Below are 227,270 nucleotides of genomic sequence, written 5' to 3'. Positions count from 1 at the left end.
ACCCCGCACTACCATCACGGCATGCGCATCACCGACGCGGCGACGCTGGAATGTGTGATCGACGCGGTCGGCCAGTTGCGCATCGCCATCGAAGCGCGGCTGTCGATGGACATGGCTTCATCACCGATGCAGGGTTCGCGCTTGCGGGTGGCCAGCGGCAACTTGGTGACCGCGCGGCCGATCGGCGTGCTCGAAGGCGTCGACTATCACCACACCGGCGAAGTGCGCCGGGTGGATCGCAAAGGTATCAACCGTCTGCTGGACGAGCGTTCGATCGTGCTGCTATCGCCGCTGGGTTATTCGCCGACCGGTGAAATTTTCAATCTGGCCTGCGAAGACGTCGCCACCCGTGCCGCCATCGACCTCGGTGCCGACAAGCTGCTGCTGTTCGGCGCCGACCTCGGTCTGATCGACGAGAATGGCAAACTGGTGCGCGAACTGCGTCCGCAGCAGGTGCCGGCGCATTTGCAACGTCTGGGCAATAACTATCAGGCGGAATTGCTGGATGCCGCCGCCGAAGCCTGCCGTGGCGGCGTGGCGCGCAGCCATATCGTCAGTTATGCCGAGGACGGTGCGCTGCTGACCGAACTGTTCACCCGTGACGGCGGCGGTACGCTGGTGGCCCAGGAGCAATTCGAGCTGGTGCGCGAGGCGGCGATTGAAGACGTCGGCGGTCTGCTCGACCTGATCAGTCCGCTGGAAGAGCAGGGGATTCTGGTGCGCCGTTCGCGTGAAGTGCTGGAGCGCGAGATCGAGCAGTTCAGCGTGGTCGAGCGTGAAGGCATGATCATTGCCTGTGCGGCGCTGTATCAGATCGCCGATTCGGATGCCGGTGAGCTGGCGTGCCTGGCGGTGAATCCGGAGTACCGTCACGGTGGTCGCGGCGATGAGCTGCTGGAGCGCATCGAGACCCGGGCCCGGGCGCAGGGCCTGAAAACCCTGTTCGTCCTCACCACTCGCACGGCGCACTGGTTCCGCGAGCGTGGCTTCGAACCCAGCAGCGTCGAGCGCCTGCCGGCGGCGCGGGCGTCGCTGTACAACTATCAGCGCAACTCGAAGATCTTCGAAAAGACCCTCTGAAGATTAGCGAGTGATTCTTGTGGTGAGGGAGCTTGCTCCCGCTGGGCTGCGAAGCGGCCCCAAACCGGTGTTTGCCGGAATTGGGAGTCCTTCGGCCTCCAGCGGGAGCAAGCTCCCTCGCCACATATGTATCTTTATTCAGTTACAAACTTCGCGCTGACATACGGCGAATAGTCCGGCAGCACCGTTTCAACCTTGCCCTGTTCCTTCAAAAACTTCGCGGTCTCACCAATCGCCTTCGCCGTGCCGCCGTCCAGCAACGCAGTGGATTGCTGCGCCTTGGCGTCCGGGAACGCCGAACCGGCGAGCAGTTCCGGCACATCGGCGGCGTTGGCACCGGTCAATTTGGCGATTTTCTGTACCGGCTCGGATTCGGCGGTCCAGCGGTCTTTATGGCTGGCGTAATCGGCAAACGCGTCTAGAGTGACCTTGGCAAATTTGGCCACCACCTCAGGATGCTTCTCGGCGTAGTCCTTGCGTGCGACCCAGACTTCGAACGTCGGCGCGCCCCATTGGCCGACTTGTGCAGCATCGGTCAGGGTCTTGCCGGTCTTGCGGATTTCGCCCAGTGCCGGTGACCAGACAAATGCGCCGTCGATGTCGCCACGCTTCCATGCCGCAGCGATTTCCGCCGGTTGCAGGTTCACCACTTTGACTTTCGAGGTGTCCAGGCCCCAGTGCTTGAGTGCGCCGAGCAGGCTGTAATGGGACGTGGAAACGAAGGGCGTGGCGATGGTCTTGCCGACCAGGTCCTGCGGGGTGGTGATCCCGCTGCCATTGCGCACCACCAAGGCTTCGGCGGCATTAATTTGTGCTGAAACAATGAAGGCGACGATTGGCAGATTGCGTGAGGCGGCCGCTGCCAAAGGGCTGGAGCCGAGATTGCCGATCTGCACATCGCCCGATGCAATGGCTGTCACAACTTCCGGGCCACTATTGAAGCGTCGCCAGTCGATCTTCTGGCCGATGGTGGTTTCGTAAGTACCGTCGGCCTGAGGGACTTTGCTCGGGTCGATACCGGTTTGATAACCCACCGTGAGGTCGGCGGCTTGAGCGGAGAAAGAAATTATCGCTGACACACAAACTGTAACAAATTGACTAGATAGTGCCCGTTTGGCCATGATGGCGTCGCCTTTTGGATAGGGTTTGACGTGATTCGAATACGTCAACGCTAAGCGATCTAAAAAAGGGCGAACAAATACCATTTAGTAATTAGCTTAGTAGCCGATATCCTGTGTTGCGCTGCAGGTGGCCATTACTGGGCCATATAGCTAGATAGTATAAAAAAGAATGAAATAATTCTTTTTGGGGTTATCAGGAAAGTCAGTACTGTGCAGGGACCCAAATACTGCGATTAGACCTTGGTCGTAGACACACAAGGTTACGATTGACTTGTCAGTCACGCTCTGGCGCTAATCGCGAACCTACGGATCCGGGCATTCGACCAGGACCAGGAACACAAGAATTAGAAACGAGAGGAGCTTTACATGAACAAGTCCACCTTGGCCCTGGCTGTGGCCGTAGGGGTTTTGGCGCAGCAGGCAGGCGCCGCCGGTTTCATCGAAGACAGCAAGGCCACTCTGGGCCTGCGCAACTTCTACATCAACACCGATAACCGTGACGGCACTGGCCCGAACAAGAACGAAGAATGGGGTCAAGGCTTCGATCTGCGTTTCATCTCGGGTTACACCCAAGGCACCGTGCAGTTCGGTGTTGACGCGATCGGCCTGTACGGCGTGCGTCTGGATTCCAGCCCGGCCACCAGCGGCAACTCGACCGGTACTGCTTCGGGCGGCACCGTGTTCCCAAGCGATGGCAACCGTGCAGTGCATGACTTCGCGAGCCTGGGTGTGACCGGTAAGGTCAAGATCTCCCAGACCGAGCTGAAGGTCGGTACTCTGCTGCCGAACAACCCGGTCATCAAATACAACGACGGTCGTCTGCTGCCACAAACCTTCCAGGGCGAAGCGATCACCTCGAACGAGATCAAGGACCTGACGCTGACTGCCGGTCAGGTCGAGGCCGTGAAAGGTCGTAACTCCAGCAACAACGAAAACATGTCGATTGCTGGTGCCAACGCCGGTTCGAACTACGACAAAGGCGTGTTCAGCAACAAGTTCTACTACGCTGGTGCTGACTACAAGCTGACCAAAGACCTGACCGCCTCGTACTACTACGGCGAGCTGAAGGACTTCTACTCGCAGAACTTCCTGGGTCTGGTACATAACTGGGCAATCGGCCCGGGCGTACTGAAAAGTGACCTGCGTTACTACCGCAGCCGTGACAACGGTGCCAACGGTGACACTGCCGCTTACTACACCAGCGGTTACTACGGTGGCACTACCACCAAGGGCAAAGTCGACAACAACCTGTACAGCTACCTGGCTTTGTACTCGGTTGAAGGTCACACCTTCGGTGCGGGTTACCAGTACACCAACGGCGACAGCGACTTCCCTTGGCTGAACCAGGGTGACGGCTCGTCCAACAGCACCATCACCGACATGCAGATCCAGAAGTTCGGTCGCGCCGGTGAGCGTACCTGGCAGGCTCGCTACGGCTACGATTTCGCCAAGATCGGCGTTCCTGGCCTGACCGCGAACGTGATCTACCTGCGTGGCGATAACATCGACACCCCGCTGGGCGACAAGATGGAGTGGGAACGCGACCTGACCATCGGTTACGTAATCCCGGAAGGCCCGCTGAAGAACCTCGGCGTAGCCTGGAAAAACGCGATGTGGCGTACCGACCTGGCGAACACTCGTTCCCAGGACGAAAACCGCCTGATCGTCAGCTACTCGATCCCGCTGCTGTAATAGCGCGTTCAAACGGCTGATGTAAAAAAGCCCCGTCCGGCACCGTGCCGGACGGGGCTTTTGCGTTTTCGAGTCAGGCTCACCCCCGTAAGCCTGTCCCGAAATTCCCTCTTTGCAGCAACTCAAGGCCTTCTCGAACCTTGAGAACGATGTTCGTCGCGATGCCGTCGAGCGTCCAGTGAACGATGTTTAATATTCCTTTAGATTCTAGATATCTATTTATTTATTCTTTTTCATGATGTCGAATCCCGAGCTACAGTTGAGTTCTCCAACAACTCATCAGGAGCAGCACCATGAGCCTCAGACTCGGCGACATCGCCCCCGACTTCGAACAGGATTCCAGCGCCGGCAAGATTCGTTTTCACGAGTGGCTGGGCGATAGCTGGGGCGTGCTGTTCTCCCACCCGGCCGACTTCACCCCGGTGTGCACCACCGAGCTGGGCTTCACCGCCAAGCTCAAGGATGAGTTCAGCAAGCGCGGCGTCAAAGCCATCGCCCTGTCGGTTGACCCGGTGGACTCGCACCACAAGTGGATCGAGGACATCAACGAAACCCAGAACACGATCGTCAACTTCCCGATCCTGGCCGACGCCGATCGCAAGGTTTCCGACCTCTACGACCTGATCCATCCGAACGCCAACGACACCCTCACCGTGCGTTCGCTGTTCGTGATCGATCCGAACAAGAAGATTCGCCTGACCATCACCTATCCGGCGAGTACCGGGCGCAACTTCCACGAGATCCTGCGGGTGATCGATTCGCTGCAACTCACCGACAACTACAAAGTGGCAACCCCGGCCAACTGGCAGGACGGTGATGAGGTGGTGATCGTGCCGTCGCTCAAGGATGAGGAAGAGATCAAGCGGCGTTTTCCCAAAGGCTATCGCGCGGTGAAGCCCTACCTGCGTCTGACGCCGCAGCCGAATAAGTGAATCAGTGAGATTTGGGCTGTAGCTACCGCCGCCTTCGCGAGCAAGCCCGCTCCCACAGGGGAACGCATTCCAAAATGTGGGAGCGAGCCTGCTCGCGAAGGCGTTAGTCCAGCCACCACGGAACCACAAAGCAGGGAATTTCAGGCCGTTTTCACGGCCTGTTTTTTTGCCCGGAACAAAGCAAATAACATATCTCTAAAACGCATAACCAAATGAATAAATATGATTTATGGATATATAAATCAGCTGGTAAGGTCACTCCCATCGAAGCGAGATCGCAACCCGCGAATCGCCTGTAACGCGTAAGGAATCGTCTGAATGCTGGTCGTCTCACTCGGTGGCAGTCCCAGCCTGCGCTCCCGTTCCGGGGTGCTGCTGGAACGCTCGCAACACTGGTTGCGGCAGCAAGGGGTCGAAGTGGTGAGTTATCAGGTGCGGGACTTCCCGGCCGAAGATCTGCTCCATGCCCGCTTCGATAGCCCGAAAGTACTCGACCTGCTGGCGCAGATTGAAAACGCCGATGGCCTGCTGATCGCCACGCCGGTGTACAAGGCGTCGTTTTCCGGTGCGCTGAAAACCGTACTGGATCTGCTGCCGGAACGTGCCCTGAACCACAAGATCGTTTTGCCGATGGCCACCGGCGGCAGCATCGCCCACATGCTGGTGGTCGATTACGCGCTCAAACCGGTGCTGTCGGCATTGAAAGCGCAGGAAATGCTGCAAGGAATTTTTGCCGAGGACAGCCAGATCGCTTACGGCGAAGGCAGTGCCGCGGCGCAACTGGCACCCGCGCTGGAGCAGCGTCTGCATGAAGCGCTGGATCAGTTTGTCAGTGCCATGGCCCGCCGGCCGAAACCACTGGAGCCGGGCCTGTTGAATGAACGTTTGTTGAGTGCTCGCTGGAGCATTTAAGCCTCACCGAAATTGAAGTACTGGCCTTACTCGCCCGCCAACGGGCAAGCAGGTGCAGCCACAACCCAACAGCAAAAAGGAGAGCGCTATGCGCACTGTATTTTTGCGTCGTGGTCTGGTCGCTCTGTTTGCTGCGGCTGTCACCTTCGGCGCCATCACTCAAGCTCAGGCCGAGACTCTACGGATCGGTTATCAAAAATACGGCACGCTGGTGCTGCTCAAAGCCAAAGGCACTCTGGAAAAGCGTCTGGCCGCCCAAGGCGTGGACGTGCAATGGACTGAATTCCCCGGCGGCCCGCAGCTGCTGGAAGGCCTGAACGTCGGCTCGATCGACTTCGGCGTGACCGGCGAAACCCCACCGGTATTCGCTCAGGCTGCCGGCGCTGATCTGCTTTACGTCGCCTACGAACCGCCAGCGCCGAACAGCGAAGCGATCCTCGTGCCGAAGGACTCGCCAATCAAATCGGTGGCCGATCTGAAGGGCAAGAAAGTCGCCCTGAACAAAGGCTCCAACGTGCACTACCTGCTGGTGCGCGCGCTGGAAGACGCCGGTCTCAAATACTCCGATATCCAGACCGTATTCCTGCCGCCGGCCGATGCCCGCGCCGCGTTCGAGCGTGGCAGCGTCGATGCCTGGGTGATCTGGGATCCGTACCAGGCCGCTGCCGAAAACCAGTTGCAGGCGCACACCCTGCGTGACGGCAAAGGCATCGTCGACAACCACCAGTTCTATCTCGCGACCAAACCCTACGCGCAGAAAAATCCCGAGGTGATCAAGACCCTCGTCGAAGAAGTGCGCGCGGTGGGCGAGTGGTCCAAGGCCAACCCGCAGGACGTGACCCAACAGGTCGCGCCGCTGCTCGGCCTGTCGCCGGAGATCACCCTGACCTCGGTGAAACGCCAGGGCTACGGTGCGCTGTTCCTGACCCCGGATGTGGTCGCCGCGCAACAAAAAATCGCCGACACCTTCTACCAGCTCAAGCTGATTCCCAAGCCGTTGAGCATCAAGGACGTGATCTGGACACCACCGGCCGCTGTGGCCCAAAGCTCGGTTACCCAAGCCCAGTAAATCGAATCCCCAAGGAGACCACTCCATGAGCCTCAACATCTTCTGGTTCCTGCCTACCCACGGCGACGGCCATTACCTTGGCACCGCCGAAGGCGCACGCGCCGTTGACCACGGTTATCTGCAACAGGTCGCGCAAGCGGCGGATCGTCTGGGCTTTGGCGGCGTGCTGATCCCCACCGGCCGTTCCTGCGAGGACTCGTGGCTGGTGGCCGCGTCGCTGATCCCGGTGACCCAGCGTCTGAAATTCCTTGTCGCCCTGCGCCCCGGAATCATTTCCCCGACGGTCGCGGCGCGACAGGCAGCTACGCTGGATCGTCTGTCCGGCGGTCGTGCGCTGTTCAACCTGGTGACCGGTGGCGACCCGGAAGAGTTGGCCGGTGATGGTCTGTTCCTCAACCACGAAGAGCGCTATCAAGCCTCGGTGGAATTCACCCGCATCTGGCGTCGGGTGCTGGAAGGCGAAACCGTCGATTACGACGGCGAACACATCAGCGTGAAGGGCGCCAAACTGCTCTATCCGCCGATCCAGCAACCGCGTCCGCCGCTTTACTTCGGTGGCTCCTCCGAAGCGGCGCAGGATCTGGCCGCCGAACAGGTCGAGATGGTGCTGACCTGGGGTGAGCCGCCAGCGGCCGTCGCCGAGAAGATCGAGCAGGTGCGCGCCAAAGCCGCCAAGCTCGGGCGTACCGTGCGCTTCGGCATTCGCCTGCATGTGATCGTGCGGGAAACCAACGCCGAAGCCTGGCAAGCGGCAGACCGGCTGATCTCGCATCTGGACGACGACACCATCAAGCGTGCGCAGGCATCGCTGGCGCGCTTCGATTCGGTCGGTCAGCAACGCATGGCCGCGCTGCATGGCGGTAGCCGCGACAACCTCGAAGTCAGCCCGAATCTGTGGGCCGGCGTCGGTCTGGTGCGTGGCGGTGCGGGTACGGCGCTGGTCGGCGATGGCCCGACCGTGGCCGCCCGTGTGAAGGAATACGCGGATCTCGGTATCGATACGTTCATCTTCTCCGGTTATCCACACCTCGAAGAGTCGTATCGCGTCGCTGAACTGCTGTTCCCGCACCTCGACATCGAGCGCCCGGAGCTGCCGAAAAGCGCCGGTTACGTCAGCCCGTTCGGCGAGATGGTGGCCAACGACATTCTTCCCAAAGCCGCGTCGCAGAGCTGAGGCGCGCCATGAAGAAAATTATCCACAGCCTCGCGCCCTGGGCGTTGCCGGTGCTGTTGCTGGCGGTGTGGCAGTTGTCGGTGTCGGCCGGTTGGTTGTCGACGCGGATCCTGCCGGCACCGGTGGCAGTGATCGAGGCCGGTGTCAGCCTGGTGCGCAGCGGCGAGATCTGGACGCATCTGGCAATCAGCGGCTGGCGCGCGGCGCTGGGCTTCACCATCGGTGGCAGCATCGGCCTGGTGCTGGGTTTCATCACCGGCCTGTCGAAGTGGGGCGAACGCCTGCTCGACAGCTCGGTGCAGATGATCCGCAACGTGCCGCATCTGGCGCTGATTCCGCTGGTGATCCTGTGGTTCGGCATCGACGAGTCGGCGAAGATTTTCCTGGTGGCATTGGGCACGTTGTTCCCGATTTACCTCAACACCTATCACGGCATCCGTAACGTCGATCCGGCGCTGGTGGAGATGGCGCGCAGTTATGGCTTGAGCGGTTTCAGCCTGTTCTGGCAGGTGATTCTGCCGGGCGCGCTGCCTTCGATTCTGGTCGGGGTGCGCTTTGCGCTGGGCTTCATGTGGCTGACGCTGATCGTCGCCGAAACCATCTCGGCCAGCTCCGGCATCGGTTATCTGGCGATGAACGCCCGCGAGTTTTTGCAGACCGATGTGGTGGTGCTGGCGATCCTGCTTTACGCGGTACTCGGCAAGCTCGCTGACCTCGCCGCCCGTGGACTTGAGCGTGTGTGGCTGCGCTGGCATCCGGCCTATCAGGTGGCCAAGGGAGGTGCAGCATGACCGCTCAACAACCTCCACGCCTGCTGCGCGGGATCCCACTGGTGGTGCGCAACCTGCAGAAAACCTTCGGTGCGCGGCAGGTGCTGCGCGACATCGACCTGCACATTCCGGCGGGGCAATTCGTTGCCGTGGTCGGGCGCAGCGGGTGCGGCAAGAGCACTTTCCTGCGCTTGCTCGCCGGCCTCGATCAACCGACTGGCGGCGACCTGCTGGCCGGTGCCGCAGCGCTCAGCGAGGCACGGGAAGACACCCGGCTGATGTTCCAGGAAGCACGGCTGCTGCCGTGGAAAAAGATCATCGACAACGTCGGTCTCGGCCTTAAAGGCAACTGGCGCCCGCAAGCACTGGAAGCGCTGGAAGCAGTCGGTCTGGCGGATCGCGCCCATGAGTGGCCGGCAGCCTTGTCCGGTGGGCAGAAGCAGCGCGTGGCGCTGGCCCGGGCGCTGATCCACCAACCGCGCCTGTTGCTGCTCGACGAGCCGCTGGGTGCGCTGGATGCGCTGACCCGGATCGAGATGCAGCAACTGATCGAACGCCTCTGGCAAAAGCATGGGTTCACCGTGCTGCTGGTGACCCACGACGTCAGCGAAGCGGTGGCGATCGCCGACCGGGTGATTCTGATCGAGGACGGTGAAGTCGGCCTCGACCTGCAAGTGGAGTTGCCTCGTCCGCGAGTGCGTGGATCGCATCGACTGGCGGCGCTGGAAACCGAAGTGCTCAACCGTGTTCTGTCCCTGCCCGGCGAGCCGCCGGAGCCGGAACCTGTTTCACCACTGCCTACGCAATTGCGTTGGGCGCAATAACTCAAGTTACAACCAACGACAGGAATCAAAGCCATGACTATCAAAGCCATCAACGTGCGCAACCAGTTCAAAGGCTCGATCAAGGAGATCGTTCTCGGCGACGTGCTGTCGGAAATCGACGTGCAGACCGCTTCCGGCATCGTCACTTCGGTGATCACCACCCGCTCGGTCAAGGAGCTGGAACTGGTGGTGGGCAGTGAGGTGATCGCCTTCGTGAAATCCACCGAGGTGTCGATCGCCAAGTTGTAAGCCTGTGGAAAAAAACAAACCCCGGAGGGCGTGAGCCCTTCGGGGTTTTTCTTTTTGTGCACGGATTTGAATCGGCGGCGCTGCCATCGCGAGCAGGCTCACTCCTACATTTGGAGTGCGTTCCCCTGTGGGAGCGAGCCTGCTCGCGAAGGGGCCGGTGAATGCGCTAGAGAACTCTCTTGGGTAGATACGGCGGCAGATACAGGCCGATATAGGCATCAAACACCCGCATCCCTTCCTCGGCCATGCGCGGGGTGATCTGCCCGTGTTGCTGCACCGAGCGCGCATACACGCGGTCGCCCAGTTCCATCGCCAGGGCAAACACGTCGACATCGCTTGGCAGGCGCGGCAATTCGAAGTGATGGTCGAACAGTTTGTGCATCAGGTCGCCGAGTTCGATGTCGTGCTGGCGGTCGGCCTGGGTCACTTCGGTCAGGCCGTGCTGGGCGAGGATCAACTGGCGAGCGGCGGCGTCTTCGTCGTAGATCTCCAGCATGCGCTGCTCGACCAGCCGCGACAGGTCACGCCAGTCGCGCAGCGCCTCGTGGTCGATCGGCGCTTGCAGGCAGGCGCGGAAGGCTGCGTGCACATCGGCAGTCAAGGCTTCGAGCAGCGCCGGGACGCTGGCGAAGAAGTGATACACGGAGGACGGCGGAATCTGCGCGCGTTCGGCGACGCTGTAGATCGACAGACTGGCCACGCCCTCGGCGGCCAGCAGCGTACGCGCGGCGTCGAGTATCGAGTCGATCCGCGCCTGGCTGCGGGCACGGGGTTTGCGAACGGGGGCGGGACGCGTCATGGAAGTCTCCTGCGGGGCAGCGGGCATTGTACGCGGAGCGCCCATCCCCAGTGCAACACAGTCCTTGTGGCGAGGGAGCTTGCTCCCGCTCGGCTGCGCAGCAGTCGTAAAACCAGACGACCAGTTTTTCCTGACATACGGAGTCGAATGGTCTTGGGGGTTGCTGCGCAACCCGGCGGGAGCAAGCTCCCTCGCCACAGGGGGAATGTATTCGGCCATAAAAAAACGCTGCGGGCTGAAATGGCCGGCAGCGCTTTTTATTCCTGCAATTCGCTTAAACGGTATGCAGATACCAGTTGTACTCAAGGTCGGAGATGGAGTGTTCGAACTCCTCCAGCTCGCTTTCCTTGCAGGCGACGAAGATATCGATGTACTTAGGATCGATGTACTTGGCCATCACCTCGCTGTCGTCCAGCTCGCGCAGGGCATCGCGCAAGTTGTTCGGCAGGCTTTGTTCGTTCTGCTCGTAGCTGTTGCCTTCGACCGGAGCGCCTGGCTCGATCTTGTTCACCAGACCGTGATGCACACCGGCCAGGACCGAAGCCATCAGCAGGTACGGGTTGGCGTCGGCACCCGCCACGCGGTGTTCGATACGCACGGCATCGGCAGAGCCGGTCGGTACGCGGATCGCCACTGTGCGGTTGTCCAGGCCCCAGCACGGCGAGTTCGGCACATAGAACTGCGCGCCGAAGCGACGGTACGAGTTGACGTTCGGGCAGAGAAAAGCCATCTGCGCCGGCAGGGTCTCGAGCACACCGCCGATCGCGTGACGCAGCGCGGCGTTCTGCTCGGGATCCTCGCTTGCAAAGATGTTCTTGCCATCTTTGTCGAGCACCGAGATATGGACGTGCAGACCATTACCCGCCTGGCCCGGATACGGCTTGGCCATGAAGGTGGTGTCCATTTCATGGTCGTAGGCGATGTTCTTGATCAGACGCTTGAGCAGGACCGCGTAGTCGCACGCCTTGATCGGGTCGGCGACGTGGTGCAGGTTCACTTCGAACTGCGCCGGGGCACTTTCCTTGACGATGGCGTCGGCCGGGATGCCTTGCTCTTTGGCACCTTCCAGAATGTCCTGGAGGCAGTCGACGTATTCGTCGAGGTCGTCGATCAGGTAGACCTGAGTCGAGTGCGGGCGTTTGCCGGAGATCGGCGAGCGTGGCGGCTGTGGACGGCCGTTCACGTTTTCCTGGTCGATCAGGTAGAACTCCAGTTCGAACGCGGCGCAGATGGTCAAGCCCAGCTCGTCAAACTTTGCAACAACTTGACGGAGCACTTCGCGCGGATCGGCGAAGAAAGGGTCACCCTCGAGTTCGTGCATGGTCATCAACAGTTGCGCGGTAGGGCGCTTCTGCCATGGCTCGTTGCACAGGGTATCGGGGATTGGATAGCAGATCCGGTCGGCGTCGCCGATGTCCAGACCCAGGCCGGTGCTTTCCACCGTAGAACCATTGATATCCAGAGCAAATAAAGAGGCCGGCAGGTTGATGCCTTTCTCGTAAACCTTGTGGAGGCTGGTGCGTTCGATGCGCTTGCCGCGCACCACACCATTCATATCCGCAATCAGAAGGTCAACGTACAGAACCTCAGGATGTTCCTTAAGGAACGCGTTCGCTTCGTTAAGCTGAACGGCACGCGGGGGTACCGACATGATGCAACACCTTTGTTGTTAAAAATATCAATCATTGATCTTTTCTGGTTTCAGTCAACCCGAACGGCCTGCCGAAGTCAAGCGAGGCCTTTTTTGCCCTAAAAAAGCGCTGCAAGGGCATTTATGGGGCACTTTGGGGCGGTTTTTTGTCCTTGAAACACGTGGCACCCGCAGGCTTGAGCAGGCCGTGTTGTATTTTTTACGGGGGTGTTGTGTAAAAAAATGAACAAGGCTAAGCTCCGACCAAACCCATAACAGCAATAATACCGGGGTGCTTCATGTCTCGCCTGCCGTTAATCGGCATCACCGACTGCTCGCAACAGTCCGGTCTGCATGCTCATCACATCAGTGGCGACAAATCCGTCCGAAATGCAGCCAGCATGGCTCGCGGCGGGTCGACGAGGTTCTCGTGCGCATCAGGCCAAACGGCAACGTCCGATATTCTGGACGCACGCGACAGCATCCTGTTTATGGCGTTTCCTTTCAATATAGATCTCTTTGAGCCCCAAAGCCTGTGCCGCTCCCCGAGCCGTGCTCACGATTCTGCACGCCTTGAATGTGCACAGGAAATGCAACGCCAGCGTAAAGGGCAGGTAAGCTCCTCTTTCATTGTCGATGCGCGGTGCCGGGCGTAAGCCGGTACTGCGCGCAAGCAAGCCCCCTTTAACGCGACGCCACGGCGTCAAACTTTGCCTGACACGATGTCAGGAGACTCAGCCCAGAGGCATTTATGAGTAACAACCTCGACCAGCTCACCGATTGGTTGAAAGACCACAAGATCACAGAAGTCGAATGCATGATCGGCGACTTGACCGGTATCACCCGGGGCAAGATCTCGCCGACCAACAAGTTCATCGCCGAGAAGGGCATGCGCCTGCCAGAAAGCGTTCTGTTGCAGACCGTGACTGGCGACTACGTCGAAGACGACATCTATTACGAACTGCTCGACCCGGCCGACATCGACATGATCTGCCGTCCCGACCAGAACGCCGTGTACCTGGTGCCATGGGCCATCGAGCCAACCGCTCAGGTGATCCACGACACCTACGACAAGCAAGGCAACCCGATCGAGCTGTCGCCGCGCAACGTCCTCAAGAAAGTCCTGAAGCTCTATTCCGACAAGGGCTGGCAGCCGATCGTGGCGCCGGAGATGGAGTTCTACCTGACCAAACGCAGTGACGACCCTGACTATCCGTTGCAGCCGCCGATCGGCCGCTCCGGGCGTCCGGAAATCGGCCGTCAGTCGTTCTCCATCGAAGCGGCGAACGAATTCGATCCGCTGTTCGAAGACGTCTACGACTGGTGCGAACTGCAGGAGCTGGACCTCGATACGCTGATCCACGAAGACGGCACGGCGCAGATGGAAATCAACTTCCGTCACGGCGACGCACTGTCGCTGGCCGACCAGATCCTGGTGTTCAAACGCACCATGCGCGAAGCCGCGCTCAAACACGACGTGGCCGCGACCTTCATGGCCAAGCCGATGACGGGCGAGCCGGGCAGTGCGATGCACTTGCACCAGAGCATCATCGACATCGAGACCGGCAAGAACGTGTTCTCCAATGAAGACGGGACCATGAGCCAGCTGTTCCTGCACCACATCGGTGGCCTGCAGAAACTGATCCCGGAATTGCTGCCGCTGTTCGCACCGAACGTCAACTCGTTCCGCCGCTTCCTGCCGGACACCTCGGCGCCGGTAAACGTGGAGTGGGGCGAAGAGAACCGCACCGTGGGCCTGCGCGTCCCGGATGCCGGCCCACAGAACCGTCGGGTGGAAAACCGCCTGCCGGGCGCCGACGCCAACCCGTACCTGGCGATTGCCGCGAGCCTGCTCTGCGGCTACATCGGCATGGTCGAGGGGCTGAACCCGAGCGCGCCAGTCGTAGGCCGTGGCTATGAACGCCGCAACCTGCGCCTGCCGCTGACCATCGAGGACGCGCTGGAGCGTATGGAAAACAGCGCGACCATCGAGAAATACCTGGGCAAGACCTTCATCACCGGCTACGTCGCGGTCAAGCGGGCCGAGCATGAAAACTTCAAGCGCGTGATCAGTTCCTGGGAGCGTGAGTACCTGCTCTTCGCCGTCTGATACGCCGGGCGCGGTGGCCAGCCGCCGCGCCTTCACCGATAACAAGGAGAATTGGCATGACCAGCAACAACCCGCAAACCCGTGAGTGGCAAGCCCTGAGCAGCGATCACCACCTGGCCCCGTTCAGCGATTTCAAGCAGCTGAAAGAGAAGGGTCCACGGATCATCACCAACGCCAAGGGCGTGTACCTGTGGGACAGCGAGGGCAACAAGATCCTCGATGGCATGGCGGGTCTGTGGTGCGTGGCGATCGGTTATGGCCGCGATGAACTGGCCGACGCGGCCGCTAAACAAATGCGCGAACTGCCTTACTACAACCTGTTCTTCCAGACCGCGCACCCGCCGGCACTGGAACTGGCCAAGGCCATCGCCGACGTGGCGCCGGAAGGCATGAACCACGTGTTCTTCACCGGTTCCGGCTCCGAAGGCAACGACACCATGCTGCGCATGGTTCGCCACTACTGGGCGATCAAGGGCCAGCCGAACAAGAAAGTCATCATCAGCCGCAAGAACGGTTACCACGGTTCAACCGTGGCGGGCGCGAGCCTCGGTGGCATGACGTATATGCACGAGCAGGGCGATTTGCCGATCCCGGGCATCGTCCACATTGCGCAGCCGTACTGGTTCGCCGAGGGCGGCGACATGTCGCCGGAAGAGTTCGGCATCTGGGCGGCCAATCAACTGGAAGAGAAAATTCTCGAAGTCGGCGTGGACAACGTCGGTGCCTTTATTGCCGAGCCGATCCAGGGCGCCGGTGGCGTGATCATTCCGCCAGACACCTACTGGCCGCGCATCAAGGAAATCCTCGCCAAGTACGACATCCTCTTCGTCGCCGACGAAGTGATCTGCGGTTTCGGCCGTACCGGTCAGTGGTTCGGTTCGGATTTCTATGACCTGAAACCCGACATGATGACCATCGCCAAAGGCCTGACGTCCGGCTACATCCCGATGGGTGGCCTGATCGTGCGTGACGAAGTGGTGAAAGTGCTCAACGAAGGCGGCGATTTCAACCACGGCTTCACCTACTCCGGGCACCCGGTGGCGGCGGCGGTGGGGCTGGAAAACATCCGGATTCTGCGCGACGAGAAAATTATCGAGAACGCGCATAACGAAACGGCACCGTATTTGCAGAAACGTCTGCGCGAACTCAACGATCACCCGCTGGTGGGTGAAGTACGCGGGGTGGGGCTGCTGGGGGCGATCGAGCTGGTGCAGGACAAGGCCACTCGCAAACGTTACGAAGGCAAGGGCGTGGGCATGATCTGCCGGCAGTTCTGCTTCGATAACGGCCTGATCATGCGCGCCGTGGGCGACACCATGATCATTGCGCCGCCGCTGGTGATCAGCAAGGCGGAGATCGATGAGCTGGTGACCAAGGCGCGCAAGTGCCTGGACCTGACCCTCAGTGCGTTGCAGGCCTAAGTGCTAGGCTTCGAGCGGGGGAGCTGTGGCGCTCTCGCTCGAAGGTGTCAGAAAGGTTGGCCTTTTCTTGAAAGACCGCCTCCGATCTTGCCAGACTAGCCGCAGTTCCAGTTGTCGGGGTTCGGCCGCTGAACAAAGTGGTTCAAAAAAGAAAAATTTGGAGCATGACGCATGAAGGCATTAGGTAAAAAGCTTGCTGGCAAGACTCTTCTCGCTTTGTCCGTTGCGGGCATGATGGCGGGTGCGGTCCACGCGGACGACAAGGTGTTGCACGTCTACAACTGGTCCGACTACATCGCTCCTGACACCATCGCCAACTTCGAGAAAGAGTCCGGGATCAAGGTCGTCTACGACGTATTCGACAGCAACGAAACCCTGGAAGCCAAATTGCTGGCGGGCAAGTCCGGTTACGACGTGGTTGTGCCGTCGAACAACTTCCTGGCCAAGCAGATCAAGGCCGGCGTCTATCAGGAGCTGGACAAGTCCAAGCTGTCCAACTACGGCAACCTGAACAAGTCGCTGCTCAAGGCCGTTTCGGTCAGCGACCCGGATAACAAGCACGCCTTCCCGTACATGTGGGGCTCGATCGGCATCGGTTACAACCCGGAGAAGGTCAAGGCTGCGCTGGGCGTCGACACCATCGACTCCTGGGACGTGCTGCTCAAGCCAGAGAACATCGCCAAGCTCAAGGGCTGCGGCGTGAGCTTCCTCGATTCGCCGACCGAAATGCTTCCGGTCGCGCTGCACTACCTGGGCCTGCCAACCGACAGCCAGAAGAAAGAGGACATCAAGAAAGCCGAGGACCTGTTCCTCAAGATTCGTCCTTCGATCACCTACTTCCACTCCTCCAAGTACATCTCGGACCTGGCCAACGGCAACATCTGCGTAGCAGTCGGCTACTCGGGTGACGTGCAGCAGGCCAAGTCCCGTGCCGCCGAGGCCGGTGACAAGGTCAAAGTCAGCTACGCCATTCCGAAGGAAGGCGCCGGCAGCTTCTATGACATGGTCGCGATTCCGAAAGATGCGGAAAACATCGACGGCGCCTACAAGTTCATGAACTACCTGCTGCAACCGAAAGTGATGGCCGAGATCACCAACGCTGTGCGCTTCCCTAACGGTAACGCCGAAGCGACTCAGTACGTGAACAAGGACATCACCTCCGATCCAGGCATCTACCCACCAGCCGATGTGCAGGCCAAGCTGTATGCGATCGCCGACTTGCCGGCCGCTACCCAGCGTGAACTGACCCGCAGCTGGACCAAGATCAAATCCGGTAAATAAGCCGGTTTGAGGCAACAACCGCTGGCCGTCGTCGCCGTGACGGCGACCAGCGGATCAATTAAATGACAGAAAGTTTTGCTGGAACGGTTTTTCGAGGGTAAGTTGCGCGCCGGTTTTGTTGCCGGGCAGCCATGGCTGTCATGTAGCGCGGGGCAACTTGGGCCCAACTAATTTAGAGGACCTCCACTTGCCTATTTTTTCTTCTTTGCGCAAAGCCCTGCTGGCCACTGCCGGCCTGACGATCGCAGTCGGAGCCCAGGCCGCCGGTACGGTGCATATTTATAACTGGTCGGATTACATCGGCGAGACCACCCTGGCCGACTTCGAGAAAGCCACCGGGATCAAACCGGTGTACGACGTGTTTGATTCCAACGAAACCCTGGAAGGCAAGCTGCTGGCCGGGCGTACCGGTTACGACGTGGTCGTGCCGTCGAACCACTTCCTCGGCAAGCAGATCAAGGCGGGCGCGTTCCAGAAGCTCGACAAAACACAGCTGCCGAACTACTCGAACCTCGATCCGGTGCTGCTCAAGCGCCTGGAACAGAACGACCCGGGCAACCAGTACGCCGTGCCGTACCTGTGGGGCACCAACGGTATCGGCTACAACGTCGAGAAAGTCAAAGCGGTGCTCGGCATCGACAAGATCGACTCCTGGAGCGTGCTGTTCGAGCCTGAGAACATCAAGAAGCTGCACAGCTGTGGCGTCGCGTTCCTCGACTCGGCCGATGAAATGATGCCGACCGTGCTCAACTACATGGGCCTGAACGCCAACAGCACCAATCCGAAGGACTACGCCAAGGCCACCGACAAACTGCTGGCGGTGCGTCCTTACGTCACCTACTTCCACTCGTCGAAATACATCGGTGATCTGGCCAACGGCGACATCTGTGTGGCCATCGGCTTCTCCGGCGATATCTTCCAGGCCAAACACCGTGCCGAAGAAGCCAAGAAGGGCGTGAACATCGCCTACTCGATCCCGAAAGAAGGCGGCGCGCTGTGGTTCGACATGCTGGCGATTCCGAAGGACTCGTCCAACGTCAAAGAGGCCCACGCCTTCATCAACTATTTGCTGAAACCTGAGGTGATCGCTCAGGTCAGTGATTACGTCGGTTACGCCAACCCCAACCCAGGGTCGGACAAGCTGATGGAACAGTCCATCCGCACCGATGAAGCGGTTTATCCACCGCAAGCAGTCCTCGACAAGACTTACGTGTCGGTCGAGTTGCCACCCAATATTCAGCGTTTGATGACCCGTAGCTGGACCAAGGTCAAGTCGGGCAAGTAAGGCACAAACTATCCTGGGTTCGTCCGCGTTGGGCGAACTGCACTGTTTTTTTCTGGGAGTTTCGTAAATGGCAGTTGCCTCCGGCGCCTATAAGAAAGCCCTCGAGGGCGACCAGACACCTAAGCAGGTGTTGGTCAAAATCGACCGGGTCACGAAGAAGTTCGACGAGACGATTGCCGTGGACGATGTGTCCCTGGAAATCAAGAAGGGCGAGATCTTTGCCCTGCTCGGCGGTTCGGGATCGGGCAAATCCACGCTGCTGCGGATGCTGGCAGGGTTCGAACGGCCCACGGAGGGGCGCATTTTCCTCGACGGCGTCGACATCACCGACATGCCGCCGTACGAGCGACCGATCAACATGATGTTCCAGTCGTACGCCTTGTTCCCGCACATGACCGTGGCGCAGAACATCGCCTTCGGCCTCAAGCAGGACAAGATCCCCAACGCCGAGATCGACGCCCGTGTGGCCGAAATGCTCAAACTGGTGCAGATGAGCCAGTACGCCAAGCGCAAGCCGCATCAACTGTCCGGCGGTCAGCGTCAGCGTGTGGCCCTGGCACGCTCGCTGGCCAAGCGGCCGAAGCTGCTGCTGCTCGACGAGCCGATGGGCGCACTGGACAAGAAACTGCGTTCGCAGATGCAACTGGAGCTGGTGGAGATCATCGAGCGCGTCGGCGTGACCTGCGTGATGGTGACCCACGACCAGGAAGAGGCCATGACCATGGCCGAGCGCATTGCGATCATGCACCTGGGCTGGATCGCCCAGATCGGCAGCCCGATCGACATCTACGAAACCCCGACCAGCCGTCTGGTCTGCGAATTCATCGGCAACGTGAACATCTTCGAAGGCGAAGTGATCGACGACGCCGAAGGCCACGCGACCATCACCTGCAAGGACCTCGACCGGCAGATCTATGTCGGCCACGGCATCAGCACCTCGGTGCAGGACAAGTCCGTGACCTACGCGATTCGTCCGGAGAAGCTGCTGGTCACCGCCGAGATGCCGACCTGCGAATACAACTGGTCGAGCGGCAAGGTGCATGACATCGCCTACCTCGGCGGTCACTCGGTGTTCTACGTCGAATTGCCGAGCGGCAAGCTGGTGCAGTCGTTCGTCGCCAACGCCGAACGTCGCGGTCAGCGTCCGACCTGGGGCGATCAGGTTTACGTGTGGTGGGAAGACGACAGCGGCGTGGTACTTCGCTCATGAACATGCGCAAGTTCAAACGACGGCTCAACCGAATAATTCCCAATGGCCGGCAACTGGTCATCGGGGTTCCGTTCATCTGGCTGTTCCTGTTCTTCATGCTGCCGTTCTTCATCGTCCTGAAGATCAGCTTCGCTGAAGCCGACGTGGCCATCCCGCCGTACACCGAGATCTACACCTTCGCCGAGCAGAAGCTGCAACTGCTGCTGAACCTCGGTAACTACGCGATGCTCGGCGACGACGAGTTGTACATCGCCGCCTACCTCGGCTCGCTGAAGATGGCGTTTTTCAGCACGCTGCTGTGTCTGCTGATCGGCTACCCGATGGCCTACGCCATCGCCAGTGCCCGTAAAGAGCTGCAGACGGTGCTGGTGCTGCTGATCATGATGCCGACCTGGACCGCGATCCTGATCCGCGTCTATGCGTGGATGGGCATCCTCAGCAACAACGGCCTGCTCAACGGTTTCCTGATGAGCATGGGCTGGATCGATGAGCCGCTGCAGATCCTCAACACCAACCTGGCGGTTTACATCGGCGTCGTTTACTCGTACCTGCCGTTCATGATCCTGCCGCTGTACGCCAACCTGGTGAAGCACGATCACAGCCTGCTGGAAGCCGCTTCCGACCTCGGTTCGAGCACCTTCAACAGCTTCTGGAAAATCACCATTCCGCTGTCCAAGAACGGGATCATTGCCGGCTGCATGCTGGTGTTCATCCCGGTGGTCGGTGAGTTCGTGATCCCGGAACTGCTCGGCGGCCCGGAAACCCTGATGATCGGTAAAGTGCTCTGGCAAGAGTTCTTCAACAACCGTGACTGGCCGGTGGCGTCCGCCCTGGCGGTGGTGATGCTGGCGATCCTGATTGTGCCGATCATCCTGTTCAACCGCAGTCAGGCCAAGGAAATGGAGGGCAAAGAATGAAGAACTTCCGTTTCTCCAGCCTGATGCTGGTACTGGGTCTGTTGTTCATCTACGCGCCGATGCTGATCCTGGTGATCTACTCGTTCAACGCCTCGAAACTGGTGACGGTGTGGGGCGGCTGGTCGATCAAATGGTACGTCGGCCTGCTCGACAACACACAACTGATGGGCTCGGTGGTGCGTTCGCTGGAAATCGCCTGCTACACCGCCGTGGCGGCGGTGGCGCTGGGTACGCTGGCAGCCTTCGTGCTGACCCGCATCACCCACTTCAAGGGCCGTACGCTGTTCGGTGGCCTGGTCACCGCGCCGCTGGTGATGCCGGAAGTGATCACCGGTCTGTCGCTGTTGCTGTTGTTCGTGGCGATGGCGCAGATGATCGGCTGGCCGCAGGAACGTGGCATCGTCACCATCTGGATCGCCCACACGACGTTCTGTGCGGCGTACGTGGCGGTGGTGGTGTCGGCGCGTCTGCGTGAGCTGGACCTGTCGATCGAAGAAGCGGCGATGGATCTGGGTGCGCGGCCGTGGAAGGTGTTCTTCCTGATCACCATCCCGATGATCGCGCCATCGCTGGCAGCGGGCGGGATGATGTCGTTCGCCCTGTCGCTGGACGACCTGGTGCTGGCGAGCTTCGTTTCCGGCCCGGGCTCGACCACCCTGCCGATGGAAGTGTTCTCGGCGGTGCGTCTGGGCGTGAAGCCTGAGATCAACGCCGTGGCCAGTCTGATTCTGCTGGCGGTGTCGCTGGTGACGTTCCTGGTGTGGTTCTTCAGCCGCCGTGCCGAAGAAGCGCGCAAGAAAGCCATCCAGCAAGCCATCGAAGAAGGCGCCGCCGATTCGTGGAAGCAACCGGACGTACGCCGCGCGCCTGCGCCGGAAGCGGCTTAAGCCATATCGGGTTGGTCACTTTCTGAGGGCCAACCCAAATCCAAATGTGGGAGCGGGCTTGCTCGCGAAGAGGGCGTGTCAGTCGACAGAAATGTTGTCTGATCCACCGCATTCGCGAGCAAGCCCGCTCCCACATTGGGTATTAGGCAGTCCAGGGAGATTGGCGGATGACTTCAACAAAGTTCATCGGCTTGAACCCTGGCTCCTTATCCTTCAGCACATCGGTCTTCACGTTACCGAATGTAGTCTGCGGACGATGGCGCAAGCCGTCGGCAAACGCGCAGATGATGCACTCCTTGAAACCTTCCCCGCGTGGATGCGCATGCACCACCGCCTCGCGCTGGGTGCTGCTGAACGCCGCGTAATCCATGCCCAGCACATCCATCTCGACACCCGCCGTCACCAGCGCCACGGTCGGTCGCAGATGCTTGGGCACGCCCGGTGTGGTGTGCAGGGCAATCGACAGCCAGACCTGCTCGATGTCGTCATCGCTCAGCCCGTACGGCTTGAGAAATGCCGCGGCCGCGTTGGCGCCATCCACTTCGAAGCGCTCGTCGTCACTGCGATAGCCTTCGACCAGACCGAGGTCGTGGAACATCGCGCCGACGTACAGCAGCTCCGGGTTATAGGCCAATTGCTGGCGCTCCCCGCTCAACGCACCGAACAAAAATACCCGGCGCGAGTGGTGGTAAAGCAGGTCGGATTCAATGTCGCGAATGTACTCGGTGGTGGCCCGGGCGAGGGCGCTGTCGGGGATCTTGATGCCGGCAATGGTCGTGCTCATGAAGGTATCCTCATCGAAAACGCCGTCGTGGCGCTGATGGGCAAAGTCTGTTCCCCGAGGCACTAAACGGACAATCAACGCATGGCTGCGATCCTTGCCAATCGACCTGCAAATCGTGCCAATCTCGCTTGTTGGACGAGGATTGGCTAGGGTTGGCTCAATCAACAAGGCAGGCACGGCCCATGTGGGAGCGGGCTTGCTCGCGAAAGCGGTGTGTCATTCAACAGATAAGTTGAATGTAAGGGCCCTTTCGCGAGCAAGCCCGCTCCCACAGGGATTTGTGTTTGCCAGGGCATTGAGGACATTGGAGGCTTATGAACAAAACCATCGCCATCGTGGTATTCCCCGGCGTGCAGGCGCTGGATGTCAGCGGGCCGATGGATGTGTTCGCCGAGGCCAACCGGTTTCTGCCGCCCGAGGATCACTACCAGTTGGAGGTGATCGGCCTCGAACGTGGGCCGATGGCTTGCTCCAATGGCCTGAACCTCAGCGCTCACCGACACTTCAGTGAAGCGCACGATGCTTATGACCTGCTACTGGTGGCCGGAGGGCCGCAGTTACCCTTCATGGATTTCGGCAAAGGCTTCGACACCTGGCTGCGCGAGGCCTGCGCGCGTGCACGGCGTTTCGGCTCGATCTGCAACGGCGCGTTCATGCTGGCGCGGGCGGGGCTGCTGGAAGGGCGCACGGTCACCACCCACTGGAACGACGCCGAGGCCCTGGCGCAGTTGTGCCCATCAACCCGGGTCGAGGCCGATCGCCTGTACGTCGAGGACGGTGCGCTCTACACCTCGGCCGGGGTCACCGCCGGGATCGATCTGTCGCTGTATCTGCTGGCCCGCGATCACGGCGCCGAGGTGGCGCTGAGCGTGGCCAAGCGGCTGGTGGTGTTCACTCAGCGCTCGGGCGGGCAATCGCAGTTCAGCCCGTTCCTCACACCGCACGCGGAGCCGACGTCAGCGGTAGCGATGGTGCAGTTGTATGTGCTGGCCAACCTCACCGGCGATCTGACGATTGCCGATCTGGCGAACGCGGCGAACATGAGTGCGCGCAACTTCTCCCGGGTGTTCGCCCGTGAGGCTCGGGTCACCCCGGCAGAGTTCGTCGAAAGTGCGCGAGTGGATGCGGCGCGGGTGCTGCTGGAAAGCACCACGGCACCGCTGAAGACCGTGGCCTATCAGTGCGGGTTTCGCGATGCGCAGCACATGCGCAGTGTGTTCAACCGTCGATTGGGCGTGACGCCGCAGCAGTTTCGGCTGAATTTTGCAGTGCTGCTCTGAGTTCCAGTGTTGTTCTTGAGGGCCCCTTCGCGAGCAAGCTCGCTCCCACAGTTGAAATGCACTCCCCTGTGGGAGCGAGCTTGCTCGCGAAGGGTTCAGCGCAGAAAGTACAAAACTATCGCGCAGCCCGCGCCGGCAACAGCTTCAAGGTACTCCGGGTATTGGCCGTCACCTCTTCCTCGCTGAAGTGCGCCTGCACATACATCCCGTCGACATACGCCTCGGCCTGATCGTCATAGTGGCTGTCGAACGGCACGCCGCTCTGGCCGACCGGGTTGATGGTCAGGCTGTGCGCCGGGTCGGCGAAGTCGACCAGCCGCCGCGTCGAAGGCCCGTAGGTCACCGGCCATGGCGCCGGGCCGAGCTTGGCCGAGAGGTTGTTCGGCACTTCGTGGCTACCCGGCGCGGCGAACGGCCCGACGTTGAAAATGTGATCCAGCGGCTTCTGCTGACCCAACGGATGACCGTGGGTCAGGGTGTGCGCCGTGCCCCATTGCCAGTCGGACGGGTTGTCGCCGAGGGTCTGTTTCAGGTGCGCCATGCTCGCCTGCCACGCCGCTTTGACGATGTCGGCACGGGTCTCCTTGTTCGGTGTGTTGCGGTTGTCCCACCACGGCGAGTCCGCATTCGCCGCCAGGCGCGGCAGAGCGGCGTCGATCACCCGGGTCGACAGCAGCGTCTCGAAGAAGTCGTTGCCGAGCTCATCGCGCATCGCCGCATCGGCGAGGTCGTAGAGGAACTGGTTGAACACTGTGGCGCTCACCGAATCCAGTGGATAGTCGCCTTGCCACTGCGCCAGTTGCTCGACCAGTTTCAGCTGTGCCGGATCACTCACCACTTCACGCAGCACCGGCAGCAACGGCGCCAAGGTGCGCGGGCCGTAACCGGTGGTGGTGCCCAGTTGCAGTTTCTGGTTGGCCTCGTTGCTCCACTTCACGCTCTTGTCGCTGAGCTGACGGTTGAGTTGCTGCCCGCGATCGGCGAGGTTGTAGTAACCGGGGATCGCCATGCCGGTGGGCGACAGCGGCTGGAAGTTGGCCGAGACGATGTAGCCGCGTGCCGGGTTTTCTTCCTGCGGGTTGGCGCTGAACGGGTAGTAGCCGTCCTTGTCCGCCTGATTGCCGCTGCCGTCGAGAATGAACTCCGGGCGCACGCCCGCCGGACGTTTGGGCAGCAGCGCCGAAGCCCACCAGGCAATGTCACCCTTGGCGTTGGCGTAGACGATGTTCAGCCCCGGCGCCTGCACCTTGGCCGCCGCCGCACGGGCCTTGGCCAGGGTGTCGGCGCGGTTGAGCTGGTAGAAACCTTCGAGGATCGGGTTCGGCGTTTCGAGGAACGCCCACCACATGGCGATCGGCGTTTTACCGGCGGCAGTGCCGAGGGCGTCGTTGACGATCGGGCCGTGGGGCGACTGGCGCAAGGTCAGCGTCACCGGCGCCTGGCCCTTCACCGCGATCTGCTGCTGAGTGCTGACCAGATCGGTCCACTGGCCGTGGTACCAGACCTGATTCGGGTTGTCCGGGTTGACCTTCTCGGCGATCAGATCCAGATCGTCATTCTGAAACATGGTCAGGCTCCAACCGAAATCCAGGTTGTGCCCCAGGAACGCAAACGGCACCAGCGCCTGATGATGGCCGTACAACTCAAACCCCGGCGCCGACAGTTGCGCCTCGTACCACACCGACGGCACCGAGAAGCGAATATGCGGATCACCGGCCAGCAGCGGTTTGCCGCTCTGACTGCGGCTGCCGGCAATCACCCAGGCGTTGCTGCCTTCGAATTGCGGCAGGCCGTTGTCGATCAGCGCCTGCTCGCTGAGACGGGCAAGGGCATTGAGGTCTTTCCAGTCGCCGGCGGCGAGGGCCGGGGTCTTGTTGGCGTGACCTTTGGCGAGCACGCCTTTGGGCTGCCAGTCGAGGTCGAAGACATTGAGGTAATCAGCGCCGAGTTGATCGCGCACGTAGGTCAGCAATGGCTCGGTGCGAAACGCCGCCGCAAAACTGTAGGCCATGTAACCGGCGACGCTGATGCTGTCTTCGGCGGTGAACGGCCGCTTGGGGATGCCCAGCACGTCGAACTCGACCGGTGCGGCGTGGCTGTCCTGATATTGATTGATGCCGTCCAGATAGGCTTGCAGGGCCTTCCACGCCGGTGACTGCTTATCGAGACTGGCGACATAACTGGCGGCGCGTTCGCGGATGCGCAGGCTGCGGAACAGTTTGTCGGTGTCGAGCAGCTTCGGCCCCAGCACTTCGGCCAGCTCGCCGCGGGCCAGGCGGCGCATGGCTTCCATCTGGAACAGGCGGTCCTGGGCATGCACGTAGCCGAGGGCGCGATACAGATCGGTGTCGTTCTCGGCACGAATGTGCGGCACCCCGCGATCGTCATAGCGCACGGTCACCGAGCCCTGCAGATTGCGCAGCTCCACTTGACCCTGACGCGTCGGTTGCTTGCTGTAGACGTAACCGCCGATGGCGATGAGCAGGATAACGATGAGCAAGGCAAGAACGGTGAAGACGCGTTTCATGGTGACTCCTTGTGCATGCGGGATTGCCGCCCGTCGGGCTGCAAACAATTAGCACAGACCTTCCGTGCCGTGCATCGCTGTCCTTGAAAAGTCCGGAATGCCTTACTGCGCCACTATCGGCCACGGGCAATAACAACCGACCGCCAGGGTGTGCGTGGCGTTGACCGGGCGGTCTTGCGTGAGGGCATTGAGGATCGGTTCGATAAAACTGTTGCTGGAATTGCAGGTCAGCCCTTCGCTGTACGGGCCGAAGTACGCCAGTTTGCCGCTGCGGTCCCAGATCGCCACGGCGGGGCTGGCCGGGATCTGCTCGGAGCCGGGCAGCACGGCGATGGTTTTCAGGTTGCTCAGGGTGGTGGGCAACTGACCGTGGGAGCCAGCGCGTTGCACGGCGAAGAATTCCACACCGCGCGTGCCGTACTGCTCGACCATCTCGGTCAGGTGCTGTTGATTGCCGACGTTGCACGGACAGGCCGGGTCCCAGAAATGCACGAGACGGATTTTGCCGGGGCCGGCCAGTTCATCCGGCAGGCGCAATGGATCACCGGAAAACACCGCGGTGTGCTGACTGAACGCGCGCAGATAACGCCCCTGAAACCAGTCGTACGCCGCCCACAGCACCCCGGCACACACAAGCGCGAGCAGGCTGGCAAACAGTGCGGTGCGGTAGGGCGAGCGCATGGTTTTCGTTCCCGAAGAGGTGGGCTAGCTTGCCATGCTTGCCGCAACAGATGAATATCGCAGGCCGATAAAGTCTGTTTACCGCTCTGGAATACCCGCATGCCTGACACTTTCGATGCCGATCATTTACGCGCCAGCCTCAAGCCTTTGGCCCAGTGGCAGCCGTTGTCGGACGAGGCCAAGGCGTATCAGCAGTTCTATAAAACCGACTTTCCCGAGCGCGATGTCTGGCGCGGCATGGGCCGGTTCGAGGTGGACGGTTATGAGCTGGTCAGCCATTGCTGGTGGCCGGAGAAGGTCAAGGGCACGCTGTTTCTGCTGCACGGTTTTTACGATCACACCGGGCTGTATCGGCATGTGATCGAGTGGGCGCTGGATCAGGATTTTGCCGTCATCGCCTGCGACTTGCCGGGCCATGGTTTGTCGAGTGGGCCGCGGGCGAGCATCCGCGACTTCTCCGAATATCAGGACACGTTGCAGGCGTTGTTCGCCGAAGCCAGTTCGATTGCCCTGCCGCAACCCTGGCACCTGTGCGGACAAAGCACTGGCGGCGCGATCGTCGTCGATCATGTGCTCAACCATGGCGAGAACAGTCCGGCGCAGGGCCAGTTGATTCTGCTGGCGCCGCTGGTGCGTCCGCGCGCCTGGGGCTGGTCGCAGCTCAGTTATTACTTGCTGAGGCCTTTCGTGCGGGGCGTCACCCGGCGCTTCAGCGAGAACTCCAACGACCCGGATTTCCTGCCGTTTCTGCAGACCGATCCGTTGCAGCCCAAACGCTTGCCGACGGCGTGGGTCGGTGCGCTGTCGCGCTGGATCATCCGTGTGGAACACGCGAAAAAAAGTCCGCGACGGCCGCTGATCATTCAGGGGCAGGCGGACATGACCGTGGACTGGCAGCACAACTTGCAGGTGCTGAAGTGGAAGTTCGATCGGCCGCAGATTCTGTTGCTGCCGGAGGCGCGGCATCATCTGGCGAATGAGACGCTGGAAATGCGCGAGGAGTATTTCGAGTTTCTGAACAAGCGGATCAGGGGCAGAAATTTGTAGTGTTTGTAAGGGCCTCTTCGCGAGCAAGCCCGCTCCCACAGGAGACCGCGATCACCTGTGGGAGCGGGCTTGCTCGCGAAGGCGGCCGGTCAGGCGATGAAGATCACTGGCTGAGGTTCGAGGAGCTTTGCCCCACCGCCAACCCCGCCCGAATCGCCGCCAGCGCCGCCTGGTAATACGCCTTGCCCTCGCTGGACTCGGCGAAGGTCGCGAACTGCTCCAGTTCGTCATCCGACAGATCGCGATAAACGTAGAGCAGCGTGTTGTTCAAGTCGGCGCCGATCTGCTCCATCAGGCGCTGGCGCTGACCGTTCAGCATGCCCTGTGCCTGACCGCCGCCAAGCAGGCCGGGAATCATCGAACTCAAACTGTCCGCCGCTACCCCGGCAATCGCCAGGCTGACTTCGGCGCCGGCCTCGCGGGCGGGCAGGGCCTGGGCCAGATGGCCGATGATCAACAGACGGCTGTCACTGGCCTGCATTTTCGGCAAGCCCTTGGCGTTCTTCGCCAGTTGATCGCGACGGGTGGCGAGCAATTCAGCGGCGACGATTTTTTTGCCTAGCGGCGATTGAAAGAACGTCAGCGCCGGTTGTGGATCGGCAAGGTGCTGGCGCAGTTGCGCTTCGGCACGCTGATCCATGGCCTGGGGGGCGAAGCGCTGGTTGCTGTTGTTGACCAGGGCTTGAAACACCGCTGGCGGCAGGTTGTTCTGGTAGCGCTGCTGCGCGGCACTCAGGGCATCATTGAAATGCGCACGTTGATCTGGCCAGCCGGCGATCTTGTACAGCTGATCGTGGCCGTCCGCCCAGGCGGGCAAAACGCAGAACATCAACAGTGAAAAAAGCAAACGGCGCATAGGGACTCCTGTCAGCAGCGGACTATTCTCCGTGCGGTGCCGGGACTTGTCGAGAATTCGTAGCAAGCCGCTGCGTGGCTCTGTCGGATTTCTTGCCGCCGGCATACTATGCGCGCCATGCAAATATCCTCTGAACACCCGCTGCTGTTACGTATCGTCGACGACCTGGCCGAACATGGCTGGTCGCAGCAGAACATTTTCCTGCCCGCGGGTTTGACCCGTGAGCTGGCGGCCGAGTGCCGCAAACGTGAGGCCGAGGGTGAGCTGGCGCCGGCGGGGGTAGGCCGTGGGCCGTTTTCGGAGATTCGCGAGGGCATTCGCGGCGACCACATCCAGTGGATCGACCCGGGCCAGGCCGAGGCCAGCGACCGTTATCTGAGCCTGATGGACAGTCTGCGCGAGGCGCTCAATCGTGGGCTGTTCCTTGGGCTTGAGGATTTCGAATGTCATTTCGCCCTCTATCCGCCGGGCGCGTTTTACCGCAAGCACGTCGACCGTTTTCGCGACGATGACCGGCGCATGGTTTCGGCGGTGGTCTACCTCAATGACGCGTGGTTGCCGGAAGACGGCGGTCAGCTGCGCATGTACCTGGACGATGAGCGCGTCCACGACGTGCAACCCACCGGCGGCTGTCTGGTGGTGTTCCTCTCCAGCGAGGTGCCGCATGAAGTGCTGCCGGCGCACCGCGAACGCCTGTCGCTGACCGGCTGGTTCCGTCGCCGTGGCAACGAGCCGTTCTGACATGCAGAAGATTCTGGTCAGCCGCTGCCTGTTGGGCCACCGCGTGCGTTACGACGGCGGGGCCAGCGGGCCGTTCGATTTGCTCGAACAGTGGATCGCCGAGGGCCGCGTGGTACCGCTGTGTCCGGAAGTAGCTGGCGGTTTGCCAACCCCGCGGGCAGCGGCGGAGATCCCGGGTGGGCAGGGCGCGGAAGTGCTCGATGGCCAGGCGGCGGTGATCACCAGCGAGGGCGAGGACGTCAGCGCGCAGTTTCTCGATGGTGCGCGGCAAGCGCTGGAGCTGGTGCAAAAGCATGACATCCGCATTGCGGTACTCAAGGCCAACAGTCCTTCCTGCGGGAATTTGCTGACCTATGACGGGACGTTCAGTGGGGTGAAGGTCTCGGGAGAAGGCGTTACGGCGGCGCTGCTCAAACGCCACGGGGTTCAGGTGTTCAGTGAGCTCGAACTGCCTGAGGCCGCAATCGCCCTGACCCAACTCGACTGAAAGCCACCCACAAAACCCATGTGGGAGCGGGCTTGCTCGCGAAAGCGGCGGGTCATCCAACCTGTGTATTGCCTGACACGACGCCTTCGGGAGCAAGCCCCCTCCCACAGGGTTTAAGTGTTCATTTGGGCTCGCTGAACCACTTCTCGGACAACGCCGCCAACCGCCCATCCGCCTTGATCCGCTGCAACGCACCCGCAAGGCTCGCCTGAAACGCCGGGTTGCCCTTCTGAAACGGAATCGCCAGCTCCACCGGGGTCGCCTTCGGCTTTTCCTCGGTCAGCGCCTGTACCAGCACCATCGGCCGTGGCTGCTCATCCTTCTTCGCCCATAGCTGCGAGTCGACCTTGCCGTAAGACTCGCTGAAGTCGAAACGATCCTTGAGTTCAGGTGTCAGTGCTATGTGATTGAGCGCAACGTCGTACTTGCCGCTTTCAACGCCCTGAAGCAGGTCGGCATCGTCGGTGACGATGAAGTCGGCGCGTACATCCAGCTCGTTGGCCAGCAGTTGCCCAAGCTCGACCTCGAATCCCTTGAGTGTGTCGCCGTCCTTGAAATTGAAGGGCGGTGTATTAGCCTCAAGGGCTATGCGCAACTCGCCACGGTCGTTGACGTCATCAATCAGTTCGGCGTGAGCCAGCGGGCTCAGAAGGGGTAGCAGGCAGATCAGGCCAGGCAGAAAACGCATGGTCACTCCTTTGAAATCATTATCGCGATGCTCTGAGTCAGGCTCGCTTTGCTATGGTTGTCGAGTGCCTTCGACAACGAATGGTCATGAAGTTGTCATGACCGCGCGGATTTTACGAAAAAACTGGAGAAGAGAATGAATACATTCATGTCACGTGCAGCGCTGGCTGGCCTTCTGTTGGGTGCTTCGATGATGGCCAGCGCCGCCACAGAGGCGCCGGCGGGCGCTTCAGTGAGTATCGTCGAGCCAAGCAGTGGCGCCGTTGTCGACAAGACATTCAAGGTCAAGTTTGAAGTCAAAGGCATCGCACTGGCGCCGGCAGGCGATCCGACCGCGAACACCGGCCACCATCACCTGCTGGTCGATGCCAAGGACATCATCCCGGCGGGCGCGGTGATTCCGGCAGATGCCAACCACATCCACTTCGGCAAGGCGCAGACCGAAACCGAACTGACGCTGACCCCAGGCAAGCACACCTTGCAACTGGAACTGGGCGACAAGGGCCACATGGCCTTCGATCCGCCAATCGTTTCGGAAAAGATCACCGTGACGGTGAAATGACTTTTCCGCAGGCATGAAAAAGGGAGCTCCGAGGAGCTCCCTTTTTTGTGGCTCAGCGCGGAATCAGAACAACACGCGGCTACGGATGGTGCCGTTGACGTGTTGCAGCTTCTCTTGCGCCAGCTCCGAGTACTCGGCGTCGACGTCGATTACCACGTAACCGACTTTCTCGTTGGTCTGCAGGAACTGACCGGAGATGTTGATACCGTTTTCGGCGAAGACCTTGTTGATCTCGCTCATCACACCCGGGATGTTCTCGTGGATGTGCAGCAGACGGTGCTTGCCAGGGTGAGCCGGCAGGGCCACTTCCGGGAAGTTCACCGACGAAACGGACGTACCGTTGTCGCTGTACTTGACCAGTTTTTCCGCCACTTCCAGACCGATGTTGGCCTGCGCTTCGGCAGTCGAGCCACCGATGTGCGGGGTCAGGATCACGTTGTCCAGGCCACGCAGCGGGCTTTCGAACTCTTCGTCGTTGGAGCGAGGCTCCACCGGGAATACGTCGATGGCCGCGCCGATCAGATGCTTGTCCTTGATCGCGTCCGCCAGGGCGTCCAGCTCGACCACGGTGCCGCGCGCGGCGTTGATCAGGATGCCGCCCTTCTTGATGGCGCGGATTTCCTTCTCGCCGATCATCCACTGGGTCGCAGCGGTTTCCGGAACGTGCAGGGTGACGATGTCGGACATGCCCAGCAGTTCGTGCAGGTTGCCGACCTGAGTGGCGTTGCCCAGCGGCAGCTTGGTCACGGTGTCGTAGAAGAACACCTGCATGCCCAGACCTTCAGCCAGAACCGACAGCTGCGTACCGATCGAGCCGTAGCCGACGATGCCGAGTTTCTTGCCACGGATCTCGAAGGAGTTGGCTGCGGATTTGATCCAGCCGCCACGGTGGCATGAAGCGTTTTTCTCCGGGATGCCGCGCAGCAGCAGGATCGCTTCGGCCAGCACCAGTTCCGCGACGGAGCGGGTGTTGGAGTACGGCGCGTTGAACACGGCGATGCCGCGCTCGCGGGCAGCACTCAGGTCAACCTGGTTGGTGCCGATGCAGAAACAGCCGACCGCGACCAGCTTCTTCGCGTGATCGAAGATCTCTTCGGTCAGTTGGGTGCGCGAACGAATGCCGATGAAGTGAGCATCAGCGATCTTTTCCTTGAGCTCGGCTTCCGGCAAGGAGCCTGTCAGGTATTCGATGCTGGTGTAGCCCGCCGCCTTGAGGACGTCGACAGCCGATTGGTGGACGCCTTCGAGAAGAAGGAACTTGATCTTGCTCTTATCGAGAGAAGTCTTGCTCATCTGCGTAAACCTGTATCCCGGAGAAAAATGGCAGGAAATGGTCAACAGACATTGACCTGGACGACAAGAAAGCCGTCACCGCAGAACTGGCCTTGGGCACTGGCCTGCGGGGTCGGTATGCTAGCATAGCCACCCCGCTAAACACTCATTCCTGCGACGTGAAGCGTCTTCAGGATGACCATGAATTGTTCGAGAGTTCTGTCGATGACCAATCCTGCCCTGATTGATGAACTGAAGACCCTGGTCGAGCCTGGCAAGGTCCTGACCGACGCCGACTCCCTGAACGCGTACGGCAAGGATTGGACCAAGCACTTCGCCCCCGCGCCGAGCGCCATCGTGTTCCCCAAGACCATCGAGCAGGTGCAGGCCATCGTCCGCTGGGCCAACACCCATAAAGTGGCGCTGGTGCCGTCGGGCGGGCGCACCGGGCTGTCCGCCGCCGCCGTGGCCGCGAATGGCGAAGTGGTGGTGTCGTTCGACTACATGAACCAGATTCTCGACGTGAACCTCACCGATCGCACCGCCGTGTGTCAGCCGGGCGTGGTCACCGAGCACCTGCAGAACGTCGCCGAAGAAAACGGCCTGTACTACCCGGTGGACTTCGCTTCGGCCGGTTCCAGCCAGATTGGCGGCAATATCGGCACCAATGCCGGCGGGATCAAGGTGATTCGTTACGGCATGACCCGTAACTGGGTCGCCGGCCTGAAAGTGGTCACCGGCAAGGGCGATGTGCTGGAGCTGAACAAGGACCTGATCAAGAACGCTACCGGTTACGACCTGCGCCAGTTGTTCATTGGCGCCGAAGGCACCCTCGGCTTTGTGGTCGAAGCGACCATGCGTCTGGATCGCGCGCCGAAAAACCTGACCGCCATGGTGCTCGGCACCGCCGACTTCGACTCGATCATGCCGGTGCTCCACGCCTTCCAGGGCAAGCTTGATCTGACCGCGTTCGAATTCTTCTCCGACAAGGCATTGGCCAAAGTGCTGGGGCGTGGCGACGTACCGGCGCCGTTCGAAACCGACTGCCCGTTCTACGCGCTGCTGGAATTCGAAGCGACCAGCGAAGCAGTGGCCAACACGGCGCTGGAAACCTTCGAACACTGCGTCGAGCAAGGCTGGGTGCTGGACGGTGTGATGAGCCAGAGCGAAACCCAGCTGCAGAATCTGTGGAAGCTGCGCGAGTACATCTCCGAGACGATCTCGCACTGGACGCCGTACAAGAACGACATCTCGGTCACCGTGTCGAAAGTGCCGGCATTCCTGCAGGAAATCGACGCGATCGTCGGCGAATACTACCCGGATTTCGAAATCGTCTGGTTCGGCCATATCGGCGACGGTAACTTGCACCTGAACATTCTCAAGCCGGATAACCTGAGCAAGGACGAGTTTTTCGCCAAGTGCGCCACCGTCAACAAGTGGGTGTTCGAAACCGTCGAGAAGTACAACGGTTCGATCTCCGCCGAACACGGCGTGGGCATGACCAAGCGCGACTACTTGACGTACAGCCGCTCTCCGGTCGAAATCGAGTACATGAAAGCGGTCAAAGCGGTGTTCGACCCGAACGGCATCATGAACCCGGGCAAGATTTTCGCGGTTTGATTGGCAATCCCCTGAATCAATGAAGGCAGGAGTCGGTAAATGAGCTATCAGCACCAGTATGTCGACGGCACGCGCATTCACTTCCCGATCGGGAAAGTCGTGTGCATTGGCCGTAATTACGCCGAACACGCCAAGGAGCTGGACAACCCGGTGCCTACCGAGCCGCTGCTGTTCATCAAGCCGGGCAGTTGCGTGGTGCCGCTGGAAGGCGGCTTCAGCATTCCGACCGAGCGCGGCTCGGTGCACTACGAAGCGGAAATCGCCGTGTTGATCGGCAAGCCACTGTCGACCAAGCCGAGCCGTGAAGAAGTGCTCGACGCGATCTCCGGGTTCGCCCCGGCGCTGGACCTGACCCTGCGTGACAAGCAGGCCGAGCTCAAGTCCAAGGGCTTGCCATGGGAAATCGCCAAGTCGTTCGACGGCGCGGCGGTGATTGCCCCGTTCGTGGTCGGCAGCACCTTCGCCGACCTGACCGACATCGGCATCCGCCTGACCATCAACGGCGAAGTACGCCAGGACGGCAACAGCAGCGCGATGCTCAACCCGATCGTGCCGATGATCCAGCACATGGCCGGCTGCTTCTCGCTGCAGGCCGGCGACGTAATCCTCACCGGCACGCCAGTGGGCGTCGGCCCGCTGAATGTCGGTGACGACATCGTCCTGGAACTGGTTGGCGCGAGCCGCTTCAGCAGCAGCGTGCGCTGACCGAACGCATTCGATACACAGCAACTGTGGCGAGGGAGCTTGCTCCCGCTGGACTGCGCAGCAGGCCCCTGCTTTTTGAAGTGAAAAGCAGGGTCGCTTCGCGCCCCAGCGGGAGCAAGCTCCCTCGCCACAAGTGCCCGCTCCTGCATTGGCTCTGTGTCGCGGCTCGCAAAGCCGCACGACAATCCCGTCATTTGCCGTTTTTTTCACATCCTGTCCGGATAATTCCTCTCATTCTGGCGTCTGAGCCGGCCTCTTTGTGCTATTACCCATAGCCTGAATTTTCGGAACGCGTCCCTGATGTCAGCTCAAACTCAGCTCAAAACTTCCCGTCGCTCACGTTTTGCCCTGCGCTGGTATGTCTGGCTATTGCTGGTGCTCGCCGCCGTTTATGGCCTGGCGCACATCATGCATTGGGACGACCGTGGCCTGCTGTGGCTGCGCGAACGTTTTGAGAGCCAGGCCGAGCAGAAGGCAAGCATCTGGTTGCCGGATTATCGGGCGGTCATCGACGGCAAGCTGCTGCCGGGCATGGAAAAGGACGAGGCCTCGGACCTGTCCTACAACCCGCAGACCAAAACCCTGTTTTCGGTGATGGGCAAGAACCCGTTCCTGGTCGAACTGAGCTTGCAGGGTGATGTGCTGCGCAAGATGCCACTGGTGGGCTGGATCAATCCGGAAGGCGTGACCGTGATGGAAAATGGCCTGATGGCGATTGTCGACGAGCGCGAGCACCTGCTGACTATCGTCAAGGTCGATGCCAATACCCGCGAGCTGAATATCGCCGACTTCCCGAAATACGATCTCGGTCCGTCGAAAAACCAGAACAAGGCGTTCGAGGCAATCACCTGGGATCCGCGCAACCAGCAGTTGCTGCTGGGCGAAGAACGGCCGCCGGCGCTGTTCACCTGGAAAAGCGACGGCAGCCAGATCCTCAAGGGCGACAAGCAGAAGCTGGCCAATGATGAACTGGATATCCGCAACCTCTCGGCACTGGCCATCGACCCGCGTACCGGCCACACCCTGGTGCTGTCCGCCGATTCGCACCTGTTGCTGGAGCTGGACGAGAAGGGCGAGCAAGTCAGCTTCATGACCCTGCTCGGCGGCTTCAACGGATTGAAGAACACCATTCCCCGTGCCGAAGGCGTGACCATGGACGACGCCGGTACGCTGTACATGGTCAGTGAGCCGAACCTGTTCTATCGCTTTGAAAAGCAGAAGTAGCAGCCTGAACCTCTCCCTGTAGGAGCTGCCGCAGGCTGCGATCTTTTGATTTTGTTTTTCAAGATCAAAAGATCGCAGCCTTCGGCAGCTCCTACACGGTTCTGTTGTGGGCAAGGGCAAGTGGCCATTAAGCTTCAGTTCAGACAGGCGTGATATTTCATCCGCCTGTTTTGATCCCGAGCCTGCCCGAATGCGTCGACTTGCCCGTCCCAAACCCCTGATCGTCATCCTGTCGGTTGTTGCCCTGATCGCGTTGATTGCGATCGGCCAATACCTGCGCCTGTTCGAGCGCGCCTGGTTCAATCTGCATACCTTGTGGCAGCCGTTGAGCAGCGAGGCCATTGGTCTGGGTCAATACCGGGTCGAGGTCGAAGCTCGGGTCATCGAAGGGCTGAACGACGATGTTTCGGCGCTGACCTACGATCCGGTGCGCAAGAGCCTGTTCACCGTGACCAACAAGAATGCCGAACTGGTCGAGTTGTCGCTTGAAGGCAAGATCCTGCGGCGCATCGCGCTGATCGGTTTCGGCGATGCGGAAGCGGTGGAGTTCATCAGCGCCGACACCTATGTGATCACCGACGAGCGTCAGCAACGGCTGATCAAGGTCCATCTGGAGCAGGGCACGACCTTCCTCGATGCGGCGGACGCCGAACAAATGACCCTCGGCGTACACATGAGTGGCAACAAGGGCTTCGAAGGCCTGGCGTATGACTCGGTGGGCAAGCGCCTGTTCGTCGCCAAGGAGCGCGATCCGATGCTGATTTATGAAGTGCACGGATTTCCGCACTTCAATCCGGAAAAGTCCTACGCGGTGCACGTGATCAACAACCCCAAGCGCGATGCCGGGATGTTCGTGCGCGATCTGTCGAGCCTGCAATACGACGAGCGCAGCGGCCATTTGCTGGCGCTGTCCGACGAGTCGGGGCTGATTCTGGAGCTGGATGTGGACGGGCGGCCGTTGAGCACACTGTCACTGAACAAGGGACGGCAGGGTTTACAGAAGAGCGTACCGCAGGCCGAAGGCATTGCGATGGATGACGATGGGACGTTGTATCTGGTGAGTGAACCGAACTTGTTTTACGTCTTCAAGAAACCTGCGCAAAACTGACTGACACCCCAAAAAACCAAATGTGGGAGCGGGCTTGCTCGCGAATGCGGTGTATCAGACAAATTAATGTATCTGACACACCGCATTCGCGAGCAAGCCCGCTCCCACAGGGGGTGATGCAATTACCCTAAGAATGGGGCGGCCGGGCTTACTCAGCCTTCAGCGTCTTCACCCCTTCGCTGGTGCCCAGCAACAGCAGATCCGCCGGCCGCGCCGCGAACAGACCGTTGGTGACCACGCCGACGATCGCGTTGATCTGCGCTTCCAGCTCCACCGGGTTGGTGATCTGCAGGTTGAACACGTCGAGGATGATGTTGCCGTTGTCGGTCAGCACACCTTCGCGGTACACCGGGTCGCCGCCCAGTTTCACCAGTTGACGGGCCACGTGGCTGCGGGCCATCGGGATCACTTCGACCGGCAGCGGGAATTCGCCCAGCACCGGCACCAGTTTGCTGGCGTCGGCGATGCAGATGAAGGTCTTGGCCACGGCCGCGACGATCTTCTCGCGGGTCAGGGCGGCGCCGCCGCCCTTGATCAGGTTCAGGTGCGCGTCGCTCTCATCGGCGCCGTCAACGTAGAACTCCAGGTCGCTCACGGTGTTCAGCTCATACACCGGAATTCCGTGGCCCTTGAGGCGCGCCGCAGTGGCTTCGGAGCTGGCGACCGCGCCATCGAACGCGCCCTTGTGCTGGGCCAGTGCGTCGATGAAGCAGTTGGCGGTGGAGCCGGTGCCGACCCCGACGATGCTCTTGTCGTCGAGTTTCGGAAGGATGAAGTCGACGGCGGCCTGAGCCACTGCCTGTTTGAGTTGATCCTGGGTCATGCGGGCTCCGGAAGCGGGCAAGGTGAGTGCGGAAAGGCCGGCATTATAGGCCTCGCGGTGGTGAAGGGGGAAACACCCCTGTGGCGAGGGAGCTTGCTCCCGCTGGAGCGCGAAGCGGTCCTTTGCATTCTTTCAGACAAATCGAATGTTCTGATTTACGACTGCTGCGCAGCCGAGCGGGAGCAAGCTCCCTCGCCACAATAGTTCTCCACACCCTAAAACCCCCTGTTCAGTGTGGTCGCCCGGGCAAAAGCCGGGTTAGACTCCTTGGCCCTGCCCAACCGCTCAGTGATGCTTTCCGATGCTCGAACAGTACGTCAAAAAGATCCTCACCTCGCGCGTTTATGACGTTGCCGTAGAAACCCCGCTGCAGAACGCTCGCCAGCTCTCCGAGCGGCTGGGCAATGACATCTGGCTCAAGCGCGAAGACTTGCAGCCGGTGTTCTCGTTCAAGATTCGCGGCGCGTACAACAAGTTGACCCAGCTGTCTGACGAAGAGCGCGCCCGTGGCGTGGTCACCGCGTCGGCGGGCAACCATGCGCAGGGTCTGGCGCTGGCGGCGAAAGTGCTGGGCGTGAAAGCGACCATCGTGATGCCCAAGACGACCCCGGAGATCAAGGTCGAAGGCGTGCGTTCGCGCGGCGGCAAAGTGGTGCTGCACGGCGATTCCTTCCCGGAAGCCCTGGCCTACTCGCTGAAACTGGTCGATGAAAAGGGCTACGTTTACATTCACCCGTACGATGATCCGCACACCATTGCCGGGCAGGGCACCGTGGCGATGGAAATTTTGCGCCAGCACCCGCAACCGCTGGACGCGATTTTCGTGCCGGTCGGCGGCGGCGGGCTGATCGCTGGCATCGCGGCGTACGTGAAATACCTGCGTCCGGACATCAAGGTCATCGGCGTCGAGCCGGACGACTCCAACTGCCTGCAAGCGGCCATGGCCGCCGGCGAGCGCGTGGTGCTGCCGACCGTGGGCATCTTCGCCGACGGCGTGGCGGTGGCGCAGATCGGCCAGCACACCTTCGACATCTGCAAGGATTACGTCGACGAAGTGATCACCGTCAGCACCGACGAGATCTGCGCGGCGATCAAGGATATCTACGACGATACCCGCTCGATCACCGAACCTGCCGGCGCCTTGGGTGTGGCCGGGATCAAGAAGTACGTCGAGTTGCGCGGCGTTAGCGGCCAGACCTTAGTCGCCATCGACTCCGGGGCCAACGTCAACTTCGACCGTTTGCGCCATGTTGCCGAACGCGCCGAGCTGGGCGAGGGCCGCGAAGCGATCATCGCCGTGACCATCCCGGAACAGGCCGGCAGCTTCAAGGCCTTCTGCGAAGCCATCGGCAAGCGCCAGATCACCGAATTCAACTACCGCTACAACACCGGCAGCGAAGCGCACATCTTCGTTGGCGTGCAGACTCACCCGGAAAACGACCCGCGCAGTGCACTTCTGGCGAGCCTGACCGGGCAGGGGTTCCCGGTGCTCGATCTGACCGACAATGAGCTGGCCAAGTTGCACATTCGCCACATGGTCGGCGGCCACGCGGCGCACGTCATCGACGAAGTGGTGTTTCGCTTCGAATTCCCGGAGCGCCCTGGCGCGCTGTTCAACTTCCTCAACAAACTCGGCGGGCGCTGGAACATCTCGATGTTCCACTACCGTAACCACGGCGCGGCGGACGGCCGGGTGGTCGCGGGCCTGCAAGTACCGCATGACGAGCGTCATCTGGTGCCGGCGGCGCTTGAGGAAATCGGCTACCCGTATTGGGATGAAAGTGAAAACCCGGCCTATCAGCTGTTTCTTGGCTGAGCGGCTACGCTGATGGGCAGGCCATAAGGAAATCGAACAATGGAAACGTTAACTGCCCTGAAAACCGCGCACATGGTCGCCACCGTGGTGTTGCTGGCCAGTGCGCTGGGTCTGGGAATCTGGGTTTTTCTGGCGCGGCGCAAAGGTGATGCCACGGCGGGCAGCCGCACCTTGCAACGGCCACGGGTGTTCATCTGGTTGTTGATGGGCCTGGCGCTGTTGAGCATGCCGTTCACTGGCTGGGGCATGGTGCATCTGGTCGGCTGGCCGCTGGGACAAACCTGGTTGTTGGCCTCCAGCGTGCTGTACACCGTGGCGGCACTGGCGTGGTTCTGGTTGCTGGTGCGGTTGAATCGGTTGCGCAAGGCACCGGGTGGCGTTGGCAAGTTCACCTTTGCCTTGGCGTTGTTCAGTTTCGTCTGCTTTATCGCCATTGCCGGGTTGATGGGCGCCAAGCCTGTTTAAGGCTTCACACCGCGTTGCCCCATTCGCGAGCAGGCTCGCTCCCACAGGGATTTGTGAACGACACAGATAAAATGTGGGAGTGAGCCTGCTCGCGATAGCGATATCAGTCGCGCAACGAAATCACCGGCCAGCCACGCTTCTCGGCTTCAGCGCGCAGATTCGGATCCGGATCTACAGCAACGGGGTTCGCCACCTGCTCCAGCAGCGGCAAATCATTCATCGAATCGCTATAGAAATAGCTGTCATCCAGCGAATACCCGGTTTCTTCGAGCCATCGATTCAGGCGTGTCACCTTGCCCTCACGGAAGCACGGAATGTCGGTGCTGCGCCCGGTGTAGCGGCCATCGACCATCTCGCACTCGGTGGCAATCAGGGTTTCAACGCCCAGGCGCACGGCAATCGGGGCGGTGACGAAGCGGTTGGTGGCGGTGATGATCACCAGTTTGTCACCGGCGTCGCGGTGCTGTTTCAGCAGTTCCAGCGCCTTGGGCAGCACGATCGGCTCGATGCAGTCGCGCATGTAGTCGTTGTGCCACTGTTCGAGCACGGCCATTTCGGTGCGGCCGAGGATTTCCAGGCAGAAGTTCAGGTACGCGGCGTTATCCAGCTTGCCGGCCAGGTAATCCTGATAGAACTCGTCGTTGCGCGTCTTGTACGCCACCGGGTCGAGGAAGCCGCGTTCGCACAGATAGTCGCCCCAGGCGTGATCGCTGTCGCCGCCCAGAAGGGTGTTGTCCAAATCGAATAGAGCCAGGCGCATTGCAGTTACCCGCTGAAAAGTCAGTAAAAAGGCGACAAGAATACGGTCTTTTCACAAGAGTGCACATAAGGTAGGAACCTTCGTTGCCGCCTTATCAAGCTTTGTGGAACAATGCGGCGACATGCGTTTGCGAGGTTGTTGCCGTGATCGACCCCGATGGTTTCCGCCCCAATGTCGGGATCATTCTGACGAATGACGCCGGCCAGGTGCTATGGGCTCGCCGTATCAATCAAGATGCCTGGCAGTTTCCACAAGGGGGAATCAACCCCGAGGAGACGCCGGAGGACGCCTTGTACCGCGAGCTGAACGAAGAAGTTGGCCTGGAACGTGAAGATGTTGAAATACTGGCCTGTACTCGTGGCTGGTTGCGCTATCGTTTGCCGCAACGTCTGGTGCGTACCCACAGCCAACCGCTGTGCATCGGCCAGAAACAGAAATGGTTTCTCCTGCGCCTGATCTCCAACGAGCAGCGGGTGCGGATGGATTTGACCGGTAAACCGGAGTTCGATGGCTGGCGCTGGGTCAGTTATTGGTATCCGTTGGGCCAGGTGGTGACATTCAAGCGCGAGGTGTATCGACGCGCCCTCAAAGAGCTTGCCCCGCGCCTTTTAGCGCGCGACTGACGACGGAGTTCGACCCCGAGCCATGCTCAATACGCTGCGCAAGATCGTCCAGGAAGTTAACTCCGCCAAGGATCTCAAGGCGGCGTTGGGGATTATTGTGTTGCGCGTCAAAGAGGCCATGGGCAGCCAGGTCTGCTCGGTCTACCTGCTTGATCCCGAGACCAACCGCTTCGTCCTGATGGCCACCGAGGGCTTGAACAAGCGCTCGATCGGCAAAGTCAGCATGGCACCCAACGAAGGTCTGGTGGGTCTGGTCGGCACGCGTGAAGAACCCCTGAACCTCGAAAACGCCGCGGATCACCCGCGCTACCGCTACTTCGCCGAGACCGGCGAGGAGCGCTACGCCTCGTTCCTCGGGGCGCCGATCATTCACCACCGCCGCGTCGTCGGCGTGTTGGTCATCCAGCAGAAAGAACGCCGCCAGTTCGACGAAGGTGAGGAAGCCTTCCTCGTGACCATGAGCGCGCAGCTCGCCGGCGTTATCGCCCACGCCGAGGCCACCGGCTCGATCCGCGGTCTGGGCCGTCAGGGCAAGGGCATTCAGGAAGCCAAGTTCGTCGGCGTACCGGGTTCGCCGGGTGCTGCCGTCGGTACCGCGGTGGTCATGCTGCCGCCGGCGGATCTGGACGTGGTGCCGGACAAGCACATCACCGACATCGACGCTGAGCTGGCGCTGTTCAAGACCGCCATCGAAGGCGTGCGCGCCGACATGCGCGCGTTGTCCGCCAAGCTCGCGACCCAGCTGCGCCCGGAAGAACGCGCGCTGTTCGACGTTTACCTGATGATGCTCGACGATGCCTCGCTGGGCAGCGAAGTCACCACCGTGATCAAGACCGGCCAATGGGCCCAGGGCGCACTGCGTCAGGTGGTCACCGATCACGTCAACCGTTTCGAACTGATGGACGACGCCTACCTGCGCGAGCGCGCGTCGGACGTCAAAGACCTCGGTCGGCGCCTGCTGGCGTATCTGCAGGAAGAGCGTCAGCAGAACCTGGTCTACCCGGAAAAAACCATTCTGGTCAGCGAAGAGCTGACGCCGGCCATGCTCGGCGAGGTGCCGGAAGGCACGCTGGTCGGTCTGGTGTCGGTCCTTGGTTCGGGTAACTCCCACGTCGCGATCCTGGCCCGGGCCATGGGCATTCCGACGGTGATGGGCCTGGTCGACCTGCCGTACGCCAAGGTCGACGGCATCGAGGTGATCGTCGATGGCACCCGCGGCGAGGTCTACACCAACCCCAGCGACGTCCTGCGCAAGCAGTTCGCCGAGGTGGTCGAAGAAGAGAAACAACTGGCGCTGGGCCTCGACACCCTGCGTGATCTGCCGTGCGTGACCCTCGATGGCCACCGCATGCCGCTGTGGGTCAACACTGGCCTGCTGGCCGATGTGGCGCGGGCACAAAAGCGTGGCGCCGAAGGTGTCGGCCTGTACCGCACCGAAGTGCCGTTCATGATCAATCAGCGCTTCCCGAGCGAAAAGGAACAGCTGGCGATCTACCGCGAACAGCTCGCCGCGTTCCACCCGCAACCGGTGACCATGCGCAGCCTGGACATCGGCGGTGACAAGTCGCTGTCGTACTTCCCGATCAAGGAAGACAACCCGTTCCTCGGCTGGCGCGGGATTCGCGTGACCCTCGACCACCCGGAAATCTTCCTGGTGCAGACCCGCGCGATGCTCAAGGCCAGCGAAGGCCTGAACAATCTGCGGATCCTGCTGCCGATGATCTCCGGCACCCACGAACTCGAAGAAGCCCTGCACCTGATCCACCGGGCCTGGGGCGAAGTGCGCGACGAAGGCACCGACGTGCCGATGCCGCCGATCGGGGTGATGATCGAAATTCCGGCCGCGGTGTACCAGACCAAGGAACTGGCGCGGCAGGTGGACTTCCTGTCGGTCGGCTCCAACGACCTGACCCAGTACCTGTTGGCGGTCGACCGCAACAACCCGCGGGTGGCCGATCTCTACGACTACCTGCACCCGGCAGTGCTGCAAGCCCTGCAAACCGTGGTGCGCGACGCGCATGCCGAAGGCAAACCGGTGAGTATCTGCGGCGAAATGGCCGGTGATCCGGCGGCGGCGGTGCTGTTGATGGCGATGGGCTTCGACAGCCTGTCGATGAACGCCACCAACCTGCCGAAAGTGAAGTGGATGCTGCGTCAGATCAACCTGAGCAAGGCCAAGGATCTGCTGGCCGAGCTGATGACCATCGACAACCCGCAAGTGATCCACAGCTCGCTGCAACTGGCGCTGAAGAATCTCGGGTTGTCGAAGATGAATCCGCCGGCGGTCAACAAGGCCCTTTAAAAGGCTAATGGCCCTGTGGCGAGGGAGCTTGCTCCCGCTGGAGTGCGGAGCGCTCCCAATTCGGTCAATGAGATTCTTCTGAGAGATCGCATTTGCTGTGTTGCGGCTGCTTCGCACCCGAGCGGGAGCAAGCTCCCTCGCCACAATGGTTGCACGTTTTCAGGTATTGATTTCAACCTCGCCCAAATGCCCGCCATACGGCCCGAAACTGCGCTCGACCATTCGCCGCGTGCCGTCCGCCTGCACAATCAACGCCGTACTCGCCCGTGTGCCATAACTCTGGCTGGCAATGAACACACTCGACAGCAGCGATTCGGTGGCCAGCCCGACCCCGGTATCCGGCAGTTCGGCAAACGGCGCGGTCTGCGCATCGCCCAGCAGCTCCAGTAACCGCGCAGGCTGTGGATCATCCAGCACCGCACTCAGTGCAGCCTTGGCCTTGAGCAGTTTCGGCCACGGCGTATCCAGCCCGGCATTCGATAGCCCGTAGATCCCCGGCTCGAGCATCACCGGCTCGGACGTCCGCGCATTGAAGTGCCACAGCTCATGGGCATTGCCCAGCAGCAGGTTGAACCCGGCGTATTCCGGCGCGCGAGCGACCACATCGCGCAAATAATCATCAATCGACGCATCGCCCGTGAGAAACCGCGCCACCAGCTCCCCCCGCGACTTGCGCGCCGGTGGCTGGTGCGGATCGCGGATATTGGTCAGCGCGGCAAAGCGCCCATTGGCGCCGATTCCCAGCCAGGTGCCGCCAGCCTCAAGATCGCGCCCCGCGTGCACGTGCGGCGCGTCGGCCCATGGCGCCAGCGGCAGGCTCGGGCGGGCGTAGAACTCGTCACGGTTGGCCGCGACGATCAGCGGCCGGGCATGGCCCGGGCGCCAGGCGAAAACAATCAGGCACATAAGGTGGTCCTTGTGTGTTTTTTGCTCACTCTACGCAGTCAGCGTCCGTGCATCCATCGCCAGTTCCGCCAGAGGGTGTGCATCCGTTACCATGCCGCTCCGGTTTTGGGGATGCGTCTGGGAGACGGCCGTGGAATTTCTGCTCTATCTGGCGCTGGGCGCCTGTGCAGGCGTGCTGGCCGGGCTGTTCGGGGTGGGCGGCGGGATCATTATTGTCCCGGTGCTGGTGTTCAGTTTTACCTTGCAGGGTTTCGATCAGTCGATCCTTACACATCTGGCGGTTGGCACGTCGCTGGCGACGATCATCTTCACCTCGGTCAATGCCGTGCGCGAACACCACCGGCGTGGCGCCGTGCGCTGGCCGATTTTCAAGTGGATGGCGGTTGGCATACTGCTCGGCGCCGGTTTCGGTGCGCTGACGGCCGAGGCGATTTCCGGGCCGAACCTGCAAAAGATCATCGGCGTGTTTGCCTTGGTGATCTCGCTGCAGTTGGCGCTGGACATCAAACCCAAGGCCAGTCGAACCGTCCCCGGCAAACTCGGTCTGACCGTGGCCGGGAGCATAATCGGTTGGGCCTCGGCGATTTTTGGCGTCGGCGGCGGTTCGCTGACCGTGCCGTTTCTGACCTGGCGCAGCGTGCCGATGCAGCAAGCCGTGGCGACCTCGTCAGCCTGTGGCCTGCCGATCGCTCTGGTCAGTGCATTAAGTTTCATGATTCTGGGCTGGCACGATTCGTTGTTGCCGCCGCATAGTCTCGGTTTTGTTTATTTGCCGGCGCTGCTGGGCATTGCCCTGACCAGCATGGTCTTCGCCCGTCTCGGCGCGCGCCTGGCCCACAGATTGTCGCCGCGCTTGCTGAAACGGCTGTTCGCCGCTTTGCTGTTCTGCGTGGGCCTGAATTTCCTGCTCTGACCTGCTGGTTCAGAGCAGGCCGCAATCCTGGCTTAATCCTGAGGTGGCAGCGTCGCCCGGGAATTTTGGTTTCAACTCTAACGAGGAGTCGCAATGCTGCCTTACCCGCAGATCGACCCGGTGGCCCTGGCCATCGGTCCGCTGAAAATCCACTGGTACGGCCTGATGTACCTCGTCGGCATCGGCGGCGCATGGCTGCTGGCGTCGAGCCGGCTCAACCGTTTCGACCCGACCTGGACCAAGGAGAAGCTCTCCGATCTGGTGTTCTGGCTGTCGATGGGGGTGATTGTCGGTGGACGTCTGGGTTACGTGCTGTTCTATGACCTGAGCGCGTACATCGCCAACCCGACGCTGATTTTCGAAGTGTGGAAGGGCGGCATGTCGTTCCACGGCGGATTCATCGGCGTGATGCTCGCCGCGCTGTGGTTCGGCAAGCGTAACGGCAAGACCTTCTTCCAGCTGATGGACTTCGTTGCGCCGATGGTGCCGATCGGTCTGGGCGCCGGGCGCATCGGCAACTTCATCAATGCCGAGCTGTGGGGCAAGCCGACCGACGTGCCGTGGGCGATGATCTTCCCGCCGTTCAGCGATCCGGCGCAGCTGCCGCGTCACCCGTCGCAGCTGTATCAGTTCGCGCTCGAAGGCGTGGCGCTGTTCCTGATCCTGTGGCTGTTCTCGCGTAAACCGCGCCCGACCATGGCGGTATCCGGCATGTTCGCGCTTTTTTACGGCATTTTCCGTTTCATCGTCGAGTTCGTCCGCGTGCCGGACGCGCAACTGGGCTACCTGGCCTGGAACTGGCTGACCATGGGGCAAGTGCTGTGCGTACCGATGATTGTCGCCGGACTGTTCCTGATCTGGCTGGCCTATCGTCGCGCGCCGGCAGCACCGCTCGCGCCGACCGCTTAAACTACGAACCCCGGCGCGCGACGCCGGGGCTCAAAGGACACAGGTAACTCATGAAGCAATATCTCGAACTGGTCTCGCACGTCATTCAGAACGGCACCAAACAGGCCAACCGCACCGGCATCAACACCATCAGCTTCCCGGGTGCGATGCTGCGTTTCGATCTGCAGGAAGGCTTTCCGGCGATCACCACCCGCAAGATGGCCTTCAAATCGGCCATCGGCGAGATGTGCGGTTTTCTGCGTGGCGTGAACAACGCCGCTGAATTCCGTGCGCTGGGCTGCAAGGTCTGGGATCAGAACGCCAACGAAAATGCGCAGTGGCTGGCCAACCCGTTCCGTCAGGGCGAAGACGACCTCGGCGAAATCTACGGCGTGCAATGGCGCAAATGGCCGGCGTACAAGCAGATCCCGCTGAGCAACACCGCCGCCATCGAACAAACCCTGAGCAACGGCTACAAGCAGATCGCCCAGGGCGAAGAAGACGGCCAGGCTTACGTGGTGCTGTACAAAGCCATCGACCAGGTACGCCAGTGCGTCGACACGATCATCAAGGACCCGGGCAGTCGCCGCATCCTGTTCCACGGCTGGAACGTCGCCCAGCTCGATGAGATGGCCCTGCCGCCGTGCCATCTGCTGTACCAGTTCCACCCGAACGTCGAGACCAAGGAAATCTCCCTGACCCTGTACATCCGCTCCAACGACCTGGGTCTGGGCACGCCGTTCAACCTCACCGAAGGCGCTGCGCTGCTGAGCCTGATCGGGCGCCTGACCGGCTACACGCCGCGCTGGTTCACCTATTTCATCGGTGACGCCCACGTCTACGAAAACCACCTGGACATGCTCAACGAACAGCTCAAGCGCGAACCGTTCGCCATGCCGAAACTGAAGATCTCCGACCGCGTGCCGGAGTTCGCCAAGACCGGTGTGTATCAGCCGGAGTGGCTGGAGTTGGTAGAACCGAGCGATTTCTCGCTGGAAGGCTATGAGCACCACGCGCCAATGACCGCGCCGATGGCGGTCTGACAAGCAATACAAAAACCTGTGGGAGCGAGCTTGCTCGCGAAGGCGGAGTGTCAGTTGATAGAAATATTGACTGAACTACCGCTTTCGCGAGCAAGCTCGCTCCCACAGTGTTTTAGGGTGTTCTTAATGGCCGTGGCTACGGCCCACATGGGAGTGTTCGACTTCCGTCGCCACAACCCCGCCACTCACCTCCAGCCGCTGCAAAATCCCGCACTGATCCGCCCCTGGCCCTTCGCCACAGCGTTGGCGCAGGTCGAGCAGTTGTGTCTGCAACGCCAGCAAGCCATCAATTCGCGCCTTTACATGCTGGATATGCTCGTCGATCAGCGCATTGACGTTTTCGCACTGGCCCTGCGGGCTGTCGCGCAAGGTCAGCAGGCTGCGGATCTCTTCGAGGGTCATGTCGAGGGTGCGGCAGTTGCGGATGAAAGTCAGGCGTTCGGCGTGGGCCTGGGTGTAGACGCGGTAGTTACCGTCGCTGCGCGCCGGTTCCGGCAGCAGGTTTTCGCGCTCGTAATAGCGGATGGTTTCCACGGCGCAGTCGGTGAGTTTGGCCAGTTCTCCGATCTTCATGACGGCAATCTCCAAAAGGGTGCTTGACCCTATAGTGGCTACAGGGTCTTTACTTGGCAACAGGCACCTTTATGGACGCGACCAATGAGCGATTCCCAGCACAACCACAAATCCCACGCGGGACACGACCACAGCCACAAATTGCAGCCTGTGCATAAGCATGACCACGGTGGCGATTCCTGCTGCGCGTCGAAAGCCGCCGCGCCTGCGCGGGTGCAACTGAGCGAAAAGACCAGCGCTGACGCCCGACTGAGCAGTTTCCGCATCGAGGCGATGGACTGCCCGACCGAGCAGACGCTGATCCAGAACAAGCTCGGCAAACTGGCCGGTGTGCAGCAGCTGGAATTCAACCTGATCAACCGCGTGCTCGGCGTGACCCACAATCTGCCGGACACCGCGCCGATTACCGAGGCGATTACCTCGCTGGGCATGCACGCCGAACCGCTGGAGGCGGGCGTCGAAGCCCCGGCCCCGGCGCCGGTGAAAAAACACTGGTGGCCCCTGGCGCTGTCCGGCGTTGGTGCGCTGGCGGCTGAAGTGATCCACTTCACCAACGCCGCGCCGACCTGGGTGGTGGCGATCATTGCGCTGATCTCGATCCTCAGCGGCGGCCTGACCACCTATAAAAAGGGCTGGATCGCCCTGAAGAACCACAATCTCAACATCAACGCACTGATGAGCATCGCGGTGACCGGTGCGGTGCTGATCGGGCAGTGGCCGGAAGCGGCGATGGTGATGTTCCTGTTCACCGTGGCCGAGCTGATCGAAGCGCGCTCGCTGGATCGTGCGCGCAACGCCATCAGCGGTCTGATGCAGATGACCCCGGAACAGGCCACGGTGCAGCAAGCCGACGGCAACTGGGTCGAACAAGAGGTTAAAAGCGTCCAAATTGGCGCCCGCGTGCGGGTAAAACCCGGCGAGCGTATCGCGCTGGACGGTGAAGTGGTCAGCGGCAGTTCGACCATCGATCAAGCGCCGATCACCGGCGAAAGCCTGCCGGTGGAGAAAACCATCGGCGACAAAGTCTTCGCCGGCACCATCAACCAGGCCGGCTCGCTGGAGTACACGGTGACTGCGGCGGCGAACAACTCGACCCTGGCGCGGATCATCCACGCCGTTGAGCAGGCTCAAGGCGCACGGGCACCGACTCAGCGCTTTGTCGATCAGTTCTCGAAAATCTACACCCCGGTGGTGTTCGTGCTGGCGCTGGCCGTGGCGATCATTCCGCCGCTGTTCATGGGCGCAGTGTGGTTCGACTGGATCTACCGTGCGCTGGTGCTGCTGGTGGTGGCGTGTCCCTGTGCACTGGTGATTTCCACCCCGGTGACCATCGTCAGCGGCCTCGCGGCAGCGGCGCGCAAAGGCATTCTGGTCAAGGGTGGCGTGTATCTGGAGGGCGGTTTCAAGCTCGATTATCTGGCGCTGGACAAGACCGGCACGATCACCCACGGCAAACCGGTGCAGACCGATTACCTGTCGCTGGACCCGACCGCTGACGCCACAGCCCCGGCGATTGCCGCCGCGCTGGCCGGGCGTTCCGATCACCCGGTGTCGCTGGCCATCGCCAATGCGGCTGTGGATAAAAACCTCGCCGTGCTGACTGTGGATAACTTCGAAGCGCTGGCCGGGCGTGGTGTGAAGGGCCAGGTCAACGGCCAGACCTATCACTTGGGCAACCACCGTCTGGTTGAAGAGCTGGGCCTGTGCTCGCCGCAACTGGAAGAGAAGCTGTTTGCGCTGGAGAAACAGGGCAAGTCCGTGGTGTTGCTGCTCGACAGTTCCGGCCCGCTGGCACTGTTCGCCGTGGCCGACACGGTCAAGGAATCCAGCCGCGAAGCGATCCGCCAGTTGCACGCGCTGGGCGTGAAAACCCTGATGCTCACCGGTGACAACGTGCACACCGCGCAAGCCATTGCGGCGCAGGTCGGCATCGATCAGGCCAAGGGCGACTTGCTGCCGACCGACAAACTGCAAGCTATAGAAGAGCTTTACGGCAAAGGCCATCGGGTCGGCATGGTCGGCGACGGTATCAACGACGCGCCGGCACTGGCGCGGGCCGAAATCGGTTTCGCCATGGCGGCCGCCGGTACCGACACCGCGATTGAAACCGCCGATGTCGCCCTGATGGACGACGATCTGCGCAAGATCCCCGCGTTCATCAGCCTGTCGCGCGACACCGCGAGCATCTTGAAACAGAACATCGCGTTGGCACTGCTGATCAAGGCTATCTTTCTTGGGGTAACCTTCGCCGGACTCGCCACCATGTGGATGGCGGTGTTTGCCGACATGGGCGTGAGCCTGCTGGTGGTGTTCAACGGTTTGCGCCTGCTGCGCAAATAGACGATGAGGGATGGTTGTGCTGAGTGCCGAGCTGAAAGCGTTTTATATGGTCGCCCGCCTGGGCAGCATTACGCTGGCGGCGAAAAAGCTCGGCCTCAGCCAACCCACCGTGACCACGCAGATCCGTAATCTGGAAAGTCAGTACTCGGTGGAGCTGTTCTACCGTGGCGGTCGGCGCCTGAGTGTCAGCGACGAAGGCGCGCGGCTGCTGCCGATGGTCAAGGCGCTGTTGCAGCAGGAGGCCGATATCGAGTTCTTCCTGCGCAACAGCGGTCAGGTGCAGGGCACGCTGCGCATCGCTGCCACCGCGCCGTATTACATCCTCGATCTGGTGAAAACCTTCCGCGAGCGCTTGCCGCAGGTGGAAGTGTCGGTGGAAATCGGCAACTCGCAGCAGGTGCTCGAAGCGCTGGAGGATTACCGGGTGGATGTCGCGGCGTCGTCGCAGTTGCTTGAGGATGCGCGCTTGATTCGCCGGGTATTGGGTAGCGATCCGCTGGTGCTGGCGGTGCATCGCAACCATCCGCTGGCGGCGCAGGAACATGTGGCGTTGAGCGCGCTGGCCGGGCATACCTTGCTGATGCGCGAGTCCGGTTCGACCACCCGCCGCCTGACCGAGGAGTTGCTGGAAAGCGCCGGAGTCAGTTTTGGCCCGCTGCTGGAGATCGGCAGCCGCGAGTCGATCCGCGAGGCGGTGCTGCGCAATATCGGCATCAGCATCATTGCCCGCCAGGAAGTGCCGCATGATCCGCAATTGCGGGTGCTGACCATCGAGAATGCGCCGCAGATTCCCGAGTATCTGTATTGCCTCAAGGAGCGCAAGGGTGCGCGGTTGCCGGCGGCGTTTCTCGGGTTGGCTCAGGAAATGTCTCCGGCCTGATTTCTTCAGTGCCCATGCCGGCCTCTTCGCGAGCAAGCCCGCTCCCACAGGATAGTGTTCACAACACAAATCCAATGTGGGAGCGGGCTTGCTCGCGAAGGCGTCAGGCCAGGCAACACATGACTTGAAACCTGAACCAAAATCCCCGAATACCACTATCAGCCGTTTTTGCCTCACTGCCACATGACGGACGCATTACAACTCTAGGATTGGCCCCATCAGCTTGATGAGGTCTGTCCATGAATCCTGCAATCGCAACTGCCCTGACCAACCCCGGTGCGCCGATGAAAGTGCGCGGCGTGCAGAAGCGCTTCGGCGCGTTCACCGCACTGGATAACGTCTCCCTCGATGTCGCGGCCGGTGAGCTGGTGTGTCTGCTCGGCCCGTCGGGCTGTGGCAAGACCACGCTGCTGCGCTGCATCGCCGGGCTGGAGAAGCAGGACAGCGGCGAGTTGTACCTCGGCGACCGCGATGTTTCGCACCTCGCGCCGCAGGCCCGGGACTACGGCATCCTGTTTCAGTCCTACGCGCTGTTCCCCAATCTGACCGTCGAAGCGAACATTGCCTACGGCCTCGCCGGCAGTGGTCGTGACGAAGTACGTCGTCGCGTCGGTCAGATGCTGGAACTGGTCGGCCTCACCGGCAGTGAAAAAAAGTACCCGGGCCAATTGTCCGGCGGTCAGCAACAGCGGGTCGCACTGGCTCGTGCCCTGGCCCCGGCGCCGTCGCTGCTGTTGCTCGATGAACCGATGTCGGCCCTTGATGCCCGAGTGCGCGAGCATCTGTGCACCGAGCTGCGCCAACTGCAGCGCAACCTCGGCATCACCACCCTGATGGTCACGCACAATCAGGACGAAGCCATGCTGATGGCCGACCGCATCGCCGTGATGAACAACGGCCGGGTCGAGCAGTACGCCACCCCGCAGGAAATCTACAACCGCCCGGCCACGCCGTTCGTGGCCGAGTTCGTCGGGCAGGGCAACTGGTTGCCGTTCCAGCGCAGCAGCGCCAGTCACGCCCGGGTTGGCGGGATGGATGTGCGTCTGGCTGATGGCAGCGTCAGCGGCGCCTCGGGCCGACTGTTCTGCCGTCCGGAAGCAATCAGCGTCAATCCGCTAGTGCACGAAGAAAACCTGTTCCCGGCCAAGGTTCGCGAGATCACCTTTCTCGGCAATCGCTGCCGCATGAGCTTCGAACTCGACCAATTGCCGGGCCACGCGCTGCTCGCTGAACTGGCGCCGGAAGCCATGCCGCGCCTCGGTGCCCAGCAGATCATGGTCGCCTTGCCACCGCGCAGCCTGCAGGTGTTTGCCTGATGAGCGCGAACATCGCACTGCCGCTACCGCACAAGCAGGCGCGGCGAGTGTCCGGGGCCGAGGTCGGTGACCGGATCTTCGTCCTCGGCGGCAAACTCCTGCTGCTGTTGCTGCTCGGTGTCGCCGTGCTGCTGCCATTGCTGGCGATCTTCTGGCGCGGCTTCAGCAGCGAGGCCGGGCAGGGCGGTGGCTGGCTCGCCGCCAAGGAGCTGGTGACCAGCGAGAATTTCCACTGGCTGCTCGGCAACAGCCTGAAAGTTTCGCTCAGCGTTGCGGCCATCGTCGTACCGCTGGCCTACCTGTTTGCCTACGCCCTGCAACGCACACTGATTCCGGCCAAGGGCATCTGGCGCGGGATTTCCCTGCTGCCATTGATGGCGCCGTCGATGCTGCCGGGTATCGCATTGGTCTATCTTTTCGGCAATCAGGGCATGTTGCGCGGGCTGCTCTCGGACAACATCTACGGGTTCTGGGGGATCGTGCTGGGTGAGGTGATCTACACCTTTCCGCATGCGCTGATGATTCTGCTCTCGGCGCTGTCGCTGGCCGATGCGCGGCTGTTCGATGCGGCGTCGAGCATGGGCGCCAGTCCGGCCAAGGCGTTCCGCAGCATCACCTGGCCGGCGACCCGCCAAGCGGTATTCGCTGCGTTCTGTCTGGTGTTCACCCTGACCATCACCGATTTCGGCGTGCCGGTGGTGGTCGGTGGCGACTATCAAGTGCTGGCGCTGGAAGCCTACAAAGCCGTGGTCGGCCAGCAACAATTCGGTCGCGGGGCGCTGATCGGCATGGTGCTGTTGCTGCCGGCGCTGTTCAGCTTCGGCGTCGATGCCTGGCTGCGTCGGCGTCACGGCGATTCCATGAGCGGCCGCGCCCAGGTGTTCAAACCGGCACCGTCGAAATTGCGTGATGGCTGTTATCTGGCAATTGTTTTGTTGATCAGCGCGGCGCTGTTGCTGGTGTTCGGCATGGCGGTGTTTTCCTCGCTGGTGAAGTTCTGGCCGTACAACCTGTCGCTGTCGCTCAATCACTATCAGTTCAACGAGACCGCCGGCGGTGGCTGGCTGGCCTACGGCAACAGCTTGAAGATGGCGCTGGGCACGGCACTGATCGGCAGTGTGCTGATCTTCACTGGCGCTTACCTGATGGAGAAAACCCGCAGCCAACGCGGCCTCAACCTGACCCTGCGCATGCTCAGTTTTGTGCCGATGGCGGTGCCGGGGCTGGTGCTTGGCCTGGGTTACGTCTTCTTCTTCAACCTCAGCGGCAACCCGCTGCATGTGCTGTACGGCACGATGACGCTGCTGATCGTCTGCACCATTGCGCACTATCTGACCACCGCGCAAATGACCGCGACCACCGCGCTGCGCCAGCTCGACGCCGAGTTCGAAGCCGCCGCGCTGTCGCTCAAGGCGCCGCTGTATCGCCATTACCTGCGCGTCACCGTGCCGATCTGCCTGCCGGCGCTGCTGGACATCGTGCGCTACCTGTTTGTCTCGGCGATGACCACGGTGTCGGCGGCGATCTTCCTCTACAGCCCCGACACCATCCTCGCGGCGGTGGCGGTGCTGAACATGGATGACGCCGGCAACGTCGGCGGCGCGGCGGCGATGTCGACCCTGATTCTGTTCACCTCGGCAGGCGTGTCCTTGCTGCTGGCGTGGGCTTCGCGCGGCTTGCTGCGCCGTTCCCAGGCCTGGCGGCAAACCGCGCCCGGTCACTGATTGACGATTTATCCCTACAGCCTCAACTCACCGACAGGAAAACGATCATGTTCAAGCCTATGGCCCTGGCCGCTGCTGTGCTCGCTACTTTCAGCCTGAATGCCTTCGCGGCAAAAACCGAGTTGACGGTGTACACCGCCCTCGAAGCCGAGCAACTGACCGCTTACAAAGCCGCGTTCGAGAAGGCCAACCCGGACGTCGAGATCAAGTGGGTGCGTGATTCCACAGGGATCATCACCGCCAAACTGCTGGCCGAAAAGGCCCGTCCGCAGGCTGACGCGGTGTGGGGGCTGGCCGCTTCGAGCCTGGCGATCCTCGATCAGCAAGGCATGCTGCAAAGCTACGCACCGAAGGATCTGGGCAAGATCGGCGCGAACTACCGCGACGCCGCCAACCCGCCAGCCTGGGTCGGCATGGACGTGTGGGCCGCGACCATTTGCTTCAACACCGTCGAAGCCGAGAAGCAGGGCTTGAGCAAACCGGTGAGCTGGCAGGATCTGACCAAGCCTGAGTACAAGGGCAAGATCGTCATGCCGAACCCGGCGTCCTCCGGCACCGGTTTCCTCGACGTCAGCGCCTGGCTGCAAACCTTCGGTGAGAAACAGGGCTGGGCCTACATGGACGGTCTGCACCAGAACATCGGCCAGTACGTTCACTCCGGTTCCAAGCCTTGCAAACTGGCCGCTGCGGGTGAGTTCCCGATCGGCATTTCCTTTGAGTATCCAGCCGTTCAGCTGAAGCGTCAGGGCGCGCCGCTGGACATCATCCTGCCGAAAGAAGGCCTGGGCTGGGAGATCGAGGCGACTGCCGTGATCAAAGGCACCCCGCATGAAGAAGCGGCGAAAAAACTCGCGGACTTCTCCGCCAGCGCCGAGGCGATGGATCTGTACAAAGAGAACTTCGCCGTCCTCGCTCAGCCGGGCATCGCCAAGCCGCAGACCGAACTGCCGGCCGACTACGAGCAGCGTCTGATCAAGAACGACTTCGCCTGGGCCTCGAAGAACCGCGACGAGATCCTGACCGAATGGCGCAAGCGTTATGACGGCAAGTCCGAGAAAGTCGTTGCCAAGTAAGTTCTTTATCGACTGACAGGGCCTCTTCGCGAGCAAGCCCGCTCCCACATTGGATCTTCAGTGAACACCTATTTTGTGGGCACCAAGAATCCCCTGTGGGAGCGGGCTTGCTCGCGAAGGCGGTCTCCCATTCAGGGAAAATCTCCATGACCCAACACAAAGACCTGCTGATCGTCGGCGCCGGCATCCTCGGCCTGTCCCACGCTTACGCCGCCGCTAAACGCGGCCTCAAGGTCAGCGTTTTCGAGCGCACCGCCACGCCCCTCGGCGCCTCGGTGCGCAACTTCGGTCAGGCGCTGGTCACCGGCCAGCCACCCGGGCCGATGCTCGAACTGGCCAAGGCCAGCCGCGAGATCTGGGGCGACTGGGCGCAACTCGCCGGTCTGCAGATCAAGCGCAACGGCTCGTACCTGTTCGCCCGCAGCGAAGCCGAAGAGCAATTGCTCGAAGCCTTCTGCAACGGCCGCGCCGTGGAACACGGTTACAACGTCGCCTTGCTGCGTGGCGCCGCCTTGCGTGATCTGTACCACGGCCAGTTCAGCCATCATCGCGCTGCGTTACACGGCGTGGACGATCAACAGTTGTACTCGCGGGAAGCGATCCCGGCGCTGATCGATTATCTGCGCCGCGACCTCGGCGTCGAGTTTCACTTCAGCACGCTGGTGCGTGACGTCGAGCCAGGACGTCTGCACAGCACCGCCGGTAGTTTCACGGCGCAGCAAATCATCGTCTGCTCCGGCCACGATTATCAGACCCTGCTGGCCGAGCCGATTGCCACGCTCGACCCGCAGATCTGCTGCCTGCAAATGCTCCGCGCCAAACCGCAGATCGAGCTGAATCTGCAACACGCCTTGCTCACCGGTTTGAGCTGCGTGCACTACGGCGCCTTCGCCGATTTGCCAGAGGCGGCAGCGGTGCAGGCACAGATCCTGCGCGAACAACCGCACCTGCACGACAACGGCATTCACCTGCTGATCAGTCCGACGCCGTATGGCGAGCTGATCATCGGCGACTCGCACCATTACGGCAGCGATCCGTCGCCGTTCAACGCCGAGCAAGTGGACAACTGGATGCTCGAACTGGCCGAGCACACGCTGGGCTGCAAGGTGCAAGTGGTCGAGCGCTGGCAGGGCGTCTACGGTGCCCGTGGGCCGGGGCCGTTCTCATTCCTGCGCCCGGCACCGGGCTTGAGTGTGGCGCTGATGCACACCGGCGTCGGCATGAGCGTCGGTCCGGCACTGGCCGAGCGCAACGTGGCGCAATTGCTGGAGGAAATGTGATGGCGGGGCATGCGCAAGTCGTTGACCGGGTGTTTGCGCTGTATGAACGCTTTGGTGCCAGTGATTACATCGGCGAGCCGGTGTCGCAGATCGAACACATGTCTCAGGCCGCGCAGTTGGCGATGGCTGAAGGCTTTGATGATGAAGTGGTGCTCGCCGCGTTCTTCCACGACATCGGCCATTTGTGTGCCGAAGGTGCCGAGAACATGGGCGGTTATGGCGTGGTCAGCCATGAGCGGCTGGGCGCGGATTATTTGCGTGAGGCGGGATTCAGCGAGCGTATGGCGCGGCTGGTGGAATATCACGTTGAGGCCAAGCGGTATCTGACCTTACGCGAGCCGGGGTATTTCGAGCGGTTAAGTGAGGCCAGTCGCCGGACCCTGGAATATCAGGGCGGGGTGATGAGCGAGGCTGAGGCGGATGCGTTTGAGCGCGATCCGTTGTGTACCGTGAGTTTGCGCATGCGGCAGTGGGATGAGTTGGCCAAGGAGAGGGCGGTGCCGGTGATGGATCTGGGAGTATTGAAGAAGAAGGCGGTGCGCCTGCTGGCGGCGTAATCCGTGTCACCGAGTCGCGCCATTCGCGAGCAAGCCCGCTCCCACATTCGACCGAGTTCCACCATAAGGAATGCGATCAAACTGTGGGAGCGGGCTTGCTCGCGAAGAGGCCAGATCAGGCGCTACAAATCTGCAGCCAAAAGATCAATCTGCTCCTGCCGCTCCGCCTGATTCAACTTCGGATGCGGATTGAGCGAAGACCACTGCGGATGCGCCCGTGCCTTGTGCAACGCTTCAGGCAGCTTGCCCTCGCGCCAGGTCTTGTCCTGCGGGGTGGCGACCTGAACCGCTTCCATCGCCGCATGTCCGCGCTGATCGAGCGCCAGCAACAGTTGGCGCTGACGCAACGCCAACAGCCGCAGCACCCCGTCATCCACGGTCAATTCCCGCTGTCCCTTGATCTTGCCCAGCAAGCGGCTGCCATAACTGCGCGCGGTTTGCAGGGCGCCGCCGGCAATCGCCCCGGCCAATGCCGCCGCACCGAGGGTAATGCCGCCGACCAGCAAATCCACGCCAGCCCCCGCCGCGGCACCGGCCGCAATCCCGCCGCCCACGCGCACGCCGAGTTGCTTCAGGGTTTCCGGGTTGAACAGATCATCGCCCCAACGCCCATCGAGCAACGGCAGATCACTGGCCGCCGCATCCTGCGGGCGAAACGCATAGAGCTTGAGCAACGCTTCGACGCATTTCTGTTCACGCTGGCGCACGGCCTTGCGCAGTTCGCTGATCGCTTGCTGCTCCTGCTCGGCCTCGCTGACCACACTGCGTCGGCAGGCGGCGCAGTCGATCAGCAATTCGGCGATCAAACGCGCCGCACTTTGTTGGCGGGCGAGGCGCTGGGCCTGTTGATCGGCGATCAAGCGCTCCAGTTGCGGACGGGCGTTTTCCAGCAGCAGCGCAAGGCTTTCGTACAGTCGCCGCTCGCCATCTTCCGGCGGCGCCACGCTGTCGAAGCGCACCAGCGCATGCAGGCCAAGCCGCGCCAACGCTTCGCGCCAGTCCGGCTCGCGATGGTTGGCGCTGCTGACGAAATTCAGCACCGGCAGCAGCGGTTTACCGCAACTGGCGAGCACTTCGAGTTCGTCACGATACTTGGCCAGCACCGGTTCGCGGGCGTCGATCACATACAGACCGGCGTCGGAGGCGAGTAGCTGTCGCAGCACTTTCGCCTCCTGTTCGAAACGCTGACGTGCTTCGCTGCCGTCGAGAAACCGCGCCAGTCGCGCCGGGCCGTCGAGGCGTTCGCCGGGGCGTTCCAGACGCTCAAGGAAATCCAGCAGGGCGATGGCGTCTTCCAGCCCCGGGGTGTCGTAGAGATCGAGCAACGGCTCGCCGTCCACCGACAACCGCGCACCCTCGACATGTCGAGTGGTGCTCGGCCGGTGCGAGACTTCGCCGAAGCCGACGTCGCGGGTCAGGGTGCGCAGCAGCGAGGTCTTGCCGACGTTGGTGTGGCCGACCACCGCGAGTTTCAGCGGCGCTTTCCGGGCATCAGTCATGACCGCTCTCCAGCCAGTTCATCGGTGCGCAATCGGCGAACGGCAACTCCAGTTGTTGCAGCGCAACGTGCCAGTCGCCGAGACGGGCACTGTCCAGCGCTTCGCCGGGCGGTGCTTGCAGCAGCCAGACCCGGGTGGCGCTGGCGTTGCGCGCCAGTTCGGCGATCAGCGCGAGGCTGCCGCGATCCGGCGAGCGCCGAGGATCGCAGGCGATCAGCAGGCGCGCCGGAGGGAAACGGCTGAGCTGTTCGAGCAGTTTGTGCCGTGATTCGCGGCTGTCGAGAATCCCGGCGTTGCTCACGGTTTTCGGCAGGGCCGGTGGCCACGGGCGCTGATCGTCGAGTTCGATGGCCACCAGCAAAGCGCCGTCGCTGGCGTGTTCGCTGACGCTGCTTTCAACGCGATGCAACTGCGCAGGCGCCGCGTCGTTGATGCCGAGGCGTTCGCTGGTCGGCATCAGCCGCTCACGCAACTGGGCGTAACCGGGCAAGTTCAGGTCCAGCGTCAGCGCGGCTTTGCCGCGACTCCAGCGCCAGAAACACAACAGCGCCAGCAGCAGGCGCGGCAGCACGCCGTAGACCACCAGTACGCCGACCAGCCAGGTCGCCCAGGCCTGTCGCGCGCTTTCGATATCCAGCGCTGCACCGCCACTGGCGCGGATCATCTCCACGGTTGGTACGTTGAAGCCGAGCAGTGCCGGCAGCGCGCCGAGGGCTTGGGTCAGGTTGATAAAGGTGTCGGCGCCGAGAATGGTGGTTTCCCAGACGAAACCGTAGCGCCGGGTCGCCATCAGTGTCAGCAGCAACAGCAGCGCGCTGAGCATCGCCAGCAACCACAGGCCATTGACCAAAGTGCCGAGCGCCCAGCGATTGAGTTTCCTGCGCTGCAACATCAGCAGCAGGGCCGGCGCGAGTTGCGCGGCTTTGGCATCGCGGGCGAGTTTTTCGCTGAGCCACAGCCACAAGCGCCCAAGGGTGGCGCCGTGTTCACCGGCAAAGATCAGCCCCAGCGCCCAGCTCAGCAGCAGAATCAGGTTCAGTCCGAGCAGACTGCCCAGGGCCCAGAACACATTGACCGGCGTCTGGCTCAGCGCGGCGAAGGCCAGACCGGCGCCGCTCAGCAACGCGAAAATGACCAGCAGCACCAGCGCCAGACGCGCGCCTTGCAGCCAGTGGTGGAGTGCTGCGCTCAGCCCGTCGCGCTCGGCCAGCCACACGGCGCGGCGTTGAATACGGCCCGGCAGATCGCCGCCGGCCGCGCGGGCCAGTCGATTGGCTTCCAGATCCTCCAGGGGACCTGCGTGTTCTTCGTGCAGGCGGATGGTTTCGGTCAGCCAGAGGTTTTGCAGTGGAGTCAGTTCAGTCACGCGCCATTCCGTTGCTCGATTGAGCAGTGAGCATAACCGCTGTGGCGCTTATCGGGTCAAGCGAGGCTCTGGTATCCTCGCCGGCATGACTAAATCACTCCCCCTCAGCCTGATCGCAGCCCTCGGTGAAAACCGCGTGATCGGCGTCGACAACAGCATGCCCTGGCACCTGCCGGGGGACTTCAAATACTTCAAGGCCACGACCCTCGGCAAGCCGATCATCATGGGTCGCAAGACCTGGGATTCCCTCGGCCGTCCGCTGCCGGGGCGCTTGAACATCGTGGTCAGCCGTCAGCCGGATCTGCTGCTGGAAGGGGCGGAGGTGTATCCGTCACTGGAAACCGCGCTGGTTCGCGCCGAGGAGTGGGCGAAAGCGCAGGGTATCGATGAGTTGATGCTGATTGGCGGCGCGCAGTTGTATGCGCAAGGGCTGGCGCAGGCGGATCGTCTGTACCTGACCCGAGTGGCGCTGAGTCCGGAGGGTGATGCGTGGTTTCCGGAGTTCGATCCGAACCAGTGGAGACTGGTGTCGAATGTGCCGAATCCGGCTGAGGGCGACAAGCCCGCGTACAGCTTCGAAGTCTGGGAAAAGGCTTAAGAGCTTCGCGAGCAAGCCCGCTCCCACATTGGATTTGTGTCGATCACAGATCCAATGTGGGAGCGGGCTTGCTCGCGAAGAGGGCAGGTCAGGCAAAGAAGAATTTAAGCCTGCGCCAGCTCCGCATGCTCATCCGCATCCAGCAGTGCTTTATCGGTCTGCTGCATCACTTGGCTGGTAATCGCACCGGCCGTGATCGAACCACTCACGTTCAACGCCGTACGACCCATGTCGATCAGCGGCTCCACCGAAATCAGCAGCGCCACCAGTGACACCGGCAAGCCCATCGCCGGCAGCACGATCAGCGCAGCAAACGTCGCGCCACCGCCAACACCAGCCACACCGGCGGAACTCAGGGTCACAATCGCCACCAGCGTCGCGATCCACAGCGGGTCCAGCGGGTTGATGCCGACGGTTGGCGCAACCATCACCGCCAACATCGCCGGGTACAGACCGGCGCAACCGTTCTGGCCGATGGTCGCACCGAACGAGGCGGCGAAACTGGCGATCGACTGCGGAATGCCCAGGCGACGGGTCTGCGCTTCGATGCTCAGCGGAATGCTCGCCGCGCTGGAACGGCTGGTGAACGCGAACGTCAGCACTGGCCAGATCTTGCGGAAGAACCGCAGCGGGTTGATCCCGGCCGCCGACACCAGCAGGCCATGCACCACGAACATCAGGCCCAGACCGAGGTACGAGACCACCACGAAACTGCCGAGCTTGATGATGTCCTGCAGGTTGGAACCGGCGACCACTTTGGTCATCAGCGCCAGCACGCCGTACGGGGTCAGCTTCATCACCAGACGCACCAGACGCATCACCCAGGCTTGCAGGGTGTCGATGGCGTTGATCACTTTCTGACCTTTCTCGACATCATCCTTGAGCAGTTGCAGCGCCGCGACCCCGAGGAACGCGGCGAAGATCACCACGCTGATGATCGAGGTCGGCTTGGCCCGGGCCAGGTCGGCGAACGGGTTCTGCGGAATGAACGACAGCAGCAGCTGCGGCACATTCAGGTCGGCAACCTTGCCGGCGTAGTCGGTCTGAATGGTTTGCAGACGGGCCATTTCCTGAGTGCCGGCGACCAGACCTTCGGCGGTGAGGCCGAACAGGTTGGTCAGACCGATACCGATCAGCGCCGCAATCGCAGTGGTGAACAGCAGCGTACCGATGGTCAGGAAGCTGATCTTGCCCAGCGACGAGGCGTTGTGCAGCCGTGCCACCGCACTGAGGATCGAGGCGAACACCAGCGGGATCACGATCATTTGCAGCAACTGCACGTAGCCGTTGCCGACCAGATCGAACCAGCCGATCGAGGCTTTCAGCACCGGGTTGCCGGCACCGTAAACGGTGTGCAGGGCAACACCAAATACCACGCCGAGCACCAGCGCGAGCAGGACTTTTTTCGCCAGGCTCCACGTAGTGTGGCGGGTTTGCGCCAGACCGAAGAGCAGGGCGAGGAACACCAGCAGATTGAGGATCAGCGGCAGATTCATGAAGACTCCGATAAGACTTGTGCCAGTCGCCTTCTTGGGCAACTGCGAACCGGCAAGCCTAACAGTTTGATTTCCAATGAATTAATACCGAAATCGCAGGTCGTCCGTCGTTTTTGGAATAAGCGCCTGTCGCTCTCGGCAATGCAGCTGGCGTTGAGGAGACGTAAGCGGTCGCTGACAGACGAGGATTGTCACACTTATTTGTTAGCGTCGATGTCTTTCAGTCAGGGAGAAAACGCCGATGAAGTTCGCACCGAAAATGCTCGCTGTGGTTCTTGGACTGGGCTTGGCCGCTCACGCATTCGCCACCGATCTGAAGCACTGGCCGGCGGATCAGGCCAAGGCACTGGACGCGATGATCGCGGCCAACGCCAACAAGGGTAACTACGCGGTGTTCGACATGGACAACACCAGCTACCGCTATGACCTCGAAGAGTCCTTGTTGCCGTTCATGGAAAACAAGGGGCTGATCACCCGCGAGACGCTTGATCCCTCCCTGAAACTGATGCCGTTCAAGGACACCGCTGACCATAAGGAAAGCCTGTTCAGCTATTACTATCGCCTGTGCGAAGTCGACGACATGGTCTGCTACCCATGGGTGGCGCAGGTGTTCTCCGGCTTCACCCTCAAGGAACTCAAAGGCTACGTCGATGAGCTGATGGCCTCGGGCAAACCGGTGCCGACCACTTATTACGACGGTGACGTGGTCAAGAACCTTGAGGTGCAGCCACCCAAAGTCTTTACCGGTCAGGCCGAGCTGTACAACAAACTGATGGAGAACGGCATTGAGGTCTACGTGATGACCGCCGCCTCCGAAGAGCTGGTGCGCATGGTCGCGGCTGATCCGAAGTACGGCTACAACGTCAAACCGCAGAACGTGATCGGCGTGAGCACATTGCTGAAGAACCGAGAAACTGGCGAGCTGACCACCGCACGCAAACAGATCACCGCCGGCAAATATGACGAGAAAGCCAACCTCGGTCTCGAACTGACCCCGTACCTGTGGACCCCGGCGACCTGGATGGCCGGCAAGCACGCGGCGATCCTGACCTACATCGACGAGTGGAAAAAACCTGTACTGGTGGGCGGCGATACCCCGACCAGCGACGGTTACATGTTGTTCCACAGTGTTGACGTGGCCAAGGGCGGCATCCACTTGTGGGTCAACCGCAAAGACAAATACATGACCCAGCTCAACGGCATGATGACCAAGAACGCGGCAGCGCAGGCCAAGGAAGGGTTGCCGGTGACGGCGGACAAGAACTGGGTGATCGTGAAGCCAGAAGAAATTCAGTAAGACCCAATTCTGTGTTGGAGCGCAGATTCCAGAATCACTGACAGTCCCCTGTGGGAGCGGGCTTGCTCGCGAAGAGGGAGTGTCAGGCGAGAGGTTTTTTGACCGGTAGACCGCTTTCGCGAGCAAGCCCGCTCCCACCGTTTTGATCTTCTGTGTCTGGGATATTTTGGTCGGGCAAAAAAATGCCCCGCATTTGGCGGGGCATTTTTATTCGGCGGCTAAAACTTACAGCCCGTCGAGCATCGCCTTGTTGCGCACCGCACCCTTGTCGGCGCTGGTCGCCAGCAGGGCGTAGGCCTTCAGGGCAGTGGTCACTTTGCGTGGACGCTGCTCGACCGGTTTCCAGCCTTTCTTGTCCTGTTCGACCCGGCGCGCAGCCAGTTCTTCGTCGCTGACCAACAGGTTGATCGAGCGGTTCGGGATGTCGATCAACACTTTGTCGCCGTCCTGCACCAGACCGATCGCGCCACCGGCCGCAGCCTCTGGCGAAGCGTGGCCGATCGACAGGCCGGAAGTACCGCCAGAGAAGCGACCGTCGGTGAGCAGCGCACAGGCTTTGCCCAGACCTTTGGACTTCAGGTACGAGGTCGGGTAGAGCATTTCCTGCATGCCCGGGCCGCCTTTCGGGCCTTCGTAGCGAATGATGACGATGTCGCCTTCCTTCACTTCGTCGGCGAGGATGCCGCGCACGGCGCTGTCCTGGCTTTCGAAGATCTTCGCGTTGCCTTCGAAGACGTGGATCGACTCATCGACGCCGGCGGTTTTCACCACGCAGCCGTCGAGGGCGATGTTGCCGTACAGCACGGCCAGGCCGCCTTCTTTCGAGTAGGCGTGTTCGAAGCTGCGGATGCAGCCGTTTTCACGGTCGTCATCGAGGGTTTCCCAACGAGTCGACTGGCTGAACGCGGTCTGGGTCGGGATGCCTGCCGGGCCGGCCTTGAAGAAGTGGTGCACGGCTTCATCGTCGGTCTGGGTGATGTCCCACTTGGCGATGGCTTCTTCCATGCTGCGGCTGTGCACGGTCGGCAGGTCGGTGTGCAGCAGACCGCCACGGGCCAGCGAACCGAGGATGCTGAAGATGCCGCCAGCGCGGTGCACGTCTTCCATGTGGTACTTCTGGATGTTCGGCGCCACTTTGCACAGTTGCGGCACGCTGCGCGAGAGACGGTCGATGTCGCGCAGGTCGAAATCGATCTCGGCTTCCTGAGCCGCAGCCAGCAAGTGCAGGATGGTGTTGGTCGAACCGCCCATGGCGATGTCGAGCATCATCGCGTTCTCGAACGCCTTGAAGTTGGCGATGTTGCGCGGCAGCACCGACTCGTCGTTCTCGCCGTAGTAACGCTTGCACAGCTCGACGATGGTACGACCAGCCTGCAGGAACAGTTGTTCGCGGTCGCTGTGGGTCGCGAGGGTCGAACCGTTGCCCGGCAATGCGAGACCGAGGGCTTCGGTCAGGCAGTTCATCGAGTTGGCGGTGAACATGCCGGAGCACGAACCGCAGGTCGGGCAGGCGCTGCGCTCGTACTCGGCAACCTTCTCGTCAGAAGCGCTGGAGTCGGCGGCGATCACCATGGCGTCGACGAGGTCGAGACCGTGGGACGCGAGTTTGGTCTTGCCGGCTTCCATCGGGCCGCCGGAAACGAAGATCACCGGAATGTTCAGGCGCAGGGCGGCCATCAGCATGCCCGGGGTGATCTTGTCGCAGTTGGAGATGCAGACGATGGCGTCGGCGCAGTGGGCGTTGACCATGTACTCGACGGAGTCGGCGATGATCTCGCGACTCGGCAGCGAATACAGCATGCCGTCGTGACCCATGGCGATGCCGTCATCCACGGCGATGGTGTTGAATTCTTTCGCGACGCCACCGGCGCGTTCGATTTCCCGGGCAACCAGTTGACCGAGGTCTTTGAGGTGCACGTGGCCCGGCACGAACTGGGTGAAGGAGTTGGCAATGGCGATGATCGGCTTCTTGAAGTCGTCATCTTTCATCCCGGTGGCGCGCCACAGTGCGCGGGCGCCGGCCATGTTGCGGCCGTGGGTGGATGTTTTCGAGCGGTAATCTGGCATGGAGCACTCCGGGCGGCTAATCAGGTATCAAAAGGGAGTGAGCTTCTATTGACGTCTGGAACACTCAGAAATGGCCGTGTGTCCTGGATGTTGCCGATGACTTTGCGGGATCGCCGCTTGCCTCAGCCTGAGCTCATAAACCCGCCGGGGGATGAATGGCGATGAATCAGCCGATTCTACACCGCTGGCGTCTGGAGGGAATGGCGCAAAGCGTTGTTCCAGTGCCGACGGTGCGTGTGGCATGACGACCGGCAGGCTCAATCGCTGCCAGAGGGCGTGATGGCGCTGGTTTCGATGACTCTGGCGCGGTGGCTGATCCGCTTGTTCAACGCCAGTGCGATGCAGCTGAGCAGGATAAAACAGTAGCCGAGGGTGGCTTGCAGGTTGCTTGGGCTCAGGCTGATCAAGGCGCTGATCAAGCCACCACAGATGAAAATGATCGTACTGCCTGCGGAGGCCGAGGTGCCGGCATTTTCCGGGAACAGGCTCATGGCCCGCGAAGTGGCAGCAGGGCGCGCGATGGTCGTACCGGCGGTGCAGATCAGCATCGGGATCAGCACCGTGGCCGCCGAGAGCGCCAGGTGCCTGGCCATGAACAGCATCACCAGCCCCGCCAGCAGGATCAGGCTCAGCCCGACCAGCATTTGCTGCCCGGGCGAAATGCGCCGGCTCAGCAGCGTGGCGACGATGCCGCCAGCGACATAGGCCGCGCCGTAGATCAGCAGGATCAGCGAGAAGTCATAGGCTGACAGCTGCAATTGATCCATGAAAATCAGCGGCGAAATGACAATGAACGAGAAGTGGCAGGCGAATGCGAAAGCCGAGATCAGCCAGTAGCCAACGAAGTCGAAGTCCCCCAGCACCCGTCGGTAAGCCTTGAGAAAATGGATCGGTGTATCTCTGACAGCGGGCCGACTGTTGTCCAGAAACACCCAGGCTTTGAGCAACACCACAGCCGCCAGTGCGATGAACAGCCAGAAGCTGCCGCGCCAGCCCAGGGTCGCCTGCAGAAAGGTCCCGGCCAGCGGCGATACCGAGATGAAGATCCCGGTGGCGGTCACCATCAGGATTCGCAGGCGATCGCGCTGTTCGCCTTCGAACAGGTCCTGCACCAGTGCCTGCGACAGGACGAAACAGCCGCAGCCGATGGCCTGCACGATGCGAAAGGTCATGAACAGTGTGTAGTCACTGGTCATGACGCAGCCGATGGCGCCGAGGATCGAGACAGCCATGCCGGCGAGCAGCAAGCCCTTGCGCCCGATGACGTCGGACAACGGCCCGATCAGCAGTTGGGCAAAGGCGATGCCCACCGCGAACAGGCTGATCGACAGGGCGATGTCGGTCGGGGTGCTGGCGAAGTGTTCGGCCAGCGCCGGGAACGACGGCAGCAGGACGTCCAGCGGAAACACTCCCAGCAGCACCATGGCCAACAGCAGACTGACCGCCCCGCGTCGTTGTCGGGTCGTTACCACCGTTCTTCCTTCAAGCATCGATCAGTCCTGCCTTGGCGAAAAGTTTGCGGTTGTTGGGGTGCGCGAAGAATCCGGCCCTTTCGAGTGCAGCAAGCGTAGCCGTGGCTCCGGATCTGGCACGCTGGCGGCTGGCCTGTTCGTTGGTCAGGTCATCGAGAATCTCCTTGATTGCGCCTTCGCCAATGCCGGCGCGGCGCAGGCTCTGATGTAGCCATTGCTCGTCGACTTCGAAGAAGGTCGCCAAGGTCTCCAGCAAGGTTCTGGCCGCGAAGGCGCGCTGACGGCTGTTCAGGGTCAGCCAGAGGTAGTGAAAGACTTCGGAAAAAAACCGGCTGTGGCGCGCTTCGTCAGCGAGGTGGTCGCGCAACATGTCACTCACGCTGGTGACCAGCGTTTCCCGGCAAACATCCAGCAGCTCCCGGGCAATGATGGTTTCCGAGACGAAACCGAGCAGAAACCATGCCAGCGGGCGTTTGCTCTCCGGCGTTCGAGCGATCTGACCGGTCAGGCGGGTAATGCGCAGGGGCATCTGCGGTCGGCCGGTGAAACCATGCAGTTCGGCGATCTGTTCGGCCAGTCGATGAGAGAACAGCGCGTGATAACCCTCGTCGGTATAGAGCTGCAGCGCGGCGGTTTTCATCCGTGAAGGAATGTAGGCAGGTAACTCGCCGTGGACGATGGTTTCCACGGCGCGGTTGACGATGCGATGTTCAAGCAGCGTGGTGTAGTCGAGGAAGTGCACCAGGTGATTGGCCGCCAGTCGATGCATGACCCTGCTGCCTGCGGCTTCGATGGCCGGGTGGGACAGGTACGGCAGGAAGGCCGGCGGAAACCAGAAGCGGGTCTGCAGTTGTAACTGCAGGTCTGCCGGCAACTGGTAGTCGTGCCGGCTCGTACGCACCGAAGCGCGGTTGTCCCAATCGCCAAGCGTGAAGCGAAGCATCCAGGACTCAGGTGTTTCGGGCTGTTCCGCGGTTGGCACGTTCATGTACGCGTCTCCTGCAACAGGTCACGCATTTCCTGACACATCGCCTGACCGTCACTGGCGCCGCAGCCGACAAAGAACAACGGTTGTTCAGCGCTGCCTTCGAGTTTGAGCAGGGCTTCGACCTGCCGATCGGCAAACGCGCCGGTCAGCCACGTTCCCAGGCCCAGTGCCGTGGCCACCAGTTGAAAGGTCTGCGACAGGTGACCCGCTTCGACGAACGCCATGCGATAGGCGCGCGAGTGTTCATACTTCCACCAGAGCTTGTCGAAGCGGGCGGTGATGAACAGACCCAGCGGCAGGTTATTGATGAAATGCTGGCCCGCCAGCAAATGACCGAGCGCGGGTTCAGGCAAGGGATTGATCCGGCTAAGCGCATGTTCTGCCGGGTGATAGGCATAGATGCCGGGTTCCAGGCCCTCGATATTGCGAGCCAGGAGAAACCCTTCACAGGCGTTCAACCCGCCACCCGAAGGACTGCTGCGACGGGCGCCAAGGCCCTCGGCGATGCTCTCGTCGCGGTCATGGTCGCGGTGGCGAAGAAAACCCAGCGAGAGATACATCAGTGTGCCGACGTCACCGAGGGTGATTGATGCGCCAGTAAAGGAGCGGCAGGTTTTTCTCAGGCGCAGGACATTGCCAAGACTGGCAACGGTCAGGGCGGCGGAGGCTGGGAGGGCGATTCGGGGTTCGTCCTGTTGTATCGGACGATCTTGCGCGGGTGCCGGTGTGGTCAGCACGGCGCTGCAATGGTTCAGGTATTGCCTGGACCACTCATGAATATTCTGGGGTATCTGTTCGCAGGGAATGTTCTGGGTGCCGATATGATAAATCTTCGACAACTCATCCCAGCCCCATGGCGGGCTGTCTATTTTTGCAACGGTTAATATGCCCGCATTCAGAAGTTGTGAGTCTATTATGTTGCGTCTGTCGAATTGCTCCGGATTATTGATAAGTTGTGCAAGTCGACAAGAATAAGTCAGGTCCAGCTCATGCTGAGTATGGTCTTTATAATTCCAGACTATTTGTCCGGGTGTGCGCGGCAATATGAATAAGTAAGGATTGATGTGCATGTTATATAGATCGCTCTGGAAAGGGTCGAAAGAACGCTGGGGTGCCGGCACTCCCCAGCGTTCTGGCTCACTTAGCGGGCTTTAGGCGCAACCAGGAAGGCCAGGTTTGCGATTTTGTTGGTTTCCAGAGTAATTGCTTTCATAAGTATGAACTCCTTGTTCATTGAGAGTGAATGTCACCGTCGTGGTGACAACTTAATAATAGGTTGTAATGAATTATTGGCAAGCGATACTTGGGTAGGAAATTTCTATTAATTTTGTCGGAGCGGGCATGCTGCAGGGGCGGGCTTGTAAGTTTTAATTCTTAAAATTTAATGCGCAGGGAAATGTCCTGCGTACATGTAGGAAGTTGGTTGTAGGAAAAAGCTAAGGAATTCGACGACATTGCATCGCCGTAAGCAAACGGGAAGCCCGCAGGCTCCCCGTTTCATGGCCAATCAGCTGTTCGGCAGCAGACGGCAGGTGATGCTCTTGATGTAGCGGGTCTCGGCGATGGCCGGGTGTACCGGGTGATCCGGGCCTTGACCGCCACGTTCCAGCAACTGGATGTTGCGGTCCAGGTGACGGGCGCTGGTCAGCAGGATGTTCTGCAGATCATCTTCCGGCAGGTGCATGGAGCACGAAGCGCTGACCAGAATGCCGTCCTTGGTGAGCAGGCGCATGGCTTGCTCGTTCAAGCGACGGTAGGCGCCTTCACCGTTCTTCATGTCTTTCTTGCGTTTGATGAACGCCGGCGGGTCGGCAACGATCACGTCGAAACGTTCTTCGCTGGCCTTGAGTTCTTTCAAGGCTTCGAAGACGTCGCCTTCGATGCAGGTCATCTTGTCGGCGAAGCCGTTCAGTGCAGCGTTACGCTCGACACCGTCAAGGGCGAAGCCGGATGCGTCGACGCAAAATACTTCGCTGGCGCCGAATGCCGCAGCCTGCACGCCCCAGCCACCGATGTAGCTATAGAGGTCGAGGACGCGTTTGCCTTTGGCATAGGGGGCCAGGCGGGCGCGGTTCATGCGGTGGTCGTAGAACCAGCCGGTTTTCTGGCCGCCGATCACCGGCGCTTCAAACTTCACGCCGTTCTCTTCCAGCGCGACCCACTCCGGCACCAGACCGAACACGGTTTCGACGTAGCGGTTGAGGCCTTCGGCGTCACGGGCGGCGGAGTCGTTCTTGAACAGGATGCCGCTTGGCTTGAGCACTTGGGTCAGCGCAGCGATCACGTCATCCTTGTGCGCTTCCATGGTTGCCGAGGCAATCTGCACCACAAGGATGTCGCCGAAACGGTCGACCACCAGACCCGGCAGCAGGTCGGAATCGCCGTACACCAGGCGGTAGAACGGCTTGTCGAACAGGCGCTCGCGCAGCGACAGGGCCACGTTCAGACGATGCACCAGCAGCGATTTGTCCAGAGGCAGCTTGATGTCGCGCGACAACAGGCGAGCGCAGATCAGGTTGTTCGGGCTCATCGCGACGATGCCCAGCGGCTTGCCACCGGCGGCTTCGAGAATCGCCTGATCGCCGGCCTTGAAGCCGTGCAGTGGCGTGGCGGCCACATCGATTTCGTTGCTGTAGACCCACAAGTGGCCGTTGCGCAGGCGACGGTCGGCGTTGGCTTTGAGGCGCAGGCTAGGCAGGGACATGACGTCGCTCCGGAAAAAAGAGCGGGAGTATACCGTGTTGATGCGTGTGCAGGTTCAGCGCTGGACATGTGGCGAGGGAGCTTGCTCCCGCCGGGCTGCGAAGCGGCCCCAATTCATGCAACTCGATTCATCAGAAAGAACCGGTTGGCAGGGCTTGCGACTGCTGCGCAGCCGAGCGGGAGCAAGCTCCCTCGCCACAGAGGCGCGTCAGGCAGAGAGCGCGTCGATCAACTCACGGTTGAACGCCGGAATATCGTCCGGCTGACGGCTGCTGATCAGGTGGCCGTCCTTGACCACTTCCTTGTCGACCCAGTTGGCCCCGGCATTCACCAGATCGTCCTTGAGTGTCTTGTAGCTGGTCAGGGTCTTGCCGTTGACCAGCCCGGCGGAAATCAGCAGCCAGCTGCCGTGGCAGATCACCGCGATCGGTTTGCCGGCGGAGGCGCCCGTCTTGACCAGGTGCTGGGCATCCTGGTCGATGCGGATGGTGTCGGAGTTCTGTACGCCGCCCGGCAGGACGATGGCGTCGTACTGCTCGCTGCTGGCGCCTTGAAACGTCTGGTCGACTTTGAAGTCGTCCGCCGGTTTGTCGTGGTTCCAGCCTTTGACCTTGCCGGCCTCGGCCGAAAGGATGTCGACCTGGGCGCCGGCCTGCTCCAGTGCTTGCTTGGGACCGGTCAGTTCGACCTGTTCGAAACCGTCTGTTACCAAAATGGCGACACGCTTGCCGCTGAGGGAATTAGCCATGATTAAGCTCCTGAGTCTGCGGGAAATTGCCGCCGAGCCGGTGCTTGAGTGTCCGGTCGGCATTACAAAGTCCGAAGCCTGAGCGGGAATGAAAGTTCCTGACAAATGCCCACCGGTGTGTCGTCGTGCGGTTTTTAGAGGTTAGAATCGCCGCCTGTCCCAGAGTGTGTACTTATGTCCCAAGAGCTGACCACCGAACAGATTCAACAATCCCTGCAAGGCATCAGTGTGCCGGCGCAGCCGCAGATCATGGTGGATCTGCAAATGGAGCAGTACATGCCCGACCCGGACCTGGAGGTGATCGCCAAGCTGATCTCCCAGGACCCAGGCCTGTCCGGCTCGCTGCTGAAAATCGTCAACTCGCCGTATTACGGCCTGAGCAACAAGATCACCTCGATCCAGCGTGCGGTGAACCTGTTGGGCAGCCGCTCGATCATCAACCTGATCAACGCGCAGTCGATCAAGGGCGAGATGAACGACGACACCATCGTTACCCTCAACCGCTTCTGGGACACCGCTCAGGACGTGGCGATGACCTGCCTGACCCTGGCCAAGCGCATCGGCACCCAGGCCGGTGATGAAGCCTATGCCTTGGGTCTGTTCCATGACTGTGGCGTGCCGTTGATGCTGCAGCGTTTCCCCAATTACATGTCGGTGCTGGAAAAGGCCTATGCCAATGCCAGCGCCGAGTGCCGGGTGGTGGACACCGAAAACAGCGAGTTCAACACCAACCACGCCGTGGTCGGTTACTACACCGCCAAGTCGTGGCGCCTGCCGGAGCACGTCAGCGCGGCGATCGCCAATCACCACAACGCCTTGGCGATCTTCAGCGACGAGTCGTCACGCAACAGCCAACTGAAAAACCTGCTGGCGATCCTGAAGATGGCCGAGCACATCTGCGCGTCCTACCGGGTGCTGGGCAATCAGACCGAAGACTTCGAATGGAACGCTGTCGGTCCACTGGTACTCGACTATGTGGGGCTGTCGGATTACGACTTCGAAACCCTCAAACAAACGATCCGCGACCTCGGCGCGCATTGATTCGAGGACACCATGCCTGAACTGCCGGAAGTCGAAACCACCCGCCGGGGTATTGCCCCGCACCTTGAAGGCCAGCGCGTCAGCCGGGTGATCGTGCGTGACCGCCGGCTGCGCTGGCCGATCCCTGAAGACCTCGATGTGCGCCTGTCCGGGCAGCGCATCGTGCTGGTCGAGCGGCGGGCCAAGTACCTGTTGATCAATGCCGAGGTCGGCACGCTGATCAGTCACCTGGGCATGTCGGGCAACCTGCGGCTGGTGGAAGTCGGCGTGCCGGCGCTCAAGCACGAGCACGTCGATATCGAGCTGGAATCCGGTCTGGCGCTGCGCTACACCGATCCACGCCGTTTCGGCGCGATGCTGTGGAGTACCGACCCGCTCAATCACGAACTGCTGATTCGCCTCGGGCCAGAGCCGTTGACCGATCTGTTCGACGGCGAGCGCCTGTTCCAGTTGTCGCGCGGGCGTTCGATGGCGGTCAAGCCGTTCATCATGGACAACGCGGTGGTGGTGGGCGTCGGCAACATTTACGCGACCGAAGCGCTGTTCGCTGCCGGGATCGATCCGCGCCGCGAAGCCAAAAGCATCTCCCGGGCGCGTTATCTGAAGCTGGCGATCGAGATCAAACGGATTCTCGCTGCAGCCATCGAGCGCGGCGGCACCACGTTGCGGGATTTCATCGGCGGTGACGGGCAGCCCGGCTACTTCCAGCAGGAACTGTTTGTCTATGGTCGCGGCGGTGAGCACTGCAAGGTCTGCGGCACCGGCCTGCGCGAAGTGAAGCTGGGGCAACGGGCCAGTGTGTTCTGTCCGCGCTGCCAGACCTGAGGCAAAAAGCTGAAAAAGTCCTACGGTCTATAGTGAGTTGTCTCACTGTTCAGCCCGAAGGATCGTGCCATGAAGTCCTTGCAAGTCCTGTTTGCAGCACTGCTGCTGTGTTCCAGCCTGGCCGTTCAGGCCACGGAAAACGGCAGCGGTGATCCGCGCTACACCATCCAGAACCCTCCCGCCTACGCCATGATCGGCGATTTGCTGATTGCCCGACCTTTATTGGTGGTGGCAACGGTGCTGGGTGCGGGGGTGTTTGTGGTGTCATTGCCGTTTACCGCGCTGGGTGGCGGGGTAGGTGATGCGGGACAGGCGCTGGTGGTGGATCCGGCGAAAGCGGCGTTTGTGCGCTGTTTGGGGTGTACGGGGGAGGGGTTCGAACAGCGCGAGTGAGCTGATCAGGATGGTGTGGTGTTGCTGATGGCCCTTTCGCGAGCAAGCTCGCTCCCACATTGGAGCGCATTTCAAATGTGGGAGCGAGCTTGCTCGCGAAGAGGCCCGAAAGAGCGCTACAAAATTGCCGGATCAGGCCTTGCCGGTGATCTTGCGGTACTTCTCCATCAACTGTTCTTCAGTCTCCGGATGCGCCTCGTCCAGTGGAATGCAATCCACCGGGCAGACCTGCTGGCACTGCGGTTCGTCGTAGTGACCGACGCACTGGGTGCACAGGTTCGGGTCGATCACATAGATCTCTTCGCCTTGGGAAATGGCGGCGTTCGGGCACTCGGGTTCGCAGACGTCGCAGTTGATGCAATCGTCGGTGATGATCAGGGACATGCTAACTCCAGCCGGGGCGGCAGGCCCGGGCGCTATAAATCAATGCGCGCAATTGTGCCGCATTGGCGAGCGCAGTGCACGCGGCTGCGATCAAGGGCTGAAATCAAAAGCCAGGATCGCAGCCTGCGGCAGCTCCTACTTTTTAAAGCGTAGCGTCAGGGCATCGGCCACGGCCGGGTGCACGAACTTGCTGATATCGCCGCCCAGCGCGGCGATTTCCCGCACCAGCGTCGAGGAAATGAACGAATAACGCTCGGACGGGGTGAGAAACAGGCTCTCGACGTCCGGGGCCAACTGGCGGTTCATGTTGGCCAGCTGGAATTCGTATTCGAAGTCCGACACCGCACGCAGGCCACGCAGGAACACATTGGCGTTCTGCTCCTTGGCGAAATGCGCCAGCAGCGTCGAGAAGCCGACCACTTCGACGTTGGGCAGGTGTTTGGTGACCTCGCGAGCCAGCTCAACCCGTTGTTCCAGCGGGAACAGCGGATTTTTCTTCGGGCTGGCGGCGACCGCAATGATCACGTGATCGAACAGGCGCGAGGCGCGTTCGACCAGATCGCCATGGCCCTTGGTAATAGGGTCGAAGGTACCTGGGTACAACACTCGGTTCATCGCGTCGTCCTGGCGGGAGTCCGTTGGGGAGTCGGATGGTATCGCAGCCGTCCCGGTCGGCCAAGTCGCCTGTTGGGTAAGAAAGCACTATAGACGACGCGATAAACCGGTTTTTTCACGGATTTCTCAGCCGATCAGCGAGGGACGTCGCCAATTGTGCAGTCAGCCCATACACCGACAATTGCGGGTTGGCGCCAATGCTGGTGGGGAACAGCGAGCCGTCGTGAATCGACAGATTGCTCAGTTGATGATGCCGGCCGAGGCTGTCGGTGACCGCGTTTTTCGGCTCTTCGCCCATCGCACAACCGCCCATCACGTGGGCACTGCCCAGGCGCGTGCGGTACAGCTCAAGGCTCAAACTGTCGATCAAAGTGCGGGCTTCGGCCAGGGTTTTCACGTAACGCGCATCGGCGTGCATCGGCATCACGGCTTTGGCGCCGCCGGCAAACTGGATCTCGGCCATGCTGTGAAAGGCGCGGCGCAAGCCTTCCCAGGCGTAAGGCGAGACTTGATAGTCGAGCACTGGCGAACCGTCACCGCGCAATTCGACACTGCCACCGGGGCTGTCCGGGTGGAAACCGTCGCGCAGCAACGCGAGCATCGCGTGGGTGTGCGGCAGGTCGGCCATGTGTTCGGCGTTCTGCTGGCCGAAGCCGCCGAGCAAGGTCGCGGCCAGTGCCGGTTGCAGCGGTGGCACTTCGAGTTTGTAGCCCATCGGCCCGCTGGTGCCGTCCTTCCACTGGAAATGATCCGAGTAGATCGACTGCGGCGCGCCGTAGAACGGGTTGATCACCTCGTCGAAACGCCCGGCGGACATGTTCACCAGATGCAGGAAGGTGCGTTTGCCGAGGCGCTGATGCGGGTCTGGCGCGTCCGAACGCAGCAGCAGGGCCGGGCTGTTGATGCCGCCGCCGGCCAGCACGTAATGCCGGGCCTTGATTGTGATTTTGCGTCCGGTCGGCTCGACGCAGCGCTCGTCCATCGCCACGCATTGCAGGCCGGTGATCTTGTCGCCGCTGATCAACAGCTTTTCCGCACGGGCCAGGTACAGCAACTCGCCACCCTTTTCCAGCGTCGCCGGGATGGTCGTGACCATCATCGACTGCTTGGCGTTGGTCGGGCAGCCCATGCCGCAGTAGCCAAGGTTCCAGCAGCCACGGACGTTGCGCGGGATCACGTGCCAGCGGTAGCCGAGTTGCTCGCAGCCCTTGCGGATCACGTCGTTGTTGGCGTTGGGCGGCACCATCCACGGCGCGACGCCGAGGCGCTGTTCCATTTTTTCGAACCACGGCGCCATCTCGGCCGGACTGTGGCCTTTGACGTTGTGCTCCTTGGCCCAGTGCTCGAGGGTCGGCTCGGGCGTGCGGAAACTCGAGGTCCAGTTGATCAGCGTGGTGCCGCCGACCGCACGGCCCTGGAGGATGGTGATCGCGCCGTCCTTGCTCATGCGGCCGATGCCTTCCTGATAGAGGCTGCTGTAGGCCTGGTCTTCGAGCATCTTGAAGTCGGAACTGGTCTTGAGCGGGCCTTCTTCGATCAGCAGCACTTTGTAACCGGCGGCGCTGAGGATTTCTGCCGTGGTGCCGCCACCGGCACCGCTGCCGATGATGGCCACGTCGGCTTGCAGCGTCAGGTCACCGGTCAGTTGGGCGCCGTTGTAGGTTTTCCAGCCACGGGCGAGGCCTTCGCGGAACGGGTCGGGTACGGGCATGGATCAGGTTCTCTTGTTTTTGTTGTTCTTGCGGGCCTCTTCGCGAGCAAGCCCGCTCCCACATTGAAATGCATTCCCTTGTGGGAGCGAGCTTGCTCGCGAACGGCGCGACTCGATTTCAGACCTTGGGCGGGCCGGGGTAGCCGCAATGGCCCCAGGACTCGGCGCGGGTGTACCAGGCCATCATCACCATCTGCTGCAATGAGCTGTGGCCCATACGCAGCAGGCTCAATGAACTGTTCTGCCAGCGCTCGAGGAAGTGGCGCAACGCCTCGGGGCTGGCGTTTTCCCAACTGCCCCAAATGCCCGTGAGCGGGCCACGGGTGACCGCCATGCCGAGCACATCGAACAGTTGTCGGGTGAGCTTGAGCATTTCCGGCGACAGGTGATCGAGGCTGTAGTCCAGCGACTTCAGGGTGCCATCCACCGCACCGGGCATTTTCTCGGCGGCCACGGCGCCTTCGAGCATCACCGGAATCAGTGCACGCAGAAACAGCAGGTCGCCGTCGCGCAAAGTGACGAAGCCATTGGCCGCGACACTCGATGAACAGCCACTGAGGCTGGCGCCAAGGCCGGCGGTGGCGAGGAACGCTGTGGCGCCGAGGCTGAATTTCAGCAGGCCACGGCGCGACAGGGCAGGAGTTTCGGTCAGGCTTGGGTGCATTGTTGTTATTACCCGGCGGTGACGACGATTAGCGGATGAACAGCTTCTGGATCAGTTTCTGAATCGATTTGCCGTAGGGCGGATAAATCAGCTTCGCTGCATTGAAGCGCTGTTTGATCAGCACGCCCTTGGCCTTGCTGAAGGTCAGGAAGCCTTCATGGCCGTGGTAATGGCCCATGCCCGAAGGGCCGATGCCGCCGAACGGCATGTCGTCCTGCGCCACGTGCAGCAGGGTGTCGTTCAGGCACACGCCGCCGGAGTGGGTTTCGTGCAGCACGCGATCCTGCTCGCGCTTGTCGTAGCCAAAGTAGTAAAGCGCCAGAGGACGCGGGCGCTGATTGATGTAGGCAAACGCCTGATCGAGGTCTTGATACGGCACGATCGGCAGCAGCGGGCCGAAGATTTCGTCCTGCATCACGGTCATCTCATCAGTGACATTGAGCAGCAGGCTGTGCGGCATGCGCCGGCCCTGGCCCTGTTCGAACAGCGGGATCAGCAGCGCGCCCTTGCTCGTGGCGTCGCTGACATAACCGTTGAGCCGAGCCAGTTGGCGCTCGTTGATGATCGCGGTGTAGTCCGGGTTGTCGGCGAGGGTTGGATAGAAATTGTTGACCACCTGACGATAGGCTTCGACGAACGCGCCGACGCGGTCTTGCGGCACCAGCACGTAATCGGGGGCGACGCAGGTCTGCCCGGCATTCAGGGTTTTACCGAAGGCGATGCGTTCGGCGGCGTCCTTGAGCGGCACGTCGCGAGAGACGATGGCCGGGGACTTGCCGCCCAGTTCGAGGGTCACCGGGGTCAGGTTTTCCGCCGCAGCGCGCATCACGTGTTTGCCGATGCTCGTGGCACCGGTGAACAGCAGGTGATCAAAACGCAGGCGGGAGAACGCCACGCCGATGTCGGCCTCGCCGAGCACCACGCAGACCAGATCTTCGGGGAAAATCCGTCCCAGCAGGGTCTTGAGCAACTGGCCGGTGGCCGGGGTCGATTCACTGAGCTTGAGCATCACCCGGTTGCCCGCTGCCAGCGCGCCGACCAGTGGACCGATGGCCAGATACAACGGGTAGTTCCACGGGACGATGATGCCGACCACGCCGAGCGGCTGGTACACGACTTTGGCCGACGCCGGCTGGAAGGCCATGCCGACTTTGCGCCGCGAAGACTTCATCCAGCCTCTGAGGTGGCGGCTGGCGTAATGGATGCCGTGCAGGCTGGGCATCAGTTCGGCGAGCAGGGTTTCATCGGCGCTGCGATGACTGAAATCCGCGCTGATGGCCTCGACCAGCGCCTGCCGCTCGTTGCTGAGCAATTCACGCAACGCCTTGAGCCACTGCTGGCGCTGATCTGCCGGCGGCATCGGGTTGGCGGCATAGGCGGCGCGCTGTGCCGCGAACAGCCGATCCAGCTCTTCCAGGGGCTGTTGCAGCGTTTGCAGATAAGCAATGTCGGCAGTCATCGTCGGCTCCGGATTTATTGTAGTGATGACGTTCTAGAGTATATGCTCTAGAAAGTCAAATGACTTCCCGACACAGCTTTGTTTTATCCCATTCCGGTTAGGTCGTAAGATGCTCCTCACCGCACTCTGAATTAAAGCTCAAGCCATGGCCCCACGAATAAAAACCAGCGAGCGCATCGTGCAGAACAGCCTCGAACTGTTCAATCAGCAGGGCGAGCGCAGCATCAGCACCAATCACATCGCCGCCCACATGGAGATTTCTCCGGGCAATCTGTACTACCACTTCCCGAACAAGCAGGCGATCATCGCCGTGCTGTTCAGTGAGTACGAGACGCTTGTGGACAGCTTTCTGCGCCCGCCGCAGGGGCGTGCCGCCACCGTCGAAGACAAGCGCTATTACCTCAAGGAGCTGCTGTCGGCGATGTGGGGCTACCGCTTTCTGCATCGGGATCTCGAGCACCTGCTCGACAGCGATCCGGACCTGGCCGCGCGCTACCGGCGTTTTTCCCAGCGCTGCGTGATCCAGGGCATGGCGATCTACGAGGGCTTCGTCGCCGCTGGCATCCTCAAGATGGATCGGGTGCAGATCGAATCCCTGACGATCAATGCCTGGATCATCCTCACCTCGTGGGTGCGCTTTCTGTGCACCACCCGGGAAAACTCCAATCACCTCAGCGAACAGGCCATCAAGCGTGGCGTGTATCAGGTGCTGGTGCTGGAAGCCGGATTCGTTACCGATCAGGCGCGCGAAGAGGTGAATGCCTTGTTCGACGAGTTCTACGTGCCGCTGGCCCAGGCCCTCGAGGAAGGGCGGTAAACCATTTCGAAGTCGCTCACAGGAGTCCGTTATGCCGATTGCGCAACTGCTCAGCCCGAATGCACTGGATGTCCGCAAGGAGCAGCCGGAGCTGGTGATTCTCGATTGTCGTTTTGCCCTCGAAGACCCGGACTACGGGCAGCGCAGCTATGCCGAAGGGCACATCGCCGGCGCCCGCTTCGCCGACCTTGAGCGCGACCTCAGCGGCAAGGTGATCAAAGGCGTCACCGGACGTCACCCGCTGCCTGAACCGGCGGCGCTGATCGAGCGTCTGCAGACGTGGGGCATCAATGCCGACAGCGATGTGGTTTTGTACGACGACGGCCCCGGTGCCTATGCGGCTCGGGCCTGGTGGTTGCTGGCGTGGCTGGGAAAGCGCGACGGCGTGTTCATTCTCGACGGCGGGCTCAAGGCCTGGCACGCGGTGGGTTTGCCACTGAGCCTGGATGCGCCATCGGTCACCCGGGGCAACTTCAGCGGGCAGCCGGACATGAAACTGCTGCTGAGTGCCGAGCAATTGCAGCAACGCCTCGGTCAGCCAAGCTTGACCCTGATCGACGCCCGGGCCTTGCCGCGTTTCAAGGGTGAGGTGGAGCCGATTGACCCGATTGCCGGGCACATTCCCGGTGCGCAATGCGCAGCGTTTACCGAAAACCTCGGCAGCGACGGGCGATTCCTGCCGGCGGAGCAGCTCAAGCAGCGCTTTGCCGCGAAACTCGGCGAGCGTTCACCTGCGGAACTGGTCGCCTATTGCGGCTCCGGGGTGACGGCGTGTCACAACCTGTTTGCGTCGTGTCTGGCGGGGTATCCGCTGGGTTCGTTGTATGCCGGGTCGTGGAGTGAGTGGATCAACGAGCCTTCTCGGGGCATCGCCACCGGCGAATAACCACCACAAATCACCCTTGTGGGAGCGGGCTTGCTCGCGAAAGCGGTGTGTCAGTCAACCATGATGTGTGCTGAAACACCGCTTTCGCGAGCAAGCCCGCTCCCACAGGGGTTAATCGTCGCCGATAGATTGTCGGGCACTGCGATACGCCGCCGGCCCCACGCCATACACCTGCTTGAACTGCCGGCTCAGATGACTCTGGTCGGCAAAGCCCAACTGCATGGCGACTTCCACCGGCAGGCAACCGTGCTGCAATAAGCCCCGGGCCGTGGCGATGCGCTGCTGCATCAGCCAGGTGTGCGGTGGCATGCCGGTGGCGCGGCGGAATACCCGGGCGAAGTGGAAGGGCGACAGATTCACCGCAGCCGCCAGTTCTTCCAGCGACGGCGGCGCGGCGAGCTGGGCATGCAGCAACTCCTTGGCCATCATCACCGCGCGGTGTTCCTTGCCCGGTTTGCCGTTGATCTGCACCGCCGCATGCCGTTGCAACAGCAGCATCATCATTTCGCGCCACATCGTCTGCTGTTGCAGCGCGGTGGCCGGGCTTTCCAGCAAGCGATGCAGCTGACAGAAACCGTTGACCAGATCCGGGTCGCGGTACAGCGTCGCGCCAAACGCCGGCATCGGCGCGGTCGGCAGTTCCAGTTCTTCGAGCAGGGAAACGATCTGACCGGTATCGGGATAAAACGCCCGGTACAGCCAGCCGTCCTCGGTGCCCTTGTGCCCGGTGTGCAATTCGTCCGGGTTGATCAGCACCAGCGTGCCGCTGCCAGCCAGGTGTTCGGCGCCGCGATAGCGATAACGCTGGGCGCCGGCCATGATCATGCCGATCACATAGCCGTCGTGGACGTGCGGGGCGAAGCGATGCTCGATGTAGCGCGCCGACAGCAACTCGACCCCGGCCAGTGGCGCGGTCTGCCAGAAACGGATCGACTCGCCCTGGTCGCTCATGACGTCACACGGGCCAACCATTGCGGGATGCGCCGTTCCAGGTAGTAACCGGGCTGGCGCAACGTGCCATCGACAAACCCGACATGCCCACCCTTGGCCTGCAGCTCGAACTGGGTGGTGGCGGACAACTCCTCGGCCGTCGGCAGGCTGTGGGGGAACACGAACGGATCGTCAGCGGCTTGAATGATCAGGGTCGGGGTGCGGATCTCGCCGAGAAAGTAGCGACTAGACGCCCGGCGATAGTAATCCTCGGCATCGGTAAAACCGTGCAGCGGCGCGGTGACCCGGCCGTCGAAGTCCCAGAAAGTCCGCATGTTCTCCAGCGAACCGAGCGCCGCCAGAGCCGCCAGGCCATCCTCGCGCCCGTCGTGCTGGAACTGCCGTTGCTTGTTCTTGATGTAGGCGACCATCTCGCGCATGAAATGCGCCTGATAGACCTTGGAGAAACCCTGACCGATCCGGTCCGCACACTGATCAAGGCGAAACGGCACCGACACCGCCACCGCACCGAGCACGCCGCTGTCGCTGCCGGTCTCGCCGAGATGCTTGAGCAACACATTGCCGCCGAGGGAATAACCGACCGCATACAGCGGCGCCAGCGGGCGTTTGGCGCGCAAGTGTTGGATGGCTTCGGCGAGGTCTTCGCTGGCGCCGGAGTGGTAGCTGCGCGGCAGCAGATTGGGTTCACCGGAGCAGCCGCGCCAGTTCAGCGCGACACTGGCCCAGCCTTGTGCGGCGAGGGCAGCCTGAATTCCGGCGACGTAGGGCGAATTGGAAGAACCGGTCAATCCGTGCAGCACCAGCACTAGCGGCGCGTCGGCGCTGTGCGGACCATGCCAGTCGAGGTCGAGGAAGTCCCCGTCGTCCAGCCACAGGCGTTCACGCTCGCGTTCAAGGTGGACGGTTTTGCGCCACAGCGGCCCCCACAAGGTTTGCAGGTGCGGATTGCCGAGGCCGAAGGCGGGGGTGAAGCGTTCAGTTTCCAGAGTGCACACACCTTTTGTGGCGAGGGAGCTTGCTCCCGCTGGGGCGCGAAGCGGCCCTTTTTTGGGACTGCTGCGCAGTCCAGCGGGAGCAAGCTCCCTCGCCACAGGGTTGTTCAATACGTTCAGTTGACTGCCATACGTTGCCACAACGCGTAGTACACCCGCCCGGATTTCTGCTCGCGGTGCAGGCGCCAGTTGCCCGGCAGGCCCAGCGTCGAAGGCGCGGTCTCGCTTTCAGTGTAGATCCACGAATCCGGCGCCAGCCATTGGCGTTCTTCCAGCAAAGTGCAGACGGCTGGCAACAGGTTCTGGTTGAACGGCGGATCGAGAAATACCAGATCGAACGGCGTGGCGACCTGGGTTTCCAGATAACGCAGCGCGTCGGCGGTCTGCACCTGGCCGTTGGTGCAGCGCAGGGTGCCAAGGTGTTCCTTCAGGCTCGATACCGCAACGTTGCTGGCATCCAGCGCCTGGCCCATGGCCGCGCCGCGGGACAATGCCTCCAGAAACAGCGCGCCGCTGCCGGCGAACGGATCCAGCACCTTGGCCCCGGCCACATATGGCGCGAGCCAGTTGAACAGGGTTTCGCGCACGCGATCCGGCGTCGGGCGCAGGCCGGGGGCATCAGGGAAGCTCAGTTTGCGGCTGCGCCATTCGCCGCCGATGATGCGCAGCTGGTTCACACCGTTGTGGACGTTCTGCGCAGGTTTTTTAGGGCGAGTAGCCATTAATGCTCCGGAACCCCGAGCGGTTGCTCGGCAGGTTTATCAGATGGGGCCGGTAACGGCTTTTGCGGCACGGTCGGGCCAGCGCTGACGATGACCAGTTTGTCCGTGCTCAGGTGTTTGTTCATCGCGTCTTTGACCTGTTCGACGGTCAGGCTCTGGGACTGACGCATGAAGTCATCCAGATAGCTCAGCGGCAGATTATAGAAACCCATGGCGCCCAGCTGGCCGACGATATCGGCGTTGCTCGCGGTGGACAGCGGGAAGCTGCCGGCCAGTTCGCGTTTGGCATCATCGAGTTCTTTCTGGGTCGGGCCAGTCTTCAGGTAATCGGCGAGCACGTCCTGCACCAGTTTCAGGGTGCCTTCGCTCATTTCCGCACGGGTCTGCAGGTTGATCATGAACGGGCCGCGAGCCTGCATCGGGCTGAACCCGGAATACACGCCGTAGGTCAGGCCGCGCTTCTCGCGCACTTCGCTCATCAGACGGGTACCGAAACCGCCGCCACCGAGGATCTGGTTGCCCATCGACAGCGCCGCGTAATCCGGGTCGTCACGGTCGATGCCCAGTTGCGCGAGCAACAGGTTGGTCTGCTTCGACGGAAACTCGATGTGATTGATGCTGGCTTTCGGTTCCTGCGGCTGGGCGATCTTCGCCAGTGCCGGGCCTTTCGGCAGGGCAGAGGAGACCTGATTGGCAATCGCCTCGGCCTCGGCGCGAGACAAGTCACCGACCAGCGCGATCACCACGTTGCCGGCCGCGTAGGCCTTGGCGTGGAACTCACGCAGTTGCGCCAGAGTGATCTTCGGCACGCTCTGCGCATTACCGTCGCTGGAATGCGCATACGGGTGGTCGCCGTACAAACGCTTCATCAGCTCGAGGCTGGCGAGTTTGCCGGGGTTCTGTTTCTGGTATTCGAAACCGGCGAGCATCTGGTTCTTGATGCGCGCGAAGGAATCGGCCGGGAAGGTCGGTTTGCCCACCACCTCGGAGAACAGCTTCAGCGCCGGCTCGCGCTTGTCGGCGGCACTCAGACTGCGCAGCGAAGCCAGCGCCATGTCCTTGTAGGCGCCGTTGCCGAAATCCGCCCCGAGGCTTTCGAAGCCCTGGGCGATGGCGCCAACGTCCTTGCCCGCCACGCCCTCGTTGAGCATGGCGTTGGTCAGGATTGCCAGGCCCGGCGCATTGCCGTCCTGGCTGCTGCCCGCGGCGAAGATCAGGCGCATGTCGAACATCGGCAGCTCATGGGCTTCGACGAACAGCACCTTGGCGCCTTCGGCGGTGTTCCAGCTCTGCACGTCGAGCTTGCGGCTGGCCGGGGCCTTGCCATCGAGTTCGGCCAGCGATTGCAGCTTCTGGCTGGACTTGGCGTTGTCCAGTGCTTCACTGGCGTCGGTTTTAACGCCGGGCATCAGATAGAACGCGGCAGAGCCGATCACAGCGATGGCGATCAGGCCGAGCAACAGGCGCGGGGTTTTACGCTCACTCATGAGTCGTCTCCAGTGGCAGGACATGGGCGACGCTGAGACGTTCGCGGGTGAAATACAGCTTGGCGGCGTTCTGGATGTCTTGCGGGGTCACGCTTTCCAGATCGGCGAGTTCGGTGTCCATCAATTTCCATGACAGACCGACCGTTTCCAGTTGGCCAATGGCGGTGGCCTGGCTGGTGATCGAGTCACGTTCGAACACCAGACCGGCGATCACTTGCGCACGCACGCGCTCCAGTTCTTCGGCGGACGGTGCGGTGGTTTTCAGCTGTTCCAGCAGTTTCCACAGACCGGCTTCAGCTTGCGCCATGGTCTTGTTCTTCTGCGTGTTCGGCGTCGCCGACAGGGTGAACAGGCTGTCGCCACGGGTGTAGGCGTCGTAGCTCGACGAACCGCCGGAGACCAGCTCTTCGCCGCGCTCCAGTTGCGTCGGGATACGCCCGCTGTAGCCGCCGTCGAGCAGCGCCGAGATCAGGCGCAGGGCGTTGACCGAGCGCTTGTCTTCAGCGGTGGCGATGCTGGGCACGTTGAAACCGAGCATCAGGCTGGGCAGTTGAGTCTGCACATGCAGGGTGATCTGGCGCTCACCCGGCTCGGCCAGTTCCAGCGGTTTCTTCGCTGGCGGCACCTCGCGCTTGGCAATCGGCCCGAAATAGCGCTGGGCGAGGGTCTTCACCTCATCAGGGGTGACGTCACCGACCACTACCAGCGTGGCGTTGTTCGGCACATACCAGGACTGATACCAGTGCCGCAGCTCTTCGACTTTCATCCGGTCCAGGTCCGCCATCCAGCCGATGGTCGGCGTGTGGTAGCCGCTGGCCGGGTAAGCCATCGCCTTGTAGCGCTCGTAAGCCTTGGACATCGGCTTATCGTCAGTGCGCAGGCGACGCTCTTCCTTGATGACTTCGATTTCCTTGGCGAACTCGTCGGCCGGCAGGCGCAGATTGGCCATGCGGTCGGCTTCCAGTTCGAAGGCCACGCCCAGACGGTCGCGGGCCAGCACCTGGTAATACGCGGTGAAATCGTCGCTGGTGAAGGCGTTTTCTTCGGCGCCCAGATCGCGCAGGATCAACGAGGCTTCGCCGGGGCCGACTTTCTCGCTGCCCTTGAACATCATGTGCTCAAGCGCGTGGGACAGGCCGGTCTGGCCCGGGGTTTCGTAGCTGGAACCGACCTTGTACCAGACCTGCGACACCACCACCGGCGCGCGATGGTCTTCGCGCACGACGACCTTCAGACCATTGTCGAGGGTGAATTCGTGGGTCGGTTGCGGGTCGGCCGCCAGGGCCGAAAGGGGCAGGCAGACTGTGCTGAACAGCAGGCCTGCAGCGCGGCGGGCTAGAGCATTCATTCGTTTTTTAACCTGTTGGGCTGCCCGCTTGGTCTTAGCGTCGGCGGGCGAGAGGGTGCTAGGATACTGATCCGTTTTACCGGCGACCACGCCTATCAGGTTTTCAGGCCTGAACCGGCTGTATGGGTTTGCGGCAGAAAGCTGCGGTTTATCGACTAGACTTCGCTTTTTCGCCGATTTTGCCGGTTTAGTCCTTCGTTTATACGATTCTTTGAGGTGCCGCTGGCGCCTCGACAAAATGTTGCGCGTGAACAAGCTGGATGAAACACAGTCTGTTCTGCATCGAATATTTATTTGCCGGGGCGCCCTTATGGCGCGTCGCTACCGTGAGATAGCCGTCCTCCATGTTTGGTTCCAACGACGACAAGAAGACCCCAGCTGCGGCTGGCGAGAAGAAAAGCCTGTTCGGATGGCTGCGTAAGAAACCGCAGGAACCCGTCGTCGAACAGCCGCCCGCGATTCCTGAGTCGGCTCCGACGCCAGCGCCTGCTATAGAAGAAGAGCCGGCGCCGATCGTGCTGCCGATTGCCGAGCCGGTGCTGCAACCGGTCGAGCCCGAGCCAGAACCTGAAACCCCGGTGGCGGCCGAGCTGCCACTGACCCCGGCGACCGAGCCGTGGCTGACCTTGCCGGTGGCGGAAGAACCGGTGGCCTTGGTCGAAGAGGCCGCGCCGCATGTGACGCCGCCGATTCCGGCGCCGGCAGCGTTCGTTCCTGAAGTTGCTCCGGCGCCTGTGGTTGAGCCAGTTGTCGAGCCTGCACCGGTTGTTGCCGAGCCGGCGGCCCCGGTGTTCGTTGCCCCTGTTTCGCCGGTCGTTCAGCAACTCGAGCCTGCACCTGCACCTGCACCTGCACCTGCACCTGCACCGGTCGTTGCTGCTCCGGTTGTGCCGGTGGAAGTGGTTGCTGAAACGCCAGTCGAAGCGACGCGCAGCGAAGAAACCAAAGTCGGCTTCTTCGCCCGCCTCAAGCAAGGCTTGTCGAAAACCAGCGCCAGCATCGGCGAGGGCATGGCCAGCCTGTTTCTCGGCCGTAAAACCATCGATGACGACCTGCTCGATGAGCTGGAAACCCGCCTGCTGACCGCCGATGTCGGTGTCGAAGCCACCACCCAGATCATCCAGCGCCTGACCCAGAAGGTCGCCCGCAAAGAGCTGGCCGACGCCGACGCGCTGTACAAGTCTTTGCAGGCCGAGCTGGCGGCGATGCTCAAGCCGGTCGAGCAGCCGCTGAAAATTGCCTCGCAGCACAAGCCGTTCGTGATTCTGGTGGTCGGCGTCAATGGCGCTGGCAAGACCACCACCATCGGCAAACTGGCGAAGAAGCTGCAACTGGAAGGCAAGAAAGTCATGCTCGCTGCCGGTGACACCTTCCGCGCCGCTGCCGTTGAGCAGCTGCAGGTCTGGGGCGAGCGCAACAAGATCCCGGTGATCGCCCAGCACACCGGCGCCGACTCTGCGTCGGTGATCTTCGACGCCGTGCAGGCCGCCAAGGCCCGTGGCATCGACGTGCTGATCGCCGACACCGCCGGTCGTCTGCACACCAAAGACAACCTGATGGAAGAGCTGAAGAAAGTTCGCCGGGTGATCGGCAAGCTCGACGCCGACGCGCCGCACGAAGTGCTGCTGGTGCTCGATGCCGGCACCGGTCAGAACGCGATCAACCAGGCCAAGCAATTCAACCAGACCGTCGAACTGACCGGCCTGGCGCTGACCAAGCTGGACGGTACCGCCAAGGGCGGGGTGATTTTCGCCCTGGCCAAGCAGTTTGGCCTGCCGATCCGCTACATCGGCGTCGGTGAAGGCATCGACGATCTGCGTACCTTTGAAGCCGAACCCTTTGTCCAGGCACTGTTTGCCGAGCGGGAGCGTTCATGATTCGTTTCGAACAGGTCGGTAAACGCTACCCGAACGGTCACGTCGGCTTGCATGAGCTGAGCTTTCGAGTCCGTCGTGGCGAGTTTCTGTTTGTCACCGGTCACTCCGGTGCCGGTAAGTCCACGCTGTTGCGCCTGTTGCTGGCGATGGAGCGTCCGACCAGCGGCAAACTGCTGCTGGCCGGGCAGGATCTGAGCACCATCAGCAACGCGCAGATTCCGTTCCTGCGTCGACAGATCGGCGTGGTGTTCCAGAATCACCAGTTGCTGTTTGATCGCACGGTGTTCAACAACGTCGCGCTGCCGCTGCAGATCCTCGGACTGTCCAAGGCCGAGATCGCCAAGCGCGTCGATTCGGCGCTGGAGCGCGTGGCGTTGTCGGATAAAACCGATCTGTACCCGGGCGACCTGTCCACCGGTCAGCAACAGCGCGTCGGCATCGCCCGCGCCATCGTGCACCGTCCGGCCCTGCTGCTGGCGGACGAACCGACCGGTAACCTCGACCCGCGTCTGGCGGCCGAGATCATGGGCGTGTTCGAAGACATCAACCGGCTGGGCACCAGCGTGCTGATCGCCAGTCACGACCTGGCCCTGATTGCGCGTATGCGCCACCGCATGCTGACCTTGCAGCGCGGCCGATTGATCGGCGACGGGGAGGCCGGCGTATGAGTGCGACACGCAGTCCGAAGGTTTCCGAGCGCGTGGCCCCGAAAGCCGCCGACCCGCAGCCGCCGAAGAAGAAAAAACACGACGATGACGACGGCCCGGACTTTTCCACGCTGTTGCGTTCGTGGATCGAAAGTCACCGCGCCAGCCTGCTCGACAGCCTGCGTCGCCTCGGCAAGCAGCCGATCGGCAGCTTTTTCACCTGCATGGTGATGGCCGTGGCGTTGAGCCTGCCGATGGGCCTGTCGCTGCTGATCAACAACGTCGAGCGTCTCGGCGGTTCGTGGCAGCGTGCGGCGCAGATTTCGCTGTACCTGCAGCTGGATGCCACGCCCGCGCAGGGTGAGGCGTTGCGCGAGCAGATCAAAGGCATGCCCGGCGTTGCTGATGCCGAATATGTCGGCCGTGATCAGGCGCTGGAGGAGTTCCAGCAGCAGTCCGGTCTGGGCGAGGCCCTGCGCGAGCTGCCGGAAAACCCGCTGCCGGGCGTGGTGCTGGTGACCCCGAACGAGGTCGACAAGCCGACTCTGGAAGCATTAAGACAAAAACTTTCCGAGCTGCCGAAGGTACAACAGGCGCAACTTGATCTAGTCTGGGTCGAGCGTCTGGCCGCTATCCTCAAGCTCGGTGACCGTTTTGTCTTCGGTCTGACGGTGCTGCTGGTTTCTGCATTACTTTTGGTGATAGGCAATACCATTCGTCTTCATATTGAAAACCGCCGAACAGAGATAGAAGTGATTAAACTCGTCGGCGGCACTGACAGCTATGTGCGTCGTCCCTTTCTTTATATGGGCGCGTTGTATGGCTTCGGTGCGGGTGTTCTGTCCTGGGGAGTGCTGGCGTTCGGCCTCAACTGGCTGAACGACGCGGTGGTTGGACTGGCCGGTTTGTACGGCAGTGATTTCGCACTGGCCGGAGTGCCAGTTGCCGACGGTCTGTCGCTCTTGCTTGGCGCGGTGCTGTTGGGTTATATCGGTGCATGGATTGCAGTCGCACGTCATCTCAGGGAGCTGGCGCCGAAGTAGAATCTTTTTTGCGCGTGATTGACCTTGCGGTTTTTTTGGGAACTTGTACTTGAATTCCCGGTCAATTTTTCGCAGTGCCGAGAGGCACGAGTATGTAAGTGGGAGGTTTTTTCGCATGACCAATTCTTTGCAACCTGCGTATGCGTTGGTTCCGGGTGCGAACCTGGAAGCCTATGTGCACACCGTCAACAGCATTCCATTGCTGACGCCGGAGCAGGAGCGTGAACTGGCCGAGAGTCTCTACTATGAGCAGGATTTGGGGGCGGCTCGGCAGATGGTGCTCGCCCACCTGCGTTTTGTCGTACACATTGCCCGTAGCTATTCCGGCTACGGTCTGGCTCAGGCTGACCTGATCCAGGAAGGCAACGTCGGCCTGATGAAGGCCGTGAAGCGCTTCAACCCGGAAATGGGTGTGCGTCTGGTGTCGTTCGCCGTGCACTGGATCAAGGCGGAAATTCACGAGTTCATCCTGCGCAACTGGCGCATTGTGAAAGTCGCGACCACCAAGGCCCAGCGCAAGCTGTTCTTCAACCTGCGCAGCCAGAAGAAACGTCTGGCGTGGCTGAACAACGAGGAAGTCCACCGTGTGGCGGAAAGCCTTGGCGTCGAACCACGTGAAGTGCGCGAGATGGAAAGTCGTCTGACCGGTCATGACATGGCCTTCGATCCGGCTGCTGAAGCCGATGACGACAGTGCTTTCCAGTCGCCGGCCAACTACCTGGAAGACCACCGGTACGACCCGGCGCGTCAACTGGAAGATGCCGACTGGAGCGACAACTCCAACCACAACCTGCACGAAGCGCTGGAAGTGCTGGACGAACGTAGCCGCGACATCCTCTACCAGCGCTGGCTGGCAGAAGAAAAAGCCACGCTGCACGACCTGGCGCAGAAGTACAACGTGTCGGCCGAGCGAATCCGTCAGCTCGAGAAGAGCGCGATGAACAAGCTCAAGTTGTCGATCGCCGCATAACCGGCGGTCAGGCAATAAAAAACGCCTCGATCAGTGATGATCGGGGCGTTTTCGTTTCTGGCTCAACACAAACCCCTGTAGGAGCGATCCTGCTCGCGAATGCGGTTTATCAGTGACATCAATGCAAGCTGACACACCGCTTTCGCGAGCAAGCCCGCTCCCACAGTGATTGATGGTGTCTGAATAATTGAATGTGGTTATTCGGCCCAAGGCGCCCGGCGCGAGTCGTTGAGCCCCAGCAGATAACTGGTCCCGCCCAACTGGCTCATCTGCTGCCGAATCCACCCGGCCCGGCGTGACACATAAGCCGTAGGATGGCTGGCGCTCCACACTCGCGGGTTGGGCAGCACCGCCGCCAGATAACTCGCCTGCTGCCGCGATAACGACTTGGCACTCACGCCAAAGTGATGGCGTGCCGCCGCTTCGGCACCAAACACCCCGTCGTCCCACTCGACGCTGTTCAGATAAACCTCAAGAATCCGCTGCTTGGGCCAGAACACCTCGATCAGTGCGGTAAACCACGCCTCCAGGCCTTTGCGCAGGTAACTGCGGCCCGACCACAGAAACAGGTTCTTGGAGACTTGCTGGCTCAAAGTGCTGGCGCCGCGAATCGAACCGCCGAGCTCGTTGTGGGCCAATGCAGCCTGGATCGCGCCGAAGTCAAAACCCCAGTGCTCGGGAAATTTCTGGTCTTCGCCGGCCATGACCGCGACCTTGAGGTCGTCGGAGATCTCGTCCCACGGCTTCCAGGTGCGCTGCAGGTCAATCGGCTCGCCGTCGACCCAGGATTCGATCTTGCGCTCGACCATCAGCGCCGTGCCCGGCGGTGGCACGAAGCGAAACAGCAACACCAGCAATACACTGCCGCCCGCGAACCAGAGCAGGGCCTTCGTGAGACGACGCAAAAGTGAACGCAGCATAGAGATGGCTTGGCCGAACCGATAGAGCGGGCCATTATACAGACCCTGCCGAACGAGTCTGACTGGAGTTCCACATGCTGCGTGGCTTTCTGATGCTGGCCGCTTTCTTTGGTTTTACCGGTGTGGGCCTGGGCGCCTTCGCCGCTCATGGCCTGAAGAGCCGCCTGACCCCCGAGTATCTGGCGATTTTCCACACCGGCGTGACCTATCAACTGGTGCACACCCTGGCGCTGCTCGGCGTTGCGCTGCTCGCCACGCAGATTCAGGGACGTCTGGTGACCTGGGCCGGTATTTCGTTCGCCGTCGGCATCCTGTTGTTCTCGGGCAGTCTGTATGTGCTGACCACCACCGGCATCAGCAAGGTCGGCATCATCACCCCGTTCGGCGGTCTGGCGTTTCTGCTCGGCTGGCTGTGCCTTGGACTGGCCGCCTGGCGCCTGCAGTAACCGCTTGACGCTTGGTGCTGACCTTTAGGTCATGATCGGGCTAGAATGCCACCCCCTAAAAATGATGGCGGCCTGGCGCATGCGCATTCAGTTGAACGGCGAATCCCTTGAACTGCCCGACGGTGAAACCGTTGCGGCCCTGATCACCCGCCTGGAACTGACCGGACGCCGGGTGGCAGTCGAACTCAATCTGGACATCGTTCCACGCAGCCAGCATGCCGAGACCGTTCTCAACGACGGCGACAACGTCGAAGTGGTGCACGCCATCGGTGGCGGCTAGCCGCCGGGTCCGCAAGGGCACAGAATTCTGCAAGACCCTCACCCTTAAAGAGGATTCCCCATGAGCATCGTTCGTAGCGACAAGCCTTTTGTTCTGGCCGGTCGTACTTACCAGTCGCGTTTGCTGGTCGGTACCGGCAAGTACCGTGACATGGAAGAAACCCGTCAGGCCATCGAAGCCTCGGGTGCCGAGATCGTCACCTTCGCCGTGCGCCGTACCAACCTCGGTCAGATCGAAGGCGAGCCGAACCTGCTCGACGTGCTGTCGCCGGATCGCTACACCTTCCTGCCGAACACCGCCGGTTGCTACGACGCTATCGAAGCCGTGCGCACCTGCCGCCTGGCCCGTGAGCTGCTCGATGGTCACAACCTGGTGAAGCTGGAAGTGCTGGCCGACCAGAAAACCCTGTTCCCCAACGTGATCGAAACCCTCAAGGCCGCAGAAACGCTGGTCAAGGAAGGCTTCGACGTGATGGTTTACACCAGTGATGACCCGATCATCGCTCGCCAACTGGCGGAAATCGGCTGCATCGCGGTCATGCCGCTGGCCGGTCTGATCGGTTCCGGTCTGGGGATCTGTAACCCGTACAACCTGCAGATCATCCTCGAAGAAGCGAAAATTCCGGTGCTGGTGGATGCCGGTGTCGGTACCGCTTCCGACGCCACCATCGCCATGGAGCTGGGCTGTGACGCCGTGCTGATGAACTCGGCCATCGCCCACGCCCAGCAACCGGTGATGATGGCCCAAGCCATGCAACACGCGATCGTCGCGGGCCGTCTGGCCTACCTCGCCGGCCGCATGCCGAAAAAACTCTATGCCAGCGCCTCTTCGCCGCTGGATGGTCTGATCAAGTAAGAGCCATTGATGACTGAATCGAACGACACGCCTCTCCAGACGGAAGAGGGCGACGAGCGCCAACACCGCCGCATCAAGAGCTTCGTGATGCGCGCCGGGCGCATGACCGAGGGCCAGCAACGTGGTCTGGATCAGGGCGCGCCGCTGTACGTGCTGCCGCTGGCCGACGCGCCAGTGGATTACGATCAGGTGTTCGGCCGGTCGGCGCCGCGCTCGCTGGAGATCGGTTTCGGCATGGGCCACTCGCTGCTGGAAATGGCCGCGGCGGCGCCGGATCAGGACTTCATCGGTGTGGAAGTGCACCGTCCCGGTGTCGGCGCGCTGCTCAATGGCGTGCTGACTCAGGGCCTGACCAACCTGCGGGTCTACGATTGCGATGCGATCGAAGTGCTCAACCGCTGCATCGCCGACAACAGCCTCGATCGCCTGATGCTGTTCTTCCCGGATCCATGGCACAAGAGCCGTCACCACAAGCGTCGTATCGTTCAGGCGTCCTTCGCCGAACTGGTGCGCAGCAAGCTGAAGGTTGGCGGCATCCTGCACATGGCCACCGACTGGGAGCCGTACGCCGAGTACATGCTGGAAGTGATGAACGTCGCCCCGGGCTACCGCAACCTCGCCGAAGACGGCAAATGCGTACCACGCCCGGCCGAACGGCCGATCACCAAGTTCGAACGCCGCGGCGAACGTCTTGGGCATGGCGTGTGGGATCTGAAGTTCGAGAAAATCTCCTAAGCATCACGCAAAACCCAATGTGGGAGCGGGCTTGCTCGCGAAAGCGGAGAATCATTCAACGTTGATGTTGACTGATCCGACGCCTTCGCGAGCAAGCCCGCTCCCACAGTTGTTTTGTGTGCTCAGAAATTACAGGGTGGAAAGAAATCGAGCCGGCACCTGTTCTGTAAGCCAGACACCGTTTTCGGCCTGATAGAACTTGAAGCCCTGTTCTTCCATTTGTCGTGCGGCGACTTTCAGAATCACCACGGTGCCGTAGCGCTGCCCGACCGCCGTAGCGGTGTCGATGTCTTGGGAAAGGTGCACGTGATGGCGTGATCCCGAGATCAGGCCTTGTTCTTTGATTGACTCAAGAAAGCGCGTCGCCGTGCCGTGATACAGCATTTGCGGGGGCTGTTTCTGCTCGAACTGCAGATCCACGCTTTTCGTTGAATGGCCCTGAACCGCACGAATCAGTTGGCCGTCCTCGGAAATCGAGAAGCGCTTTTTGTCGCTACTTGTAACGACTGCTTCAATCAGTTCGCGATCCAGTTTACGCCCGTCACGCGCAGCGCCGCTGATCAGTGCGTCGATATTCGCCCAGCCTTCAGAATCCAGCGTCAGGCCAACCGCCTGAGGTTCATGGCGCAACACGAAGCTGAGAAATTTGCTTGTCTCGTCCAACAGTTTTTTGCTCATGAACGTCCCTGTCATTGCGATCAACTGTGGGAGCGGGCTTGCTCGCGAAAGCAGTGGATCATTCAACGTTGATGTTGACTGATCCGACGCCTTCGCGAGCAAGCCCGCTCCCACAGTTGTTTTGGGGGGGGTATTGGATTCAGCGGCGGTCGGCGACTACGCCAATAAGGACGAGGACCACCAGCAACACCGGCGCCAGGCTGTAGTTGTTGAACTGGCTCAGGCCCTTGACCACCCACGGTGTGGCGTAGATCAGTGCGGCGCCGCTGCCGATCACGCACAGCAGGGCCATCAGCGGTACGCGCAGGGCGCCGGCGATGCTGCCAAGGCGTTGTTCGACCCAGCCCTTGAAGTCGGCGCCGAACAGCACCAGCAGGCAGCCCACCAGCGCCAGGGCGATTTCCGAGAGGTTGCTGCGGCTCCAGCGGGACACGGTGGCGAGCAGATCGAGTATCAAATCCATGCGGTTTTCCTTGGGGCGGCCGTTAGGGCTCAGCTCAGAAATTTCTGCAGCAAGTCGTTGAGAAACAGTTGTCCGCGCTCGGTGGCCGCCAGACGTGACGGTTCGACCTGCATCAGGCCACTTTGTTCGGCCTCGCGGCGGTGTTCGGCGAGACTTTCCAGTGGCAGGCCGGTGCGCTCGGGATACAGGTGCGATTCCACCCCGGCCGTCAGGCGCAAAGCGTTCATCAGAAACTCGAACGGCATCTCGTCGTTGCTCAGGGCTTTCTCGCCGGCCTGGAAGCTCTTGGCCGGGTTGAGATAGTCCTTCGGCAGGCGTGTCTTCCAGGTGCGGACGATGCGCCCGTCCGGGTGGCTGAGCTTGCCGTGGGCGCCGGCACCGATGCCGATGAAGTCGCCGAAACTCCAGTAATTGAGGTTATGCCGCGCCGGGCGCCCAGGCTGCGCGTAGGCCGAGACTTCGTATTGCACGTAACCGTGCGCGGCCAGCAGCGCTTGCCCGGCTTCCTGAATGTCCCACAGCGTGTCGTCTTCCGGCAGCACCGGCGGCTGGTTCCAGAACACCGTGTTCGGCTCCAGTGTCAGTTGATACCAAGAGATGTGCGTCGGTTTCAGTTCGATGGCCTGGCGCAGGTCGCTCAAGGCATCGTCCAGCGACTGATCGGGCAAGCCGTGCATCAAGTCGAGGTTGAAGTTATCGAACCCGGCCTGGCGCGCCATACCCGCCGCGCGTACCGCTTCGTCACCGTTGTGGATTCGTCCGAGGGCTTCGAGTTTCTGCTGCTGGAAGCTCTGGATGCCGATCGACAGGCGATTGATCCCCAGCTTGCGATACGCAACGAACTTCTCTTGCTCGAAGGTGCCGGGATTGGCTTCCAGGGTGATCTCGATGTCGTGGGCGAACGGGATGCGCTGCTCGACGCCTTTGAGCAAGCGCCCGAGCGCTTCGGCGCTGAACAGACTCGGCGTACCGCCACCGAAGAAGATCGAGCTGATCTGACGGCCGTACACCGCGTGCAGATCCTGATCGAGATCGGCCAGCAACGCGTCGACGTATTCCTGTTCCGGCAGCACTGGGCTGGCGGTGTGCGAGTTGAAATCGCAATACGGACATTTGCGCACACACCACGGGATGTGGATGTACAGCGCCAGGGGCGGCAGCGTTGGCAGCGGCGCCCGCGGCGAAGAGGCGGCGCCGCCGATGATCAGCGACGACGCGGAGGGGGTATCGGTCATTTCAGGCCCAGACGCTGGCGCAGCAGATCCATTGCACGGGCGCGGTGGCTGATCCGGTTCTTGTCGGCCGGGCTCAGCTCGGCGCTGGACAGGTCACGCTCCGGCACCCAGAACAGCGGGTCGTAGCCGAAACCGTGCTCGCCGCTGGCGGCGGTCAGGATGCGTCCGTGCCACAGACCTTCGCAGAGAATCGGCAATGGATCATCGGCGTGACGCACCAGTGCCAGCACGCAGACGAACTGCGCGCCGCGCTCGGCTTCAGGCACATCCTTGAGGGCGTCGAGCAGTTTGGCGTTGTTCGCCGCATCGCCCTTGCCATCGGCGTAGCGTGCCGAATAGATGCCCGGCGCGCCGCCGAGGAAATCCACCGCCAGACCGGAGTCATCGGCCAGCGCCGGCAGACCGGAGATGCGCGCGGCATTGCGCGCCTTGAGGATCGCGTTCTCGACGAACGACAGACCAGTTTCCTCCGGTTCGACCTTGCTCCATTCGCCGATCGAGCGCAGTTGCACCGAGTCGCCGAGCATGGCCTGGAGTTCCTTGAGTTTGCCGGCGTTATGGCTGGCCAGTACGAGCTGCTTGATGTTCATCATTCGCCGGGAAAGAGTTCTTGGTTGAAATTGATGGTGTTGATCTTGTCGCCCGTCTGCACCTTGATTTCAAAGGTGCGGGTTTCCTGTTGTTCCACCGGATACTGGGCGAGGTAGTAGACCGCGCCCTGTTCGCTCACCTGACGGAAATTCAGGGTCACGCTCTGGCTGGTCAGGTCTTTGACCGTGCCGGTGACGCTGGCGACCAGCGGTTTGCCGTCCTTGATCACCGAGACATTGATTACGCCCTGATTGTTGCTGCGGATCAGCTTCGCTGCCTCGGCGATGTCCGGCTGCAGGTAGGTGGAGTTGAAGGTGTTGTAGTGCACCGTCACGTCGCCGAAGGTTTCCTGGCGCTCGCTTTTGATGACGTCCGCCGCCATGGCGCTGGCGCTCAGGCAGGCGGTCAGTAACAACAGGGCTAGACGACCCATGATCGTTCTCCTCGAAATGTCGTGGTTCAGACCGCGACCCGATGATCTGCAAGCACCGGGCTGCTGACGCGGTAGATACCAATCTCACCTAACAGATTAGGCCATAGCTTACTGGCCCACCCGTGACGGTGCTGTTGATCCACGGCAAGCCGATCAATGACCTTCGCATCACGTTCGCGACAAAGTTCTTCAAAATCTTCGAAGGTGCAGAAGTGAATGTTCGGCGTGTTGTACCAGGTGTACGGCAGAAACTCGGAGACCGGCATCCGGCCCTTGCTTGCCAGATACCAGCGGCAGCGCCAGTGACCGAAGTTGGGGAAGGTGATGATGCACTGACGACCGACCCGCAGCATTTCGTCGAGGATCTTGTCCGGGTAATGCACGGCTTGCAGGGCCTGGGTCATGACGACGATGTCGAAACTGTTGCTGGCGAAGTTGCCCAGCCCCTTGTCCAGGTCCTGCTCGATGACGTTGATGCCCTTGGCCACGCACTCGGCGATGTTATCGGCGTCGTTTTCCAGGCCATAACCGGTGACGTTCTTGTTGTCGCGCAGCCAGGTCAGCAGTTCGCCGTCGCCGCAACCGAGGTCGAGCACGCGGCTGCCGGCGGGGATCCATTCCTGGATGATTTCCAGATCAGCTCTCATGGCTTGTTCACACCGTAATTCGGTTCATGTAATTGCCGAACGCCTGCAGATAGCGCGGGATCGGAATCAGGAAGGCGTCGTGGCCCTGTGGCGCGTCGATTTCCAGGTAGCTGACGTCTTTGCGTGCCGCCATCAGCGCGTCCACCAGCTCCCGCGAGCGGGCCGGGGAGAAGCGCCAGTCGGTGGTGAACGACATCACGCAGAACTTGGCGGTGGCGTTTTCGAAAGTTTTCGCCAGGTTATCGTCGAAGTTCGCCGCCGGATCGAAGTAGTCCAGTGCCTTGGTCATCAACAGGTAAGTGTTGGCATCGAAACGCCCGGAGAATTCTTCACCCTGATAGCGCAGGTAGCTTTCGACCTGGAACTCGACGCTGTGGAAGTCGTAGTTGAGCTTTTCGCTCTTCAGGCCGCGGCCGAATTTCTCGCCCATCGAGTCGTCGGACAGGTAGGTGATGTGCCCGACCATCCGCGCCAGCATCAGCCCGCGCTTGGGGATCACGCCCGCTTCCTGGAACGAACCGCCGTGGAACTCCGGGTCGGTAAGGATCGCCTGGCGCGCCACTTCGTTGAAGGCGATGTTCTGCGCCGACAGCTTGGGGGCCGAGGCGATGGCCAGGCAGTGGCGCACGCGATCCGGGTAAGTAATGGTCCATTGCAACGCCTGCATGCCACCCAGGCTACCGCCGATGACGGCGGCGAACTGACGAATGCCGAGCAGGTCAGCCAGACGCGCCTGACTGTGCACCCAGTCTTCCACGGTGAGCACCGGGAAGTCGGCGCCGAACGGCTTGCCGGTCTCCGGGTTGATACTGCTCGGGCCGGTGGAGCCGTTGCAGCCGCCCAGATTGTTCAGGCTGACCACGAAGAACTTATTGGTGTCGATCGGTTTGCCGGGGCCGATGCAGCTGTCCCACCAACCGGGCTTGCGGTCGTCGGGGCTGTGATAGCCGGCAGCGTGATGGTGACCAGACAAGGCGTGGCAGATCAGCACGGCGTTGCTCGCCTGTGCGTTCAGCGTGCCGTAGGTTTCGTAGATCAGGTCGTAGGCAGGCAGCGAACGGCCACAGGCCAGAGCCAGAGGTTCACTGAAGTGCGCCGTTTGCGGCGTCACCAGACCAACAGAATCGGGGGGAAAGGCAGCTGGCATCGACCCTGCTCTCGTTGAAATGAGGCGTAAGTCTAAAGAGCATGGGGGTTAGCGGCAAGCAACGATCGGGCCTGTTTGTTCGCTTTGGACCGAGGCGCGGCCATTCGCGAGCAAGCCCGCTCCCACATTGGATTTGTGTCGATCACAGAACCAGTGTGGGAGCGGGCTTGCTCGCGAATGGGGCGACTCGGTGGATCAGGCTGGACGCACCAGTCCGGGCAACTCCGGCAGCTTCTTCGGCGCACAGATCTTCACCCGTTTCTGCCGGTTCAACTCGCCGCTGAGCAAGCTGACCTGGCTCTTGGACACCCCAAACGCCTTGGCCAGAAAGCCCATCAGATACGCATTGGCCTTGCCCTCGACCGGCGGCGCGGTGAGGCGGATCTTCAGGCGGTCACCGTGCAGCCCGGCGAAATCATCGCTACGGGCTGCCGGTTGCAGGTGACATTCGAGGATCAGGTCGTCGCCGTCCCAGCGAAACCAGCTCACATCAGCAGGCGCAGGATGTCCGGCATCATGGTCATTGCCGCCAGATTGTTGATCACCAGCATGTCGATCAGCTTCAGCGCCAGAAAGGCGAAGATCGGCGACAGGTCGAGACCGCCGAGGTTCGGCAGGATGCGGCGGAATGGTGCCAGCGCCGGCTCGCAGATCTGGTTCACCAGTTCAGCGCCCGGGTTGTGGCTGCCCGGGGCGACCCACGACAGGATCACGCTGATGATCAGGGCGAAGAAGAAAATCTTCAGGAACAGCGCGGTGACGCCGATGATCGACCAGATAAACAGTTGCAGCGGGTTGCCGGTGGTGCCGTAGGTCAGCAGCAGCGTCAGGGCCATCAGCGCCAGTTGCACCAGAATCGCCAGCACCAGCGACGACATGTCGAGGCCGAAGATGCTCGGGATGATCCGGCGCAGTGGCTTGAGCAGTGGCTGGGTAGCCTTGACCACGAACTGGCACAGCGGGTTGTAGAAGTTCGCGCGCACCAGTTGCAGGACGAAGCGCAGCAGCACGATCAGCAGGTACAGACTGCCGAGGGTTTGCAGCACGTAAACCGCTGCAGTGTTCAATCCAATCATGTAAGGCTCCTTATTTGCCCAGTTGTTCGGCCATTTCGGCCGAGCGGTGCGCGGCGGCGCCGAGTGCTTTTTCTACCAGGGCTTCGAAGCCATCAGCCTGGAATGATTTGATCGCGGCCTCTGTGGTGCCATTTGGCGAGGTCACGCGGCGGCGCAGTTCGGCAGCGTCAACATCGCTGGATACCGCCATGTGCGCGGCGCCCAGAGCCGTTTGCAGGGTCAGTTGCTCGGCGATTTCCTTTGGCAGGCCGAGTTTGACGCCAGCGGCGGTCATCGCTTCGATCAGCAGGAAGAAGTACGCCGGGCCGGAACCGGAGACGGCGGTCACCGCATCGAGTTGCTGCTCTTCGTCCAGCCACAGCGCGATACCCACGGCGGACAGCAGCTCTTCGGCCTGCTGACGCTGTTCGGCGGTCACTTCGCTGGTGGCGTACAGGCCGCTGACGCCCTGACGCAGCAGCGCCGGGGTGTTCGGCATGCAGCGCACGATCGGCTGCTCGCCAAGCCACGCAGTCATGCTCGCGCAAGTGATGCCGGCGGCGATCGACACCACCAGTTGCTGCGGTTTCAGGCTTGGGCGGATGGCTTCGCACACGGCTTTCATCGCCTGTGGCTTGACCGCCAGCACGATCACGTCGACGCCATCGATGGCCTGGGCGTTGTCGGCGAAGGTTTCGATGCCGTGTTCGGCGCTGACGCGCTTTCGGGTCTCTTCGCCCGGATCGCTGGCGCGGATGTGGCTGGCTTGCAGACCCTTGGCCCGCAGGCCGCCGATCAGGCTGGCGGCCATGTTGCCGGCACCGATAAAGGCAATGCGTGTGTTGCTCATGTCAGGTCCTTTTTCAGATGGCTGTCGGTCATTGCTGACCGTAATCTCTGGCGCCAAACAGCGCGGTACCGATCCGCACCCACGTGGCGCCTTGGGCGATGGCCGACTCGAGGTCGTGGCTCATGCCCATGGAAAGTGTGTCGAGCGGCAGATTCAGGCTGGCCTGCAAACGTTGCACGGCAGCAAAAGCGGCATCCTGTTCGGCGCGATCTTCGGTCGGCTCGGGAATCGCCATCAGCCCGCGCAGTTTCAGCCGGGGCAGGGCGCTGATGGCCTCGGCCAGCGCCGGCAGGTCGGCCGGGGTGCAGCCGGACTTGCTGGCTTCACCGCTGACGTTGACCTGAATGCAGATGTTCAGCGGCGGCAGCTCGGCCGGGCGCTGTTCGGACAGGCGTTGGGCGATTTTCAGGCGATCCACGGAGTGCACCCAGTCGAAATGCTCGGCGATGGCGCGAGTCTTGTTCGATTGAATGGGGCCGATGAAGTGCCAGATCAAGGGCAGGTCGGCCAGTTCGAGCTGTTTGCCCAGGGCTTCCTGCAGATAGTTCTCGCCAAAGTCACGCAGTCCGGCGGCGTAGGCTTCACGCAGGTCCTGCGCCGGTTTGGTCTTGCTCACGGCCAGCAACTGGATGCTGTGTTCATCGCGGTTTGCAGCTTTGGCCGCTGCCTGGATACGCGAACTAACCTGAAGAATGTTGTCTGCTATCGTGGACATCAAGAGGCGCCGGCGGTCTGAAGGTTCGCGGCATTCTACTGGAATTGAGGGACGCTATGGATATCACTGAACTGCTGGCGTTCAGCGCCAAACAGGGCGCTTCCGACCTGCACCTGTCGGCCGGTCTGCCGCCGATGATCCGCGTCGATGGCGATGTGCGGCGGATCAATCTGCCGGCGCTGGATCACAAGCAAGTGCACGAATTGATCTACGACATCATGAATGACACCCAGCGGGTCGACTTCGAGAAACACCTGGAAACGGATTTCTCGTTCGAAGTCCCCGGCGTCGCGCGCTTTCGGGTCAATGCGTTCAATCAGAACCGTGGCGCTGGCGCGGTGTTTCGCACCATTCCCTCGAAAGTGCTGAGCATGGAAGACCTCGGCATGGGCGACGTCTTTCGCAAGATCACCGATGCGCCGCGCGGGCTGGTGCTGGTGACCGGGCCGACCGGGTCCGGCAAGTCGACCACGCTGGCGGCGATGATCGATTACCTCAACACCCATCGCCATCACCACATTCTCACCATCGAAGACCCGATCGAGTTTGTCCACGAATCGCGTAAATGCCTGATCAATCAGCGCGAAGTCCATCGCGATACCCGCAGCTTCGCCACGGCGTTGCGCTCGGCGCTGCGCGAAGACCCGGATGTGATTCTGGTGGGCGAGATGCGCGACCTGGAAACCATTCGCCTGGCTCTGACCGCTGCCGAGACCGGGCATCTGGTGTTCGGCACGCTGCACACGACGTCAGCCGCCAAGACCATCGACCGTATTGTCGATGTGTTCCCGGGCGACGAGAAGTCCATGGTGCGTTCGATGCTGTCCGAGTCATTGCTGGCGGTGGTGTCGCAGACCCTGATCAAGAAGATCGGCGGCGGACGGGTGGCGGCGCACGAGATCATGCTGGGAACGTCGGCGATCCGGAACCTGATCCGCGAGGACAAGGTGGCGCAGATGTATTCGGCGATTCAGACCGGCGGGTCGTTGGGGATGCAGACACTCGACATGTGCCTGAAGGAGCTGGTGACCAAGGGCCTGATCAGCCGCGAGCATGCGCGGGAGAAGGCGCGTACGCCGGATAATTTCTGAGAGAGGCTTGTGTTGCTTTCACTGGCCTCTTCGCGAGCAAGCCCGCTCCCACATTGGAATGCATTTCCATGTGGGAGCGGGCTTGCTCGCGAAGGGGTCAGTACTGCTTGAACAGATTCTGGATCAGTCAGCTCAGCGCTGAACCACGCGCATCTGCTTGCCGGCCGGTTCTTTCGGCAACACACGCTTGGCAACCACGTAATGCTGTTCCCAGTACGGCTTGTTCAGCGTATCGATGCTCACCGCTTTGCCACGGCGTGGGGCGTGGATGAAGCGGTCGTTGCCCAGGTAGATGGCAACGTGGTTTACCCGACGGCTCTTGATGTTGAAGAAAATCAGGTCGCCCGGTTTCAGATCCTTGCGTTCGACTTTCTCGCCATGACCGCTGGCCATCGCGTTGGACGTACGTGGCAGGTCGAAGGTCGCGTCGTTGAACGCATATTTCACCAGACCACTGCAATCGAACCCTTTACTTGGGCTGCTGCCGCCCCAACGATAAGGAGTACCAAGGACGTTCACCGCACGGCTCAGGACGTTGCTGCTTTCCTTGTTGGCCATCGGTGGCACCAGCTTGCCGTGATGCTTGCTGGCGAGCGTGGTGTGTTTCGTTTGTTTGCTGCTCTTGCTCGAAGGAGCCGAAGCGTGGGATTTAGGGGTGAAACCGTTAACGTTGGGAAGACGTTGCTCACGATTGGTGGCGTGGGCGGCCAGTGGCATTAATAGGCAAATAGTTAGCCATGTCTTGAAAAATGGTCGCATTAGGCGTGGCTCTTATGTGGTAGCGCGCAACTTTATAACAGCTTTTTCGTCCCTTCCGAGGCCGTTGGTCGATTCCATCTGAGGGCAACGGAACCAAACAAGCGGCAAATGGACGCAATTGTCGGACAGAAGTCCGGTGCTATAAGGCTTTGACGGACGACACGGTAACATTTGCCGTACGTCGGCCACATGTAAAAAAGTCACAAAGAATTAAAGAAAATTTATCTATTGGGTGAATCGAGGTCTTCATGAACCGCTATCAGCAGGTTGCTGCACCGCACGATACGCACAGCAAAATCATCGGGTATCTGCTGTGGATTTTTGGTTTCACCGGCGCGCACCGCTTCTATTACGGCAAGCCGGTGACCGGGACGATCTGGTTCTTCACCTTCGGTCTGCTGGGTATTGGCTGGCTGATCGACGTGTTCCTGATCCCGGCGATGGATCGCGAGGCGGATCTGCGTTTCACCGCAGGACCGATCGAATACAACGTGGCGTGGATTCTGCTGACCTTCCTGGGCGTATTCGGCGTGCACCGGATGTACCAGGGCAAGTGGATCAGCGGGTTGCTGTATCTGCTGACCGGCGGGTTGTTCTTTGTCGGCGTGCTGTATGACTTCTGGACACTGAATGATCAGGTGTCGGTGCGTAACGCGCAGAACCGCGGCGCCTTCCAGTAATTGTGGCGAGGGAGCTTGCTCCCGCTGGGCCGCGAAGCGGCCCCTCTCTTGATCCAAAAGAAGGTCTGCTGCGCAGCCCGGCGGGAGCAAGCTCCCTCGCCACAGAGTTACGCCTGGTGGCTGATTCGCCCGTCCACCAGCGTATAGCGCACCACACCCGGCAAACTATGCCCAAGGAACGGGCAGTTCTCGCCCTTCGACAGCCAGCCTTCACCGGCCACGGTGGACGCCTTCGGGTCGAACAGCACGATATCCGCCGCACCGCCCACCGCCAGTTTGCCCGCCGGCAGACGCAGCGCATCCGCAGGCCCGGCACTCAGGCGCGCCAGCAGGGTCGGCAGGTCCAGCAAGCCATCCTCAACCAGCGTCATCGCCAGCGGCAACAGCAATTCAACACTGCTGATGCCCGGCTCGGTCGCGCCGAACGGTGCCAGTTTGGCGTCGCGCTCATGCGGTTGGTGATGGCTGGAAATCGCCGAAATCACCCCGGATTTCACCGCTTCGCGCAGGCCATCGCGGTCGGCGCGGGTGCGCAGCGGCGGTTGCACGTGATACAGGCTGCTGAAGTCGATCAGCGCTTCATCGGTGAGGATCAACTGATACAGAGCGACATCGGCGGTGACCTTCAAGCCACGGGCCTGCGCCTGAGCGATCAGGGCCACGCCGCGCGCGCTGGTCAGTTGGCTGAAGTGCGCGCGCACGCCAGTCTGCTCGACCAGCAGCAGATCGCGAGCGAGGGCCACGGTTTCCGCGGTTTCCGGAATCCCCGGCAGACCGAGGAAACTGGCGACCGGGCCTTCATGGGCCAGACCGCCATCCGCCAGATCGTGATCCTGCGAATTGAAAATCACCGTCAGGTCGAAGGTGGCCGCGTAGTCCAGCGCCCGGCACAGGGTGCGGGTGTTGCGGAAGCTCTCCAGACCGTTGCCGAACGCCACACAACCGGCGTCGCGCAGCGCCACCAGTTCGGCCAGTTGCTCGCCGTCCAGACCTTTGCTTAGTGCGCCAATCGGGAACACCTTGGTGTTGCCGGCCTCGCGGGCGCGGTCGAGGATCAGTTCGGCCACGGCCGAAGTGTCGAGCACCGGTTTGGTCTTCGGCGGGCAGCACAGGCTGGTCACGCCGCCGGCCGCTGCCGCGCGGGTTTCGCTGGCGATGCTGCCTTTGCGGCTGTAACCCGGCTCGCGCAGGGCCACGTTCAGGTCGACCAGGCCCGGGGCTGCAACCAGACCGCTGGCGTCGATGGTTTCTACTGCGGTGAAACCGGCCGGTGCGGCGCCGAGGGCGACGATCTTGCAGGCTTCAACGTGGATGTCGGTGATTTGATCCAGGCCGCTGCTTGGATCGATGACGCGGGCGCCGAGAATGCTGAGCTTCACTGGGCGTTCTCCTGCTCGAATTGACGTTGCGCTGTTTGCCCGCTCATGGCCATCGACAGCACGGCCATGCGGATGGCGATGCCGTAGGTGACTTGATTGAGGATCACCGAGTGCGGGCCGTCGGCCACCGCCGACTCGATCTCTACCCCACGGTTGATCGGCCCCGGGTGCATGACGATGCAATCGGGTTTGGCCCCGGCCAGACGCGCGGTGGTCAGGCCGAACAGGCGGTAGAACTCGCCTTCGCTCGGCAGCAGGCCGCCGGTCATGCGCTCACGCTGCAGGCGCAGCATGATCACCACGTCGACGTCCTTCAGGCCTTCGTTCATGTCGGTGTAGACCTTGACGCCGTACTGCTCGATACCGATCGGCAGCAGAGTCTTCGGCGCGATCACGCGGATGTCCGGGCAGCCGAGGGTCTTCAGGGCGAGCATGTTCGAGCGCGCCACTCGCGAGTGCAGGATGTCGCCGACGATCGCCACCGAGAGGTTTTCGAAACCGCCCTTGTGCCGACGGATGGTGAGCATGTCGAGCATGCCCTGGGTCGGGTGCGCGTGGCGGCCGTCGCCGCCGTTGATGATCGCCACCTGCGGGCAGACGTGCTCGGCGATGAAGTGCGCGGCGCCGGAGTCACCGTGGCGCACGACGAACATGTCGGCAGCCATCGCTTCGAGGTTGCGCAGGGTGTCGAGCAGGGTTTCACCTTTGCTGGCCGAGGAGGTCGACACGTTCAGGGTGATCACGTCCGCCGACAGCCGCTGGGCCGCCAGTTCGAAGGTGGTGCGGGTGCGGGTGGAGTTTTCGAAGAACACGTTGCACACGGTCTTGCCGCGCAGCAACGGGACCTTCTTCACCGCCCGGGCACCGACTTCGAGGAACGAGTCGGCAGTGTCGAGGATTTCCGTCAGCAACTCGCGGCGCAGGCCGTCGAGCGAGAGGAAGTGGCGCAGCTGGCCCTGATCATTGAGCTGCAGCGGGCGCTTGGTATCTAGAGGCGTCATCGCGAGGGGGACTCTCAATAAGGGCGGGTTAAGGATTCAGGTCTTGCAGTTCGAGCGTCAGCGGCTCCGGGCCGGACAGCTTGACGCGCTCGTTGGCGGCCAGCGACAGGGTCGCGCCGACCACGTTCGGGCGGATCGGCAGTTCGCCAGCGTCCAGGTCGAGCAGGCAGACCAGGGTCACGCTGGCCGGGCGGCCGTAGTCGAACAATTCGTTCATGGCGGCGCGGATGGTCCGGCCGCTCATCAGTACGTCATCGATCAGCACCAGATGCTGGCCTTCGATCTCGAAGGGCAGGGCCGACGGGCGCACTTGCGGGTGCAGGCCGTTTTGGCTGAAGTCGTCGCGGTAGAAGGAAACATCCAGCGTGCCCAGCGGCGCGTCGCTGGCCAATTCCTTGAGCAGGGCCTGCGCGACCCAGATGCCACCGGTGCGGATGCCGATGTAACGCGGTTCGCGGATATCACGCTGGGCCAGGTGCGCCTTGAGGCGGGACGCCATCTGGCTGATCAGATCGGCGGGATTGGGCAGGCTCATGGTTGCTCCTTCTTGGGGCCGAGCCGGGTCCTTGGACGCGGCTCGGGTCGTAGCTCAAAAGAAAAGCGCCGAAGCGCTTGTCAGGATTCAAACAATGCAGTGTTTTCGTCGAGCCAGCCTTGCAGCAGCAGGGCGGCGGCGATGGCGTCCACCGGGTTGTCGCGGTAACTGCCTTTCTGCCCGCCACGCACCAGTCGCTCACCCTTGGCTTCAAAGGTGGTCAGGCGTTCGTCGTGGGTATAGAAGGGCACATTGAAGCGGCCATTGAGGCGCCGGGCGAATTTCTCCGCGCGCAGGCACATCTCGCTCGGCGTGCCGTCCATGTTCAGCGGCAGGCCGACCACCACAGCGTCGGGTTTCCATTCCTTGAACAGCGCTTCGACCTGATTCCAGTCGGGCACGCCGTTCTGCGCTTTCAAGGTGCACAGCTCGCGGGCCTGGCCGGTAATCACCTGGCCGACCGCAACGCCGATCTGTTTGGTGCCGTAGTCGAAGCCGAGAATCAGGCGCAGGGCCATCAGGCGTGCCCCGCCTGGCTGGTCAGCAGGCTGAGGTTGATCCCCAGGTGCCGGGCCGCTGCCTCAAGCCGCAGTTCGCTGCTGGTGTTGAACAGGATGTCGGCGTCGTACGGGCAGGTCAGCCAAGCGTTGTCGGCCAGCTCGGCTTCCAGTTGCCCGGCTTCCCAACCGGCATAGCCGAGGGCAATCAGGCTTTTCGCCGGGCCCACACCGTCGGCGATGGCGAACAGCACATCCTGGGACGTGGACAGCGCCAGATCACCGTCCAGCTCGACGGTGGCCTGAAAGGTCTTGCCCGCCGGGTGCAGGACGAAACCGCGATCGGTCTGCACCGGGCCACCAATGAAGATCGGCACATGCTGGCACAGCGCTGGCGGATCGATGTCCGGGCGCAATTGCTCGAGGATGTCAGCCAGATTCAGCTCTTGCGGTCGATTGACCACCAGCCCCATGGCGCCATTAGCCGTGTGCTCGACGATGTAGGTCAAGGTGTGGGCAAAGTTCGGGTCGGCCATGTGTGGCATGGCGATCAGGAAGTGATGCTTGAGGTAGCTGGGGCTGACGTTTTTCATGAGCGATAGTGTGGCGTTCAAGGGGCGAACTGACAAGCTGGGGATGCGTTGCGAATGGTCTTCCCGCCCACTGGTGGCGAGGGAGCTTGCTCCCGCTCGGCTGCGCAGCAGTCGTAAAAACTGATATCTCGGTGTATCTGATAAATGCAGGGGGCCGCTTCGCAGCCCAGCGGGAGCAAGCTCCCTCGCCACAAAAGCCCTTATGCAGGCGGTCAGTTGCTGGAAAGCTTGTCGCCCCGGGCAAATTTCCAGGTGCGGATGATTTCCAGTCGGTCGATATCCGACAGATCGCCGGTAAACGGCGCGAATGGTGCCGCCAGTCGGACGATGCGCTGCGCCGCCTGATCCAGCAGTGGCTGGCCGGAGGATTCCAGCACCAGCACTTCATACAGTGAGCCGTCGCGGTTGATCGAGACCATCAGCCGCAGATTGCCGTAGATCTGTTTGCGCCGCGCTTCTTCCGGGTAATTGAGGTTGCCGATGCGCTCGACCTTCTTGCGCCAGTCGTCCTTGTACCAGGCTCCCTTGTCGCGCATGGTCGAGGCGGCGCTCAAACGGTGAATGCGCGGGCGCTTGGCGTACAGCTGCTGTTCGTTGGCCAGTTCCGCTTCGAGGCTGGCGATGTCGCTGGACAGTTGCGAGCTGTCGAACGTCGGCGCGTTGACCGCAGGTTTGGTCTCGGTCCTGGTTTCTTCTTTCTTGGTCGGCGCCTTTTGCTGTTTCGGCGCCACCGTGGTCACCGCAGCCTTGGGCGCGGCCTCGCGCACTTCAGGCTTGGCGGCTGGTGGCGGGGTGACCTTCTTGACCTGATTGTCCTGGAACGGCGCGACCTCGGTGGTCTTGGGAATCGCCTTCTTGTCCAGGGTGCCGCTGCCTTCCTGGTTTTCCTGAGCGAGGAAATCAGCCTTTTTCGGCTTGGTTTCGCTCTTGAAGGTGGCAAGGGTGATTTCCAGGGTTTTACTGATCTGCTTGGGCTCGACCATGGTAAAGCCGACACCGAGCAGCAGCGCCAAATGAATCAGCGCCGCGAGAAACAGGGTAAATCCGAGGCGATCGGCCGGGCGCACGCCACGATGGGCGAGTTCTGCGGGCAGATCGGACGGGAGGGTCATGACAAGAAAACCAACATCGCGTTTTTCAGAGGCTGCGCATGATAACGCAATGTTGGTTTCACGCCTTGGGCTTCACGCTTCAAGCGACAAGCTGCATGTGACACACGTCAAGCTTGCGGCTTTTTGCCGGCGGCTTGCAGCTTCTTGTCGATCGCGTCCATCAGCAGGCCGCCGATGTCGGTACCGAAAGCGTTGTCGATTTCGCGGATGCAGGTCGGGCTGGTGACGTTGATTTCGGTGAGGTTTTCACCGATCACGTCCAGACCGACGAACAGCAGGCCTTTCTCGCGCAGAGTCGGGCCGACCTGAGCGGCGATCCAGCGATCCTTGTCGGTCAGCGGCCGCGCTTCGCCACGACCACCGGCCGCGAGGTTGCCACGGGTTTCGCCCTGGGCCGGAATCCGCGCCAGGCAGTAATCCACCGGCTCGCCGTCGATCATCAGGATGCGCTTGTCGCCGTCCTTGATCGCCGGCAGGTAGGCCTGGCCCATGATCTGCTGATTGCCGAGGGCGGTCAGGGTTTCGAGGATCACCGACAGGTTCGGATCGCCCGCGCGGTGGCGGAAAATCGAAGTGCCACCCATGCCGTCCAGCGGCTTGAGGATCACGTCACCGTGCTTGGCGGCGAATTCGCGCAGCACATCGGCGCGGCGGCTGACCACGGTTGGCGGGGTGCACTGCGGGAACAGCGTGGCGAACAGTTTTTCGTTGCAGTCGCGCAGGCTCTGCGGCTTGTTGACCACCAGCACGCCGGCGGTTTCCGCCTGTTCCAGCAGGTAGGTGGAGTAGACGAACTCCATGTCGAACGGCGGATCCTTGCGCATCAGGATCACGTCCAGATCACTCAGCAGGTTGTCCTGCTCGGCGTCCAGTTCGAACCATTTTTCCGGGTTGGCGAAGACTTTCAGCGGCTTCATGCGCGCCCGGGCCTGACCTTCGGCCTGATACAGGTCGCGCTGCTCCATGTAGAACAGCTCCCAGCCACGTTTCTGCGCGGCCAGCAGCATGGCCAGCGAGCTATCCTTTTTATAGGAGATGCTGGCGATAGGGTCCATGACAATCCCGACGCGAACGCTCATTGGGTTTTCCTCGAAAATTGGCTACCGGATCGGTATTGAAAAAGTGCCGCCAGAGTGGCGCCGGGCGGGTTTTCGGTCAAGGAAAAACCCGTCGATAGATTGCTTCTGGAGACTGTGCTAAAAAGGCTGGCATATCGTGCTGGCCCTTGAGCATCAAGGGTTTCCAGCCATTACTCATTGCAAAACGGACAATTTGATTCGCAAAGGCGACGGTAGAGCCCCCTTATGGAACAGCAGTCCAGCGCCTTGAAGGTCATGGTGATCGATGACTCGAAAACGATTCGTCGCACCGCCGAAACACTGTTGAAAAATGTGGGCTGCGAAGTCATCACGGCGATTGATGGTTTTGACGCTTTGGCGAAGATCGCCGACCACCACCCCGGGATCATTTTTGTCGACATCATGATGCCGCGTCTGGATGGTTATCAGACCTGCGCTTTAATCAAGAACAACAGTGCGTTCAAGGCCACGCCGGTGATCATGCTGTCGTCGCGTGACGGGCTGTTCGACAAGGCCAAGGGGCGGATTGTCGGCTCTGATCAATTTTTGACCAAGCCTTTCAGCAAGGAAGAGCTGCTTGACGCGATTCAGGCCCACGTTCCGGGCTTTGCCGCCGTTTTGCCGCAGTAAGACACGTACAGTGACGCTCGGCCAGCGGGCCGGATGTCGACAAGAAAAATGGGGAAGACCATGGCACGTATCCTGATCGTCGATGATTCGCCGACTGAAATGTACAAACTCACCGGCATGCTCGAAAAGCACGGCCATGAAGTGCTCAAGGCCGAAAACGGCGCCGACGGCGTGGCCCTGGCCCGTCAGGAAAAGCCCGACGCGGTCTTGATGGACATCGTCATGCCCGGCCTCAATGGCTTCCAGGCCACCCGGCAACTGACCAAGGATGCCGAGACCAGCCATATTCCGGTGATCATCATCACCACCAAGGATCAGGAAACCGACAAGGTCTGGGGTACGCGCCAGGGCGCGAAGGATTACCTGACCAAACCGGTCGAAGAAGACACCCTGATCAAGACCCTGAACAACGTATTGGCCGGTTGATCGCGCCGCCATGAACCAGTCGCTGACCGCGTTCGAGCTGCTGTGGCAGATCGACCAGCGCTGCCGCCTGCTGGCGGCGGACCTGCCGTCGCAAGCCGGCCGTCAGGATCGCTGGAGCGGTATCGGCTTTCGCCTCGGCGAGCACTGGTACGTGACGCCGATGGGCGAAGTCAGCGAAGTGCTGCACGAACCGCGCTGCACTCAGTTGCCCGGGGTCAAGCCGTGGGTCAAAGGGGTGGCTAACCTGCGTGGGCGCTTGCTGCCGATCATGGACCTGTGCGGCTTCTTCGGCCATGAGCTGTCGCCGCTGCGCAAACAGCGGCGGGTATTGGTGGTGGAGCACAACGACGTGTTCGCCGGGTTGCTGGTGGATGAGGTGTTCGGTTTGCAGCACTTCGAGCAGGACAGCTTCGAGCCGATCTCGATCAGCAAACGCCAGGGTTCCAAGGCGGAGTTCGTCAAAGGCTATTTCCGGCGCGAGCAGAACTGGCGGGTGTTCAGCCTGTTTGCACTGGCCAAATCGCCGGTGTTCATGAGCGTCGCGATATAACCGATTCAACACTGTCCCCTGTGGGAGCGAGCCTGCTCGCGAAGAGGGCGTGTCAGGCAAGATGAATATTGGCTGACCCAACGCTTTCGCGAGCAGGCTCGCTCCCACAGGGATTGCAGCAGGCCTCAAAGACGTGGGTTAAGGGCGAGGACCGATGACAAAAGCAAAAACAGGCAAATCGGCGGAAGGGTCGCGCAGTCGTTCGCAGATCATTGTGCTGTTCATCGCACTGATCGTGTTCATCATGCTGCTGTTCGCCAACTTCGCCTACCTCAACACCCAGGCCAACTACGACAAGCAGTACATCGGCCACGCCGGTGAGCTGCGCGTGCTGTCGCAGCGGATTGCCAAGAACGCCACTGAAGCCGCCGCCGGCAAGGCTGCCGCGTTCAAGTTGCTGAGCGATGCGCGCAACGATTTCGCCCAGCGCTGGGGTTACCTGAAGAAGGGCGATCCGGCCACCGGCCTGCCACCCGCGCCGGCCAGCGTGCGCCCGGAAATGCGCGCGGTGCAGTTGGACTGGGAACGCCTGCTGAAAAACACCGACGCGATTCTCTCCAGCGAACAGACCGTGCTCTCGCTGCATCAAGTCGCCGCGACGCTGGCCGAAACCGTGCCGCAGTTGCAGATCGAATACGAAAAAGTCGTCGAGATCCTTCTGCAACGCGGCGCCCCGGCAGCGCAAGTGGCAATGGCCCAGCGCCAGTCGCTGCTCGCTGAACGCATTCTCGGCGCGGTCAACACCGTGCTGGCCGGCGACGAAAACTCGCAGCAGGCTGCCGACGCTTTTGGCCGCGATGCCACCCGTTTCGGCCAAGTCCTCAACGGCATGTTGCAGGGCAACCCGACCCTGAAAATCAGCCAGGTTGAAGACCGTGATGCCCGTGCGCGGCTGAGTGAAATTTCCGAGCTGTTCCAGTTCGTCTCCGGCTCCGTGGATGAAATCCTCGAAACCTCACCGGAGCTGTTCAAGGTCCGGGAGTCGGCGAGCAACATTTTCAGCCTGTCGCAGACCCTGCTCGACGAAGCCTCGCACCTCGCTACCGGTTTCGAAAACCTTGCCGGCGGGCGCAACACCGACACCATCGGCGGCTACGTGCTGGGTTTGCTGGCGCTGGCCTCGATCATCCTGATCGGCATGGTCATGGTCCGTGAAACCAATCGCCAGTTGCGCGAGACCGCCGAGAAAAACGAGCGCAACCAGAACGCGATCATGCGCCTGCTCGACGAGATCGAAGACCTCGCCGACGGCGACCTGACCGTGACCGCCTCGGTGACCGAAGACTTCACCGGGACCATCGCCGATTCGATCAACTACTCGGTCGATCAACTGCGCGATCTGGTCGCGACCATCAACCTCACCGCCGGCCAGGTCGCGGCCGCCGTGCAGGAAACCCAGGCCACCGCCATGCACCTGGCCCAGGCCTCGGAACATCAGGCGCAGCAGATTTCCGAAGCCTCGACCGCGATCAGCGACATGGCCCAGTCCATCGATCAGGTCTCGGCCAACGCCGCTGAATCATCGGCGGTGGCCGAGCGTTCGGTGGAAATCGCCAACAAGGGCAACGAGGTGGTGCACAACACCATCCACGGCATGGACAACATCCGCGAGCAGATTCAGGACACCGCCAAGCGCATCAAGCGCCTGGGCGAGTCGTCGCAGGAAATCGGCGACATCGTCAGCCTGATCGACGACATTGCCGACCAGACCAACATCCTCGCGCTCAACGCGGCGATTCAGGCCTCGATGGCCGGAGATGCCGGACGCGGTTTTGCTGTGGTCGCCGACGAAGTGCAGCGGCTGGCCGAGCGCTCGTCCGCGGCCACCCGGCAGATCGAAACGCTGGTGCGGGCGATTCAGGCTGACACCAACGAAGCGGTGATTTCCATGGAGCAGACCACCACCGAAGTGGTGCGCGGCGCGCGACTGGCGCAGGATGCCGGAGTGGCGCTGGAAGAAATCGAAGGCGTATCGAAGACCCTTGCCGCGCTGATTCAAAGCATCTCCAATGCGGCGCAGCAGCAGACCTCTTCGGCCGGGCAGATTTCCATGACGATGAACGTGATTCAGCAGATCACCACGCAGACGTCATCCGGCTCGACCGCCACCGCCGAGAGCATCGGCAATCTGGCGAAGATGGCCAGTCAGCTGCGTCGTTCGGTATCCGGTTTCACCTTGCCGTCGGCGTCCGCGACGGACAAGGCGTGAGTGGAGTGGTTATGGGTGACCGGCACGACTACGTGGCCCTCGAATGGGTCAAGGGTGAAATTGCCGAAACGCTGAGGCAGGCGCATCAGGCGATTGAAGCCGTGCTCGATGACCCGCAGGCCTCACCGGGGCTGGACGAGTGTCTGACGTATATTCATCAGGTGCACGGCAGCCTGCAGATGGTCGAGTTCTACGGCGCCGCTTTGCTCGCCGAAGAGATGGAACATCTGGTCGAAGCCTTGCAGCAGGAGCGCGTCAGCCATCGTGACGAAGCCCTGCACCTGCTGCTGCAAGCCCTCGGGCAATTGCCGATCTACCTCGATCGCGTGCAGAGCGCCCGCCGCGACCTGCCGCTGGTGGTGCTGCCGCTGATCAACGATCTGCGCAGTGCGCGCGGCGACAGCCTGCTCTCGGAAACCAGCCTGTTCAGCCCGCCCTTGCCGGACTTGCCGCCGTTGAGCGCACAAGCCTTGGCCGCGCTGGAGCCTCCCGACCTGCCCAATGTGCTGCGCAAATTGCGCCAGATGCTGCAAATGGCGCTGGTCGGTTTGCTGCGCGAGCAGGATGACCAGACCCACCTCGAATACCTGGCGAAAGTCTTCCAGCGCCTCGAAGCGCTGAGCTTTGACGCGCCGTTGAGTCCGCTGTGGCAGGTCGCTTCAGCCCTGGTCGAAGGCATGCGCGAAGGCGCCATCGCCAACAGTCCGGCGTTGCGCAGCCTGTTCAAGGACGCCGACAAGGAGCTCAAGCGCCTGCTCGAACAGGGCATGCGCGGCCTCAACCAGCCGCCCCCGCCGGAGCTGCTGAAAAGCCTGCTGTTCTATATTGCCAAAGCCGAACATCCCACCGGGCAGATGCTGACCATGAAAGATCGCTACTCCCTGGACGACGCGTTGCCCGACAGCGCGATGGTCGACGAAGAACGCGCGCGTCTGGCCGGTCCCGACCGCGATGCGATGCGCTCGGTGCTGGCGGCATTGTGCGAAGAACTGGTGCGGGTCAAGGAACGCCTCGACCTGTTCGTGCGCAGCGACCGTCAGCACACCTCCGATCTGGAGAGTCTGCTGGCGCCGCTGCGGCAGATCGCCGACACCCTCGCGGTGCTCGGTTTCGGCCAGCCGCGCAAAGTCATCATCGATCAACTGGCGGTGGTACTCGGCCTCGTTCAGGGCCAGCGCGAACCGAACGACGCGACCCTGATGGACGTGGCCGGCGCGCTGCTCTACGTCGAAGCCAACCTCGCCGGAATGGTCGGCACCGTAGAGCCGGAAAGCCCCGAAGACGCGCGCCTGCCGACCACTGATCTGACGCAGATCCATCAGATCGTGATCAAGGAAGCACGCATCTGCCTGCAACAGGCCAAGGACATGATCGTCGACTACATCGACGCCGACTGGGATCGCCAGCAACTGCAACCGCTGCCGGAACTGCTGACCCAGGTGCGCGGCGCGCTGGCGATGATTCCGCTGAGCCGCGCGGCGAGTCTGGTCGAGGCCTGCAACAGCTTTATTCGCGAACACTTGCTGCTGGATCCGCATGAGCCGGGCTGGCAGCAACTGGATCACCTCGCCGACGTCATCACCAGCCTCGAGTATTACCTCGAACGCCTGAGCGACGACCCGCAAGCGCCGAATGAACAACTGCTGGATGTTGCACAGAAAAGCCTCGCCAGCCTGGGGTTCTTTCCACATGAGCAGCACGTGCCGCTGCTCGACGATGTACTCAGCCCCAGCGAAGCGCTGGTGATGCAGGACCTGCAGGCACTGGATGACCCCGAGACCGTGAAGTCGCTGGCCGAGGTGCTGGCCAGCCCGGTGTCGGCGGTCAACCCGCCGGCCTTGATCACCCCCGGCAACCTGATGCCGCCGCCCGCCGACGAAGAACCGGTGGACGATGAACTGCGCGAAGTGTTCCTCGAAGAGACCGACGAGGTGCTCGAGATTCTGCACGAATACCTGCCGCGCTGGTCGGCCGACACCCATGACCGCGCCGCACTGACTGAATTGCGTCGGGCCTTTCATACATTGAAGGGCAGCGGGCGCATGGTTCGCGCATTGATCCTTGGCGAGCTGGCGTGGGCCGTGGAAAACCTGCTCAACCGCGTGCTGGAGCACAGTGTCGAGCCCGGCGCGCAGGTGCAGCAGTTGCTCACCGACACAGTGTTGCTGCTGCCGGAGCTGATCAGCGAATTCGCCACGCACCGCCAGCGTCAGCGCAGCGATGTCGATCAACTGGCGGTCCGTGCGCATGCGCTGGCCAAAGGTGTCGAGCCGCTGGCAGCCGAAGACGTCGACGACGTGGCGGCCCTCGACCCGCTGTTGCTGGAGATCTTTCGCAACGAAGCCGAGACCCACCTCGCCAGCCTCAACCGCTTCCTCGATCAGGCTGCCGAGCATGTGCCGCTGCCGGCCAGCGACGAATTGCAGCGCGCCTTGCACACGCTCAAGGGCAGTGCGTCGATGGCCGGGGTGTTGCCGATTGCCGAACTGGCGGCGCCGCTGGATAAGCTGGCGCGCGAGTTCAAGGCACATCAGTTGCCGCTGGATCTCGATGAAGTGGAATTGCTCCTCGAAGCCGAAGGCCTGTTCCGCGTCGGTCTGCGCCAGCTCAAGCACGATCCGCTGGCGCCGATTGTCGGCGCACAGTCGCTGATCAAACGCACCGAAGCGCTGCTGGCCGAGCGCCTGGAAGCGATCCTCAACGCGCCGAACACCGGTCTGCGGATCAAGCGCGATGCGCAACTGATCAACAACTTCCTCGCCCAGGGCATGGACATCCTGCTCGACGCCGAAAGCCTGTTGCAACGCTGGCAGCAACACCCCGGCGAACGTCAGGAACTCAGCGCGCTGCTGGACGAACTGACCACCCTTGGCGAAGGCGCGCACCTCGCCGATCTGCTGCCGGTGGACGTGTTGTGCGAAGCCTTGCTCGACCTCTATGGCGCCGTCGAAGAAAGCAGCCTGGCGGTCAGCGACAGGTTTTTCCAGGAGGCGCAGAACGCCCACGAAGCGTTGATCAACATGCTCGACGAACTGGCTGCAGGCCAGGAAATCACCCCACAGCCGCAGCGCGTCCGCGCCTTGCACGAACTGCTCGATGAAAGCCTCGACCCGACGGCGATGGGGCTGATCCGCAGCGACGGCAGCCGTACCTTGAGCATCAGCGAACTGGGCGCCGCGACCGCCGAACTCGCCCACACCCATGCCGAGACCGCACCCGACGACGAGATCGTTGAAATCTTCCTCGAAGAAGCGGTGGATATTCTCGACAGTGCCGGTCAGGCCTTGCAGCGTTGGGTGAGCGACCCGGACAACGCTGCGCCGCTGTCGTCGTTGCAGCGCGATTTGCATACCCTCAAGGGCGGCGCGCGGATGGCCGAAGTCGATGCCATCGGCGATCTGGCCCATGAGCTGGAAAGTCTTTATGAAGGTCTGGTGGATCGTCGCCACAGTTACAGCGAGCTGCTTGGGCGCTTGCTGCACAAAAGTCACGACCGCTTGGCGCAGTTGCTCGAACAGTTGCAGAACCACCAGGCGCTGACCCCGGCGCAAGACCTGATCGAAGCGATCCGCCAGTTCCGCCAGGGCCAGTCCGGCAGTCCCGAAACGGCGCAGCCGACGGCTGAACCCGACAGCGCGGCGCATGACCCGGAGCTGCTGGAAATCTTCCTCGAAGAAGGTTTCGACATCATCGAAAGCTCCGGCGCGGCGCTGCTGCGCTGGCAGGCCGAACCCGGCAATCGCCAGGAAGTGGAAACCCTGCTGCGCGATCTGCACACCCTCAAGGGCGGCGCGCGGATGGTCGAGATCGGCCCGATCGGCGACCTCGCCCATGAGCTCGAATACCTTTACGAAAGCCTCGCCACCGGCGTGCTGCAACCCTCCGCCGAACTGTTCGCGCTGGTGCAGCGCGGGCATGACCGGCTGGCGCAGATGCTCGACGGCGTGCGCGCCGGGCAGCCATGCCCACCGGCGGATCGGCTGATCAATGCGATCCAGAATTTCAGCCACCCGGCGACCCCTGACACGCCGCCGCTGCTGCCGATTCCAACCAAGACCGAGCCTGTGGCACCCGCCGCTGATGCCGGCGCGGACATGGTCAAGGTCTCCGCCGAACTGCTCGATGAGCTGGTCAACCTGGCTGGGGAAACCTCGATTTTCCGTGGGCGTATCGAGCAGCAAGTCAGCGATGCGCAAACCGCGCTGAACGAGATGGAAACCACCATCGAACGCATGCGCGATCAGTTGCGCCGGCTCGACACCGAAACCCAGGGGCGGATTCTCAGCCGTCAGCAAGTCGATGCCGAACGCCTCGGTTACGAAGAATTCGATCCGCTGGAAATGGACCGCCATTCACAGTTGCAGCAACTGTCGCGAGCACTGTTCGAATCCGCTTCCGACTTGCTCGATCTCAAGGAAACCCTCGACCGCCGCAACCACGACGCCGAGAACCTGTTGCAGCAACAGGGGCGGATCAACACCGAGTTGCAGGAAGGCCTGATGCGCACGCGCATGGTGCCGTTCGAACGGATGCTGCCGCGCCTGAAACGCATCGTGCGGCAGGTCGCCGAAGAGCTGAACAAAGACGTCGCGTTCATCATCGGCAACGCCGAAGGCGAGATGGATCGCAACGTGCTGGAGCGCATGGCCGCGCCGCTGGAGCACATGCTGCGCAACGCCGTCGACCATGGTCTGGAGTCAGCCGAAGTGCGGCTGGCGGCGGGCAAACCGGCGCAGGGTACGATCACCCTCGACCTGACCCGCGAGGGTGGCGACATCGTTTTCGATATTCGCGACGATGGCGCCGGGGTGCCGCTGGACGCGGTGCGGCGCAAGGCAATCAAGCGCGGCCTGCTGGCACCGGACGCCGAACTCAGTGACCGCGACGTGCTGCAATTCATCCTGCAGCCGGGCTTCTCCACGGCGGAAAAGATCACCCAGATTTCCGGGCGCGGCGTTGGCATGGACGTGGTTCATGAGGAAGTCCGCCAGCTCGGCGGCACCATGAGCATCGATTCGGTGCCGGGGCAGGGCGTGCACTTCCGCATTCGTCTGCCGTTCACCGTGTCGGTCAACCGCGCGCTGATGGTGCAATGCGGCGAGGATCAATACGCGATTCCGCTGAACACCATCGAAGGCATCGTCCGCGTGTTGCCGAATGATCTGGAAGGGCATTACCGCAACGATCCGCCGAGCTATCACTACGCCGGTCAGCGCTACGAGTTGTGCTATCTGGGCGAGCTGCTGAAAACCGCGCCACGCCCGAAACTGCTCGGCCAGAGCCTGCCGTTGCCGGTGCTGCTGGTGCAGTGCAATGACCGGCACATCGCGGTGCAGGTCGATGCGATGGCTGGCACCCGCGAGATCGTGGTCAAGAGCCTCGGCCCGCAGTTCGCGGCAGTGCAGGGCGTGTCCGGGGCGACGATTCTCGGCGATGGCCGGGTGGTGCTGATTCTTGATTTGCTCGCACCGATCCGCGCGATGCAGGCGCGGGTTGCGCAGCGTCCGGCCCATGCGGAGATCGACAGTGAACCGCAGAAGCCGTTGCTGGTAATGGTGGTCGACGACTCGGTGACCGTGCGCAAGGTCACCAGCCGTTTGCTCGAACGCCACGGCATGAACGTGCTGACCGCCAAGGACGGTGTCGACGCCATGTTGCTGCTCGAAGAACACATGCCCGACCTGATGCTGCTCGACATCGAAATGCCGCGCATGGACGGCTTCGAAGTCGCCACTCAGGTGCGCAACGACGAACGTCTGCAACACCTGCCGATCATCATGATCACCTCGCGCACCGGGCAGAAACACCGCGACCGCGCGATGGCCATCGGCGTCAACGACTACCTCGGCAAGCCGTATCAGGAATCGGTGCTGCTCGAAAGCATTGCCCACTGGAGCAAGAAACATGCATGAGCGCCGCCACAACGCGCGCACCAGCCAACTCACCGGCCTGCTGCTGCCATTGGCCGACCGCAACCTGATCCTGCCCAACGTCGCCGTCGCCGAGCTGATCGACTACCAGGCCAGCGCCTTCGACCTCGACACACCGCCGTGGTACCTGGGGCGGGTGAGCTGGCGCGAACGGCAGATTCCGCTACTGAGTTTCGAGTCAGCCTGCGGGCAGAAAATCGTCATCGGCGAACGCGCGCGGATCGTCATCCTCAATGCCCTTGGTGGGCTGCCGCAGCTGAAATTCATTGCGCTGCTGGTGCAGGGGATCCCGCGTTCGTACAAGCTCGACAGTCAGTTGAGTTATGTCGATGTGCCGTTGTGTGCGCTGGAACAGGCGGCGGTGCAGGTCGGGGAACAGGTGGCGAAGGTGCCGGATTTGTTGGGGTTGGAGCAGTTGTTGGTGGAGGCTGGGCTGGTTCACTGATCCATCCTTTGTGGTGCTCTGACTGGCCTCATCGCGAGCAGGCTCACTCCTACAATTGGAATGCGTTCCCCCTGTAGGAGTGAGCCTGCTCGCGATAGCGCCTGCGGCATCGCCCAAAATCCGACAGACAAATCCCAATCTCTACAGCGCAATAAACACCATTCAGCACAGCTGTTTAAAGACACTCAGTGTTACGCCTAATCCGCCTACAAATCCTTGCGCCACTGCCTACGCATGCACCAGAATCCGCCGGCTTGTGCGCCCTCGGCAGGCTGCGTAACTTGATCCCGTCACTGATTCCCAGTGATCGGGTTTAGCAGCCCGTGGTTAATCTAAGGGTGCACATACATCATCGTCAGGCTCAGTGCCTGCATTCGATGGCGGCTGTGCGCAGGGCGCTTCGGCGCGCCGGCTTCCTTAGGTTCCCCGGTCTGCTAACCTGCGTTCAGCTGCCACCCCTTCTTTTAGCAGAGAAGCGGTTCCAGCTTTATTTCGGAACCTGAAAATGATTAAACCAACACCAAGTCCGCCGCCAACAGATGCGGCATCCCCCTACGAAGCCCCCGAATCAAAGAAATTCCACGAAGCCGCCGAACGCGCCCTCGACCATTACCTCGGCCCGCCAAAACCCGACCTCATGGCCACGCCCTACACCCCCAACACGCTGTACATGGCCAACCCCGACGCCGACAGCGAATCCCTGCTGGCCGACGCCAGCGAATCGCTCGGCTCAGCCACGGTCATGCTCAACAACCATGCGGCGCTGGTGCAAGGCACGCACCGCAAGACGCTGCAGGGCATTGCTCAGGTGGTGATGGTGGCGGAGATGGCGGTCAATCGGGTGTTGGATAAGCTGGTGCCGGCCGGCTGAATAATGCGGCGATTGCACTGGCCTCTTCGCGAGCAGGCTCGCTCCCACATTTGGAATGCGTGCCACTGTAGGAGCTGCGGCACGCTGCGATCCTTTGATCTTGATCCTGAAGATCAAAAGATCGCAGCCTCGTTGCACTCGACAGCTCCTACAGGCTTTTTATTGAAGCAATTTCAGAACATCTACTGGTAATTGTTTGGTTGGCCCTAAGACAGAAGTGGAGGACTGTTGCACGGTTTGTTGCTTGATCAACTTCGTTTCTGGATCGATATCTTCGTCTTGATTCCGACCTGGAGTTACGACAGGGTCTTCGACAATGTTCATCGATATGATCTTGTCGGGATTTCTCACAGGATCGCCACGCTCGAGCCGGTCGATATTCTCCATTCCTTCGATGACCTTTCCCCAAACCGTGTACTGCCCGTCCGAAACAGGAGAGTCCTCAAAACAAATGAAAAATTGACAATCCGCCGAGTCAGGGTCGGATTTCCTAGACATCGAGCAAGTGCCCCGAAGGTGTTTACTTTTCGAAAATTCGGACTTGAGAAAACCGTAGCCGCTCCCGAAGTGTTTGTCGCTACGGTATCCAGTCTGAGCCATGAAACCACCAATGACTCGATGGAAATTGCAACCATCATAATAGTGTTCCTGCGTCAGTGTCTTGATGCGTTCAACATGATTGGGCGCAAGATCGGGGAAAAGCTCAATCCAGACTTTGCCTTGAGTTGTCTCCATGACAATTGTGTTTTTGGGATCCTTGATGTCGGCCATTTCAATCTCCCTTCGTCATTCGAATTTATGACGAGTAACTTTTGGATGAGAACCCAACAGGGGCGTGAGTCCTTTTTAGCAGTAATCGTCTAATGCTGAACCTGTAAGAACTGACAGTTCGTTAATGTGTTTGGCAATTAAAACCGCTGCTTTTAGTCCTGAGGGTTTGCTATCTCGTGCTTGAGCTCCCCCATTGCTCAACCATTACGCTGACCGTAATGATTCACCACCGCGCTTGATTGATGCGCCCCGCTCACACGCCTACCTTGGCTCCACGACAGCGAACCCCGTGGAGTGAGCATGACAACAACAATTTCCCCCGACTCGCGCTGGACGCGGCGGCGTGACGAGAAGCAGCGGCGTCTCGACAAGGTGCGCGGGCTGGCCGACGGTGTGGTGTTGCCCAGTGACAGGATCGTCGCGGCGCTTGAAGCGTTGATCCATCCCGGTGACCGGGTGGTGCTGGAGGGCAACAACCAGAAGCAGGCGGATTTCCTTTCCCGTTCGCTGGCCAAAGCCGATCCGGCCAAGCTGCATGATCTGCACATGATCATGCCCAGCGTCGGTCGCTCCGAGCACCTTGATCTGTTCGAACGCGGCATCGCCCGCAAGCTCGATTTCTCCTTCGCCGGCACCCAAAGCCTGCGCATCAGCCAGTTGCTCGAAGACGGCCTGCTGGAAATCGGCGCGATTCACACCTACATCGAACTCTACGCCCGGCTGGTGGTGGACCTGATCCCCAACGTCGTGCTCTCGGCCGGGTTCATGGCCGACCGCGCCGGCAACATCTACACCGGCCCCAGCACTGAAGACACCCCGGCACTGATCGAACCGGCCGCGTTCAGCGACGGCATCGTCATTGTCCAGGTCAACCAGTTGGTCGATGACGTCAGCAAACTGCCGCGCGTCGACATCCCGGCCTCATGGGTGGATTTCGTGGTGGTGGCCGACAAGCCGTTCTACATCGAACCGCTGTTCACCCGCGACCCACGGCACATCAAACCGGTGCACGTGTTGATGGCGATGATGGCGATTCGCGGGATCTATGAAAAACATAACGTGCAGTCGCTCAACCACGGCATTGGTTTCAACACCGCTGCCATCGAATTGATCCTGCCGACCTACGGCGAATCCCTCGGCCTCAAAGGCAAGATCTGCCGCAACTGGACGCTCAACCCGCACCCGACGTTGATCCCGGCGATCGAAAGCGGCTGGGTCGAAAGCGTGCATTGCTTCGGCACTGAACTGGGCATGGAAAACTACATCGCCGCGCGCCCGGACGTGTTCTTCACCGGGCGCGACGGCTCGCTGCGTTCCAACCGGATGTTCTGCCAACTCGCCGGGCAGTACGCGGTGGATCTGTTTATCGGCGCGACGTTGCAGGTCGATGGCGACGGCCATTCCTCGACCGTGACCCGTGGTCGTCTCGCCGGTTTCGGCGGTGCACCGAACATGGGCCACGACCCGCGCGGTCGGCGTCACGGCACCCCGGCGTGGCTCGACATGCGCCACGACAATTCACAGCAACCGATGCTCGAACGCGGCAAGAAACTCGTGGTGCAAATGGTCGAGACCTTCCAGGAGGGCGGCAAACCGACCTTCGTCGAAACCCTCGATGCGGTGGAAGTGGCGAAGAAAAGCGGCATGCCGCTGGCGCCGATCATGATTTACGGCGACGACGTCACCCACCTGCTCACCGAGGAAGGCATCGCCTACCTGTACAAGGCGCGCTCGCTGGAAGAGCGTCAGGCGATGATCGCCGCGGTGGCCGGCGTCACCGCCATCGGTCTGCGCCACAACCCGAAAGACACCGAACGCATGCGCCGCGAAGGCCTGATTGCCTTGCCCGAAGACCTCGGCATCCGCCGCACCGACGCCACCCGCGAACTGCTGGCGGCGAAAAGTGTGGCCGATCTGGTCGAGTGGTCCGGCGGTTTGTACAACCCGCCCGCCAAATTCAGGAGCTGGTAATGCACGCATTCAACCTGCAAGCGAAACCGCTGTCCCTGGCTGATCGATTGGCCGATCTGGCGGTGGATGCGCTGATCGACGAAGCCGATCTGTCGCCGAAGCCGGCGCTGGTCGACCGTCGCGGCAATGGCGCGCACACCGATCTGCACCTGGGCCTGATGCACGCTTCGGCGTTGTCGTTATGGCCGGCGTTCAAGGAAATGGCTGAAGCGGCGGTAGACATCGGCGAAGTCGATTCAACGTTGCGCGAAGCGATTGGTCGGATCGGCCGTGAAGGCGAGCAAGCCATGCTCACGACCACCAACGGCGTGAACACCCATCGCGGTGCCATTTGGGCGCTGGGATTATTGGTGACGGCTGCTGCACTGGAACCGCAATTCTCCAGCGCCAATGCCGTGACCCTGCGCGCTGCGCGTCTGGCGTTGCTGGATGACCGTCACGCGCCGAAGCCATTGAGCCACGGCGCGCAAGTCGCCCTGCGCTACGGCGCACGCGGTGCCCGCGAAGAAGCGCAACTCGGCTTTCCGTCCGTGCTGCAACGTGGCCTGCCGCAACTCAAGCGCAGCCGCGCCAACGGCCACGGCGAACAGAACGCCCGGCTCGATGCGCTGCTGGCGATCATGACCGATCTGGCCGACACCTGCGTGCTCTACCGCGCCGGTGAACAGGGCCTGCACGCCATGCAGCAAGGTGCGCAAGCGGTGCTCGACGCTGGTGGCAGCGCCAGCCTCACCGGGCGTCGTCGCCTGCACGAACTGGATCAACAACTCATCGCATTGAATGCCTCGCCCGGTGGCGGCGCCGACTTGCTCGCCGCCACGCTGTTGCTCGACCGTATCGAGCGCGATGGCATCCTTCAGGGAGCGTTTTGATGGAAACCTTATCCTTTGAATTCCCCGCCGGGCAGCCGCCGCGCGGGCGCGCGCTGGTCGGTTGTGTCGGCTCGGGCGATCTGGAAGTGCTGATCGAACCGGGGCTGGCCGGCAAACTGACGATCAATGTGCAGACCTCGGTCAACGGTGCGCAGCAGCGCTGGCAGCATCTGTTCGCGCGGATGTTCGACGGCACCACGCCGCCGGCAATGGCCATCGATATCCACGATTTCGGCGCCACGCCGGGTGTGGTGCGTTTGCGACTGGAACAAGGTTTCGAGGAGCTCGGCCATGACTGACAGCGCAGCGTTGCTCAACAAACACAGCTTCGTCGAACTCGGCGCGCGGCAACGGGCGAAAGCCTTGCTCGACGCCGGGACCTTCCGCGAATTGCTCGACCCGTTTCAACGGGTCATGTCGCCATGGCTCGAACGCCAGGGCGTGGTGCCGCAAGCCGATGACGGCGTGGTGATCGCCAAGGGCAGCCTCGACGGTTTGCCGGTGGTTATTGCCGCCATCGAAGGCGCGTTTCAGGGCGGCAGCCTCGGCGAAGTCGGCGGGGCGAAGATTGCTGGCGCGCTGGAGCTGGCCGCCGATGACAACCGCAAAGGCATCCCGACTCGCGCTGTGTTGCTGCTGGAAACCGGTGGCGTGCGTTTGCAGGAAGCCAACCTCGGGCTGGCGGCGATTGCCGATATTCATGCGGCGATTGTCGATTTGCAGCAGTACCAACCGGTGGTCGGCGTGGTCGCGGGCAGTGTTGGTTGCTTCGGCGGCATGTCGATTGCCGCTGCGCTGTGCAGCTATTTGCTGGTGACCCAGGAAGCGCGTCTCGGTTTGAACGGGCCGCAGGTGATCGAGCAGGAAGCCGGGATCGAAGAGTACGACTCCCGCGACCGGCCCTTCATCTGGAGCCTGACCGGTGGCGAGCAGCGTTTCGCCAGTGGTCTGGTGGATCGTTATGTCGCCGATGATGTGGCGCAGATCCGCCAGCAGGTGGGCGAGTTGTTGCAACAAGGCTTGCCAACCCAGCCACGCAGTCAGCGCGCTGATTGGTTCCTGCAACGCCTGAACCGTTTGGACACCGCCAAGCAAATCGAACCGTCGGTGGTTCGCGATCTGTATCAAGGAGAGCGCTCATGAGTGGTTATTCCGTGCGCGGTTTGAACTGGTTCAACGCCCTGAGCGCTGGTGCGAAAGCGGTCGAAGGTTTGCCGCCATCGTTGAAGGTCGCCGACGGCGAACTTGGGCGGTTTATCGCGGTGGTCGCTGACCCGGACAACCGTTTCCCACGGGCTCGCAACGGTGAAGTTGGCTTGCTCGAAGGCTGGGGTCTGGCCAAGGCTGTGGATGACGTGATCACGGCAGATCGCGACGAAGCGCAGAAGCGCCCGATCATCGCCATCGTCGATGTTCCGAGCCAGGCTTACGGTCGGCGCGAAGAAGCCCTCGGTATTCATCAGGCCCTGGCCGGGGCGGCGGACAGTTATGCCCGCGCCCGTTTGGCCGGGCATCCGGTGATTGCGCTGCTGGTGGGCAAGGCCATGTCCGGGGCGTTTCTGGCTCACGGTTATCAGGCCAACCGTATGATTGCCCTGCGCGATCCAGGGGTGATGGTGCATGCGATGGGCAAGGCCTCGGCGGCGCGCGTGACCCTGCGCAGTGTCGAGGAACTGGAAGCACTGGCCGCCAGCGTGCCGCCGATGGCCTATGACATCGACAGCTACGCCAGCCTCGGTTTGCTCTGGGAAACCCTCTTGGTGCAGCAGATCGAGCAGCCGACGGCGGAGGATCTGGCGCGGGTGACCGAGTGCCTGAAACAGGCCATCGGCGATATCGCCAGCACTGACCTGAGCAATCGTCTCGGCGCAAAAAATCGCCAAGCCTCCAGCCGCGTGCGCGAACTGTTGAGGGCGCAGTGGTGAACATGCCACTGGCCCACGACCTGCTGTGGGGCATGACACCAGCGCAGCTACCGGCGGATGCGCCGCAGTGGGCAATCGAGTCGCTGGCTGCCGGGCAACCGGTGGTGGTGCGGCGCGCGGTGGGCGCTGAAGCTTGGGTCGCGGTGGGCATTCGCGGTGTGTTGCGTGAGCAGCGGCTGGCGGCGTTTATGGCGCTCGATTCGATTGCCTGTCGGGTCAGCCCCGAAGCGCTTTGTCATGTCGATTGCGAGCGCGATCTGCCAGTGATGCAGGCCCTCAAACAACTGCGGCCAATGCTCGATGACTGCGGTTGGGTCTGGGGTGTCAGCGGCGGTGTCGGGTTTGAGTTGGCCAGTGGTTTTACCGCGATGCACGCGGCCAGTGACCTCGATCTGATTCTGCGGACACCGCAACTGATCACGCGTAATCAGGCACGCAAACTGGTCGCGGTTTTTGATCAAGCCGTGTGCCGGGTCGACATGCAATTGCAGGCGCCGTTCGGTGCAGTCGCGTTACGCGAATGGGCCAGTGGGTCTGCACGGGTGCTGCTGAAAAACGCCCATCGAGCCTGTCTGGTCGCTGATCCGTGGAACCCGCAGGAGCAGGCAGCGTGAGCAGCCTGTTGGTGTTCCCCGGCCAAGGCGCCCAGCAACCGGGCATGCTCCAGCATTTGTCTCGGGAAACCTTGACCGAGGCCAGCGACGTGCTCGGTGAAGACGTCGCGCTGCTCGATTCTGCCGATGCGTTACGCAGCACCCGGGCGGTTCAGCTGTGCCTGTTGATCGCCGGGGTCGCTGCTTCACGACAATTGCTGCAGGACGGACTCACGGCGGATTACGTCGCCGGCCTGTCCATCGGTGCGTACCCGGCAGCGGTGGTCGCCGGGGCCTTGAGCTTCAGTGACGCGTTGCATCTGGTCAGCCTGCGTGGCGAGTTGATGCAGCAGGCTTATCCACAAGGCTTTGGCATGACCGCAATCATCGGTCTGCAATTAGCCACCGTCGAAACGCTGCTGGCGCAGGTGCACAGTGCGGAGTCGCCGGTGTACCTGGCCAACATCAACGCCGATAACCAGGTGGTGATTGCCGGCAGCGACGCGGCGATGCAAGCGGTGGCCGAACTGGCGCGCAGTCGTGGCGCCGGTCTGGCCAAACGCCTGGCGGTGAGCGTGCCGTCACACTGTCCGTTGCTGGAAGCGCCGGCGCAAACCCTCGCCGAAGCCTTCGCCAACGTTGCACTGAAGACCCCGAAAATCGCTTACCTGAGTGGCAGCCGCGCGCGTCCGCTGATCAAGCCTGATGCCTTGCGCGACGACCTCGCTTTCAACATGTGCCGCGTGGTGGACTGGCGCGGCACCGTGCAAAGCGCTTACGAGCGCGGCGTGCGGCTACAGATCGAACTGTCGCCCGGTGCGGTGCTGACCGGGCTGGCGCGCCGGGTGTTCGAATCGGGCACGGTCACTGCCTTCGACAGTGCGCGTCTGGACACCTTGCAGGCGCTGTTGCGAGAGGAGGGTGGCCGCCGACCATAAACCGCCGCGACTCAGGCTTCGAACAACAAAAACAACATTCGACGATGCACTTTGAGGACTACAACAATGATTATTTACGGTGTGGCGCTGCTGGCGATCTGTACGCTGGCAGGGGTGATCATGGGTGACATGCTCGGCGTGTTGCTGGGCGTCAAATCCAACGTCGGCGGGGTCGGCATCGCCATGATCCTGTTGATCTGCGCGCGGTTGTGGATGCAGAAACGCGGCGGCATGACCAAGGATTGCGAAATGGGCGTCGGCTTCTGGGGCGCGATGTACATTCCGGTGGTGGTGGCGATGGCCGCGCAACAGAACGTCGTCACCGCCCTGCACGGCGGCCCGGTGGCGGTGCTCGCGGCAATCGGTTCGGTAGTGGTCTGTGGTTGCACGATTGCCTTGATCAGCCGCACCCATAAAGGCGAACCGTTGCCCGACGAACCGGTGGAAGTCACTCCGGTCGGCACTCCGGTAGGAGGTCGCTGACATGTGGGCACTCATTGAAAATGGTCTGGAACACAACGGTCTGGTCACTGCCTTCGCCTTCGTCGGCGTGATCATGTGGGTCTCGGTGGTTCTCTCGAAACGCCTGACGTTCGGGCGCATTCACGGCTCGGCGATTGCCATCGTCATCGGTCTGGTGCTGGCCTGGGTCGGCGGCACCCTGACCGGCGGCCAGAAAGGCCTGGCGGATCTGACGCTGTTCTCCGGCATCGGCCTGATGGGCGGGGCGATGCTGCGTGATTTCGCAATTGTCGCCACGGCGTTCGAAGTGCAGGCGACCGAGGCGAAGAAGGCCGGGTTGATCGGCGTGATCGCGCTGCTGCTCGGTACGATCCTGCCGTTCATTGTCGGCGCGTGCATGGCCTGGGCCTTCGGCTATCGCGATGCGGTGAGCATGACCACTATCGGCGCGGGCGCGGTGACCTACATCGTCGGCCCGGTGACCGGCGCGGCGATTGGCGCGACTTCGGATGTGATGGCGCTGTCGATTGCCACCGGATTGATCAAGGCGATTCTGGTGATGGTCGGCACCCCGGTCGCAGCGCGCTGGATGGGCCTGGATAACCCGCGTTCGGCGATGGTGTTCGGTGGTCTGGCCGGGACGGTGAGCGGGGTGACCGCGGGGCTGGCGGCGACGGATCGGCGGTTGGTGCCTTATGGGGCGTTGACCGCTACGTTCCATACTGGGCTTGGCTGTTTGCTCGGGCCTTCGCTGTTGTTCTTCATTGTTCGCGGTATTGTTGGCTAGATCCGGAATTTGAGTTGTCTGGGCTGACGCTTTCGCGAGCAAGCCCGCTCCCACATTTGGAATGCGTTCCCCTGTGGGAGCGGGCTTGCTCGCGAAGGGCGCGACTCGGTCTCAAGTCTGGCGATTGGCATACATCCGACACTCCGCCAGCAACGCCAGCAGATTCGGATCGCGCTCCTTGGCCTTGAGAAACACCACGCCAATGTGCTGCTGCAAGCGGTACTTCTCCTGCAACGGAATCAGCTTCACGCGGTTCTCGTACACCGCTGCAATCCGCCCCGGCAGCAACGCATAACCCACCCCCGAGCTGACCATGCTCAGCAGGGTGAAGATGTCGTTGACCTGCATCGCCACCTTCGGCTCGAACCCCGCCTGCTTGAACACCCGGATGCCGTCCTGATGGGTGGCGAAGCCTTGGGTCAGGGTGATGAAGGTTTCGTCGCGCACTTCCGCGAGATCAACTTCCTGACGCTGGGCGAATCTTGAATCTGCTGGCGTGGCGAGGAAAATGTCGTCGGAGAACAGCGGGATCTGCTCGCAGTCCGGATCGCTGACTGTGTCGTCCAGCGACACCAGAATCGCGTCGACTTCCATGTTCTTCAGCTTGTACAGCAGGTCGATGTTCGAGCCGAGAATCAGGTCGATGTTGAGTTCGCTGCGGCGGATCTTCAGGCCCATGATCAGTTGAGGTACGGTTTTCACCGTCAGCGAATACAGCGAGCCGAGTTTGAAGCGTTCAGCGGAGAATCCGGCAGCCTCGCGGGTCAGGCGTACGCTTTCGACCACGTCCTGGATCAGCTTCTGCGCGCGCTCTTCGAGCACGTAGGCGCTTTCCAGTGGCGTCAGGTTGCGGCCTTCGTGCTTGAACAGCGGGCAGCGCAGGGCGCTTTCCAGCGAATGGATCGCCCGGTGCACGCTGACATTGCTGGTCTGCAGCTCGGCAGCGGCGCGCGCCAGATTGCCGGTGCGCATGAAGGCGAGGAACACCTCGAGTTTTTTCAGGGTCAATTCTTCGTCGATCAGCATGGCGCGGACTCTTTTTTATGTCGGCCGATTGTGCCTTGAAGATCAAAAGATCGCAGCCTTCGGCAGCTCCTACCTTTGGAATGCGATTTTCCTGTAGGAGCTGCCGCAGGCTGCGATCTTTTGATCCTGGCTTTGAATGGAAACATTGCGCTTTTACGCTCAAGGCCCGAGCCTTGCGCGCTGCGGTGACGAATAACGAGGTGAGTGACACATGTATCACGGAGAAAAACTCAACGCCTGGACGCACTTGGTCGGGGCAGTGGCAGCGTTTATCGGCGGCGTGTGGATGCTGGTGATTGCCAGCCTCGACGGCAGTCCGTGGAAAATTGTCAGCGTGGCGATCTACGCCTTCACCTTGCTGGTGCTCTACAGCGCCTCGACCGTGTACCACAGCGTGCGCGGGCGCAAGAAAGCGATCATGCAGAAGGTCGATCACTTTTCGATCTACCTGTTGATCGCCGGCAGTTACACGCCGTTTTGTCTGGTGACCCTGCGCGGGCCGTGGGGCTGGACGCTGTTCGGGATTGTCTGGGGGCTGGCGCTGATCGGCATCTTGCAGGAGATCAAGCCACGCTCCGAGGCGCGGATCCTGTCGATCGTGATCTATGCGGTGATGGGCTGGATCGTGCTGGTGGCGGTAAAGCCGTTGATTGCTGCTTTGGGCACGGCAGGCTTTGCCTGGCTGGCGTCGGGCGGGGTGTTGTACACCGTGGGGATCATCTTTTTTGCCCTCGATCACCGGTTGCGGCATGCGCACGGGATCTGGCATCTGTTTGTGATCGCCGGGAGTCTGCTGCACTTTGTGGCGATTCTGTTTTATGTCCTCTGAACGCCCCGCCATCCCCCTGTAGGAGTGAGCCTGCTCGCGATGGCGTCCTGTCAGTCGACAGCGTTTGTGACTGATAGACCACTATCGCGAGCAGGCTCACTCCTACAGGGGTTACGTATTCTAGAAATCACCCCAAAGCTGCTGAGCCACCGCCAGCGCCACCACCGGCGCGGTCTCGGTACGCAACACGCGCGGCCCAAGGCGTGCCGCGTGAAAACCATTGCCCTTGGCCTGCTCAACCTCGGCATCCGACAAACCACCCTCCGGCCCGATCAGGAACGCCAGTGTCGCCGGTTTGGCATGGCTCACCAGCGGCTCGGCCACCGGGTGCAGCACCAGTTTCAATTCGGCCTGGGTCTGCTTCAGCCAGTCGGCCAGCAGCAGCGGCGGGTGAATCACCGGCACCCGCGAACGACCGCACTGCTCGCAGGCGCTGATCGCCACCTGACGCCAGTGCAGCAGGCGCTTGTCGGCGCGTTCGTCCTTGAGCCGCACTTCGCAGCGGTCGCTGAAGATCGGGGTGATTTCGCTCACGCCCAACTCGGTGGCTTTCTGGATCGCCCAGTCCATGCGCTCGCCCCGGGACAGGCCCTGACCGAGGTGGATCTGCAACGGCGATTCGATCTGGCCGGGCAGTTGCTCGTCGATCTGCACGACGACGCGTTTCTTGCCGACTTCCACCAGCGAGCCGCGAAACTCATGGCCGGAACCGTCGAACAACTGCACCGCATCGCCCTCGGCCATGCGCAGCACGCGGCTGATGTAATGCGCCTGGGCTTCCGGCAGTTCGTGTTCGCCGGTGCTCAGGGGGGCGTCGATAAAGAAGCGGGACAGTCTCATTTCGGGTCTCTGGAAAGATGTGAATCAGTTGGAACGGTGTCGACTTCATTCGCGAGCAAGCCCGCTCCCACAGGGAAATGCATTCCAAATGTGGGAGCGGGCTTGCTCGCGAAAGCGGCAGCCCAGGCACCACAATCTTGAACAATTCAAATCAGCCCGGATCGCGGAACCCCGGGTGGAAATCCTTCGGCACGGCCACGCTGACGCTGTCACGGGTGGCGATGTTGATGCCTTCGCTGGCGACTTCGGCGAGGAAATCGATCTGCTCCGGGGTGATCACGTACGGCGGCAGGAAATACACCACGCTGCCCAGCGGACGCAGCAGCGCGCCGCGCTCCAGCGCATGCTGGAACACCTTCAGGCCGCGTCGCTCCTGCCAAGGGTAGGCCTCTTTCGTGGCTTTATCCTTGACCATCTCGATGGCCAGCACCATGCCGGTCTGGCGCACTTCCGAGACGTTCGGGTGATCGACCAGATGCGCAGTGGCCGAGGCCATGCGCCGGGCCAGGGCCTGGTTGTTCTCGATGACGTTGTCCTGCTCGAAGATGTCCAGCGTCGCCAGCGCCGCCGCACAGGCCAGCGGGTTGCCGGTGTAGCTGTGCGAGTGGAGGAAGGCGCGCAGGGTCGGGTAGTCGTCGTAGAACGCGCTGTAGACCTCGTCGGTGGTCAGGCACGCCGCCAGCGGCAGGTAGCCGCCGGTCAGGGCCTTGGACAGGCAGAGGAAGTCCGGGCGAATGCCGGCCTGTTCACAGGCAAACATGGTGCCGGTGCGGCCGAAGCCGACGGCGATTTCGTCGAGGATCAGGTGCACGCCATAGCGGTCGCAGGCTTCGCGCAGCAGCTTGAGGTACACCGGGTGGTACATGCGCATGCCGCCGGCGCCCTGAATCAACGGCTCGACGATCACGGCCGCGACGCTGTCATGGTTTTCGGCCAGCGTCTGTTCCATCGCCGCAAACATGTTGCGTGAGTGTTCTTCCCAGCTCATGCCCTGCGGGCGCAGGTAGCAATCCGGGCTTGGCACCTTGATGGTGTCCATCAGCAGCGCTTTGTAGGTTTCGGTGAACAGCGGCACGTCGCCGACCGCCATCGCCGCCATGGTTTCACCGTGGTAGCTGTTGGTCAGGGTGACGAAGCGTTTCTTGTTCGGCTGGCCGCGGTTGAGCCAGTAGTGGAAGCTCATTTTCAGCGCGACTTCGATGCAGGACGAACCGTTATCGGCGTAGAACACCCGGTTCAGGCCTTCGGGCGTCATCTTCACCAGACGCTCGGACAGCTCGATCACCGGCTGGTGGCTGAAACCGGCGAGGATCACGTGTTCCAGCTGATCGACCTGATCCTTGATGCGCTGGTTGATCCGCGGATTGGCGTGGCCGAACACGTTGACCCACCAGGAGCTGACGGCATCGAGGTAGCGCTTGCCTTCGAAATCTTCGAGCCAGACGCCTTCACCGCGTTTGATCGGGATCAGCGGCAGCTGTTCGTGGTCTTTCATCTGGGTGCAGGGATGCCACAGCACCGCGAGGTCGCGTTGCATCCACTGGTTATTCAGGCCCATTTACAGTCTCCTCGAGGCGGCTCGCGTCAGGCGCGGGCAAACAATCGCGCAAGCCTATGCAATGCATCGCGCCGGGACAACCCATTGTGTGGATTGAGCTACTTTGTATGGGCTGATAGAGGACGCAGATGGCGTTGTCATGCCTGCCAAAAAACACTCGAGAGCCAGCAACGAATCCCCTTTAATCTTTCCTTAACTCATGTGTTCAAGACTCTTGATCGCATTTCTCGATATTTCAAAGCAAAATTTTCCGCTTTAATTCGATAGATAACTCGCTAGTCTTGGTTCGCAGTTCTCACAGGATTTGGGCAATGCAGCTACGTAACTCTGCTTCTCGCTATGGTTGGGTCAGCATCTTCATGCACTGGGGCGTGGCGCTGGCGGTCTTCGGACTGTTCGCGTTGGGTCTGTGGATGGTGGGGCTGGATTACTACAGCAGCTGGCGCAAAGACGCGCCGGATCTGCACAAGAGCATCGGTCTGGTGTTGCTGGGCGTGATGGTGTTGCGGGTGCTCTGGCGCTTTGTCAGTCCGCCGCCGCCAACGCTGCAGAGCTACAGCCGCATGACCCGCATCGGCGCCAGGTTCGGCCACGGGTTTCTGTACCTCGCGCTGTTCGCCGTGATGATTGCCGGTTACCTGATTTCCACCGCAGACGGTGTCGGGATCCCGGTGTTTGGCCTGTTTGAAGTTCCTGCACTGGTTTCCGGACTACCGGATCAGGCAGATACCGCTGGGGTGATTCATCTCTGGCTGGCGTGGGCGCTGGTAATTTTTTCCGGTCTCCATGCGTTGGCAGCATTGAAGCACCACTTTATCGATCGTGATGCGACCCTGACACGAATGCTCGGTCGCAAAGCCTGAAATTCAACCTCGACTCAAAGGAAAAGAAAGCATGTTGAAAAAGACTCTGGCCGCTCTGGCAATCGGTTCTGCCGTACTGTCCGCGAACGTGATGGCTGCTGATTACACTGTCGACAAGGAAGGCCAGCACGCTTTCGTCGACTTCAAGATCAGCCACCTGGGCTACAGCTACATCACCGGTACCTTCAAGGACATCGACGGCAAGTTCAGCTTTGACGCCGCCAAGCCTGAAGACAGCAAAATCGAATTCAACGTGAAAACCGCCAGCGTGTTCACCAACCACGCCGAGCGCGACAAGCACATCTCCAGCAAAGACTTCCTGGACGTGGGCAAATACGCTGACGCCAAGTTCGTCTCCACCAGCGTCAAATCCACCGGCAAGAACGCCGAGGGCAAAGACACTGCTGACGTGACCGGCGACCTGACCCTGCACGGCGTGACCAAGCCAATCGTGGTCAAGGCTGTGTTCCTGGGCGAAGGCAAGGATCCATGGGGCGGCTACCGTGCCGGCTTTGAAGGCACCACCAGCATCAAGCGCTCTGATTTCGGCAAGATGATGGATCTGGGTCCACAGTCCGACAAGGTCGACCTGTACATCTCGTTCGAAGGTGTGAAAGCGAAATAACTTTCGCCGCCATGCAAAACGCCCCCGGTCGCAAGGCCGGGGGCGTTTTTTATTGCCCGCCAGATGACTTGAGACCACCGCATATCCACTGTGGGAGCGAGCTTGCTCGCGAATGCGGTGTGTCATTCACCAGAGGTCTCGACTGATCCGACGCTTTCGCGAGCAAGCCCGCTCCCACAGGTGATGTGGTGATTCAGGGATATTGGCTTGCTCATGAAAAATGCCCCGGCTCTTGCGAGCCGGGGCATTTTTCATGGCAGCGATAACTCAGCGATTGCGGGTCAGCAGTGCTGGTTTTTCGCCGCGCGGACGGGTCGGCAGTTGATCGAGCTGCTCAGGCGTCGGGAAGCGGTCGGCTTTCGATTCCTTGTGCATGATCTTCGGCCCGTTGCTGCGCGGGTTCTGCACGGCTGGCTCGGTACGTGGCTGATCGTCGCGAGCCGGGCGGCGGTTGCGCGACGAGGACTCGTCACGACGGCCCTGGCCATCACGCGGTGCGCCGTTGCGCGGGCCGTTGCGTTTGGCCGGCGGGGTGCCGGTGCTCGAACCGTTGCTGTTGCGCGGACCGTTCTGGCGACCTTGCGGCTGACCGCCACGAGGGGCGCCAGCGCCTGCACCTTGTGCCGGCGCACCCGGACGACGGCCACGGCCACCGGCAGGGGCGGCTTTCGGCACGTAATCCACGCGGTTACCGAAGTTATCGATATCGTCGTCGAGGAACTCGTCCGGTGCACGATCAGCCGCCGCACGTGGTGGCTGGCTCGGACGCTGTTCGCGGGCCGGGGTGCCTTCACGTGGCTTCTGCTGACGGGCAGGGCGCTCGCCGCGTTCGCCGGCGGGTTTTTCCTTGCCCTTGTCTTTGCCTTTGTCCTTGCGACCGCCGCCACCACCGCCGCCATTCGGACCGTCGCCACGCGGGCCACGGGAATTGCGCGGGTTGCGCATGTCCGGACGCTCGCGCACTTCAGGCTTCTCGGCCTCAATGGTGCTGGCATCGAAGCCCATCAGGTCGCCGTCGGCGATTTTCTGCTTGGTCATGCGTTCGATGCTTTTCAGCAGTTTTTCTTCGTCCGGGGCCACCAGCGAGATCGCCTCGCCCGAACGACCGGCACGGCCAGTACGGCCGATACGGTGCACGTAATCTTCATCGACGTTCGGCAGTTCGAAGTTGACCACGTGTGGCAACTGGTCGATGTCCAGACCGCGCGCGGCGATGTCGGTCGCTACCAGAATGCGCACTTCACCGGCCTTGAAGTCGGCCAGGGCTTTGGTGCGGGCGTTCTGGCTCTTGTTGCCGTGGATCGCCACAGCCGGCAGGCCGTGTTTGTCCAGGTACTCGGCCAGACGGTTGGCGCCGTGTTTGGTGCGGGTGAACACCAGTACCTGTTCCCAGGCGCCGGCGGTGATCAGGTGCGCCAGCAGGGCACGCTTGTGGCTGGCCGGCAGACGGAACACGCGTTGTTCGATGCGCTCGACCGTGGTGTTCGGCGGCGTCACTTCGATGCGTTCCGGGTTGTGCAGCAGCTTGCCGGCAAGATCGGTGATGTCTTTGGAGAACGTCGCCGAGAACAGCAGGTTCTGGCGCTTGGCCGGCAGACGCGCGAGGACTTTCTTCACGTCGTGGACGAAGCCCATGTCGAGCATGCGGTCGGCTTCGTCGAGGACGAGGATTTCGACGTGGGACAGATCGACGCTGCCCTGGCCTGCGAGGTCGAGCAGACGACCCGGGCAGGCGACGAGTACGTCAACGCCACGGGACATGGCCTGGACTTGCGGGTTCATGCCGACGCCGCCGAAGATGCAGGCGCTGACGAATTTCAGGTCACGGGCGTAGATCTTGAAGCTCTCGTGTACCTGGGCCGCGAGTTCGCGGGTCGGGGTCAGGACCAGAACGCGCGGTTGGCGCGGGCCATGACGCTGGGATTTGTCCGGGTGACCGTTGGGGAACAACCGCTCCAGGATCGGAAGGGCGAAACCGCCGGTTTTACCGGTACCTGTCTGTGCCGCAACCATCAGGTCGCGACCTTGCAACACGGCGGGAATGGCCCGCTGTTGCACCGGAGTAGGCTCGGTATAGCCCGCATCTTCGATGGCACGGACTAAAGCCTCGGAGAGACCGAGGGAAGCAAAGGACATGAGTAATCCTGTTTTAGTTAGGGCTTGGCCCAATGGGAGTCTTGCCTGGCGCGAATCACGTTTAAGAGGACGCAATCCCGTCCGGTCCTGCTGCGGTTCCGAAGGCACGTCAGGAGCGCTCGCGCGGGCTGAAAGCTGCGCTGTAGCGGGTCGAGAGGCCTGTTACGGTTCCGGGCGTCCGGGCGTGAGCCTGGCGGGAACGCCGGAGTATAACAGAGCAATCACTGCGCGCTGCTTTCCTGCTGCTCAACGGTTTTATGGCTGGCCGAGGCATTGCCCGGCAGCGCTGTGCCTGTAGGGGCAGCGCCGTAGCGTGCGCTGAGCTCGGCGTAGGCCGGTTCACGCTTGAATCGCTTGAGTTCAGCGCCAAAGCGCTGCACCAGCAGATCCATCCCGGCATTGCGTCGAACCGCCAGATATTGGCTCTGACGGCTGATGATCGTCGGGTTTTCGCTGATCTGATCGCGGATATTCAGCTGATCGAGCAAATGCTGACCGACGCGGCGATCGGTGATCAGCAAGTCGATGCGTCCGCGCAGCAGTTTGCCGAAGTTGGCCTCGTGGGTCGGTGCCGGCTCGCGGGTGAATAATGTCGATTCGCTGAAGTCCGGGCTGTACAGATAGCCCGGCGAAGTGCCGATGGTCAGGCCTTTGAGTTCTTCGAGCTTGCTGAAGGGGTGTGGCCGGTCGTTGGCATAGAACATCACGAACTCGACGTCCGACAACGGTTCACTCGGATAGAGCAGGGTGGCGTCGCGCTCGTCGCTGTGAAAGATATCCAGCGCGCCGTCAGCCTGGCCGGTCTCGAGCATCGACAGGCAGCGTTTCCACGGCAGGAACTGCCATTCGACTTCGATTCCCAAACGCTTGAACACGATGGCGGTGGTTTCGTAGTCCAGCCCGAGGTTCTTGCCGTCCTCCTCATACACGTAAGGGGCCCACGGCTCGGTGACAATACGCAACTTCTCGCCCCGAGCGGCAAAGCTCAGGCAAGCAAAAACCAGTACCGTGAATAGTTGCGCGATCAAAGGCATGACTTGAGATTACGACGAGAAACGCGAAAGAGCCAGAAAGTGCCTGCACAAGCTCTAATTCGGGGATTCAAAAGCAAAAGATCGCAGCAACGACACCCCTGTAGGAGCTGCCGAAGGCTGCGATCTTTTGATCTCTCTTTTAGTGCTTAGCGCGGCAACTTCAAGTTATTCCAGATCGCCAGACTAGGTTCAGCCTGGTTCATGGAATAGAAGTGCAGCCCCGGTGCGCCACCCTGCAGCAGGCGTTCGCACATTTCGCTGACAACTTGCTCGCCGAAGCGCTGAATGCTTTGGCTGTCATCGCCGTAGGCTTCCAGTTGCTTGCGGATCCAGCGCGGGATTTCCGCACCGCAGGCGTCGGAGAAGCGCGCGAGTTTGCTGTAGTTGGTGATCGGCATGATCCCCGGTACCACCGGAATATCCACGCCCAGTGCCTGCAAGCGGTCGACGAAGTAGAAGTAGCTGTCGGCGTTGAAGAAGTACTGGGTGATCGCGCTGTCGGCACCGGCGCGGGCCTTGCGCACGAAGTTGGCGAGATCGTCTTCGTAATTGCGCGCTTGCGGATGCATCTCCGGGTAAGCGGCAACTTCGATGTGGAAATGATCGCCGGTTTCTTCACGAATGAATTCAACTAGTTCATTGGCGTGACGCAGCTCACCGCTGGTCATGCCCATGCCGGACGGCAGGTCGCCGCGCAGGGCAACGATGCGCTTGATACCGGCAGCCTTGTATTCGTTCAACAGGCCGCGCAGGTCGTCCTTGCTGTCGCCGACGCACGACAGGTGCGGTGCGGCCGGTACTTTGACTTCGCTTTCCAGTTGCAGAACGGTGTTGAGGGTGCGATCACGGGTCGAACCACCAGCGCCATAAGTGCAGGAGAAGAAATCGGGATTGTACGTTGCCAACTGACGGGCAACGTTGAGCAGCTTTTCATGCCCAGCATCGGTCTTGGTCGGGAAGAACTCGAAGCTGTAGCGACGGTCTTGGGACATGGGAAATACCCTTGGAAACACGAAGCCTGTGAGGCTTGCACCGCCCATGTGGGAGCGGGCTTGCTCGCGAAAGCGGCGGGTCAGGCAACATCAATGCTGAATGACAGACCGCTTTCGCGAGCAAGCCCGCTCCCACAGGGAGAGCAGGCCGCCGCGTCAATCAGTAGCGGTAAGCGTGCGGCTTGAACGGGCCTTCGACGGTGACGCCGATGTAGTCAGCCTGTTGCTTGGTCAGTTGAGTGACCACGCCGCCGAAGCCGCGAACCATTTCCAGGGCCACTTCTTCGTCGAGTTTCTTCGGCAGTACTTCAACGGTCAGACGCTTGGCTTTCTCGGCTGGCGACAGGTCGGCGTACTTCTGGCCGAACAGGAAGATCTGCGCCAGTACCTGGTTGGCGAACGAACCGTCCATGATGCGGCTCGGGTGACCGGTGGCGTTGCCCAGGTTCACCAGACGGCCTTCGGCCAGCAGGATCAGGTAGTCGTCGTTCTGTGCGTCGAAAGCGCCCGGGCCGGTACGGTGGATCTTGTGTACCTGTGGCTTCACTTCTTCCCATGCCCAGTTCTTGCGCATGAAAGCGGTGTCGATTTCGTTGTCGAAGTGACCGATGTTGCAGACAACAGCGCGCTTCTTCAGGGCTTTGAGCATGTTCGCGTCGCAAACATTGACGTTACCGGTGGTGGTCACGATCAGGTCGATCTTGCCCAGCAGCGCTTTGTCGATGCTTGCTTCGGTGCCGTCGTTGATACCGTCGATGAACGGCGAAACCAGTTCGAAACCGTCCATGCAGGCCTGCATGGCGCAGATTGGGTCAACTTCGGAAACCTTGACGATCATGCCTTCCTGACGCAGCGACTGAGCAGAGCCCTTGCCCACGTCACCGTAACCAATGACCAGCGCTTGCTTGCCGGACAGCAGGTGGTCGGTACCGCGCTTGATCGCATCGTTCAGGCTGTGACGGCAGCCATACTTGTTGTCGTTCTTGGACTTGGTCACCGAGTCGTTGACGTTGATCGCCGGGATCTTCAGCTCGCCCTTGGCCAGCATGTCCAGCAGGCGGTGAACGCCGGTGGTGGTTTCTTCGGTCACGCCGTGAACGCGGTCCAGCACCTGTGGGTACTTGTCGTGCAGCAGCTGAGTCAGGTCGCCGCCGTCGTCGAGGATCATGTTGGCGTCCCATGGCTGGCCATCCTTCAGGATGGTCTGCTCCAGGCACCACTCGTACTCTTCTTCAGTCTCGCCTTTCCAGGCGAAAACCGGGATGCCGGCGGCAGCGATGGACGCAGCGGCCTGATCCTGAGTCGAGAAAATGTTGCAGGACGACCAGCGTACTTCGGCACCCAGGGCAACCAGGGTTTCGATCAGCACGGCAGTCTGAATGGTCATGTGGATGCAGCCGAGGATTTTCGCGCCCTTGAGCGGCTGCTCGGAGGCGTACTTGCGGCGCAGACCCATCAGGGCCGGCATTTCCGATTCGGCGATGATGGTTTCGCGACGGCCCCAGGCGGCCAGGGACATATCGGCAACTTTGTAATCGTTAAAATCTGCAGGCGTGATAACAGCGCTCATGAAGAGCCTCCATTCGTAATGTATGCGAATGGGCGCCGTTGTGCGTTTAGTGTCCGGCCGTGGCCAGTCAACGCCCCATCCGAGCCTGACAGGTTGATCCTGCTGCAGCGCCCCTCGGACAGGTGGCGGGAAAACGGTAGCAGGTGAACGTTACCGTTTTGAAACGGGGGCGATTATAGCCGTCTAGACTGATCTTCCAAAGGGTTTCTGTCGGCCAAATGAAGATCGCTAATAGCGACCATAGTAGAAGGCTCATGGAGCATGACCGTCCGGTCTGCCAAGATGGCGCCATCTTTCGGCAAACGCTCAGGAGTGAACATGAATTTCCACACCCGCAAATGGGTAAAACCCGAAGACCTCAACCCCAATGGCACCCTGTTCGGCGGCAGCCTGCTGCGCTGGATCGACGAAGAGGCGGCGATCTACGCCATCGTCCAGTTGGGCAATCAGCGCGTGGTGACCAAGTACATTTCCGAGATCAACTTCGTCAGCGCCTCGCGCCAGGGCGACATCATCGAGCTGGGCATCACCGCCACCGAGTTCGGTCGCACCTCGATCACCCTGACCTGCGAAGTGCGTAACAAGATCACCCGCAAGAGCATCCTCACGGTCGAGAAGATGGTGTTCGTCAACCTCGGCGAAGATGGTTTGCCAGCCCCGCACGGACGGACCGAGATCAAGTACGTCAAAGACCAGTTCAAGGAAGATGAGCTCGTTACCAAGTGACATTGGCGGTGGCTTCATCGCGAGCAGGCTCGCTCCCACATGGATTGCGTTGTACCTGTGGGAGCGAGCCTGCTCGCGAATGCGGTTGTTCAGTCAGCGAAGAATCATCTGACCACTGAACAGCCATGAACCGTCGGGGTCGTAGCTAAAAGCCCCCCACCCGGTTCCCACGCCATGACCACGCCTACAGACGGCAAGACCCCCAACCTCTCGACCGATGAACAACACGAAGTCGAGAAAAACCAGCCGCCCCGCGCGGCGGTTCTGCATGAAATCATCCGCACTCAAGGCGATCAGGAACTGGAGCGCAGCATTGCCGCGCTGTGGTGGTCGGCGCTCGCCGCCGGGCTGACCATGGGCCTGTCGCTGATGGGCATGGGCCTGCTCAATTCGCGCCTGCCCGAGGGCGAGGAATTCAAGGTGATCGCCAGTTTCGGCTACTGCGCCGGTTTCCTCGCGGTGATCCTCGCCCGCCAGCAACTGTTCACCGAAAACACCCTGACCGCCGTCCTGCCAGTGATGAGCAAACCGACCCTGGCCAATTTCGGCCGGTTGATCCGCCTGTGGGGCGTGGTCCTGTTCGGCAATTTGTGCGGGACGATTCTGGTGGCGTACGTGATGCTCGAGCTGCCGATCTTCGACGCCAAGACCGATCACGCCTTCCTTGAAATCGGCCGCAAGGTCATGGAGAACCACGCCAGTCAGATGTTCGCCAAAGGCATCGTTTCCGGCTGGATGATCGCCACCATGGTCTGGATGATCCCGTCCATGGAGAGCGCGAAGATGTGGATCATCATCCTCATCACCTACCTGATGGCGCTGGGCGATTTCACCCACATCGTGGTCGGTTCGGCGGAAGTGTCGTATCTGGTGTTTGCCGGCGAGCTGCCGTGGAGTGATTTCTGGATGGTGTTTGCCGGGCCGACGCTGGCGGGGAACATCATCGGCGGCAGTTTTATCTTCGCCCTGATCAGCCATGCGCAGATCCGCAGCGAGAGCGGCGCGCCGAAAGAAACAGGCAAAGGGTCTGCGGATCAGGCCGAGAAGCCTGACCCGCAGCAGATCAGAAAATGATCAGTGGTGCGCGGGCTCGGCCGCTGTGGCCGGCTCGTCACGGGTGGCGTGCTTGACCAGTTTGCCGATGGTCAGACCCTGCAACAGGATCGACGACAGCACCACGATGTAGGTGATGCTCAGCAGCAGATCGCGCTCCGGGCCCAGCGGCAGGGCCAGCGCCAGTGCCACCGAGACACCACCGCGCAAACCGCCCCAGGTCAGGATCCGAATGGTGCCGCGCGGCACTGTGCGCCAACGGCGTAGCAGAACGATGGCCGGGGCCACGGTAAGCAGGCGCGACAGCAGAATCGCCAACGCCAGCAGACTGGCCGCCGCCACGTGCGCCCAGTTGAACGGCAGCAGCAACAGCTCCATGCCGATCAGCGCGAACAGCAGGGCGTTGAGCATGTCATCGAGCAGCTCCCAGAAGCCGTCGAGGTACTTGCGGGTCATGTCGTTCATCGCCAGGTTGCGCCCCAGGTTACCGATGATCAGACCGGCGACCACCATCGCAATCGGCGCCGAGACGTGCAGCTCGGTGGCCATCGCCGAACCGCCGATCACCAGCGCGAGGGTCAGCATCACGGTGATCTGATGCTGCTGGACGCTCTTGATCATCCGGTACACCCCATAACCGATCAGCCCGCCGAACAGCACGCCGCCAATGGCTTCGTGCACGAACAGCATTGCCGTGGCGCTGATCGTCGGCGTTTCACCCAATTGGGCGATACCCAGCAGCACGGTGAACACCACCACCGCCGTGCCGTCGTTGAACAGCGACTCGCCGACGATGGTGGTTTTCAGCGGCTTCGAAGCGTTGGCGGTGCGCAGTACGCCGAGCACCGCAATCGGATCGGTCGGCGAAATCAGCGCGCCGAACAACAGGCAGTAGAGGAAGCTCACGTGCCAGCCGAACAGGGCAAAAATGTAATAGGCGAGGCTGCCGATCACCACGGTCGCAATCAGCACGCCGAACGTGGCCAGCAGGCCGATCGGCCAGCGATAGCTGCGCAAGTCGTTCAAGTTGACGTGCAGGGCGCCGGCGAACAGCAGAAACGACAGCATCCAGTTCATCAGCAGATCGCCGAAGTCGATCTGGCCGATCAGTTGCTGCACGCGTTCTTCGAGGCCGGGATAGCCGAGCAGGCTCAGGCCTTGCAGCAACAGGGAGAACATCAGCGCGGTGACCATCACGCCGATGGTCGGCGGCAGGCCGATGAAGCGGTAGTTGACGAAGGTGAGAAGGGTGGTGAGGCAGATGAATGCGGCTACGAGTTCAAGCATCCGGGCTCCTTTGGATGGGGGTGGAAAGACAGCGCCCCGATTCTTCGGCGCAAAGGTTGGATGGGCTGATTCGGGGAGGGGACACAACTGTGTCCCCTCGGTTGGTCGGCCGCGCACATTGGTGTAGGGTCAACAATAAAAATCAAGGAGTGGAACGTGCTGGCGACAGTTCTGGTGTTGATGGCGGCGCTGTTGCATGCGACGTGGAATACCCTGATCAAGTTCAGCGCCGAAAGGCTGCTGGTGGTGGCGTGCATGGACACGGTGGCGCTGCTGTTTGTCGCCCTCGCATTTCCATTCATCAGCCTGCCGCCGGCGGAAATCTGGCCGTGGATTCTGGCTTCGGCGGCGTTCGAGCTGCTGTATCGCTATTTGCTGATTCAAGCCTATCGGGTCGGCGACCTCGGGTTGGTCTATCCGCTGATGCGCGGCTTGTCGCCGCTGGTGGTGCTGGCGTTGACCCTGATCTTCGCCGGCGAAGTGCTTACCGCGCAGCAGATCTTCGGGATCATGCTGATTCCGCTGGGCATGGCCTGCCTGCTCTGGCAGGGCGGTGGCGGAAAGCATCTGCCGTGGTCGATGCTGCCGGTGGTGGCGCTGATCGGGCTGTGCATCGGTTGCTACACCTACATCGATGGCCAGGCTTTGCGGCGCTGGTCGCACCCACTGGATTACCTGGTCTGGGTCACGCTGCTCAGCGCCTGGCCCTTTCCGTTGCTGGCGTGGGTGGCCAAGCGCCCGGCGTTTCTGGTGTTCTGGCGCGAGCAGTGGAAGCTGGGTCTCGCGGTCGGGTTCTGCGTGTTGTTCAGCTACGCTCTGGTGCTGTGGGCGATGCAGTTGGGCTCGATTGCCGAGGCGGCGGCGTTGCGTGAGATCAGCGTGATCCTGGTGGTGCTGTTCGGCATGCGGTACCTGAAAGAACCTTTCGGCAGACCGCGGCTCTTAGCCTGTGGGCTGGTGCTGATCGGCATGCTGGTGATGAAGTTCTGACCGCCCGCAATTCTCTATCACTCGAAGAAGGACGGCTTTATGACGGTGGCTCTGTGGTGCGTATTGATCGCGATTTTCCTGCCGTATGTGTGCACGATCGTGGCCAAGGCCACCGGCGGTTTCAGGCTTCAGGACAACCATGATCCCCGGGACTTTCTCGAAAGCCTGAACGGCGTGGCCCGACGGGCGCATGCGGCGCAGTTGAACAGTTTCGAGGTGATGCCGGCGTTTGCGGCAGCGGTGATCGTTGCGCATCTGGTGGGCACGGCGCAGTTGGTGACGGTGAATGTGCTGGCGGTGATGTTCATCACCAGCCGCCTGCTGTACATCATCTGCTACCTGGCGGACTGGGCGATTCTGCGGTCGCTGGTGTGGTTTGTCGGGATGGGGCTGATTGCTGCGTTCTTCTTTGTGTCTGTCTGAATCTCGGGTGTTGCTGCTGGCCTCTTCGCGAGCAAGCCCGCTCCCACAGGGTTCTTTGGTGTACACAGGATTTGTGCTCGCCATTGATACCTGTGGGAGCGGGCTTGCCCGCGAAGGCGATAGCTCAGGCACCGAAGTGCTTAAGGTTTGTCCTTCACCGTATCGGCGACTTGCGGCACTTGCGGCAACGCCGCACCTTTAGGCCAGAGCATCCAGATCTGCCCCTGCTGCTTCATGTCCCCGGCTAACTGCCCGGCGGCGTCGCCCGTGCCCCAGAACAGGTCCGCGCGCACCTCGCCGGCAATCGCGCCGCCTGTGTCCTGCGCCGCGACCGGGCGAACCAAAGCGGTGCCATCCGGGCGGGTGGTCGACAGCCACAGCAGGCTGCCCAACGGAATCACCTTGCGATCCACCGCTGCGCTGTAGCCGGCGGTCAGCGGCACATTGAGCGAACCGCGCGGACCTTCGTTGCTGTCCGGGTTACGGGTGAAGAACACGTAGCTCGGGTTGCTGCCCAGCAGCTCCGGGATGCGCGACGGGTTGGCTTTGGCCCAGTTGCTGATCGCGCTCATGGTCACGTCTTCTTTCTTCAACTCGCCCTGTTCCACCAGCCAGCGGCCGATCGGTCGGTACGGGTGGCCGTTCTGGTCGGCGTAGGCGATGCGCAGTTGCTTGCCATCCGGTGTCTGAATCCGCCCCGAGCCCTGGATCTGCAAAAACTGCAGGTTCATTGGATCGGTCAGGTACGCCACTACCGGCGCTTTGACGCCTTTGGACTCGATGGTTGCCGCGTCGTCATACGGCTTGAGCACTCGGCCTTCGAGACGGCCACGCAGGCGTTTGCCCTTGAGTTCCGGATAAATGCTGTCCAGCGAGACGATGATCATGTCTTCCGGCACGCCGTACACCGGCACGTTCGCCACCTCGGTGGGGGTCAGGCTGCCGGGGTAGACCGGTTCGTAGTAACCGGTGATCAGACCGTTGGGGTTGTCATGCTCGGCGCGCAGTCCGAACACGTCGAGGTTCTGCTTGAGGAACGCGCGAATCTCGTTGGCGCTTTGCGGCACGTTGGCGGCTGCCGCGCAGGTGCCGCCCCAGACCGGGTCGGCCTTGAGTCGGGTGCAGGCGCTGCGCCACGAGCCGAAACCGGCGATCAGATCGCTGTCGGACACCGCCGGCAGGGCTTCCCAGGTGGTGCTGGAATAAGTGGCCAAGGCGTGGGTTTTCGGTTTGGCATTGTCGCCGCCCGTACAGCCGGCAAGGATTGCCAGCAGCGGCAGGGTTGCGATCAGTGGGTGACGCCAGGCCTTGAAACGGCTGTTCATGGAGTGATTCCTGTGCCGGTTGCCCAAGTGCTCCATGCGCTCGGGCAACCCGTATTTTTAATAGGGCTATTGGTGTTTGTCGGCGACGCGAGGATACTGGCCGCCGAATTCCGTGACTTGAAGCCACCATGACTCTTAAAAGAATTTCTGTTGTATTGCTGGCCTGTCTGACCTTGTCCGCCTGTGGCGGCGTCGATCCGAATTCTCCGCTGGGGCAACGCAAGGCGATCTTCAAGCAGATGCTCAAGACCGGCGAAGACCTGGGCGGCATGTTGCGCGGACGCATTCCGTTCGACGGGCCGAAATTCACCGAGGGTGCAGTGAAACTCGACGCGCTGTCCCATGAGCCGTGGAAGCATTTCCCGCAGGTGCGTGAAGAAGATCACACCAGCGCCAAGGACGATGTCTGGTCGCGTCAGGCACGCTTTCAGGAACTGGCCCGCAACCTTGAGGCCGCCACCGGTGAACTGGTGACCGCCAGCAAGGTTCAGCCGTACAAGGCCAGTAACCTCGGGCCGGCGGTGCAGAAGGTTGAAGATGCCTGCAGCGCTTGCCATAAAGAGTTTCGGGATCATTGAACTGCTGAGCAATTGTGGCGAGGGGATTTATCCCCGATCGGCGGCGAAGCCGTCGTGAACCCATTCAACCGAGTTGAGTCTGGTGCAGCGCGGTTGAATGGAGTTGGGGCCGCTTCGCGGCCCATCGGGGATAAATCCCCTCACCACAAAAAAACCTCACCACACAAATCTCCTGACCCAACCTTCGGTTACTTGTCGATCTGGTCCAGCGCGTCCTGCAGTTCTTTGCGCGACTCGGCGAGCTTGTTCTTGCGCTTGTCGATCTTCTCCGGATCGCCTTTCTTCATGGCCTTGTCGAGATCGGCCTGGCGCTTGCTCACTTCGTGCTTGGCTTCCAGCACCTTGTTCTCGCGTTCTTTCTTCAGGCCGGCATCGGTGCAATTCTTCGTCACTTCATCCAGGGCGGTTTGCAGGCCGGCCTGCTGATCGGTGTTGCCCCGGGACTTGGCCTGTTCGAGCTGATTGATGATGCCCTGCTTCTTGGCGGCGCAACCGGTCAGGCCCGGTGCATCTTCGTCGGCCATCACAGGCGCGGCCAGGACGCCACAGAGAGTCAGCAAGGCGAGCGGTGCAAGAAATTTCATAAAAGCTCCATGTGCAAAGGCAGTCGGGTCGGGGGCACTGCGCTGTTTGAGCGTCTGACGGCCCTTGGGTTCCCGGCTGCCGGGGATTGCGTGATCAGAAACCGTCGATTCCGGCGGCGCGTAATGTGTCACTCAAGGCCAGCACCTGCGGGTCGCGGAAGAATGCGCTCAATTGCGCCGCGCGGCCCGGGCCGATTCCGGCTTGTGCCTGCCATTGTTCGGTGTCGCGTTGCGCCAGCGCCTGCCACGAGTCGGCCAGTCGGGCCTGACCTGTCGGCGGCATGCCCAACGCTTTGAGCCACTGGGCGAACGGCCGTTGCCGGGCGCTGTGAAAGCTGTTGATCAGGCGTGCGCTGCTGCGCTCGCCGAAGCCGGCAATGTTAGCAAGCTCTGGCTCATCAAGGGTCAACCAATCCAGCAGGTTGTTCAGGCGGCCTGTTTCCAGAAGTTTCTCCCAAGTGCCGCGCCCGACATTCTGCAGCGCCAGTCCTTGTTTGCCACTGAGCCAGGTCAGTCGAGCGAGAAACTGGCTTTTGCATTCCGGCGTCGGTTGCCAGCAGCTCAGGGCATGAAAGTCGTGGGCGTCGGGGATCTCCAGATCGACGCGTTCGACACTGCGCAGCACCACACTGTCGAGTCGCGGAATGGTCAGTCCGGCCAGGCTGATGGCAACCTGATCGCCGGGACGAATGTCCAGTTCCTGCCAGCGCTTCAGCGAGCTGACGCTGACACGTTTGATCTGACGGTCATCGAGGGCAACGGGCTTCAGTTCCAGAACGGGGGTGATACGCCCGGTGCGACCGACTTTGAAATTGACTTTGCGCACCTGCGCCAAGGCCTGGGCGAACGGATATTTCCAGGCGATGACCCAATAGGGCGAGCGCGCCTGCCAGCGTTCGGCGGGAGGCCTCTGGCTTTGGCGCAGAACGATCCCGTCCGTGGCGAACGGCAGGGGCGAGCGATACCAGTGTTCGCGCCATGTCTGAGCCTCGGCGAAATGGCTGATCGGCTGGCTGTAAGGTGCGGTCGTGGCGAAGCCCAATGTCGCCAGCATGGAAATTCGATCCGGCAGTTCGATCGGCCCTTGCGGCCAGTCCCAGACGAACAGGCCGACCCCGGCCGCTTGTTCGGCACTCAAGGTTTTGCGCGCCATCAGGCCGGCAACGGTCGCACGGGCGTTGACGCTGCCGGAACTGGCCTGAACATGCTTGTCCAGGCGCCAATAGAGTTCGCCCTGAACCAGCAGATCCACCGGGCGTGTCAAGCGTTGGGGAATGGCGCTGATCTTCTGCGCGGAAGGAGTCCAGTCATGACCGTTGACCCCGTCGCCGCGACTGATCGCCTGCCGCAAGACGCCACCGCTATAGATCAGCGTCACGGCAACGCCATCCACTTTGGGTTGTACCCAGACATCCTTTCGATCCCGCAGCCAGGTTTCAATGGCCGATGCCTCGTGAATCTTGTCCAGGCCAGTGTGGGCGACCGGATGCGCGACGGAGCCTGATGCTGTGCGCAAAGGGGCGGGCGCCGAGTGCCGCGCGAAGCACTGGCGCCATTCGTTGAGTCGCAGGCGCGATTGATCGTAGAGCTCGTCGGCAATCAGCGAGCGGCCTTCGCGGTGGTAGGCGTCGTCCCATTGATCGATCTGCTTTTGCAGGGCCGAGACTTCAATTTGCGCCTTGCTGGCTGACCAGTCCGGGCAGGCTGCGTAAGCGATCAGAGGGGTGAAACTCAGCAGAAGCGTTGAAAACAGGCGCAGCGTGACAAGCATTTTGAGCGTCCTTGCTCAGGGGCAATGCTTGAAGGCTAGGTGAGGATTGCGGGTCGGGTAGCCTGGGTGTTTTGCGGGGTGTTGCGCAGCATTAAAGTCAAAAGATCGCAGCCTTCGGCAGCTCCTACATGGGAATGCATTCTGTAGGAGCTGCCGAAGGCTGCGATCTTTTGATCTTGGCAAGCATGAAAAAGCCCCGCACGGCGCGAACCGTGCGGGGCTTTTTGTGCAGCCGGGGAGGGCTTACAGACCAGCGGCAGAACGCAGAGCGTCGGCGCGGTCGGTTTTTTCCCAGGTGAATGTGGTGAAGGTGTCTTCGCCAACCGTCTTGGTCTGCGGAGCACGGCCGAAGTGGCCGTAGGCTGCAGTTTCCTTGTACATCGGGTGCAGCAGATCGAGCATGGTGGTGATCGCGTATGGACGCAGGTCGAACACTTCACGCACCAGTTTGATGATCTTGTCATCGCTGATCTTGCCGGTACCGAAGGTGTTCAGCGAGATCGAAGTCGGCTGAGCGACACCGATGGCGTAGGACACCTGGATCTCGCAACGCTCGGCCAGGCCGGCAGCGACGATGTTCTTGGCCACGTAACGGCCAGCGTAGGCAGCCGAACGGTCAACCTTCGATGGATCTTTACCGGAGAACGCGCCACCGCCGTGACGGGCCATGCCGCCGTAGCTGTCGACGATGATCTTGCGACCGGTCAGACCGCAGTCACCTACCGGGCCGCCAATGATGAACTGGCCAGTGGGGTTGATGTGGAACTGGGTGTCCTTGCTCAGCAGTTCGGCAGGCAGTACGTGCTTGACGATCAGCTCCATCACGCCTTCGCGCAGGTCTTTGTACGACACTTCAGGGTTGTGCTGGGTCGACAGTACGACGGCGTCGATACCGACAACCTTGCCGCCTTCGTAACGGCAGGTCACTTGCGACTTGGCGTCCGGACGCAGCCACGGCAGCAGACCCGATTTGCGGGCTTCGGCCTGACGCTGCACCAACTGGTGCGAGAAGGTGATCGGAGCCGGCATCAAAACGTCGGTTTCGTTGCTGGCGTAGCCGAACATCAGGCCCTGGTCGCCGGCGCCCTGATCTTCAGGCTTGGCACGGTCAACACCCTGGTTGATGTCTGGGGACTGCTTGCCGATGATGTTCATCACGCCGCAGGTCGCGCCGTCGAAGCCGACTTCGGAGCTGGTGTAGCCGATGTCGCAGATCACGTCACGAACGATCTGCTCCAGGTCGACCCAGGCGCTGGTGGTCACTTCACCGGCCACGATGGCTACGCCGGTCTTGACCAGGGTTTCCACGGCAACGCGTGCGTGTTTGTCCTGGGCGATAATGGCGTCCAGCACCGCATCGGAAATCTGGTCGGCGATTTTGTCCGGATGCCCTTCGGACACGGACTCGGAGGTGAAGAGGGAGTATTCGCTCATCTCGATGTTTTCCTGAATTTACCGATGGTGAGTGTCGCCAGCCGGTCGCTGAAAGTGGCGAACCTGGATCTGGAAACCATTACGTAAGCCTACATAGAGGCTGTCCCCGGGAACGAGTCCCGCAGCGGTGGCCCAACGGGCCAAATCGTCCTGTTCAAACCCCAACCACAGATCACCGCAGGCCTCCCTGGCCCAACTCTGGTTGTGGCTACATAACTCTGTCACGAGCAGGCTACCGCCCGGTTGCAGCAGGCCGGCCATGTGCTTGAGCGCTTCGGCCGGCGCGGCGAAATGGTGCAACACCATGTTCAGTACCACGCAATCGGCCTGAAGGCTGGAGCCATTCAATGCATCGGCCAATTGCAGGCTGACGTTAGCCAGCCGTTCACGTTCACATACCTGACGCGCCAGTTCGAGCATCGCCGGGCTGTTGTCCAGCGCGGTTACGGTGCCGAAGCGACGGGCCAGTTCCGGCAGAAAAGCACCATCGCCGGGGCCGACTTCAATGGCCGTGGCAGCACCATTGAAGTTCAGTTTGTCGAGCAGGGCCAGCACGCTGTCGCGGTACTGCGGCAGGCCTGCGATCAAGTCTTGCTGGGCGCGAAATTTCTCTGCGACCCGAGCGAAAAATTCCTGGCTGGCCGCTTCACGTTGCCCGTGAACCTGGGCGATACGCGCTTGCACGTCCTCTGGCAGCGCCAGGTTGTCGACTTCTTCTAACAATGCTGCGTGCAGTTTACCGCCCAGCAATTCGGTGTGAGGCAGGGCGCGACGATAGAAAATCGCGTTGCCTTCGCGGCGCGTTGCCACCAGATCGGCCTGGGCCAGCACCTTCAGGTGATGGCTCATGCCGGACTGACCAATACCGAAAATCTGCGCCAGCTCCAGTACACCGAACGAATCGTTGGCCAGCGCGCGCAATACATTCAGGCGCAGCGGGTCGCCACCGGCCTTGCACAGGGCCGCCAGCTCGTCGCAGTCGTCATGGCGAATGGAAGGCACGCGTAAGTTCATAGGGCCAGCAGTCTAGTGACGGCGGGAAATCGCCGCAAGGGCAATATCAAAAAGTTTTGATATTGCACGATAGATGGCACTTCTCACTGGCTGGTTAACTCTACAAACGAACAGCGGAAAGGTTTCACCAAGCGAATCCACTGTTAACCATGGGAAAAACGCCTCCGTATGACTATCTGTCATTGCCCCGAGGCGCTCCGGTGAGGGAAAATGCCCTCCTTTTTTCCGTTTCAATTATTCACACCCAGGAGATCAGCGATGCCTAGCCGTCGTGAGCGTGCCAACGCCATTCGTGCCCTCAGCATGGATGCCGTGCAAAAAGCCAACAGCGGCCATCCCGGTGCCCCCATGGGTATGGCAGATATCGCCGAAGTACTTTGGCGCGACTACCTCAAGCACAACCCGAGCAACCCGTCGTTCGCCGACCGTGACCGCTTCGTGCTGTCCAACGGCCACGGCTCGATGTTGATCTACTCGCTGCTGCACCTGACCGGTTACGACCTGTCGATCGACGACCTCAAGCAGTTCCGTCAGCTGCACAGCCGCACCCCGGGTCACCCGGAATTCGGCTACACCCCGGGCGTCGAGACCACCACCGGCCCGCTGGGTCAGGGTCTGGCCAACGCTGTGGGTTTTGCCCTGGCAGAAAAAGTGCTGGCCGCGCAGTTCAACCGTCCTGGCCACGACATCGTGGATCACCACACCTACGTGTTCCTCGGTGATGGCTGCATGATGGAAGGCATTTCCCACGAAGTCGCTTCCCTGGCCGGTACGCTGGGCCTGGGCAAGCTGATCGCCTTCTACGATGACAACGGCATCTCCATCGACGGCGAAGTCGAGGGCTGGTTCACCGACGACACCCCGAAGCGTTTCGAAGCCTACAACTGGCAGGTGATCCGCAACGTCGACGGTCACGATCCGGAAGAGATCAAGACCGCCATCGAAACTGCGCGCAAGAGCCCGCTGCCGACCCTGATCTGCTGCAAGACCACCATCGGTTTCGGTTCGCCGAACAAGCAGGGCAAGGAAGATTGCCACGGCGCGCCACTGGGCGACGCCGAAATCGCCCTGACCCGCAAGGCGCTGAACTGGAACTACGGCCCGTTCGAAATCCCGGCCGACATCTATGCCGAGTGGGATGCCAAGGAAAAAGGTCGCGCTGCCGAAGCCGAGTGGGATCAGCGTTTCGCTGCTTACTCCGCGGCGTTCCCGACCGAAGCCAACGAGCTGATCCGTCGTCTGAGCGGCGAACTGCCGGCTGACTTCGCTGAAAAAGCCTCGGCTTACATCGCTGAAGTGGCTGCCAAGGGCGAAACCATCGCCAGCCGCAAAGCCAGCCAGAACACCCTGAACGCGTTCGGCCCGCTGCTGCCGGAGCTGCTCGGCGGTTCGGCTGACCTGGCCGGTTCCAACCTGACCCTGTGGAAAGGTTGCAAAGGCGTCAGCGCTGAAGATGCCAGCGGCAACTACATGTACTACGGCGTGCGCGAATTCGGCATGACCGCGATCATGAACGGCGTGTCCCTGCACGGCGGCCTGGTGCCTTACGGCGCGACCTTCCTGATGTTCATGGAATACGCGCGCAACGCAGTGCGCATGTCGGCGCTGATGAAGAAGCGTGTGATTCACGTCTACACCCACGACTCCATCGGTCTGGGCGAAGACGGCCCGACGCACCAGCCGATCGAGCAACTGACCAGCCTGCGTACCACACCGAACCTCGACACCTGGCGTCCAGCCGACGCCGTGGAATCGGCGGTGGCCTGGAAAAACGCGCTGGAGCGTAAAGATGGCCCTTCGGCGCTGATCTTCTCGCGTCAGAACCTGCAGCACCAGGAACGCGATGCCGGCCAGATCGCCGACATCAGCCGCGGTGGCTACGTGTTGAAGGACTGCGCAGGCGAGCCTGAGCTGATCCTGATCTCCACCGGTTCGGAAGTCGGTCTGGCCGTTCAGGCCTACGACAAACTGACCGAGCAGGGCCGCAAGGTGCGTGTGGTTTCCATGCCTTGCACCAGCGTGTTCGACGCTCAGGACGCTGGCTACAAGCAATCGGTTCTGCCGCTGCAGGTCAGCGCACGTATTGCGATCGAAGCGGCTCACGCCGACTTCTGGTTCAAGTATGTGGGTCTGGAAGGTCGCGTGATCGGCATGACCACCTACGGCGAATCGGCTCCGGCTTCGGCACTGTTCGAAGAGTTCGGCTTCACCCTGGAAAACATCCTGGGTCAGGCTGAAGAACTGCTGGAAGACTGATCCAGAAGTCGCGTCGTCTGGACTGACGCCTTCGCGAGCAAGCCCGCTCCCACAGGGGGATTTGTTGTGTGACACAAGCAGTGTTCACAACCCTGATCCAGTGTGGGAGCGGGCTTGCTCGCGAAATCGGTGGTTCAGACACCACTGCAATAACCGATTCAAACGGTAATCGAGAACCCCATGCCTCAACCGCGTCCCTACAAAGTTGCACTCAACGGCTACGGCCGGATTGGTCGTTGCGTCTTGCGTGCATTGTTTGAGCGAGGGGCGAAGGCAGGGTTTGAAATTGTCGCGATCAACGATCTGGCGGACATGGCCAGCATCGAATACCTGACACGCTTCGACTCCACCCACGGCCGCTTTCCCGGCGAAGTGCGAGTAGAAGGCGATTGTCTGCATATTAATGGCGACTGCGTGAAGGTCTTGCGCAGTGCCACCCCCGAAGGCATCGATTGGGCCGCTCTTGGCGTCGATCTGGTGCTGGAGTGCTCTGGCGCCTATCACACCCGTGAAGACGGCCAGCGTTTCCTCGACGCCGGCGCGCCACGCGTGCTGTTCTCGCAGCCGATGGCCAGCGAGGCGGATGTCGACGCCACCATCGTCTACGGCGTCAATCAGGATTGCCTGACCGGCGCCGAACTGCTGGTGTCCAACGCCTCCTGCACCACCAACTGCGGCGTGCCGCTGTTGCGTCTGCTGGACAAGGCGATTGGCCTGGATTACGTGTCGATCACCACGATTCACTCGGCAATGAACGATCAGCCGGTGATCGACGCCTATCACCACGAAGACCTGCGCCGCACCCGTTCGGCGTTCCAGTCGGTGATCCCGGTGTCCACTGGTCTGACGCGTGGCATCGAGCGCCTGCTGCCGGAACTTGCCGGGCGAATTCAGGCCAAAGCCGTACGCGTGCCGACGGTCAACGTGTCCTGCCTCGACATCACGATGCAGACCGCCACCGCGACCGACGCGAACGAGGTCAACCGGATCCTGCGCGAGGCCGCCACCAATGGCCCGCTCAAAGGTCTGCTGGCCTACACCGAGTTGCCGCATGCCAGCTGTGATTTCAACCATGACCCACATTCGGCCATCGTCGATGCCAGTCAGACCCGTGTTTCCGGCCCGAAGCTGGTGAACATCCTGGCCTGGTTCGACAACGAATGGGGTTTTGCCAACCGAATGCTGGACGTTGCAGAACACTATCTGCAAACAGCGATTTCAAAAAAACCTGCTCTCTAAGAACAGCTACTCAGGAAGTGCGACCCATGACCGTGTTGAAGATGTCCGACCTCGATCTGCAAGGTAAGCGCGTATTGATCCGCGAAGACCTCAACGTCCCAGTTAAGGACGGTGTTGTCACCAGCGATGCGCGTATCCTGGCTTCGCTGCCGACCATCAAGCTGGCCCTGGAAAAAGGCGCGGCGGTGATGGTGTGTTCGCACCTGGGCCGTCCGACCGAAGGCGAGTTCTCCGCCGAGAACAGCCTCAAGCCAGTCGCCGACTACCTGAGCAAGGCCCTGGGTCGCGAAGTGCCGCTGGTGGCCGATTACCTGGGCGGCGTTGACGTCAAGGCCGGCGACATCGTGCTGTTCGAAAACGTACGCTTCAACAAGGGCGAGAAAAAGAACGCCGACGACCTGGCCCAGCAATACGCCGCCCTGTGCGACGTGTTCGTGATGGACGCCTTCGGTACCGCGCACCGCGCCGAGGGTTCGACCCACGGCGTGGCCAAGTTCGCCAAAGTCGCCGCTGCCGGCCCGCTGCTGGCCGCTGAGCTGGACGCACTGGGCAAGGCGCTGGGCGCACCGGCCAAGCCAATGGCCGCGATCGTTGCCGGCTCCAAGGTGTCGACCAAACTCGACGTACTCAACAGCCTGAGCCAGATCTGCGATCAACTGATCGTCGGTGGCGGCATCGCCAACACCTTCCTCGCTGCCGCCGGTCACCCGGTCGGCAAGTCGCTGTACGAGCCGGACCTGCTGGACACCGCGCGCGCCATCGCCGCCAAGGTCAGCGTGCCGCTGCCGGTGGACGTGGTCGTCGCCAAGGAATTCGCTGAAAGCGCCGAAGCCACCGTCAAGCTGATTGCTGACGTGGCTGCTGACGACATGATTCTGGACATTGGCCCGCAGACCGCCGCCAACTTCGCCGAACTGCTGAAATCGTCGAAAACCATCCTGTGGAACGGCCCGGTCGGCGTGTTCGAATTCGACCAGTTCGGCAACGGCACCAAAGTGCTGGCCCAGGCCATCGCTGACAGCGCGGCGTTCTCCATTGCCGGCGGTGGCGACACCCTGGCAGCCATCGATAAATATGGCGTGGCTGAGCAAATCTCCTACATTTCCACCGGTGGTGGCGCGTTCCTCGAATTCGTCGAAGGCAAGGTGCTGCCGGCCGTTGAAGTTCTGGAAAGCCGGGCCAAGGCCTGAGGCCGCCCGTTTGGCCAGGCAAAGGAGTGGTTACATGGTCAAGTCGTTAGTGCTGTTGTTGCTGACCGGTACATTGGCGGCCTGCGGGAGTAACCCTAAGGCCGAGGCGACACCTGCGCCGGATGCGGTGCAGAAAGGCTGCTACCAGGCCGACTGGCAGGCCGAAACCAACCCGGTGCTGAACAAGCGCTCGGGGCCGGATGGCCTGGACAAGTACGAGACGCAAACCCCGGCCAAGGAACATGGTTGTCCTTGACCGGTCTGGCTCTTTAACTCAGGGCTGGCGGCGTGCGCCGTCAGTCGAGGAACACGGATGAAAGGCTTGATCGCCATTGCGGCGTTGGCATTGTTGGGCGGTTGCGCGCAGATGAATCTGTTTCAGTCGTCCGCCCCTGCTGACAACTGGACGACATGGACCTGCGACAGCCAGGCCAAAGTGCTGTGGCGCTACACCGATGCCAGCCAGAAGGAAGTCGATGTTCGACTGGGCGGCGGCGATCAGGTCTATCGCCTGAAAGAAGAACCGGGCGCCTCGGGCGTGCTGTACAGCGACGGCATGCTGGCGTTTCACGTCAAGGGTGAGGAAGGCCTGGTGTACTGGGTCGCCACCAATGACCTGATCGGCCGCGGCTGCAAGGCGCAGTAATTGACACACCGCAGGCCCATTGTAGGAGTGAGCCTGCTCGCGATAGCGGTATGACAGTCGCTGCAGTACTGGCTGCAGGATTGCTATCGCGAGCAGGCTCACTCCTGCAAGGGCTCTGTGTAGTTCTTGAGAATTTGCTTTATCGAATCACCAGACCGGGCTTCGACCCCCGATCTGCAATCACTTGAATAGCCGCCGCCGCTCCGGCAGGCTGGCACGATTAACGACCCTCAACCGGGAGAGACACACACAATGGCACTTATCAGCATGCGCCAGATGCTGGACCACGCAGCCGAGTTCGGCTACGGCGTTCCAGCCTTCAACGTCAACAACCTTGAGCAGATGCGCGCCATCATGGAAGCCGCTGACAAGACTGACTCCCCGGTGATCGTCCAGGCTTCGGCCGGCGCTCGCAAATACGCCGGCGCGCCATTCCTGCGTCACCTGATCCTGGCCGCGATCGAAGAATTCCCGCACATCCCGGTGTGCATGCACCAGGACCACGGCACCAGCCCTGATGTCTGCCAGCGTTCGATTCAACTGGGCTTCAGCTCGGTGATGATGGACGGCTCCCTCGGCGAAGACGGCAAGACCCCGACCGACTACGAATACAACGTCCGCGTGACCCAGCAGACCGTGGCCATGGCTCACGCCTGCGGCGTTTCGGTTGAAGGCGAGTTGGGCTGCCTGGGTTCGCTGGAAACCGGCATGGCCGGTGAAGAGGACGGCATCGGCGCTGAAGGCGTTCTGGATCACAGCCAGATGCTGACCGACCCGGAAGAAGCCGCTGACTTCGTCAAGAAGACCCAGGTCGATGCCCTGGCCATCGCCATCGGCACCAGCCACGGCGCCTACAAGTTCACCAAGCCACCTACCGGCGACGTGCTGGCGATCGACCGCATCAAGGAAATCCACAAACGCATCCCGAACACCCACCTGGTGATGCACGGTTCCTCTTCGGTTCCGCAAGAGTGGCTGGCGATCATCAACCAGTACGGCGGCGACATCAAAGAAACCTACGGCGTACCGGTTGAAGAAATCGTCGAAGGCATCAAGTACGGCGTGCGCAAGGTCAACATCGACACCGACCTGCGCCTGGCATCCACCGGCGCCATGCGTCGCCTGATGGCCACCAACCCGAGCGAATTCGACCCACGCAAATTCTTCGGTGCGACCGTGACGGCGATGCGTGATGTATGTATCGCTCGCTACGAAGCGTTTGGTACTGCCGGTAATGCTTCGAAGATCAAGCCGATCTCGCTGGAAGCGATGTTCCAGCGTTATCTGAAGGGTGAGTTGAATGCCAAGGTGAACTAAGCCTGAACGTTGAGCTGCGCTGATAAAAAACCCGCCGAGAGGCGGGTTTTTTTATGGGTGGTGATTTCTTCGTGTAGCGACACTGTTCATGAGGAGTGCCTGATAAATTGATCTAACTGAGTTTTGCTTATTTCCAATAGATCTCAATGACTGTCAGATCTGACAGTAGGCAGCCTCAAGCGATACTCACAAGATAAGGTTCCACCTCGTAATGGAGTACACAGCAATGACTATTAAGGACGTTAAACCCAAAGGCCCGGCCCCGGTTACCCTGCCAGTTGAGCCAAAAACGGAAAACCTCAAAAACTCCAAGGGGCCAGCTCCTGTCACACTCCCTAAGCAACCGGAGTAAGCCCTCTGGCTTTAGAATCCACAGACATGTGAATTCTTTTTACTTAGTGAAGTATTGAGGCAATAGCTGTCCATGTGAGAAACCCGCCGAGAGGCGGGTTTTTTATGGGCGTAATTAAACAAATATTTCCGCTAGCGCTTCAAGCGTAAGCATCACTGCCGGAACGACGGAGAGCGGCAATAATACGTGCATAGACGTTCATGCCCACGGAATGGGTGCCTTTCTCTATCGCGAGGTCGGCGAGTTGCGCTTGCGTTAGTCCGCGATTCAGACGCTTTATGCGTAACTGGGCGGCGAGGCGGCTTATTAATAGAGCGTGAACCATGTACTGTCTCTTTAACTTTCAAAGTTAACTGTGGCGTAAACGCTACATTTGACCGTCATGAGTCCGCTCGCACGCGTCCGCGTCTAAACCCGATCAGTGGATATTTTGGGTATTAGAAGTATTGAATATATGCTTTATTAATATAAAAACCTGTCAGATATAACAGGTGTGCCGGGCCAGTTGAAACATTAAGCTTCGAACTCACTTATTTTGTAGGGCGAAGATATGAAAAACGAATTTGAAGCTGGTAAGGGATTTTTGGGTAAACTGAATATCACTTACAAGCATCCAGAGTATGGTTCTCACCCGCTTAATCTTAAGGATGAAGGGTTGTACGCTGACGAAGAGTTTTTTTTTCTTAATCCCCGGTATAGGACTTTTGGGGGGCATGAATATTATATGGCGGTTAGATTTAAAAAAGACCTTGTCGTTGGTAAAGAATACAAACTAGAGGGGAATGATCATGGCCCGATTTGGGCGCAACTAGAATTAGACTCGGAAGCCGGTGATAAACATGCGAGTGGTACCTTTGAATTGACCAGAAGCGGGCACCGGCCCAAAGGAGTCTTTAATCTATTTGAGAAAGGGGTCTTTGAAGTAGAAGGTGATTTTGAGTTCTATGAAAACCGTAGCTGACATTGGTCTGATGCCGTAAGGCAGACTCATAGAGTCTGCCGTTTTTTGGGTTTTGCATCACCTGTGGATGCGCGCCAGTTTTATTTGTCGTGATCAATATCCAGCTTGGTAAATGTCACCTGCCCACCCTCACTGGTGTACCCGGTGTTGTCCTGCACATACACGCCGGCCTTGAAGTACAGCGGCTTATTCCGCCAGGTTGCGCTGATCTGTGAATCCCACTGATAGCCTGCCGCGCTCACGCCGAGCGCACCGCCGGGACTGAGGTGAATGAGGTAGTTGAATTCGTTGTCCAGCTTGATACCGGTCGCCAGGGTGATGACACGGCTTTCGTCATCGTCCGGGTGCATGCGCACTTTGATCACCAGGTTGCCGGTCTGGGTCTTTTCCTTGTACTGGTATTCGAGTTTGACCATCGGCTTCTGGCTTTCATAGGCGTGGATCTGGCCGATGACGATCTTGCCGGAGCTGGGCACCTTGTTCACTGCGAGGGTCGCGCGCAGGGTGTTGTCGGCGTCCGGGTAGTACCAGTTGCGCAGGGTGCCGTTGCTGAAGGTTTCGCGCAGTTCGGTGCGCGGGTAGATGGCGTTTTCGGTTTTTGACCCGGTGACCGGGGACCAGAAAAACAGCGTGCCGGTGTCGGAATGGAAGTACTGATCCTTGAAGCCATTCACCAGTTTGGAGGTTTCGACGGTGTACGGCGGATTGCCGACGGGAACGCTGAGGTTCCAGGTTGCGAGATCGATCATGTCGGTTCTTCCACTCAATTCATCCTGAACGCGAGTGCCAGAAGCTCTAGCCCGCGCCTTTTCGGGCGGCCTTTATAAGCGTAGAGGACTTTTTTGTTAACGCCCGTTTGGCAGATGATTGGCGTCAACATCCTGTCGAAATGCCATCTGTGCCGGTTTCCGCGGGCTGCAGGGGTGACCGTTAGTCGGTAAATCGTCGCTTTGGCTAAATGATGGCGGCGTGACAGCTTCTGCTTTCACAGTTCCGGGACTAGAGTGATGACTCAGTAACTGTACGGTTTTCACAACAAACCGACCGATATCCCGACAAGAGATGTCCCGACAAGAGAAGCAGCATGGAATGCGCGCAACCCCAGCCAGGTGAAGGCAGCTCTGTCCTTTTGATCGTTGATGATTACCCTGAAAACCTGATCAGCATGCGCGCGTTGCTGCAGCGTCAGGATTGGCACGTCATGACCGCCGCCTCCGGCTTCGAGGCACTCAATCTGCTGCTCGAACACGACGTCGACCTGGTGCTGCTGGATGTGCAGATGCCGGGCATGGACGGCTTCGAAGTCGCGCGATTGATGCGCGGCAGTCAGCGCACACGCCTCACGCCGATCATTTTCCTCACCGCCAACGAACAGTCCCAGGACGCTGTGATCAAGGGCTACGCCAGTGGTGCGGTGGATTATCTGTTCAAGCCGTTTGATCCGCAGATCCTCAAACCGAAAGTCCAGGCGTTGCTCGAACACCAGCGCAACCGCCGCGCCTTGCAGCGCCTGAGTCATGATCTGGAGGTCGCGCGGGCCTTCAATGCCTCGGTACTGGATAACGCGGCGGAAGGCATTCTGGTACTCGGCGAGGACGGCTTGATCCGCTTCGCCAACCCGGCGATTTCGCGGCTGCTGAATGCGCCGGTGAAGGAGCTGGCGGGCAAAGAGTTTCTCGATTACCTGCAGAAACCGCACATCCCGCTGTGGGCCGATTCCGAGTTGTTGGCCGGCTATAAACGCGGTGAGACCTTGCGTCTGCACGATGCGTTGTTGCGCACGGCACCGGGGCAACAGGTGCCGGTGGCGTTGTCCTGCGCGCCGTTGCCCGCCGAGCAACACGCGATGGTGGTGACGGTGCTGGACATGTCGGTGGTGCGTCACCTGCATCAGCAGCTGGAATTTCAAGCGGTCACCGATCCGTTGACCGGTCTGCTCAATCGCCGGGGCTTTTATCAGACAGTGGAAAACCTGCTGCTGCGCGGTGAACGCAGCGACAGCAGTTGGGTGCTGCTGTACCTCGACCTCGATGGTTTCAAGCGGGTCAACGATTCCCTCGGCCACGATGCCGGCGACCGGGTGCTGCGCTGGGTCTCCGAGCAGTTGAAGGCCTGTCTGCGACCGTTCGATATTCTCGCGCGCATGGGCGGTGATGAGTTCACTGCGCTGCTCGATCTGGAATTCCCCGAGCAAGCGGCGAAGATCGCCGAGAAACTCATCGAACGGGTGTCGATCTGTCAGCAAATTGAAGGGCTGGACATCGCCCTCGGCGCGAGTATCGGCATTGCCACCTACCCGGACTGCGGTTCTAACCTCGACGGCCTGCTGCGCGCCTCGGACATCGCCATGTATGAGGCGAAGCGCGCCGGGCGTCAGCAATATCGCTTTTATGATCACGAAATGAACGGCCGCGCCCGCTCGCGGCTGATGCTCGAGGAAAGCGTGCGCAACGCCATCGAGAACCGCGATTTCAATCTGGTGTATCAGCCACAGGTCGCGATCGACAGCGGGCAGATCCGCGGTTTCGAGGCGTTGCTGCGCTGGCAGCATCCGAGCGTCGGCGATGTGCCGCCGGGGTTGTTCCTGCCGTTGCTGGAAGAGGCGCGACTGATCAGTCGGCTCGGCAGCTGGATTTATCATCGCGGCGCCGGCCAGCGCAAAGCCTGGGAAACCCTGTTCGCCGAGGATCTGGTGCTTGGCGTGAGTTTGAGCAACACCCAGTTCGGGCTGCCGAACCTGGTCACCGAGTTACGCCAGGTGCTGGAGCGGCACTCGTTGCAGCCGCGGCAACTGGAGGTGGAAATCACCGAAGACGCGCTGATGCACAACCCCGACGAGACCCGCAAACAGCTGCGCCTGCTGCGTAATCTCGGGGTGCGCGTGGCGCTGGATGATTTTGGTTCGGGACCGTGCTCGCTGGCGCATCTGCGTGATCTGGAACTGGACACACTCAAGCTCGATCGACACCTGATTGCGCGGCTGCCGGATTCGACGCGCGACGCGGCGCTGGTCAGCAACGTGATCAATCTGTGCAAGCAGTACGGTTTGCTGGTGATCGCCGAAGGCGTGGAAACCATCGAACAGTACCAATGGCTGCAAGCGCATGGCTGCGAATATGTGCAGGGTTTCCTGGTGGCGCGCCCGCTGACCTCCGAAGACGCCGCCAGCTTCGCCGAGCCCTTCGACTGGGGCGCGCTGCCGGTTTGAATTCGCTACACTGGCGCTCTTTTCGAACCGTGTTGCCGTGTCCATGACTGCGTTGAAATACCTCCAGGCCTATCCCGCGCAATTGCAGGATCAGGTGCGCCAACTGATCGCCGAACAGCGTCTGGGTGACTACCTGAGCCAACGCTATCCGGGGCGTCACGATGTGCAGAGCGACAAGGCGCTGTACAGCTACGCGCTGGACCTGAAGCAGGAATACCTGCGCAACGCGCCGGCCATCGACAAGGTGCTGTTCGACAACCGCCTCGACCTGACGCACCGCGCGCTGGGCCTGCACACCACGGTTTCAAGAGTGCAGGGCGGCAAGCTCAAGGCCAAGAAAGAGATTCGCATCGCCTCGTTGTTCAAGGAGGCAGCGCCCGAGTTCCTGAAGATGATCGTCGTGCATGAACTGGCGCACTTCAAGGAATCGGACCACAACAAGGCCTTCTATAAATTGTGCGAGCACATGCTGCCGGGGTATCACCAGGTCGAGTTCGATCTGCGGGTGTACCTGACGTGGCGGGATCTGCAATAGCTGTTAACAAGGAGCGTGTGGATGGACGTCAGCAAGACCAAAAGCAGTTTTTACCGGCGCCTGTATGTGGCCTACCTGATCGACAGCGGCCTGGCCCCAAGCGTCCCGGCGCTGACCGAAGTGACCGGCATGCCCCGGCGCACGGCGCAGGACACGATCGCCGCGCTGGCGGATCTGGATATCGTCTGTGAATTCGAGCAGGAAGAGGGCGCGCGCAACCATGCCGGGCGCTATCGGATTCGCGAGTGGGGGGCGATTGATCGCGGGTGGATCGAGCGTAATCTGCGGCAGATCAAGGCTGTGCTGGAGTATCCCTGAGTTTCGCAGTGCCTGAGCTGACGCCTTCGCGAGCAAGCCCGCTCCCACAGTAGACCGAGTTCCTTCAGATGGAATGCAGTCAAATGTGGGAGCGGGCTTGCTCGCGAAGGGGCCCTCAAGGACGACGCATGCCTATGTGCGGAATGTCATCCTCCAGGTATTCCTCACCCGCCACGACAAACCCGTACCTGCCGTAATATCCCTGCAAATGCGCCTGCGCCGACAGATAGATCGGCACCTGCGGCCAATGCTTCTCGGCCTGCTTCAGTGCGTGTTCCATCATCACATGCCCCAGCCCTTTGCCACGGCCCTGCGGCGCAATGATCACGCGGCCGATCACCACGTCACCGCCCTGGGACTCTGGATCGAGCAGGCGCAGATAGGCCAACAGTTGATCATCTTCCCAACCCATGAGGTGATGGGTGTCGCCGTCCAGATCCTGACCGTCGAGGTCGGGGTAGGCGCATTTCTGTTCGACCACGAACACCTCCGAGCGCAGCTTCAACAGCGCGTACAACTGCTCTTTGCCCAAATCGCTGTGATGCTTGCAGATCCACTCGATTGTCATCTTCCGACTCCTTGAACTCCGTCGCCCGATACTAAGCGCACAGGCCCTGGATGTCTGTATGGCGGAAGAGTCTGTGACAAAGGTCAAAATGCCATCATTCCTTTCTCGCGGCGGCGGCTGCTTTGTGTAATCTGCTGGAAAGCGCTGTGCACTGGCTTCAATGAGCTAATGTTAGGGCCTGGGTTTCGCCGGTAAGGGGCCTTGGGGTTTTGACTGAAAACACGCCGGGCAACTCGCCCGCTAAGGATTTTCAAGCATGCCGCGACTGCATCGAGCCTTTGCGTTGGTCGGATTGCTCTTGCTGGCCCAAACCGCCGCAGCGGACAAGTTGCGGCTGGTGTTCGATATCTGGCCACCGTTTACCGACGACACGCTGGTCAACGGCGGCCTGGCCACCGACATCGTCAGCACCGCGCTGGCGCGGGCCGGTTATGCCAGCGACTACGAGCAGGTGCCGTGGGCGCGGGCGCTGCTGGGGGTTGGCGAGGGGCGCTACGACGTTCTGGTCAACGCCTGGTACAACGACGAACGCACCAAACTCGGCCAGTTCTCTGGCGAATACCTGCTCAATCGCATCCGCTTTCTCAAGCGCAAAGATACGCCGCTGGACTACAGCAACCTGGAGCAACTGCACACCTATCCGGTGGCGGTGGTGCGCGGCTATGCCTACTCGCAGGCGTTCGATGCGGATACCGCGCTCGAGAAAGTCCCTGTGCATAACTTCGCCATGGCCGTGCGCATGCTCGCGGCGGATCGAGTCAAACTGACCCTGGAAGATGAATACGTCGCGCGTTATTACCTGGCCCGGGAGTCACCCAAAGTGCGCAACGCCGTGGAGTTTTTGCCCAAGCCGTTGAGCGAGAACAGCCTGCACATTCTGGTGAGCCTGAAGAACCCTGAGCATGAACAGATTGTGGCCGGGTTTGATAAGGCGATTGCGGCGATGAAGGCGGATGGGAGTTATGACCGGTTGTTGCGTCAGCATGGGATGTAGGGGCTGATCCGGAAATGGCTGTGTGGCTGATGGCCCTTTCGCGAGCAAGCCCGCTCCCACATTTGGAATGCGTTCTCCTGTGGGAGCGGGCTTGCTCGCGAAGAGGCCCTGACAAACACCGCAAAACTCAGGCTTCGCTGGTGTCCTTGATCAAATGCGCCGCCAACGTCCGCAATGGCCCCAGCTGCCGGCAGATCAACGCCAGTTGGGTCTGCACCAGCCGTTGCCCTTCATCGATCTCGTCCGGCATCTGCTCCAGCTCGTTGGCCAGTGCTTCCTCTTCGTCACTCTGAATCGCCACCGGCTGCTTGTTCGCCAGCCCCTGGGCGATATCGTCGATGCTCGCGGCCAGTTTCACCCCGGCACCGTCGATCAGCTGTTCGCGCACGTCCGCCGGTAGCTGCGTTTCGCGATGCGCGCCCAGTCCGGACAAGTAACTGAGCAGAGTGTGTGACAGCACCAGGAAACGGAAGCCGACATCCGCCTCCTTCCGGAAATGCCCCGGCTCCATCAGCATGTTGGCCAAGGTGGTCGACAACGCCGCATCGGCGTTGTGCGCGTTGCGGCGGGCTAGGCGATAGGCGAGGTCGTCGCTCTTGCCGGCGGCGTATTGCTGCATGATCTGGCGCAGATAGATGCTGTTGCAGGTCAGGGTGTTGGCCAGCACTTTATTCAGGCGTCGACCCTGCCAGTCCGGCAGGAACAGGAACACCGTCAGGCCGGCGATCAGGCTGCCGAGCAGGGTATCGAACAGGCGCGGCAGGAACAGCCCGTAGCCATCGCCGATCTGGTTGAAGCAGAACAGCACCATGATCGTGATTGCGGCGGTCGCCAGGGTGTAGCGCGTGGTGCGGTTGGTGAAGAACACCACCCCGGCGGCGATCGCGAAGCACGACTGCACAAGCGGGCTGGGGAACAGATCGAACAGTGCCCAGGCCACGGTCAGGCCGATGGCGGTGCCGAGAATCCGCTGCCCGAGTTTGCGCCGGGTTGCGCCGTAGTTCGGCTGGCAGACGAACAGGGTGGTGAGGATGATCCAGTAACCCTGCGACGGGTGAATCAGGTGCACCATGCCGTAGCCGATACTCAGCGCCAGCGGCAGGCGCAGGGCATGGCGGAACAGCAGGGAAGTCGGCGTCAGTTGCGTGCGCAGACGAATCCACACGTCCTTGAGGTTGCGCGGCGAGCGGTCGAGCAGGCTGCTGTCGGTGGCGTCCGCCAAGGCATCCGGGTTGCTCGCGTCGCTGAGCAAACGGTCGAGGGTGCCGAGGTTGGCTGCCAGTGCGCGCAGCGAACGCAGGAGGCCGCGCCACGCCGGATTGCTCTGGATGCGCAGGTGTTCAAGGGAGGCATCGAGGTCAGTCAGCGCTTCGGCAAAACTGGCGTCGTAGACGAACGGCTGGCGCATCTGGATCGATTCGGCCAACGCGCGGCAGGCCTTGCCCTGCTGGCGCAACAAACGCTGGCAGCGGAACAGCACGTCGCTGTGGAAGAACGCATCGGCCAGCGCGTTGTACGGATAGTGCGAAGAGCTGGCGCGTTCGTGGATGTCCTGGGCGAGGAAGTACAGCTTCAGATAACGGCTGACTTTCGAGCCCGGACGGCCATTGCCGACCCGGTGCAGGATGATTTCCTTGGCACTGTTCAGCGCTGCCACCACTCGACCGTTCTGCTGCGCCAGTTCCAGCCGCCGCCCCTCGACGTCCAGTTGGCGGATCGGCTCGAACAGCGAGGCTTTCAGCTTCAGGTAGAAACCCAGTTCACGGAACAGCCGCGCCAGACTCTGCTGCACCGGCTGGTTGGAAAACATCGCTTGCCACAGCACCGAGAGCAGGCCGTACCACGCGGCACCGGCCACCAGCAGCATCGGTTCGTGCCAGAAATCGGTGACCGCGCCGCCGCGCTGATCCACGCCGATCATGGTGTAGACCGACAGAATCAACGTCGCCGAGGCGATCGCACCGTAACGCTCGCCGAGCGCGCCGAGCATGGTCAGGCCGAAGCTGGCCAGTGCCAGAGCAATGGCAAATACGATGGGGTAGGGGAAGAGCAGTTCCACCGACAGCGCGGCGATGCTGAAACACACCAGTGTCACTGCCAGTGCGTTTAGACGGCCCTGCCAACTGTCGTCGGTCTCGGCCAGGGCGCTGGCGATAATCCCCAGGAACAACGGGATCAACAGGCCCATTTCATCCTGATACCAACACAGCGCCATGCTGCCGGTCAGGGCGATGAACACCCGCACGCTGTAGCTGAATTTATCCAGCGCCCACAGGCGCCGCAAAGACTGACGAAACGAGGTCGAGGACATGAAGTGCGAAGGCCTTCCGAGGCGATGCCGCTAAATTGAGCCAGTAATGACGCCGACGCAATGGCGCCGATCACATCTGACAGCAAAAAGTGTTCCTTACTGCATCCCACATAACAACTGTGGGAGGGGGCTTGCTCCCGAAAGCGGTGTGTCATTCAACATGTATGTCGACTGATCCAGCGCATTCGCGAGCAAGCCCGCTCCCACAGTTTTTGATTTGTGTTGGATCAGACGTACTGCGCAGCCGCGTAGCCGGAGGCCCAGGCCCACTGGAAGTTGAAACCGCCCAGATGCCCGGTGACGTCGAGCACTTCGCCGACAAAATACAGGCCAGGGCTTTTCAGCGATTCCATGGTCTTGGACGACACTTCGCGGGTGTCGACGCCACCCAGCGTGACCTCGGCGGTGCGGTAGCCTTCGGTGCCGGCCGGGACGACTTTCCAGCTGCCGAGCTTGTCGGCGATCTGCGCCAGTTCGGCATGGGTGTACTGCTTCATCGGTTTGGAAACGAACCAGTTGTCCGCCAGCAGATTGGCCATCTTCTTGGTGAAGATTTCACCAAGCAAAGTTTTCAGCTCGCTGTTCGGGCGCTCGGCGACTTGCTGTTGCAGCCATGCCGCGGTGTCGTGGTCCGGCAGCAGGTTGATCTCCACGGTATCGCCCGGCTCCCAGAACGACGAGATCTGCAGAATCGCCGGGCCGCTGAGGCCACGGTGAGTGAACAGAATGTTCTCGCGAAAGCTCTGCTCGTTGCAGCTGACCAGACAATCCACCGAAGTACCGGACAGCTCGGTGCACAGTTCCTTGAGCTGGTCGGTGATGGTGAACGGCACCAGTCCGGCGCGGGTCGGCAGCAGTTCATGGCCGAACTGTTTGGCCACCTGATAACCGAAGCCTGTAGCGCCCAGCGTCGGGATCGACAGACCGCCGGTGGCAATCACCAGCGACTGGCACTGGAGCTGGCCGAGGGTGGTGTCGAGCAGGTAACCGTTCTCGACTTTCTCGATGGTCTGGATCGAGGTGTCGAGGTGCAGCTCGACGCCGACCTGATCGCACTCGTCGAGCAGCATGCCGAGGATGTCGCTGGATTTGTTATCGCAGAACAGCTGGCCGAGTTTCTTCTCGTGGTACGGCACGCCGTGCTTGGCGACCATGCCGATGAAATCCCACTGGGTGTAGCGCGCCAGTGCCGATTTGCAGAAATGCGGATTGTGCGAGAGGAAATTGCTCGGCTCGGTGTACATGTTGGTGAAATTGCAGCGGCCACCACCGGACATCAGGATTTTCTTGCCGGCCTTGTTCGCGTGGTCGAGCAGCAACACCTGACGCCCACGCCCGGCAGCGGTCAGTGCACACATCAACCCTGCGGCGCCAGCGCCAATGATCACGACTTCGGTAGAGCGCAAAACGGTGTCCTCTTGGTGGGTCGCTACAAAACAAACTGTGGGAGCGGGCTTGCTCGCGAAAGCGGTGTGTCATTCAACATGATGTCGACTGACAGATTGCATTCGCGAGCAAGCCCGCTCCCACAGGAGATCTTCTTTGGGGCGAAGATCGTTTACAAAACCCGCACGCGCAGCGAACGGCCCTTGATCTTGCCGTTGTTCAAGCGCTGCAGCGCCTGCATGACCACGGTGCGTTCAACCGCCACATACGACTGGAAGTCGAAGATCGCGATCTTGCCGACCTGGGCGCCGGGGATGCCGGCGTCGCCAGTCAGTGCGCCGAGGATGTCGCCCGGACGCACTTTGTCTTTACGCCCGCCGGCGATGCACAGGGTGCTCATCGGTGGCTGCAGCGGGGCGCCGCCCTGGGACTTGAGGTTGTCGACCTGATCCCAGTTCAGCGGAGCTTTCTGCAGCTGTTCGATGGCTTGCGCGCGATGCGCTTCGGACGGCGCAACGAGGCTGACCGCAATGCCTTTCTCGCCGGCACGACCGGTACGGCCGACGCGGTGAATGTGGATTTCCGAGTCGCGGGCCAGTTCGACGTTGATCACCATGTCCAGCGCATCGATGTCCAGGCCACGGGCAGCAACGTCGGTGGCAACCAGTACCGAAGTGCTGCGGTTGGCGAACATCGCCAGCACCTGATCGCGGTCACGCTGTTCCAGATCGCCGTGCAGGCCGACGGCGGAAATGCCTTTGGAGGTCAGGTGGTCAACGGTTTCCTGCACTTGCTGCTTGGTGAAGCAGAACGCCACGCAGGAGTCCGGGCGGAAGTGGTGCAGGACTTTGGTCACTGCGCTCATGCGCTCTTCCGGAGAAATTTCGTAGAAGCGCTGTTCGATCTGCGTGTCGTCATGGAACGCTTCGGCTTTCACCGTTTGCGGATCGCGCATGAATTTCGACGCCAGTTGCTTGATGCCCACCGGATACGTGGCGGAGAACAGCAGGGTCTGACGGCGTGCCGGAGTCTTTTCGATGATGTCTTCGATGGCGTCGTAGAAGCCCATGTCGAGCATGCGGTCGGCTTCGTCGAGGATCAGCGTGTTCAGACCGTCGAGCACCAGCGAACCCTTGCGCAGGTGCTGCTGGATACGTCCCGGGGTGCCGACGATGATGTGCGCGCCGTGCTCCAGCGAAGCGATCTGCGGGCCGAACGACACGCCGCCGCACAGGGTCAGGACCTTGATGTTGTCTTCGGCACGGGCCAGACGCCGGACTTCCTTGGCGACCTGGTCGGCCAGCTCACGGGTCGGGCAGATCACCAGCGCCTGGCAACCGAAGTAGCGCGGGTTGATCGGGTTCAGCAGGCCGATGCCGAACGCGGCGGTCTTGCCGCTGCCGGTCTTGGCCTGGGCGATCAGGTCCATCCCCTTGAGGATCACCGGCAAGCTCTGCGCCTGGATCGGCGTCATCTGGGCATAACCGAGGGATTCGAGGTTAGCCAGCATGGCGGCGGACAGCGGCAGAGTATTAAAAGCGGTGGCGATGGTGGTCACGGGACTGGCCTGCAAAACAAAATGTCGCGCAGTGTAGCAGCCCCGTGCCACTTTCCTCGAAAGTTCTGGACGAACAGTGACTAAAAACCGAGGCAAGGTGATTTATCTGTGGCGAGGGAGCTTGCTCCCGCTGGGGCGCGAAGCGGCCCCGCTTTTCAACTCAAAAAGCGGGGGCCTGCTGCGCAGTCCAGCGGGAGCAAGCTCCCTCGCCACAAAAGCATTCACTGTTTTTCAGTGTTCGATGTGCTCATCGGGATGTTCATCCGGGCGTTTGACCCGGCGGCCGTCTTCTTTCGACAGTTGCGAGAAGATCGTCGCCGCCAGCATCGCCATCACTCCGACCGTGACAAACGTCAGCTGGAACGCGCCCAGCACGGTTTCGACGCCATCGTTGCCGATCTCCGCCGTAAACCCGCCAAGCAACGCACCGGCGCAGGCCACGCCCAGACTCAGCGACAATTGCGCCACCACCGACAGCAAGCTGTTGCCGCTGCTGGCGCTGGCGTCGTCGAGGTCGATCAGGGTCACGGTGTTCATCGCGGTGAACTGCAGCGAGTTGATCGCGCCGAGAATCGCCAGCAGGCACAGCAGCAACCAGTACGGCGTCTGCTCACTGACCAGGCCCATGCTCGCCAGCATGATTCCCAGCGCCAGGGTGTTGCCGGTGAGCACGATGCGATAGCCAAGACGTTCGATCAACGGTCGCGCCACCCACTTGGCGATCATTGCCGCCGCCGCCAGTGGCAGCATGCTCATCCCGGCTTGCGCCGGTGAATAACCCAGCGCCACTTGCAGCAGCAACGGCACCAGAAACGGCAGGGCACCGCTGCCCAGACGGGCGAACAGGTTGCCGATGATTCCGACCGCAAAGGTCCGGGTCTTGAACAGTGATGGCGAGAACAGTGGATTTTCGACACGCCCGGCACGCAGCCAGTAAGCCGCCAGACAGGCCAGCCCGCCGAACAGCAGCAACATCACCCGCAGGTGCGGCAAGTGCAGTTCGCCCAGGCCTTCCATGGCGATGGTGATCAGGATCATCGCCGCGCCGAACAGCAGGAAACCGAGGCTATCGAAACGCGTGCGCTCGGTGCCGCGCAGGTCGGGAATGAATTTCCACACCGCGTAGCAACCGATGAGGCCGACCGGCAGGTTGATCAGAAAGATCCAGTGCCACGTCAGGTATTGCACCATCCAGCCGCCCATGGTCGGGCCGATCAGCGGGCCGAGCAGTCCGGGAATAGTGATGAACCCCATGATCCGCACCAGTTCCGAACGCGGGTAGGCGCGCAGCACCACCAGCCGCCCGACGGGCAACATCAGCGCACCACCGAGGCCCTGAATGACCCGCGCGCCGACCAGCATGGTCAGGCTGCTGGATAACGCGCAGAGCAGTGAGCCGAAACTGAACAGCAGGATCGCACCGAAGAAGATTTTCTTGGTGCCGAAGCGGTCGGCGATCCAGCCCGAGGCCGGAATCAGCAAGGCGACGGTGAGCATGTAGGCGATGACTACGCCCTGCATGCGCAACGGGTCTTCGGCCAGATCCTTGGCCATGGCCGGCAGGGCGGTGTTGAGGATGGTCCCGTCGAGGGACTGCATGAAGAACGCAATGGCGACGACCCACGGCAACCAGCGGGCGGTAATGGCGTCGAGAGGCGGGCGTGTGGGCATGGAACCTCTTGTGGGTTATTGATCCGAATGCTTGTCCTGGCTTGAAGCTTTTGTGGCGAGGGAGCTTGCTCCCGCTCGGCTGCGCAGCAGCCGTAAATTCAGCCAACCCGGTATTACAGGAACACCGAGTTGACAGGTTTTGGGGGCGCTTCGCACCCCAGCGGGAGCAAGCTCCCTCGCCACAGTGTTATAGCGTTAGCGTGAGTCGGCTCACCAGCGCCCCCGGCAGCAGTGCCGACGAGGTATTGCGCTGGCTGTACGTGCTCGCCGACAGCAGCAACTCGCGCTCGGCGGTCAACGCTTCCAGCTGCGAACCCAGCAGGTTGTAGGCGCTGTCGTCGAAACGCATGGTGCTGACCGGCGCCTGAATTTCGCCGTTCTCGACCCAGAACGTTGCGAAGCGGGTCATGCCGGTCAGGCGCGCCGCCGGTTGATCCGAGAAGTTCAGGTACCACAGGTTGCTGATGTACAACCCGGTGCCCAACTGCTTGAGAATCTCTGCCTGTGACAGATCACCGGCCGCCATGTTCAGTGCGCTCGGCGATTCGCCGCCGCTGGCACCGTTGGCGGTCAGGCCGTATTCGGCGGCACTGCGTGAACCGACCAATTGATCACCGGCCTTGCCTTCGACGATCAGCCGCAGATCGCTGCGCGGATAACCCTCGGCGGAAAACGCCGGACTCAACGATTCGCTGACTTTCTCATCCAGCGATACCAGTGGACTGAACGTCTGATCGCCGACATACAGCTTCTGCAGCGGGCTGCTCTTGCTGGCAATCGACTGCGCCGAGAAACCGCCCCAACTGAGCATGCCCATGATTTCTTCCAGCGCGGCCGGCGCCAGATAAGCCCGGTATTGCCCCGGTGCCAGAGTACGTAGCGGGCGACCGAGGAACGCCAGTTGCTCGCGGGCCTGCTGGAAGCGTCGGGCGAAGCCTTCGCTGCTCCAGTCGTGCCCGGCGTAGCTGGCCTTTACCGCTTCGCCATTTTCGTGGAACAGGCTGAAGTCGAAGTTGAAGCTGTTGGCCTGATGCCAGCCGAACGCCCCCGAGGAACTGGCGAAACCACGGCTGATCGGGCCGGCAGCATAGAAACCGACCAGATCCAGACCTTCAGCAGCGGTGCAGATTTCCTCGACCACCTGCTCGGTGTCCGGCAACGGGTGTTCCTGCACGTTGTTGCTCTGCCAGCCGTTGTGGTTGAGCAGCAGGTACGGATCCTGCGGCAGCAGCGGCAGGGTTTCGCGCAGTTGCTGCAGGCCTTCGGCGAGGCGTTGCAGATCGGCTTCCTGATCACCTGACAGGGTGATGTGCAGGTCAGCGTGGCGGCCGTCGTTGATCAGTTTCAGCCCGACGTCGGCTTGCTGCACCTGGCCGGCCTGACGCACCTTGGCGTGGTTGAAACGGACGAACGCCGACGATTCGGCGGCATAGCTGAGCGTGAACTGTTCCGGCTCGCGCACACTGTCGCGCAGCCAATTGACGATGACCTTGAAGGCGTCGGACTGACTCTTCGAAATGCTCATCAGGCGTCTCCCCCAAACACATCAACGTTGCTGAATACGCAGGCCGGCGAAGCGTGGCCGACGCGGATCACCTGGTTCGGCTCGCCCTTGCCGCAGTTTGGCGTGCCCAGCACCATCCGGGTGCCGGCATCGCCGACCGCGCGCAGACTCTTCCAGAAGTGCGCGGATATGCCCCGGTAGTTCGGATTTTTCACCACACCTTTAAGTTCACCGTTCTCGATCAACTGACCCCACTCGCAACCGAACTGGAATTTGTTGCGCGCGTCGTCAATCGACCACGAACGGTTGGTGCTCATCAGAATGCCATGCTCGATGCCGCTGATCAGTTGCGTCAGCGACTGATCGCCCGGCTCGATGTTGAGGTTGGCCATGCGGTCGATCGGCGGCCGGTTCCAGCCGCAGGCGCGGCTGTTGGCAACGCCGTCGAGACCGGCGCGGAACTGCGACAGCGCGCCGCCCAGTGGCCGCAGCAGCAAGCCTTCGCGAATCAGGAATTGTTTGCTGGCCCTGGTGCCGTCGTCATCGTGGCCGTAGCTGGCGAGTTCTTCGGGAATGTCTGGATCGAAGGTCACGTTGAGCAGCTTCGAGCCATATTGCAGGCTGCCGAAGTCACTGGTTTTGACGAAGCTGGTGCCGGCGTAGTTGCGCTCGTCACCGAGGATGCGGTCCAGCTCCAGCGGGTGACCGATGGACTCGTGGATCTGCAGCATCATCTGGTCGGGCATCAGCAACAGATCACGCGGGCCTTGCGGGGTGTTCGGCGCGAGCAGCAGTTGCAGGGCCTGATCGGCCACTTTCGGGCCGGCGCCGACCAGGCCGCAACGGCTGATCACGTCCGCGCCGCCCTGCTGGCCGAAGTTCTCGCGGCCGAGGGAGCGGGTCTGGCTGTCGTTGCCGTCGTAGGCGGTGACATCCAGGCTCGGGTAGACGAAGCGCTGGGCCTGGCGCAATTCGGCACCGGCGCTGCTCAGGTAGATCTGTTCGACATGGGTGATGCCGATGCTCGCTTCCCAATTCACCAGGCGCTCATCCTTTGGCACCGAGGCGGATTCCGCGCCGAGCAGCTCGAAGCATTCGCTCAGGGACGGGAAGGGTTGCTCGAGATTGGGCGAAAAGTAATCAGCGCGGTCACTCGACACTGGCTGGTCGCGCAGGTCGAGCAGGGCGTGGGGTTTCAGTCGCCGGGCCTGTTGTTCGGCGCGTTCCAGGGCGGCTTGCAGGCCTTGCTGCGACAGGTCGTTGGTCGCCGCGTAGGCTTCAACGCCGTTGACGCGCACGGTGAGCATCGCCCCTTCGTCGCGGCTCAGGCTTGGTGGCTCGGCGACGTTCTTGCGCACCGACAGGTATTGGCCGGACTCGCGTACATACCGCAGGGAAAAAAACTCGGCGCCCGTGCGCAAGGCAGCGAAGCGCTGCTTGAGCTGGGGGTGGAAATCGAACATTCGGGAACCTCCTTGTTATGGAGTTGCGGGGTGAAGCGATTCGGCGGGGAGGGGTGAAACGGTTGCGCGAGGTCTAGAGTAGGCCTGCGTGGGGGTAGGATCAAGTGAAGAGGGGGTGTAGGAGGATTTACTGTGCAGCAGGGGAATTTGTGCTGAATGTGAGGGCTCCTTCGCGAGCAGGCTCGCTCCCACATTTGAAATGCATTCCAATGTGGGAGCGAGCTTGTCTCCGGGCGGCGTTCCGACGAAGGTAGCGCCTCGGTATTACGTCTTACTGAGCAGCCGGGGTGATATCACGCATCGGCTTGCCTTTCACCGGCGCATTGCCAGCGACGTAGTACGCTGCGGTGCTGCGCGGCAGCGGTTTGCGGCCACGGATCTTGTCGGCGATTTTCTCGGCCATCATGATCGTCGGCGCGTTCAGGTTGCCGGTGGTGATGATCGGCATGATCGAAGCATCGACCACACGCAGGCTCTGCATGCCGTGCACGCGACCTTCGCCATCCACTACGGCCATCTCGTCGGTGCCCATCTTGCACGAGCAGGACGGGTGGAACGCGGTTTCGGCGTGCTCGCGGATGAACTTGTCCAACTGCTCATCGGTTTGCACTTCGATGCCCGGGCTGATTTCGCGGCCACGGAAGGCGTCCAGTGCCGGCTGTTGCATGATTTCGCGGGTCAGGCGGATGCCGTCACGGAATTCCTGCCAGTCCTGCTCGGTGGCCATGTAGTTGAACAGGATGCTCGGGTGCTGGCGCGGATCCTTGGATTTGACCTGGATGCGTCCACGGCTCGGCGAACGCATGGAACCCATGTGCGCCTGGAAACCGTGCTCTTTTACACCGTTGCTGCCGTTGTAGTTAATCGCCACCGGCAGGAAGTGGTACTGGATGTTCGGCCATTCGAACTCTTCGCGAGTCCGGATGAAACCGCCGGCTTCGAACTGGTTGCTGGCGCCGATACCGGTGCCGTTGAACAGCCACTCGGCACCGATGGCCGGCTGGTTGTACCAGAGCAGCGACGGGTACAGCGAGACCGGTTGGGTGCAAGCGTATTGCAGGTACAGCTCAAGATGGTCCTGCAGGTTTTCACCCACGCCCGGCAGGTCGTGGACGACCGGGATGTCGAGGCTTTCCAGCAGTTTTGCCGGGCCGACACCGGAGCGCTGCAGAATCTGTGGCGAAGCGATGGCGCCGGAGCACAGCAGGACTTCTTTGCGCGCTTTGGCTTCAACGCGCTCTTCCGCCGAACCGACCAGGTAACGCACGCCAACCGCACGCTTGCCTTCGAACAGAATCTTGTCGGTCAGGGCGTGGGTGACGATGGTCAGGGTCGAACGCTTTTTGGCGACGTCGAGGTAGCCACGGGCGGTGGAAGCACGACGGCCGTTCGGCGTCACGGTGCGGTCCATCGGGCCGAAGCCTTCCTGCTGGTAGCCGTTCAAATCTTCGGTGCGCGGGTAACCGGCCTGCACGCCAGCTTCAACCATGGCGTGGAACAGCGGGTTGTTGCCCGCCTTCGGCGTGGTCACGCTGACCGGGCCGTCGCCACCGTGGTAGTCGTTCGGGCCGATGTCGCGGGTTTCCGCTTTACGGAAGTACGGCAGGCAGTCGAGGTAGGTCCAGTCTTCCAGACCTGGCAGTTTCGCCCAGTTGTCATAGTCCATCGCGTTGCCACGGATGTAGCACATGCCGTTGATCAGCGAAGAGCCGCCGAGGCCTTTGCCGCGACCGCATTCCATCCGGCGACCGTCCATGTGTGGCTCTGGATCGGTTTCGTACGCCCAGTTGTAGCGACGACCCTGCAGCGGGAATGCCAGCGCGGCCGGCATTTGTGTGCGGAAGTCGAAACGGTAGTCCGGGCCTCCGGCTTCGAGCAGCAGCACGGTGACGCCTTCGTCTTCAGTCAGACGGGTCGCCAGGGTGTTACCGGCCGAGCCGGCACCGATGATGATGTAATCGAATTCTTGGGACATTGAATGCACCCTCTTTAGATGTGGTCAGGTAGGACCTCGGCGAGTGCTGCGCACTCGAATCGCTGGCAAGCCAGCTCCCACAAGGATTGGGAGCTGCCACAGATTTGATGGACGACTCCAGACCTGTGGGAGCGGGCTTGCCCGCGAAGAGGCCCTCGCAGGCAATACAAGACTCGGGGCTTAGAACACCGAAACGTAATCGCCCAGCTCGACCTGTACCGATTTGATGCGTGTGTAGTTGGTCAGCGAGCTGATGCCGTTTTCACGACCCACGCCCGACTGCTTGTAACCGCCCACCGGCATTTTTGCGTCGGACTCGCCCCAGGCGTTGATCCAGCAGATACCGGCTTCCAGTTGATGAATCACGCGGTGTGCGCGGTTCAGGTCTTTGGTGACGATACCGGCGGCCAGGCCGAAGTCGGTGTCGTTGGCGCGGCGGATCACTTCTTCTTCGGTCTCGTAGGAGAGGATCGCCATCACCGGGCCAAAGATTTCTTCACGGACGATGGTCATCTCGTCGGTGCAATCGGTGAACACGGTCGGCGCGACGAAGGCGCCTTTGGCGAATTCGCCGTCGGTCAGACGCTCGCCGCCGCACAGGACGCGGGCACCTTCTTCTTTACCCTTGGCGATGTAACCCAGCACGCTTTCCATGTGGGCGAAGCTGACCAGTGGGCCGAAGTTGGTGTTTTCGTCTTCCGGGTTGCCGATGCGGATGCGCGCTACGCGCTCGACGATCTTGGCTTCGAAAGCGGCTTTCAGGTGGCTCGGTACGAATACGCGAGTACCGTTGGTGCAAACCTGACCGGAGCTGTAGAAGTTGGCCATCATCGCGGTGTCGGCGGCGCGATCGAGGTCGGCGTCGTCGCAGATGATCAGCGGCGACTTGCCGCCCAGTTCCATGGTCACGTCTTTCAGCGACGAAGCCGAAGCGCTGGCCATGACTTTCTTGCCGGTGTCGGTGCCGCCGGTGAAGGAGACTTTTTCGATGCGCGGGTGCTCGGTCAGCCAGGTGCCGACTTCACGGCCGCTGCCGGTCAGTACGTTGAACACGCCGTTTGGCAGGCCGGCTTCGGTGTAGATCTCGGCCAGTTTCAGGGTGGTCAGCGAGGTGACTTCGCTTGGCTTGAAGATCATCGCGTTACCGGCCGCCAGGGCTGGTGCGGATTTCCACAGCGCGATCTGGATCGGGTAGTTCCACGCGCCGATACCGGCAACCACGCCCAGCGGTTCGCGACGGGTGTAGACGAAGGACGTGTCGCGCAGCGGGATCTGCTCGCCTTCGATCGCCGGCACGAGGCCTGCGTAGTATTCCAGCACGTCGGCGCCGGTGACGATGTCGACGTATTTGGTTTCGGAGTAAGCCTTGCCGGTGTCCAGGGTTTCCAGAGCAGCCAGTTCATCGTTGCGCTCGCGCAGGATGTCGACGGCGCGACGCAGGATGCGCGAACGCTCCATGGCGGTCATCGCAGCCCAGATTTTCTGGCCCTTTTCAGCGCTGACCACAGCGCGCTCGACGTCTTCCTTGGTCGCACGTTGCACTTGGGCGAGGACTTCACCGTTCGCCGGGTTGATGGCTTCGAAGGTGGCATCGCTGCCAGCGTCGGAGTACGCGCCATCGATGTAGAGTTTTTGCAGTTCGAAACGGGCCATAGTGTCCTCGCAAGTGCATTAGTGGTTGGCGTCGACCACCGCGCTGAAACTGCGGTGGCGGTTCAGGTGCCGAGCGTTTTCTGTGTGCTCTGGCTCACCTGCTTGGCCAATTGGAAATCCATGTATTCGTAAGCGATCTGTTGCGCCTGCGCCGTGTCGAAAGCGTCTCCCGACAGCGCGCCGCGCAACCACAAGCCGTCGATCAACGCTGCCAGTCCACGCGCTGCGCTGCGCGCCTCTTCGAGCGGCAACACACGGCGGAACTCGCAGCACAGGTTGGAATACAGACGGTGATCGTTGATCCGCTGCAACCTGTGCAAAGACGGCTGGTGCATGCTGGTGGCCCAGAAGGCCAGCCAGGTTTTCATTGCCGGGCCATTGACCTGGCTGGCGTCGAAGTTGCCTTCGATGATCACCTGCAGATGCGCCCGTGGGCTGCTGTCTGCCAGCGCCTGACGGCGCGCGGTGACGTTCTCGCTGAGGACGTTCATCAGATACCGCATCGTGGCGGCGATCAGGCCGTTCTTGTCCTGAAAGTAATGACTGATGATGCCATTCGAGACACCGGCCAAACGGGCGATCAGCGCAATGCTGGCGTCCCCCATTCCGACCTGATCGACCGCTTGCAACGTGGCTTCGATCAGTTGTTGGCGGCGGATGGGTTGCATACCGACCTTGGGCATCTTGCACATCTCCTTAGGCCTTCCGACGGGCGATAAACGCCTATCGGATTGAGGGCCAGTCTATTTTGTTTTGATTGAACGTTCAATCAACAAAGAATAAGATCTGCGACAAATCGTCGCTGCCTACAGATTTTTTCTGCTTGTAAATGGCGATAAAACGACATCCGAAAATGCTTGAAACCTGCGTGGGGCATGGCGCGGTTCGCTATTCGATGGACGTGTTGAAAGGGCAAGACGCTCGGGGCCAGGTTTCGGATGAACGTCCGCACAGCTTTGGCCACGAAAGCGATTCGCAACGCCATTTCGGCAGGTTCGGGCTTTTTTCGGGGTGTCTTTATATCACCCGCCGGTCGGCTGCCAACTAACCGATTGGTCGGGTTCCGTGTTGCCTTGTGTTCTTCTCTCGCACTGCCTGGAGCATTTGTGCCATGAGTTCTGCCTCTCTTATAAAGACCCCGCCCGAGAAGGTGACGGTCAACGGTTGGGTGTTTTACACCTCTACCGCGTTGATTCTGTTGTTGACCGCCATTCTGATCATCGCCCCGCAAGAGGCCGGCAGATTGTTGGGTATCGCTCAGGCCTGGTTGTCGCGCAGCTTCGGCTGGTACTACATGGTGGTGATCGCCGCCTACCTGGTGTTTGTGGTGGGCCTGGCGTTTTCCTCCTACGGCAAACTCAAACTGGGCAGCAAGGACGACACCCCGGATTTCAGTTACGGCGCCTGGGCGGGGATGCTGTTCTCGTCGGGTATCGGTATTTCGCTGCTGTACTTCGGCGCCTCCGAGCCGCTGGATCACTACTTCAATCCGCCGGAAGGCGCAGCGGCCACCAACCTGGCCGCGCGTCAGGCGGTGCAACTGACTTTCCTGCACTGGGGCCTGCACGGCTGGGCGATCTACGCACTGGTCGGTCTGGCCGTGGCGTACTTCGCTTACCGTCATAACCAGCCATTGGCATTGCGCTCGGCGCTGTATCCACTGGTCGGCGAGCGTTGGGTCAAAGGCGCGGCCGGTCACGCAGTGGACGGCTTCGGCATGTTCGTGACCCTGCTGGGTCTGGTGACCAACCTGGGGATCGGTTCGCTGCAAGTGTCCTCCGGCCTGGAAAACCTGTTCGGCATGGAACACAGCAACACCAACCTGCTGATCGTGATCATCGTGATGAGCACCGTGGCGACCATCGCTGCCGTGTCCGGTGTGGAAAACGGCATCCGTCGTCTGTCCAACCTGAACATCGTGCTGTTCAGCGGTCTGCTGATTTTCGTTCTGCTGTTCGGCCCGACCCTGCACCTGCTCAACGGCTTCGTGCAGAACATCGGCGACTACCTCAACGGCGTGGTGCTGAAAACCTTCGACCTGTACGTCTATGAAGGCGACAGCGCCAAGTCCGACCGCTGGCTGGGCCTGTGGACCCTGTTCTACTGGGCCTGGTGGATTTCCTGGGCGCCATTCGTAGGCATGTTCATCGCGCGTATTTCCCGCGGTCGTACCGTGCGTGAACTGGTGGCCGGCGTGCTGCTGATCCCGCTGGGCTTCACCTTGGCCTGGTTGTCGATCTTCGGTAACTCGGCGCTGGATCTGGTGATGAACCAGGGGGCGGTGGAACTCGGCAAGACGGCGCTGGAACAGCCGTCGATGGCGATCTACCAGTTGCTGGAACACTACCCGGCGTCGAAAGTCGTCATCGGTGTGTCGATCTTCGTCGGTTTCGTGCTGTTCCTGACCCCGGCCGACTCCGGCGCGGTGATGATGGCGAATCTGTCCTGCAAGGGCGGCAACGTTGATGAAGATGCGCCGCACTGGCTGCGGATCTTCTGGTCGGTGGTGATCACGCTGGTGACCATCGGTCTGCTGTTCGCCGGTAACTTCGAAGCCATGCAAACCATGGTGGTGCTGGCCGGTCTGCCGTTCTCGGTGGTGCTGGTGTTCTTCATGTTCGGCCTGCACAAGGCGATGCGTCAGGACGTGCAGATCGAACAGGAGCAGGCGCAACTGGCCGAGCGCGGGCGTCGTGGCTTCAGCGAGCGTCTGACGCAGCTGGACCTGCAACCGAGCCAATCGGTGGTGCAGCGTTTCATGGACAAGCAGGTCAGCCCGGCGCTGGAAGACGCTGCCGCACAAATGCGTGCGCAGGGTCTGGAAGTGCAGACGCTGCTGGGCAAATCCAAGCGCTGCATGGGCGTGCGCGTCGAGATGGAAGAGGGCAACCCTTTCGTCTACGAAGTGAGCCTGGACGGTTATCTGGCGACCCCGACCGAATCGGCCCAGTCCGATGAAGCGCGCCAGCGTTACTACCGCGCCGAGGTGTACCTGCACAACGGCAGCCAGGATTACGACCTGATGGGCTTCACGCAGGATCAGATCACACGCGATGTGCTCGATCAGTTTGAAAGCCATCGGCAGCTCCTTGGCCGGGTGTATAGCTAAACCTTGAGTGAATGCGGCAAAGCTGTTGTGGCGAGGGAGCTTGCTCCCGCTGGGTTGCGAAGCGACCCCAAGAATTTGTGAGTGCTGCGCACTCAAGCGGGAGCAAGCTCCCTCGCCACAGTTGTCCGTGTTTCAGGTCAAATTTCTGTACAAACAAAAACGCCGCGATCCTCTCGCGGCGTTTTTGTGTCTGCGGGGTTCTTACCCCAGGTTCTTGCCCAGCAGCGCGTGATACAGCTCGCTGTCGCCAAGAATCCCCACCACATGGTTGTTGTCGTGCAGCACCAGTTTGTTGCCGGTCTGATAACGAATCTGCAACGCATCGCGCATGCCGATATTCGAATCCACCAGTGTCGGCTTGCGCTCCAGCGCTTCCACCGCTTGCCCCGGTGCCCAGTTCTGCAGGTTCAGCACCGAACCGTTCTGCCGCGCGCCTTTGATGGTGTTGCCTTCGGCCAGATCCAGCCACGAATCGCCACCCGGGTCGAGGCACACCGAACCGTTGATGCGTTTGCAGTTGTCCAGCGTGCGCATCAGGCTGCGGCCACACAGGACGTTGAGCGGATTGGTGTGGGCCACGAAGGTGCGTACATAGTCATCCGCCGGATTGAGCACGATCTCTTCCGGCACGCTGTACTGGATGATCCGGCCGTCCTTCATGATCGCGATGCGGCTGCCCAGTTTGAGCGCCTCGTCGAGGTCGTGACTGACAAACACGATGGTCTTGCTCAGCTTGCGTTGCAGCTCCAGCAGTTCGTCCTGCAGGCCCTGACGGATCAGCGGGTCGAGTGCCGAGAACGGTTCGTCCATCAGCAGAATATCGGCGTCCATCGCCAGCGCCCGGGCCAGGCCGACACGCTGCTGCATGCCGCCGGAGAGTTCATCGGGCTTCTTGTTGCGCCATTGGGTCAGGCCGACCAGTTCGAGCTTGTCGTCGACCAGCTTGCGCCGTTCCTTTTCCGGTCGGCCCTGCATTTCCAGACCGAAGCTGATGTTCTCGCGCACGGTCAGCCACGGCATCAGAGCGAACTTCTGGAACACCATGGCGATGCGTTTGGTGCGCATCATCTTCAGTTCGGCCGGGGTGCAGGAGGCGATGTCGATCTGCTTGCCTTCGTGCTCGAGGAACAGCTTGCCGCGACTCACGGTGTTGAGGCCGTTGATGCAGCGCAGCAGGCTCGACTTGCCGGAGCCGGACAGGCCCATCAGCACGCAGATCTCGCCCTTGTTGATATCCAGCGTGGCTTTTTCCACGCCGACGATCTGTCCGGTCTTTTTCAGGATCTCGTTACGCGTCATGCCCTGATCCAGCAGCTTGAGCGCCTCGCGTGGATCCTTGGAGAAGATTACGTCGACGTCTTCGAAGCGAATTATGCTCATGCGTCACCCCCTACTTTGGCGTCGGGTTGTTTGCAGATACGGTCGAGCATGATCGCCAGCAGTACGATCGCCAGGCCTGCTTCGAAGCCCAGGGCGATATCAGCAGTGTTCAGTGCGTTGACCACCGGTTTGCCGAGTCCGTCGGCGCCCACCAGTGCCGCGATCACCACCATCGACAACGACAGCATGATGCACTGGGTGATGCCGGCAGCGATGCTCGGCATGGCGTGAGGCAGTTCTATCCGTGAGAGCAATTGGCGACGCGAGCAGCCGAAGGCCTTGCCGGCGTCCATCAGTTCTTGCGGGACATCGCGGATGCCCAGGTAGGTCAGGCGGATCGGCGCAGCGATGGCGAACACCACCGTGGAGATCAGGCCCGGCACCACACCCAGCCCGAAGAGGGTCAGGGTAGGAATGAGGTAAACGAAGGTCGGTACGGTCTGCATCAGATCGAGTACCGGACGCATTAGTGTGTAGAACATCGGTTTGTGCGCGGCGACGATGCCCAACGGCACGCCGATGACCACGCAGACCAGGGTCGCGAACATGACCTGGGCGAGGGTTTCCATGGTTTCCTGCCAGTACCCCAGGTTGAGGATCAGCAGGAACGAGGCAATCACAAAAACAGTCAGCCCCCATTTGCGCTGGATGAAATGTGCGAGCAGGGCAATGAGGCCGATCAACACAAAAGGATTGAACCAGGTCAGCGCAAACGTCACGCCGTGGATCATCGTTTCCAGTGTCACGGCGATTGCGTCGAAGGTGCTGGCGCCGTGTTGCGTCAACCATTCAACGAAGCCCGCGATGTACTGGCCTAAAGGGATTTTCTGATCAATCAGCATGGTAGTGAACGTCCGCATGCAAGGAATAAACAGCCCGGGCGAGCGAACTCGCCCGGCGTAAGGCAATTACTGTGCGAGCTTGGCTTTCACGGCCTCCAGGCCTGGTTTACCGTCAATGGTGGTCACGCCAGCGAGCCAGGTATCGAGCACCTGTGGATTCTTTTTCAGCCAGGCCTTGGCGGCCGCGTCAGGCTTCATCTTGTCGTCGAGGATGTTGCCCATCAGTTCGCTTTCCATGTCGACGGTGAACTCCAGGTTTTTCAGCAGCTGACCGACGTTGCTGCATTCGGTGCTGTAGCCCTTGCGAGTGTTGGTCGCCACGGTGGCAGCACCGAAATCGGGGCCGAAAAAGTCATCGCCGCCGGTCAGGTATTGAATCTTGAAGCGCTTGTTCATCGGGTGCGGCGCCCAGCCGAGGAAGACCACGGCGGTGTCGCGTTTCTGTGCGCGGTCGACCTGCGAGAGCATGCCCGCTTCGGACGACTCGACGACCTTGAAGCCGGCGGTTTTCAAACCGAAGGCGTCTTTGTCGATCATGCTCTGGATCAGGCGGTTGCCGTCGTTGCCAGGCTCGATGCCGTAGATCTTGCCGTCGAGTTCCTTCTTGAATTTGGCGATGTCGGCGAAGTCATGCAGGCCCTTGTCATACAAGGCTTGCGGTACGGCGAGGGTGTACTTGGCGCCCTTGAGGTTGGTGCGCACGGTTTCCACGGTGCCGGCGTCACGGTAGGCCTTGATGTCGTTTTCCATGGTCGGCATCCAGTTACCGAGGAACACGTCCATGTTCTTGCCGTCGGCCAGCGACTTGTAGGTCACGGGCACGGAAATCATGGTGGTCTTGGTCTTGTAGCCGAGCGCATCGAGCACCACCGAGGTGGTGGCGGTGGTGGCGGTGATGTCGGTCCAGCCGACATCGGAGAAGTTCACGGTACTGCACTGAGCGGGTTCTGCAGCTTGAGCCAGTAACGGCAGACTCAGCATGGCGGCCAACAACAACGACGGGGAACCTTTCATGGATGGACTCCTTGGTGTTTTTTTTGGCAGTGTTCCGACTGGACCACCGCACTTATAGGTTGCGGTTGGATGGCGTTCTGGAGACAGCTCTACCACGGCGCCTTGCAATCGAGTCATAACGATCATGTACCAGTGAAAATCTGACGCCTACAGGGTGGGTCGTATCCAGTACAGGGATGGTCGCATCCAGTGTCAGTGACGTCGTTTACAGCTTTTTTCTGCCCCGTCTGGCCATCTGAACCGCATAAAAACGGCGAAAACACGGGAGAAAACCGGCACGGCGTTGGTGGGCATGAGTGCGTCGGTGTCAGACGCCGAGCGACCCGGCAAAAGCCTGATGATGCGGGCATTCCGGCGGATCGCAGCTTGAGCGTAGCAGCTCCGCCAGCGGGCGCTTAATGCCCGGGAACGGCATCCTCAGGAGCTCTGCAGCAATGGCTATCAGCGTTTTCGACCTGTTCAAGATCGGCATTGGCCCGTCCAGTTCTCACACCGTCGGGCCGATGCGCGCCGCCGCCCTGTTTGTCGAGTCGTTGCGCGACAAATTCCTGCTGGAGCAGGTACGGCGTATAGAGGTGCAACTGTTCGGTTCGCTGTCGGCCACCGGTATCGGGCACGGCAGCGACAACGCAGTGATCATGGGCCTGATGGGCGAGTGGCCGGACGCAATCGACCCCTCGCAGATCGGCCCGCGGATTCAGGCGCTGCGCGAAACCCACACACTTCTGCTGGATGGGCGCTTGTCGGTGCCGTTTGTCTGGGCCCGCGACATGCGTCTGATCGACGAGAACCTGCCGTTCCACCCCAACGCCATGACCCTGATTGCCGAAGGCGATCACGGCGAGATTCATCGTGACACCTACTATTCGGTCGGTGGCGGTTTTGTCGTGGATCAAGCGCAGGCATCCAGCGGCGTGGTCGATCTGGATCGCACCGAATTGCCTTATGACTTTTCCAGCGCGGTGGAGCTGCTGGAGCTGTGCAAGCAGAACAATCTGCGCGTCGCCGAATTGATGATGGCCAACGAAAAGGTCTGGCGCAGCGAAGAGGAAATCCGTGCCGGGCTGATGAAGTTGTGGCGGGCGATGCAGGATTGCGTCGAGCAGGGCCTCAAGCACGAAGGCATTCTTCCTGGCGGTTTGAATGTGCGGCGGCGCGCGGCCAAGCTGCATCGCAGCCTGCAGGAATTGAACAAACCCAACGTGATCGGCTCGACCCTCAGTGCCATGGAGTGGGTCAACCTGTTTGCCCTCGCGGTCAACGAAGAAAACGCGGCGGGTGGGCGCATGGTCACCGCACCGACCAATGGCGCGGCGGGGATTATCCCGGCGGTGTTGCACTACTTCATGAAGTTCAGCGAAGCGGTCACCGACGCCAACGTGGTCGACTACTTTCTGGGGGCGGCGGCGGTGGGCATTCTGTGCAAGAAGAACGCTTCGATCTCCGGTGCCGAAGTCGGCTGCCAGGGCGAGGTCGGTTCGGCCTGCGCGATGGCGGCGGCGGGACTGGCGGAGATTCTCGGCGCGACGCCGGAGCAATTGTGCAACGCGGCGGAAATCGGCCTGGAACATAACCTTGGTCTGACCTGCGATCCGGTCGGCGGCCTGGTGCAGGTGCCGTGCATCGAGCGCAACGCGATTGCCGCGGTGAAGGCGATCAACGCGGCGCAGATGGCCTTGCGTGGCGATGGTCAGCACTTCATTTCGCTGGACCGGGTGATCCGCACCATGCGCGATACCGGCGCGGATATGCATGACAAATATAAAGAGACGTCACGTGGTGGGTTGGCGGTCAGTGCGGTTGAGTGCTGAATCAGCAATACCGAGTGGAATTCTTCGCGAGCAAGCCCGCTCCCACAGTGGATCTACAGTGAACACAGAATTTGTGAACACCCGCTTCCAATGTGGGAGCGGGCTTGCTCGCGAAGGGGCCAGACCAGTCAAAACTGCTCACCAAGTGCACACGCTAATCAAATCGCGCCACCTTTTGGCGCGTCGCAATCAGATAAGAGTGTTTCCCACCCACAGTGCGCCATTCGCACCCCCTACCGTCCGTCACCCGTGCTTGCGGTGACACTCTGAAACAACCACGCGCAAGCCTGTTCCCACAAGTGCTACCGATCTGCTCACAGGCAGCGGGGCAGGGCTTTCACCGCCGCTGATGGCACTTCGAAATACCTTTCGTCGGACGTCTTGAATAGACACGTCGCGACGTCGTTTTCAGGAGTTATTGAACAGCCATTCAATTTTAGGCATGGCAATTGCTCTGTCATAACAAAGCCCGTCTCCCACGCGAGAACGCCGGCAATAACAAGAGCCTCCGCCTGAGGCCATCACCCGCTTTGTGTGAGGAGATACCGCGATGACGTCGTTCAACTCCGGGGCCCAACCCCAGAACCGTGCGCCTCAATCCATCGGCTTTCTGCTGCTGGACAATTTCACGCTGATTTCTCTGGCCTCTGCGGTTGAACCGCTACGCATGGCCAACCAATTGTCCGGTCGTGAGCTGTATCGCTGGAGCACCCTGACGGTCGATGGCGGCCAGGTGTGGGCCAGTGACGGTCTGCAAATCACCCCCGATGCCTCCATGCACAAAGCCCCGCCCCTGGACACCGTGATCGTCTGCGGCGGCATTGGCATTCAACGTACCGTGACCCGTGAACACGTGTCCTGGTTGCAGAGCCAGGCCCGTCAATCGAAACGTCTCGGCGCCGTCTGCACCGGCAGCTGGGCTTTGGCTTGCGCCGGTCTGCTCGACGGTTTCGATTGCAGCGTGCACTGGGAATGTCTGGCGGCGATGCAGGAAGCTTTCCCCCGCGTGGCGATGAGCACTCGTCTGTTCACCCTCGACCGTAACCGTTTCACCAGCTCCGGCGGCACCGCGCCGCTGGACATGATGCTGCACCTGATCAGCCGCGATCATGGTCGCGAACTGTCTGCCGCGATCTCGGAAATGTTCGTCTACGAGCGTATCCGCAACGAGCAGGATCACCAGCGCGTGCCGCTCAAGCACATGCTCGGCACCAACCAGCCGAAGCTGCAGGAAATCGTCGCGCTGATGGAAGCCAACCTGGAAGAGCCGATCGACCTCGACGAACTGGCGGTGTACGTCGCCGTGTCGCGTCGACAGCTGGAGCGCCTGTTCCAGAAATACCTGCACTGCTCGCCGTCGCGCTACTACCTCAAGCTGCGCCTGATTCGTGCGCGGCAGTTGCTGAAGCAGACGCCGATGTCGATCATCGAAGTGGCGTCGGTGTGTGGTTTCGTCTCGACCCCGCACTTCTCCAAGTGCTACCGCGAATACTTCGGCATTCCACCGCGTGACGAACGCGTAGGCTCTAACACCACCCAGCAAGTGGCGATGCTGCCACTGCCGCAGGCAATCGTGATGTCGCCGCTGTCGGGGCCGCTGTCGGCGTTGAGTCAGGCGCGTAATGAGTCGACGTTTGCCAGCGTAAGGTTGTAGACCGGAAAGTTTTTGTGGCGAGGGAGCTTGCTCCCGCTCGAGCGCGAAGCGCTCGTAAAACCTGCGAATGCGATTTATCTGGAACAGTGCATCTGCCGGTTTGGGGCCGCTTCGCGGCCCAGCGGGAGCAAGCTCCCTCGCCACAGTTGTTCGTCAGGCGCTGTGGGTCTGTTGGTATTGCGCCAATGCCGGCAACAACTGCTTGTCGATCGCCTGACGCACCGCTGGCTGGATACTGGCGCCGCTGGTGTACATGTCCTTGACCATCTTGCGCAGTTCAAACGCGCGAACATTATCCAGACCGCGCACCGCGCACTCACAGGCCTGCTCGGCGGTTGAGCCGCTCGGCACCTGAAACCCCAATGCCTTGAGCTGGCCCAACAGGTCTTCCTGATCGATCAAATCGGCGTACATCATGGCGCGCATCCTTCTTCGGTAACGGAGGTCGTGGCTCGATTCTGGTAGGCACGGGAAGTGACGGCAAGGGCGATTTGTCGCAGTGGCTGCGACGGCTATGAACAGGTCGTTTTCGGCTAACTGACCGCCCAGGGGAGTGGGCACACTGGCCTCAGCTCGCTACACGACGGTTTGGTCACCCTCGACTGGCAGCTCCTCAACAGTACTCTCTGCCCCGATCCTGTCACGGCTTGTATCGGGGCTTTTTTTGCGTGCCGCATGCTTACCGTGCCGGTGGCAAAGCGATGATGCGACCGACGTAGGCGGGGGCGGGTAGATCGGACTGCTCGGCGATCATGGCTTGCAGGCGGCTAAGGGTGTCCACAGTGAATGGTGCCGAGCGCGGGCCGGCGAGGTCGACGTGCAGCAGCATCTGCTCGTTGCCGGCCAGTTCCTTGTCGTCGCCGGGAAGGTGCAGGCTGTGATAGAGGTGCAGGCGTTTGCTGTCGTGACCGATGATCTGCGTGCGCACTTCGACCTCGGCGTCGAGCTTCACTTCGTGCAGATAATTGAGGTGCAGTTCGAGGGTGAACAGCGAATGACCGCTGGCTTCGCGGTTGTTGCTGTCCATGCCGAGACGGTCCATCAGGGCATCGGTGGCGTAGCTGAAAATCAGCAGGTAGAAGGCATCGCGCAGGTGGCCGTTGTAGTCGACCCAGTCGGGGATGATGCGGGTTTGGTAGGTGGTGAGGCTGGGCATGGTGTCAGATCCAACATTGATGGTGGCTGGGCTGCCGTCTTCGCGAGCAAGCCCGCTCCCACAGGTGAGCGCATTTCAATGTGGGAGCGGGCTTGCTCGCGAAGGGGCCGGAACTGCTGAGCAAGGATTACTCGCTGAAACTCATTCCATGCTTCTCCTTGGTGGTTTTCACCGCCTCCAGCACCGCCAGCAGGCAATCATCACGATAGCGCTCCAGCGCCGAAATGCTGTGGCGGCCGAGCTGGTCGCTGGTGCCATCGACCACATCGTCAATCAACTTGTCGGTCAGTTCCGGTGCCGGCAGATAGGTCCACGGCAACTGCAACGCCGGGCCGAACTGCGACATGAAGTGACGCATTCCGGCATCGCCACCGGCAAGGGTGTAGGTCAGGAAAGTGCCCATGAATGACCAGCGCAGCCCGGCGCCAAAACGGATCGCGTCGTCGATCTCGCCAGTCGTCGCTACGCCGTCGTTGACCAGGTGCAGCGCCTCACGCCACAGCGCTTCGAGCAGACGGTCAGCGATGAATCCCGGTACTTCCTTGCGCACATGCAGCGGACGCATGCCGAGGGATTCGTAGACTTTCATTGCCGCTTGCACCGCTTCTGGTGCGGTGTGCTTGCCACCGACCACTTCCACCAGCGGCAACAGGTAAACCGGGTTGAACGGATGGCCGACCACGCAGCGTTCCGGGTGGGTCGAGCTCTCGTAGAACTCGCTCGGCAACAGGCCCGAGGTGCTGGAGCCGATCAGCGCATTGGGCTTGGCCGCTGCGCTGATTTTGTTGTGCAGTTGCAGTTTCAGTTCAAGGCGTTCCGGGGCGCTTTCCTGAATGAAATCCGCGTCGCGCACGCACTCCTCGATGGTCGCGACAAAGCGCAAGCGATCCTGCGAGGCGCCGGGCGCCAGACCGTTTTTCTCCAGCGCGCCCCAGGCATTCGCCACACGTTTGCGCAGCGCGGCTTCAGCGCCAGGCGCCGGGTCCCAGGCCACCACGTCGAGGCCATGGGCGAGGGCGCGCGCGACCCAGCCGCTGCCGATGACACCGCTGCCAAGGGCGGCGAAGGTTTTGATGTCGGTGATAAAGCTCATGGTGATTTCCTGAATTTGGCACAAAAAACTGTGGGAGCGGGCTTGCTCGCGAAGAGGCCGGTACATCCGACGCATCTTTATGGGCAGAGCCACCGCCTTCGCGAGCAAGCCCGCTCCCACAGGGGGGAAATGAGTGATGATTTAGCCGCGCTGGGTCAGGCCCATCTTCTTGCGGCCCTCAGCCGGGGTCAGCACGCGGGCGCCGAGGCGGCTGAGGATCTCGCTGGCGCGTTCGACCAGTTGGCCATTGGTTGCCAGCACGCCCTTGTCCAGCCACAGGTTGTCCTCCAGCCCGACCCGCACGTTGCCGCCGAGCAGTACCGCTTGCGCGGCCATCGGCATCTGCATCCGGCCAATGCCGAACCCGGCCCAGACCGCATCGGCCGGCAGGTTGTCGACCATGGCTTTCATGGTGGTGGTGTCAGCCGGCGCGCCCCACGGGATGCCCAGGCACAGTTGGAACAACGGGTTGTCGAGCAAACCTTCCTTGATCAGCTGCTTGGCGAACCACAGGTGACCAGTGTCGAAAATCTCCAGCTCGGCCTTCACCCCCAGCTCGGTAATGCGTCTGGCGCCAGCGCGCAGTTGCGCCGGGGTCGAGACGTAAATGGTGTCGCCGTCGCCGAAGTTCAGCGTGCCGCAATCAAGGGTGCAGATTTCCGGCAGCAGCTCTTCGACGTGGGCCAGGCGGGTCAGCGGGCCGACCAGATCAGTGTTCGGGCCGAACTCCATTGGGTACTCGCCGGCACCGATTTCCAGGTCGCCGCCCATGCCGGCGGTGAGGTTGACGATGATGTCGACGTCAGCCTCACGGATGCGCTCCATCACTTCGCGGTATAGCGCCACGTCGCGGCTGAACTTGCCGGTCTGCGGGTCGCGCACATGGCAGTGCACAACCGTGGCACCGGCCTTGGCGGCTTCCACGGCGGCGGCAGCGATCTGTTTCGGGGTGACCGGCACATGCGGGCTCTTGGCGGTCGTGTCGCCAGCACCGGTGAGTGCGCAGGTGATGATGACGTCGTGGTTCATGGTGCGGTTTCCTTCAGGCGTGATGGGTCTGTTCGCAGCCCTTTTTCAGGCTGCGAAGGGTTGATTCGGGGTGCGTTATTGGCTGGTCAGTTGCAGGTTGTCAGCCGCCGGTTTGCCGTCGAAGGTGGTCACACCGTCGAGCCAGCGCTGCTTGTCTTCGGGGTGGTCCTTGAGCCATTGCCTGGCCGATTCGAAGGCGTCTTTGTGATCGAGCAGCGGCTGCATCATCCGGCTCTCTTCTTCGGCGGTGAACGTCAGGTTGCTCAGCAGACGACCGACGTTCGGGCATTGCTCGGCGTATTTCGGCGCGGTGACGGTCCACACCGTGGCCATGCCTTCGTTCGGGCCGAGGGCGTCGTCGCTGCCGGTGAGGTAAGTCATTTTCACGTTGACGTTCATCGGGTGCGGCGCCCAGCCGAAAAACACCACGGCCTCCTTGCGGCGTACGGCGCGGTCGACGGCGGCGAGCATCCCGGCTTCGCTGGACTCGACCAGCTGGAACTTGCCGAGGCCGAACTGGTTTTTGGCGATCATTGCCTTGATCTGCGTGTTGGCGCCCGAGCCCGGTTCAATGCCGTAGATCTTGCCGCCCAGTTCCTTCTCGAATCTGGCGATGTCGGCGAAGGTTTTCAGGCCCTTGTCGGCCAGATAAGTCGGCACGGCGAGGGTCGCGCGGGCGTCCTTCAGGCTCGGTGCTTCAAGGACTTTGACCTGGTTGGCGTCGACGAACGGGGTGATGGTCTGGGTCATCAGCGGGTTCCAGTAGCCGAGGAACAGGTCCAGACGCTGATCGCGAATCCCGGCGAAGATGATTTGCTGGGAGGCGCTGGTTTGTTTGGTGTTGTAGCCGAGGCCATCGAGCAGCACCTGGGTCATGGCACTGGTGGCGATCACGTCGGTCCAGTTGACCACGCCCATGCGCACGTTCTGGCACGACGCGGGTTCGGCTGCCATGACGCTGGCGCTGAAGAAAGCGGTACCGCTGAGTGCAAGAACGCAGCTGCTGATCAGTCGTTTCATGTCGGGTTCCTCGGCAGGTCGTTATTGTGAGTTCCGGCATCTGCGCGCCGGTGATGCCAAGTTACGCAGCTGGACGCCCTTGAAAGCGCACTGCGGCGACTGGCTGTTGCACTGTAGCGACCTGTGCGCTTGAACGCCGACGCCAAACGGCGTATCAACGAGCCACGCTCCCCCTCCCTCTCGTTACCCGCGAATCGAGTGCGCCCATGTCCCAGGATTTCTATTTCTTGCTGATGCCGGGGTTCTCCGCCATCGGCTTCATCTCTGCGATCGAACCGCTGCGGGTGGCCAACCGCTTTTGCGGCGAGTTGTACCGCTGGCATGTGCTCAGCGCTGACGGCGGGGCGGTGCTGGCGAGCAATGGCATGTCGGTCAATGCCGACGCGGCGCTGGAGCCGCTGAAGAAGGGCGCGACGCTGCTGGTGGTCGCCGGGTTCGAGCCGCTGAAGTTCGCCACGCCAACGCTGGAACACTGGCTGCGCCGGCTGGACAACGAAGGCGTGACCCTCGGCGCCATCGACACCGGCAGTTTCGTCCTCGCCGAAGCCGGCCTGCTCGACGGCCATCGCCTGACCCTGCACTGGGAAGCCATCGATGCGTTCAAGGAATTTTATCCACAGCTCAGCGTGACCCAGGAGCTGTTCGAGATCGATCGGCGGCGTATCACCTCGGCGGGCGGCACCGCCTCCATCGATTTGATGCTCGACCTCATCGCCCAGGCCCATGGCCCGCAATTGGCGATTCAGGTCAGCGAGCAGTTTGTATTGGGGCGGATTCGTCCGCGCAAAGACCACCAGCGCATGGAAGTCGCCACGCGCTACGGCATCAGCAACAAGAAACTGGTGCAAGTGATTGGCGAGATGGAACAGCACAGCGAACCACCGCTGACCACACTGCAACTGGCGGAATCGATCAAGGTGACGCGGCGACAGCTGGAGCGCTTGTTTCGGCTGCACCTGAACGACACGCCGAGCAATTTCTATCTGCGTCTGCGATTGGAAAAGGCCCGGCAGTTATTGCGCCAGACCGACATGAGCGTGCTGGAAGTCAGCATCGCCTGCGGCTTTGAATCACCGTCGTATTTCACCCGCAGCTACCGGGCGAAGTTCGCCCGCTGCCCCCGGGAAGACCGGCGTACCGTACAGGCTTGATGGGCGCACCAAAACCCAATGTGGGAGCGGGCTTGCTCGCGAATGCGGAGTGTCAGTCGAAACATGAGTTGACTGATCCACCGCATTCGCGAGCAAGCCCGCTCCCACATTGGTTTTATGTTGCCAGACAGGACGCTTACTTCTTCACCAACGCCGAACACGCCGCCTTGTAAGCCTCATGCTGATACTTGTTCAGCGTCCCCGGCAGCTCAAAGTTGTGCTTCTTGGCCTGCGCATTGATCGTCTGCGGCGACAACAACGTCACCTCACACCCGTCCAGCAGTTGAAACACACCCTCGATCTTGAACGTGGTCGGCCCACCGGCAAACTCACCCTTCTTGCTGCGCTTCTTGATCGCAATGCGGTCAATCGAATGCTCGCGTACAAACGAAGCAACCTGCGCCGCGAAACGTTTGACGTTGGCCGCCTCGTCATCATCGTCGAGGGCGATTTTCTTGGTGTTCAGTGCAACGTGGCTCAAGGCCGAACCGTCAAGGGAGGCCACAGCGATGATCGCTTCGCTGCCTTTGATTTCGATGCCGCAGATGTTCATGGGAATTCCTTTGAATAAAGAGGGCAGCCTACAACTCAAGCTGATTGGCGGTGATGCCGAATGCTGCGGCAATTTTCTCGCGGGTTGCCTTGCGTGGCTTCGCTACCGTTTCCTGTTGAGCGAACGCCGGCTGGGAAATTCCCAGACGTTTCGCCACTTCTTCCTGAGTCAGCTTCAGGTGTTCGCGCCAGGCACGGATCGGTGTCGCCCCGTCGACCATGCGACTGACCACCTCATGGGGGATCAGATCGGGCTGCATTTTCTGTGCGACGTATTGAGCGTAGGGTATGACTACGAAGGCCGGGTTGCCCTCGGCATCTTTGATGATCTGGATGTCGGCAGGTGGATTCATGGCGTTGGAAATATAAGTCTTTTATAAGATTTTCGAATCTTTACTTATATTTCCCAGTCGGCCAATCAACAACGTTTGTCGGCATGTTGCCGAACTTCCAGGATCACTCCTGCCCAATCGACTCCAGAAACTCCGACCGTTCGTCACTCATCCGTGCCACGCAGTCATTCTGCGCAATCTTGAACGCCTTGCTGCCTTCGGTGGCGGGGAACGCTTCTACTGCGCAATCGGCATCGCGGGTTTTCAGCCATTGTTGCTGGGCGGTTTTGAGTTTGGCGGTGATGTCGGCCAGTTGCGCGGCGTTTTTGCCGTAGGTGGCCTGCATGCGCTCGTTGAGGCTGGCGTAGTTGTCCTTGAGCAGGTCTTCGGCGGTGGTGCGGCTGTAGGTCGAGCATTCCAGGGTCTGGACGTCGTTTTCCACCGCGTCGCACGGGTTGTTGTCGGTGTCTTCGGCGGCGTGTACGCCGGTCGCAATCAGTGCCAAAGCCAGGAAGATCGATTTCATTGATGTCGCCGCTCTAATCCAGTGGTGTATCCAAGATGCGCCAGATTCTGGCTCAAGCTTGCGGGCTTGAACAGGTGGCTGGTCGGGTCGCCTGATGACGCTTTGTCGCGGATTGACGCTTTCGGCAATTCCCCTGTCGTTTTTGCACCCGGTCGCCCCGGCACCGAGGCATATGCTGGCCCCAAAGCGCCGGCAGACGATTCGGCGCATGAATCGCCAATAAGGGGACGCCTGATGAGCCCAGCCGAATTACACGCCGACAGCATCGTTATCGACGGTCTGATCATTGCCAAATGGAACCGCGAGCTGTTCGAAGACATGCGCAAGGGCGGTCTGACGGCGGCCAACTGCACTGTGTCGGTGTGGGAAGGCTTTCAGGCGACCGTGAACAATATTGCCGCCAGCCAGAAGCTGATCCGCGAAAACAGCGACCTGGTGATGCCGGTGCGCACCACCGCCGACATTCGTCGCGCCAAGGAACAGGGCAAGACCGGCATCCTCTTCGGCTTCCAGAATGCCCACGCGTTCGAAGACCAGATCGGCTATGTCGAGGTGTTCAAGCAGCTCGGCGTCGGCATCGTGCAGATGTGCTACAACACCCAGAACCTGGTGGGCACCGGGTGCTACGAGCGTGATGGCGGCCTGTCGGGCTTCGGTCGCGAAATCGTCGCCGAGATGAACCGCGTCGGCGTCATGTGCGACCTGTCCCACGTCGGCTCCAAGACTTCCGAAGAAGTCATCCTCGAATCGAAAAAACCGGTCTGCTATTCCCACTGCCTGCCGTCGGGTCTGAAAGAGCACCCGCGCAACAAGTCCGATGCTGAACTGAAGTTCATCGCTGACCACGGCGGTTTTGTCGGCGTGACCATGTTCGCGCCGTTCCTCGCCAAGGGCATCGATTCGACCATCGACGATTACGCCGAAGCCATCGAATACACCATGAACATTGTCGGCGAAGACGCCATCGGCATCGGCACCGACTTCACCCAGGGTCACGGCCAGGACTTCTTCGAATACCTGACCCACGACAAGGGCTACGCCCGTCGTCTCACCAGCTTCGGCAAGATCATCAACCCGCTGGGCATCCGCACCGTCGGCGAGTTCCCGAACCTGACCGAAACCCTGCTCAAGCGCGGCCACTCCGAGCGCGTGGTGCGCAAGATCATGGGCGAGAACTGGGTGAACGTCCTAAAGGACGTCTGGGGCGAATGAATAACTCTGGAGCCTACTCCGCTCGCCGATAGCTGCGTCAGGTCCTCGCGCCAAACTCGCCGTACGTCCCGTACTGTCTCGCTTGTCGCTCCGGTCCTTCCTTGCTCTCGACGTGCTCGCTACGGCTCCAAAGTCATTCATACGGCTTTTTTATAAGAGCAAAGCAAAAGCTTTGCTCTGCACCGACCACGAATTTTTCTGGAGTTAAGTTTCCATGGCCAAGATCGCCCCGCAATTGCCAATCGAAGTCGACAGCGAGACCGGTGTCTGGACCTCCGACGCCCTGCCGATGCTCTATGTGCCACGGCATTTCTTCGTCAACAACCACATGGGTATCGAGGAAGTGCTGGGCGCCGAAGCCTATGCCGAAATCCTCTACAAGGCTGGCTACAAGTCCGCCTGGCACTGGTGTGAAAAAGAAGCCGAATGCCACGGCCTGGAAGGCGTCGCGGTGTTCGAACACTACATGAAACGCCTGTCGCAACGCGGCTGGGGCCTGTTCAAGATTCAGGACATCGACCTCGACAAAGGCACCGCCAGCGTCAAGCTCGAACACTCGGCATTCGTCTATGTGTACGGCAAGGTCGGGCGCAAGGTCGACTACATGTTCACCGGCTGGTTTGCCGGGGCCATGGATCAGATCCTCGCTGCACGTGGCAGCAAGATTCGTACGGTGGCCGAGCAAGTCTACGGTGGCTCCGAAGAAGGCCACGACGACGGCCTGTTCACCGTCAAGCCGTTGTAAGTCGAGGAACCCGCCATGGCTTTCGAAGCAATGTTCCAGCCGATCCAGATCGGCAAACTGACCATCCGCAACCGCGTGCTCAGCACCGCGCACGCCGAGGTCTACGCGACTGACGGCGGTATGACTACCGACCGTTACGTCAAATACTACGAAGAGAAAGCCAAGGGCGGCATCGGCCTGGCGATCTGTGGCGGTTCTTCCAGTGTGGCCATCGACAGCCCGCAAGGCTGGTGGAAATCGGTGAACCTGGCAGACGACCGGATCATCCCGCACTTCCAGAATCTGGCCGACGCCATGCACAAGCATGGCGCCAAGATCATGATCCAGATTACCCACATGGGCCGTCGCTCGCGCTGGGACGGCGAGCACTGGCCGACCCTGCTGTCGCCGTCGGGCATCCGCGAGCCGGTGCACCGTGCGACCTGCAAGACCATCGAGCCGGAAGAAATCTGGCGGGTGATCGGCAACTACGCCACTGCTGCGGCACGGGCCAAAGCCGGTGGCCTGGACGGCGTCGAATTGTCTGCCGTGCACCAGCACATGATCGACCAGTTCTGGAGCCCGCGCGTCAACAAGCGTACTGACGAGTGGGGCGGCAGCTTCGAGAACCGCATGCGTTTCGGCCTCGAAGTGATCAAGGCTGTGCGCAAGGCAGTCGGCGACGATTTTTGCGTCGGCATCCGTATCTGCGGTGACGAATTCCACCCGGACGGCCTGTCCCACGAGGACATGAAACAGATCGCCAAGTATTACGACGACACCGGCATGATCGATTTTATTGGTGTCGTGGGTTCAGGGTGCGACACCCACAACACCCTGGCCAACGTGATCCCCAACATGAGTTATCCACCGGAGCCGTTCCTGCACCTGGCGGCCGGGATCAAGGAAGTGGTGAAAGCACCGGTGCTGCACGCGCAGAACATCAAGGACCCGAACCAGGCCACGCGCATCCTTGAAGGTGGTTACGTCGACATGGTCGGCATGACCCGCGCGCACATCGCTGATCCGCACCTGATCGCCAAGATCAAGATGGGCCAGGTCGACCAGATCAAACAATGCGTCGGCGCCAACTATTGCATCGACCGTCAGTACCAGGGTCTGGACGTGCTGTGCATCCAGAACGCCGCGACGTCCCGTGAATACATGGGCGTGCCGCACATCATCGAGAAATCCACCGGGCCGAAACGCAAAGTCGTGGTGGTCGGTGCCGGCCCGGCCGGGATGGAAGCCGCGCGCGTGGCGGCCGAACGGGGCCACGACGTGACCCTGTTCGAGAAGAAAGAATTCATCGGTGGGCAGATCACTACCGCGTCGAAAGCGCCGCAGCGTGACCAGATCGCCGGTATCACCCGCTGGTTCCAGCTGGAGCTGGCGCGGCTGAAAGTCGACCTGCGTCTCGGTACAGCGGCCGATGCAGCAACCATCCTCGATCTGCGTCCCGACGTGGTGGTGCTGGCCGTCGGTGGGCATCCGTTCCTCGAGCAGAACGAGCACTGGGGCGCCGCCGAAGGGTTGGTGGTCAGCAGTTGGGACGTGCTCGACGGCAAGGTGGCGCCGGGCAAGAACGTGCTGGTCTACGACACCATTTGCGAGTTCACCGGCATGTCGGTCGCCGACTTCCTCGCCGACAAGGGCAGCCAGGTCGAGATCGTCACCGACGATATCAAGCCGGGTGTGGCCATCGGCGGGACATCGTTCCCGACTTACTACCGCAGCATGTACCCGAAAGAAGTGATCATGACCGGTGACATGATGCTGGAGAAGGTCTACCGCGAAGGCGACAAGCTGGTGGCGGTGCTGGAGAACGAATACACCGGCGCCAAAGAGGAGCGGGTGGTTGATCAGGTGGTGGTGGAAAACGGCGTGCGTCCGGACGAAGAGCTGTATTACGGACTCAAGGACGGCTCGCGCAACAAGGGGCAGATCGACATCGATGCCTTGTTCGCGATCAAGCCGCAGCCATCGCTGAGTACCACCGGCGACGGCTACTTGCTGTTCCGTATCGGCGACTGCGTGGCGCAGCGTAATACCCACGCCGCCATCTACGACGCGCTCAGACTGTGTAAAGACTTCTAAAGGCTTGCACACAACCCTGTGGGAGCGAGCTTGCTCGCGAAAGCGGTGGATCAGTCGACATCGATGTTGAATGTCAGTCCGCCTTCGCGAGCAAGCTCGCTCCCACAGTGACCGAGTAAGGCAACTCGACCTGCAAGACCCGAGGTCTTTGGGAGCTTCACCATGTTGAACACCCTTCTTCCAATCCTGTTGTTCGCCGCCCTGGGCCTTGGTGTCCTCGGCGCGTTGCGGCGGGTGGCCATGTGGCGTCGGGGCCGGGCCTCGAAGGTCGATCTGCTCGGCGGCCTGTTCGCCATGCCCAAGCGCTACATGGTCGACTTGCACCACGTGGTGGCGCGAGACAAATACATCGCCAACACTCACGTCGCCACGGCCGGTGGTGCGGTGGCGTCGATCGTGCTGGCGATTCTGGTGCACGGTTTCGGCCTGCATAACCGTATCCTCGGCTATGCGCTGCTGCTGATGACGGCAGTGATGTTCGTCGGGGCGATCTTCGTCTACCGGCGCCGGCTCAATCCGCCGGCACGCCTGTCGAAAGGCCCGTGGATGCGCCTGCCGAAAAGCCTGCTGGCGTTCTCCGCGTCGTTCTTCCTGGTGACCCTGCCGGTGGCCGGAATCCTCCCGGAGAACTTCGGCGGCTGGTTGCTCGTGGCGATTCTCGGGCTCGGCGTTTTGTGGGGCGTGTCGGAATTGTTCTTCGGCATGACCTGGGGCGGGCCGATGAAGCACGCGTTCGCCGGCGCGCTGCACCTGGCCTGGCACCGCCGCGCCGAACGCTTTGGCGGCGGTCGCTCCACCGGTTTGAAACCGCTGGACCTCAACGATCCATCCGCACCGCTGGGCGTGGAAAAACCCAAGGATTTCACCTGGAACCAGTTGCTCGGTTTTGATGCCTGCGTGCAGTGCGGCAAGTGCGAAGCGGCGTGCCCGGCCTTCGCTGCCGGCCAGCCGCTGAACCCGAAAAAGCTGATTCAGGACATGGTCGTCGGCCTCGCTGGCGGCACCGATGCCAACTTCGCCGGCAGCCCGTATCCGGGCAAGCCAATTGGCGAACACAGCGGCAATCCGCATCAGCCGATCGTCAACGGTCTGGTCGATGCCGAGACCCTGTGGTCGTGCACCACCTGCCGCGCCTGCGTCGAGGAGTGCCCGATGATGATTGAGCACGTCGATGCCATCGTCGACATGCGCCGCCACCTGACGCTGGAAAAAGGCGCGACCCCGAACAAGGGCGCCGAAGTTCTCGAGAACCTGATCGCCACCGACAACCCCGGCGGTTTCGCCCCGGGCGGGCGGATGAACTGGGCGGCGGATCTGAACCTCACTCTGCTTAGCGAAAAGAAATCCACCGACGTGCTGTTCTGGGTCGGCGACGGTGCCTTCGACATGCGTAACCAGCGCACCTTGCGTGCGTTCGTCAAAGTGCTGAAAGCCGCGAAAGTCGACTTCGCCGTACTCGGCCTGGAAGAACGCGACAGCGGCGATGTGGCCCGTCGTCTGGGCGACGAAGCGACCTTTCAGTTGCTCGCCAAACGCAATATCCAGACCCTGGCCAAATACAGCTTCAACCGCATCGTCACCTGCGATCCACACAGCTTCCATGTGCTGAAAAACGAGTACGGCGCGTTCGACGGCAACTACCTGGTGCAGCACCACAGCACCTACATGGCGGAAATCATTCAGGCCGGCGCGCTGAATCTCGGTCAGCACAAAGGCAACAGCGTGACCTATCACGACCCGTGCTACCTCGGCCGTTACAACGGCGAATACGAGGCGCCGCGTGAAGTGCTGCGCGCCCTCGGCATCGAGGTCAAAGAGATGCAACGCTCCGGCTTCCGCTCGCGCTGCTGCGGCGGTGGTGGCGGCGCGCCGATCACTGATATTCCGGGCAAGCAGCGGATTCCCGACATGCGCATGGACGACATCCGCGAGACCGGCGCCGAGCTGGTGGCCGTGGGTTGTCCACAGTGCACGGCGATGCTCGAAGGCGTGGTCGAACCGCGTCCGTTGATCAAGGACATCGCCGAGCTGGTGGCCGACGCGCTGCTCGAAGACGCCGCGCCAGGCAAGCCGACTGCACCGGCCAAACGTGAACCTGCGGAGGCCCACTGATGAGCGACATTATCCGCCGCGACCCACGCGCCGAATGGATTGCGCGTAACCGCCTGCACCCGTTGCACGCGGCGATGCAACCGGCGCAACACAGCTGGATGGGGCCTAACGGCGTCATCCGCAAGAACCTGCACGGCATCGGTTTCATCGGCCCCAACGGCATCAAGCGTATCGACCGCAGCGGCGCGCAACAGGGCGGGGCGGTCAAACGCTCGGCCACGGTTGCAGTGCAATTGCCGCTGCATCAGGTACCGGCCCCGGCGTTCTACATCAGTGTGGTGCCGGACATGGTCGGCGGTCGCTTGAGCAGCCACGACCGCGACTTGCTCGGCCTCGCTCATCAACTGGCCGGCAACGACGGCGCGGTGTTGGCGGTGGTGTTTGGCGAACACAAAGAGAACGCCTTCGCCACGGCCGGCGTCGATCGTTTGCTGGTACTGGAGGGCGACCAATTCAGCGGTTATGCACCGGAGCAACGGGTGCAGGGCCTGCGGGCTGTGGATAACCAGTTCAACCCGCGCCACTGGCTGCTGCCGGACAGCCGCAGCGGTGGCGGTGAACTCGGCCGACGTTTTGCCGCGGCACTGGGCGAACGCCCGGCGACGCGGGTGTGGCAGGTCAAGGATCAGCAATGCATCGGCCGCGCCGGAGCGGGCCTGCAAGATTTGGCGCGGCCGGTCGCACGCTTGATTCTGGCTTCCGCCGAATGCGCAGAACCGGTCAGCGAAACCCGTCACGAAGCCTTGCCAGTGGAGTTATCCACAACGATTGCGCGCAGCCTGTCGCGGATCGAGGATCTTGGCGCGGTGGCGGTGGACCCGGCGGCGATTCCGATGGCCGAGGCCGAATTCATTTTCTCCGGCGGCAACGGGGTCAAGGACTGGGCACTGTTCCACCAGACCGCAGCGGCGCTCGGCGCCACCGAAGGCGCCTCGCGGGTGGCGGTGGACGACGGCTTCATGGCGCGTGATCGGCAGGTCGGTGCGTCCGGTACCTGGGTCACCGCGCGGGTTTACGTGGCTGTGGGTATCTCCGGGGCGATCCAGCACCTGCAGGGCATTGGTGCCTGCGACAAGGTGGTGGCGATCAATCTCGACCCCGGTTGCGACATGATCAAACGCGCCGATCTTTCGGTGATTGGCGAAAGCGCAGAAATTCTTCAGGCGTTGATCGCGGCGGTAGCGGCTTACCGCAACGAAGCCAAGCGCGATGCGGCTTAAGGAACGGGTTATGAGCACAAAGATCATCAGTCTGGTTTCCATCGGTGCGCACCCGACGTCGGGCCGGCCACGCCGCGCCGAACAGGACGCCCGCGCCGTGGAACTGGGCCTGCAACTGGCTGGGGATAACCTGCAAGTGCTGCATGCCGGGGATGTCGCGGAACCGGCGCTGCGCGCCTATCTGGGCATGGGCCTGGAACAGCTGCATGTGCTGGAGCAACCCGCTGGCGCCGACGCCTTGCCGGCGCTGACCGCGTATCTGCGCGAGGCTGGCGCACAGGTGGTGCTGACCGGCACTCAGGCGGAAACAGGTGAGGGCTCGGGCATGTTGCCGTTCCTGCTCGCCGAAGGGCTGGGCTGGCCGTTGGTGGTGGGGCTGGCGCAGGTCGAGTCGATCACCGACGGCTCGGCGCTGGTGCTGCAAGCCTTGCCCCGTGGGCAGCGGCGGCGTTTGAAGGTGCGCTTGCCGTTTCTGGCGACTGTGGATAACGCCGCGCCCAAGCCGCGGCAGAGTGCGTATGGCCCGGCGCAGCGTGGCGTGTTGAACGCCGAAGACGTGGAGGTGCTGGATGATGAATTGCTGGCGGTTGCCACGTTGCAACCGGCCAAGCCAAGGCCGAAACGCCTGAAGGTGATCAAGGCCAAGAGCGGCGCTGACCGGATGAAAGCTGCCACCGCCAAAGCGAGTGGCGGCGGTGGGCAGGTGCTCAAAGGCGTGACCGCGCAGGCCGGGGCGGACGCGATTCTCAAACTCCTGATCGAAGAAGGCGTCGTCCGCTAGCCACAATCCTCCAGACACTGAACACCCCCTGTGGGAGCGGGCTTGCTCGCGAAAGCGTCGTTTCAGCTGCATCAAAGTTGAATGACCCACCGCTTTCGCGAGCAAGCCCGCTCCCACATTGGTTAAGGGGGCAGCAGATCTCAGTGTGTTTACCCACAATCCCTGTTGGCGGATCTGTGGATAACGTGTTCGCCCATCCCCAGACCCCACGCCAATCAAGCCCTGTAGCCGTCCGGTTAAAAAACGACCAACCTAAGTCACGGTTTTTCCGGGCTTTTTCTCCTGAATAACTTTGCAAGTTGCCCCCAATCTCTGTTGGCGCTTCTGTGGACAAGATGTTCGCTGTCCGCTGCAAGCCATATAAAACGTGGTCTGTAGAGATTTGTTCAATAAGTGATCAATTGGGCTTTTCAGGCTGATATTTCCTGCGCAAACCCCGATTTCACACAGCTCCCGCCGCTTTTCCACAGCATCCGCAAAGTTACCCCCGAAGTCTGTTGGCGCTTCTGTGGATAACGTGTTCGCCATCCTCTACAGGTCAAGTGAAACGTGGCTTGCAGGGTGTTGATTAAAAAACAGCCAATCCGGCGCGCAATCCGTCCTTCTGGATAAGTCACGATTTTTCTTCACAAATCAGCCAGTTATTTTTCCACTCATCCACAGTTACCCCCATTTGCTGTGGGTGGCTATGTGGATAACTTGTTCGCCAAACCCTGCAGGCCCCGCCAGGCATAGTCCAAACAGCAATTGATCAGATTTCATACAGTTCTAAGGCGTTGCCTTGACTTGGATGCGGTGCCTGTCTTCACTGGACATTGCACAAGGATCGCTATCACTTATCCACATCTGGTTCTGGGAGAACGCATGATGGATAGCCGGCCACATCGCCCGACCCCCTCGCCACGCAAGCGCACGTTACGTCGTGCGGCCAATCAACACGCTCGCCTGTAGCGTCGATTCCTGTTCATACCGCTGTGCTGTCGCCGGGTTTGCCCCGGAGGCCAGGTGCTCGTTCGCCCATTGATTGCAGGCAACCGCAGAGTTGCCCCATCAGCCTGAGAAAGGATCAGTCTCATGACACGCATCGCAACGCCCATCAGCGAGATCAAGGAACACTACGACGTCATTGTCATCGGCTCCGGTTATGGCGGCGGCATTGCTGCGTCGCGCCTGTCCCGGGCGGGTAAGCAGGTGTGCCTGCTGGAGCGGGGCCGGGAGATCCAGCCCGGCGAATACCCCAACACGATGATTGCCGCGACCGAAGAATTGCAGGTGCACGACCCCGACGGCCATATCGGTTCGCGCACCGGACTGTTCGACCTGCACGTGAATGCGCAGCAGAACGTGGTGGTCGGTTGCGGCCTCGGCGGCACATCGTTGATCAATGCCAACGTCGCGCTTGAACCCGAGCCCGGGGTATTTGATGACCCACGCTGGCCTCAAGCCGTGCGCGAACACCGCGACACCTTGCTCAAGGACGGTTACGCCCGCGCCCGGGAAATGCTCAAGCCCAATCCGTACCCGAACAACGCGCCGAACCTGCCCAAGCTCGACGCCAACAAAAAGTCTGCGGACTACCTCAAGCAGGGCGCGCATTTCTACAAGCCGCCGATCAACGTGACCTTCGACAAACTGCCGAACAACCTCAACCACGTCGGCGTCGAACAGCTGCCGTGCAATCAGTGTGGCGACTGTGTCTCGGGCTGTAACAACAAAGCCAAGAACACCACGCTGATGAACTATCTGCCGGACGCCTGGAACCACGGCGCGGAGATTTTCTGTCAGGCCGAGGTGCGCTATCTGGAACGCGATGGCGATGGCTGGATCGTGCACTTCCAGTATCTCGACAGTGGTCGCGAGAAATTCGACGCGCCAACGTTGTTTGTGAAGGCCGATATCGTCGTGGTCTCCGCCGGCACTCTTGGTTCGACCGAGATTCTTCTGCGCTCGCGGGACAAGGGCCTGGTGATGTCCGGTCAGCTCGGCGAGAACATGAGCGGCAACGGTGACATTCTCGGCTTCGGCCACAACTGCGAGCAGACCATCAACGGCATCGGCTTCGGTGCGCATTCGGCCAAGGAACTGCACCCGGTCGGCCCGTGCATCACCTCGATCATCGACATGCGCACCGAAGGTGACTGGCGCAGCCGCATGGTCATCGAGGAAGGCTCGATCCCTGGCGCCCTCGGCCGGCCGATGGTGCCGGCGATGGCCGGGTTTGCCGAGATGATCGGTGTGGCCACTGACGACAGTTTCAGCGGCAAGCTCGGCTACAAGGAACGCGAAGCCGAAAGCTTCCTGCGTGGCCCGTATTACGGCGCGCTGCACAACATGCAGACCTACCTGATCATGAGCCACGACAGCGGCCAGGGCCGGATGCTTCTCGACAACAAGGACCAGTTGCGTATCGACTGGCCGGGTGTCGGCGAACAGGAAAACTTCAAGCTCGGCAACGAACGTCTGTACCAGAGCACCAAGGCGTTGGGCGGGGTCTGGGTCGAGAATCCGATCTGGACCCAACTGCTCAAGCACAGCATCGTCTCGGTGCATCCGCTGGGCGGTTGCGTGATGGGCGAGGACGCCGCGCAAGGCGTGGTCAATCACAAGGGCCAGGTGTTCAGCGGCGCCAACGGCATTGATGTCTACGCCAGCCTGTACGTGACCGACGGCGCGGTGATCCCGACCTCGCTGGCGGTCAATCCGCTGCTGACCATCTCCGCCGTGAGTGAACGCAACATGGGCCTGCTGGCCGCCGACCGTGGCTGGAAGATCGACTACACGCTGCCGTCGGCACCGCGCAAACAGGTGGCACCACCGACTCTCGGCGTGCAGTTCACCGAGACCATGAAAGGCTATTTCTCCCGGGCCTTCACCGCCGCGCAAAGCACCGATCTGAAAGTCTACGAAGCGGCGGCCAAACGCGGCGAGGCGGACAATTCGCCGATCGACTTCACCCTGACCATCACCGCCAATGACCTGAACCGGATGATCAAGGAACCGGAACACGCCGCGACTATCGTCGGCACCGTGAACGCTCCGGCACTGTCGCCACATCCGCTGACCGCCAGCAATGGCGTGTTCAACCTGTTCGAGCAGTTCGAGCAGCAGGTCGACACACGCCACATGAAATACGACATGAAACTGACCGCCGAGGACGGCAACGACTATTTCTTCAGCGCATTCAAGACTGTGCCGGAAGACAATGGCGTGCTGAATATCTGGCACGACACCAGCACCCTTTACGTGACGCTTTATCGCGGGCCGGACAAGAGCGGCGAGGTGATCGGCTCCGGGGTGATGCACATTCATCCGACCGATTTCGCCAAGCAGATGACCACCATGAAAGTGCTCAACGCGCGCAACGAGCGCGAGCGCATCGAAGGCCTGGCGCGCTTCGGCAAGTTCTTCGCCGGAATCCTCTGGGAGAGTTACGGCGGAGTGTTTGCCGGTGATGTCTACTTCAATCCCGACGCGCCGCCACGGTTGAAACGGCCGCTGGATGCGCCGACCCCGGCGGTGCATTTCTTCCCCACCGAGGACGGCGTCGAACTGCGCCTGACCCGCTATCAGGCCGGCAGCAAAGGCCCGGTGATGCTGGTGCATGGCCTGGGTGTCGGTTCGAATATCTTTTCCACCGACACCATCCAGACCAACCTGCTGGAGTACCTGTGCAAGCACGACTACGACGTGTGGCTACTGGATTTCCGCGTGAGCATTCTGCTGCCGGCGAGCAAGAAAGAATGGAACGGCGACCAGATTGCCCAATACGACTTCAAGGCTGCCATCGCGCAAATTCAGCAGGAGACCCAGGCCAAAGACGTGCAGTGCGTGGTGCATTGCTACGGCGCAACCACGTTCTTCATGTCGTTGCTGGCAGGGCTGCAGGGCGTGCGTTCGGTGGTCTGCTCGCAGATTGCCGCTGACACCGTGGTCGCCACTGCCACGGGACTGAAGGCTGGTCTGCACCTGCCGGGCATGCTCGATGCGATCGGCATCAAATCGATGACGGCTTACGCCGACAGCAAGGAAAACTGGTTCAACCGCCTCTACGACAAAGCCCTCAACGGCTACGCGCGGATCGAGGCGCAGGGCTATTGCACCAATCCTGTGTGCCACCGCATCACCTTCATGTACGCCTCGCTGTATCGCCACGACACCCTCAACGAAACCCTGCACGACAACCTGCACGAACTGTTCGGCGAGTCGAACATCGAGACCTTCGAGCACCTGGCGCTGATCGTGCGCAAAGGGCACCTGGTGGATTTCAAGGGCAACGATGTGTACATGCCGCACTTCGACCGGCTGAGTATGCCGATCTGCTTTATCAGCGGTGCGGAGAACCAGTGTTACCTGCCAGAAAGCACGCTGAAGACTTACCAGCGAGTCTGCGAAGTCCACGGGCCGGAGCGCTACAGCCGGCATGTGGTGCCGGGCTACGGCCACATCGACTGCATGTTCGGCAAGAACGCGGTGGTGGATGTGTATCCGATCATCCTTGAACACCTGGAGAAAACGGCCCTCGGTTGATGAAGTTTTCCTGTGGCGAGGGAGCTTGCTCCCGCTGGGCTGCGAAGCGGCCCCAAAATCTGAGTGTGCGGTTTTCCTGAAACACCGCATCTGCCGGGTTTACGACGGCTTCGCCGCCGAGCGGGAGCAAGCTCCCTCGCCACAAAAGCTCATCACACAGAGGGACTCTCCTAAGGTCTGCACAAGGAAATGGATGACATGGATACCTGTATCCGCTGGTTTCAACGCTTCATCTGGATCGGCATTGCAATGAACATGGTGTTCGCGATCCCGGCGCTGTTTGCGCCGGGGTTGCTGACATCGGTGGTCGGCCTGCCGCCGCAACTCTCCGACCCGTGGCTGGAAAACGCCGGGATGCTGCTGGTGGGCATCAGCGTGTTTTACATGCCGTCGGGCTTCAACGCGCCGCGCTACGTGGTGCATTCCTGGTTGTGCGTACTGACGCGGCTGATCGCCGTGGTGTTCTGGATTTACCTGATCAATACGAGCATTCAGGGTTCGGTGTTCGTGCCGATGCTGATGGGCGATCTGAGCTTCTTTCTGATCCTCGGCATTCTGCTGTACCTGGGCACCACGCCCGAGCACCGACCATGGGCGTTGCTGTGCGATGGCTGGCGCGAGTGGCGCGCGGCCTGGGCGCGGCAATGGCAGAGCCACGCCTTCAAGGTCGGCACCTTGATCGTGGTGGCGCTACTGGGTTTCATCGGTTACGAAACCTGGTACCAGATGCTGCGCGTGGTGCCGGAGCAGGAATACGCCTCCGACGAAGACCACTACAAATACGCCGCCATCGGCTTGGGCATCGAAGCGCGGATCCCGTATTACCTGTTCGCCGTGCTGCCGCAGATGTGCCCGGAAAAAATGCCCAAACCCGGCGGCTGGGAAGTGTTCGGCTTTCTCTATGAGAACGGCAAGGACCTGCCGATCGGCATGGCCAAGCGACAAATCGGTTACCCGACCGTAGAGCCGAACTGCGCGCTGTGCCACACCGGCTCCTACCGGGCCAATGCCAGCGACGTCGCGGTCAATGTGCCGAGCGCGCCGGCCAACACCCTGCAACTGCAAGCCTTCCAGTGGTACGCCTACGATTGCGCCAGCGATCCGAAATTCACCACCGACGCGGTGATGGCGGCGATCAACAGCAAGTTCCAGCTGGGCTTTTTCGAGAAGCTCTACAACCGCTACCTGATCATCCCGATGGCCAAGAGCGCGCTGCTCAAACAGAAACAGGCCTATGCCTGGCAGAAGTTGCGGCCCGCTCAGGGGCCGGGTCGCACCGACACCTTCAACCCGACGAAAATGGTGGTGTTCGGCTTCCCGGATGACTCGACCATCGGCACCGTCGACCTGCCGCAAGTGTGGAACCAGAAACCGCGGGAATCGATGTACCTGCACTGGGACGGCAATAACAACAAGATCCACGAGCGCAACTACGCCGCCGCCATGGCCGTGGGCGCGACCCCGGAATCGGTGCTGCCGCCGAGCTTCAACCGGGTGACCAACTGGCTGCTCGGGCACAAGCCGCCGGCGTGGCCGTGGGCGCTGGATCAAGCGAAAGTCGCGCAGGGCAAACCGATCTGGGAAGCCAATTGCGCCGGTTGCCATGACTTCGGGCGTGCCGACACCGGGCAGGTCACCACCAACATCGATCAGCTCGGCACCGATCCGCATCGGCTGGACTCGTTTACCACCGGTCTGGTGACGGCGTTCCATACCTTCAAGAAACCACCGTTCGACTTCGGTGCCTATCGCAAGACCCAGAGCTACAGCAACACGCCGACCGACGGCATCTGGCTGCGCGCGCCGTATCTGCACAACGGTTCGGTACCGACCCTGTGGGATCTGTTGCAACCGCCGGAAAAACGTCCGGTGGTGTTCATCACCGGGTCCGACGTCTACGACCCGGTCAACGTCGGTTTCGTCACCAGCGGCGCCCAGGCCAAGGCCTCGGCGGACTTCAAATACGACACGCGGCTGGAGGGCAACCACAACACCGGTCACTTGTATGGCACGCAGCTGTCGGATGACGACAAGCGTGCGTTGATCGAATTCATGAAAACCCTGTGAGCCCTTACGGATAGAGGAATACGCCATGTCAGCGGTCGGTCATCTGAAACACGAATACGACAAGGTCAAAGTGCGCATTCACGGCTTGTTCACGCGCATGGAAATGGCCTGGATGAAGCTCATCAGCGAACTTGAACCGAAGGAGTTCGAGGCCATTATCAAGTTGCTACAGCGTGGTCACGATCAGGCGCAGTACGTGCTGAAAAACGGCGAGTTGCCGGGCGACGAACCGGCGGTGCCGTGGGAGTTGTCCCATGGCCTGTCGATCCTGCGCATCGGCAACGCTGCGCCTTTGCCGCAGTCGAGTGATCAGCTGCAAACCCGGGTGCTGAAGGACGGCAGCTTGTTGGGTTGTCGCAAGTGGGAACTGCTCGATCTGCTGTGGAGCGAGGCGCTGCTGAAATGGATCGAAAACCTGCGTCACCACGCGACCTTCGGCACCGATCCGGCGGTGGTGCAGATGGAGCGCGACGTGACCCTGGCGATTGCCGGCGACTGGGGCACCGGCCCCTTTGACAGTCATGCGCCGGCGGTTTCAGTCGCCAACCAGATGCAACTGGCCCAGGCCGATTTCACCATCCATCTGGGCGACGTCTACTACGCCGGCAGCCACTCGCAGGAAGACGTCGACATGGCCGGTTGGCCGATGGGCAGCCACGGCTCGTTCACCCTCAACTCCAACCACGAGATGTACAGCGGCGCCCACGGCTATTTCAAGGAACTGGCCAAGCGCTTTCCGGGGCAGCAGGGCACCAGTTATTTCGCCTTGATCAATGACGATTGGCTGGTGGTCGGCCTCGATTCGGCCTACGCCTCGGATGCGATGAACCTGTACATGGATGGCACCCTGAACGAGCCACAGATCGTCTGGATGAAAGGCCTGCCGAAACGCAAAAAGATCATGGTGCTCAGCCATCATCAGGGTTTCGACATTTCCGGGCATAACAAGACCGCGCTGTATCAACCGGTGTGCGATGCCCTGGGGCGCGAGCCGGATTACTGGTATTGGGGACATCTGCACAACGGCATCGTCTACGCACAACAGGGCGGTTTGCATGCGCGCTGCGCCGGGCACGGGGCGATTCCATACGGCAACGCCAGCGAGCTGGACGGGCATTCTCGGGTGTTGTGGTCGGAGACGCAGGATGCCAACGATCCGGCGTATCCGCTGCGGGTGTTGAATGGCTACGCGAAAATCAGGCTGGTGGGGGAGGATATTTTTGAGGAGTTTATTGGCGAGGATGGCAGTGTGAGGTGGTCATCCAAGTGAGGCGGTGACCGGACCGGCCTCTTCGCGAGCAAGCTCGCTCCCACAGTGGTCGGCGGTGATAACAGAATTTGTGTACACCGCCAGTCCCTGTGGGAGCGAGCTTGCTCGCGAAGCTTTTGCTTTTAGCCTTGGACAGGCACCCCTTTAAGGTACGGCGCCGGCTCGGCCCCAAGGTTGTTGAGCATCCGCTCGCTGTACCAATCCACGAAGTTGACCACGCCAAACTCATAGGTCTTCGAGTACGGCCCAGGCTGATAGGCGGTGGAGTTGATCCCGCGCTGGTTCTCTTCGGCCAGACGCCGGTCCTGATCGTTGGTCGCGTCCCACACCTGGCGCATGCGTTCGACGTCGTAATCCACGCCTTCGACCGCGTCCTTATGCACCAGCCATTTGGTGGTGACCATGGTTTCCTGGGCGCTGATCGGCCACACGGTGAAGACGATGATGTGGTCGCCCATGCAGTGGTTCCACGAGTGCGGCAGGTGCAGGATGCGCATCGAACCGAGGTCGGGGTTCTTGATCCGGCCCATCAGTTTGGCGCAGCCCTGTTTGCCGTCCAGGGTCATCGACACGGTGCCCTTGAGCAGCGGCATGCGCACGATACGGTTGCGCAGGCCGAAACTGGCGTGGGCGTAAGGGATCTTCTCGGCTTCCCACGCCGCGGCGGAGGCGGCGACGTGATCCTTGAACGCCTGATCGGCGCGCGGGTCGGTGACGTCGTCCCACTCCAACAGGGTTTTCAGCAGTTCCGGGTGCGACGCGTTGCAGTGGTAGCACTCGCGGTTGTTTTCCAGCACCAGTTTCCAGTTGGCCTTTTCCATCAAGGTGGTGGTGATCGCCACCTTGGTGTTCTCCATGTCGTACGGTTCCATGTAGTGGTTCAGTGTCGACAGGAAGTCATCAATGGCCGGCGGATTCTCCGCGAGGCTGATGAAGATGTAGCCGCCAGCGGTCTTCACGTTCACCGGTTTGAGGCCGTACTGCTTCATGTCGAAGTCGGCGCCCATCTCGGTGCCGGCGAACAGCAGACGACCGTCCAGCTCATAGGTCCACTGGTGGTAGTGGCAGACCAGTTTGGCGACCTTGCCCTTGTCGCTGGTGCACAGGCGCGAGCCACGGTGGCGGCAGACGTTGTGGAAGGCGTGGACCACGCCGTCGGCGCCACGGATGACGATGATCGGGTTCTTGCCGACCTGCAGGGTCAGGTAGTTGCCCTTGGCCGGGATCTCGCAGGTCATGCCGGCGATCAACCACTCTTTCTGGAAGATCTCCTGCATGTCGATATCGAACAGGCGCTCGTCACTGTAGAACGGCTGCGGCAGGGAAAAGGTGCGCTCGCGCTCCTGCAGCATCTGTGCGGTGGCCTTGCGTGCGGGTTCCAGCGGATCGCCCAGGCTGATTTTTGCGGTGACGTCCATCGATGTATTCCTCAAGGCCATCTGCGTGGCCGCGAAAGTGGCTGATCAGGGTTGCTACGCAAGGTGTAAAGAAACTGTTTGATGTGAGGCGAGTGTGGGGCCGGCGCTGGGCGGAACCTTATCCATGGGCGACATGGTGCAATCTGTTCCCGACGCGCAACCCCCGGTGGTTGGGGGCTGGTCGCGATAAGCATGCCGATGTCGCGGATAGGTAAACGGACGGTTCACGCTATACGCAGAATCGCCACATGAAGGCCGACAGTCGGCCGTGGAGAACAGCATGTCCAACAGCTTCCTGAATCCGGTCACCACCCAGACCTGGGCCAATGGCCGACACATCGTCCGTTGCGTCAAAGTCATCCAGGAAACCTGGGACGTGCGCACCTTCTGTTTCATGGCCGACCAGCCGATCCTGTTCTTCTTCAAGCCCGGGCAGTTCGTGACCCTGGAGCTGGAAATCGACGGCCAGCCGATCATGCGTTCGTACACCATTTCCAGTTCGCCGTCGGTGCCGTACAGCTTCTCGGTGACGATCAAACGGGTGCCGGGCGGCAAGGTCTCCAACTGGCTGCACGACACCTTGCATGAAGGCCAGGAGCTGGCGGTGCACGGGCCGGTCGGGCTGTTCAACGCGATCGACTTCCCGAGTCCGAAAGTGCTGTATCTCAGCGGCGGCGTGGGGATCACTCCGTGCATGTCGATGGCGCGCTGGTTCTACGACACCAACGCCAACGTCGACATGACCTTTATCCACAGCGCGCGCTCGCCGAAAGACATCATTTATCACCGTGAGCTGGAGCACATGGCGTCGCGGATCGATAACTTCAGCCTGCACTTGATCTGCGAGAAACACGGGCTGGGCGAGCCGTGGGCCGGCTATCGCGGCTACCTCAATCACAAGATGCTCGAACTGATGGTGCCGGACTTCCTTGAGCGCGAAGTGTTCTGCTGCGGCCCGACGCCGTACATGACCGCGGTCAAGCGCTTGCTGGAAGCCGCCGGTTACGACATGTCGCGGTATCACGAGGAATCCTTTGGCGCCACACCACCCGAAGCCCGTGCCGACGCGGTGGAACAGGCCGAACAGGCGGCCGAGGCACCGGAAATCGACGCAGCGGATCTGCATCAGGTCGAGTTCACCGCCTCCGGCAAGAGCATTCGCGTGGCCCCGGGCGAAACCGTGCACGCAGCCGCGGCCAAGCTTGGCCTGATGATCCCGAAAGCCTGCGGCATGGGGATCTGCGGCACGTGCAAGGTGCTCAAGCTCGGTGGCGAGGTGGAGATGGAGCACAACGGCGGGATCACCGAGGACGACGAGGCGGAAGGGTTCATCCTGTCGTGCTGCAGCGTGCCGAAGGGCGACGTGCGGATCGAATTCTAAGGGTCGGTGCAAATCCCCTGTGGGAGCGGGCTTGCTCGCGAAAGCGTCGGATCAGTCGGCAAGCGTGTTGAATGACACACCGCTTTCGCGAGCAAGCCCGCTCCCACAGGGGGATGTGTTTTCAGTCGATGAACAGGTCGGGCATCAGGGTTGCGTTGCTGTCCGGCTCGAATCGGTATTGATCGAATTCGGTCACGCCGTTTTCTCGCAAAATCTCCTCATCAATCAACAGCCGACCGCTGATCTGCCGCCCGCTGCTGCTCAGGATCACATGCGCCGCATCCGCCATGATCGCTGGCGTGCGCGCATGCTTGAACGACTCGCGGCTGCCCAGCTGAAACTCGATCGCCGCCGTGGCAATCATGGTCTGCGGCCACAGCGAATTGACGCTGATCCCGTAATTGGCGAATTCCTCGCTCATGCCCACCGTCAGCATGCTCATGCCGTATTTGGTCACGGTGTACGGGCTGTACTGGGCGAACCATTTGCTCGCCAGGTTCAGCGGCGGCGACAGGTTGAGGATGTGTCCGGCGGATTTTTTCAGATAGGGCAGGGCGGCCTGGCTGCACAGCAGCACCGCGCGGGTGTTGATCTGGTGCATCAGGTCGAAGCGTTTGAGTTCGATGTGTTGCACGCCTGTCAACTTGATCGCCCCGGCGTTATTGATCAGCGCATCGATGCCGCCGAAATGCTCGTTGGCCTGGGCCAGCGCACTGCGCACCGCGTCTTCATCACGCACATCGACTTGCAGCGCCAATGCCTTGCCGCCCGCCGCTTCGACCTCTGCGGCGACGCTGTGGATGGTGCCGGGCAGTTTCGGATGAGCTTCGGCGCTCTTGGCCGCAATCACGATATTGGCCCCGTCCTTGGCGGCGCGCAGCGCAATCTCACGCCCGATGCCACGGCTGGCGCCGGTGATGAACAGGGTTTTGCCTTGTAGCGACATGCCGATGCTCCTGCTTGTTGTTATGTGAGCGGGGGGCTCGACAGACAATGTAGACCAAGCAGCTGGCGCGATAGGGGCAGCGAAGATGACTTGTGGTGAGGGAGCTTGCTCCCGCTCGGCTGCGCAGCAGTCGTAAACCCAGGCAATGCGGTGTGTCTGACGAACCGCACACTCAGGTTTTGGGGCTGCTACGCAGCCCAGCGGGAGCAAGCTCCCTCGCCACAGGGGATCAACTCGTTACAGGCGTTCATTTGCCAAGGAATCAGGCCGACATCACTTCGCGGATGTCACGGGCCAGTTCGCGTACGCGTTCTTCTTCGGTGTCCCACGAACACATGAAACGTGCGCCGCCCTTGCCGATGAAGGTGTAGAAGCGCCAGTTTTTCGCGGTCAGCGCGGCGATGGCCGGTTCCGAGAGTTGCAGGAATACGCCGTTGGCCTGCACCGGGAACATCAGTTCCACGCCCGGAATGTCGCTGACCAGTTCGGCCAGCAACTGCGCGCAGTGGTTGGCGTGGCGAGCGTATTTGAGCCAAGCGTCGTTTTCGAGGATGCCGACCCACGGTGCCGAGAGGAAGCGCATTTTCGACGCCAGTTGCCCGGCCTGTTTGCAGCGGTAGTCGAAGTCTTCGGCCAGTTTGTGGTTGAAGAACAGAATCGCTTCACCCACGGCCATGCCGTTTTTCGTACCGCCGAAGCACAGCACGTCGACGCCGGCCTTCCAGGTCAGATCGGCCGGCGAGCAGCCGAGGAAGGCGCAGGCGTTGGAGAAACGCGCGCCGTCCATGTGCAGGTGCAGGCCCAGTTCCTTGCAGGTGGCGCTGATGGCGCGGACTTCTTCCGGGGTGTAGACGCTGCCGACTTCAGTGGCCTGAGTCAGGGTCACGACTCGCGGTTTCGGGTAGTGGATGTCCTGGCGCTTGAGCGCGACTTCGCGGATCGACTGCGGGGTGATCTTGCCGTTTTCGGTGCCAGCGATCAGCAGTTTCGAGCCGTTGGAGAAGAATTCCGGTGCGCCGCATTCGTCGGTTTCGACGTGGGCGGTTTCCGAGCAGATCACGCTGTGGTAACTCTGGCACAGCGACGACAGCGCCAGCGAGTTGGCGGCGGTGCCGTTGAAGGCGAAGAACACTTCGCAGTCGGTTTCGAACAATTTGCGGAAATAGTCCGAAGCGCGTGCGGTCCATTCATCGTCGCCATAAGCGCGCTGGTGGCCGTGATTGGCCTGTTCCATGGCAGCCCAGGCTTCAGGGCAGATACCGGAGTAGTTGTCGCTGGCGAATTGTTGGCTCTTGTCGGTCATGGCCGGCTTCCGTGGTCGAGACTCTTGTGAAGGCTCGTGGTCAATGATGGTGCGCACTTTACCGAAGATCTTCCGGGGAGCACACGGGATGTCGCTGTCAGAAAATTACCAGTTTGTTGCCCGATTATGCACGTGACTAAACGCGACGGCGCGCTGGATTTGCTCAAGTGGCTGGCGCTGCTGAGCATGCTGCTCGATCACCTGCGATATGTCGGAATCAGCGCCGATTGGCTGTATGTTCCGGGGCGTCTGGCGTTCCCGTGGTTCTGTCTGGCGATGGCGGCGAACCTTGCCCGGGCCGGTGCGCAGAAGACCGAGTGGCGCTATCTGGGCTGGTTGTTGCTATTCAGCCTGGTCAGCGAGATTCCCTACCGCTTGTACATTCCTGATCCCGACACCTTGAACGTGATGCCCACGCTGGCGCTCGGTTTGCTGGTGGCGCGAGGGTGGCAGGATCGAACCTTGCTATCGCGCCTGTTGGGCGTCGGTGCCTTGCTGCTGGCGGCGCTGTTTTCGCAGTGGCTGATGTTCGGCGTGTTTGGCGTGTTGCTGCCGCTGGCGCTGCTGTGGTTGATCCGTCGCCCCTGGTACTTCGGCCTGCTGCCGGGGCTGGTGTGTCTGGCGGGGAATCAGTGGCAGGTGCTGTATGAGGCGGCGGAGTTTGGCAACTACGTGGCGATGTTCGGCATCGCGGCATGCCTGATTGCGCCAATGCTCGGGCTGTTCTTGTTGCGACACTTCAGATCTATCCATCCGCTGCCCATGCGCCGTTGGGCGTACGCGCTCTATCCCCTGCATTTCCTCTTGCTGCTCGCCATTCGCGCGGCCTGCACATAACCCCTGTGGGAGCGGGCTTGCTCGCGAAAGCGGTGAATCAGACGGCATAGATGTCGACTGACACACCGCTTTCGCGAGCAAGCCCGCTCCCACAAGGGATCTGCGTGGATTCATTCGGTCATTTCCCGCCATGTCGTAAACGCACCTTTGTGTGGCGTCCGTAGGCATCTGGGCTGTCTGCGCCGGCCATACCATCGCATCAAAGGGCACCGTCGCAAGCCGCGTGCCTGACCAAGACAAAATGGCGCACTGCCGCCGCTGGGAGAGACGCGATGTTCAGCAAGCAAGACCAGATCCAGGGTTATGACGATGCACTGCTGGCGGCGATGAATGCCGAGGAGCAGCGTCAGGAAGATCACATCGAGCTGATCGCGTCGGAAAACTACACCAGCAAACGCGTGATGGAAGCGCAAGGCAGCGGCCTGACCAACAAGTACGCCGAAGGCTATCCGGGCAAGCGCTACTACGGTGGCTGCGAGCATGTGGATAAGGTCGAAGCGCTGGCCATCGAGCGCGCCAAGCAGCTGTTCGGCGCCGATTACGCCAACGTCCAGCCACACTCCGGTTCCTCGGCCAACAGCGCGGTGTACCTGGCGCTGATCCAGCCGGGCGACACCATTCTCGGCATGAGCCTGGCCCACGGCGGTCACCTGACCCACGGCGCGAAAGTGTCGTCCTCGGGCAAGCTGTACAACGCGGTGCAGTACGGGATCAACACCGATACCGGGCTGATCGATTACGACGAAGTCGAGCGTCTGGCCGTCGAGTGCAAGCCGAAAATGATCGTTGCCGGTTTCTCCGCCTACTCCAAGACCCTGGATTTCCCGCGCTTCCGCCAGATCGCCGACAAGGTCGGTGCGCTGCTGTTCGTCGACATGGCCCACGTCGCCGGTCTGGTCGCTGCTGGCCTGTACCCGAACCCGCTACCGTACGCCGACGTGGTCACCACCACCACGCACAAGACCCTGCGCGGTCCGCGTGGCGGGCTGATCCTGGCCAAGTCCAACGAAGAGATCGAGAAGAAGCTCAACGCCGCGGTATTCCCCGGGGCCCAGGGCGGCCCGCTGATGCACGTCATCGCCGGTAAAGCGGTGTGCTTCAAGGAAGCGCTGGAGCCTGGCTTCAAGGCCTATCAGCAGCAAGTGATCGACAACGCCAAGGCCATGGCCAGCGTGTTTATCAAACGTGGCTACGATGTAGTGTCCGGCGGTACCGACAACCACCTGTTCCTGGTCAGCCTGATCCGTCAGGGCCTGACCGGCAAGGATGCTGACGCCGCCCTTGGCCGTGCGCACATCACCGTCAACAAGAACGCCGTGCCGAACGACCCGCAATCGCCGTTCGTGACCTCGGGCCTGCGCATCGGTACCCCGGCCGTCACCACGCGTGGCTTCAAGGTCGCCCAGTGCGAAGTGCTGGCCGGCTGGATCTGCGACATCCTCGACAACCTCGGTGACGCCGACGTTGAAGCGAATGTGGCCAAGAACGTCGCGGCACTGTGCGCCGACTACCCGGTTTATCGCTGAGCGGTTTGGAGTAAATGACTATGCAACGCTATTCGGGCTTCGGCCTCTTCAAACACTCCCTCAGCCACCACGAAAACTGGCAGCGCATGTGGCGCACGCCAACGCCGAAGAAAGTCTACGACGTGGTCATCGTTGGCGGCGGCGGGCACGGTCTGGCGACCGCCTACTATCTGGCCAAAGAGCACGGCATCACCAACGTGGCTGTGGTCGAGAAGGGCTGGCTGGGCGGCGGCAACACTGCGCGCAACACCACCATCGTGCGTTCCAACTACCTGTGGGACGAGTCGGCGCACCTGTACGAACACGCGATGAAACTGTGGGAAGGCCTGTCGCAGGACCTGAACTACAACGTGATGTTCTCCCAGCGCGGCGTCTACAACCTGTGCCACACCCTGCAGGACATCCGTGATTCCGAGCGTCGGGTCAGCGCCAACCGCCTCAACGGCGTTGACGGCGAACTGCTCAATGCCAAGCAAGTGGCCGACGAGATTCCGTACCTCGACTGCTCGAAAAACACTCGCTACCCGGTGATGGGCGCGACCGTTCAGCGTCGTGGTGGTGTTGCTCGTCACGATGCCGTGGCCTGGGGCTTTGCCCGTGCCGCCGACGCCTTGGGCGTGGACTTGATCCAGCAGACCGAAGTGATCGGTTTCCGCAAGGAAAACGGTGTGTGCATCGGCGTTGAAACCAACAAGGGTTTCATCGGTGCCAAGCGCGTCGGCGTGGTCACCGCCGGTAACTCCGGGCACATGGCCAAGCTCGCCGGTTTCCGTCTGCCGATCGAATCCCACCCGCTGCAAGCGCTGGTGTCCGAGCCGATCAAACCGATTATCGACAGCGTGATCATGTCCAACGCCGTGCACGGTTACATCAGCCAGTCGGACAAGGGCGACCTGGTAATCGGCGCCGGTATCGACGGCTACAACGGCTACGGCCAGCGCGGTTCGTACCCGGTGATCGAACACACCATCCAGGCCATCGTCGAGATGTTCCCGGTGCTGTCGCGGGTGCGCATGAACCGCCAGTGGGGCGGCATCGTCGACACCACCCCGGACGCTTGCCCGATCATTTCGAAAACCCCGGTGCCGAACATGTTCTTCAACTGCGGTTGGGGCACCGGTGGCTTCAAGGCGACTCCCGGCTCGGGCAACGTGTTTGCCGCCAGCCTCGCCAAGGGTGAAATGCACCCGTTGGCTGCACCGTTTTCCATCGACCGTTTCCACAACGGCGCACTCATCGACGAACACGGCGCTGCTGCCGTCGCCCACTAACAGGAGAAATCCCCATGTTGCATATCTTCTGTCCTCACTGCGGCGAACTGCGCTCCGAAGAGGAATTCCACGCATCCGGTCAGGCGCACATCCCGCGTCCGCTGGATCCGAACGCCTGCACTGATGAAGAGTGGGGCGACTACATGTTCTTCCGCGACAACCCGCGCGGCCTGCACCACGAGCTGTGGGATCACGTCGCCGGTTGCCGCCAGTACTTCAACGTCACCCGCGACACCGTGACCTACGAGATTCTCGAAACCTACAAGATCGGCACCAAGCCGCAATTCACCGACAAGGCTGATACGGCGAAAACAGCCACGACGGCGCTGGGAGAGAAGGTATGAGCCAGACCAATCGCCTGTCCAACGGTGGACGGATCGACCGCAACAAAGTGCTGAGCTTTACCTTCAACGGTCAGAGCTACAAAGGCTTCGAGGGCGACTCGCTGGCCTCGGCACTGATCGCCAACGGCGTCGACATCATCGGTCGCAGCTTCAAGTATTCGCGTCCTCGCGGGATCTTCGCCGCCGGTGCAGAAGAGCCGAACGCCGTGCTGCAGATCGGTGCCACCGAAGCCACGCAGATTCCCAACGTGCGCGCCACGCAACAGGCGCTGTACCAAGGCCTGATCGCCACCAGCACCAACGGCTGGCCGAGCGTCAACAACGACATGATGGGGATTCTCGGCAAGGTCGGCGGCAAGCTGATGCCGCCGGGTTTCTACTACAAAACCTTCATGTACCCGCAATCGTTCTGGATGACGTACGAGAAGTACATTCGCAAGGCTGCCGGTCTGGGCCGTTCGCCGACCGAAGTCGATCCGGACACCTACGACTACATGAACCAGCACTGCGACGTGCTGATCGTCGGCGCCGGCCCTGCGGGTCTCGCCGCTGCCCTGGCGGCTGCGCGCAGCGGTGCGCGGGTGATCCTCGCTGATGAGCAGGAAGAGTTCGGCGGCAGCCTGCTCGATTCCCGCGAAAGCCTCGACGGCAAACCGGCGATGGAGTGGGTGGCCAGCGTTATCGCTGAACTCAAGGACACCCCGGACGTGCTGCTGTTGCCGCGCGCCACGGTCAACGGTTACCACGACCACAATTTCCTGACCATTCACGAACGCCTCACCGATCACCTCGGTGATCGTGCGCCAATCGGTCAGGTACGTCAGCGCATCCACCGGGTTCGCGCCAAGCGTGTCGTGCTGGCGACCGGTGCTCACGAGCGTCCATTGGTCTACGGCAACAACGACGTGCCGGGCAACATGCTTGCCGGTGCAGTCTCGACTTATGTGCGCCGTTACGGCGTGGCACCGGGCAAGAAGCTGGTGCTGAGCACCAACAACGATCACGCCTACCGCGTGGCGCTGGACTGGCTCGACGCCAGCCTGCAAGTGGTGGCCATCGCCGATGCGCGGAGCAATCCGCGGGGTGCGCTGGTGGAAGAAGCCCGCGCCAAAGGCATTCGTATCCTCACCGGCAGCGCCGTGATCGAGGCCCGTGGCAGCAAGCGCGTGACCGCTGCCCGCGTCGCTGCGATCGACGTCAAGGCGCACAGCGTGACCAGCCCGGGCGAATGGCTCGACTGCGACGTGATCGCCAGTTCCGGCGGTTACAGCCCGGTGGTTCACCTGGCTTCGCACCTCGGTGGCAAGCCGATCTGGCGTGAAGACATCCTCGGTTTCGTATCGGGCGAAGCACCGCAGAAGCGTGTGTGCGTCGGTGGCATCAACGGCGTTTACGGCCTCGGCGATTCGCTGGCCGATGGTTTCGAAGGGGGCGCTCGCGCTGCCAGTGAAGCTGGTTTCGGTGTGGTCGAAGGCACGCTGCCCAAGGCCCTGAGCCGTCTCGAAGAAGCGACTTTGGCGCTGTTCCAGGTGCCGCATGAGAAGGGCACTGCGCGGGCGCCGAAGCAATTCGTCGACCTGCAGAACGACGTCACCGCCGCCGCCATCGAACTGGCGACCCGCGAAGGTTTCGAGTCGGTCGAGCACGTCAAACGCTACACCGCGCTGGGCTTCGGCACCGATCAGGGCAAGCTCGGCAACGTCAACGGGCTGGCGATTGCCGCGCGTTCGCTGAACGTGACCATCCCGCAGATGGGCACCACGATGTTCCGTCCCAACTACACGCCGGTAACGTTCGGCGCCGTGGCCGGTCGTCACTGTGGGCACATCTTCGAACCGGTGCGCTACACCGCGCTGCATGCCTGGCATGTGAAGAACGGCGCCGAGTTTGAAGACGTCGGCCAGTGGAAACGTCCATGGTACTTCCCGAAAAACGGTGAAGACATGCACGCCGCGGTGAAGCGCGAATGCAAAGCCGTGCGCGACAGCGTCGGCCTGCTCGACGCCTCGACCCTCGGCAAGATCGACATTCAAGGCCCGGATGCCCGCGAGTTTCTCAACCGCGTCTACACCAACGCCTGGACCAAGCTCGACGTGGGCAAGGCGCGTTACGGCCTGATGTGCAAAGAAGACGGCATGGTCTTCGACGACGGGGTAACGGCCTGCCTGGCCGACAACCATTTCGTCATGACCACCACTACTGGCGGCGCGGCGCGCGTGCTGCAGTGGCTGGAGCTGTACCACCAGACCGAATGGCCGGAGATGAAGGTGTACTTCACTTCCGTCACCGATCACTGGGCGACCATGACCCTGTCCGGGCCGAACAGCCGCAAGCTGCTCAGCGCCGTGACCGACATCGATCTGAGCAACGAAGCCTTCCCGTTCATGACCTGGAAAGAAGGTCTGGTCGGCGGCGTGCCGGCGCGGGTGTTCCGCATCTCGTTCACCGGTGAGCTGTCGTACGAAGTCAACGTCCAGGCCGACTACGCGATGGGCGTGCTGGAGAAAATCGTCGAGGCCGGCAAGCAGTACAACCTGACGCCGTACGGCACTGAAACCATGCACGTTCTGCGCGCCGAGAAAGGTTTCATCATCGTCGGTCAGGACACTGACGGCTCGATGACCCCTGATGACCTGAACATGGGCTGGTGCGTCGGTCGCACCAAGCCGTTCTCGTGGATCGGCCAGCGCGGCATGAATCGTGAAGACTGCGTGAAGGATCAGCGTAAGCAACTGGTGGGCCTGAAGCCGATCGATCCAAATGTCTGGCTGCCGGAGGGTGCGCAACTGGTGTTCAACACCAAGCAGGCGATCCCGATGACCATGGTCGGCCACGTGACCTCCAGCTACGCGCACAACTCCCTCGGTTATTCGTTTGCCATGGGCGTGGTCAAGGGCGGTCTCAAGCGCATGGGCGAGCGGGTGTTTGCACCGCTGGCCGATGGCAGCGTGATCGAGGCGGAGATTGTGTCTTCGGTGTTCTTCGATCCGAAGGGGGATCGGCAGAACATCTGATTGCTCGGGGGACGGTGGGGTGTCAGTGGGTGCGAGTCGTCTGATCGATTCGCGAGCAAGCCCGCTCCCACAGGTTCCGGGTCGTTAATGGAATTTGTGTCAGGCATCAGTCCCCTGTGGGAGCGGGCTTGCTCGCGAAGGCGGCAGTACAGCCACCACAAGGACCGGACCAACAGAATTGAGATAGGTGCTTTATGACCACAGCCAACGTGTACCAACAACGCCCGACCACCGGTGCCAAGGCCGAGTCGTCGCTGCACCATGCCGACCTCGCCAGCCTGGTCGGCAAGGGTCGCAAGAACGCCGGCGTCATCGTGCGTGAAAAGAAACTCCTCGGTCACCTGACCATTCGTGGCGATGGCCACGATGCAGCTTTCGCCGCCGGCGTGCACAAGGCCCTCGGCATTGAATTGCCCGGCGCCCTGAGCGTGATCGTCAAAGGCGAAACCAGCCTGCAGTGGATGGGCCCGGACGAGTGGCTGCTGATCGTGCCAAGCGGTGAAGAGTTCGCCGCCGAGCAGAAACTGCGCGAGGCGCTGGGCGATCTGCACATCGCGATCGTCAACGTCAGCGGCGGCCAGCAAGTGCTCGAACTGAGCGGGCCGAACGTGCGTCAGGTGCTGATGAAATCCACCAGCTATGACGTGCACCCGAACAACTTCCCGGTCGGCAAAGCGGTGGGCACGGTGTTCGCCAAATCGCAACTGATGATTCGCCACACCGCCGAAGACACCTGGGAACTGCTGATCCGTCGCAGCTTCTCGGATTACTGGTGGTTGTGGTTGCAGGATGCGTCGGCCGAATACGGCCTGAGCGTTCAGGCGTAACACTAAGTGGTTGCCGCGATTGCTTCTTGTGGCGAGGGAGCTTGCTCCCGCTCGGCTGCGAAGCAGTCGCAAAAACCTGCGAGCGCATTCTTTCTGGAAGAACGCGGTTGCTGATCTTGGGGTTGCTTCGCAACCCAGCGGGAGCAAGCTCCCTCGCCACAGAACGCCCTCGCCACAGAGTTCACTCTGCTCACAGATGTTGAAACAGGAGTCACCGCACCATGAGCCGCGCCCCAGACACATGGATTCTGACCGCCGACTGCCCCAGCGTGCTCGGCACGGTGGACGCGGTGACGCGTTTTCTGTTCGAGCAGGGTTGCTACGTCACCGAGCACCATTCGTTCGATGACCGGCTCTCGGGCCGTTTCTTCATTCGCGTGGAATTCCGTCAGCCCGACGGCTTCGACGAGCAGTCCTTCCGCGCCGGCCTCGCCGAGCGTGGTCAGGCGTTCGGCATGGTCTTCGAGCTGACCGCGCCGAACTACCGGCCAAAAGTGGTGATCATGGTTTCCAAGGCCGATCACTGCCTCAACGACTTGCTCTACCGCCAGCGCATCGGCCAGTTGTCGATGGACGTCGCGGCGGTGGTGTCCAACCATCCGGATCTCAAGCCTTTGGCCGACTGGCACCAGATTCCCTACTACCATTTCCCCCTCGACCCCAACGACAAGCCGGCGCAGGAGCGTCAGGTGTGGCAGGTGATCGAAGAGTCCGGCGCCGAACTGGTGATCCTCGCCCGCTACATGCAAGTGCTGTCGCCGGAGCTGTGCCGCAAGCTCGATGGCAAGGCGATCAACATCCATCACTCGCTGCTGCCGGGGTTCAAGGGTGCCAAGCCGTATCACCAGGCCTACAACAAGGGCGTGAAGCTGGTCGGCGCGACGGCGCATTACATCAACAACGACCTCGATGAAGGGCCGATCATTGCCCAGGGCGTCGAGGCGGTGGATCACAGTCATTACCCCGAGGATCTGATTGCCAAGGGGCGCGATATCGAGGGCCTGACCCTGGCCCGGGCGGTGGGTTATCACATCGAAAGAAGGGTGTTTTTGAACGCCAATCGCACGGTCGTTCTCTAGATCGCTTTCGCGAGCAAGCCCGCTCCCACAGGGGATTTGTGTTGAAACACAAGTCTCTGTCACACAAAAGATCAACTGTGGGAGCGGGCTTGCTCGCGAAGGGGCCATAACTGACAACGCAAGACCAACAAGCAATAACCCGAGCACTTAACGCGCTGCCTGCCTGGGCAACGCGGTTCCATAAAAACAACAGCGAGGTGAAAGCATGTCTGGCAATCGTGGTGTGGTGTATCTCGGCGCTGGCAAGGTCGAAGTGCAGAAAATCGACTATCCGAAAATGCAGGACCCGCGCGGCAGGAAGATCGAGCACGGTGTAATCCTGCGTGTGGTATCCACCAACATTTGTGGCTCCGACCAGCATATGGTGCGCGGCCGTACGACGGCGCAGACCGGTCTGGTGCTGGGCCATGAAATCACCGGCGAAGTGATCGAAAAAGGTTCCGACGTCGAGAACCTGAAAATCGGCGATCTGGTTTCCGTACCGTTCAACGTAGCTTGCGGGCGCTGCCGTTCCTGCAAGGAGCAACACACCGGCGTCTGCCTGACCGTCAACCCGGCTCGTGCCGGGGGTGCCTACGGTTATGTCGACATGGGTGACTGGACCGGCGGCCAGGCCGAATACGTGCTGGTGCCGTACGCCGACTTCAACCTGCTGAAACTGCCGGATCGCGACAAGGCCATGGAGAAAATCCGCGACCTGACCTGCCTCTCCGACATTCTGCCGACCGGCTATCACGGTGCGGTGACGGCGGGCGTTGGCCCGGGCAGCACCGTTTATATCGCAGGCGCCGGCCCGGTCGGTCTGGCTGCGGCTGCCTCGGCGCGTCTGCTGGGCGCGGCGGTGGTGATCATCGGCGACGTCAACACCATCCGCCTGGCGCACGCCAAGGCTCAGGGTTTTGAAGTGGTCGACCTGTCCAAGGACACGCCGCTGCACGAGCAGATCGCCGAGCTGCTGGGCGAACCGGAAGTCGATTGCGCGGTGGACTGCGTGGGCTTCGAAGCCCGCGGCCACGGCCATGACGGGGTGAAATCCGAAGCCCCGGCCACCGTGCTCAACTCGCTGATGGGCGTGGTGCGTGTCGCCGGCAAGATCGGTATCCCGGGCCTCTACGTCACCGAAGATCCGGGTGCCGTGGACGCCGCCGCGAAAATGGGCAGCCTGAGCATCCGCTTCGGTCTGGGCTGGGCCAAATCCCACAGCTTCCACACCGGCCAGACCCCGGTGATGAAGTACAACCGCCAACTGATGCAGGCGATCATGTGGGACCGCATCAACATCGCCGAAGTGGTGGGCGTGCAGGTGATCAGCCTCGATCAGGCGCCGGAAGGTTACGGCGAGTTCGATGCCGGTGTGCCGAAGAAGTTTGTGATCGATCCGCACAAATTGTTCAGTGCGGCGTAAGGCTTCACGCAATGTAAAACGGCGACCTT

Annotated in this window: 204 protein-coding genes, 1 pseudogene and 1 riboswitch (1 of these 206 cut by a window edge); of the genes and pseudogenes, 113 read left to right on the top strand and 92 right to left on the bottom strand. The window is 61.3% G+C overall.

Annotated elements, in window-relative coordinates; all coding sequences use genetic code 11:
- Positions 1–1,080, top strand: partial view of an amino-acid N-acetyltransferase gene (argA, locus tag ACVHNU_RS23605; protein WP_003229273.1) — the 3' portion only. It extends 219 nt beyond the left edge of the window; 1,080 of the gene's 1,299 nt are visible here — the last part of the coding sequence; its start codon lies off the left edge, out of view; it ends in the stop codon at positions 1,078–1,080.
- A 134-nt stretch (positions 1,081–1,214) separates the two neighbouring features.
- Here argA and tauA read toward each other — a convergent pair whose 3' ends face one another.
- Positions 1,215–2,201: a taurine ABC transporter substrate-binding protein gene (gene tauA / locus ACVHNU_RS23600; protein ID WP_262141161.1), complete on the bottom strand. Its 987-nt coding sequence runs from the start codon at positions 2,199–2,201 to the stop codon at positions 1,215–1,217.
- A 366-nt stretch (positions 2,202–2,567) separates the two neighbouring features.
- Between tauA and ACVHNU_RS23595 the strand changes: the two genes are divergently transcribed.
- The 8 genes from ACVHNU_RS23595 (at position 2,568) to ACVHNU_RS23560 (ending at position 9,823) form a co-directional block, all read left to right on the top strand.
- Positions 2,568–3,893 carry an OprD family porin gene (locus ACVHNU_RS23595; protein WP_103521770.1) on the top strand — a complete coding sequence of 442 codons (1,326 nt, stop codon included), beginning with the start codon at positions 2,568–2,570 and terminating at the stop codon, positions 3,891–3,893.
- Between the two features lie 293 nt (positions 3,894–4,186).
- Positions 4,187–4,825 (top strand): peroxiredoxin, encoded by a 639-nt coding sequence (locus ACVHNU_RS23590; RefSeq protein ID WP_003229268.1) that lies wholly within the window; start codon positions 4,187–4,189, stop codon positions 4,823–4,825.
- A gap of 318 nt (positions 4,826–5,143) precedes the next feature.
- Complete coding sequence (ssuE, locus tag ACVHNU_RS23585) at positions 5,144–5,737, top strand: NADPH-dependent FMN reductase (RefSeq protein ID WP_003229266.1); 594 nt, start codon at positions 5,144–5,146, stop codon at positions 5,735–5,737.
- 88 nt (positions 5,738–5,825) lie between these two features.
- A complete protein-coding gene (locus ACVHNU_RS23580; protein WP_262141160.1) occupies positions 5,826–6,806 on the top strand; it encodes a sulfonate ABC transporter substrate-binding protein in 981 nt (326 codons plus the stop codon).
- A gap of 25 nt (positions 6,807–6,831) precedes the next feature.
- Positions 6,832–7,980 carry an FMNH2-dependent alkanesulfonate monooxygenase gene (gene ssuD, locus ACVHNU_RS23575; protein WP_003229262.1) on the top strand — a complete coding sequence of 383 codons (1,149 nt, stop codon included), beginning with the start codon at positions 6,832–6,834 and terminating at the stop codon, positions 7,978–7,980.
- 8 nt (positions 7,981–7,988) lie between these two features.
- Complete coding sequence (gene ssuC / locus ACVHNU_RS23570) at positions 7,989–8,771, top strand: aliphatic sulfonate ABC transporter permease SsuC (RefSeq protein WP_003229260.1); 783 nt, start codon at positions 7,989–7,991, stop codon at positions 8,769–8,771.
- The gene (ssuB, locus tag ACVHNU_RS23565) at positions 8,768–9,574 is read left to right on the top strand and encodes an aliphatic sulfonates ABC transporter ATP-binding protein (RefSeq protein ID WP_473018399.1); all 807 of its coding nucleotides are present in this window, start codon (positions 8,768–8,770) and stop codon (positions 9,572–9,574) included. The genes ssuC and ssuB overlap by 4 nt, the downstream gene beginning before the upstream one ends.
- A 33-nt stretch (positions 9,575–9,607) precedes the next feature.
- Positions 9,608–9,823 carry a TOBE domain-containing protein gene (locus ACVHNU_RS23560; RefSeq protein WP_003229256.1) on the top strand — a complete coding sequence of 72 codons (216 nt, stop codon included), beginning with the start codon at positions 9,608–9,610 and terminating at the stop codon, positions 9,821–9,823.
- A gap of 166 nt (positions 9,824–9,989) precedes the next feature.
- Here ACVHNU_RS23560 and ACVHNU_RS23555 read toward each other — a convergent pair whose 3' ends face one another.
- Positions 9,990–10,622 (bottom strand): TetR/AcrR family transcriptional regulator, encoded by a 633-nt coding sequence (locus ACVHNU_RS23555; RefSeq protein WP_103521766.1) that lies wholly within the window; start codon positions 10,620–10,622, stop codon positions 9,990–9,992.
- A 274-nt stretch (positions 10,623–10,896) separates the two neighbouring features.
- On the bottom strand, positions 10,897–12,273 hold the full coding sequence (locus ACVHNU_RS23550) for a glutamine synthetase family protein (protein ID WP_003229254.1): 1,377 nt from the start codon (positions 12,271–12,273) through the stop codon (positions 10,897–10,899).
- A 730-nt stretch (positions 12,274–13,003) separates the two neighbouring features.
- Here ACVHNU_RS23550 and ACVHNU_RS23545 point away from each other — a divergent pair.
- The 7 genes from ACVHNU_RS23545 (at position 13,004) to ACVHNU_RS23515 (ending at position 21,363) form a co-directional block, all read left to right on the top strand.
- Positions 13,004–14,362, top strand: a complete 1,359-nt coding sequence (locus ACVHNU_RS23545) for a glutamine synthetase family protein (protein ID WP_003229252.1) — start codon at positions 13,004–13,006, stop codon at positions 14,360–14,362.
- Positions 14,363–14,418: 56 nt separating this feature from the next.
- A complete protein-coding gene (locus ACVHNU_RS23540) occupies positions 14,419–15,783 on the top strand; it encodes an aspartate aminotransferase family protein (protein WP_103485652.1) in 1,365 nt (454 codons plus the stop codon).
- 171 nt (positions 15,784–15,954) lie between these two features.
- Complete coding sequence (locus ACVHNU_RS23535; RefSeq protein ID WP_003229249.1) at positions 15,955–17,064, top strand: polyamine ABC transporter substrate-binding protein; 1,110 nt, start codon at positions 15,955–15,957, stop codon at positions 17,062–17,064.
- Positions 17,065–17,251: 187 nt separating this feature from the next.
- Positions 17,252–18,349: a polyamine ABC transporter substrate-binding protein gene (locus ACVHNU_RS23530; RefSeq protein ID WP_103520968.1), complete on the top strand. Its 1,098-nt coding sequence runs from the start codon at positions 17,252–17,254 to the stop codon at positions 18,347–18,349.
- Positions 18,350–18,416: 67 nt separating this feature from the next.
- A complete protein-coding gene (locus tag ACVHNU_RS23525) occupies positions 18,417–19,559 on the top strand; it encodes an ABC transporter ATP-binding protein (protein ID WP_003229245.1) in 1,143 nt (380 codons plus the stop codon).
- Positions 19,560–19,594: 35 nt separating this feature from the next.
- Positions 19,595–20,476 carry an ABC transporter permease subunit gene (locus ACVHNU_RS23520; protein WP_177434709.1) on the top strand — a complete coding sequence of 294 codons (882 nt, stop codon included), beginning with the start codon at positions 19,595–19,597 and terminating at the stop codon, positions 20,474–20,476.
- Positions 20,473–21,363 (top strand): ABC transporter permease subunit, encoded by an 891-nt coding sequence (locus ACVHNU_RS23515; RefSeq protein WP_064589709.1) that lies wholly within the window; start codon positions 20,473–20,475, stop codon positions 21,361–21,363. Before ACVHNU_RS23520 ends, ACVHNU_RS23515 begins: the two co-directional genes overlap by 4 nt.
- Positions 21,364–21,505: 142 nt before the next feature.
- Here ACVHNU_RS23515 and ACVHNU_RS23510 read toward each other — a convergent pair whose 3' ends face one another.
- The gene (locus tag ACVHNU_RS23510) at positions 21,506–22,147 is read right to left on the bottom strand and encodes an HD domain-containing protein (RefSeq protein ID WP_473018398.1); all 642 of its coding nucleotides are present in this window, start codon (positions 22,145–22,147) and stop codon (positions 21,506–21,508) included.
- Between the two features lie 314 nt (positions 22,148–22,461).
- On the opposite strand from ACVHNU_RS23510, the gene ACVHNU_RS23505 reads away from it, so the two are divergent.
- Positions 22,462–23,427 (top strand): GlxA family transcriptional regulator, encoded by a 966-nt coding sequence (locus ACVHNU_RS23505; RefSeq protein WP_473018397.1) that lies wholly within the window; start codon positions 22,462–22,464, stop codon positions 23,425–23,427.
- Between the two features lie 115 nt (positions 23,428–23,542).
- Here ACVHNU_RS23505 and ACVHNU_RS23500 read toward each other — a convergent pair whose 3' ends face one another.
- Positions 23,543–25,954, bottom strand: coding sequence for a penicillin acylase family protein (locus ACVHNU_RS23500; RefSeq protein WP_473018396.1), 2,412 nt, complete (start codon positions 25,952–25,954; stop codon positions 23,543–23,545).
- A 102-nt stretch (positions 25,955–26,056) separates the two neighbouring features.
- Positions 26,057–26,635, bottom strand: a complete 579-nt coding sequence (locus ACVHNU_RS23495; RefSeq protein ID WP_473018395.1) for a DUF6436 domain-containing protein — start codon at positions 26,633–26,635, stop codon at positions 26,057–26,059.
- Between the two features lie 99 nt (positions 26,636–26,734).
- Between ACVHNU_RS23495 and bipL the strand changes: the two genes are divergently transcribed.
- Positions 26,735–27,682, top strand: coding sequence for a phospholipase BipL (gene bipL, locus ACVHNU_RS23490; protein ID WP_103522202.1), 948 nt, complete (start codon positions 26,735–26,737; stop codon positions 27,680–27,682).
- A gap of 103 nt (positions 27,683–27,785) precedes the next feature.
- Here the strand turns inward: bipL and ACVHNU_RS23485 are convergent, their stop codons facing one another.
- Positions 27,786–28,538: a DUF2059 domain-containing protein gene (locus ACVHNU_RS23485; protein ID WP_150370131.1), complete on the bottom strand. Its 753-nt coding sequence runs from the start codon at positions 28,536–28,538 to the stop codon at positions 27,786–27,788.
- Positions 28,539–28,646: 108 nt separating this feature from the next.
- Between ACVHNU_RS23485 and ACVHNU_RS23480 the strand changes: the two genes are divergently transcribed.
- Together ACVHNU_RS23480 and ACVHNU_RS23475 are read left to right on the top strand one after the other, a co-directional pair.
- Complete coding sequence (locus tag ACVHNU_RS23480) at positions 28,647–29,279, top strand: 2OG-Fe(II) oxygenase (protein ID WP_473018394.1); 633 nt, start codon at positions 28,647–28,649, stop codon at positions 29,277–29,279.
- Position 29,280: 1 nt separating this feature from the next.
- Positions 29,281–29,766, top strand: coding sequence for a 2-thiouracil desulfurase family protein (locus tag ACVHNU_RS23475; protein WP_473018393.1), 486 nt, complete (start codon positions 29,281–29,283; stop codon positions 29,764–29,766).
- Positions 29,767–29,887: 121 nt separating this feature from the next.
- On the opposite strand, the gene ACVHNU_RS23470 is transcribed toward ACVHNU_RS23475, so the two are convergent.
- Positions 29,888–30,454: a transporter substrate-binding domain-containing protein gene (locus ACVHNU_RS23470; RefSeq protein ID WP_473018392.1), complete on the bottom strand. Its 567-nt coding sequence runs from the start codon at positions 30,452–30,454 to the stop codon at positions 29,888–29,890.
- 135 nt (positions 30,455–30,589) lie between these two features.
- Here ACVHNU_RS23470 and ACVHNU_RS23465 point away from each other — a divergent pair, with 135 nt between their 5' ends.
- Positions 30,590–31,015 (top strand): DUF4399 domain-containing protein, encoded by a 426-nt coding sequence (locus ACVHNU_RS23465; RefSeq protein WP_103521541.1) that lies wholly within the window; start codon positions 30,590–30,592, stop codon positions 31,013–31,015.
- A 63-nt stretch (positions 31,016–31,078) separates the two neighbouring features.
- Here ACVHNU_RS23465 and serA read toward each other — a convergent pair whose 3' ends face one another.
- Entirely contained in the window at positions 31,079–32,308 is a 1,230-nt protein-coding gene (serA, locus tag ACVHNU_RS23460; protein ID WP_003229219.1) for a phosphoglycerate dehydrogenase, read from the bottom strand.
- Positions 32,309–32,512: 204 nt separating this feature from the next.
- Here serA and ACVHNU_RS23455 point away from each other — a divergent pair, with 204 nt between their 5' ends.
- From ACVHNU_RS23455 to ACVHNU_RS23440, 4 genes are all read left to right on the top strand, one after another.
- Complete coding sequence (locus ACVHNU_RS23455; protein ID WP_027610529.1) at positions 32,513–33,907, top strand: FAD-binding oxidoreductase; 1,395 nt, start codon at positions 32,513–32,515, stop codon at positions 33,905–33,907.
- Between the two features lie 39 nt (positions 33,908–33,946).
- The gene (locus tag ACVHNU_RS23450; protein ID WP_003229216.1) at positions 33,947–34,612 is read left to right on the top strand and encodes a fumarylacetoacetate hydrolase family protein; all 666 of its coding nucleotides are present in this window, start codon (positions 33,947–33,949) and stop codon (positions 34,610–34,612) included.
- 300 nt (positions 34,613–34,912) lie between these two features.
- Positions 34,913–35,836: an SdiA-regulated domain-containing protein gene (locus ACVHNU_RS23445; RefSeq protein WP_473018391.1), complete on the top strand. Its 924-nt coding sequence runs from the start codon at positions 34,913–34,915 to the stop codon at positions 35,834–35,836.
- A gap of 190 nt (positions 35,837–36,026) precedes the next feature.
- Entirely contained in the window at positions 36,027–36,944 is a 918-nt protein-coding gene (locus tag ACVHNU_RS23440; protein ID WP_473018390.1) for an SdiA-regulated domain-containing protein, read from the top strand.
- 148 nt (positions 36,945–37,092) lie between these two features.
- Here the strand turns inward: ACVHNU_RS23440 and rpiA are convergent, their stop codons facing one another.
- Positions 37,093–37,767: a ribose-5-phosphate isomerase RpiA gene (gene rpiA, locus ACVHNU_RS23435; RefSeq protein WP_007913886.1), complete on the bottom strand. Its 675-nt coding sequence runs from the start codon at positions 37,765–37,767 to the stop codon at positions 37,093–37,095.
- A gap of 301 nt (positions 37,768–38,068) precedes the next feature.
- Between rpiA and ilvA the strand changes: the two genes are divergently transcribed.
- Entirely contained in the window at positions 38,069–39,583 is a 1,515-nt protein-coding gene (gene ilvA / locus ACVHNU_RS23430) for a threonine ammonia-lyase, biosynthetic (protein ID WP_473018389.1), read from the top strand.
- Positions 39,584–39,622: 39 nt separating this feature from the next.
- Positions 39,623–40,048, top strand: a complete 426-nt coding sequence (locus ACVHNU_RS23425) for a DUF2269 domain-containing protein (protein ID WP_226500881.1) — start codon at positions 39,623–39,625, stop codon at positions 40,046–40,048.
- Positions 40,049–40,151: 103 nt separating this feature from the next.
- Here ACVHNU_RS23425 and ACVHNU_RS23420 read toward each other — a convergent pair whose 3' ends face one another.
- Positions 40,152–40,808: a histidinol-phosphatase gene (locus ACVHNU_RS23420; RefSeq protein WP_103484318.1), complete on the bottom strand. Its 657-nt coding sequence runs from the start codon at positions 40,806–40,808 to the stop codon at positions 40,152–40,154.
- A 143-nt stretch (positions 40,809–40,951) separates the two neighbouring features.
- Between ACVHNU_RS23420 and ACVHNU_RS23415 the strand changes: the two genes are divergently transcribed.
- Both ACVHNU_RS23415 and ptsP read left to right on the top strand, forming a co-directional pair.
- The gene (locus ACVHNU_RS23415; protein WP_003229203.1) at positions 40,952–41,431 is read left to right on the top strand and encodes an RNA pyrophosphohydrolase; all 480 of its coding nucleotides are present in this window, start codon (positions 40,952–40,954) and stop codon (positions 41,429–41,431) included.
- Between the two features lie 22 nt (positions 41,432–41,453).
- A complete protein-coding gene (gene ptsP, locus ACVHNU_RS23410; protein WP_003229199.1) occupies positions 41,454–43,733 on the top strand; it encodes a phosphoenolpyruvate--protein phosphotransferase in 2,280 nt (759 codons plus the stop codon).
- A 159-nt stretch (positions 43,734–43,892) separates the two neighbouring features.
- Here ptsP and ACVHNU_RS23405 read toward each other — a convergent pair whose 3' ends face one another.
- Positions 43,893–44,639 carry an NRDE family protein gene (locus ACVHNU_RS23405; protein ID WP_473018388.1) on the bottom strand — a complete coding sequence of 249 codons (747 nt, stop codon included), beginning with the start codon at positions 44,637–44,639 and terminating at the stop codon, positions 43,893–43,895.
- Positions 44,640–44,769: 130 nt separating this feature from the next.
- On the opposite strand from ACVHNU_RS23405, the gene ACVHNU_RS23400 reads away from it, so the two are divergent.
- The 3 genes from ACVHNU_RS23400 (at position 44,770) to ACVHNU_RS23390 (ending at position 47,483) form a co-directional block, all read left to right on the top strand.
- Positions 44,770–45,552, top strand: a complete 783-nt coding sequence (locus tag ACVHNU_RS23400; protein WP_103521532.1) for a sulfite exporter TauE/SafE family protein — start codon at positions 44,770–44,772, stop codon at positions 45,550–45,552.
- 93 nt (positions 45,553–45,645) lie between these two features.
- On the top strand, positions 45,646–46,461 hold the full coding sequence (lgt, locus tag ACVHNU_RS23395; protein WP_003229193.1) for a prolipoprotein diacylglyceryl transferase: 816 nt from the start codon (positions 45,646–45,648) through the stop codon (positions 46,459–46,461).
- A 50-nt stretch (positions 46,462–46,511) separates the two neighbouring features.
- Positions 46,512–47,483 carry a thymidylate synthase gene (locus tag ACVHNU_RS23390; RefSeq protein WP_047596629.1) on the top strand — a complete coding sequence of 324 codons (972 nt, stop codon included), beginning with the start codon at positions 46,512–46,514 and terminating at the stop codon, positions 47,481–47,483.
- Positions 47,484–47,606: 123 nt separating this feature from the next.
- On the opposite strand, the gene cadR is transcribed toward ACVHNU_RS23390, so the two are convergent.
- Positions 47,607–48,056 (bottom strand): Cd(II)/Pb(II)-responsive transcriptional regulator, encoded by a 450-nt coding sequence (gene cadR / locus ACVHNU_RS23385; protein WP_473018387.1) that lies wholly within the window; start codon positions 48,054–48,056, stop codon positions 47,607–47,609.
- 84 nt (positions 48,057–48,140) lie between these two features.
- Between cadR and ACVHNU_RS23380 the strand changes: the two genes are divergently transcribed.
- The 7 genes from ACVHNU_RS23380 to ACVHNU_RS23350 all read left to right on the top strand — a co-directional run bounded on the left by ACVHNU_RS23380 (position 48,141) and on the right by ACVHNU_RS23350 (position 57,226).
- Entirely contained in the window at positions 48,141–50,396 is a 2,256-nt protein-coding gene (locus ACVHNU_RS23380; protein WP_473018386.1) for a heavy metal translocating P-type ATPase, read from the top strand.
- A gap of 16 nt (positions 50,397–50,412) precedes the next feature.
- Entirely contained in the window at positions 50,413–51,276 is an 864-nt protein-coding gene (locus ACVHNU_RS23375; RefSeq protein WP_041072184.1) for a LysR family transcriptional regulator, read from the top strand.
- 239 nt (positions 51,277–51,515) lie between these two features.
- Complete coding sequence (locus ACVHNU_RS23370; RefSeq protein ID WP_003229183.1) at positions 51,516–52,592, top strand: putative 2-aminoethylphosphonate ABC transporter ATP-binding protein; 1,077 nt, start codon at positions 51,516–51,518, stop codon at positions 52,590–52,592.
- Complete coding sequence (locus ACVHNU_RS23365) at positions 52,592–54,316, top strand: putative 2-aminoethylphosphonate ABC transporter permease subunit (protein WP_473018385.1); 1,725 nt, start codon at positions 52,592–52,594, stop codon at positions 54,314–54,316. The genes ACVHNU_RS23370 and ACVHNU_RS23365 overlap by 1 nt, the downstream gene beginning before the upstream one ends.
- Before the next feature lie 47 nt (positions 54,317–54,363).
- Positions 54,364–55,389, top strand: coding sequence for a putative 2-aminoethylphosphonate ABC transporter substrate-binding protein (locus ACVHNU_RS23360; protein WP_103484310.1), 1,026 nt, complete (start codon positions 54,364–54,366; stop codon positions 55,387–55,389).
- A 146-nt stretch (positions 55,390–55,535) separates the two neighbouring features.
- Positions 55,536–56,669: a TIGR03364 family FAD-dependent oxidoreductase gene (locus ACVHNU_RS23355; RefSeq protein WP_473018384.1), complete on the top strand. Its 1,134-nt coding sequence runs from the start codon at positions 55,536–55,538 to the stop codon at positions 56,667–56,669.
- The gene (locus ACVHNU_RS23350) at positions 56,669–57,226 is read left to right on the top strand and encodes a phosphonate degradation HD-domain oxygenase (RefSeq protein ID WP_473018383.1); all 558 of its coding nucleotides are present in this window, start codon (positions 56,669–56,671) and stop codon (positions 57,224–57,226) included. The genes ACVHNU_RS23355 and ACVHNU_RS23350 overlap by 1 nt, the downstream gene beginning before the upstream one ends.
- 122 nt (positions 57,227–57,348) lie before the next feature.
- Here ACVHNU_RS23350 and ACVHNU_RS23345 read toward each other — a convergent pair whose 3' ends face one another.
- Positions 57,349–58,725 (bottom strand): GTPase/DUF3482 domain-containing protein, encoded by a 1,377-nt coding sequence (locus tag ACVHNU_RS23345; protein WP_103484307.1) that lies wholly within the window; start codon positions 58,723–58,725, stop codon positions 57,349–57,351.
- On the bottom strand, positions 58,718–60,091 hold the full coding sequence (locus ACVHNU_RS23340) for a DUF2868 domain-containing protein (RefSeq protein ID WP_473018382.1): 1,374 nt from the start codon (positions 60,089–60,091) through the stop codon (positions 58,718–58,720). The genes ACVHNU_RS23345 and ACVHNU_RS23340 overlap by 8 nt, the downstream gene beginning before the upstream one ends.
- Positions 60,092–60,176: 85 nt before the next feature.
- Here ACVHNU_RS23340 and ACVHNU_RS23335 point away from each other — a divergent pair, with 85 nt between their 5' ends.
- Complete coding sequence (locus ACVHNU_RS23335; protein ID WP_473018381.1) at positions 60,177–60,689, top strand: dihydrofolate reductase; 513 nt, start codon at positions 60,177–60,179, stop codon at positions 60,687–60,689.
- Between the two features lie 104 nt (positions 60,690–60,793).
- On the opposite strand, the gene ACVHNU_RS23330 is transcribed toward ACVHNU_RS23335, so the two are convergent.
- Positions 60,794–62,185, bottom strand: a complete 1,392-nt coding sequence (locus tag ACVHNU_RS23330; RefSeq protein ID WP_003229168.1) for an L-cystine transporter — start codon at positions 62,183–62,185, stop codon at positions 60,794–60,796.
- 241 nt (positions 62,186–62,426) lie between these two features.
- Between ACVHNU_RS23330 and ACVHNU_RS23325 the strand changes: the two genes are divergently transcribed.
- Complete coding sequence (locus tag ACVHNU_RS23325; protein WP_003229167.1) at positions 62,427–63,482, top strand: HAD family hydrolase; 1,056 nt, start codon at positions 62,427–62,429, stop codon at positions 63,480–63,482.
- Between the two features lie 225 nt (positions 63,483–63,707).
- Here the strand turns inward: ACVHNU_RS23325 and ilvD are convergent, their stop codons facing one another.
- From ilvD to ACVHNU_RS23295, 6 genes are all read right to left on the bottom strand, one after another.
- Positions 63,708–65,549 carry a dihydroxy-acid dehydratase gene (gene ilvD / locus ACVHNU_RS23320; protein WP_086792292.1) on the bottom strand — a complete coding sequence of 614 codons (1,842 nt, stop codon included), beginning with the start codon at positions 65,547–65,549 and terminating at the stop codon, positions 63,708–63,710.
- Between the two features lie 257 nt (positions 65,550–65,806).
- Complete coding sequence (locus tag ACVHNU_RS23315; RefSeq protein WP_103484303.1) at positions 65,807–67,039, bottom strand: multidrug effflux MFS transporter; 1,233 nt, start codon at positions 67,037–67,039, stop codon at positions 65,807–65,809.
- Entirely contained in the window at positions 67,032–68,009 is a 978-nt protein-coding gene (locus tag ACVHNU_RS23310; RefSeq protein WP_003229164.1) for a diiron oxygenase, read from the bottom strand. Before ACVHNU_RS23310 ends, ACVHNU_RS23315 begins: the two co-directional genes overlap by 8 nt.
- On the bottom strand, positions 68,006–69,079 hold the full coding sequence (locus ACVHNU_RS23305) for a SagB family peptide dehydrogenase (RefSeq protein WP_473018380.1): 1,074 nt from the start codon (positions 69,077–69,079) through the stop codon (positions 68,006–68,008). Before ACVHNU_RS23305 ends, ACVHNU_RS23310 begins: the two co-directional genes overlap by 4 nt.
- 437 nt (positions 69,080–69,516) lie before the next feature.
- On the bottom strand, positions 69,517–70,713 hold the full coding sequence (locus ACVHNU_RS23300; RefSeq protein ID WP_003229162.1) for a class I SAM-dependent rRNA methyltransferase: 1,197 nt from the start codon (positions 70,711–70,713) through the stop codon (positions 69,517–69,519).
- 207 nt (positions 70,714–70,920) lie between these two features.
- Positions 70,921–71,460: a type 1 glutamine amidotransferase domain-containing protein gene (locus ACVHNU_RS23295; protein ID WP_003229161.1), complete on the bottom strand. Its 540-nt coding sequence runs from the start codon at positions 71,458–71,460 to the stop codon at positions 70,921–70,923.
- 228 nt (positions 71,461–71,688) lie between these two features.
- Between ACVHNU_RS23295 and ACVHNU_RS23290 the strand changes: the two genes are divergently transcribed.
- The 3 genes from ACVHNU_RS23290 to ACVHNU_RS23280 all read left to right on the top strand — a co-directional run bounded on the left by ACVHNU_RS23290 (position 71,689) and on the right by ACVHNU_RS23280 (position 73,719).
- Complete coding sequence (locus ACVHNU_RS23290) at positions 71,689–72,501, top strand: HDOD domain-containing protein (protein ID WP_177434710.1); 813 nt, start codon at positions 71,689–71,691, stop codon at positions 72,499–72,501.
- Positions 72,502–72,513: 12 nt separating this feature from the next.
- The gene (mutM, locus tag ACVHNU_RS23285) at positions 72,514–73,326 is read left to right on the top strand and encodes a bifunctional DNA-formamidopyrimidine glycosylase/DNA-(apurinic or apyrimidinic site) lyase (RefSeq protein ID WP_473018379.1); all 813 of its coding nucleotides are present in this window, start codon (positions 72,514–72,516) and stop codon (positions 73,324–73,326) included.
- Positions 73,327–73,395: 69 nt separating this feature from the next.
- Complete coding sequence (locus ACVHNU_RS23280; RefSeq protein WP_096795774.1) at positions 73,396–73,719, top strand: multidrug transporter; 324 nt, start codon at positions 73,396–73,398, stop codon at positions 73,717–73,719.
- Between the two features lie 132 nt (positions 73,720–73,851).
- Here ACVHNU_RS23280 and ACVHNU_RS23275 read toward each other — a convergent pair whose 3' ends face one another.
- From ACVHNU_RS23275 to ACVHNU_RS23255, 5 genes are all read right to left on the bottom strand, one after another.
- Positions 73,852–74,103, bottom strand: a complete 252-nt coding sequence (locus ACVHNU_RS23275; RefSeq protein WP_003195146.1) for a YfhL family 4Fe-4S dicluster ferredoxin — start codon at positions 74,101–74,103, stop codon at positions 73,852–73,854.
- Positions 74,104–74,238: 135 nt separating this feature from the next.
- Entirely contained in the window at positions 74,239–74,718 is a 480-nt protein-coding gene (gene coaD, locus ACVHNU_RS23270; RefSeq protein ID WP_003229157.1) for a pantetheine-phosphate adenylyltransferase, read from the bottom strand.
- A 115-nt stretch (positions 74,719–74,833) separates the two neighbouring features.
- Positions 74,834–76,429 (bottom strand): GMC family oxidoreductase, encoded by a 1,596-nt coding sequence (locus tag ACVHNU_RS23265; protein WP_473018378.1) that lies wholly within the window; start codon positions 76,427–76,429, stop codon positions 74,834–74,836.
- Between the two features lie 118 nt (positions 76,430–76,547).
- Positions 76,548–77,093: a twin-arginine translocation pathway signal protein gene (locus tag ACVHNU_RS23260; protein ID WP_473018377.1), complete on the bottom strand. Its 546-nt coding sequence runs from the start codon at positions 77,091–77,093 to the stop codon at positions 76,548–76,550.
- A gap of 28 nt (positions 77,094–77,121) precedes the next feature.
- Complete coding sequence (locus tag ACVHNU_RS23255) at positions 77,122–78,552, bottom strand: coniferyl aldehyde dehydrogenase (protein ID WP_473018376.1); 1,431 nt, start codon at positions 78,550–78,552, stop codon at positions 77,122–77,124.
- A 145-nt stretch (positions 78,553–78,697) separates the two neighbouring features.
- Here ACVHNU_RS23255 and ACVHNU_RS23250 point away from each other — a divergent pair, with 145 nt between their 5' ends.
- Together ACVHNU_RS23250 and ACVHNU_RS23245 are read left to right on the top strand one after the other, a co-directional pair.
- Positions 78,698–79,369 (top strand): TetR/AcrR family transcriptional regulator, encoded by a 672-nt coding sequence (locus tag ACVHNU_RS23250; RefSeq protein ID WP_027610562.1) that lies wholly within the window; start codon positions 78,698–78,700, stop codon positions 79,367–79,369.
- A gap of 31 nt (positions 79,370–79,400) precedes the next feature.
- Positions 79,401–80,255, top strand: a complete 855-nt coding sequence (locus ACVHNU_RS23245) for a sulfurtransferase (RefSeq protein ID WP_473018375.1) — start codon at positions 79,401–79,403, stop codon at positions 80,253–80,255.
- A 111-nt stretch (positions 80,256–80,366) separates the two neighbouring features.
- Here the strand turns inward: ACVHNU_RS23245 and ACVHNU_RS23240 are convergent, their stop codons facing one another.
- From ACVHNU_RS23240 to ACVHNU_RS23220, 5 genes are all read right to left on the bottom strand, one after another.
- The gene (locus ACVHNU_RS23240; protein WP_473018374.1) at positions 80,367–81,206 is read right to left on the bottom strand and encodes a helix-turn-helix domain-containing protein; all 840 of its coding nucleotides are present in this window, start codon (positions 81,204–81,206) and stop codon (positions 80,367–80,369) included.
- On the bottom strand, positions 81,203–82,201 hold the full coding sequence (locus ACVHNU_RS23235; RefSeq protein WP_473018373.1) for a hydrolase: 999 nt from the start codon (positions 82,199–82,201) through the stop codon (positions 81,203–81,205). The genes ACVHNU_RS23240 and ACVHNU_RS23235 overlap by 4 nt, the downstream gene beginning before the upstream one ends.
- Positions 82,202–82,314: 113 nt before the next feature.
- Positions 82,315–82,920: a 16S rRNA (guanine(966)-N(2))-methyltransferase RsmD gene (gene rsmD, locus ACVHNU_RS23230; RefSeq protein WP_083367657.1), complete on the bottom strand. Its 606-nt coding sequence runs from the start codon at positions 82,918–82,920 to the stop codon at positions 82,315–82,317.
- Complete coding sequence (locus ACVHNU_RS23225) at positions 82,920–84,407, bottom strand: M16 family metallopeptidase (protein WP_400497348.1); 1,488 nt, start codon at positions 84,405–84,407, stop codon at positions 82,920–82,922. Before ACVHNU_RS23225 ends, rsmD begins: the two co-directional genes overlap by 1 nt.
- The gene (locus tag ACVHNU_RS23220; RefSeq protein ID WP_045122661.1) at positions 84,400–85,755 is read right to left on the bottom strand and encodes a M16 family metallopeptidase; all 1,356 of its coding nucleotides are present in this window, start codon (positions 85,753–85,755) and stop codon (positions 84,400–84,402) included. Before ACVHNU_RS23220 ends, ACVHNU_RS23225 begins: the two co-directional genes overlap by 8 nt.
- Positions 85,756–86,099: 344 nt before the next feature.
- Here ACVHNU_RS23220 and ftsY point away from each other — a divergent pair, with 344 nt between their 5' ends.
- From ftsY to rpoH, 4 genes are all read left to right on the top strand, one after another.
- Positions 86,100–87,632, top strand: coding sequence for a signal recognition particle-docking protein FtsY (gene ftsY, locus ACVHNU_RS23215; protein ID WP_473018372.1), 1,533 nt, complete (start codon positions 86,100–86,102; stop codon positions 87,630–87,632).
- Entirely contained in the window at positions 87,629–88,300 is a 672-nt protein-coding gene (ftsE, locus tag ACVHNU_RS23210; protein WP_003229148.1) for a cell division ATP-binding protein FtsE, read from the top strand. Before ftsY ends, ftsE begins: the two co-directional genes overlap by 4 nt.
- Entirely contained in the window at positions 88,297–89,322 is a 1,026-nt protein-coding gene (gene ftsX, locus ACVHNU_RS23205) for a permease-like cell division protein FtsX (RefSeq protein ID WP_103521233.1), read from the top strand. The genes ftsE and ftsX overlap by 4 nt, the downstream gene beginning before the upstream one ends.
- 115 nt (positions 89,323–89,437) lie before the next feature.
- The gene (gene rpoH, locus ACVHNU_RS23200; protein WP_003229146.1) at positions 89,438–90,292 is read left to right on the top strand and encodes an RNA polymerase sigma factor RpoH; all 855 of its coding nucleotides are present in this window, start codon (positions 89,438–89,440) and stop codon (positions 90,290–90,292) included.
- A gap of 197 nt (positions 90,293–90,489) precedes the next feature.
- Here rpoH and mtgA read toward each other — a convergent pair whose 3' ends face one another.
- Entirely contained in the window at positions 90,490–91,212 is a 723-nt protein-coding gene (gene mtgA, locus ACVHNU_RS23195) for a monofunctional biosynthetic peptidoglycan transglycosylase (protein ID WP_003229145.1), read from the bottom strand.
- A 74-nt stretch (positions 91,213–91,286) separates the two neighbouring features.
- Between mtgA and ACVHNU_RS23190 the strand changes: the two genes are divergently transcribed.
- The 4 genes from ACVHNU_RS23190 (at position 91,287) to trmB (ending at position 93,528) form a co-directional block, all read left to right on the top strand.
- Entirely contained in the window at positions 91,287–91,658 is a 372-nt protein-coding gene (locus ACVHNU_RS23190; RefSeq protein ID WP_473018371.1) for a DUF423 domain-containing protein, read from the top strand.
- A 79-nt stretch (positions 91,659–91,737) separates the two neighbouring features.
- Entirely contained in the window at positions 91,738–91,938 is a 201-nt protein-coding gene (gene thiS, locus ACVHNU_RS23185; RefSeq protein ID WP_177434703.1) for a sulfur carrier protein ThiS, read from the top strand.
- A 60-nt stretch (positions 91,939–91,998) separates the two neighbouring features.
- Complete coding sequence (locus tag ACVHNU_RS23180; protein WP_047297148.1) at positions 91,999–92,793, top strand: thiazole synthase; 795 nt, start codon at positions 91,999–92,001, stop codon at positions 92,791–92,793.
- 9 nt (positions 92,794–92,802) lie between these two features.
- Positions 92,803–93,528: a tRNA (guanosine(46)-N7)-methyltransferase TrmB gene (gene trmB / locus ACVHNU_RS23175; RefSeq protein ID WP_003229138.1), complete on the top strand. Its 726-nt coding sequence runs from the start codon at positions 92,803–92,805 to the stop codon at positions 93,526–93,528.
- 129 nt (positions 93,529–93,657) lie between these two features.
- Here the strand turns inward: trmB and ACVHNU_RS23170 are convergent, their stop codons facing one another.
- From ACVHNU_RS23170 to ACVHNU_RS23120, 11 genes are all read right to left on the bottom strand, one after another.
- Complete coding sequence (locus ACVHNU_RS23170) at positions 93,658–94,206, bottom strand: RNA 2'-phosphotransferase (RefSeq protein ID WP_473018370.1); 549 nt, start codon at positions 94,204–94,206, stop codon at positions 93,658–93,660.
- Between the two features lie 139 nt (positions 94,207–94,345).
- The gene (locus ACVHNU_RS23165; RefSeq protein WP_003229134.1) at positions 94,346–94,669 is read right to left on the bottom strand and encodes a DUF3392 domain-containing protein; all 324 of its coding nucleotides are present in this window, start codon (positions 94,667–94,669) and stop codon (positions 94,346–94,348) included.
- 29 nt (positions 94,670–94,698) lie between these two features.
- Complete coding sequence (gene hemW, locus ACVHNU_RS23160) at positions 94,699–95,904, bottom strand: radical SAM family heme chaperone HemW (RefSeq protein ID WP_473018369.1); 1,206 nt, start codon at positions 95,902–95,904, stop codon at positions 94,699–94,701.
- Positions 95,901–96,497, bottom strand: a complete 597-nt coding sequence (gene rdgB / locus ACVHNU_RS23155; RefSeq protein WP_003229130.1) for an RdgB/HAM1 family non-canonical purine NTP pyrophosphatase — start codon at positions 96,495–96,497, stop codon at positions 95,901–95,903. Before rdgB ends, hemW begins: the two co-directional genes overlap by 4 nt.
- Positions 96,494–96,928: a DUF4426 domain-containing protein gene (locus ACVHNU_RS23150; RefSeq protein ID WP_473018368.1), complete on the bottom strand. Its 435-nt coding sequence runs from the start codon at positions 96,926–96,928 to the stop codon at positions 96,494–96,496. The genes rdgB and ACVHNU_RS23150 overlap by 4 nt, the downstream gene beginning before the upstream one ends.
- A 26-nt stretch (positions 96,929–96,954) precedes the next feature.
- On the bottom strand, positions 96,955–97,575 hold the full coding sequence (gene metW, locus ACVHNU_RS23145) for a methionine biosynthesis protein MetW (protein ID WP_003229126.1): 621 nt from the start codon (positions 97,573–97,575) through the stop codon (positions 96,955–96,957).
- A 7-nt stretch (positions 97,576–97,582) separates the two neighbouring features.
- The gene (gene metX / locus ACVHNU_RS23140; RefSeq protein ID WP_003229124.1) at positions 97,583–98,722 is read right to left on the bottom strand and encodes a homoserine O-succinyltransferase MetX; all 1,140 of its coding nucleotides are present in this window, start codon (positions 98,720–98,722) and stop codon (positions 97,583–97,585) included.
- Between the two features lie 195 nt (positions 98,723–98,917).
- Positions 98,918–99,211: a DUF167 domain-containing protein gene (locus ACVHNU_RS23135; protein WP_003229122.1), complete on the bottom strand. Its 294-nt coding sequence runs from the start codon at positions 99,209–99,211 to the stop codon at positions 98,918–98,920.
- A complete protein-coding gene (locus tag ACVHNU_RS23130; protein ID WP_003229120.1) occupies positions 99,208–99,798 on the bottom strand; it encodes a YggT family protein in 591 nt (196 codons plus the stop codon). Before ACVHNU_RS23130 ends, ACVHNU_RS23135 begins: the two co-directional genes overlap by 4 nt.
- 10 nt (positions 99,799–99,808) lie before the next feature.
- On the bottom strand, positions 99,809–100,627 hold the full coding sequence (gene proC / locus ACVHNU_RS23125) for a pyrroline-5-carboxylate reductase (protein ID WP_473018367.1): 819 nt from the start codon (positions 100,625–100,627) through the stop codon (positions 99,809–99,811).
- A 28-nt stretch (positions 100,628–100,655) separates the two neighbouring features.
- Positions 100,656–101,342: a YggS family pyridoxal phosphate-dependent enzyme gene (locus ACVHNU_RS23120; protein ID WP_003229116.1), complete on the bottom strand. Its 687-nt coding sequence runs from the start codon at positions 101,340–101,342 to the stop codon at positions 100,656–100,658.
- Between the two features lie 56 nt (positions 101,343–101,398).
- Here ACVHNU_RS23120 and ACVHNU_RS23115 point away from each other — a divergent pair, with 56 nt between their 5' ends.
- A complete protein-coding gene (locus ACVHNU_RS23115; RefSeq protein ID WP_103485177.1) occupies positions 101,399–102,433 on the top strand; it encodes a type IV pilus twitching motility protein PilT in 1,035 nt (344 codons plus the stop codon).
- Between the two features lie 132 nt (positions 102,434–102,565).
- Here ACVHNU_RS23115 and ACVHNU_RS23110 read toward each other — a convergent pair whose 3' ends face one another.
- Positions 102,566–103,192 carry a C40 family peptidase gene (locus ACVHNU_RS23110; protein ID WP_103521226.1) on the bottom strand — a complete coding sequence of 209 codons (627 nt, stop codon included), beginning with the start codon at positions 103,190–103,192 and terminating at the stop codon, positions 102,566–102,568.
- A gap of 248 nt (positions 103,193–103,440) precedes the next feature.
- On the opposite strand from ACVHNU_RS23110, the gene ACVHNU_RS23105 reads away from it, so the two are divergent.
- Complete coding sequence (locus ACVHNU_RS23105; RefSeq protein ID WP_262142940.1) at positions 103,441–103,872, top strand: NINE protein; 432 nt, start codon at positions 103,441–103,443, stop codon at positions 103,870–103,872.
- A 107-nt stretch (positions 103,873–103,979) separates the two neighbouring features.
- Here ACVHNU_RS23105 and ACVHNU_RS23100 read toward each other — a convergent pair whose 3' ends face one another.
- The 7 genes from ACVHNU_RS23100 to gshB all read right to left on the bottom strand — a co-directional run bounded on the left by ACVHNU_RS23100 (position 103,980) and on the right by gshB (position 110,068).
- Positions 103,980–105,251 (bottom strand): dihydroorotase, encoded by a 1,272-nt coding sequence (locus ACVHNU_RS23100; protein ID WP_473018366.1) that lies wholly within the window; start codon positions 105,249–105,251, stop codon positions 103,980–103,982.
- Positions 105,248–106,252: an aspartate carbamoyltransferase catalytic subunit gene (locus ACVHNU_RS23095; protein ID WP_003229107.1), complete on the bottom strand. Its 1,005-nt coding sequence runs from the start codon at positions 106,250–106,252 to the stop codon at positions 105,248–105,250. Before ACVHNU_RS23095 ends, ACVHNU_RS23100 begins: the two co-directional genes overlap by 4 nt.
- A 28-nt stretch (positions 106,253–106,280) precedes the next feature.
- Positions 106,281–106,787 carry a bifunctional pyr operon transcriptional regulator/uracil phosphoribosyltransferase PyrR gene (gene pyrR / locus ACVHNU_RS23090; RefSeq protein WP_473018365.1) on the bottom strand — a complete coding sequence of 169 codons (507 nt, stop codon included), beginning with the start codon at positions 106,785–106,787 and terminating at the stop codon, positions 106,281–106,283.
- Positions 106,788–106,867: 80 nt separating this feature from the next.
- Positions 106,868–107,305: a Holliday junction resolvase RuvX gene (gene ruvX, locus ACVHNU_RS23085; protein ID WP_003229101.1), complete on the bottom strand. Its 438-nt coding sequence runs from the start codon at positions 107,303–107,305 to the stop codon at positions 106,868–106,870.
- Positions 107,305–107,877 (bottom strand): YqgE/AlgH family protein, encoded by a 573-nt coding sequence (locus tag ACVHNU_RS23080; protein WP_401064725.1) that lies wholly within the window; start codon positions 107,875–107,877, stop codon positions 107,305–107,307. The genes ruvX and ACVHNU_RS23080 overlap by 1 nt, the downstream gene beginning before the upstream one ends.
- A gap of 212 nt (positions 107,878–108,089) precedes the next feature.
- Positions 108,090–108,989 carry an energy transducer TonB gene (locus ACVHNU_RS23075; RefSeq protein WP_003229097.1) on the bottom strand — a complete coding sequence of 300 codons (900 nt, stop codon included), beginning with the start codon at positions 108,987–108,989 and terminating at the stop codon, positions 108,090–108,092.
- A 107-nt stretch (positions 108,990–109,096) separates the two neighbouring features.
- A complete protein-coding gene (gene gshB / locus ACVHNU_RS23070; RefSeq protein ID WP_003229095.1) occupies positions 109,097–110,068 on the bottom strand; it encodes a glutathione synthase in 972 nt (323 codons plus the stop codon).
- A gap of 225 nt (positions 110,069–110,293) precedes the next feature.
- On the opposite strand from gshB, the gene pilG reads away from it, so the two are divergent.
- The 7 genes from pilG to ACVHNU_RS23035 all read left to right on the top strand — a co-directional run bounded on the left by pilG (position 110,294) and on the right by ACVHNU_RS23035 (position 121,129).
- A complete protein-coding gene (gene pilG / locus ACVHNU_RS23065) occupies positions 110,294–110,698 on the top strand; it encodes a twitching motility response regulator PilG (protein ID WP_003229093.1) in 405 nt (134 codons plus the stop codon).
- Positions 110,699–110,758: 60 nt separating this feature from the next.
- On the top strand, positions 110,759–111,124 hold the full coding sequence (gene pilH, locus ACVHNU_RS23060) for a twitching motility response regulator PilH (RefSeq protein ID WP_003229091.1): 366 nt from the start codon (positions 110,759–110,761) through the stop codon (positions 111,122–111,124).
- A 10-nt stretch (positions 111,125–111,134) separates the two neighbouring features.
- Positions 111,135–111,674, top strand: a complete 540-nt coding sequence (locus ACVHNU_RS23055; protein WP_103485180.1) for a chemotaxis protein CheW — start codon at positions 111,135–111,137, stop codon at positions 111,672–111,674.
- Between the two features lie 154 nt (positions 111,675–111,828).
- Positions 111,829–113,883 carry a methyl-accepting chemotaxis protein gene (locus ACVHNU_RS23050; RefSeq protein WP_473018364.1) on the top strand — a complete coding sequence of 685 codons (2,055 nt, stop codon included), beginning with the start codon at positions 111,829–111,831 and terminating at the stop codon, positions 113,881–113,883.
- An 11-nt stretch (positions 113,884–113,894) separates the two neighbouring features.
- A complete protein-coding gene (locus ACVHNU_RS23045) occupies positions 113,895–119,795 on the top strand; it encodes a hybrid sensor histidine kinase/response regulator (RefSeq protein ID WP_473018363.1) in 5,901 nt (1,966 codons plus the stop codon).
- Positions 119,788–120,258, top strand: coding sequence for a chemotaxis protein CheW (locus ACVHNU_RS23040; RefSeq protein ID WP_027610587.1), 471 nt, complete (start codon positions 119,788–119,790; stop codon positions 120,256–120,258). The genes ACVHNU_RS23045 and ACVHNU_RS23040 overlap by 8 nt, the downstream gene beginning before the upstream one ends.
- 505 nt (positions 120,259–120,763) lie before the next feature.
- Positions 120,764–121,129, top strand: coding sequence for a DUF6124 family protein (locus ACVHNU_RS23035; protein ID WP_473018362.1), 366 nt, complete (start codon positions 120,764–120,766; stop codon positions 121,127–121,129).
- 159 nt (positions 121,130–121,288) lie between these two features.
- Here the strand turns inward: ACVHNU_RS23035 and ACVHNU_RS23030 are convergent, their stop codons facing one another.
- A complete protein-coding gene (locus tag ACVHNU_RS23030) occupies positions 121,289–121,900 on the bottom strand; it encodes a peptidylprolyl isomerase (protein ID WP_473018361.1) in 612 nt (203 codons plus the stop codon).
- A gap of 300 nt (positions 121,901–122,200) precedes the next feature.
- Here ACVHNU_RS23030 and mdcA point away from each other — a divergent pair, with 300 nt between their 5' ends.
- The 9 genes from mdcA to madM all read left to right on the top strand — a co-directional run bounded on the left by mdcA (position 122,201) and on the right by madM (position 129,448).
- The gene (gene mdcA, locus ACVHNU_RS23025; protein ID WP_473018360.1) at positions 122,201–123,871 is read left to right on the top strand and encodes a malonate decarboxylase subunit alpha; all 1,671 of its coding nucleotides are present in this window, start codon (positions 122,201–122,203) and stop codon (positions 123,869–123,871) included.
- Entirely contained in the window at positions 123,871–124,743 is an 873-nt protein-coding gene (locus ACVHNU_RS23020) for a triphosphoribosyl-dephospho-CoA synthase (RefSeq protein ID WP_473018359.1), read from the top strand. The genes mdcA and ACVHNU_RS23020 overlap by 1 nt, the downstream gene beginning before the upstream one ends.
- On the top strand, positions 124,743–125,042 hold the full coding sequence (locus ACVHNU_RS23015) for a malonate decarboxylase subunit delta (RefSeq protein ID WP_103522464.1): 300 nt from the start codon (positions 124,743–124,745) through the stop codon (positions 125,040–125,042). Before ACVHNU_RS23020 ends, ACVHNU_RS23015 begins: the two co-directional genes overlap by 1 nt.
- Complete coding sequence (locus ACVHNU_RS23010) at positions 125,035–125,886, top strand: biotin-independent malonate decarboxylase subunit beta (protein ID WP_400507569.1); 852 nt, start codon at positions 125,035–125,037, stop codon at positions 125,884–125,886. Before ACVHNU_RS23015 ends, ACVHNU_RS23010 begins: the two co-directional genes overlap by 8 nt.
- Complete coding sequence (mdcE, locus tag ACVHNU_RS23005; protein WP_473018358.1) at positions 125,883–126,668, top strand: biotin-independent malonate decarboxylase subunit gamma; 786 nt, start codon at positions 125,883–125,885, stop codon at positions 126,666–126,668. Before ACVHNU_RS23010 ends, mdcE begins: the two co-directional genes overlap by 4 nt.
- On the top strand, positions 126,662–127,282 hold the full coding sequence (locus ACVHNU_RS23000; RefSeq protein WP_473018357.1) for a malonate decarboxylase holo-ACP synthase: 621 nt from the start codon (positions 126,662–126,664) through the stop codon (positions 127,280–127,282). Before mdcE ends, ACVHNU_RS23000 begins: the two co-directional genes overlap by 7 nt.
- Entirely contained in the window at positions 127,279–128,199 is a 921-nt protein-coding gene (mdcH, locus tag ACVHNU_RS22995) for a malonate decarboxylase subunit epsilon (RefSeq protein WP_473018356.1), read from the top strand. Before ACVHNU_RS23000 ends, mdcH begins: the two co-directional genes overlap by 4 nt.
- A 66-nt stretch (positions 128,200–128,265) precedes the next feature.
- The gene (gene madL, locus ACVHNU_RS22990; RefSeq protein WP_003229065.1) at positions 128,266–128,682 is read left to right on the top strand and encodes a malonate transporter subunit MadL; all 417 of its coding nucleotides are present in this window, start codon (positions 128,266–128,268) and stop codon (positions 128,680–128,682) included.
- 1 nt (position 128,683) lies between these two features.
- Entirely contained in the window at positions 128,684–129,448 is a 765-nt protein-coding gene (madM, locus tag ACVHNU_RS22985; RefSeq protein WP_247839794.1) for a malonate transporter subunit MadM, read from the top strand.
- Positions 129,449–129,559: 111 nt separating this feature from the next.
- On the opposite strand, the gene ACVHNU_RS22980 is transcribed toward madM, so the two are convergent.
- Positions 129,560–130,474 carry a LysR family transcriptional regulator gene (locus ACVHNU_RS22980; RefSeq protein WP_226500916.1) on the bottom strand — a complete coding sequence of 305 codons (915 nt, stop codon included), beginning with the start codon at positions 130,472–130,474 and terminating at the stop codon, positions 129,560–129,562.
- 211 nt (positions 130,475–130,685) lie between these two features.
- Between ACVHNU_RS22980 and trhA the strand changes: the two genes are divergently transcribed.
- A complete protein-coding gene (gene trhA / locus ACVHNU_RS22975) occupies positions 130,686–131,303 on the top strand; it encodes a PAQR family membrane homeostasis protein TrhA (protein ID WP_461675096.1) in 618 nt (205 codons plus the stop codon).
- A gap of 120 nt (positions 131,304–131,423) precedes the next feature.
- Here trhA and ACVHNU_RS22970 read toward each other — a convergent pair whose 3' ends face one another.
- Together ACVHNU_RS22970 and ACVHNU_RS22965 are read right to left on the bottom strand one after the other, a co-directional pair.
- The gene (locus tag ACVHNU_RS22970) at positions 131,424–132,143 is read right to left on the bottom strand and encodes a 16S rRNA (uracil(1498)-N(3))-methyltransferase (protein WP_103522459.1); all 720 of its coding nucleotides are present in this window, start codon (positions 132,141–132,143) and stop codon (positions 131,424–131,426) included.
- Positions 132,144–132,294: 151 nt separating this feature from the next.
- Positions 132,295–133,701: an adenosylmethionine--8-amino-7-oxononanoate transaminase gene (locus tag ACVHNU_RS22965; protein WP_473018355.1), complete on the bottom strand. Its 1,407-nt coding sequence runs from the start codon at positions 133,699–133,701 to the stop codon at positions 132,295–132,297.
- Positions 133,702–134,012: 311 nt separating this feature from the next.
- Between ACVHNU_RS22965 and ACVHNU_RS22960 the strand changes: the two genes are divergently transcribed.
- Positions 134,013–134,564 carry a cytochrome b gene (locus ACVHNU_RS22960; RefSeq protein WP_201136368.1) on the top strand — a complete coding sequence of 184 codons (552 nt, stop codon included), beginning with the start codon at positions 134,013–134,015 and terminating at the stop codon, positions 134,562–134,564.
- Between the two features lie 31 nt (positions 134,565–134,595).
- Complete coding sequence (locus tag ACVHNU_RS22955; RefSeq protein WP_027610605.1) at positions 134,596–135,189, top strand: YceI family protein; 594 nt, start codon at positions 134,596–134,598, stop codon at positions 135,187–135,189.
- Positions 135,190–135,456: 267 nt separating this feature from the next.
- Here the strand turns inward: ACVHNU_RS22955 and ACVHNU_RS22950 are convergent, their stop codons facing one another.
- From ACVHNU_RS22950 to ahcY, 4 genes are all read right to left on the bottom strand, one after another.
- On the bottom strand, positions 135,457–137,325 hold the full coding sequence (locus ACVHNU_RS22950; protein ID WP_139055210.1) for a DEAD/DEAH box helicase: 1,869 nt from the start codon (positions 137,323–137,325) through the stop codon (positions 135,457–135,459).
- A gap of 221 nt (positions 137,326–137,546) precedes the next feature.
- Positions 137,547–138,359: a substrate-binding periplasmic protein gene (locus ACVHNU_RS22945; RefSeq protein WP_473018354.1), complete on the bottom strand. Its 813-nt coding sequence runs from the start codon at positions 138,357–138,359 to the stop codon at positions 137,547–137,549.
- Positions 138,360–138,505: 146 nt separating this feature from the next.
- Positions 138,506–139,351, bottom strand: a complete 846-nt coding sequence (gene metF, locus ACVHNU_RS22940) for a methylenetetrahydrofolate reductase [NAD(P)H] (protein WP_003229047.1) — start codon at positions 139,349–139,351, stop codon at positions 138,506–138,508.
- A 160-nt stretch (positions 139,352–139,511) separates the two neighbouring features.
- Positions 139,512–140,921 carry an adenosylhomocysteinase gene (ahcY, locus tag ACVHNU_RS22935; protein WP_003229045.1) on the bottom strand — a complete coding sequence of 470 codons (1,410 nt, stop codon included), beginning with the start codon at positions 140,919–140,921 and terminating at the stop codon, positions 139,512–139,514.
- 23 nt (positions 140,922–140,944) lie between these two features.
- A riboswitch (S-adenosyl-L-homocysteine riboswitch) is annotated at positions 140,945–141,043 on the bottom strand.
- Positions 141,044–141,239: 196 nt separating this feature from the next.
- Here ahcY and ACVHNU_RS22930 point away from each other — a divergent pair.
- Entirely contained in the window at positions 141,240–141,647 is a 408-nt protein-coding gene (locus ACVHNU_RS22930) for an acyl-CoA thioesterase (RefSeq protein WP_003229043.1), read from the top strand.
- Positions 141,648–141,821: 174 nt separating this feature from the next.
- The gene (locus tag ACVHNU_RS22925) at positions 141,822–142,721 is read left to right on the top strand and encodes a formate/nitrite transporter family protein (protein WP_003229042.1); all 900 of its coding nucleotides are present in this window, start codon (positions 141,822–141,824) and stop codon (positions 142,719–142,721) included.
- Here the strand turns inward: ACVHNU_RS22925 and ACVHNU_RS22920 are convergent, their stop codons facing one another.
- Positions 142,722–143,987: a cation:proton antiporter gene (locus tag ACVHNU_RS22920; RefSeq protein ID WP_064589608.1), complete on the bottom strand. Its 1,266-nt coding sequence runs from the start codon at positions 143,985–143,987 to the stop codon at positions 142,722–142,724. It lies immediately after the preceding gene.
- 156 nt (positions 143,988–144,143) lie between these two features.
- On the opposite strand from ACVHNU_RS22920, the gene ACVHNU_RS22915 reads away from it, so the two are divergent.
- Together ACVHNU_RS22915 and ACVHNU_RS22910 are read left to right on the top strand one after the other, a co-directional pair.
- On the top strand, positions 144,144–144,977 hold the full coding sequence (locus tag ACVHNU_RS22915; protein ID WP_103519778.1) for an EamA family transporter: 834 nt from the start codon (positions 144,144–144,146) through the stop codon (positions 144,975–144,977).
- A gap of 39 nt (positions 144,978–145,016) precedes the next feature.
- The gene (locus ACVHNU_RS22910; RefSeq protein ID WP_400507590.1) at positions 145,017–145,400 is read left to right on the top strand and encodes an MAPEG family protein; all 384 of its coding nucleotides are present in this window, start codon (positions 145,017–145,019) and stop codon (positions 145,398–145,400) included.
- Positions 145,401–145,540: 140 nt separating this feature from the next.
- On the opposite strand, the gene mltA is transcribed toward ACVHNU_RS22910, so the two are convergent.
- Positions 145,541–146,725: a murein transglycosylase A gene (gene mltA / locus ACVHNU_RS22905; RefSeq protein ID WP_473018353.1), complete on the bottom strand. Its 1,185-nt coding sequence runs from the start codon at positions 146,723–146,725 to the stop codon at positions 145,541–145,543.
- A 128-nt stretch (positions 146,726–146,853) separates the two neighbouring features.
- Between mltA and ACVHNU_RS22900 the strand changes: the two genes are divergently transcribed.
- Complete coding sequence (locus tag ACVHNU_RS22900) at positions 146,854–147,303, top strand: c-type cytochrome (protein ID WP_003229030.1); 450 nt, start codon at positions 146,854–146,856, stop codon at positions 147,301–147,303.
- 188 nt (positions 147,304–147,491) lie between these two features.
- Here the strand turns inward: ACVHNU_RS22900 and ACVHNU_RS22895 are convergent, their stop codons facing one another.
- From ACVHNU_RS22895 to ACVHNU_RS22880, 4 genes are all read right to left on the bottom strand, one after another.
- Positions 147,492–147,887, bottom strand: coding sequence for a DUF1090 domain-containing protein (locus ACVHNU_RS22895; protein WP_003229029.1), 396 nt, complete (start codon positions 147,885–147,887; stop codon positions 147,492–147,494).
- Between the two features lie 94 nt (positions 147,888–147,981).
- On the bottom strand, positions 147,982–149,658 hold the full coding sequence (gene ligB, locus ACVHNU_RS22890) for an NAD-dependent DNA ligase LigB (protein ID WP_473018352.1): 1,677 nt from the start codon (positions 149,656–149,658) through the stop codon (positions 147,982–147,984).
- A 243-nt stretch (positions 149,659–149,901) separates the two neighbouring features.
- Positions 149,902–151,092, bottom strand: coding sequence for a methionine adenosyltransferase (metK, locus tag ACVHNU_RS22885; RefSeq protein WP_103485198.1), 1,191 nt, complete (start codon positions 151,090–151,092; stop codon positions 149,902–149,904).
- A gap of 18 nt (positions 151,093–151,110) precedes the next feature.
- Entirely contained in the window at positions 151,111–152,106 is a 996-nt protein-coding gene (locus tag ACVHNU_RS22880; protein WP_003229023.1) for an ArsR/SmtB family transcription factor, read from the bottom strand.
- Positions 152,107–152,364: 258 nt separating this feature from the next.
- On the opposite strand from ACVHNU_RS22880, the gene tkt reads away from it, so the two are divergent.
- The 6 genes from tkt (at position 152,365) to fba (ending at position 158,754) form a co-directional block, all read left to right on the top strand.
- Complete coding sequence (gene tkt / locus ACVHNU_RS22875; RefSeq protein ID WP_226500925.1) at positions 152,365–154,362, top strand: transketolase; 1,998 nt, start codon at positions 152,365–152,367, stop codon at positions 154,360–154,362.
- A 180-nt stretch (positions 154,363–154,542) separates the two neighbouring features.
- A complete protein-coding gene (gene epd, locus ACVHNU_RS22870; protein ID WP_473018351.1) occupies positions 154,543–155,601 on the top strand; it encodes an erythrose-4-phosphate dehydrogenase in 1,059 nt (352 codons plus the stop codon).
- A gap of 26 nt (positions 155,602–155,627) precedes the next feature.
- The gene (locus tag ACVHNU_RS22865) at positions 155,628–156,791 is read left to right on the top strand and encodes a phosphoglycerate kinase (RefSeq protein WP_003229015.1); all 1,164 of its coding nucleotides are present in this window, start codon (positions 155,628–155,630) and stop codon (positions 156,789–156,791) included.
- A gap of 34 nt (positions 156,792–156,825) precedes the next feature.
- Positions 156,826–157,047: a hypothetical protein gene (locus tag ACVHNU_RS22860; protein WP_003229014.1), complete on the top strand. Its 222-nt coding sequence runs from the start codon at positions 156,826–156,828 to the stop codon at positions 157,045–157,047.
- A 57-nt stretch (positions 157,048–157,104) separates the two neighbouring features.
- Entirely contained in the window at positions 157,105–157,437 is a 333-nt protein-coding gene (locus ACVHNU_RS22855; protein ID WP_473018350.1) for an MliC family protein, read from the top strand.
- 252 nt (positions 157,438–157,689) lie between these two features.
- Positions 157,690–158,754, top strand: coding sequence for a class II fructose-bisphosphate aldolase (fba, locus tag ACVHNU_RS22850; protein ID WP_003229012.1), 1,065 nt, complete (start codon positions 157,690–157,692; stop codon positions 158,752–158,754).
- Positions 158,755–159,220: 466 nt separating this feature from the next.
- Here fba and ACVHNU_RS22845 read toward each other — a convergent pair.
- A pseudogene (locus ACVHNU_RS22845) lies at positions 159,221–159,431 on the bottom strand (transcriptional regulator).
- A gap of 225 nt (positions 159,432–159,656) precedes the next feature.
- Between ACVHNU_RS22845 and ACVHNU_RS22840 the strand changes: the two are divergent.
- Positions 159,657–160,067, top strand: a complete 411-nt coding sequence (locus tag ACVHNU_RS22840; RefSeq protein ID WP_473018349.1) for a hypothetical protein — start codon at positions 159,657–159,659, stop codon at positions 160,065–160,067.
- 80 nt (positions 160,068–160,147) lie between these two features.
- On the opposite strand, the gene ACVHNU_RS22835 is transcribed toward ACVHNU_RS22840, so the two are convergent.
- Complete coding sequence (locus ACVHNU_RS22835) at positions 160,148–160,816, bottom strand: polysaccharide lyase family 7 protein (RefSeq protein ID WP_226500927.1); 669 nt, start codon at positions 160,814–160,816, stop codon at positions 160,148–160,150.
- Between the two features lie 335 nt (positions 160,817–161,151).
- On the opposite strand from ACVHNU_RS22835, the gene ACVHNU_RS22830 reads away from it, so the two are divergent.
- Genes ACVHNU_RS22830 through ACVHNU_RS22820 form a run of 3 tightly spaced genes read left to right on the top strand, consistent with a single transcriptional unit; the run spans position 161,152 to position 164,128 of the window.
- Entirely contained in the window at positions 161,152–163,275 is a 2,124-nt protein-coding gene (locus ACVHNU_RS22830) for a putative bifunctional diguanylate cyclase/phosphodiesterase (RefSeq protein WP_473018348.1), read from the top strand.
- Between the two features lie 43 nt (positions 163,276–163,318).
- The gene (locus tag ACVHNU_RS22825; protein WP_003229006.1) at positions 163,319–163,810 is read left to right on the top strand and encodes a M48 metallopeptidase family protein; all 492 of its coding nucleotides are present in this window, start codon (positions 163,319–163,321) and stop codon (positions 163,808–163,810) included.
- 21 nt (positions 163,811–163,831) lie between these two features.
- Positions 163,832–164,128, top strand: coding sequence for a winged helix-turn-helix domain-containing protein (locus ACVHNU_RS22820; protein WP_003229005.1), 297 nt, complete (start codon positions 163,832–163,834; stop codon positions 164,126–164,128).
- 115 nt (positions 164,129–164,243) lie between these two features.
- Here ACVHNU_RS22820 and ACVHNU_RS22815 read toward each other — a convergent pair whose 3' ends face one another.
- Positions 164,244–164,696, bottom strand: coding sequence for a GNAT family N-acetyltransferase (locus tag ACVHNU_RS22815; RefSeq protein WP_473018347.1), 453 nt, complete (start codon positions 164,694–164,696; stop codon positions 164,244–164,246).
- 256 nt (positions 164,697–164,952) lie between these two features.
- Between ACVHNU_RS22815 and ACVHNU_RS22810 the strand changes: the two genes are divergently transcribed.
- Positions 164,953–165,690, top strand: a complete 738-nt coding sequence (locus ACVHNU_RS22810) for a substrate-binding periplasmic protein (RefSeq protein ID WP_103522145.1) — start codon at positions 164,953–164,955, stop codon at positions 165,688–165,690.
- A 127-nt stretch (positions 165,691–165,817) separates the two neighbouring features.
- On the opposite strand, the gene yccS is transcribed toward ACVHNU_RS22810, so the two are convergent.
- The 9 genes from yccS to betI form a co-directional block, all read right to left on the bottom strand.
- Positions 165,818–168,001 carry a YccS family putative transporter gene (gene yccS, locus ACVHNU_RS22805; RefSeq protein WP_202369044.1) on the bottom strand — a complete coding sequence of 728 codons (2,184 nt, stop codon included), beginning with the start codon at positions 167,999–168,001 and terminating at the stop codon, positions 165,818–165,820.
- Between the two features lie 227 nt (positions 168,002–168,228).
- Positions 168,229–169,407, bottom strand: coding sequence for a BaiN/RdsA family NAD(P)/FAD-dependent oxidoreductase (locus ACVHNU_RS22800; protein WP_201136379.1), 1,179 nt, complete (start codon positions 169,405–169,407; stop codon positions 168,229–168,231).
- Between the two features lie 152 nt (positions 169,408–169,559).
- Positions 169,560–170,945, bottom strand: coding sequence for an ATP-dependent RNA helicase DbpA (gene dbpA, locus ACVHNU_RS22795; protein ID WP_103485210.1), 1,386 nt, complete (start codon positions 170,943–170,945; stop codon positions 169,560–169,562).
- Positions 170,946–171,176: 231 nt separating this feature from the next.
- Positions 171,177–172,616, bottom strand: coding sequence for a multidrug transporter subunit MdtD (mdtD, locus tag ACVHNU_RS22790; RefSeq protein ID WP_400508897.1), 1,440 nt, complete (start codon positions 172,614–172,616; stop codon positions 171,177–171,179).
- A 187-nt stretch (positions 172,617–172,803) separates the two neighbouring features.
- The gene (locus ACVHNU_RS22785; RefSeq protein ID WP_103485212.1) at positions 172,804–174,141 is read right to left on the bottom strand and encodes a TldD/PmbA family protein; all 1,338 of its coding nucleotides are present in this window, start codon (positions 174,139–174,141) and stop codon (positions 172,804–172,806) included.
- Positions 174,141–175,583, bottom strand: a complete 1,443-nt coding sequence (locus tag ACVHNU_RS22780; RefSeq protein WP_473018346.1) for a TldD/PmbA family protein — start codon at positions 175,581–175,583, stop codon at positions 174,141–174,143. The genes ACVHNU_RS22785 and ACVHNU_RS22780 overlap by 1 nt, the downstream gene beginning before the upstream one ends.
- A gap of 271 nt (positions 175,584–175,854) precedes the next feature.
- On the bottom strand, positions 175,855–177,558 hold the full coding sequence (betA, locus tag ACVHNU_RS22775; protein WP_262141324.1) for a choline dehydrogenase: 1,704 nt from the start codon (positions 177,556–177,558) through the stop codon (positions 175,855–175,857).
- A 180-nt stretch (positions 177,559–177,738) separates the two neighbouring features.
- On the bottom strand, positions 177,739–179,211 hold the full coding sequence (gene betB / locus ACVHNU_RS22770; RefSeq protein WP_003228997.1) for a betaine-aldehyde dehydrogenase: 1,473 nt from the start codon (positions 179,209–179,211) through the stop codon (positions 177,739–177,741).
- A gap of 62 nt (positions 179,212–179,273) precedes the next feature.
- Positions 179,274–179,894, bottom strand: a complete 621-nt coding sequence (gene betI, locus ACVHNU_RS22765) for a transcriptional regulator BetI (protein WP_003228996.1) — start codon at positions 179,892–179,894, stop codon at positions 179,274–179,276.
- A 428-nt stretch (positions 179,895–180,322) separates the two neighbouring features.
- Here betI and betT point away from each other — a divergent pair, with 428 nt between their 5' ends.
- Entirely contained in the window at positions 180,323–182,320 is a 1,998-nt protein-coding gene (gene betT, locus ACVHNU_RS22760; protein WP_210556465.1) for a choline BCCT transporter BetT, read from the top strand.
- Positions 182,321–182,521: 201 nt separating this feature from the next.
- On the opposite strand, the gene choV is transcribed toward betT, so the two are convergent.
- From choV to ACVHNU_RS22745, 3 genes are all read right to left on the bottom strand, one after another.
- Entirely contained in the window at positions 182,522–183,700 is a 1,179-nt protein-coding gene (gene choV / locus ACVHNU_RS22755; protein ID WP_473018345.1) for a choline ABC transporter ATP-binding protein, read from the bottom strand.
- Positions 183,697–184,542, bottom strand: a complete 846-nt coding sequence (gene choW / locus ACVHNU_RS22750) for a choline ABC transporter permease subunit (protein ID WP_007962645.1) — start codon at positions 184,540–184,542, stop codon at positions 183,697–183,699. Before choW ends, choV begins: the two co-directional genes overlap by 4 nt.
- Before the next feature lie 66 nt (positions 184,543–184,608).
- A complete protein-coding gene (locus tag ACVHNU_RS22745) occupies positions 184,609–185,556 on the bottom strand; it encodes a choline ABC transporter substrate-binding protein (protein WP_003228992.1) in 948 nt (315 codons plus the stop codon).
- Positions 185,557–185,990: 434 nt separating this feature from the next.
- Between ACVHNU_RS22745 and ACVHNU_RS22740 the strand changes: the two genes are divergently transcribed.
- Positions 185,991–187,367, top strand: a complete 1,377-nt coding sequence (locus ACVHNU_RS22740; RefSeq protein WP_003228991.1) for an L-serine ammonia-lyase — start codon at positions 185,991–185,993, stop codon at positions 187,365–187,367.
- A 550-nt stretch (positions 187,368–187,917) separates the two neighbouring features.
- A complete protein-coding gene (gene gbdR, locus ACVHNU_RS22735) occupies positions 187,918–189,021 on the top strand; it encodes a choline metabolism transcriptional regulator GbdR (RefSeq protein WP_201136384.1) in 1,104 nt (367 codons plus the stop codon).
- A gap of 153 nt (positions 189,022–189,174) precedes the next feature.
- Here the strand turns inward: gbdR and ACVHNU_RS22730 are convergent, their stop codons facing one another.
- From ACVHNU_RS22730 to ACVHNU_RS22710, 5 genes are all read right to left on the bottom strand, one after another.
- The gene (locus tag ACVHNU_RS22730) at positions 189,175–189,438 is read right to left on the bottom strand and encodes a hypothetical protein (RefSeq protein ID WP_103304375.1); all 264 of its coding nucleotides are present in this window, start codon (positions 189,436–189,438) and stop codon (positions 189,175–189,177) included.
- Between the two features lie 262 nt (positions 189,439–189,700).
- Complete coding sequence (locus ACVHNU_RS22725) at positions 189,701–190,177, bottom strand: thioesterase family protein (RefSeq protein ID WP_473018344.1); 477 nt, start codon at positions 190,175–190,177, stop codon at positions 189,701–189,703.
- A 127-nt stretch (positions 190,178–190,304) separates the two neighbouring features.
- Entirely contained in the window at positions 190,305–191,270 is a 966-nt protein-coding gene (locus tag ACVHNU_RS22720) for an L-carnitine dehydrogenase (RefSeq protein WP_473018343.1), read from the bottom strand.
- A 141-nt stretch (positions 191,271–191,411) separates the two neighbouring features.
- Positions 191,412–192,299, bottom strand: a complete 888-nt coding sequence (gene cdhC, locus ACVHNU_RS22715; protein ID WP_473018342.1) for a 3-dehydrocarnitine:acetyl-CoA trimethylamine transferase CdhC — start codon at positions 192,297–192,299, stop codon at positions 191,412–191,414.
- A gap of 75 nt (positions 192,300–192,374) precedes the next feature.
- Positions 192,375–193,319: a choline ABC transporter substrate-binding protein gene (locus ACVHNU_RS22710; protein ID WP_103484866.1), complete on the bottom strand. Its 945-nt coding sequence runs from the start codon at positions 193,317–193,319 to the stop codon at positions 192,375–192,377.
- Positions 193,320–193,525: 206 nt separating this feature from the next.
- Between ACVHNU_RS22710 and ACVHNU_RS22705 the strand changes: the two genes are divergently transcribed.
- Positions 193,526–194,470 carry a GlxA family transcriptional regulator gene (locus ACVHNU_RS22705; protein WP_473018341.1) on the top strand — a complete coding sequence of 315 codons (945 nt, stop codon included), beginning with the start codon at positions 193,526–193,528 and terminating at the stop codon, positions 194,468–194,470.
- Between the two features lie 136 nt (positions 194,471–194,606).
- Here ACVHNU_RS22705 and ACVHNU_RS22700 read toward each other — a convergent pair whose 3' ends face one another.
- The 3 genes from ACVHNU_RS22700 to ACVHNU_RS22690 form a co-directional block, all read right to left on the bottom strand.
- Positions 194,607–195,023 carry a DUF3010 family protein gene (locus tag ACVHNU_RS22700; RefSeq protein ID WP_003228983.1) on the bottom strand — a complete coding sequence of 139 codons (417 nt, stop codon included), beginning with the start codon at positions 195,021–195,023 and terminating at the stop codon, positions 194,607–194,609.
- Positions 195,024–195,051: 28 nt separating this feature from the next.
- Positions 195,052–195,375: a helix-turn-helix domain-containing protein gene (locus ACVHNU_RS22695; RefSeq protein ID WP_400508882.1), complete on the bottom strand. Its 324-nt coding sequence runs from the start codon at positions 195,373–195,375 to the stop codon at positions 195,052–195,054.
- A 103-nt stretch (positions 195,376–195,478) separates the two neighbouring features.
- Positions 195,479–195,880 carry a lysozyme inhibitor LprI family protein gene (locus ACVHNU_RS22690; RefSeq protein WP_003228981.1) on the bottom strand — a complete coding sequence of 134 codons (402 nt, stop codon included), beginning with the start codon at positions 195,878–195,880 and terminating at the stop codon, positions 195,479–195,481.
- A gap of 234 nt (positions 195,881–196,114) precedes the next feature.
- Between ACVHNU_RS22690 and ACVHNU_RS22685 the strand changes: the two genes are divergently transcribed.
- The 9 genes from ACVHNU_RS22685 (at position 196,115) to ACVHNU_RS22645 (ending at position 211,890) form a co-directional block, all read left to right on the top strand.
- Positions 196,115–197,092, top strand: a complete 978-nt coding sequence (locus ACVHNU_RS22685) for a dipeptidase (RefSeq protein ID WP_007962626.1) — start codon at positions 196,115–196,117, stop codon at positions 197,090–197,092.
- A 214-nt stretch (positions 197,093–197,306) separates the two neighbouring features.
- Positions 197,307–197,837 (top strand): DUF5943 domain-containing protein, encoded by a 531-nt coding sequence (locus ACVHNU_RS22680; protein WP_003228980.1) that lies wholly within the window; start codon positions 197,307–197,309, stop codon positions 197,835–197,837.
- 15 nt (positions 197,838–197,852) lie between these two features.
- On the top strand, positions 197,853–199,913 hold the full coding sequence (gene dgcA / locus ACVHNU_RS22675; RefSeq protein WP_003228979.1) for a dimethylglycine demethylation protein DgcA: 2,061 nt from the start codon (positions 197,853–197,855) through the stop codon (positions 199,911–199,913).
- 162 nt (positions 199,914–200,075) lie between these two features.
- Entirely contained in the window at positions 200,076–202,025 is a 1,950-nt protein-coding gene (gene dgcB / locus ACVHNU_RS22670) for a dimethylglycine demethylation protein DgcB (protein WP_473018340.1), read from the top strand.
- Positions 202,025–203,245 carry an electron transfer flavoprotein subunit alpha gene (etfA, locus tag ACVHNU_RS22665; RefSeq protein ID WP_262141316.1) on the top strand — a complete coding sequence of 407 codons (1,221 nt, stop codon included), beginning with the start codon at positions 202,025–202,027 and terminating at the stop codon, positions 203,243–203,245. Before dgcB ends, etfA begins: the two co-directional genes overlap by 1 nt.
- A 10-nt stretch (positions 203,246–203,255) precedes the next feature.
- A complete protein-coding gene (gene etfB, locus ACVHNU_RS22660; RefSeq protein ID WP_473018339.1) occupies positions 203,256–204,026 on the top strand; it encodes an electron transfer flavoprotein subunit beta in 771 nt (256 codons plus the stop codon).
- Between the two features lie 1,074 nt (positions 204,027–205,100).
- The gene (locus ACVHNU_RS22655) at positions 205,101–208,553 is read left to right on the top strand and encodes a GMC oxidoreductase (RefSeq protein ID WP_473018338.1); all 3,453 of its coding nucleotides are present in this window, start codon (positions 205,101–205,103) and stop codon (positions 208,551–208,553) included.
- Between the two features lie 198 nt (positions 208,554–208,751).
- Positions 208,752–210,620 carry a c-type cytochrome gene (locus tag ACVHNU_RS22650; protein ID WP_338800183.1) on the top strand — a complete coding sequence of 623 codons (1,869 nt, stop codon included), beginning with the start codon at positions 208,752–208,754 and terminating at the stop codon, positions 210,618–210,620.
- Between the two features lie 25 nt (positions 210,621–210,645).
- The gene (locus ACVHNU_RS22645) at positions 210,646–211,890 is read left to right on the top strand and encodes a metallophosphoesterase family protein (protein WP_473018337.1); all 1,245 of its coding nucleotides are present in this window, start codon (positions 210,646–210,648) and stop codon (positions 211,888–211,890) included.
- A 122-nt stretch (positions 211,891–212,012) separates the two neighbouring features.
- Here the strand turns inward: ACVHNU_RS22645 and gbcA are convergent, their stop codons facing one another.
- Positions 212,013–213,308, bottom strand: a complete 1,296-nt coding sequence (gbcA, locus tag ACVHNU_RS22640) for a glycine-betaine demethylase subunit GbcA (protein ID WP_003228971.1) — start codon at positions 213,306–213,308, stop codon at positions 212,013–212,015.
- 280 nt (positions 213,309–213,588) lie between these two features.
- On the opposite strand from gbcA, the gene gbcB reads away from it, so the two are divergent.
- Positions 213,589–214,689: a glycine-betaine demethylase subunit GbcB gene (gene gbcB / locus ACVHNU_RS22635; RefSeq protein ID WP_003228970.1), complete on the top strand. Its 1,101-nt coding sequence runs from the start codon at positions 213,589–213,591 to the stop codon at positions 214,687–214,689.
- 121 nt (positions 214,690–214,810) lie between these two features.
- Here the strand turns inward: gbcB and ACVHNU_RS22630 are convergent, their stop codons facing one another.
- Positions 214,811–215,635 carry an SDR family oxidoreductase gene (locus ACVHNU_RS22630; RefSeq protein WP_473018336.1) on the bottom strand — a complete coding sequence of 275 codons (825 nt, stop codon included), beginning with the start codon at positions 215,633–215,635 and terminating at the stop codon, positions 214,811–214,813.
- 262 nt (positions 215,636–215,897) lie between these two features.
- Complete coding sequence (locus ACVHNU_RS22625; RefSeq protein WP_003228968.1) at positions 215,898–216,938, bottom strand: threonine aldolase family protein; 1,041 nt, start codon at positions 216,936–216,938, stop codon at positions 215,898–215,900.
- 126 nt (positions 216,939–217,064) lie between these two features.
- Between ACVHNU_RS22625 and ACVHNU_RS22620 the strand changes: the two genes are divergently transcribed.
- From ACVHNU_RS22620 to fdhA, 8 genes are all read left to right on the top strand, one after another.
- Complete coding sequence (locus tag ACVHNU_RS22620) at positions 217,065–217,775, top strand: TraX family protein (protein ID WP_473018335.1); 711 nt, start codon at positions 217,065–217,067, stop codon at positions 217,773–217,775.
- Between the two features lie 272 nt (positions 217,776–218,047).
- Positions 218,048–219,301, top strand: a complete 1,254-nt coding sequence (gene glyA, locus ACVHNU_RS22615; protein WP_003228965.1) for a serine hydroxymethyltransferase — start codon at positions 218,048–218,050, stop codon at positions 219,299–219,301.
- Between the two features lie 20 nt (positions 219,302–219,321).
- Positions 219,322–220,572: a sarcosine oxidase subunit beta gene (locus tag ACVHNU_RS22610; RefSeq protein ID WP_003206307.1), complete on the top strand. Its 1,251-nt coding sequence runs from the start codon at positions 219,322–219,324 to the stop codon at positions 220,570–220,572.
- 14 nt (positions 220,573–220,586) lie between these two features.
- Positions 220,587–220,916: a sarcosine oxidase subunit delta gene (locus ACVHNU_RS22605; protein ID WP_003228964.1), complete on the top strand. Its 330-nt coding sequence runs from the start codon at positions 220,587–220,589 to the stop codon at positions 220,914–220,916.
- Positions 220,913–223,930, top strand: a complete 3,018-nt coding sequence (locus ACVHNU_RS22600) for a sarcosine oxidase subunit alpha (protein WP_473018334.1) — start codon at positions 220,913–220,915, stop codon at positions 223,928–223,930. The genes ACVHNU_RS22605 and ACVHNU_RS22600 overlap by 4 nt, the downstream gene beginning before the upstream one ends.
- A 194-nt stretch (positions 223,931–224,124) precedes the next feature.
- Positions 224,125–224,757 (top strand): sarcosine oxidase subunit gamma, encoded by a 633-nt coding sequence (locus tag ACVHNU_RS22595; protein WP_008086919.1) that lies wholly within the window; start codon positions 224,125–224,127, stop codon positions 224,755–224,757.
- Between the two features lie 221 nt (positions 224,758–224,978).
- Entirely contained in the window at positions 224,979–225,836 is an 858-nt protein-coding gene (gene purU, locus ACVHNU_RS22590; RefSeq protein WP_003228959.1) for a formyltetrahydrofolate deformylase, read from the top strand.
- 205 nt (positions 225,837–226,041) lie between these two features.
- Entirely contained in the window at positions 226,042–227,241 is a 1,200-nt protein-coding gene (gene fdhA / locus ACVHNU_RS22585) for a formaldehyde dehydrogenase, glutathione-independent (RefSeq protein ID WP_003228958.1), read from the top strand.
- Positions 227,242–227,270 lie beyond the last annotated feature (29 nt).

This window comes from Pseudomonas sp. Ors-4-3C (assembly GCF_055755035.1).
The sequence above is the reverse complement of the archived record's forward strand: the minus strand, read 5'-3'. Positions and strand labels throughout refer to the sequence as shown.

What these genes read in the sequence shown, in the direction of transcription:
- tauA (WP_262141161.1), bottom strand. Translation starts at nt 2,201, where the DNA reads ATGGCCAAACGGGCACTATCTAGTCAATTTGTTACAGTTTGTGTGTCA.
- ACVHNU_RS23595 (WP_103521770.1), top strand. Translation starts at nt 2,568, where the DNA reads ATGAACAAGTCCACCTTGGCCCTGGCTGTGGCCGTAGGGGTTTTGGCG.
- ACVHNU_RS23590 (WP_003229268.1), top strand. Translation starts at nt 4,187, where the DNA reads ATGAGCCTCAGACTCGGCGACATCGCCCCCGACTTCGAACAGGATTCC.
- ssuE (WP_003229266.1), top strand. Translation starts at nt 5,144, where the DNA reads ATGCTGGTCGTCTCACTCGGTGGCAGTCCCAGCCTGCGCTCCCGTTCC.
- ACVHNU_RS23580 (WP_262141160.1), top strand. Translation starts at nt 5,826, where the DNA reads ATGCGCACTGTATTTTTGCGTCGTGGTCTGGTCGCTCTGTTTGCTGCG.
- ssuD (WP_003229262.1), top strand. Translation starts at nt 6,832, where the DNA reads ATGAGCCTCAACATCTTCTGGTTCCTGCCTACCCACGGCGACGGCCAT.
- ssuC (WP_003229260.1), top strand. Translation starts at nt 7,989, where the DNA reads ATGAAGAAAATTATCCACAGCCTCGCGCCCTGGGCGTTGCCGGTGCTG.
- ssuB (WP_473018399.1), top strand. Translation starts at nt 8,768, where the DNA reads ATGACCGCTCAACAACCTCCACGCCTGCTGCGCGGGATCCCACTGGTG.
- ACVHNU_RS23560 (WP_003229256.1), top strand. Translation starts at nt 9,608, where the DNA reads ATGACTATCAAAGCCATCAACGTGCGCAACCAGTTCAAAGGCTCGATC.
- ACVHNU_RS23555 (WP_103521766.1), bottom strand. Translation starts at nt 10,622, where the DNA reads ATGACGCGTCCCGCCCCCGTTCGCAAACCCCGTGCCCGCAGCCAGGCG.
- ACVHNU_RS23550 (WP_003229254.1), bottom strand. Translation starts at nt 12,273, where the DNA reads ATGTCGGTACCCCCGCGTGCCGTTCAGCTTAACGAAGCGAACGCGTTC.
- ACVHNU_RS23545 (WP_003229252.1), top strand. Translation starts at nt 13,004, where the DNA reads ATGAGTAACAACCTCGACCAGCTCACCGATTGGTTGAAAGACCACAAG.
- ACVHNU_RS23540 (WP_103485652.1), top strand. Translation starts at nt 14,419, where the DNA reads ATGACCAGCAACAACCCGCAAACCCGTGAGTGGCAAGCCCTGAGCAGC.
- ACVHNU_RS23535 (WP_003229249.1), top strand. Translation starts at nt 15,955, where the DNA reads ATGAAGGCATTAGGTAAAAAGCTTGCTGGCAAGACTCTTCTCGCTTTG.
- ACVHNU_RS23525 (WP_003229245.1), top strand. Translation starts at nt 18,417, where the DNA reads ATGGCAGTTGCCTCCGGCGCCTATAAGAAAGCCCTCGAGGGCGACCAG.
- ACVHNU_RS23515 (WP_064589709.1), top strand. Translation starts at nt 20,473, where the DNA reads ATGAAGAACTTCCGTTTCTCCAGCCTGATGCTGGTACTGGGTCTGTTG.
- ACVHNU_RS23510 (WP_473018398.1), bottom strand. Translation starts at nt 22,147, where the DNA reads ATGAGCACGACCATTGCCGGCATCAAGATCCCCGACAGCGCCCTCGCC.
- ACVHNU_RS23505 (WP_473018397.1), top strand. Translation starts at nt 22,462, where the DNA reads ATGAACAAAACCATCGCCATCGTGGTATTCCCCGGCGTGCAGGCGCTG.
- ACVHNU_RS23500 (WP_473018396.1), bottom strand. Translation starts at nt 25,954, where the DNA reads ATGAAACGCGTCTTCACCGTTCTTGCCTTGCTCATCGTTATCCTGCTC.
- ACVHNU_RS23495 (WP_473018395.1), bottom strand. Translation starts at nt 26,635, where the DNA reads ATGCGCTCGCCCTACCGCACCGCACTGTTTGCCAGCCTGCTCGCGCTT.
- bipL (WP_103522202.1), top strand. Translation starts at nt 26,735, where the DNA reads ATGCCTGACACTTTCGATGCCGATCATTTACGCGCCAGCCTCAAGCCT.
- ACVHNU_RS23485 (WP_150370131.1), bottom strand. Translation starts at nt 28,538, where the DNA reads ATGCGCCGTTTGCTTTTTTCACTGTTGATGTTCTGCGTTTTGCCCGCC.
- ACVHNU_RS23480 (WP_473018394.1), top strand. Translation starts at nt 28,647, where the DNA reads ATGCGCGCCATGCAAATATCCTCTGAACACCCGCTGCTGTTACGTATC.
- ACVHNU_RS23475 (WP_473018393.1), top strand. Translation starts at nt 29,281, where the DNA reads ATGCAGAAGATTCTGGTCAGCCGCTGCCTGTTGGGCCACCGCGTGCGT.
- ACVHNU_RS23470 (WP_473018392.1), bottom strand. Translation starts at nt 30,454, where the DNA reads ATGCGTTTTCTGCCTGGCCTGATCTGCCTGCTACCCCTTCTGAGCCCG.
- ACVHNU_RS23465 (WP_103521541.1), top strand. Translation starts at nt 30,590, where the DNA reads ATGAATACATTCATGTCACGTGCAGCGCTGGCTGGCCTTCTGTTGGGT.
- serA (WP_003229219.1), bottom strand. Translation starts at nt 32,308, where the DNA reads ATGAGCAAGACTTCTCTCGATAAGAGCAAGATCAAGTTCCTTCTTCTC.
- ACVHNU_RS23455 (WP_027610529.1), top strand. Translation starts at nt 32,513, where the DNA reads ATGACCAATCCTGCCCTGATTGATGAACTGAAGACCCTGGTCGAGCCT.
- ACVHNU_RS23450 (WP_003229216.1), top strand. Translation starts at nt 33,947, where the DNA reads ATGAGCTATCAGCACCAGTATGTCGACGGCACGCGCATTCACTTCCCG.
- ACVHNU_RS23445 (WP_473018391.1), top strand. Translation starts at nt 34,913, where the DNA reads ATGTCAGCTCAAACTCAGCTCAAAACTTCCCGTCGCTCACGTTTTGCC.
- ACVHNU_RS23440 (WP_473018390.1), top strand. Translation starts at nt 36,027, where the DNA reads ATGCGTCGACTTGCCCGTCCCAAACCCCTGATCGTCATCCTGTCGGTT.
- rpiA (WP_007913886.1), bottom strand. Translation starts at nt 37,767, where the DNA reads ATGACCCAGGATCAACTCAAACAGGCAGTGGCTCAGGCCGCCGTCGAC.
- ilvA (WP_473018389.1), top strand. Translation starts at nt 38,069, where the DNA reads ATGCTCGAACAGTACGTCAAAAAGATCCTCACCTCGCGCGTTTATGAC.
- ACVHNU_RS23425 (WP_226500881.1), top strand. Translation starts at nt 39,623, where the DNA reads ATGGAAACGTTAACTGCCCTGAAAACCGCGCACATGGTCGCCACCGTG.
- ACVHNU_RS23420 (WP_103484318.1), bottom strand. Translation starts at nt 40,808, where the DNA reads ATGCGCCTGGCTCTATTCGATTTGGACAACACCCTTCTGGGCGGCGAC.
- ptsP (WP_003229199.1), top strand. Translation starts at nt 41,454, where the DNA reads ATGCTCAATACGCTGCGCAAGATCGTCCAGGAAGTTAACTCCGCCAAG.
- ACVHNU_RS23405 (WP_473018388.1), bottom strand. Translation starts at nt 44,639, where the DNA reads ATGTGCCTGATTGTTTTCGCCTGGCGCCCGGGCCATGCCCGGCCGCTG.
- lgt (WP_003229193.1), top strand. Translation starts at nt 45,646, where the DNA reads ATGCTGCCTTACCCGCAGATCGACCCGGTGGCCCTGGCCATCGGTCCG.
- ACVHNU_RS23390 (WP_047596629.1), top strand. Translation starts at nt 46,512, where the DNA reads ATGAAGCAATATCTCGAACTGGTCTCGCACGTCATTCAGAACGGCACC.
- cadR (WP_473018387.1), bottom strand. Translation starts at nt 48,056, where the DNA reads ATGAAGATCGGAGAACTGGCCAAACTCACCGACTGCGCCGTGGAAACC.
- ACVHNU_RS23380 (WP_473018386.1), top strand. Translation starts at nt 48,141, where the DNA reads ATGAGCGATTCCCAGCACAACCACAAATCCCACGCGGGACACGACCAC.
- ACVHNU_RS23370 (WP_003229183.1), top strand. Translation starts at nt 51,516, where the DNA reads ATGAATCCTGCAATCGCAACTGCCCTGACCAACCCCGGTGCGCCGATG.
- ACVHNU_RS23365 (WP_473018385.1), top strand. Translation starts at nt 52,592, where the DNA reads ATGAGCGCGAACATCGCACTGCCGCTACCGCACAAGCAGGCGCGGCGA.
- ACVHNU_RS23360 (WP_103484310.1), top strand. Translation starts at nt 54,364, where the DNA reads ATGTTCAAGCCTATGGCCCTGGCCGCTGCTGTGCTCGCTACTTTCAGC.
- ACVHNU_RS23355 (WP_473018384.1), top strand. Translation starts at nt 55,536, where the DNA reads ATGACCCAACACAAAGACCTGCTGATCGTCGGCGCCGGCATCCTCGGC.
- ACVHNU_RS23350 (WP_473018383.1), top strand. Translation starts at nt 56,669, where the DNA reads ATGGCGGGGCATGCGCAAGTCGTTGACCGGGTGTTTGCGCTGTATGAA.
- ACVHNU_RS23345 (WP_103484307.1), bottom strand. Translation starts at nt 58,725, where the DNA reads ATGACTGATGCCCGGAAAGCGCCGCTGAAACTCGCGGTGGTCGGCCAC.
- ACVHNU_RS23335 (WP_473018381.1), top strand. Translation starts at nt 60,177, where the DNA reads ATGACTAAATCACTCCCCCTCAGCCTGATCGCAGCCCTCGGTGAAAAC.
- ACVHNU_RS23330 (WP_003229168.1), bottom strand. Translation starts at nt 62,185, where the DNA reads ATGAATCTGCCGCTGATCCTCAATCTGCTGGTGTTCCTCGCCCTGCTC.
- ACVHNU_RS23325 (WP_003229167.1), top strand. Translation starts at nt 62,427, where the DNA reads ATGAAGTTCGCACCGAAAATGCTCGCTGTGGTTCTTGGACTGGGCTTG.
- ilvD (WP_086792292.1), bottom strand. Translation starts at nt 65,549, where the DNA reads ATGCCAGATTACCGCTCGAAAACATCCACCCACGGCCGCAACATGGCC.
- ACVHNU_RS23315 (WP_103484303.1), bottom strand. Translation starts at nt 67,039, where the DNA reads ATGCTTGAAGGAAGAACGGTGGTAACGACCCGACAACGACGCGGGGCG.
- ACVHNU_RS23310 (WP_003229164.1), bottom strand. Translation starts at nt 68,009, where the DNA reads ATGAACGTGCCAACCGCGGAACAGCCCGAAACACCTGAGTCCTGGATG.
- ACVHNU_RS23305 (WP_473018380.1), bottom strand. Translation starts at nt 69,079, where the DNA reads ATGCACATCAATCCTTACTTATTCATATTGCCGCGCACACCCGGACAA.
- ACVHNU_RS23300 (WP_003229162.1), bottom strand. Translation starts at nt 70,713, where the DNA reads ATGTCCCTGCCTAGCCTGCGCCTCAAAGCCAACGCCGACCGTCGCCTG.
- ACVHNU_RS23295 (WP_003229161.1), bottom strand. Translation starts at nt 71,460, where the DNA reads ATGGCTAATTCCCTCAGCGGCAAGCGTGTCGCCATTTTGGTAACAGAC.
- mutM (WP_473018379.1), top strand. Translation starts at nt 72,514, where the DNA reads ATGCCTGAACTGCCGGAAGTCGAAACCACCCGCCGGGGTATTGCCCCG.
- ACVHNU_RS23280 (WP_096795774.1), top strand. Translation starts at nt 73,396, where the DNA reads ATGAAGTCCTTGCAAGTCCTGTTTGCAGCACTGCTGCTGTGTTCCAGC.
- ACVHNU_RS23275 (WP_003195146.1), bottom strand. Translation starts at nt 74,103, where the DNA reads ATGTCCCTGATCATCACCGACGATTGCATCAACTGCGACGTCTGCGAA.
- coaD (WP_003229157.1), bottom strand. Translation starts at nt 74,718, where the DNA reads ATGAACCGAGTGTTGTACCCAGGTACCTTCGACCCTATTACCAAGGGC.
- ACVHNU_RS23265 (WP_473018378.1), bottom strand. Translation starts at nt 76,429, where the DNA reads ATGCCCGTACCCGACCCGTTCCGCGAAGGCCTCGCCCGTGGCTGGAAA.
- ACVHNU_RS23260 (WP_473018377.1), bottom strand. Translation starts at nt 77,093, where the DNA reads ATGCACCCAAGCCTGACCGAAACTCCTGCCCTGTCGCGCCGTGGCCTG.
- ACVHNU_RS23255 (WP_473018376.1), bottom strand. Translation starts at nt 78,552, where the DNA reads ATGACTGCCGACATTGCTTATCTGCAAACGCTGCAACAGCCCCTGGAA.
- ACVHNU_RS23250 (WP_027610562.1), top strand. Translation starts at nt 78,698, where the DNA reads ATGGCCCCACGAATAAAAACCAGCGAGCGCATCGTGCAGAACAGCCTC.
- ACVHNU_RS23245 (WP_473018375.1), top strand. Translation starts at nt 79,401, where the DNA reads ATGCCGATTGCGCAACTGCTCAGCCCGAATGCACTGGATGTCCGCAAG.
- ACVHNU_RS23240 (WP_473018374.1), bottom strand. Translation starts at nt 81,206, where the DNA reads ATGAGCGACCAGGGCGAGTCGATCCGTTTCTGGCAGACCGCGCCACTG.
- rsmD (WP_083367657.1), bottom strand. Translation starts at nt 82,920, where the DNA reads ATGGCTACTCGCCCTAAAAAACCTGCGCAGAACGTCCACAACGGTGTG.
- ACVHNU_RS23225 (WP_400497348.1), bottom strand. Translation starts at nt 84,407, where the DNA reads ATGAGTGAGCGTAAAACCCCGCGCCTGTTGCTCGGCCTGATCGCCATC.
- ACVHNU_RS23220 (WP_045122661.1), bottom strand. Translation starts at nt 85,755, where the DNA reads ATGAATGCTCTAGCCCGCCGCGCTGCAGGCCTGCTGTTCAGCACAGTC.
- ftsY (WP_473018372.1), top strand. Translation starts at nt 86,100, where the DNA reads ATGTTTGGTTCCAACGACGACAAGAAGACCCCAGCTGCGGCTGGCGAG.
- ftsE (WP_003229148.1), top strand. Translation starts at nt 87,629, where the DNA reads ATGATTCGTTTCGAACAGGTCGGTAAACGCTACCCGAACGGTCACGTC.
- ftsX (WP_103521233.1), top strand. Translation starts at nt 88,297, where the DNA reads ATGAGTGCGACACGCAGTCCGAAGGTTTCCGAGCGCGTGGCCCCGAAA.
- rpoH (WP_003229146.1), top strand. Translation starts at nt 89,438, where the DNA reads ATGACCAATTCTTTGCAACCTGCGTATGCGTTGGTTCCGGGTGCGAAC.
- mtgA (WP_003229145.1), bottom strand. Translation starts at nt 91,212, where the DNA reads ATGCTGCGTTCACTTTTGCGTCGTCTCACGAAGGCCCTGCTCTGGTTC.
- ACVHNU_RS23190 (WP_473018371.1), top strand. Translation starts at nt 91,287, where the DNA reads ATGCTGCGTGGCTTTCTGATGCTGGCCGCTTTCTTTGGTTTTACCGGT.
- thiS (WP_177434703.1), top strand. Translation starts at nt 91,738, where the DNA reads ATGCGCATTCAGTTGAACGGCGAATCCCTTGAACTGCCCGACGGTGAA.
- ACVHNU_RS23180 (WP_047297148.1), top strand. Translation starts at nt 91,999, where the DNA reads ATGAGCATCGTTCGTAGCGACAAGCCTTTTGTTCTGGCCGGTCGTACT.
- trmB (WP_003229138.1), top strand. Translation starts at nt 92,803, where the DNA reads ATGACTGAATCGAACGACACGCCTCTCCAGACGGAAGAGGGCGACGAG.
- ACVHNU_RS23170 (WP_473018370.1), bottom strand. Translation starts at nt 94,206, where the DNA reads ATGAGCAAAAAACTGTTGGACGAGACAAGCAAATTTCTCAGCTTCGTG.
- ACVHNU_RS23165 (WP_003229134.1), bottom strand. Translation starts at nt 94,669, where the DNA reads ATGGATTTGATACTCGATCTGCTCGCCACCGTGTCCCGCTGGAGCCGC.
- hemW (WP_473018369.1), bottom strand. Translation starts at nt 95,904, where the DNA reads ATGACCGATACCCCCTCCGCGTCGTCGCTGATCATCGGCGGCGCCGCC.
- rdgB (WP_003229130.1), bottom strand. Translation starts at nt 96,497, where the DNA reads ATGATGAACATCAAGCAGCTCGTACTGGCCAGCCATAACGCCGGCAAA.
- ACVHNU_RS23150 (WP_473018368.1), bottom strand. Translation starts at nt 96,928, where the DNA reads ATGGGTCGTCTAGCCCTGTTGTTACTGACCGCCTGCCTGAGCGCCAGC.
- metW (WP_003229126.1), bottom strand. Translation starts at nt 97,575, where the DNA reads ATGAGAGCTGATCTGGAAATCATCCAGGAATGGATCCCCGCCGGCAGC.
- metX (WP_003229124.1), bottom strand. Translation starts at nt 98,722, where the DNA reads ATGCCAGCTGCCTTTCCCCCCGATTCTGTTGGTCTGGTGACGCCGCAA.
- ACVHNU_RS23130 (WP_003229120.1), bottom strand. Translation starts at nt 99,798, where the DNA reads ATGATTGGATTGAACACTGCAGCGGTTTACGTGCTGCAAACCCTCGGC.
- proC (WP_473018367.1), bottom strand. Translation starts at nt 100,627, where the DNA reads ATGAGCAACACACGCATTGCCTTTATCGGTGCCGGCAACATGGCCGCC.
- ACVHNU_RS23120 (WP_003229116.1), bottom strand. Translation starts at nt 101,342, where the DNA reads ATGTCCACGATAGCAGACAACATTCTTCAGGTTAGTTCGCGTATCCAG.
- ACVHNU_RS23115 (WP_103485177.1), top strand. Translation starts at nt 101,399, where the DNA reads ATGGATATCACTGAACTGCTGGCGTTCAGCGCCAAACAGGGCGCTTCC.
- ACVHNU_RS23110 (WP_103521226.1), bottom strand. Translation starts at nt 103,192, where the DNA reads ATGCGACCATTTTTCAAGACATGGCTAACTATTTGCCTATTAATGCCA.
- ACVHNU_RS23105 (WP_262142940.1), top strand. Translation starts at nt 103,441, where the DNA reads ATGAACCGCTATCAGCAGGTTGCTGCACCGCACGATACGCACAGCAAA.
- ACVHNU_RS23095 (WP_003229107.1), bottom strand. Translation starts at nt 106,252, where the DNA reads ATGACGCCTCTAGATACCAAGCGCCCGCTGCAGCTCAATGATCAGGGC.
- pyrR (WP_473018365.1), bottom strand. Translation starts at nt 106,787, where the DNA reads ATGAGCCTGCCCAATCCCGCCGATCTGATCAGCCAGATGGCGTCCCGC.
- ruvX (WP_003229101.1), bottom strand. Translation starts at nt 107,305, where the DNA reads ATGGCCCTGCGCCTGATTCTCGGCTTCGACTACGGCACCAAACAGATC.
- ACVHNU_RS23080 (WP_401064725.1), bottom strand. Translation starts at nt 107,877, where the DNA reads ATGAAAAACGTCAGCCCCAGCTACCTCAAGCATCACTTCCTGATCGCC.
- ACVHNU_RS23075 (WP_003229097.1), bottom strand. Translation starts at nt 108,989, where the DNA reads ATGACCCTCCCGTCCGATCTGCCCGCAGAACTCGCCCATCGTGGCGTG.
- gshB (WP_003229095.1), bottom strand. Translation starts at nt 110,068, where the DNA reads ATGAGCGTTCGCGTCGGGATTGTCATGGACCCTATCGCCAGCATCTCC.
- pilG (WP_003229093.1), top strand. Translation starts at nt 110,294, where the DNA reads ATGGAACAGCAGTCCAGCGCCTTGAAGGTCATGGTGATCGATGACTCG.
- pilH (WP_003229091.1), top strand. Translation starts at nt 110,759, where the DNA reads ATGGCACGTATCCTGATCGTCGATGATTCGCCGACTGAAATGTACAAA.
- ACVHNU_RS23055 (WP_103485180.1), top strand. Translation starts at nt 111,135, where the DNA reads ATGAACCAGTCGCTGACCGCGTTCGAGCTGCTGTGGCAGATCGACCAG.
- ACVHNU_RS23050 (WP_473018364.1), top strand. Translation starts at nt 111,829, where the DNA reads ATGACAAAAGCAAAAACAGGCAAATCGGCGGAAGGGTCGCGCAGTCGT.
- ACVHNU_RS23045 (WP_473018363.1), top strand. Translation starts at nt 113,895, where the DNA reads ATGGGTGACCGGCACGACTACGTGGCCCTCGAATGGGTCAAGGGTGAA.
- ACVHNU_RS23040 (WP_027610587.1), top strand. Translation starts at nt 119,788, where the DNA reads ATGCATGAGCGCCGCCACAACGCGCGCACCAGCCAACTCACCGGCCTG.
- ACVHNU_RS23035 (WP_473018362.1), top strand. Translation starts at nt 120,764, where the DNA reads ATGATTAAACCAACACCAAGTCCGCCGCCAACAGATGCGGCATCCCCC.
- ACVHNU_RS23030 (WP_473018361.1), bottom strand. Translation starts at nt 121,900, where the DNA reads ATGGCCGACATCAAGGATCCCAAAAACACAATTGTCATGGAGACAACT.
- mdcA (WP_473018360.1), top strand. Translation starts at nt 122,201, where the DNA reads ATGACAACAACAATTTCCCCCGACTCGCGCTGGACGCGGCGGCGTGAC.
- ACVHNU_RS23020 (WP_473018359.1), top strand. Translation starts at nt 123,871, where the DNA reads ATGCACGCATTCAACCTGCAAGCGAAACCGCTGTCCCTGGCTGATCGA.
- ACVHNU_RS23015 (WP_103522464.1), top strand. Translation starts at nt 124,743, where the DNA reads ATGGAAACCTTATCCTTTGAATTCCCCGCCGGGCAGCCGCCGCGCGGG.
- ACVHNU_RS23010 (WP_400507569.1), top strand. Translation starts at nt 125,035, where the DNA reads ATGACTGACAGCGCAGCGTTGCTCAACAAACACAGCTTCGTCGAACTC.
- mdcE (WP_473018358.1), top strand. Translation starts at nt 125,883, where the DNA reads ATGAGTGGTTATTCCGTGCGCGGTTTGAACTGGTTCAACGCCCTGAGC.
- madL (WP_003229065.1), top strand. Translation starts at nt 128,266, where the DNA reads ATGATTATTTACGGTGTGGCGCTGCTGGCGATCTGTACGCTGGCAGGG.
- madM (WP_247839794.1), top strand. Translation starts at nt 128,684, where the DNA reads ATGTGGGCACTCATTGAAAATGGTCTGGAACACAACGGTCTGGTCACT.
- ACVHNU_RS22980 (WP_226500916.1), bottom strand. Translation starts at nt 130,474, where the DNA reads ATGCTGATCGACGAAGAATTGACCCTGAAAAAACTCGAGGTGTTCCTC.
- trhA (WP_461675096.1), top strand. Translation starts at nt 130,686, where the DNA reads ATGTATCACGGAGAAAAACTCAACGCCTGGACGCACTTGGTCGGGGCA.
- ACVHNU_RS22970 (WP_103522459.1), bottom strand. Translation starts at nt 132,143, where the DNA reads ATGAGACTGTCCCGCTTCTTTATCGACGCCCCCCTGAGCACCGGCGAA.
- ACVHNU_RS22965 (WP_473018355.1), bottom strand. Translation starts at nt 133,701, where the DNA reads ATGGGCCTGAATAACCAGTGGATGCAACGCGACCTCGCGGTGCTGTGG.
- ACVHNU_RS22960 (WP_201136368.1), top strand. Translation starts at nt 134,013, where the DNA reads ATGCAGCTACGTAACTCTGCTTCTCGCTATGGTTGGGTCAGCATCTTC.
- ACVHNU_RS22955 (WP_027610605.1), top strand. Translation starts at nt 134,596, where the DNA reads ATGTTGAAAAAGACTCTGGCCGCTCTGGCAATCGGTTCTGCCGTACTG.
- ACVHNU_RS22950 (WP_139055210.1), bottom strand. Translation starts at nt 137,325, where the DNA reads ATGTCCTTTGCTTCCCTCGGTCTCTCCGAGGCTTTAGTCCGTGCCATC.
- ACVHNU_RS22945 (WP_473018354.1), bottom strand. Translation starts at nt 138,359, where the DNA reads ATGCCTTTGATCGCGCAACTATTCACGGTACTGGTTTTTGCTTGCCTG.
- metF (WP_003229047.1), bottom strand. Translation starts at nt 139,351, where the DNA reads ATGTCCCAAGACCGTCGCTACAGCTTCGAGTTCTTCCCGACCAAGACC.
- ahcY (WP_003229045.1), bottom strand. Translation starts at nt 140,921, where the DNA reads ATGAGCGCTGTTATCACGCCTGCAGATTTTAACGATTACAAAGTTGCC.
- ACVHNU_RS22930 (WP_003229043.1), top strand. Translation starts at nt 141,240, where the DNA reads ATGAATTTCCACACCCGCAAATGGGTAAAACCCGAAGACCTCAACCCC.
- ACVHNU_RS22925 (WP_003229042.1), top strand. Translation starts at nt 141,822, where the DNA reads ATGACCACGCCTACAGACGGCAAGACCCCCAACCTCTCGACCGATGAA.
- ACVHNU_RS22920 (WP_064589608.1), bottom strand. Translation starts at nt 143,987, where the DNA reads ATGCTTGAACTCGTAGCCGCATTCATCTGCCTCACCACCCTTCTCACC.
- ACVHNU_RS22910 (WP_400507590.1), top strand. Translation starts at nt 145,017, where the DNA reads ATGACGGTGGCTCTGTGGTGCGTATTGATCGCGATTTTCCTGCCGTAT.
- mltA (WP_473018353.1), bottom strand. Translation starts at nt 146,725, where the DNA reads ATGAACAGCCGTTTCAAGGCCTGGCGTCACCCACTGATCGCAACCCTG.
- ACVHNU_RS22900 (WP_003229030.1), top strand. Translation starts at nt 146,854, where the DNA reads ATGACTCTTAAAAGAATTTCTGTTGTATTGCTGGCCTGTCTGACCTTG.
- ACVHNU_RS22895 (WP_003229029.1), bottom strand. Translation starts at nt 147,887, where the DNA reads ATGAAATTTCTTGCACCGCTCGCCTTGCTGACTCTCTGTGGCGTCCTG.
- ligB (WP_473018352.1), bottom strand. Translation starts at nt 149,658, where the DNA reads ATGCTTGTCACGCTGCGCCTGTTTTCAACGCTTCTGCTGAGTTTCACC.
- metK (WP_103485198.1), bottom strand. Translation starts at nt 151,092, where the DNA reads ATGAGCGAATACTCCCTCTTCACCTCCGAGTCCGTGTCCGAAGGGCAT.
- ACVHNU_RS22880 (WP_003229023.1), bottom strand. Translation starts at nt 152,106, where the DNA reads ATGAACTTACGCGTGCCTTCCATTCGCCATGACGACTGCGACGAGCTG.
- tkt (WP_226500925.1), top strand. Translation starts at nt 152,365, where the DNA reads ATGCCTAGCCGTCGTGAGCGTGCCAACGCCATTCGTGCCCTCAGCATG.
- epd (WP_473018351.1), top strand. Translation starts at nt 154,543, where the DNA reads ATGCCTCAACCGCGTCCCTACAAAGTTGCACTCAACGGCTACGGCCGG.
- ACVHNU_RS22865 (WP_003229015.1), top strand. Translation starts at nt 155,628, where the DNA reads ATGACCGTGTTGAAGATGTCCGACCTCGATCTGCAAGGTAAGCGCGTA.
- ACVHNU_RS22860 (WP_003229014.1), top strand. Translation starts at nt 156,826, where the DNA reads ATGGTCAAGTCGTTAGTGCTGTTGTTGCTGACCGGTACATTGGCGGCC.
- ACVHNU_RS22855 (WP_473018350.1), top strand. Translation starts at nt 157,105, where the DNA reads ATGAAAGGCTTGATCGCCATTGCGGCGTTGGCATTGTTGGGCGGTTGC.
- fba (WP_003229012.1), top strand. Translation starts at nt 157,690, where the DNA reads ATGGCACTTATCAGCATGCGCCAGATGCTGGACCACGCAGCCGAGTTC.
- ACVHNU_RS22840 (WP_473018349.1), top strand. Translation starts at nt 159,657, where the DNA reads ATGAAAAACGAATTTGAAGCTGGTAAGGGATTTTTGGGTAAACTGAAT.
- ACVHNU_RS22835 (WP_226500927.1), bottom strand. Translation starts at nt 160,816, where the DNA reads ATGATCGATCTCGCAACCTGGAACCTCAGCGTTCCCGTCGGCAATCCG.
- ACVHNU_RS22830 (WP_473018348.1), top strand. Translation starts at nt 161,152, where the DNA reads ATGGAATGCGCGCAACCCCAGCCAGGTGAAGGCAGCTCTGTCCTTTTG.
- ACVHNU_RS22825 (WP_003229006.1), top strand. Translation starts at nt 163,319, where the DNA reads ATGACTGCGTTGAAATACCTCCAGGCCTATCCCGCGCAATTGCAGGAT.
- ACVHNU_RS22820 (WP_003229005.1), top strand. Translation starts at nt 163,832, where the DNA reads ATGGACGTCAGCAAGACCAAAAGCAGTTTTTACCGGCGCCTGTATGTG.
- ACVHNU_RS22815 (WP_473018347.1), bottom strand. Translation starts at nt 164,696, where the DNA reads ATGACAATCGAGTGGATCTGCAAGCATCACAGCGATTTGGGCAAAGAG.
- ACVHNU_RS22810 (WP_103522145.1), top strand. Translation starts at nt 164,953, where the DNA reads ATGCCGCGACTGCATCGAGCCTTTGCGTTGGTCGGATTGCTCTTGCTG.
- yccS (WP_202369044.1), bottom strand. Translation starts at nt 168,001, where the DNA reads ATGTCCTCGACCTCGTTTCGTCAGTCTTTGCGGCGCCTGTGGGCGCTG.
- mdtD (WP_400508897.1), bottom strand. Translation starts at nt 172,616, where the DNA reads ATGCCCACACGCCCGCCTCTCGACGCCATTACCGCCCGCTGGTTGCCG.
- ACVHNU_RS22785 (WP_103485212.1), bottom strand. Translation starts at nt 174,141, where the DNA reads ATGAGCATTTCGAAGAGTCAGTCCGACGCCTTCAAGGTCATCGTCAAT.
- ACVHNU_RS22780 (WP_473018346.1), bottom strand. Translation starts at nt 175,583, where the DNA reads ATGTTCGATTTCCACCCCCAGCTCAAGCAGCGCTTCGCTGCCTTGCGC.
- betA (WP_262141324.1), bottom strand. Translation starts at nt 177,558, where the DNA reads ATGTCCCAAGAATTCGATTACATCATCATCGGTGCCGGCTCGGCCGGT.
- betB (WP_003228997.1), bottom strand. Translation starts at nt 179,211, where the DNA reads ATGGCCCGTTTCGAACTGCAAAAACTCTACATCGATGGCGCGTACTCC.
- betI (WP_003228996.1), bottom strand. Translation starts at nt 179,894, where the DNA reads ATGCCCAAGGTCGGTATGCAACCCATCCGCCGCCAACAACTGATCGAA.
- betT (WP_210556465.1), top strand. Translation starts at nt 180,323, where the DNA reads ATGAGTTCTGCCTCTCTTATAAAGACCCCGCCCGAGAAGGTGACGGTC.
- choV (WP_473018345.1), bottom strand. Translation starts at nt 183,700, where the DNA reads ATGAGCATAATTCGCTTCGAAGACGTCGACGTAATCTTCTCCAAGGAT.
- choW (WP_007962645.1), bottom strand. Translation starts at nt 184,542, where the DNA reads ATGCTGATTGATCAGAAAATCCCTTTAGGCCAGTACATCGCGGGCTTC.
- ACVHNU_RS22745 (WP_003228992.1), bottom strand. Translation starts at nt 185,556, where the DNA reads ATGAAAGGTTCCCCGTCGTTGTTGTTGGCCGCCATGCTGAGTCTGCCG.
- ACVHNU_RS22740 (WP_003228991.1), top strand. Translation starts at nt 185,991, where the DNA reads ATGGCTATCAGCGTTTTCGACCTGTTCAAGATCGGCATTGGCCCGTCC.
- gbdR (WP_201136384.1), top strand. Translation starts at nt 187,918, where the DNA reads ATGACGTCGTTCAACTCCGGGGCCCAACCCCAGAACCGTGCGCCTCAA.
- ACVHNU_RS22730 (WP_103304375.1), bottom strand. Translation starts at nt 189,438, where the DNA reads ATGATGTACGCCGATTTGATCGATCAGGAAGACCTGTTGGGCCAGCTC.
- ACVHNU_RS22725 (WP_473018344.1), bottom strand. Translation starts at nt 190,177, where the DNA reads ATGCCCAGCCTCACCACCTACCAAACCCGCATCATCCCCGACTGGGTC.
- ACVHNU_RS22720 (WP_473018343.1), bottom strand. Translation starts at nt 191,270, where the DNA reads ATGAGCTTTATCACCGACATCAAAACCTTCGCCGCCCTTGGCAGCGGT.
- cdhC (WP_473018342.1), bottom strand. Translation starts at nt 192,299, where the DNA reads ATGAACCACGACGTCATCATCACCTGCGCACTCACCGGTGCTGGCGAC.
- ACVHNU_RS22710 (WP_103484866.1), bottom strand. Translation starts at nt 193,319, where the DNA reads ATGAAACGACTGATCAGCAGCTGCGTTCTTGCACTCAGCGGTACCGCT.
- ACVHNU_RS22705 (WP_473018341.1), top strand. Translation starts at nt 193,526, where the DNA reads ATGTCCCAGGATTTCTATTTCTTGCTGATGCCGGGGTTCTCCGCCATC.
- ACVHNU_RS22700 (WP_003228983.1), bottom strand. Translation starts at nt 195,023, where the DNA reads ATGAACATCTGCGGCATCGAAATCAAAGGCAGCGAAGCGATCATCGCT.
- ACVHNU_RS22695 (WP_400508882.1), bottom strand. Translation starts at nt 195,375, where the DNA reads ATGAATCCACCTGCCGACATCCAGATCATCAAAGATGCCGAGGGCAAC.
- ACVHNU_RS22690 (WP_003228981.1), bottom strand. Translation starts at nt 195,880, where the DNA reads ATGAAATCGATCTTCCTGGCTTTGGCACTGATTGCGACCGGCGTACAC.
- ACVHNU_RS22685 (WP_007962626.1), top strand. Translation starts at nt 196,115, where the DNA reads ATGAGCCCAGCCGAATTACACGCCGACAGCATCGTTATCGACGGTCTG.
- ACVHNU_RS22680 (WP_003228980.1), top strand. Translation starts at nt 197,307, where the DNA reads ATGGCCAAGATCGCCCCGCAATTGCCAATCGAAGTCGACAGCGAGACC.
- dgcA (WP_003228979.1), top strand. Translation starts at nt 197,853, where the DNA reads ATGGCTTTCGAAGCAATGTTCCAGCCGATCCAGATCGGCAAACTGACC.
- dgcB (WP_473018340.1), top strand. Translation starts at nt 200,076, where the DNA reads ATGTTGAACACCCTTCTTCCAATCCTGTTGTTCGCCGCCCTGGGCCTT.
- etfA (WP_262141316.1), top strand. Translation starts at nt 202,025, where the DNA reads ATGAGCGACATTATCCGCCGCGACCCACGCGCCGAATGGATTGCGCGT.
- etfB (WP_473018339.1), top strand. Translation starts at nt 203,256, where the DNA reads ATGAGCACAAAGATCATCAGTCTGGTTTCCATCGGTGCGCACCCGACG.
- ACVHNU_RS22655 (WP_473018338.1), top strand. Translation starts at nt 205,101, where the DNA reads ATGACACGCATCGCAACGCCCATCAGCGAGATCAAGGAACACTACGAC.
- ACVHNU_RS22650 (WP_338800183.1), top strand. Translation starts at nt 208,752, where the DNA reads ATGGATACCTGTATCCGCTGGTTTCAACGCTTCATCTGGATCGGCATT.
- ACVHNU_RS22645 (WP_473018337.1), top strand. Translation starts at nt 210,646, where the DNA reads ATGTCAGCGGTCGGTCATCTGAAACACGAATACGACAAGGTCAAAGTG.
- gbcA (WP_003228971.1), bottom strand. Translation starts at nt 213,308, where the DNA reads ATGGACGTCACCGCAAAAATCAGCCTGGGCGATCCGCTGGAACCCGCA.
- gbcB (WP_003228970.1), top strand. Translation starts at nt 213,589, where the DNA reads ATGTCCAACAGCTTCCTGAATCCGGTCACCACCCAGACCTGGGCCAAT.
- ACVHNU_RS22630 (WP_473018336.1), bottom strand. Translation starts at nt 215,635, where the DNA reads ATGTCGCTACAAGGCAAAACCCTGTTCATCACCGGCGCCAGCCGTGGC.
- ACVHNU_RS22625 (WP_003228968.1), bottom strand. Translation starts at nt 216,938, where the DNA reads ATGACCGACAAGAGCCAACAATTCGCCAGCGACAACTACTCCGGTATC.
- ACVHNU_RS22620 (WP_473018335.1), top strand. Translation starts at nt 217,065, where the DNA reads ATGCACGTGACTAAACGCGACGGCGCGCTGGATTTGCTCAAGTGGCTG.
- glyA (WP_003228965.1), top strand. Translation starts at nt 218,048, where the DNA reads ATGTTCAGCAAGCAAGACCAGATCCAGGGTTATGACGATGCACTGCTG.
- ACVHNU_RS22610 (WP_003206307.1), top strand. Translation starts at nt 219,322, where the DNA reads ATGCAACGCTATTCGGGCTTCGGCCTCTTCAAACACTCCCTCAGCCAC.
- ACVHNU_RS22605 (WP_003228964.1), top strand. Translation starts at nt 220,587, where the DNA reads ATGTTGCATATCTTCTGTCCTCACTGCGGCGAACTGCGCTCCGAAGAG.
- ACVHNU_RS22600 (WP_473018334.1), top strand. Translation starts at nt 220,913, where the DNA reads ATGAGCCAGACCAATCGCCTGTCCAACGGTGGACGGATCGACCGCAAC.
- ACVHNU_RS22595 (WP_008086919.1), top strand. Translation starts at nt 224,125, where the DNA reads ATGACCACAGCCAACGTGTACCAACAACGCCCGACCACCGGTGCCAAG.
- purU (WP_003228959.1), top strand. Translation starts at nt 224,979, where the DNA reads ATGAGCCGCGCCCCAGACACATGGATTCTGACCGCCGACTGCCCCAGC.
- fdhA (WP_003228958.1), top strand. Translation starts at nt 226,042, where the DNA reads ATGTCTGGCAATCGTGGTGTGGTGTATCTCGGCGCTGGCAAGGTCGAA.